A 230,686-nucleotide genomic window follows, 5' to 3' on the forward strand; every position below is an offset into this window, starting at 1 on the left:
CCAGCTCTCCTCGTTCGCCGACCAGGTCACGCGGATGGCGCGGGACGTGGGCACCGAGGGCCGCCTCGGCGGCCAGGCGCGGGTGGACGGCGTCAGCGGCACCTGGAAGGAGCTGACGGACTCGGTCAACTTCATGGCCGGGAACCTGACCTCGCAGGTGCGCCAGATCGCCCAGGTGACCACGGCGGTCGCCCGGGGCGACCTGTCCCAGAAGATCGACGTGGACGCGCGGGGCGAGATCCTCGAGCTGAAGAACACCATCAACACCATGGTCGACCAGCTGTCCGCCTTCGCGGAGCAGGTGACCCGGGTGGCCCGCGAGGTGGGCACGGACGGGCGGCTCGGCGGCCAGGCGCAGGTGCCCGGCGTCGCCGGGGTGTGGCGCGACCTGACCGACTCGGTGAACGGCATGGCCGAGAACCTCACCGGCCAGGTCCGCAACATCGCCCAGGTCGCCACGGCCGTGGCCCGGGGCGACCTGTCCCAGAAGATCGACGTGGACGCCCGGGGCGAGATCCTCGAACTGAAGAACACCCTGAACACCATGGTCGACCAGCTCTCCAACTTCGCGGAGCAGGTCACCCGGGTGGCCCGCGAGGTGGGCACCGAGGGCATCCTGGGCGGCCAGGCCGAGGTGCAGGGCGTCTCCGGCACCTGGAAGGACCTCACCCAGTCCGTCAACTTCATGGCGAACAACCTGACCAGCCAGGTCCGCAACATCGCCGAGGTGACCACGGCGGTGGCCAAGGGCGACCTCTCCAAGAAGATCACCGTCGATGCCAAGGGCGAGATCCTGGAGCTGGTCACCACCGTCAACACGATGGTCGACCAGCTCTCCGACTTCGCGGACGAGGTGACCCGCGTCGCCCGCGAGGTGGGCACGGAGGGCGTGCTCGGCGGGCAGGCCCGGGTGCGCGGGGTCACGGGCATCTGGAAGGACCTCAGCGACAACGTCAACCTGATGGCCAACAACCTGACCAACCAGGTGCGCAACATCGCACGGGTGTCCTCGGCGGTCGCCAACGGCGACCTGACGAAGAAGGTCACGGTCGAGGCGCGCGGAGAGGTCGCCGAGCTCGCCGACACGGTGAACACCATGGTGCGCACCCTGTCGTCCTTCGCGGACGAGGTGACCCGGGTGGCCCGCGAGGTGGGCACGGACGGCCGCCTCGGCGGCCAGGCGCACGTCCCCGGCGTCTCGGGCACCTGGAAGGACCTGACCGAGTCCGTGAACTCGATGGCCTCCAACCTGACCGGCCAGGTGCGCCAGATCGCGACCGTCACCACGGCGATCGCCAAGGGCGACCTCACGCGGAAGATCGACATCGACGCGCGGGGCGAGATCCTGGAGCTCAAGACGACCATCAACACGATGGTGGACCAGCTGTCCTCCTTCGCCGAGGAGGTCACCCGCGTGGCCCGGGAGGTGGGTACCGACGGGCAGCTGGGCGGGCAGGCGCGGGTGCGGGACGTCGACGGCACCTGGCGGGACCTGACCGAGTCGGTCAACGAGATGGCCGGGAACCTGACCCGGCAGGTGCGCGCGATCGCCGCGGTCGCCACCGCGGTGACCCGCGGTGACCTGAACCTGAAGATCGACGTGGACGCGGCGGGCGAGATCCAGGTGCTCCAGGACAACATCAACACCATGATCGCGAACCTGCGCGACACCACCCTCGCCAACGAGGAGCAGGACTGGCTCAAGGGCAACCTGGCCCGGATCTCCGGCCTGATGCAGGGGCGCAGGGACCTCGACGACGTGGCCTCGCTGATCATGAGCGAGCTGACGCCCGTGGTCTCCGCGCAGCACGGTGCCTTCTTCCTGGCGATGCCGACCGGCAGCAGCTCGGACGTGTCGTCGGGCGGGGAGTCCTACGAGCTGGTGATGCGCGGCAGCTACGGCTACTCGGCCGGGCTGATGCCGACGTCCTTCCGGCCCGGCGAGACGCTGATCGGGACCGCGGCCGAGGAGAAGCGCACCATCCTCGTCAACGTGCCCCCGGGCTACCTGAAGATCTCCTCGGGGCTCGGGGAGGCGTCCCCGGCGTATGTGATCGTGCTGCCCGTGCTGTTCGAGGGCAAGGTCCTGGGCGTGATCGAACTGGCCTCCTTCCAGCCGTTCACCCAGATCCAGCGGGACTTCCTGAACCAGATCGCCGAGATGATCGCCACGAGCGTCAACACGATCAGCGTGAACACCAAGACCGAGGTGCTGCTGAAGCAGTCCCAGGAGCTCACCGAGCAGCTGAGGGAGCGTTCCGCCGAGCTGGAGAACCGGCAGAAGGCCCTCCAGGAGTCCAACGCCGAGCTGGAGGAGAAGGCCGAGCTGCTGGCCCAGCAGAACCGGGACATCGAGGTGAAGAACACCGAGATCGAGGAGGCCCGGCAGGTCCTGGAGGAGCGGGCCGAGCAGCTTGCGGTCTCGATGCGCTACAAGTCCGAGTTCCTGGCGAACATGTCGCACGAGCTGCGCACGCCGCTCAACTCGCTGCTGATCCTCGCCAAGCTGCTGGCCGACAACCCGGACACCAACCTCTCGCCGAAGCAGGTGGAGTTCGCCGAGACCATCCACGGCGCCGGCTCCGACCTCCTCCAGCTGATCAACGACATCCTCGACCTGTCGAAGGTCGAGGCGGGCAAGATGGACGTGAGCCCGACCCGTATCGCGCTGGTCCAGCTCGTGGACTACGTGGAGGCGACGTTCCGGCCGCTGACGGCGGAGAAGGGGCTCGACTTCTCGGTGCGGGTCTCGCCGGAGCTCCCGGCCACGCTCCACACCGACGAGCAGCGGCTGCTCCAGGTGCTGCGGAACCTGCTGTCGAACGCGGTGAAGTTCACCGACAGCGGGGCCGTCGAGCTGGTCATCCGGCCCGCCGGAGCGGACGTGCCCGCCTCGATCCGCGAGCAGCTGCTGGAGGCCGGCTCGCTCCAGGACGCGGACGCCGAGCTGATCGCCTTCTCCGTCACCGACACCGGTATCGGGATCGCCGCGGGCAAGATGCGGGTGATCTTCGAGGCGTTCAAGCAGGCCGACGGCACCACCAGCCGCAAGTACGGCGGCACGGGCCTGGGGCTGTCCATCAGCCGGGAGATCGCGCGCCTGCTCGGGGGCGAGATCCACGCGGCCAGCGAACCCGGCCGCGGCTCCACCTTCACCCTGTACCTGCCGCTGCACGCGGGCGAGCTGCCCCCGCAGGGCTACCCGGGGATCGCCCTCGGTGCGCCCCCGGTTGCGATGGAGCTGCCCGTGGCGCAGGAGCCGGGGGAGGGGGAGCACCCGGAGGCGGTGGGCGCCGCGCCCGCGGCCGCCCCGGTGCCGGCTCCGGGGCCGGCGGCCCTCTTCAGGCGCCGGCGCAAGGCGCTCGCCGCGGAGCAGGCCCGGGAGGGAGGGGCCGCGGAGCAGGCGGCCGGGGCCGAGGCGCCCGAGGAGCGCCGCCAGTTCTCGTTCGACGGCGAGAAGGTGCTCATCGTCGACGACGACATCCGCAACGTCTTCGCCCTGACCTCCGTGCTGGAGCAGCACGGGCTGTCGGTGCTGTACGCGGAGAACGGGCGCGAGGGCATCGAGGTCCTGGAGCAGCACGACGACGTCACGGTGGTGCTGATGGACATCATGATGCCGGAGATGGACGGCTACGCGACGACGACCGCGATCCGGCGCATGCCCCAGTTCGCGGGAATGCCGATCATCGCGCTGACGGCGAAGGCGATGAAGGGCGACCGGGAGAAGGCGATCGAGTCGGGTGCCTCCGACTACGTGACCAAGCCCGTCGACCCGGACCACCTGCTGTCGGTGATGGAGCAGTGGATGAACGCGCGATGATCACTCGGGGAGGAGTTCTCCCGCACCCGCCGATCGACTCCGTCCGAAGGGGTGTGGGGGAGTACATTTCGGGGAACGATCCGGTCTCCCCCCACGTTTTCGGTACGTGCACAGTGACATCACGGTGACAGGGTGTGGCGACGGACGGGGTGCGGCTACCATGACCGGCACAAGGACGGGCGACGCGAGACAGTCGTCCCCTGGGGCGGCGCCCGGTGCGTCCTCCGGCTCCGAGAGCCGGGGAGACCCCATGCCGGGACGAGGAGGACGGGGAATGGTGCAGAAGGCCAAGATCCTCCTGGTCGATGACCGGCCGGAGAATCTGCTGGCGCTGGAGGCCATCCTCTCGGCGCTCGATCAGACCCTGGTGCGGGCATCGTCCGGGGAGGAGGCGCTCAAGGCGCTGCTGACGGACGACTTCGCCGTCATCCTGCTGGACGTCCAGATGCCGGGCATGGACGGCTTCGAGACGGCCGCGCACATCAAGCGGCGCGAGAGGACCCGGGACATCCCGATCATCTTCCTCACCGCGATCAACCACGGGCCCCATCACACCTTCCGCGGGTACGCGGCGGGCGCGGTCGACTACATCTCCAAGCCCTTCGACCCGTGGGTGCTCCGGGCCAAGGTGTCCGTCTTCGTCGAGCTCTACATGAAGAACTGCCAGCTCCGCGAGCAGGCGGCACTGCTGCGCCTCCAGCTGGAGGGCGGTCAGGCCGAGAGCGCCGCGGGCCGTGAGCCGGCCGGGCTGCTGGCCGAGTTGTCCGCCAGGCTGGCGGCGGTCGAGGAGCAGGCGGAGGCCCTGTCCAAGCAGCTCGACGACGACGCGGCCGATGCCGCCGCGGTCGCCACGGCGGCCCACCTGGAGCGCAAGCTGACCGGATTGCGTCGTGCGCTCGACGCCCTGGAGCCGGGGACGGGCGGGGCGCCGCCGCTGCCCTCGCAGTCCTGAGCCCCTGGTCCGAGGCGGGCGGCGGCCTCCGGCCGGTTCCCGCCTCACCGTCCGTCGCGGGGCCTCCGGCGGCCCGGCCGGCCCCTTGGGGGCCCCGGGTGACAGGGCGTCAGTCTTCGTCCTTCTCCGGCACGACACGAACGGGTGAAGCAGTGGCCACACGTGTCCCCCGGCGCCCGCACCGGTAACCTCACCACCATGGCCTCACGCACGTCCGGCAAGGGTTCCCAGGGCACGGCGAGCACCGCGAAACCGCGCACCAGCCGTACGACCGGTGCGGCGAAGAAGACTGCGTCCGCCAAGGCCGCCGCCGGGAAGCCGGCCGCGAAGCCCGCCTCCGGACGCAAGCCCGCCGCGCGGAAGGCCCCGGCCAGGAAGGCGGCCGCCCGCAAGCCCGCCCCCGCCGCGCCGTCCCCCACCGGTGGCGTCTACCGGCTCGTGCGCGCCATGTGGCTGGGCGTCGCCCACGCCATCGGGGCGATGCTCCGTGGAATAGGGCGGGGAGCCAAGGGACTTGACCCGGCGCACCGCAAGGACGGCATGGCCCTGCTGCTCCTCGGGCTCGCCCTGATCGTCGCCGCCGGTACCTGGTCGCAGCTGCGGGGCCCGGTCGGAGACCTGGTGGAGATGCTGGTCACCGGCGCGTTCGGCCGTCTCGACCTGCTCGTGCCGCTGCTGCTCGGCGCCGTCGCCGTCCGTCTGATCCTGTATCCGGAGAGGCCCGAGGCCAACGGACGGATCGTCATCGGGCTGTCCGCGCTGGTGATCGGTGTGCTCGGCCAGGTCCACATCGCCTGCGGAACCCCGGGCCGCGGCGAGGGGAGCGAAGCCGTCCGGGACGCGGGCGGCCTCGTCGGCTGGGCCGCCTCCCAGCCGCTGGTCTTCCTCATGGGCGAGGTGCTGGCCGTCCCGCTGCTGCTGCTGCTCACCGTGTTCGGGGTGCTGGTGGTCACCGCCACCCCGGTCAACGCCATTCCCCAGCGCCTGCGGCAGCTCGGGGCGCGCCTCGGCATCGTCGAGCCCCTGCCGGAGCATTCCGCCTCGGAGGACGACGAGCGCTACGAGGAGCAGTGGCGCGAGGCGCTGCCCGCACCGGCCCGCCGGGGCTCCTCCCGGCGCACGGCACGGCCCGCCGACGAGGACCCGGAACGTGCTGAGCGGGAGGCCACCGAGGGCCGCCGCAAGCGCCGTGCGGGGCCCCGGCCGGGAGCGCGCGACGGGCTGGACCCGGTGGACGTCGCCGCCGCGGCCGCCGCCGCGCTCGACGGCGCGGTGCTCAACGGGATGCCGCCCTCCCCGGTGGTCGCCGACCTCACCCGCGACGTGACGGCGGACCGGCGGCGCGCCGCGACCCCGGTGCCCACCGCGCGGGAGCCCGAGGGCGCCGGCGCTTCGGGGCGGTCCTCCGTCCCCGACCTGACCAAGCCCTCCCCCGAGGACCTCCCGCCGCTCCCCCCGCGCGCCGAGCAGCTCCAGCTCTCCGGCGACATCACCTACGCGCTGCCCTCGCTGGACCTGCTGGAGCGCGGCGGACCGGGCAAGACCCGCAGCGCGGCCAACGACGCCGTCGTGGACTCCCTGACCACCGTGTTCACGGAGTTCAAGGTGGACGCGGCCGTCACGGGCTTCACCCGCGGCCCGACGGTCACCCGCTACGAGGTGGAGCTCGGCCCGGCGGTGAAGGTCGAGAAGATCACGGCGCTGACGAAGAACATCGCCTATGCGGTGGCCAGCCCGGACGTGCGGATCATCTCCCCGATCCCGGGCAAGTCCGCGGTCGGCATCGAGATCCCCAACAGCGACCGGGAGATGGTCAACCTCGGCGACGTGCTGCGCCTCGCCGAGGACGACGACCCGATGATGGTGGCCTTCGGCAAGGACGTCGAGGGCGGCTACGTCATGCACAGCCTGGCGCGGATGCCGCACATGCTGGTCGCCGGCGCCACGGGCTCCGGCAAGTCCTCCTGCATCAACTGCCTGATCACGTCGATCATGATGCGGGCGACGCCCGAGGACGTCCGGATGGTCCTGGTCGACCCCAAGCGCGTGGAACTCACCGCGTACGAGGGGATCCCGCACCTGATCACGCCGATCATCACCAACCCCAAGCGCGCCGCGGAGGCCCTCCAGTGGGTCGTGCGCGAGATGGACCTGCGCTACGACGACCTCGCCGCCTTCGGCTACCGGCACATCGACGACTTCAACGAGGCGGTCCGCGAGGGCAAGGTGAAGCTGCCGGAGGGCAGCGAGCGGGAGCTCCAGCCCTACCCCTACCTGCTGGTCATCGTGGACGAGCTGGCCGACCTGATGATGGTGGCCCCCCGGGACGTCGAGGACGCCATCGTGCGCATCACCCAGCTGGCCCGCGCCGCGGGCATCCATCTGGTGCTGGCCACCCAGCGGCCCTCCGTGGACGTCGTCACCGGCCTCATCAAGGCCAACGTCCCCTCCCGGCTCGCCTTCGCCACGTCCTCCCTCGCCGACAGCCGGGTCATCCTGGACCAGCCGGGTGCCGAGAAGCTGATCGGCAAGGGCGACGGGCTGTTCCTGCCGATGGGGGCGAACAAGCCGACCCGTATGCAGGGCGCCTTCGTGACGGAGGAGGAGGTGGCGGCCGTCGTCCGGCACTGCAAGGACCAGATGGCCCCGGTCTTCCGTGAGGACGTGGTGGTCGGCGGCAAGCAGAAGAAGGAGATCGACGAGGAGATCGGCGACGACCTCGACCTGCTGTGCCAGGCGGCCGAGCTGGTGGTCTCGACCCAGTTCGGCTCCACCTCCATGCTCCAGCGCAAGCTCCGTGTGGGCTTCGCGAAGGCGGGCAGGCTCATGGACCTGATGGAGTCGCGGAACATCGTGGGCCCGAGCGAGGGCTCGAAGGCGCGCGACGTTCTGGTGAAACCGGACGAACTGGAGGGAGTGCTCGCCCTGATCCGGGGAGAGACTCCTTCGTAAGGGAGATTCGGGCAACCGTTTCCCCCGGCTGTACGTCACGTTGGAGGGAGGGGCGAGCCCTGTTCCGCCACCGGGCGGACCGGCTGGTCACAAGGCCATTCCGATGGCGTACAAAGTTACGCCGCCCGGTTGCCCCACCCTTTCGCCCCACCCCTAGACTGAACCTCCAGCAGGTGGCTCACGCTCGAAAGGCGCACCCGTGTCCATCGGCAACTCCCCCGAAGACAACCGGCCTTCCGCCCCCGACGACGACCGGCCGTCGATCGGCCATGCCCTCAGGCAGGCGCGTGTCGACGCCGGTCTGAGCGTCGACGAGGTCAGCGTCTCCACCCGGGTGCGCGTTCCCATCGTGCACGGGATCGAGGACGACGACTTCTCCCGCTGCGGCGGCGACGTCTACGCCCGCGGGCACATCCGCACACTGGCCCGGGCCGTCGGGCTCGACCCCGAGCCCCTGATCGCCCGGTACGACGCCGAGCACGGCGGCCGCCCCTCCCCGACACCCGCCGCGCCGCTGTTCGAGGCCGAACGGATCCGGCCCGAGCCGCGGCGCCCGAACTGGACCGCCGCCATGGTCGCGGCCATCGTCGCCGTGGTCGGCTTCGCGGGCTTCACCCTCTTCAGCGGCGACGGCGAGGACAGCGGCTCGGCGGTCGCCGAGGGCACGGCGCCCGAGGCCGAGCCGACGCCCTCGGCGACCCCGGTCAAGCCCGCCGACCCCAAGCCCGAGCCCTCGGACAGCGCCATCGCGGCGGTGCCGAAGGACAAGGTGACCGTGAAGCTCTCGGTCGTCGACGACAAGAGCTGGATCTCGGCCAAGTCGCACAACGGCAAGCTCCTCTTCGACGGGACCCTGCTCAAGGGCCAGTCGAAGACCTTCCAGGACGACGAGCGGGTCGACCTGATCCTCGGCAACGCCGGGGCGATCGAGCTGTACGTGAACGGAAAGAAGATCGACGACGACTTCGAGCTCGGCGGAGTCGAGCGCCTGTCCTACACCAAGGGCGACCCCGCCGCCGGCTGACCCGCGGGGCCGCCGGGGGCGCGTTCGAGGGCGCGCCCCCGGCGCACCAGCGGGGTCCTCGTGCGGCGCGAGGGGCCGGAGGAGGCCTCGGGGCAGGGGCGAGGGCCGGGACGAAGTAGTCTTGAGTCCATGCCCGAACGCCGTACCGTCGCCCTTGTCACCCTTGGCTGCGCCCGTAACGAGGTGGACTCGGAGGAACTCGCAGGCCGCTTGGCAGCGGACGGCTGGGAGCTCGTCGAGGAAGCCGCCGCCGCGGACGTCGCCGTCGTCAACACCTGCGGCTTCGTCGAGGCCGCGAAGAAGGACTCCGTCGACGCCCTGCTGGAGGCCAACGACCTCAAGGACCACGGCCGCACCCAGGCCGTGGTCGCGGTCGGCTGCATGGCCGAGCGGTACGGCAAGGAGCTGGCCGAGGCCCTGCCCGAGGCCGACGGCGTGCTCGGCTTCGACGACTACGCCGACATCTCCGACCGCCTCCGGACCATCCTGAGCGGCGGCGTCCACGCCTCCCACACGCCCCGGGACCGGCGCAAGCTGCTGCCCCTGAGCCCGGTGGAGCGCCAGCAGGCCACCGACGTCGCCCTTCCGGGACACGGCGACACCGCCCCGGCCCCCGCCGACCTCCCCGAGGGCCTCGCCCCCCGGTCCGGCCCCAGGGCGCCCCTGCGCCGCCGGCTCGGCTCCAGCCCCGTCGCCTCCGTGAAGCTGGCCTCGGGCTGCGACCGCCGCTGCACCTTCTGCGCCATCCCGTCCTTCCGGGGCTCCTTCATCTCCCGCCGCCCCGCCGACGTCCTGGGCGAGACCCGCTGGCTGGCCGAGCAGGGTGTGAAGGAGGTCATGCTCGTCTCGGAGAACAACACCTCCTACGGCAAGGACCTCGGCGACATCCGGCTGCTGGAGACCCTGCTGCCCGAGCTCGCGGCCGTCGACGGCATCGAGCGGGTGCGGGTGAGCTACCTCCAGCCCGCCGAGATGCGGCCCGGCCTGATCGACGTGCTGACCTCCACCGAGAAGGTGGCGCCCTACTTCGACCTCTCCTTCCAGCACTCCGCTCCCGGGGTACTGCGTGCCATGCGCCGCTTCGGCGACACCGAGCGCTTCTGGGAGCTGCTGGAGGCCATCCGCTCCAAGGCCCCCGAGGCCGGGGTGCGCTCCAACTTCATCGTCGGCTTCCCCGGCGAGCGCGAGGAGGACTTCGCCGAGCTGGAGCGCTTCCTCGGGGCCGCCCGCCTCGACGCGATCGGTGTCTTCGGCTACAGCGACGAGGAGGGCACCGAGGCGGTCTCCTACGAGGACAAGCTCGGCTCCGAGGTGATCGCCGAGCGGCTCGCCCACCTGTCGAGAGTCGCCGAGGAGCTGACCGCCCAGCGCGCCGAGGAGCGGCTGGGCCAGACGCTGCACGTGCTCGTCGAGTCGGTCGACGAGGAGGAGGGCGCCCTCGGCCGCGCGGCCCACCAGGCCCCCGAGACCGACGGCCAGATCCTGCTGACGAACTCCGCGGGCCTGGTCCCCGGCCGGATGGTGACCGCCAAGGCCGTCGCGGCCGAGGGCGTGGACCTGGTGGCCGAACCGCTGGGCGGGGGGGCGGGGAGATGACCGGAGTGCCGGCATCCGCGACGGGCGGCACCGGCAGGCCGGCGTCCGGCGGCAAGCTGGCCGCGGCGGCCGTCAACCAGGCCAGTCTGTGGAACATCGCCAACATCCTCACGATGATCCGGCTGGTGCTGGTGCCCGCGTTCGTGGTGCTGCTGCTCCAGGACGGCGGGTACGACCCCGTGTGGCGCGCCTGGGCCTGGGCCGCCTTCGCCGTGGCCATGATCACGGATGTCTTCGACGGGCACCTCGCCCGGACGTACGACCTGGTCACCGACTTCGGGAAGATCGCCGACCCGATCGCCGACAAGGCGATCATGGCGGCGGGGCTGATCTGCCTCTCCGTGCTGGGCGACCTGCCCTGGTGGGTGACGTGCGTCATCCTCCTGCGTGAACTGGGGATCACGCTGATGCGCTTCTGGGTGATCCGGCACGGGGTCATCCCCGCCAGCCGCGGGGGCAAGATGAAGACCCTGGCGCAGGGGACCGCGGTGGGCATGTACGTCCTGGCGCTCACCGGGCCGCTCGCCACCCTGCGCTTCTGGGTGATGGCCGTGGCCGTGGTGCTCACGGTGGCCACCGGCCTCGACTACGTGCGCCAGGCGGTCGTGCTCAGGCGCCGGGGCCTGGCCGAGGAGCGGGCCGCCGCAGCGGCGGCGGGGGACCGCCCCGCATGAGCGCCGCCGCCCGGGTACTGGAGCTCCTGGCGCGGCGCGGTGAGACCCTGGCCGTGGCCGAGTCCCTGACGGGCGGCCTCGTCGCGGCCTCGCTGACCGGCGTGCCCGGCGCCTCCCGCAGCTTCCGGGGCTCGGTGACGGCCTATGCGACGGACGTCAAGAGCGGGCTGCTGGGCGTCGATCCCGCGCTGCTGGCCGCCCGCGGGGCCGTGGACGCCGAGGTCGCGGAGCAGATGGCGGCCGGGGTGCGGCGGCTCCTCGGCGCCGCCTGGGGGATCGCCACCACCGGCGTCGCGGGGCCCGATCGGCAGGACGGACAGCCCGTGGGAACGGTGTACGTTGCCGTTTCGGGACCCTCGGGAGCCGGGAAAAGCGCCGCGCTGCGGTTGAACGGCGGTCGGGAGGAAATCCGTAGAGAGAGTGTGCTGAGGGTAATCGACCTGCTCTCCGGCGAACTGCACGGGAATGCGCGGGCACAGGATACGGAACAGAACGGGGGGACTTGATGTTTGCAGCCCTGAGTGAACACGACATCGCTCCCCGCACGGCCGCGGCACGAGGCGGTACGGTGGGGCGTGAAGGATGCGGCTACGCGGTCCGAGGAGGGAGCCACCGATGATTCTGCTCCGTCGCCTGCTGGGTGACGTGCTGCGTCGGCAGCGCCAGCGCCAGGGCCGTACTCTGCGCGAAGTCTCCTCGTCCGCCCGAGTCTCACTCGGCTATCTCTCCGAGGTGGAGCGGGGGCAGAAGGAGGCTTCCTCCGAGCTGCTCTCCGCTATCTGCGACGCGCTTGACGTACGGATGTCCGAGCTCATGCGTGAGGTGAGCGACGAACTGTCCCTGGCCGAGCTGGCCGAGTCGGCCGCCGCCACCGAGCCGGTGCCCGCTCCGGTACGTCCGATGCTGGGTTCCGTCTCCGTGACGTCGGTGACGGGTGTGCCGACCGAGCGCGTGACGATCAAGGCGCCCGCGGAGGCGGTCGACGTCGTCGCCGCCTGATCCACGGGCATCCGAGTCGAGGTGTTTCGGGCAAGGTCCCGAGTGGTACGCGCGTACCACTCGGGACCCTGCCGTTTCCGGTGCGGTACCTCCCCACATGACCCTTTTGGGTAGTTGTGCGATCGTGGGGCGTAGTCGGCAAGCCCGGATGGAGGACGCATGTCTGTCGTGAAGAGCCCGCTGTCGGAGACCGACCTGAAGGCGGTCGGTGAGGCACTGCGAGGCGCCCTGGTGGACCTGGTGGATCTGGCCCTGGTCGCCAAGCAGGTGCACTGGAACGTGGTCGGGCCCCGTTTCCGCTCCGTCCACCTCCAGCTGGACGAGGTCGTGGACACGGCTCGCCTGCACTCCGACACCGTCGCCGAGCGCGCCTCCGCGATCGGCGTGAACCCGGACGGGCGCGCGGGGACCGTCGCCGCCCAGAGCGCGATCGGGACCGTGCCCGAGGGCTGGATCCAGGACACGGACGCCGTGAAGGCCCTGGTGGACGCCCTGAGCGCGGTCATCGGCCGGATGCGGGAGCGGATCGAGGTGACGGAGAAGCCCGACCCCGTCAGCCAGGACATCCTGATCTCGCTCACCGCCGATCTGGAGAAACACGCCTGGATGTTCCAGGCGGAGTCGGCCTGAGCGGGACCCGACCACCCCGTCGGCACCGCGCGGAGCACACGCCCCGTGCGGCCCGGCCCGGTGGCGGGGCGCCCGGCGCGATAGCCGGCCCGGCCCGGTGGCACGCTCTCCCCGCGGCGGGCGCGGTGACCGCGGCGGCCATGGCGGTCGTCGCGCTCGCCGCGCTCGCCGCGCTCGCCGCGCTCGCCGCGGGGGGCCTGTGGTGGTGGGCCGTGCTGCGCCTGGTGGTGGCGCCGGAGCACACGGGAGTGCTGGAGGGGGCGGTGGCGGCGAGCGGCTGGGGCCTCAGCCTGCTGCCCGTGCACGTCGCCTCGCGTGCCTCCCGGCGCCGGGCGGCACGCGAGGCCGTCAGGGCGACGGGCCGGGCTGGCAGCCGCGACACCAGTAGGTGACCCGCTCGTTCCGGCCCGGCTCGGGACTGGCCCTGCCGACCGGCGCGCCGCAGCGCGGGCAGGGGCGCCCTCCACGGCCGTACACGTGCAGGCGGCCGGGGGCGCGGGCCGCGGTGGTGGTGCGGTCGCTGCGGGTCTTGTTGGCCTCCAGCAGCCGGTGCGCCGTCGTCACCAGGCGCAGCGGGACGTCCCCCGGCAGATCGCCGACCGGCAGCCAGGGGGAGACACGCGCGAGGAAGGCCAGCTCGCAGGCGTAGACGTTGCCGATCCCCGCGAGGTTGCGCTGGTCGAGCAGGGCGTCGACCAGCGGCCTGGCCGGGTCGCGGAGCAGTCGGGCGGCGGCCGCCCCCGGGTCCCAGTCCGGCCCGAGGAGGTCCGGCCCGAGGTGCCCCACCACTTGGTGCTCGTCCTCGGTGCGCAGCAGGTCGAGCACGGGGAGCCGGTAGCCGACCGCGGTGCGGGAGGCGTTGGCGAGCACCGCGCGGATCTCGTGCCAGGGTCCTCCCCGCGGGCGCTCGTCCGCGGCGAACACCCGCCAGGAGCCCTCCATCCGCAGGTGGGAGTGGAGGGTGAGCCCGCCCTCGAACCGGGTGAGCAGGTGCTTGCCCCGCGGGACGACGCCGAGCACCCGCCGTCCGGTCAGGTCCACGGTCGCGAGCCGGGGGACCCGCAGGTCCGAAACGGTGAGCACCTGCTCGGCCAGGGCCTCGTGCAGCCGGTGCGCGGCCAGCCAGACGGTGTCTCCTTCGGGCATGCCTCCATGATGCGCGACCGGGGACGGGGGACCGCGGTGCGCCGGGCGCAGGGGACCGCGGGCGGTGCACCCCCGAGTCCCGCCGACCCGTGCGCTCCCGCACCCTCTCGCGGCCGACCGTCAGGGACGCAGGCGCAGCCCCCTCGGGGTGGCGTGGAAGCCCGCCCCCTCCAGCACCCGCCCGAGGGGCGAGGTCAGCGCGGGTGCCCCGTTGGTCCGCTCGACCGTCACCGTGCCCAGGGCCCCCTCGCGGGCGGCGTCCGCGAGGGCGCGTGCCGCCGCGTGCAGCGCCGGGGCGTCCGGATCCCGCGCCCAGGCGAGCAGCGTCCGGCCCCCGCGCTCCACGTAGAGCGTCAGCTCCCCGTCGACGAGCACCACGAGGGACCCCGCCTTGCGCCCCGGCTTGTGCCCCGCGCCCTCCGGCGGATCCGGCCACGGCAGGGCGGCGCCGTAGGCGTTCGCCGGGTCCGCCGCGGCGAGAACCACCGCCTGGGGTGCGGAGGACCCCTCCGCGCGGTCCCGGGCGGAGGCCGCGGCCCTCAGCCGGTCGACGGCGCCGTCCATGGCGAACTGCGCGGCGCCCAGACCCTCGACCACATAGCCGCGACGGGCCTGGCCGCTGTCCTCGAAGGCCGACAGCACCCGGTAGGCCGCCGAGAACCCGCCCTCGACGCCCTCGGCGGAGACCGCCCCCCGGGTCACCACGCCGTGCCGGTCGAGCAGGGTGCGCGCGAGCGCATGGGCGCGCAGGGTCGCCTCCTCCTCGGGCGCGGGCAGCAGCGACCAGCGCCCGGCCATCGTCGGCGGACCCGAGCGGGACACCGGCCGGGCCCCCGCCGACGCGACCCCGTAGCGGCCCCGGGGCACGGTGCGGCGGGCGCGGTGCGCCGTGGAACCGGCGGTGCGGCCCGATCCGAGGAGTGCGCGCAGCGGGGCGAGGCCGTCGTTGGTGAGCCGGCCGGACCAGGCCAGGTCCCATACGGCGTCGGCCAGCTGCACGTCGGTCGCCTCCGGATGCGTGGTGGCACGCACCCGGTCGGCGATCTGCCGGAAGAACAGCCCGTAACCCCCGGACAGGGCGCCGAGCACGGAGTCGTGCAGCGCGGTGAGTTCCAGCGGATGGGGCGGGGGCAGCAGCAGGGGAGCGGCGTCGGCGAGGTACAGGCGCACCCATCCGTCCTTGCCGGGCAGCGCACCCGCACCCGCCCACAGCACCTCTCCGGTGGTGGTCAGCTCGTCGAGCAGCGCGGGCGCGTAGCCGAGCACCCGGGACGGCAGCACCAGGCGCTCCAGTGCCGACGCCGGAACCGCCGCGCCCTGCAGCTGCTCGACGGCCCGTGCCAGACCGTCGATCCCGCGCAGCCGCCCCGCACCCATGTGCTGCCACTGAGGAAGGAACGCGGCGAGCGCCGACGGCGGTACCGGTTCCACCTCCTGGCGGAGCGCGGCCAGCGACCGCCGCCGCAGTCTGCGGAGCACCGCCGCGTCGCACCACTCCTGGCCCGCGCCTGCGGGATGGAACTCCCCCTGGACCACCCGGCCGGACCCGGCCAGCCGCGCCAGCGCGCCCTCGGTCACCGCGGTGCCCAGCCCGAAGCGCGCCGCGGCCCGCGCGGAGGTGAACGGGCCCCGGGTGCGTGCGAACCGGGCGAGCAGATCGCCGAGAGGGTCCTTGACCGGCTCGGTGAACGCCTCCGGCACACCCACCGGGAGAGCCGTGCCCAGGGCGTCCCGCAGCCGCCCCGCGTCCTCGACGGCCGCCCAGTGGTCGTGTCCGGCGACCCGCACCCGGATCGCGCGGCGCGCTCCCTCCAGCTCCACCGCCCAGGCCGGATCCGCCCCGCGCGCGGCGAGCTCCGTGTCCGTCAGCGGGCCGAGGACCCGCAGCAGGTCCGCGACGCCCTCCGCGTCCTTCACCCGGCGTTCCTCGGTGAGCCACTGCAGTTCGCGCTCCAGCTCCGCCAGGACCTCCGCGTCGAGCAGCTCGCGCAGCTCCGCCTGGCCGAGCAGTTCGGACAGCAGCCGGGAGTCCAGGGAGAGCGCGGCCGCCCGGCGTTCGGCGAGGGGGGAGTCCCCCTCGTAGAGGAACTGGGCCACGTAGCCGAAGAGCAGTGAGCGTGCGAAGGGCGAGGGCTCGGGCGTGGTGACCTCCACCAGGCGGACCCGGCGGGACTCGATGTCGCCCATCAGCTCCGTGAGGCCCGGGACGTCGAAGACGTCCTGGAGGCACTCGCGGACGGCCTCCAGCACGATCGGGAACGAGCCGAACTCGCTGGCGACCTGTAGCAGTTGGGCCGCCCGCTGCCGCTGCTGCCACAGCGGGGTGCGGCGCCCCGGCGTCCGGCGCGGCAGCAGCAGGGCGCGCGCCGCGCACTCGCGGAAGCGGGAGGCGAACAGGGCGGAGCCGCCCACCTGGTCGGTCACGATCTGCGCGACCTCGCCCTGGTCGAAGACGGTGTCCGACGCCCCGACCGGAGCCTGCTCGCCGTCGAACGCGGCACCGGGACGGGCCGGATCGCCGTCCAGCAGGTCGAGGCCCATCAGGTCCGCGTCGGGCAGCCGCAGCACGATCCCGTCGTCGGCGTGCATGACCTGCGCGTCCATGCCGTACCGCTCGGCCAGCCGGGCTCCCAGGGCCAGCGCCCAGGGGGCGTGCACCTGGGCCCCGAACGGGGAGTGGATGACGACCCGCCAGTCGCCGAGCTCGTCGCGGAAGCGCTCCACCAGCACGGTGCGGTCGTCAGGGACGTGGCCGCAGGCGCGCCGCTGCTCGTCGAGGTAGGCCAGGACGTTCTCCGCGGCCCAGGTGTCGAGCCCGGCGGAGCGCAGCCGCCGCCGTGCGTCCTCCGGTTGCAGGCCGCCCAGCTCCCGCAGGAACGCGCCCACCGCGCGCCCCAGTTCCAGCGGCCGCCCCAGCTGGTCCCCCTTCCAGAAGGGCAGCCGCCCCGGCACCCCGGGAGCGGGGGAGACCAGGACGCGGTCGCGGGTGATGTCCTCGATCCGCCAGGACGTGGTGCCGAGGGTGAAGACGTCCCCCACGCGTGACTCGTAGACCATCTCCTCGTCGAGCTCCCCGACCCGGCCGCCGCCCTTCCTGGGGTCGGCCCCCGCCAGGAAGACGCCGAACATGCCCCGGTCCGGGATCGTTCCGCCGGAGGTGACCGCGAGCCGCTGGGCCCCCGGCCGCCCGGTGACGGTGCCCGCCACCCGGTCCCAGACCACCCGCGGGCGCAACTCGGCGAAGGCGTCCGAGGGGTAGCGTCCGGCCAGCATGTCCAGCACGGCCGTGAACGCGGACTCGGGCAGAGCGGCGAACGGCGCCGCCCGCCGTACCAGGGCCAGCAGGTCGTCGGCCCCCCAGCTGTCCAGCGCGGTCATCGCCACCAGCTGCTGCGCCAGCACGTCGAGCGGGTTCGCCGGGATCCGCAGCGACTCGATGGCCCCCGACCGCATCCGCTCCGTCACCACGGCGGCCTGCACGAGGTCTCCGCGGTACTTGGGGAAGACGACACCCGTGGACACCGCCCCCACCTGGTGGCCCGCCCGGCCGACGCGCTGGAGGCCGGAGGCGACCGAGGGCGGCGACTCGACCTGGACCACCAGGTCCACCGCCCCCATGTCGATGCCGAGTTCCAGGCTGGAGGTGGCCACCACCGCGGGCAGCCGGCCCGCCTTCAGGTCCTCCTCGACCTGGGCGCGCTGCTCCTTGGACACCGAGCCGTGGTGGGCGCGGGCCAGCACGGCCGGGGCCCCCTTCGCGGAGCCCGACTGGGCCATGATCTCCGCGGGAGGCGCCCCCTCGGGCAGCGGTGCGCCCTCGGCCCGCTCGTGGGCGATCTCGTTGAGGCGGTTGCACAGCCGCTCCGCCAGCCGCCGGGAGTTGGCGAAGACGATGGTGGAGCGGTGGGCCTGGACCAGGTCGGCGATGCGCTCCTCGACATGCGGCCAGATCGAGGGCCGCTCGCCGGGAGCCCCGGAGGCGTCGGCCGCGGGCGCTCCCCCCAGCTCCCCCAGGTCCTCCACGGGGACGACCACCGACAGGTCGAACTCCTTGCCCGACGGCGGCTGCACGATCTCCACCCGGCGCCGCGGGGACAGGTAGCGGGCCACCTCGTCGACCGGTCTGACGGTGGCGGACAGGCCGATCCGGCGGGCCGGGCGGGGCAGCAGCTCGTCCAGCCGCTCCAGCGACAGCGCCAGGTGCGCCCCGCGCTTGGTGCCCGCGACGGCGTGGACCTCGTCGAGGATCACGGTCTCGACCCCTGCCAGCGCCTCCCGCGCGGAGGAGGTCAGCATCAGGAACAGCGACTCGGGCGTGGTGATCAGGATGTCCGGGGGGCGCGTGGCGAGGGCCCTGCGCTCGGCCGCGGGCGTGTCCCCCGAGCGGATGCCGACGCGCACCTCGGGCTCCGGCAGCCCCCGGCGGACGGCCTCCTGCCGGATGCCCGTCAGCGGGCTGCGCAGATTGCGCTCCACGTCGACGGCCAGGGCCTTCAGCGGGGACACGTAGAGCACGCGGCAGCGGCTGCGGGCGTCGGCCGGGGGCGGCGCGGCGGCGAGGCGGTCCAGCGCGGAGAGGAACGCGGCCAGCGTCTTGCCGGACCCGGTGGGGGCCACCACGAGGACGTCCGAGCCCTCGCCGATCGCCGCCCAGGCTCCCTCCTGGGCGGCCGTGGGGGCGCGGAAGGCACCCGTGAACCAGCCGCGGGTCGCGGGGGAGAACCGGTCGAGCGCTGTCGGGGCCATGAACCCCATCGTGCACCCCGCCACCGACAACGGCGGTCCGCCGGGGCCGAGCCCCCGCGGAGAGGCGTCCGCCCGGTGCCGGGATCCGCCGGCGGCGGTGGCCCGCCCCCGCGCCCTGCCCGTGCGCGTCCCGGGGCGGACGCGGTCCCGGGCTGTCGGCGGCGGGGCGCAGAATGGCCTGTATGGAGACGCACGCGGCACCGGACCGGAAGGACGAGTGGGCCCGCCACTGGCAGTACCCCGGTGTGCCCGGCCTGGACCTGCTGCAGGCCCGCTACGTGCGCCACTCCTTCACCCGTCACGCCCACGAGGGCTTCGTGCTGGGCGCGGTGCGGCGGGGCATCGAGGACGTCGCCCTGCCCGGCGGCACGATCCGCGCCCTGCCCGGCACGGTGGTGATGATCAACCCCGAGGTGCCGCACTCCGCGAGGGCCGGGGTCCCCGAGGGCTGGGTGTACTCGACGCTCTACCCCTCGTCCGCACTGGTCGCGGGCATCGCCGCGGAGACCACGAGCCTGCGCGGAACGGCGGGCTTCGCCGAGACCATCGTCCGCGACCCCTCCGCCTCGCACCTGGTGCACGCGGTGCACCGGGCCGCGGAGGAGGGCAACGCGCTCGCCGCCGACAGCGTGCTGCGACTCGTGGTCGCCCGGTTGCTGCGCCGCCACGGGGGCGCCCTTCCCTCCAGGCCGGTTCCGGCGGCGGGGGCGCGTACCGCGGAGCGGGCCCGCGAGGTGCTTCAGGCGCGGATGGCCGCTCCCCCTTCGCTGGAGGAGCTGGCGCGCGAACTCGGGACCGGCACCTTCGCCCTGCTGCGCGCGTTCAAGGCGGCGTACGGCCTGCCGCCGCACACCTGGCTGACCGATGCCCGGGTGCGCCGTGCACGCGGCCTGCTGGACGCGGGCGCCACCCCGGCGGAGGCGGCGGTGGCCGTCGGCTTCACCGACCAGCCGCACCTGAACCGCCACTTCACCCGGATCGTCGGCGTGCCGCCGGGCGCGTACCGGCGGGAGCGCACCGGGGCGGGGAGCCGTCCCGAGGGCGGCGCGGGGCGCTGAGGGGCGGCGGCCCCTCGGGCCGCAAGAACGTACAAGACCGCAGGCCGGGGGCATGCCTAGAGTCGCGGCGTGGCAGAACAGACAGCTCCAGCTCCCCCCGGAACACCCCCGGGCGCCCCGCCCGGGGACGGCCCGGGCCCCACAGCGGCCGCCGCGCCCCCGCACGGCCCGGCCCACCGGCCCGGCCCGGCCGAGGCCGCCGCGCCCGGGTCCGACGCGGCCGTCGTCCGGGACGCGCTCGGCGTCGGCGTCGCCGTCGGCCTGTCCGGCTTCGCCTTCGGCGTGACCTCGGCCGGCGCCGGGCTGAGCGTCCTGCAGACCTGCGCGCTCAGCCTGCTCGTCTTCACCGGCGCCTCGCAGTTCGCCCTGGTCGGAGCCCTGGCGGCGGGTGGCAACCCGCTCACCGCGGCCGCCGGCGCCTTCTTCCTCGGCGTCCGCAACGCCTTCTACGGGCTGCGGCTGTCGCAACTGCTCGCCCTGCCCCGCTCCGTGACGCCCCTCGCGGCCCACTGGGTCATCGACGAGACGACGGCCGTGGCGCTCGCGCAGCGCTCCCGCCGCGGTGTCCGCCTCGGGTTCACCGTCACCGGGCTCACTCTGTACGTCCTGTGGAACCTGACCACGCTGCTCGGCGCCCTGGGTGCCGAGGCGCTCGGCGACACCGGGGCCTGGGGCCTCGACGCGGCCGGGCCGGCGGTGTTCCTGGCTCTGCTCGCGCCGATGCTGCGCACGGCCACCGAGCGGGCGGTCGCCGCCCTCGCCGTGCTGCTCGGCCTCGGCCTGCTGCCGGTGCTGCCCGCCGGGGTCCCGGTGCTGGTGGCCGGACTGGCCGCCCCCGCCGTGCTGTGGCTCAAGGGGCGGGCGCTCGGATCCGGACGCCCGCCGGCCTCCGGCCGGGCCGACGGCGCCACGTCCGCGACGACCCCCGAGGAGGACCGGTGAGTGTCTGGATCGCGATCGCACTGACCGCCGCCGGCTGCTACCTGGCCAAACTGGTCGGGCTGCTGGTGCCCGCGCACACCCTGGAGCGCCCCTCCGTGCAGCGGCTCGCCGCGCTGCTCCCCGTGGCCCTGCTCGCCTCGCTCACCGCGCAGCAGACCTTCGGCGACGGTCACGCCCTCGTGCTCGACGCCCGGGCGGCGGGAGTCGCCGCGGCCGGTCTCGCCCTCGTCCTGCGCGCCCCCTTCCTGGTGGTCGTGGGCGTGGCGGTGGCGGTCACGGCGGGCGTGCGGGCCCTCGGCGGCTGAGCCCGGCCGGAGGGCGCGCTGCCGGTCGGGGCGCCCGCCCCCCCAGGCGGTCAGGGGCCGACGGGCCGCCCGTGGGCACGCAGCGTCCGCAGGGCCTCCACCGTCGCGACCGGCCGGTTCTCCAGTGACGCCGCCGGGGCCCACTCCCGCCCGGGCGCGGGCCAGCCCCCGTCCTCCTGCTGGCGGGAGGCGAGGCGGTCCAGGGACCGCTCCATCTCCTCGTCGGTGAACCAGTGGCGGGCCAGCGAGCCGGGGGTCGGCGCGTAGTCGTGCGGCAGCGGCCCGCCACCGGAGGGAGTCCCGCCCGCGGGGTCGGCACCCTCCCCGGGCGGCGGGTCGAGCACGACCAGGCGCCGCTCGCGCACCAGGCGGCCGAGGCGGTCGGCCGAGGCCTCGGCGCGGGAGCGGTCCGGGACGCTGTCCAGGAAGACGACGGCCGCCCCGACGTCCCGGGGGCGCGCGGTCTCGCCGAGCGCGTCCACGGCCGCCCAGCAGAAGTCGGTGGCCCTGAACAGCCAGGCGTGCCAGACCTGGTTGCGGTGGAGCAGACCGACCACCGGGCCGGTGGCGAGCAGGGCGCTCGGCGGCTCGTCGGCGACCGCGAGGGCGGGTGCCGAGGGGAAGCCGCGCTGCGAGGGATGGACGGCGGGCAGCGCGCCGTCCGGGGTGGACACCGCCGTGAGGTAGCGGCACATGCGCTCCACCCTCAGGCCGCCGCAGCGCCCGATGGAGTCGAGGACGCGCAGGGCGTGGGCGGTGTGCAGGGGCTGGCTCACGGGCCCCCGCAGATCGGGGTCGAGCGCGTGGCCGAAACCCCCGTCCTCGTTGCGGTAGGCGGCCAGGGCCGCCTCGACGGGTTCGGCCGCCCCGCCGAGGAAGTGGTAGGCGAAACGCCGCTGTTCGAGGACGCGTGCCGTCAGCCAGATGAAGCGCTCGGCGCGGGCGAGTGAGGACGCGGTCGGCGTCGCTGTGGTTGCTCCGGTTCCAGCCATGGTCCGACGTTAGGGCGGAAAAGGCTTTCGGCGAGGCTCTCCCGGCGGGCTGCACCCCCAGGGGCGGGATACTGGCGTCATGCGGTTGACGACTTTCTGGGAACGGATGGCGGACCACTTCGGCTCGGGGTACGCGGACTCCTTCGCCCGGGACCATGTGATGGCCGAGCTGGGCGGCCGGACGGTCCACCAGGCGCTCGACGCCGGATGGGAGGCGAAGGACGTCTGGCGGGCGGTCTGCTCCGCCATGGCGATCCCCGCCGAGAAGCGCTGAGGAGGCCCGGGGAGCGCCGCGCCCCGGCCCGGCCCCGGCAGCGCCGCCTGCCCGCCCGCACGCGCCTGTGAGCCCGGGCGGTCCGGCCGCCGCCGGTCACGGGGCAGGGCGGCGGGGCACGCTCCCGATACGCGACACTGGCCCGGTGGACCTGACCGACAGCACCCGCCAGGACGACGGCGCCCCCGACCCCGCGGAGCATCCCGCCCCCGCCCCGCCTCCCGCGCGGGAGGGCGGCCGGCCGGCCGACCCCGCCGCCTCCGGGAGCGAGCCGCCCCCGCGGGCAGGTGCCCCGGCCGCGGCGCGGATGCCGCGCTGGCTGCCGCGCGCCATGGTGCTGGCGCTGGCCCTCTACGCCTGCCTCCAGCTGGGTACCTGGGCCTTCCACCAGCTCATCGGTCTGCTGGTCAACGTCCTGATCGCCTTCTTCATCGCCCTGGCGGTGGAACCGGCGGTGAGCCGGATGGCGGCGCGCGGGATGCGGCGGGGGCTGGCCACGTTCCTGGTGTTCTCCGCGGTCCTGGTGGCGGGCGTCGGGTTCGTGGTGATCCTCGGCTCGATGCTCGCCGGCCAGATCATCGACATGGTGGAGGACCTGCCCACCTACATCGACTCCGTCATCCGGTGGGTGAACGCCACGTTCCACACCGAGCTCTCCCGGGTCGAGGTCCAGGACAGCCTGCTGCGCTCGGACTGGCTGCAGAAGTACGTGCAGAACAGCGCCTCCGGCGTGCTGGACGTCTCCGCCCAGGTCCTCGGCGGGCTCTTCCGGCTGCTCACGATCTTCCTCTTCTCGTTCTACTTCGCCGCCGACGGGCCCCGGCTGCGGCGCGCGCTGTGCTCGGTCCTCCCGCCGAACCGGCAGGCGGAGGTGCTGCGGGCCTGGGAGATCGCCGTCGACAAGACCGGGGGCTACCTCTACTCCCGCGGGCTGATGGCCCTGGTCTCGGGCCTGGCCCACTTCGTCCTGCTGGAGTTCCTCGGGGTGCCCTACGCGCCGGCGCTGGCGGTCTGGGTGGGTCTGGTGTCCCAGTTCATCCCCACCATCGGCACCTACCTGGCGGGGGCCCTGCCGATGCTCATCGCCTTCACCGTGGACCCGTGGTACGCGGTCTGGGTGCTCGGCTTCGTCGTGGTGTACCAGCAGTTCGAGAACTACGTCCTGCAGCCCAAGCTGACCGCGCGGACCGTCGACATCCACCCGGCGGTCGCCTTCGGGTCGGTGGTCGCGGGCACGGCGCTGCTCGGGGCGGTGGGTGCGCTGATCGCCATTCCGGCCGTCGCGACGCTCCAGGCGTTCCTCGGTGCCTACGTGAAGCGCTACGACGTGGCGGACGAACGCCGGCTGCAGGGCCGGCGGCGCGGGGGCGGGCGCCGGGTGGTGGCCCAGGTGCGGCGCGCGCTCGCGGACCGCCGGGACGGGGCGGCCGGGGCGCCGGGGGACGGGTGAGGGGGCGGCCGGGGCGCTGAGCGGGGTGTCGTGCGGCTTCCGGGCGGGCTCCCGCGTGGGCGCTTGACACGAAAATCGAACATCCATTCTTATGGAGGTCCGGCCCCGGTGCCGCGGTGGGCCGCGGTTGTCCACAGGCCGGAGGGACGTCGGGGCCCGTTGTCAGTGGCAGGGGTTAGCGTCTTTGACGTGAAGCGATCGACTCAAGCAAATCGGGTGGAACCCATGGCAGGAACCGACCGCGAGAAGGCGCTCGACGCCGCGCTCGCGCAGATTGAACGGCAGTTCGGCAAGGGTGCCGTCATGCGGCTCGGCGAGCGGCCGAACGAGCCCATCGAGGTCATCCCCACCGGGTCGACCGCTCTCGACGTGGCCCTCGGCGTCGGCGGCCTGCCGCGCGGACGCGTCGTGGAGATCTACGGCCCGGAGTCCTCCGGTAAGACGACCCTCACCCTGCACGCCGTGGCCAACGCCCAGCGCGCCGGCGGCCAGGTCGCCTTCGTCGACGCGGAGCACGCCCTCGACCCGGAGTACGCCAAGAAGCTCGGCGTCGACATCGACAGTCTGATCCTCTCCCAGCCGGACAACGGCGAGCAGGCCCTGGAGATCGTCGACATGCTCGTGCGCTCCGGCGCACTGGACCTCATCGTGATCGACTCCGTCGCCGCACTGGTGCCGCGGGCGGAGATCGAGGGCGAGATGGGCGACTCGCACGTGGGTCTCCAGGCCCGGCTGATGAGCCAGGCCCTGCGGAAGATCACCAGCGCCCTCAACCAGTCGAAGACCACGGCGATCTTCATCAACCAGCTCCGCGAGAAGATCGGTGTGATGTTCGGCTCCCCCGAGACCACGACCGGTGGCCGGGCCCTGAAGTTCTACGCCTCGGTGCGCATCGACATCCGGCGCATCGAGACCCTGAAGGACGGCACCGAGGCCGTCGGCAACCGCACCCGCTGCAAGGTGGTCAAGAACAAGGTCGCGCCGCCGTTCAAGCAGGCCGAGTTCGACATCCTCTACGGCCAGGGCATCAGCCGCGAGGGCGGCCTGATCGACATGGGCGTGGAGCACGGTTTCGTGCGCAAGGCGGGAGCCTGGTACACGTACGAGGGCGACCAGCTGGGGCAGGGCAAGGAGAACGCGCGCAACTTCCTCAAGGACAACCCGGACCTCGCCAACGAGATCGAGAAGAAGATCAAGGAGAAGCTCGGCGTCGGTGTGCGCCCCGACACCGAGGCGTCCGAGAGCGGAGCCGAGGCCCCGGCCGCCACCCCGGCCGAGGACGCCAAGGCCGTGCCGGCGTCGGCGGCCAAGGCGAAGTCGGCCAAGGCGGCGGCCAAGGCCTGATCCGTGACCCGGCGCACCGAATGGCCGGGCGACAGCGCCGACCCGTCGAGGGCCGGGGAGGCGCTGCCGCCCCAGGATCCGGCGGAGCGGGCGCGGGCGGTCTGCCTGCGCCTGCTCACCGGCACCCCGCGTACCCGCAAGCAGCTCGCGGACGCGCTCCGCAAGCGCGAGATCCCCGAGGACGTGGCGGAGGAGGTGCTCTCGCGCTTCGAGGAGGTCGGCCTGATCGACGACGCCGCCTTCGCGGGCGCCTGGGTGGAGTCCCGCCACCACGGGCGCGGTCTCGCCCGCCGGGCGCTCGCGCGCGAACTGCGCACCAAGGGCGTCGACGGCGCCTTGATCGACGAGGCGGTGGGACAGCTCGACGGCGAGCAGGAGGAGGAGACCGCCCGCGAACTGGTGGCCCGCAAGCTCCGGTCCACCCGCGGTCTGGACCGAGACCGGCGCATCCGGCGGCTGGCGGGGATGCTGGCCCGCAAGGGCTACCCCGAGGGGCTGTCACTGCGGATCGTCCGCCAGGCCCTCGAAGCGGAGGGAGAGGACGTGGACGACCTGGAGGGCCCGGTGCACTGAAGATCCGCGCCGGGCACCGGCGCCCGGCCGCGGAGCTGAGGGCCAAGCCCCGGCCGCCGCTCCGAAGCGGTGCCGGCCGGGCCGGAGCGGCCGCTCCCGGCAGGACGGCCCCGACCACCGCTCGGCGCCCGCCAGGGACGGGCGACGGCGCCGTCCGCTCAGTCCGGGTCCGCCCGCTCCTCGGCGGCCCCGGGGCGTCCGTCGTCCGCGGGCCCGGGACCCGAGCCGCCGCCCACGGCGCACGCCGCCGCGTGGAGGTCCTCCGCCCTCACCCCGGAGAAGGCCGCCGCCAGGTGTCCGTCCGGCCGTACCATCAGCACCGAGTGCGCCGGAGCCCCGGGATAGCCCTCCGTCACCAGCAGCTCCGCCGCCACCGGCAGCCCCTCCACCGCGGCTGCCAGGCGGGGCATGACGCCCGCCCCGACCCAGTGCCTGCGCTCCCAGACACCCGTGCCCGGGGCGACGAGGACCACCAGCAGCCCGCGCCCCAGCCGTTCGCGCAGCAGCCCGCCGGTGCCGTCGGGCGAGGTCACCCGGACGTCCTCCACGGGAGCGCCCTCCGGTGTGGCCACGGCGGTCCGCGTCGGGCAGCCGCCCGGGGTGAGTGCCGAATGCGCGTACACCGGCGGTGCCCCGAGAGGCCCCTGGCCCACATGCGCGTCGGTGAGCATCTGGTCGTGCCCCCGGGCGGCTCCGGGCAGGTAGGTCCGCAGACCGCCGCCGCTGCGGAGTATCGGGAGGCACTGGTCGGCGGCCCGCAGCCGGGCGGCCACGGCGGTGCGGCGCTCGTCCTCGTAGCTGTCCAGGAGAGCGGAGGACGCCCGGCCGTGCCAGGCGAAGGCCAGCTTCCAGGCCAGGTTGTCCACGTCCCGCAGCCCCTCGTCCACCCCCTGGGTCCCCAGTGCGCCGAGCAGGTGGGCCGCGTCCCCGGCCAGGAAGGTCCGCTCCGCGCGCCAGCTCCGCGCCAGGCGGTGGTGCAGGGTGTGCACCCCGGTGTCCAGGAGCTCGTAGGACGGCACCCCGCCGCACCAGGCGCCGAGGGTGTCGCGGACCCGGGCCACCAGCGTCTCGGGGGTCACCAGGTCCCCGCGCGGAGGCAGCAGCCAGTCCAGCCGCCACACCCCCTCGGCCAGCGGCCGGGCCGTGATCTCCTCGGTGCCGGGCAGGAACACCGGGCGGCGGTGCAGCAACGCCTCACCCGGCCACGGCAGCTCGGCCCGCAGCGCGGCGACGGCGTGGCGCTCGACGGCGGTCCGCCCGGGGAAGCGGATGCCCAGCAGCTTGCGCACCGTGGAGCGCGCCCCGTCGCACCCCACCAGGTAGCTTCCCCGCCACCAGGTGCCGGACGGGCCCCGGGTGTGCGCGGTGACCCCGGAGAGGTCCTGCTCCAGTGTGTCGAGGCGGCCCTCCGTGACCAGCCGCACCAGGCTGCGGCCCTCCGCCGCTGCGCGCAGCGCGCGGGTCAGCGCGTGCTGGGGCAGGTGCAGCGGCGCGGGGGCGCCGTCCGCCCCCAACGCGAGGCGCCGCACCTCGGCGCGGCGGCGCATGGAGCGCCAGCCGGACCAGCGCGCGCCCTCCTCGCCGGGCCCGGAACCGCACAGGCGCTCCGCCAGTGCCGCGGTGTCCGGGCGCAGCACCACCGTCCGTGCCGGACGGGTCTCCTCCTTGCCGCCGGTCTCGTCGAGGACCACGCTGGGCACCTCCTGGTCGGCCAGGGCGAGGGCGAGGGCGAGGCCGACGGGCCCGGCCCCCACCACGATCACCGGGTCCACGGGCCGCCTCCGTCCGGGCAGCCGTCCGCCGGGGCGGGCACGGCTGCGAGAGGCGGGCGGGACGGTGCGGAGGAAGCCCGGTACGCGATCACAGAACGTATGCAACTCACTGTGAGTGCTCGCGTCAAGCGACACCGGCAAGCACCCGCCGGGAGCCCCGCGGGGACGTACCGCGCGCCGAGGGGCGGCGGCCCGCAGGCCGCCGCCCCTCGGCGGTCGTCACACCCGGTGAGCTGCCGGGCTCAGGGGCCTTCCTTGGTGGTCACACCCGGTTCGGCGACCGGTTCCTCGGCTCCGGCCTGCTCGGCGTGGAGTACCGCGCCGCTGCTGCGCTTGGCACGGCGCAGCCTGCGCTCCAGCCACGAGGCGAAGCTGGTGAGTATCAGGTTGAGCACGATGAAGACCAGCGCCACGACGATGAAGCTCGGAATGACGTTGGCGTAGTTGGCCGCCAGCGTGCCCCGCGCGTTGAGCAGCTCGGGGAAGGCGAGCAGCGCACCGCCCAGGGCCGTGTCCTTCACGATCACCACGAGCTGGCTGACCAGCGCCGGGAGCATGGCGGTGACGGACTGAGGCAGCAGGATGCTGGTCATCGTCTGGCCCTTGCGCAGGCCGATGGCCTTGGCGGCCTCCGTCTGCCCCTTGGGCAGCGAGAGGATGCCCGCGCGCACCACCTCGGCGAGGACCGAGGCGTTGTAGAGGACCAGGCCGGTGACCACCGCGTACAGCGGACGCACATCCGAGCTCAGGTCGGTGGAGACCGAGTAGAACTGGTTGGCGAACAGCATCAGCAGCAGCACCGGGATCGCCCGGAAGAACTCCACCACGACCCCCGCGGGGCCCCTGACCCAGCGGTGGTCCGAGAGCCGCGCGATGCCGAGGAGCGCGCCCAGCGGCAGGGCGATGACCATGGCCAGTGCCGCGGCCTTGAGGGTGTTGCCCAGGCCCGGCAGCAGATAGGTGGTCCATGCCTGCGCCTGGGTGAACGGCTCCCACAGGGCCCAGTCGAGCTGCCCCTTGTCCGCCATGACGGCGAGTGCCCACCAGCAACCGAGCCCCAGCAGCACGACGAAGCCGACGGTGTAGAGGACATTGCGCCTCTTCGCCCCGGGGCCCGGGGCGTCGTAGAGAACGGAGGTCATCGCTTCACCGCCATGCGCTTGCCGAGCCAGCCCAGGAACAGCCCTGTGGGCAGGGTGAGAATTACGAAACCGAGTGCGAAGACGGCGGAGATGAGCACGAGCTGCGCCTCGTTCTCGATCATCTCCTTCATCAGCAGGGCCGCCTCCGTGACACCGATCGCCGAGGCGACCGTGGTGTTCTTGGTGAGGGCGATCAGCACATTGGTCAGCGGGCCGATCACCGAGCGGAACGCCTGGGGCAGCACGACGAACCGAAGGACCTGCGTGAAGCTCAGCCCGATCGCACGAGCCGCCTCCGCCTGCCCGACCGGCACCGTGTTGATGCCCGAGCGCACCGCCTCGCAGACGAACGCCGCGGTGTAGCCGCCGAGTCCGAGCACGGCCAGCCGGAACGCCTGCTCGTCGAAGTCGTCGGCGGCACCCAGGGTCACGCCGAAGACATCGGCGAGTCCGAGTGAGGCGAAGACGATGATGACGGTCAGCGGAATGTTCCGGACCACGTTGACGTAGACGGTGGCGAAGCCACGCATCAGGGGGACGGGGCTGACGCGCATCGCCGCCAGCAGCGTGCCCAGGACGAGGGAGCCGATCCCGGAGAAGACGGTGAGTTTCACCGTCACCCAGAACGCCCCCAGCAGGTCGTAGCCTTCAAGAAAGTCGAACACGATCTCCCGCGCTTCCGCGTGTGGGGATGGCCGGGCGCGCCGCCGTCACCGGCGGCGCGCCGTTTCGGCCGTGCTTCACTTGACGATGTTGCCGATCTGCGGCGCGGGCTCGTTCTCGTAGTTGGCCGGGCCGAAGTTGGCCTTGACCGCCTCGTCCCAGGCCTTGTCGGAGACCATCTTCTCCAGCGCGGCGTTGATCTTGTTGAGCATCTCGGTGTCGCCCTTCTTGACACCGATGCCGTAGTTCTCGTTGCTCAGCTCCAGGCCGGCCAGCTTGAACTTGCCCTTGTACTGGTCCTGCGAGGCGTAGCCGGCGAGGATCGAGTCGTCGGTGGTCAGCGCGTCCACGGCACCGCTCTGCAGCGCGTTGAGGCACTCGGAGTAGGTGCCGACCTGCTTCAGCTGGGCGTCGGGGGCGAACTTGGTCTTGACGTTCTGCGCCGAGGTGGAGCCGGTGACCGAGCAGAGCTTCTTGCCGTTCAGGTCCTCGCCCTTGGCCACGTTGTCGTCGGCGCGGATCAGCAGGTCCTGGTGGGCCAGGAGGTACGGGCCGGCGAAGTCGACCTTCTCCTTGCGCTCGTCGGTGATGGAGTAGGTGGCGGCGATGAAGTCCACGTCGCCCCGCTCCAGCGCGGTCTCGCGGTCGGCGCTCTTCGTCTCCTTGAAGACGATGTCGCCCTCCGCGTAGCCCAGCTCCTTGGCGACGTAGGTGGCGACGTCGACGTCGAAGCCGGTGAAGGAGCCGTCAGGGGTCTTCAGGCCGAGGCCCGGCTGGTCGTACTTGATGCCGACGGTGATCTTCTTGTCGCCGGAGGAGGAGCCGGCGTCGCCGTCCTTGTCCTCGGAGCCGCAGGCGGTGGCGGTCAGCGAGAGGGCGAGCACGGCGGCCGAGGCGGCGGTGACCTTGCGAAGGTTCATGATGGATGACTTCCCTTGGGTTGACGCGTACGGAGCGGACCGGCGGGGGCCGGCCCGGGACTCAGTGGTGGAGGATCTTCGAAAGGAAGTCCTTGGCCCGGTCGCTGCGCGGGTTGTTGAAGAACTCCTCGGGGGAGGCCTCTTCGACGATCTTGCCGTCGGCCATGAACACCACCCGGTTCGCCGCCGAGCGGGCGAAGCCCATCTCGTGGGTGACGACGACCATGGTCATGCCGTCCCGGGCGAGCTGCTGCATGACCTCCAGGACCTCGTTGATCATCTCGGGGTCCAGGGCGGAGGTCGGCTCGTCGAAGAGCATCACCTTCGGGTCCATGGCGAGCGCCCGCGCGATGGCGACGCGCTGCTGCTGCCCACCGGACAGCTGCGCGGGGTACTTGTCGGCCTGTGCGCCGACGCCGACCCTGTCGAGCAGCGACCGCGCGTTGGCCTCGGCCGTCTTCTTGTCCGTCTTGCGGACCTTGACCTGCCCCAGGACGACGTTCTCCAGGACCGTCTTGTGGGAGAACAGGTTGAACGACTGGAAGACCATGCCGACGTCGGCGCGGAGCCGGGCGAGCTCCTTGCCCTCCTGGGGCAGTGGCTTCCCGTCGATGGTGATCGACCCCGAGTCGATCGTCTCCAGGCGGTTGATCGTGCGGCACAGCGTGGACTTGCCCGACCCCGAGGGGCCGATCACGACGACGACCTCACCCCGGGCGATGGTCAGGTCGATGTCCTGGAGCACGTGCAGCGCGCCGAAGTGCTTGTTCACATCGCCGAGCACGACCAGGTCGCCCGCCGGGGGCTGGGGACCCTCCGACTCCTTGGTCACGGACACTTCGCTCATCGGCCTCTTGCTCCATCCTCCTCGGTTGCAGAGGACCCTAATCACGCCGTGCGAGCAGCGTCATTACATCTGAGCGGAAATTGAGCATAACGATATGGCTGCACCCGGACACGATGAGTGAACGGGCCGACGGCCCGCGTACCGGCTCCATAACGGAACCGCGGGTACGGCCGGTGGCCTCTTGACGGGGGGCTGTCCGATCGGTGTTCATGCCCTGTTGGGTGCGGAGCCATCCGCCGCTCGGCGGCCCGCCCGTCCGCAGGCGGGATCTTCCGGGCGGAAGCCGCTCGGGGCGCCGCCCGGCGGGCACGATCGCACGGCGCATCCGCCGGACCACAGCACGGGAATGGAGAGGGACCATGAGGCTGCTCCTCGTGGAGGACGACGACCACGTCGCCGCCGCTCTCTCCGCGGTGCTGGGACGGCACGGGTTCCAGGTCGTCCACGCGCGCAACGGCGAGGAGGCACTGCGCGCCGTGCTCCCCGACGGGCAGGCCGACAAGCCTCCCTTCGGCGTGGTCCTGCTCGACCTCGGCCTCCCGGACCAGGACGGCTACCAGGTCTGCGGCAAGCTCCGGAAGCTGACGGCCACCCCCGTGATCATGGTGACGGCCCGCTCCGACGTCCGCTCCCGCATCCACGGCCTCAACCTCGGCGCCGACGACTACGTCGTCAAGCCGTACGACACCGGTGAACTGCTCGCCCGGATCCACGCCGTCAGCCGCCGCACCCACGCTTCGGAGGAGACCGCCGTCGCCGGGGGCGCCGACGACGCCCTGCGGCTCGGGTCCGTCACCATCGAACTGCCCACCCGCCGGGTGAGCGTGGACGGCTCCGACGTGCAGCTCACCCGCAAGGAGTTCGACCTGCTGGCCCTGCTGGCCCAGCGGCCCGGGGTGGTCTTCCGCCGGGAGCAGATCATCAGCGAGGTCTGGCGCACCAGCTGGGAGGGGACCGGCCGCACCCTGGAGGTGCACGTCGCCTCCCTGCGCTCCAAGCTGCGGATGCCGGCGCTCATCGAGACGGTGCGCGGCGTGGGCTACCGGCTCGTCGCACCCGGCCCGGCCTGAGGCGCGTCGTCCCCGGTGCGTACCCGCCTGCTTCCTCTGCTCATCGTGCTCATGGCCGGTGTGCTGCTGGCGCTCGGCTTCCCGCTGGCCGTCAGCCTGGCCGCGGCGCAGCAGCAGGGCGTGGTGGTGGACCGCATCGACGATACCGTCCGCTTCGCGGCACTCGCCCAGTTCGTCACCGAGGGGCCCGAGGGCTCGGACGAGCGCCGTGCCACGCTCCAGGACCAGCTCAACCGCTACCACGACACCTACGGCATCCGTGCGGGCGTCTTCTACCGCGAGCGCAACTCCCTCGCCCGCGCACCGCAGAACTGGACCCTGCCCACCGAGGGCGAGGGACTGGAGGCCTTCGAGGAGGCGCTCACCGGGCGCCGCAGCGACGACCCGCCGCAGGTCTGGCCCTGGCAGCAGGGGCAGCGGCTGGTGGTGGCCTCACCCGTGGTGAGCGACGGCGACGTCGTCGCCGTGGTCTTCACCGACTCGCCGACCGGCCAGCTCCGCTCCCGGGTGCTGCGCGGCTGGCTGCTGATCGCCGCGGGGGAGAGCGCGGCCATGCTGCTGGCGGTGGGGGCCGCCTTCCGGCTCACCGGCTGGGTGCTGCGGCCCGTACGGGTCCTCGACGCGGCCACCCACGACATCGCCACCGGGCGGCTGAACTCCCGGGTCGCCCCGTCCGGGGGCCCGCCGGAACTGCGCCGCCTGGCACGCTCCTTCAACGAGATGGCCGACAACGTCGAGACCGTGCTGGAGCAGCAGCGCGCCTTCGTCGCCGACGCCTCCCACCAGCTCCGCAACCCGCTGGCCGCACTGCTGCTGAGGATCGAGCTGCTGGCCCTGGAGCTGCCCGAGGGCAACGCGGAGATCGCCTCGGTGCGCACCGAGGGCAAGCGCCTCGCCCAGGTCCTCGACGACCTGCTCGACCTCGCGCTCGCCGAGCACGCGGCGGCCGACCTGCAACTCACGGACATCGGCGCGCTCGCCGCCGAGCGGGTCGCCGCCTGGCGCCCGCTGGCCGAGGAGAAGGGCGTGGCGCTGGCCGGGAACACGGCGGCGGTCACGGCCTGGGCGGACCCCGTCGCGCTCTCCAGCGCCCTGGACGCAGTGATCGACAACGCGCTGAAGTTCACGCCGCACGGGGAGGCGGTCACGGTGGAGGTGGCGTCGAACGGGGGCACCTCCACGGTCGTCGTCACCGACAAGGGGCCCGGGCTGAGCGACGAGGAACTCGCCCGGATCGGCGACCGGTTCTGGCGCAGCGGCCGCCACCAGAACGTCAAGGGGTCGGGTCTGGGCCTGTCCATCTCGCGGGCGCTCCTCGCGGCGGGCGGCGGCTCCATCGCCTTCGCCCACCACCGGCCGCACGGCCTGCGGGTGGTGCTGACGGTGCCCCGCGCCGCGCCCGACGCGCCCTGAGCCCGATGCCCTCCGAAGGCCGCCCGCGCGGCGGTGCGGGGTGCCTGCCGAGCGGGTGCGGCCGACGCGTCAGAGCGGTGCGAGCCGGGTGCGCAGGAGGCAGAACTCGTTGCCCTCCGGGTCGGCCAGGACGTGCCAGGACTCCTCGCCGGTCTGGCCCACGTCGGCGTGCCTGGCGCCGAGGGCGAGCAGCCGCTCCAGCTCGGCGCTCTGGTCGCGGTCGGTGGCGCTGACGTCGATGTGCAGCGGGAGCTTCCCGCTCCGGGGGCCGCGGCCTGGGCTCAGGACGAGGGTGGGCTGCGGGCCGCCGAAGCCGGTGCCGGGAGGGCCGATCTCGATGCTCCCGTCCTCCTCACGGCCCAGCTCGACGTAGCCCAGCACCTCGCCCCAGAAGGCGGCGAGGAGGCCGGGGTCGGTGCAGTCGATGACCAGTTCACTGATGCGCGATGCCATGTCCGCGAGTGTAGGAAAGACCCGGTGCCGAGCGGGGCCGTCCGGGCGGAGGGCCGCCGCCCGGACGCCGTCGCACCGCCGGACGCGTCCCGCGCGGACTACGGCTTCGCCGAGCGGTAGTAGCGGCGGGCGCCGTCGTGCAGGGGCAGGGGCGAGGTGTAGACGGCCGTGCGCAGGTCCACCAGCTGGGCGGGGTGGACGGTCTTGCCGATGCGGTCGCGGCTGTCGATCACCGTGCGGGTGAAGCCCTCCGTCAGCACCGGCCCGATCCGGTCGGTGGTGACCAGCAGGTTCGCCACGGCGACCGTGGGCACCGGCACCCCGCCCTGGGCCTGCGGGTAGGCGTCCGCGGGCATCACCGCGGAGCGGTAGTAGGTGGTCGAGTCACCGCCGGCGTGCAGCCTGCCGACCAGTTCCGGTTCCAGCGGCACCAGGCGGATGTCGAACCGCTCCGACAGCTCCTGCACCGAGCCGGTGGGCAGGCCGCCGGACCAGAAGAAGGCGTCCAGCTCACCGCCCTCCAACTGCGCGGGCATCGTGTCCATGCCGGCCGGGACGGGGGTGATGCCGTGCGTCGGGTCCACGCCCGCGGCCGCCATCAGCCGGTCGGCGACGAGCCGGATCCCGGAACCCGGCTCCCCGACGCCGACGGTTCTGCCCCGCAGGTCGGCCACCGAGCGCACGGGGGAGCGGCGGGGGACGATCAGGTGCACGTAGTCGTCGTAGAGCCGGGCGCAGCCCCGCAGCCGGTCCGCCTCGGGGAGGCCCTGGTGCCGGTAGGTGGCCACCGCGTCGGCGGTGGCGATGGTGAAGTCGGCCTCGCCGGAGGCGAGCCTGGCCAGGTTCTGCTGGGAGCCCTCGCTGGTCCTCAGCTCTATCCGGACGTCCGGCATGTCCTCGGCCAGGGCGCGCTCCAGCAGCACTCCGTAGCGCTGGTACACGCCGCTGCGGGAGCCGGTGCTGAAGGTCAGCTCGCCGCTTGGCGAGGGACGGCCGAAGGGGACCAGCCACCAGGCGAGCAGCCCGCACACCACCAGCGCGGCCACCGAGGCCGCGAGGGCGCGGCGGCGGCTGAGGCGGAGGACGACGGCCGGGCACATGCGCGCGATCCTGCCAGGTCGCCCGGTGCCCTGGCCAGGGGGGTCCGTCCACGGGACGCGGCACCGGCCGCACGCCCCGGTCCGGGGCGGACGGGGCCGTCCCCGGGCCCCCTTACCCTGGTGGCATGACCAGCAGCAGTGACCGCGCGGGAGCGGTGGACGACGTGGGCCTTGCCCGGAGCTACGAGATCCGCACCTACGGGTGCCAGATGAACGTCCACGACTCCGAGCGGTTGTCGGGTCTGCTGGAGCAGGCCGGCTACGTCCGCGCGCCCGAGGGCTCGGACGGCGAGGCCGACGTGGTCGTCTTCAACACCTGCGCCGTCCGCGAGAACGCCGACAACAAGCTGTACGGGAACCTCGGCCGGCTCGCCCCGGTGAAGGCGTCCCGCCCCGGTATGCAGATCGCCGTCGGCGGCTGCCTCGCCCAGAAGGACCGCGACACCATCGTCGGCAAGGCCCCCTGGGTCGACGTCGTCTTCGGCACCCACAACATCGGCAGGCTGCCGGTCCTGCTGGAGCGCGCCCGGGTGCAGGAGGAGGCGCAGGTCGAGATCGCCGAGTCGCTGGAGGCCTTCCCCTCGACCCTGCCGACACGGCGCGAGTCCGCGTACGCGGCCTGGGTGTCGATCTCCGTCGGCTGCAACAACACCTGCACCTTCTGCATCGTGCCCGCCCTGCGCGGCAAGGAGAAGGACCGGCGGCCCGGCGACATCCTGGCCGAGGTCGAGGCGCTGGTGGCCGAGGGCGTCTCGGAGATCACGCTGCTCGGGCAGAACGTCAACGCCTACGGTTCCGACATCGGCGACCGCGAGGCGTTCGGCAAGCTGCTGCGTGCCTGCGGCGCGGTCGAGGGGCTGGAGCGGGTCCGCTTCACCTCGCCGCACCCGCGGGACTTCACGGACGACGTCATCGCCGCCATGGCCGAGACGCCGAACGTGATGCCGCAGCTGCACATGCCCCTGCAGTCCGGCTCGGACTCCGTGCTCAAGGCGATGCGCCGCTCCTACCGGCAGGAGCGTTTCCTCGGGATCATCGAGAAGGTCCGCGCCGCCATCCCGCACGCGGCCATCTCCACCGACATCATCGTCGGCTTCCCCGGCGAGAGCGAGGAGGACTTCGAGCAGACCCTCCACACCGTGCGCGAGGCCCGGTTCGCCAACGCCTTCACCTTCCAGTACTCCAAGCGCCCGGGCACCCCGGCGGCCACCATGGAGGGGCAGATCCCCAAGGAGGTCGTCCAGGAGCGCTACATGCGGCTGGTCGCCCTCCAGGAGGAGATCTCCTGGGAGGAGAACAAGAAGCAGGTCGGACGCACGCTGGACGTCATGGTCGCCGAGGGCGAGGGCCGCAAGGACGACGCCACCCGCCGCCTGTCCGGCCGCGCCCCCGACAACCGGCTGGTCCACTTCACCCAGCCCGGGCAGGAGGTCCGCCCGGGCGACGTGGTCACCGTCGGGATCACCTACGCGGCCCCGCACCACCTCCTGGCGGAGGGCGAGGCGCTCGCCGTGCGCCGCACGCGCGCCGGGGACGCCTGGGAGCGCCGCCGGGCCGCCGGCGCGGCGAAGCCGGCCGGGGTGATGCTCGGCCTGCCGACGGTCGGTGCCCCCGCGCCGCTGCCCGCCGCGGCCGCCCCCGGGTGCGGCCGGGACTGACCGGCCGCGACCGGCCGGCGCCGGCGCCGTGCGGCGGTCCCCGCACGGCGCCGCCCACGCCCGTCCCGCACGGACTAGGCTGGCGATCATGCTTGCCGCCGCCGCCGTGTGCCCCTGCCCGCCGCTGCTCGTCCCCGAGGTCGCGGCCGGTGCCGCCGCCGAGCTGGACGCCGCGCGGGACGCCTGCATGGACGCCATCGGAGTGCTCGCCGCCTCCCGGCCCGACCGGCTCGTCGTGGTCGGACCGGCCGACGTGGACGGCGACGGGCCCTACCCGCCGGGAAGCACCGGCTCCTTCCGCGGCTTCGGTGTGGACCTCGGCGTCCGCCTCGGCCACGGGACCGGCGCCGAGCGCCCCCTGCCCCCCTCGCTCGCCGTCGGGGCATGGCTGCTGGGCCGCGCCGACTTCGGCGACTGCCCCGTGGAGGGCCTGGCGGTCGACGAGGCGCTCGCGGCGGAGGACTGCGCCGCCGCGGGGCGCGACCTGGCCGGACGGGCCTCGGGCGGCCGGTCCGCCCGGACGGCCCTGCTGGTCATGGGCGACGGCAGCGCCCGCCGGACCGTGAAGGCGCCCGGCTACCTCGACGAGCGCGCCCTCGGCTTCGACACACGCATCGCACGGGCCCTGGGAGCGGCCGACCTCCCGGCGCTCCTCGCGCTCGACACGGGTCTCGCCCACCAGCTCAAGGTCTCGGGCCGGGCGCCCTGGCAGGTCCTGGCGGGCGCCGCCGAGGGGGCGGGACTGGGCGGACGTCTGCTGTACGAGGACGCGCCCTACGGAGTCGGGTACATGGTCGCCGCCTGGTCCTGAACCCCGCGGACGGCCGCGGGCCCCGGCCCGCACCCGCCGCGGAGCGGTGCTCCGCGACGGGGCGGACCGGGGCCCGTGCCACGGGTCCTCAGGAGGCGGGAGGCTGCTGGCCGCCGCCCTCCGGCGGGTGCCCGCCCCCTTCCGGGTGCGCGATGCGCCCGAGAGCGTCCTTCGCCTTCCCGGTGCCCGTCTCGATCCGGTCGCTGTACTTGCCCTTGGTCCTGTCGTCGACCGTCCTCGCGGCCTTGTCGAGGCCCTGCCCGATCCTGCCCTCGTGCTGCTGGGCCAGGTCGGCGACCTTCTCCTTGGCCGGGGCGAGCTTGGTCTTCAGGGTGTCCAGGAAGCCCATGGTCCACCTTCCCTCGTGGTCCCGCGCGGGGACCGCTCCGGGCGTCCTCCGGCGGCTCCGCCCGCCGCCCTCGCCGCGCCCCGCGGGCCGGCGGCGGTGCCGCGGGACACGCGTCCCGCGGGACGGGGACCGGACCGGTGCCGTGCCGCCCCACCTCATGGCGAACAGGTCGATACCGTGCGGAACCGGAGGAAAACGCCTGCGATCACTCCTCAGCGTACCCGCGGCTCCCGCTTCGGGCGCCGGAGCGTCTCCGGGCGCGCGGACACCGCCCGCCGCGGCCCCGCACCGCGCCCGGCCGGGGCTCCGCCCGCGTCCGGGCACGGCCCGCGGTTTGGGAGACTGGGGCGGTGAACACCGCAGCTCCCGCACCGCGGGTCATCGCAGTCGTCGGACCCACCGCGGCCGGCAAGTCCGATCTGGGCGTCCACCTCGCCCGGCGGCTCGGCGGCGAGGTCGTCAACGCCGACTCCATGCAGCTCTACCGGGGCATGGACATCGGCACCGCCAAGCTGCCGCAGGAGGAACGCGGCGGGATACCCCACCGGCTGCTGGACATCTGGGACGTCACCGAGGCCGCCAGCGTCGCCGAGTACCAGCGCCTGGCCCGGTCGGAGATCGACCGGCTGCTCGCCCGGGGCCGCACCCCCGTCCTCGTCGGCGGGTCCGGCCTCTACGTCCGCGGGGCGATCGACGCCCTGGAGTTCCCCGGGACCGACCCCGCGGTGCGCGCCCGGCTGGAGGAGGAGCTCGCGGCCGACGGGCCCGGCCCCCTCCATGCCCGCCTGGCCGCCGCGGACCCCGACGCGGGCCGGGCGATCCTGCCGGGCAACGGGCGGCGCATCGTGCGCGCCCTGGAGGTGATCGAGATCACCGGCAGGCCCTTCACGGCCAACCTCCCCGGCCACCGCTCCGTCTACGACACCGTGCAGATCGGCGTGGACGTCGCACGCCCCGAGCTCGACGAGCGCATCGCCACCCGCGTGGACCGCATGTGGGAGGCCGGACTGGTGGAGGAGGTGCGCACGCTGGAGGCGCACGGGCTGCGCGAGGGCCGCACCGCCTCCCGGGCCCTCGGGTACCAGCAGGTGCTCGCGGCGCTCGCGGGCGAGTGCAGCGAACTCCGGGCCCGCGAGGAGACGGTGCGCGCCACCAAGCGCTTCGCCCGCCGCCAGGACTCCTGGTTCCGGCGGGACCCCCGCGTCCACTGGCTCAGCGGTGCGGAAGCCGACCGCGAGGAACTTCCGCGGCGTGCCCTGGCGTTGATCGAACGGGCGGTCACAGCCTGATCACGTGATGGCATCGGGATGCCCCGGGTGTCATGCGGCCCTCCGGGAGCGTGCCATCATCGAGCATCGATCGACAGTTGAGTCCGAGTGGGGAGGGCGCGTGGCGATGGAGGCCGGCCCTCGCGACACCGAGCACGAGCAGCGCGATGCCGTCGAGGTGGCACCGGGGCTCAGCCCGGACGGACCCGAGGAGCAGGACGTGCTCGCGGACGAGGTCGAGGTCGAGCTCCGCCCCCCGCGGCGGCTGAGGATCTGGCAGCTCGCCCCCATCGTGGGCCTCGCCGCCCTCGGCTCCCTGATGTTCGCCTTCCCGCTCGCCTTCGGCACCGGTGACGGCGGGGCCGTCGTCGCGATGCTCGGCCTCCTCATCTGCGGCTGCGCCGCGGGCTGGGGGGTCATGGCCGCACGGCGCGTCGGGCACACCTGGCCCGGTCTGCCGGAGCGCGGCTCCGGCCGGCGGCCCGACTGGCGGGTGGTCGCCCTGTACGCCGGGATGGCCGCGGTCCTCGTCGCCCTGGCGGTGTGGCGGGTCGCGCGCCTCCGCTGACCCCCGTCCCGGCGGGCGAGGCCGGTCCTGTACCCCGTCTCGTACGATGGGGACGTGACCAGCGCCACGCAGACCCAGCCCGTCCGCTTCCTCAAGGGCCACGGAACCGAGAACGACTTCGTGATCGTCCCCGACCCGGACGGCGTCCTCGACCTCTCCCCGGCGGCCGTCGCGCGCCTGTGCGACCGCAGGGCGGGTATCGGCGGCGACGGCATCCTGCGCGTCGTCCGCTCCGCCGCCCATCCCGAGGCCCGGCACATGGCCGACGAGGCCGAGTGGTTCATGGACTACCGCAACGCCGACGGCTCCGTCGCCGAGATGTGCGGCAACGGCGTCCGCGTCTTCGCCCGCTACCTCCAGCGGGCCGGGCACGCCCGGGTCGGGGAGTGCGCCGTGGCCACGCGCGGCGGCGTCAAGCGGGTCCACATCGCCAAGGCGGGCACCGGCTCCCCCGAGGGCGACGTGACCGTCTCGATGGGCCGGGCCCGCACCCCCGGCGACGAGGTGACCGTGGCCGTCGGCGGGCGCAGCTGGCCCGCGCGGCACGTGAACATGGGCAACCCGCACGCGGTGGCCTTCGTCGAGGACCTCGCCCACGCCGGGGACCTGCTGACGGAGCCCTCCTACGGGCCCGCCTCCGTCTACCCCGACGGTGTCAACGTGGAGTTCGTCGTCGACCGCGGCGAGCGCCACGTCGCGATGCGCGTCCACGAGCGCGGCTCCGGCGAGACCCGCTCCTGCGGTACCGGCGCCTGCGCGGTGGCCGTCGCCGCGGCCCGCAGGGACGGCACCGACCCCGCGGCCACCGGGACCCCGGTCAGCTACACGGTCGACCTGCCCGGCGGCCGCCTCGTCATCACCGAGCACCCCGACGGTGCGATCGACATGACCGGTGCGGCTGTCATCGTCGCCGAGGGCACCGTGGAGCCCTCCCTGCTCGCCGGCACCGCCGCGGGCTGACGGCCCGGCCCTTCCGGGGCGCCGTCCGGCGGCGGGTGCGCGGCAGGCGCGGCCGCACCGGGGCGGGCGGGGAGCGCGCGCCGATTCGCACGGAACCCGCCCGCACCATCCCTCGAATGGGTGATCCGTTTCACGCTGGGCGAGAGCGGCACTGCTCCACGTGGTCGGCTCGGTAGCATCAAGCACCGGCAGGGAGGCGCGACCCGACTCTCCCCTGCGCCGGTCGACGCCGCCGGAGGTGCCCCATGACAGAGGCCGCGAACCCAGGTGCCCACAGCCGCCGCCGCGGCCGCCCCCGGATCGACCTGCGCCGGCTCGGGCGCGCCGCGCTGATGGGCCCCGCGGTGCGCGACCGCCTGCCCGACGCGATCGGCCACGTCGTCGACGCCCACCGCGCCCACCACCCGGACGCCGACCTCGCCACGCTGCACCGCGCCTACGTGCTCGCCGAGTCCTCCCACCGGGGCCAGTTCCGCAAGAGCGGCGAGCCGTACATCACCCACCCGCTCGCCGTCACCCTCATCCTGGCCGAACTGGGCGCGGAGACCACCACCTTGACGGCCTCGCTGCTCCACGACACCGTCGAGGACACCGAGGTGACCCTCGACCAGGTGCGTACCGGGTTCGGTGCGGAGGTGGCCTACCTGGTCGACGGCGTCACCAAGCTGGAGAAGGTGGACTACGGCGCCGCCGCCGAACCCGAGACCTTCCGCAAGATGCTCGTCGCCGCCGGAAACGACGTCCGGGTGATGTCGATCAAACTGGCCGACCGGCTCCACAACATGCGCACCCTCGGCGTGATGCGTCCCGAGAAGCAGGCCCGCATCGCCAAGGTCACCCGCGACGTCCTGATCCCGCTCGCCGAACGGCTGGGCGTCCAGGCGCTGAAGACCGAGCTGGAGGACCTGGTCTTCGCGATCCTCCACCCGGCGGAGTACGAGCGCACCCGCGCGCTGATCGCCGGGCACTCCGGGGCCTGCACCGCCCTGGACACCATGGCCCAGCGCTTCCGCACGGTCCTGCGCGAGGCCGGCATCCCCGCGGAGGTCCTGCTCAGACCGCGCCACTTCGTCTCCGTCCACCGGGTGTGCCTGAAGCGGGCCGAGCCCCGCAGCACCGACTTCGGCCGACTGCTGGTGCTGGTGGGCGAGGACGCCGACTGCTACGCGGTGCTCGGCGAACTCCACACCTGCTTCACCCCGGTGGTCTCCGAGTTCAAGGACTTCATCGCCGCGCCCAAGTTCAACCTCTACCAGTCCCTGCACACCGCCGTCGCCGGGCCGGACGGAGCGGTCGCGGAGGTCCTCATCCGCACCCACCGGATGCACACCGTCGCCGAGGCGGGCGTGGTCGCCCTGGGCAACCCCTACGCGCCCACCGAGGGCGCCGAGCCCGCGGACGGCGAGCGCGCCGACCCGACCCGGCCCGGCTGGCTCTCCCGGCTCCTGGAGTGGCAGCAGTCCACCCCCGACCCGGACCACTTCTGGACCTCCCTGCGGGCCGACCTCGCCCACAACCGCGAGATCACCGTCTTCCGCGCGGACGGCCGCTCCCTGGGCCTGCCCGCCGGTGCCACCTGCGTCGACGCCGCGTACGCCCAGTACGGCGAGCGCGCCCACGCCACCGTCGGCGCCCGGGTCAACGGGCGGCTCGCCGCCATGGGGACGCCGCTGCGGGACGGGGACACCGTGCAGGTGCTGCTCGCCCAGGACACCGGCTCGGGCCCCTCCCCGGACTGGCTCGACCACGCCCGCACCCCCGCCGCGCGCATCGCCATCGGCGGCTGGCTCGACGCCCACCCCGAGCCCTCCGGTACGCCGCCCGCCGCCCCCCGCCGGCCCGCCCAGCGCACCGCGGAGCGGCCCTCCGCGGCCAATGCCGTGGTCGACCTGCCGGACGCCACGGTCCGGCTCGCCGGATGCTGCACCCCCGTGCCGCCGGACCGGGTCACGGGCTTCCCGGTCCGCGGGGGAGCGGTCACCGTCCACCGGCGGGAATGCCCCGCCGTGGCCCGGATGACCAGGGCGGGACGGTCGCCGGTAGCCGTCCGCTGGGGCGACGCCGCCGACTGCCGGGTCACCCTGGTCGCCGAGTCCTTCGGACGCCCCGGGCTGCTGGCCGACCTCACCGAGGCGATCGCCGCCGAGGGCGCCGCCATCGTCTCCGCGACCGTGGAACCCCCCACCGAGCAGCGTGTGCGGCACACCTACACGCTCCACCTGCCCGACGCGACCGGGCTGTCGGCGCTGATGCGCGCCATGCGCGACGTTCCCGGGGTGTACGACGTGGGCCGTACCCAGCACCGCGGCGCACCGGCCGTCACCCGGCTGCCCCCGGACTGAGCCCTCGGACCCGGCCGCCCCGGGCGGGCCCCGGCCTCCCGGCGCCCTCCTTCGGGTGGGTGCCGCCCCCGGTCTCGCGCGCCGCACCCCGCGCCGGACGGGCCCGCTGGTACCGGTAGGGGCGTGCTGGCCACTCCACGGCGCCGCTCGCGTGCCCTCCTGCTGACCGCCGCCTCGGCGGCCCTCGTCGCCGCCGCCCTGCCCGGGCCGCGGGCCCTCGGCATCGGCGACCGCCTCTACCCCCTGCTCGGCAACCCCGGCTACGACGTCGTCGCCTACGACATCTCCCTCGCCTACCCGGGTGCCAACGACCGGCCGATGGAGGCGGTGACCACCGTGGACGCCCGGACCACCCGCCGCCTCGACCGGGTCAACCTCGACTTCACCCACGGCACCGTGCGCTCGGTGGAGGTCAACGGATCACCCGCCTCCTTCGCCACCGCGGAGGAGGACCTGGTGATCGAACCGGACCGCGCCCTGGCCCGCGGGAGCCGTCTGCGGATCACGGTCGCCCACACCAGCGACCCCCGCGGTCCCGCCGGCGCGGGCGGCTGGGTCCGCACCCGCGACGGTCTGGTGATGGCCAACCAGGCGGACGCCGCCCACCGGGTCTTCCCCTGCAACGACCACCCCTCGGACAAGGCGTACGTCACCTTCCGGGTCACCGCGCCCGATTCCGCCACCGTCGTCGCGGGCGGGCGCCGCACCGGCCTCGTCCGCGAGGAGGACGGAGCACGGACCTGGACCTACCGCTCGGCCCACCCGATGGCCACGGAACTCGCCCAGGTCGCCATCGGGGACCTGGCCGTCGTCGAGCGCAGGGGGCCGCACGGCCTGCCCGTGCGGGACGTGGTTCCCGTGGCCGACCGCGAGGCCCTGGAGCCGCGGCTGGCCCGGACCCCAGACCAGATCGCGTGGATGGAGCGGCGGGTCGGGCGCTACCCCTTCGAGACCTACGGCGTGCTCGTCGCCGACACGCGCACCGGCTTCGAACTGGAGACGCAGACGCTCTCCCTCTTCGAGCGCTCCCTGCTCACCGGTGAGGCCCTCCCGTCCTGGTACGTGGACTCGATCATGGTCCACGAGCTGGCCCACCAGTGGTTCGGCAACAGCGTCACACCGCGCACCTGGTCCGACCTGTGGCTGAGCGAGGGCCACGCGACCTGGTACGAGGCCCTGTACGCCGAGGAGCACGGCGGTCCGTCCCTCACGGAGCGGATGCGCCGCGCGTACCGGCTCAGCGACGGCTGGCGCGCCGCCGGCGGGCCCCCGGCGCGGCCCGCCCCGCCCGCGCCCGGCCGGCAGCTCGGCATCTTCCGCCCGGTCGTCTACGACGGCTCCGCCCTCGTCCTCTACGCCCTGCGCCAGACCGTCGGCGCGGCCGCCTTCGAACGGCTGGAGCGCGCCTGGCTGTCCGTCCACCGGGACGCCACCGCGGACAGCGCGGACTTCGCCCGCCTCGCCTCCCGCGTCACGGGCCGCGACCTGGACGCGTTCTTCGACGGCTGGCTGCACGCCCCCCGGACGCCGCCCATGCCGGGCCACCCCGACTGGCGCAGCGACGCACCGGGACAGGCCCCGTCCGCGGCCGGGGACCGGGCCGCCCTCCTGCGGGGCGCCGCACCCGGGAATTCCGGGTGACGGCGCCGACGGAGCCGTGCGACCATCGACGGGCCGCCGGCCGCCCGGGGACACCGCCGGGAATCTTCCCCGGCCGTGGCACGTTCTTCCCGGTGAAACCGGGCACACTGCCCGGGGGGCGCCCCTCGGGCCCTCCCCTCGACGGCGCCGGCCCCCGGCCCGCCGACCCCTCTCCTACGCGAAGGATCCAATGACCTCCTCTTCATCCCCTTCCCAGGCCGAGCAGAGCTTCGCGGAGACGCGCGACCGGAGCCTTCGGGCCGATGCCCTGATGGAAGAGGACGTCGCCTGGAGCCACGGACACGACACGGACCGGGACGGCGAACAGTACGACCGCTCCGACCGTGCCGCGCTGCGACGGGTCGCCGGACTCTCCACCGAGCTCGAGGACGTCACCGAGGTCGAGTACCGCCAGCTGCGGCTGGAGCGCGTCGTCCTCGTCGGCGTCTGGACGACCGGCACCGCCCAGGAGGCGGAGAACTCCCTCGCGGAGCTCGCCGCGCTCGCCGAGACCGCGGGCGCCCTGGTCCTCGACGGCGTCATCCAGCGCCGCGACAAGCCCGACCCGGCCACCTACATCGGCTCCGGCAAGGCGCAGGAGCTGCGGGACATCGTCCTGGAGTCGGGCGCGGACACCGTCGTCTGCGACGGTGAGCTCAGTCCCGGGCAGCTGATCCACCTGGAAGACGTCGTCAAGGTCAAGGTCGTCGACCGGACGGCCCTGATCCTCGACATCTTCGCCCAGCACGCCAAGTCCCGAGAGGGCAAGGCCCAGGTCGCGCTCGCGCAGATGCAGTACATGCTGCCCAGGCTCCGCGGCTGGGGCCAGTCGCTCTCCCGGCAGATGGGCGGCGGCGGTGGCGGCGGCATGGCCACGCGCGGCCCCGGTGAGACCAAGATCGAGACGGACCGCCGGCGGATCCGCGAGAAGATGGCCAAGATGCGCCGGGAGATCGCGGAGATGAAGACGGGCCGCGAGATCAAGCGCCAGGAGCGCCGCCGCAACCGGGTCCCCTCGGTGGCCATCGCCGGGTACACCAACGCCGGCAAGTCCTCGCTGCTCAACCGGCTCACCGGGGCGGGCGTCCTGGTGGAGAACGCGCTGTTCGCCACCCTCGACCCGACCGTGCGCCGCGCCGAGACCCCGAGCGGCCGGCTGTACACCCTGGCCGACACCGTCGGCTTCGTGCGCCATCTGCCGCACCACCTCGTCGAGGCGTTCCGCTCCACCATGGAGGAGGTCGGCGACTCCGACCTCATCCTGCACGTGGTGGACGGCTCGCACCCCGCGCCGGAGGAGCAGCTGGCCGCCGTGCGCGAGGTGATCCGCGAGGTGGGCGCGGTCGACGTACCGGAGATCGTGGTGGTCAACAAGGCCGACGCGGCCGACCCGCTGGTGCTCCAGCGCCTGCTGCGGATCGAGCGCCGGGCCCTCGCGGTCTCCGCCCGCACGGGTGCCGGGATCCCCGAGCTGCTCGCGATGATCGACGCCCTGCTGCCGCGGCCCGAGGTCGCGGTCGAGGCCCTCGTGCCGTACACCCACGGGGGGCTCGTCTCCCGGGTCCACGGCGAGGGCGAGGTGATCTCCGAGGAGCACACCACGGAGGGCACCCTGCTCAAGGCACGGGTGCACGAGGAGCTGGCCTCGGCGCTCGCCCCCTACGTGCCCGCGGCCCGCTGAGCGGGCCACGCCCCGCGGGGGAGCCCCGGCCCGCCCCCCTGCCGGGGCGGGCCGGGGCTCCCCCGCTCCGTGCGTGCGGGCGGCGCGCAGCCGCCGGGACCCGGCCGCCCCGCGGCCGGGTCCCGGCGCCTCACTGCCCGGCGAACTTCCGGCTGACCTCCGTGTAGACGCCCCGCGCCTCCTCGCCCAGCCGCGGTCCGGCGAGCCAGCCGGCGGTCACCGGGCCGATCGAGGTGTTGGAGACCAGGGCGGGCGCGCCGTCGCGCCCCTGCGCGACCCAGCCGCCCCCGGAGGAGCCACCGGTCATGGTGCAGCCGATCCGGTACATCGTGGGCTGCTCGGCGCCGAGCGAGAGCCGCCCCGGTGCGTCGGTGCACTGGAACATCCGCTGGCCGTCGTAGGGCGGGGACGCCGGGAAGCCGGTGGCCGTCATGGACGCGACCTCCGGCACCGCGGGCGCCGTGAAGTCGACCGGCAGCGCGGCGCCGACCGTCTCCTCCAGGGACTTGCCCGAACCGCCCTTCTCGGGCGTGACGTGCATGACGGCGTAGTCCCAGGACGCGCCGTCGCCCCCGGTGGCACCGCCCTCGGCGATCCACTGCTCCGAGGTCTGCGCCCAGTCCACCCACCACACGCCGTAGGGCGCGACCTGGTCCTTCGACGCCTGCTCCAACTGCGCGGTGGGCAGCGCCCCGTCGTTGTACGAGGGCACGAAGGCGATGTTGCGGTACCAGCCGCCGCTCTTGCCCGCGTGCACGCAGTGGCCCGCCGTCCAGACCATGTTGGAGCGCCCCGGGTTGGCGGGGTCCTTCACCACGGTCGCGGAGCAGACCATCGAGCCCTCGGGCCCGTCGAAGAACACCTTGCCCGCCTCGGCTGCGCTCGCGTGGTACGGGGCCTTCGCCGGCACCGCGTCGACGGGCGCGGGCGTCGGGTCCGTCACGCCCTCGTCCCCCGAGATGTCCGGGTCCACCGGGGCAGCCGGGGGCGTCTCCGCGTCCCGCATCCGGTCCGGGTCCCACAGGTCCTCGATGATGGGGTTGACGAAGTCCTTCGCCTCGCGGAGCCAGGTGTCGGCGTCCCAGTCGCGCCACTCGCCGCCGCGCCACTTGTCCAGGTCGATCCCGTGCTCCTTGAGCCGGTCCACCAGATCGTCCGGGATCGTGATCGCGCCGTCGGCCGCCTGGCTCGCCGGGGCACTCGGCTTGTCCGCCGCGGAGTCCTCGCCCGGACCGCAGCCGGTGGCGGTCAGCGCGAGTGCGGCGGCAAGGGAAACCGCCGCCAGCGTCGGGCGAATGGGTCGCATCTCGTGATCCCCCTGGGACTTCGGTGCTGCTGATCTGTCCGAACCGTGCAACCTGCGGGAGGTGTCGGCGCCTCGGCGCACCCGGAAGGACCGGGCGGCCGCCCGCTGCCTCCCGGGCACGAACCGCCGCCGGTTGCGGCCCCCCACTATGCCGGTGCCGATGGGGACGGCGATCACCAGGTCCGCGGTTCCCCGCTCCGGGCTTCTTCCGCGCAGCCCGTGATCTTTCGGGACGACCGTCGTTGTTCTTGCGGGGGGACAGCGGTGCTGCCCCGCATCGAGCGCTCGGCGCGCCGCGGCCGTACTCCGGGAGGGACCCCGGAGGGAGGCGGGCGCCGCGATCGCCCGGCCCACCCGGTGCATCCGGGGACGACGCAACCGTGACAGCGGGAGGACCGACAGCCGTGGCCGTGACCCAACCAGCCCCGACGGCAGCCACCACCGCCCACCAGGGGATCCTGCGCAGGCAGGCCCTGCGCGAGTCGGCAGCCCGGACCTACGCGCGCTCGCTGCCGATCGTGCCCGTCCGCGCCCGGGGGCTGACCATCGAGGGCGCCGACGGGCGCCGCTACCTCGACTGCCTCTCCGGCGCGGGCACGCTGGCGCTGGGCCACAACCACCCCGTGGTCCTGGAAGCGGTCCGCAGGGTCCTCGACTCGGGCGCCCCGCTGCACGTCCTCGACCTGGCCACACCGGTCAAGGACGCCTTCACCACGGAGCTGTTCGCCACCCTCCCGCCCGCTCTGGCGGCCGACGCCCGCATCCAGTTCTGCGGGCCGGCGGGGACCGACGCCGTCGAGGCCGCCCTGAAGCTGGTCCGCACCGCCACCGGCCGCACCGGCATGCTCGCCTTCACCGGCGCCTACCACGGCATGACGGCCGGCGCGCTGGACGTGTCCGGCGGCGCCACCGACACCCGGGTGACCCGCCTGCCCTTCCCCTCCGACTACCGCTGCCCCTTCGGCGTCGGAGGGGACCGCGGCGCCGAACTCGCGGCCCGCTGGACCGAGAGCCTGCTCGACGACCCCAAGAGCGGCACCCCGTCCCCCGCGGGCATGATCCTCGAACCGGTTCAGGGCGAGGGCGGTGTCGTCCCCGCCCCCGACGCCTGGCTGCGCCGGATGCGCGCCCTCACCGAGGCGCGCTCCATCCCGCTCATCGCCGACGAGGTGCAGACCGGCGTCGGGCGCACGGGGGCCTTCTGGGCCGTCGAGCACAGCGGGGTGGTCCCCGACGTGATGGTCATGTCGAAGGCCATCGGCGGCTCCCTCCCGCTCGCGGTGGTCGTCTACCGCTCCGCCCTGGACGCCTGGCCCCCGGGTGCGCACGCGGGCACCTTCCGCGGCAACCAGCTGGCCATGGCCGCCGGGGCCGCCACCCTCGCCTTCGTGCGGGAGAACCGCCTGGCCGAGCGCGCCTCCGCGCTCGGGGCGCGGATGCTGGCCCGGCTCCAGGGCCTCGCCGCGAGCCACCCCTGCGTGGGCGACGCACGGGGGCGGGGGCTGATGATCGGCGTGGAACTGGTCGACCCGGACACGCCGTCCGCCGACTCCTCCGCCCCCGCCCCCGCACCCGGGCTCGCCGCCGCGGTCCGCGACGCCTGCCTGGACAGGGGGCTGATCGTCGAACTCGGCGGGCGGCAGTCCGCCGTGGTGCGCCTGCTCCCCCCGCTCACCCTCACCGACGAGCAGGCGGAGGCCGTGCTGGACCGCTTCGCCGACGCCCTGGCCGTGGCCGAACGCGCGGTCGGCGACCCCGCCGCCCGGGCGGCCGGAGCGGCGCCCTCGCGCGCCCGCTGACCGGCCGCGGGCCGGCCGGAGCGCGAGCCGCGCTCCGGCCCCCCTCCGCGGCCCCCGCGCGGCCGCCACCCCTGCCCCCGCACCCCGGAACCGCCCAAGGAAGCCCGTGAACCCCACCCCCGCACCCGAAGCGCCCGAGACCCGCGGCGACCGCGCTCCCGCCCGCGGCGCGGGCGAGAGCCCGCCCCGCGGCCCCCTCGCCCCGGAGGACGGCTCCCCGGCGGTGCCCCGCCAGCACGCCAGGAGCCTCGACGACGCCCCCCTGTCCGCCGAGGACGATCCCCTCGACGCCCCGGACCCCTACCGTGTCGCCGACGCGGCCGCCACCGAGAACCTGCTGCGCTGCTGGGTCCGCGAACGGGGACTGACCCGACCCTCGGGCGAGGTCCTGCGCGTCCCCCTCGCGGCGAGCGGCACCGCGCTGCTGGTCCCCGTCCGCTACTGGTCGCCCACCGGCTGGCACCGCTTCGGGCCCCCCGTGCTCGACGGCAGCCCCGAGGCGGCGGAGCCGGCCGACGCCGTCACGGTCGCCGCCCTGCTGGGCCGGGAGGCCGGGCAGTCCGAGGCCGCCGAGCTGGTCGGGCGGGTCGCCGACTCGGTCCGCCGCACCACGGGGTTCGTCACCGCCAGACGGCGGTCCCCCGAGGACCCGCCGGGCGCCGACGCCTTCCTCGCCGCCGAGCAGTCCCTGCTGCTCGGCCACCCCCTCCACCCCACGCCCAAGAGCCGCGAAGGGCTCTCCGACGCGGAGGGCCGGCGCTTCTCGCCCGAGGTCCACGGCTCCTTCCCGCTGCACTGGATCGCCGTCGCGGGCTCCGTGCTCGCCACCGACTCCGCCTGGACCGAGCAGGGCCGCCCGCTGAGCGCCGACCGGATCATCCGCCGGGCCGCGGCCGACGCGGACCTCCCCCCGGACACGGCCGTGCTGCCCCTGCACCCGTGGCAGGCGCGGGAGGTCCTGCACCGCCCGGCCGTCGCCGAGCTGCTGGACGCGGGACTCCTGCGCGACCTCGGGCCGCGGGGCGGCGCATGGCACCCCACCTCCTCCGTGCGGACGGTCCACCGCCCCGGTGCACCCGCCATGCTCAAGCTCTCCCTCGGCCTGCGCATCACCAACTCCCGGCGCGAGAACCTCCGCAAGGAGCTGCACCGCGGGGTGGAGGTGCACCGCCTGCTGCGCACCGGGCTCGCCGCGCGGTGGCGGGCGGCCCACCCCGGCTTCGACATCGTCCGCGACCCCGCCTGGGCGGCCGTCGACACCCCGGACGGGGAGCCCGTCCCGGGCCTGGACCTGGTGCTGCGCCACAACCCCTTCGGCCCGGGCGACGACGCGGTGTGCATCGCCTCGCTCACCTCCCCCCGCCCCTGGCCCGGCCGTCCGCGGATGCGCTCCCGGCTGGCCGCCGTGGTCGGGGGCCTCGCCCGCCGCTCGGGGCGCCCCTCCACCGCCGTGGCGGCCGAGTGGTTCCTGCGCTACCTGGACCACGTCGTGCGCCCCCTGCTGTGGCTCGACGCCGAGGCCGGTGTCGCCCTGGAGGCCCACCAGCAGAACACCCTGGTCGTCCTGGACCCGCACGGCTGGCCCGCCGGCGGACGCTACCGCGACAACCAGGGCTACTACTTCCGCGAGTCCCACCGGGAGCAGCTCACCCGGCTGCTGCCCGGCATCGGCGACCGCAGCGACACCTTCGTCTCCGACCGGATCGCCGACGAGCGCTTCGCCTACTACCTGGGCGTCAACAACGTCCTCGGCCTGATCGGCGCCTTCGGCTCCCAGCACCTGGCCGACGAACGGGTGCTCCTCGCAGGGCTGCGGCGCTTCCTGGCCGCCGAGGCGGCCCAGGGCTCCCCGCTGCCCGGACTCCTCCTGGACGCCCCGGTGCTGCGCGCCAAGGCCAACCTCCTGACCCGGCTGCGGGGACTCGACGAACTCGTCGGGCCCGTCGACACCCAGTCCGTGTACGTGGAGATCGCCAATCCGCTGCACTCCTGAGACGGCCTCCCACCAGCCCCGGTCGCGGCCCGCGGGCCCCGACCGGGGGAGCGGAACGAAAGGAGCCGAGGCCCCGATGAGCGCAACGCCCCCGCCCCGTGCGGTGACCGGCGTGCCCTTACCCCCGCAGACCGCGCCGCACCCCCGCACCGCACGCCCGGAGCCCGCGGCGGCGGACCCCGGGGGGCCCGCCGCCGCGCAGAACCCCGCCCGGCCCCCCGCCCCGCATCCGGCGACACCGCCCCTCAGCCCGGCGCCGGCCGCCCCGCGCCCGTCGCCCGCCGCCGGCGGACTGCCCCCCGGCGGCAGCACCGTCCCCACCCCCGCCGGCGCCTTCCGCCTCGTGCCCGTCGTCCCGGAGCGCGACCTCGCCCTGCTGGTCCGCTGGATGAACGACCCCGCCGTGGCCGCCTTCTGGGAGCTTGCGGGCCCCGCCGCCACCACCCTCGCCCACCTGCGGCGCCAGCTGGACGGCGGGAGCCGCAGCACGCCCTGCCTCGGCGAGCTCGACGGCAGGCCCACGGGCTACTTCGAGATCTACCGGGCCGATCTCGACCCGCTGGCCCGCCACTACCCCGCCCGCCCCCACGACATGGGCGTCCACCTCCTGATCGGGGCCGCCCGGGACCGCGGCCGCGGCACCGGCTCGCACCTGCTGCGGGCCGTCGCCGACCTCGTCCTGGACCACCATCCCGCCTGCCGGCGGGTCGTCGCCGAGCCCGACCTGGGCAACACGCCGTGCGTCGCCGCCTTCCTGAGCGCCGGCTTCCGCCTCTCGGCGGAGGTCGACCTCCCGGACAAGCGGGCCGCGCTCATGATCCGTGAACGCGCCCTGCGGAGCCGCCTGTGAACCCGCTGACCGCCATACCCCGTGCGCCCCGCGCCGGTTCCACCCGAGGAGCCCCCGTGCCCATGACCCCTGCGAGCCCCATGCCCTCCGAGCGGTCCCGCTCCGCCCTCCACACCCCCCCGGGCCTGACCGGGGAGCACTGGGACCGGGCCTGCCGCCGGCTGCTGGCCAAGATGCTCGGAGAGTTCGCCTACGAGGAGATCATCACCCCGCGGCCCGCGGGGCCGGACGGCCCCGGCGCGCCGGAGGGGGCCGCCGCCCGCTACCTGCTGCGCCTCGGCGACGGCGGTGAGCTCTCCTTCCGCGCCCGCCGCGGCGCCTACGGCAGCTGGCGGGTCGAGGCCGGCTCCGTCACCTGCGACGGTGCCGCGTTCACCGATCCGCTGGCCTTCCTCACCCGCGCCCGGGACGTCCTGGACCTCGACGGCCCGACCCTCGGCCACCTGGTGCGCGAGCTCTCCCTGACCCTGACCGCGGACACCGCCCTCGACCGCCGCGCCGCCACCGCCGCCGAACTGGCCGAGCTGGGCTACGCCGAACTGGAGGGCCACCAGACCGGGCACCCGTGGCTCGTCCTCAACAAGGGCCGCATCGGCTTCACCCCCTCCGACAGCGCCCACTGGGCCCCGGAGGCGCGCCTGCCGTGCGCCCTGCCCTGGATCGCCGTCCACACCGACCTGGCGGCCTACCGGGGTGTTCCGCGGCTCGCCGATCCGCGCGAGCTCTACCGCCGGGAGCTCGACAAGCGGACCCGTACGCGCTTCGCGGCGGTCCTGCACGAGCAGGGCCTCGACCCGGACGCCTACCTGTGGCTGCCGGTCCACCCCTGGCAGTGGGACGAGGTGGTCCTCCCCCTCCACGCTCCCTCCGTGGCCCACCGCCTCATCGTCCCCCTGCCCAGCGACGGGGACCTCCGGCTGCCGCAGCAGTCCATCCGCACCTTCACCAACGTCGACCGGCCCGAGCGCCACACGGTCAAGCTGCCCCTGTCGATCCTCAACACCCTGGTGTGGCGGGGACTGCCGACGGAGCGGACGCTGGCCGCCCCCGCGGTCACCGCCTGGGTCCAGGGGCTGCGCGACGCCGACCCGTTCCTGCGCGACGAGACCCGGGTGGTGCTGCTCGGCGAGGTCGCCTCGGTGACCGTCGAGCACCCGCTGTACGATCGGCTCGACGACGTGCCCTACCAGTACCGGGAACTCCTCGGCGCGATCTGGCGCGAGCCCCTCCAGCCCCGGCTGGACCCGGGGGAGCGGGCCCGTACCCTGGCCTCGCTGCTGCACACCGACGCCCGCGGGCGCGCCTTCGCCGCGGAACTCGTCCGGCGCTCGGGACTCGCCCCACAGGACTGGCTGCGGCGTCTGTTCGCCGCGCTGCTCCCGCCTCTGCTGCACTTCCTGCACCGCTACGGAACGGTGTTCTCGCCGCACGGGGAGAACGCGATCGTGGTCTACGACGCGCAGGACGTCCCCGTGCGGCTGGCGATCAAGGACTTCGTGGACGACGTCAACGTCAGCGCGGTGCCCCTCCCCGAGCACGCGGACATGCCGGAGGAGGTGCGGCGGGTGCTGCTCACGGAGGAGCCCGCCTTCCTCACCCAGTTCATCCACTCGGGTCTGTTCGTGGGGGTGTTCCGGTACCTCGCGCCGCTGATGGACGACGAGCTCGGCGTCCCGGAGGAGCGGTTCTTCGCCCTGGTCCGCGAGGAGATCCTGCGCTACCAGGGGCGCTTCCCCGAACTGAAGGAGCGCTACGAGCTGTTCGACCTGCTCACGGAGCGCATCGAGCGGCTGTGCCTCAACCGCAACCGGCTGCACCTGGACGGCTACCGGGACCGGGCGGACCGGCCGCACGCGGCCGTGCACGGGACCGTCCCCAACCCGCTGGCCGTGCACGGATGACGGCGTACGGTGACCGCACTGTCGGCGGTGACCCGTAGGCTGGTCCGGCTATGACGAAGCCATCCCTCCCCGAGCTCCTGCACGCCGCCGTCACCGCCGTGGGCGGTCGGGAACGGCCCGGCCAGGCCAGTATGGCCGAGGCCGTCGCCGAGGCGATCGACGACGGCTCCCATCTGCTGGTCCAGGCCGGCACCGGCACCGGCAAGTCGCTCGGCTACCTCGTACCGGCCCTGGCGCACGGGGAGCGGGTGGTGGTCGCGACCGCGACGCTGGCCCTCCAGCGGCAGCTGGTCGAGCGGGACCTCCCGCGCACGGTCGACGCGCTGCACCCGCTGCTGCGCAGGCGGCCGGAGTTCGCCATGCTGAAGGGCCGCTCCAACTACCTGTGCCTGCACCGGCTCCACGAGGGCGTTCCGCAGGACGACGAGGAAGGGCTCTTCGACCAGTTCGAGGCGGCGGCTCCCAGCAGCAGGCTGGGGCAGGACCTGCTGCGGATGCGGGACTGGGCCGACGAGACGGAGACCGGCGACCGCGACGACCTGACCCCGGGGGTCTCCGACCGTGCCTGGAGCCAGGTGTCGGTCTCCTCGCGCGAGTGCCTCGGGGCGTCCAAGTGCGCCTACGGCGCGGAGTGCTTCGCGGAGGCGGCACGGGAGCGGGCCAAGCTCTCCGAGGTGGTCGTCACCAATCACGCCCTGCTCGCGATCGACGCGATCGAGGGCGCTCCCGTGCTGCCCAAGCACGAGGTGCTGATCGTCGACGAGGCACACGAGCTGGTGTCCCGGGTGACGGGGGCCGCCACCGGCGAGCTGACCCCGGGCCAGGTCGGCCGTGCGGTGCGCCGTGCGGCGAAGCTGGTCGACGAGAAGGCCGCGGACGCCCTCCAGACGGCCTCGGAGTCCTTCGAGCGGGTCATGGAGCTGGCGCTGCCGGGCCGGCTGGAGGAGGTGCCCGAGGACCTGGGGTACGCCCTGGCGGCGCTGCGGGACGCCTCGCGGACGGTGATCAGCGCCATCGGGGCCACCCGGGACTCCTCGGTGCAGGACGAGGACGCGGTGCGCAAGCAGGCCCTGGCCGCGGTGGAGAACGTGCACGCGGTGGCGGAGCGGATCACCGTGGGTTCGGAGTACGACGTCGTGTGGTACGAGCGCCACGACCGCTTCGGGGCGTCGCTGAGGGTCGCCCCGCTGTCGGTGTCGGGGCTGCTGCGCGAGAAGCTCTTCGCGGAGCGGTCCGTGGTGCTGACCTCGGCGACGCTGAAGCTGGGCGGGGACTTCAACGGTGTCGGCGCCTCGCTGGGCCTGGCGCCGGAGGGGACCGGCGGGGACGAGGTCCCCCAGTGGAAGGGGCTGGACGTCGGCTCGCCGTTCGACTACCCGAAGCAGGGCATCCTCTATGTGGCGCGCCATCTGGCGACGCCGGGCCGGGAGGGCTCCCGCGGCGACATGCTCGCCGAACTGGGTGAGCTGGTGGAGGCGGCCGGGGGGCGGACGCTGGGGCTGTTCTCCTCGATGAGGGCGGCACAGGCCGCCGCGGAGGAGCTGCGGGGGAGCTCGGACCGGCCGATCCTGCTCCAGGGCGAGGAGACCCTGGGCGAGCTGATCCGCCGTTTCGCGGCGGACCCGGCCACCTGCCTGTTCGGCACCCTGTCCCTGTGGCAGGGCGTGGACGTGCCGGGGCCGAGCTGCCAGCTGGTGGTGATGGACCGCATTCCGTTCCCGCGGCCCGACGATCCGCTGATGAGCGCGCGGCAGAAGGCCGTGGAGGAGGCCGGGGGGAACGGCTTCATGGCGGTCGCGGCGAACCACGCGGCGCTGCTGATGGCGCAGGGCGCGGGGCGGCTGGTCCGGGCCACGGGTGACCGGGGCGTGGTGGCGGTGCTGGACCCGCGGCTGGCCACGGCCCGGTACGGCGGCTATCTGCGCGCCTCGCTGCCGGACTTCTGGTACACCACGGACCGGAACCAGGTGCGCAGGTCGCTGTCCGCGATCGACGCGGCCGCTGCGGCGGAGGGGCGGTAGAGCCGACCCGGGGAGCCCGGGCCGCCCCGTACGGGGCGGCCACCCTGCGGCAGGGAGCCCGGGCGTGGCAGGGCCCCGGGACCGGCGCAGGAGGTCCCGGGGCCCGGTCGGTGCCGGCGGGTGTCACACCCGCCGGAGAACGGCCACCACCTTGCCGAGGATGGTGGCCTCGTCGCCGGGGATGGGCTGGTAGGCGGCGTTGTGCGGGAGGAGCCAGACGTGCCCGTTCTCCCGCTTGAAGCGCTTCACCGTGGCCTCGCCGTCGAGCATGGCGGCGACGATGTCCCCGTTCTCGGCGACCGGCTGGCGTCGGACCGTGACCCAGTCCCCGTCGCAGATCGCGGCTTCGATCATCGAGTCGCCGACGACCTTGAGGACGAACAGCTCGCCGTCGCCGACGAGCTGGCGGGGGAGGGGGAAGACGTCCTCCACGGACTCCTCCGCCAGGATGGGGCCGCCCGCGGCGATCCGCCCGACCAGCGGCACATAGGAGGCGGCCGGCTTGCCGGTGGTGTCCGTGGTCTGGGTGCTGGGCTGGTCCGAGCCGCGGACCTCGTAGGCACGGGGCCGGTGCGGGTCGCGCCGGAGGAAGCCCTTGCGCTCCAGGGCCATCAGCTGGTGGGCGACGGAGGAGGTGCTGGACAGGCCGACCGCCTGGCCGATCTCGCGCATGGACGGCGGGTATCCCCGGCGCTGCACGGAGTCCCGGATGACCTCGATCACCCGGCGCTGGCGGTCGGTGAGACCGGAGCTGTCCGCCCTGATCCCTGGAGGCCGCCCGGGCAGGGAGCGGCTGGGCTTGGGCCCCTCCGGGCTCGTGAGTCCGTCGTTCATGGCATGCACCGGCTCGTATCGGTTCTGGGAGCGGTCCTGAGCAGTGATGGTCGCGGCACTGTCAGCAGTCGTGGTCACGTCGGCCCCTCTCGAATGGTCTCCCTAGCTGGACAACGGTAGTTGGTTTCGAAAGGTTGCGCCAAACACACGTTCGAGTGAAAAACCCGGATTTTCCTGTGCGCTGCCGCCGCCTGGGTGTATGTGCGAACACTCCGCGTGTCCGTGCGGGTGTCCCGTCTACGGTAGCCTTCGCGGCCGTGGGCCGGTCGGCCCTCCGCGTCGTGTCGCCGCCCCCGCCCGGGTTCCGGGCGGAGTGCCGCGCCCGCCCCGTGCGCGGCCCCGTCGCCGCGTCCCGTGTGCGCGGCGCCCGGCGGGTGTGCAGAGGGACGCGCCGGGGTCCAATGACCGGTCAGACCCCAGATCTAGTGGTTGGATTGGCTCCACCACCCAGAAGTTGTGGTCCCCCGGTCCGTCAGGGCCTCCGGCATCGCCTATGCTGGGGACTGCTTCGGGGGGTTCGGCAGGCCGTCCGGGTCGTTGCGTCGTGCTGTGTGAGGAGGGGTTGGGAGCCATGCACTGTCCCTTCTGCAGGCACCCCGACAGCCGGGTCGTCGACAGTCGGACCACCGACGACGGCACCTCCATCCGGCGTCGCCGCCAGTGCCCCGACTGCTCCCGCCGCTTCACGACGGTCGAGACCGCGTCACTCATGGTGATCAAGCGCAGCGGCGTCACGGAGCCCTTCAGCCGTACCAAGGTCATCTCCGGCGTGCGCAAGGCGTGCCAGGGGAGACCGGTCACCGAGGACGCGCTCGCCCAGCTCGGCCAGCGGGTCGAGGAGGCCGTGCGCGCCACCGGCAGCGCCGAGCTGACCACCCACGACGTGGGCCTGGCCATACTCGGCCCCCTGCAGGAACTCGACCTCGTCGCGTACCTGCGCTTCGCGTCCGTCTACCGGGCCTTCGACTCGCTTGAGGACTTCGAGGCCGCCATCGACGAGCTCCGCGAGGAGCGGCCGCCCGCCAGGGAGTGCTGCGGGGGCGGGGCCGTCGAGGTGCCGGAGCCCGCAGGCGCGGCCGACTGACCGACGGCGGCCGGACGGGTGGAGCCCGCCCCGCGGGATCCCCGGCCGGCCGAGGCGGCACATGACCTGCCCGGGGCGCCGCTCAGCGGCGCACCGGGCACACGACAGAACCTGTGCCCTGGGAAGATCTGGGCACATCAGGGCGTTTTTGCCCATGTATGGGAGGCGGCATGACCGAGACGACGAGCGGCCCCGCACGGGGGTCCCGCACCAAGGGGACCAAGGCGGCCAAGGGGCTGCGCATCGAGCGCATCCACACCACCCCGGGAGTGCACCCGTACGACGAGGTGGCCTGGGAGCGCCGTGACGTCGTCATGACCAACTGGCGTGACGGCTCGGTGAACTTCGAGCAGCGCGGCGTGGAGTTCCCCGACTTCTGGTCGGTGAACGCGGTCAACATCGTCACCAGCAAGTACTTCCGCGGGGCCGTCGGCACCCCGCAGCGCGAGACCGGTCTGAAGCAGCTCATCGACCGGATCGTGAAGACGTACCGCAAGGCCGGCGAGGACCACGGCTACTTCGCCTCGCCCGCCGACGCCGAGATCTTCGAGCACGAGCTCGCCTACGCCCTGCTGCACCAGGTCTTCAGCTTCAACTCCCCGGTCTGGTTCAACGTCGGCACCCCCCAGCCCCAGCAGGTCTCCGCCTGCTTCATCCTCTCCGTCGACGACTCCATGGAGTCGATCCTGGAGTGGTACAAGGAAGAGGGGATGATCTTCAAGGGCGGTTCGGGCGCCGGCCTGAACCTCTCCCGCATCCGCTCCTCCAAGGAACTGCTCTCCTCGGGCGGCAACGCCTCGGGCCCCGTCTCCTTCATGCGCGGTGCCGACGCCTCCGCCGGGACGATCAAGTCGGGCGGAGCCACCCGCCGCGCCGCCAAGATGGTCATCCTCGACGTCGACCACCCGGACATCGAGGCCTTCATCGAGACCAAGGTGAAGGAGGAGGAGAAGATCCGCGCCCTGCGCGACGCGGGCTTCGACATGGACCTGGGCGGCGACGACATCACGTCCGTCCAGTACCAGAACGCCAACAACTCGGTCCGCGTGAACGACGAGTTCATGAAGGCCGTCGAGGCCGGCGGCACCTTCGGCCTGCGCGCCCGGATGACCGGCGAGGTCATCGAGGACGTCGACGCCAAGTCGCTGTTCCGCAAGATGGCCGAGGCCGCCTGGGCCTGCGCCGACCCGGGCATCCAGTACGACGACACCATCAACCACTGGCACACCTGCCCCGAGTCCGGCCGGATCAACGGCTCGAACCCGTGCAGCGAGTACATGCACCTGGACAACACCTCGTGCAACCTGGCCTCGCTGAACCTCATGAAGTTCCTCAAGGACGACGGTGCGGGCAACCAGTCCTTCGAGGTCGAGCGCTTCGCCAAGGTCGTCGAGCTGGTCATCACGGCGATGGACATCTCCATCTGCTTCGCCGACTTCCCGACCCGCAAGATCGGCGAGAACACCCGCGCCTTCCGCCAGCTCGGCATCGGCTACGCCAACCTGGGCGCCCTGCTCATGGCCACCGGCCACGCCTACGACTCCGAGGGCGGCCGGGCCCTCGCCGGGGCGATCACCTCGCTGATGACCGGCACCTCCTACCGGCGCTCCGCCGAGCTGGCCGCGGTGGTCGGCCCCTACGACGGCTACGCCCGCAACGCCCAGCCGCACCAGCGCGTGATGAAGCAGCACGCCGACGCCAACGCCACGGCGACCCGCATGGACGACCTCGACACCCCGGTGTGGGCCGCGGCCACCGAGGCGTGGCAGGACGTGATCCGCCTCGGCGCGAAGAACGGCTTCCGCAACTCCCAGGCCTCGGTGATCGCCCCCACCGGCACCATCGGACTGGCGATGTCCTGCGACACCACCGGCCTGGAGCCCGACCTGGCGCTGGTGAAGTTCAAGAAGCTGGTCGGCGGCGGGTCCATGCAGATCGTGAACAACACGGTCCCGCAGGCCCTGCGCCGCCTCGGCTACCAGCCGGAGCAGATCGAGGCGATCGTCGCCCACATCGCCGACCACGGCAACGTGATCGACGCCCCCGGGCTGAAGACCGAGCACTACGAGGTCTTCGACTGCGCCATGGGCGAGCGCTCCATCTCCGCGATGGGCCACGTCCGGATGATGGCCGCGATCCAGCCCTGGATCTCCGGCGCGCTCTCCAAGACGGTCAACATGCCGGAGTCGGCGACCGTCGAGGAGGTCGAGGAGATCTACTTCGAGGCGTGGAAGCTCGGCGTCAAGGCGCTGGCCATCTACCGCGACAACTGCAAGGTCGGCCAGCCCCTCTCCGCCAAGACCAAGGAGAAGGAGAAGGCCGAGGTCACCGCCAAGGCCGAGGAGACCATCCGGTCCGCGGTCGAGAAGGTGGTCGAGTACCGCCCGGTCCGCAAGCGCCTGCCCAAGGGCCGTCCGGGGATCACCACCTCCTTCACGGTGGGTGGGGCCGAGGGCTACATGACGGCCAACTCCTACCCGGACGACGGCCTCGGCGAGGTGTTCCTCAAGATGTCCAAGCAGGGCTCGACCCTGGCGGGCATGATGGACGCCTTCTCCATCGCCGTCTCCGTCGGCCTCCAGTACGGCGTCCCGCTGGAGACCTACGTCTCGAAGTTCACCAACATGCGCTTCGAGCCGGCCGGGATGACGGACGACCCGGACGTGCGGATGGCGCAGTCGATCGTCGACTACATCTTCCGCCGCCTGGCGCTGGACTTCCTGCCCTTCGAGACCCGCTCGGCGCTCGGCATCCACTCCGCCGAGGAGCGCCAGCGCCACCTGGAGACCGGCTCCTACGAGCAGACGGACGACGTCGACCTCGACGTCGAGGGCCTCGCCCAGTCGGCCCCGGTCCAGCGGGAGACCGCACCGCAGACGGCGACCGTCCCGGCACCGGCGCAGGCGCACACCTCGGCCGAACTGGTCGAGATGCAGCTGGGCATCAGCGCCGACGCCCCGCTCTGCTTCTCCTGCGGCACCAAGATGCAGCGCGCAGGCTCCTGCTACATCTGCGAGGGCTGCGGCTCCACCAGCGGCTGCAGCTGAAGCCGGGCTGAGCCGCATCGAGTGCGGCACTCGGTGAACGCTCAGCCGGCAGGCAACCCCTGACGGGAGGGACGTCAGCCTCGTGCTGACGCCCCTCCCGCGCAGTGGCCGGCCCGGGGACGCATCCGCCGCTCCGGCGCCCGCGGCAACTGGGCATCGTCCCGTTCCACCCTGACTGTTCGAGAAGCGGGGGCGTTCGGGGCCTCGACGAGGCGGTTCACCGCCTGCGGCCGGGACGCCACGCGTAGGCCATGGGGGCCGTCTCCACGACGTCGCTCGGCCAGGTTTCCCGCACGCGCTCAAGTCGCCGCTGATGCTCCTGGACCCAGGTCTCCCGGGGTCGGAGCGAGAGCGTCGCGGTGAGGTGGTCGGGGTCGTCCACGGTCACGGACAAGGAACGGTCCTCGTACAGGTGGAAGGCGAGACTCGGTCCGCGGTCACCGCCGATGGTCGCGTCCGCGCCCGGCCCGAGCCGGGCCAGGTCGCGCTGCCAGGCGTCGAGATCCCCTTGGAGCAGGAAGAGTTCAAGCCGGGCGTCGACGAAGTCGGCCGAGGCCAGAACATCGGCCCGGAGGATGTCGTGGCCGGTCAGCACTCCCGGTCGGTCGCGACCGGTCACGCGCACGACGCAGCGGTTGCCGTCCACGTCCTCCAGGTGGATCAGGTCCACTGCGTCCGATTCGGTCACCGTCGGCCTCTCTCTCGTGAGGGTCGGATGCGCATCCTCTCGCATCACCGGCTGGGCCTGCCCGCCCGGCCGGGGCGGCCTCACGCCGGCCGCACGTGTCCTTCCCGTTCGGGGCGGATTCCCGGGCGCACGCCAGGAGCAGGTGATCTCCGCCCGTGCAGCGGGCACCCGAGGGCCCCGGCATGCCGTGAGGCGGGGAGCCCCCAGGGGGCTCCCCGCCTCACCGCATGCCCGTTCGCTCCGTCGCGGGCGTGGGCACGCGCAGGCGCTCCCTTCGCGCGTGCCCGCGGTCGCCGCCGCCCTGGTTCAGCGGCCCATCGCGCGCAGGAAGCCCTCCGGGTCGGCGTCGTGACCGCGCAGCACCGGCTCGAAGCTCCAGGCGCCCCCGGCCGAACGGCGGAACTCGCACACCACGGCCGCCGTGGAGCCGGACACCGAGGAGAAGTCCTCGGCGGCCAGCTCGCGGTGGTCCTCCTCGACGGTCAGCCCGACATGGGCGATGTCGCCGAACACCCGCCGTCCGTCCCGCTGCTGGATCACGACGCCGACGACCACCCGGCCGTACACGGGCGCCATGCGGTCGAACTCCAGCGTCAGCACCTCGTCGTCGCCGAAGCCCTGCCCGGTGTCGCTGTGCCGGTTCAGGATGATCGTCCCGTCCGGCGACCGGCTGTCGAAGTGCACCACGTATGCCGGGTCTCCGCTCTCGCCGGACCCCTCGTACATCCCTGCCACCAGATCCAGGTCATGGGGCGCCTCGCCCATGGGACTCGGGTCCCACCGCAGGGACACCTCTGCCTTCCGGACGCCCTTGCTGAGGCTGCTCACCGGATCTCCTCCCCGTTGTCGCGCCGCCCTGTGCAACTGCCTTGTTCCCTGAGCAGGTCGACCGTAGCCGTTCGAAGGCGGGTGGTGCGAGCCGCCTTCCGCCGGTCCGGCGGAAGGCGCCCCACGGCCGACGACCTGCGGTGTCCGGAAACGAGCGGTGCCCGAGCGGGCCGGTGGCGGACACCGACGGACCGGGAGGTCGCCCGGTGCACGGACCGGCGCACCGGTGCACACGGGGACGGCAGTGCCCGCGGACCGCAGCCGCCCCCGGCGCCCGCGCCGTACGATGGCGCGGTGCTGGTCAAGTGGAGTCGCTGCACCGTGGTGGACCGACGCGGGTTCGAACGGGGGCAGCGCAAGTGGGCGGGGCTGCCGGGCGAGCCCGGCTTCCGGGGGCAGGGCGGCGGCTGGAGCCGGCTGCGGCCGAATGTCGCCCATGTCGTCTCCTTCTGGGAGAGCCGCCCCTTCTACGACTCCTTCATGGCCCGGTCGTACGACCGGCTCGCGGCCGCCCAGGCGGGGACCTTCAAGGAGGCCCAGGCCACGCTGTTCGCCTACCGCTTCGACGTGAAGACGGGCTTCGAGCCCCGCTTCTCCGACGCCGACGTGCTGCGGGTGGCGCACTGCCGGGTCCGCGAGGACCGGGTGGAGCACTTCGCCCTGATGCAGGAGAAGGTCTGGAACCCGGCCATGGCCGGGTCACCCGGCATGCTGCGGGGGCTCTTCGGCGAGGCGCCCGGGAACGAGTTCCTGATCATGTCCCTGTGGCAGTCCGCGGCCGAGCACGGCAAGTACCGCCAGGAGCGGATAGAGCGGCTGCTGCTGAGGGCCAGGACCCAGGCCGACGTGGCGGCGATGACCGGCGACGTCGTGGAGCTCGAACCCTCCTGGACGGTCTGAGCCGTCCGGGCGGCGCCCGCGGGCCCCGTCCGCCCGCGGGCGGTCCCGCGGCGTGCGCGCGTAGGGTCGGTGTATGGCACGACCGCGACGTATCGTCCTCGTCCGCCACGGAGAGTCGGTGGGCAACCTCGACGACACCGTCTACGAGCGCGAGCCCGACCACGCCCTCCGGCTGACCGAGCGGGGTCTCGCCCAGGCGCAGGAGACCGGCGAGCGGCTGCGGTCCCTGTTCGGCGGCGAGCGCGTCAGCGTGTACGTCTCCCCGTACCGGCGGACCCACGACACGCTCCGCGCCTTCCGGCTCGACCCGGCACTGGTGCGCGTCCGCGAGGAGCCCAGGCTGCGCGAGCAGGACTGGGGCAACTGGCAGGACCGCGACGACGTGCGGCTCCAGAAGACCTACCGCGACGCCTACGGGCACTTCTTCTACCGCTTCGCGCAGGGGGAGTCGGGGGCGGACGTGTACGACAGGGTGGGGGCCTTCCTGGAGAGCCTGCACCGCAGCTTCGACGCCCCCGACCATCCGCCGAACGTCCTGCTGGTCACCCACGGCCTGACCATGCGGCTGTTCTGCATGCGCTGGTTCCACTGGACGGTGGCCGAGTTCGAGTCGCTGGCCAACCCGGACAACGGCGAGACCCGGGTGCTGGAGCTGGAGACGGGCGGCCACTACCGGCTGGACCGGCCCTTCGAGCGGTGGTGCACCCCGCGCTCGTACGGCGCCACCGGATAGGGTAGGGGGAAGATGATCGCTGATTCCTCTCGCGAGCGGCGCTTCACCCGCGCCCTGGACAGCCTGCGCGGGCTGTCCGTGGGAGACGCCCTGGGCTCCCAGTTCTTCGTACCCACCCACTATCCGCTGCTCAGACGGCGGGAGCTGCCTCCCGGCGACTGGCAGTGGACGGACGACACGGAGATGGCCGCCTCCGTCCTCGCCGTGCTCCACCGCCACGCACGCATCGACCAGGACGCCCTGGCCCGCTCCTTCGCGGAGCACCACGACGTCGACCGCGGCTACGGACCTGCGGTCAACCGCATGCTGCGGCTGGTCCGCGAGGGCGGCGACTGGAGGGAGCTCTCGGCGGCCCTGTTCAAGGGGCAGGGCTCCTGGGGGAACGGCTCCTCCATGCGGATCGCGCCGCTCGGCGCCTGGTACGCCGACGACCCGGAGCAGGCCACCCACCAGGCCGAGATCTCCTCGTACACGACCCACCAGCACCGGGAGGCCGTGGTGGGGGCCATGGCCGTGGCGGCGGCCGCGGCGCTCGCCGCCGACCCCGCCGGCGCCCCCTCACCCGAGGCGCTGCTCGACGGGGTGATCGCGCTCGTCCCGCGCAGCGCGGTCGGCGCGGGGCTGCGGCGGGCCCGGGACATGCTCGACTACGACGACGCCGCCACGGTCGCCGCGGTCCTCGGCAGCGGCCGCCGGACGAGCGCCCACGACACGGTGCCCTTCGCCCTCTGGTCGGCCGCCCGGGCCCTGGACGACTTCGAGCGGGTCTTCTGGACGACGGCGGGTGTCGGCGGGGACGTGGACACCACCTGCGCGATCGCCTGCGGGGTCGTGGCCGCGGGAGCGGCGGGGGCACCGCCGCGGGCGTGGACGGAGAGGACCGAGCCGCTGCCGGACTGGCTGCCTGCCCGGCCCGGCTGAGCCGACGGGCGAGGGCGGCGGGGCCTGCCCGGGCCGAGCGGTGTCACCCGGCGCCGGGCCCGCGGTGGCGCCCGTACGGGCCCCGCCCCGCCACGGGACGGCTCGGTCCGTCCCCGCCGCGCCCCCGGTGCGCGTGTGCGGAGGGTTCGGAGCCGGAGGCGGGCGGTGGACCGCCGGGTGGTCCGGTGGCGGCCCCCGGTGCGCTCAGGGTCCGGTGCCCCGCCTCCACGACCGCTGATCGGCCGTCATTATCGGCTGTACGGGGGAGGTTTGCCACCCCGGAGAGGGTGTCGGCCGCGAGATCTTCCGTGCGCCGTGTGCGATCCGGGCAGAGGCGGCGAGGGCAGGGTGCCGGACCGGTCCGGCCGTGGACGGGCCGCCTCACGGCTCGGGATGTGCACGGAGGGGCGAGGTTCGCGGACGCGAGGACGCTTGGGTGCGGGCGTGCCCTGCCCCTCGCCCCGGCCGCGTCCGGGTGGGGGGTCCAAGGGGGGTTCTCCCCGGGCAAGTCGGCTGCTGTGCAAGGAGCCCGGGACTTGAGGGCGCGTGGGGCGGGGCCCGAGACCGCGTGACCGGTGCTACCGGCCAGTAGCGCCTCGGCGCCACGGAGTGGTGTGCGAATGCGAACTCCGAGGTGGTCGGTGATGCCCCGAAACGGTGCGGCCGGATCCGGAGGCAGCGGGTCCGGTGGGTGCCGCCCGACGGCGCGGTTTCCCCTGGCCGGGCCGGGGGAGCGGGGCACCGGGTGTGGCCTGCGACGCAACCGTGACCCGCCGTCGCGGATCGGGGCGGGAACCGGGTGTCGCCGGACGCACCCGCAGGCGTACCCTTGCTGGCGCCATGCCGTACGAACCACCCACCCACACCGTCGAGCGGTCGATCCGGGCCACCACCGGAGCCAGGATCGTCGCGGGCGTCGACGAGGTGGGCCGGGGCGCGTGGGCCGGCCCCGTGACCGTCTGTGCGGCGATCACCGGACTGCGCCGCCCGCCGCCGGGCCTCACCGACTCCAAGCTGATCACTCCCAAGCGCCGAGCGGAGCTTGCCGATCGCCTGGAGTCGTGGGTCACCGCCCACGCCCTCGGGCACGCCACGCCCGCGGAGATCGACGACCTCGGGATGACGGCCGCCCTGCGCCTCGCCGCCGTGCGGGCGCTCGACGGCCTGCCGGTGCGCCCCGATGCCGTCATCCTCGACGGCAAGCACGACTACCTCGGGCAGCCGTGGCAGGTGCGCACGGTGATCAAGGGCGACCGGTCCTGTGTGGCAGTGGCCGCGGCCTCCGTGATCGCCAAGGTGCGCAGGGACGCCATGATGGCCGAACTGGGCGGGGAGTTCGGCGTCTTCGGCTTCGCCGACAACGCCGGATACCCCTCGCCCGTGCACAAGGCGGCTCTCGCGGAGCTGGGGCCCACCCCGCACCACCGGCTGTCCTGGGCGTATCTGGACGGGCTGCCCCGGTGGCGCCACCTGAAGAAGGCGCGCCTCTCGCCCGAGGCGGCCGCACTGGCAGACGGGGGCCAGCTCGGCTTCGACTTCTGAAACCTGCCCTGCGAGCGCAGCCGGGTCGCACTCCTGTGCCCACCCGCCGATGCCCATCCCGCCCGAGTTTGATAGACAACCACTCATGCCTCTCACCCCCGAGGAGCCTCAGATTCACGAGAGTGCCAAGGGTCCCCGCGCCACTCCGGCCGCCGGCCGCACCGCGCCGACCCCTCGACCCGTACCCGGTCCGCGTTCCGCGGCCTCACCGCGTCCCGGGCATCCGGGCCCCGGTCCGGCCCGGCCCGCCCCCTCCGCGCAGCGGCCCTCGCCGGCCGCCGTGCGGAAGTCCACCCCGCCCGGCAAGGGCAACCGCCCCGGGCCCCAGATCCAGCTGGTCGCCTCGACGCCGCAGGGCGCCGTCGAGGCCGCCGACGAGGCCGTCGACCTGCTGCTCGACTCCGGAAGGGCGCCCGGCGACGTCCTGGTGCTCACGACCGGCGGCCAGCACCCGTGGGCCGAGCACGAGCTGTCCTTCGGCGAGTCCGCCTACTGGGCGCAGAGTGACGCCCGTGAGGACGTGTTCTACGCGGCTGCGGACGGCATCGGGCGCGTCGGTGCCCGCCCCGTGGTGGTCGTCGCCGTCAACGGCGGGTCGGACGAGGCCGCGGCCGGTGCGCTGCCCGCCGCCCTGGCCAAGGCGTCCGCCCTGCTGGTCGTCTGCGGCGACCCGGCGCGCATCGACAAGGCGCTCGGCGCCCGGGCGTGACGCGCCTGTGCGCCCGGGCACGGCCGTCGGGACGACTCCTCGGCCGTGCCCGGGCGCCCGGTACGCCGTGCGCCGGTGCTCGCGACGCCGGACGTCCCGGAACCTCCGGCGACGGCGGTGGCCGGTCCCGGGTCCGCACGCCGGAGGGGCGTCAGCGGGCGGCCGTGCGGCGCAGGGCCTCCGACGCGCCCCCCGCGCTGCGCAGCGGGGCCGGATCGGCCTCCAGCATGCTGTCGGCCAGGCGGCCCGGAGGGGAGGCCGAGTGGGGGTGCCGTCCCCCACGGCCCTCACCGAGCACCTGCCACCCGCCGCGCGTGAGCGTGATGTAGGCGCCGCAGCGCAGGCCGTGCAGCGTGCAGGCGTCGCGCAGCCCCCACATCCAGGCGCCGTCCTCCTCCGTCCACCGTTCGTCCCCGTCGCGGCAGTAGAGCAGCACGGCGGTGCGGACCGGCGTCCGGCGCCGGAGGTCGTGCGGAATGACGCGGCGCAGGTGGGCCAGCAGGGCGTTGCGGAACTCCCAGCCGTCCGCGGGGGAGGGCTGGCGGGTGAACGAGGCACTGGCCGCCAGGCGTTCTTCGTGGTCGAGCACGGCGATGACCGCCGTCGACTGCGAGGGCCGGTGACGTGCGTGCAGCCCGCCGACCACCTCACGGGGGTTGCGCAGCAGCGGAATCTCCGCCGCCGCCCACTCCGCCGGTTCGAGTATCCGGACGAGGCGACTTGCGGTGCCGGCCGATGCGGTGATCGTAGAGGCTGCGGACGGAGCGAATCCGAAGGTCACGGTCCTCCCTTCGCATACGCGCCCACAGGAGCGGGCAGGGTCGGGTGAGGGCGCACCGCAGCAGGGCCCTTCAGGACCGAAACGGACCCGAGCGGGGAGCAGTTCAATTCTTCCTGCCGCATGAGCATGCGGCAACGAGCAATTTGGCGTCGCCGACGGGAATCAGTGGGTATGTGACTGATATCCCTGCCCACTCACCGTCCGTTCACGCCCCTGTGGACACCAGTTCACACACCAGTGACGGGAGAGGGCCGCGCCGCTCCCGGTCATGACGCAGTGTCATGACCGGCGGACCGGGGGCGGCCCGCCCTCGGTGCACTGCCCCGCGCGGAGACACCGCGCCCGCCGGGGAGGGCGCTGCACCGCCCGGGCCCACCCGGGTCGGCACCGGACCCGGTGCGGAGCCGCCCCCGCCGCGCCCGCCGGGCCGGCGGCCGGGCCTGCGAGGCGAAGCGGCACCGGAGCTCCGTCACCCCGGCGGTCAGGACTGAACCGCGAGAACCAGCGGGAACACCCCCTTCGCCCCCGCGCGCAGCAGCAGCCGCGAGACCACCGCCAGTGTCCAGCCGCTGTCGGCGTAGTCGTCGACCAGCAGCACCGGTCCCTCGGCCCGGGACACGGCCTCGCCCAGTGCGGGCGGAACCGTGAACGCCTCGTGCAGCGCGCGCACCCGCTGGGCGCTGTTCGTCCGGGAGACGTGTAGCTCGGACAGTTCCGGAGCGTGATCGACACGCCCCAGGAGCGGCATCCTCCCGACCTCCGAGATACGGGACCCGAGGGACTCGACCAGCCGGGGCCGCGTGCGGGAGGCGACGGTGACCACGCCGACCGGCCGCGGAGGAGCGTCCGCCTCCCCCGAGGCCCAGCCGCCGGGACCTCGGGCCCAGTCCGCCATGACCGTCACAACGGCCGAGAACATGTCGTCGGGCACCGGGTGGTCGGGTGCCCCCGGAGCGACCATCGGCCGCAACCGGTTGCCCCAGCCGATGTCCGACAGGCGGCCGAGCCCCCGTCCGCCGAAGGACTGCTCCGCCGCCGGAATGCGCCCCTTGAGGGCGACCCCCACCGCCGCCAGGCCCGTCGGCCACATCCGCCGGGGTTCGAGCTCCACACCGGGGCGCCGGAGTTCGCCGCGCGCGGCGTCCAGTGCGCCGTCCGTGACCTTGTCGCTGAAGCGCGCTCCCGCACAGTTGTCGCACCGACCGCAGGGAGCCGCCTCCTCGTCGTCCAACTGCAGGCGCAGGAACTCCATCCGGCACGCAGTGGAACCCGCGTAGTCGCGCATCGCCTGCTGCTCCGCCTCGCGCTGGCGGGCCACCCAGGCGTACCGCTCCGCGTCGTACTCCCAGGGGCGCCCGGTGGCGGTCCACCCGCCCTTGACCCGGCGCACCGCGCCGTCCACGTCCAGCACCTTGAGCATCGTCTCCAGGCGGGTGCGGCGGAGCTCCACCTGAGGCTCCAGCGCGGGGAGCGACAGCGGGCGGTCGGACCCCGCCAGCACGTCCAGGGTGCGGCGCACGAGCTCCTCGGGAGGGAAGGCCACCGAGGCGAAGTACTTCCAGATGGCCTCGTCCTCCCTGCCCGGGAGCAGCAGCACCTCGGCGTGCTCGACACCGCGCCCCGCTCGTCCCACCTGCTGGTAGTAGGCGATGGGCGAGGAGGGGGAGCCGAGATGCACCACGAAGCCGAGATCCGGCTTGTCGAACCCCATCCCCAGGGCGGAGGTCGCCACGAGGGCCTTGACCCGGTTGGCGATGAGGTCGTCCTCGGCCTGCTGCCGATCGGCGTTCTCCGTACGGCCGGTGTACGAGGAGACGGTGTGGCCGCACTGGCGCAGGTACGCGGTAACCTCTTCGGCGGCCGCGACGGTCAGCGTGTAGACGATCCCGGAGCCGGGCAGTTCGCCCAGGTGGTCGGCCAGCCACGCCAGGCGGTGCGCGGCGTCCGGCAGTTGCACCACACCGAGGCTCAGGCTCTCCCGGTCGAGAGGGCCCCGCAGCACCAGGGCGTCGGTCCCGGCGCCGGTGCCGAGCTGCTCCGCCACGTCGGCAGTGACCCGGGCGTTGGCGGTGGCCGTGGTGGCGAGGACCGGGACTCCGGCCGGCAGCTCGGCGAGCATCGTGCGCAGCCGCCGGTAGTCCGGGCGGAAATCGTGGCCCCAGTCGGAGATGCAGTGCGCCTCGTCGACGACCAGCAGGCCCGTGGCGGCGGCGAGGCTGGGCAGGACCCGGTCGCGGAAGTCGGGGTTGTTCAGCCGCTCGGGGCTCACCAGGAGCACGTCCACCGTGCCGTCCGCGATCTCGGCCTGCACCGCCTCCCACTCCTCCGTGTTGGAGGAGTTGATCGTCCGCGCGGTGATGCCCGCCCGGGCGGCGGCCTCGACCTGGTTGCGCATCAGGGCGAGCAGCGGGGAGACGATCACCGTCGGACCGGCGCCCCGCGCCCGCAGGAGCGAGGTCGCCACGAAGTACACGGCGGACTTGCCCCACCCCGTCCGCTGGACGACCAGGGCCCGGCGCCGGTCCGCCACCAGGGCCTCGATGGCCCGCCACTGGTCCTCGCGCAGGCGGGCGGTGCCGGTCGGGTCGGAGACGAGTCGGGCGAGCACGGTGTCGGCGGCGCTCCTGAGCTCCGCCCGGTCTGCGTTGGTCATGGCTCCATGCAACCTGATCGGACCGACAGGACGCGAACGGCGGCCACTCCCTGTGGACAAGTTTTCCACAGGGGGTGACGCCGCCCTCCCGGTCGCGAGACGGTCGGCCCATGAGCAAGCACAGCGCATTCGACGCCGGTCGCCCCGGCGACCGGCAGATCACCCTCCGCAGCCCGGCCGAACTGGCCGACGCACTCCCGTACATGATGGGCTTCCATCCCAGTGACTCGATCGTCCTCGTCACTCTCCACGGCAGGAGCGGCAGGTTCGGCGGCCGTCTGCGGGTCGGCATCCCGCCGTCGAGCGAGGAGTGGGAGCCCGTGGCGACGGAGATCGCCGACTGCCTGATCCGCGGGAGCGAGCACCGCGGTGCCCGCCCCGACGGCATGGTCGTCTTCCTCTGCCAGGACCCGGTGGCCGGCGAGAGCCCCGCCTCGGTCATGGCCCGGCTGCGTCCGCTGGCGCAATGGCTGCGGACCGCCTGCGGCACCCTCGACGTGCCCGTCTACGAAGCCCTGTGCATCACCGGGGGCCGCTACTGGTCCTACTGCTGCCCCGATGCCCGCTGCTGCCCTCCGGAGGGCTCACCCCTTGCCCTGCCGGGCACGTCCGTGCTGGCCGCGGCCGCCGCGTATGCGGGCGTGCAGGTGCGGGGCACGCAGAAGGAGATCGAGGCCAGGATGACTCCCCGGCCGGAGGCCGACGCGGCGGCCGGGGAGTGGGCCCTGGACGAGGCGGGCTGCGCGACCGCGCTCCGCCTGGCGGGCGGAACGGGGCGCCGCCGCCTCGCGGTGGAGACCCTGGACACGGCGGAGGCCCTGCTGGCGCGGCTCGCCCAGGCGCCGCGTACGGGCGGTGCCGGTGCGGCCGACGCCGCCGACGACCGGCTGGTCGCGGATTCCGAGGCGGCCCGGGTGATCATCGGACTGCAGGACCGGAGGACCCGGGACCGGGCGGCCCAGTGGATGGAGGGCCCGTCGGCCGACGCCGCCCTGCGCCTGTGGCGCTCGCTCGCCCGGCGCTGCACGGGCGGGTACCGGTCCTACGCGGCGGCGCCTCTGACCCTGGCCGGCTGGGTCTCCTGGTCGACCGGGGACGAGCCCTCGGCCCGGGTCGCGCTCGGCCTCGCCCTGCGGGCCGACCCCGACTACGTCTTCGCACGCCTGCTGCACCAGGCGTGCAACGCGGGCCTCGACCCCGAGACGCTGCGGCACTGCCTCCGGCAGGACCAGGGCTGGCCGGAAGGAGGTGAGGAGCCGGTTGCCGGCTCGGAGGGCTCCGCGGGGGCAGGCGGCGGCTCGCGGGTTCCTCCGCCGGGGATCCCCTGCGTCGCTGCGGGAGGAGGCGGAGCGGCCGGGGCCGCGCACGCGGACCCTGCGGCGGCGGGCCCGCCCTTGTCGCCGCAGGGCCCGGGCGCGCCCGGCGGTCCTGCACCGGAGGGGGCCGCCCGGTCTGCGCGGAGCGGCGACGAGGCCCGCGGAGGGCCCGGCGGCACGCGCCCTCGCCCCGGCGGGCAGGCGTGTACGGACCGGGCGGGGGCCGACGGAGGAGGCGGGCTCGCCGCCCCGGATGCGGGCCGGGCCGGATCGGAGCCCGGACGGCAGGAGGCCGTCCAGGTGGCCCGGAACCGTGCTGCGGGCACCGGGGCGGCATCCGGCCGCGCGGGCTCCGGGCAGGTGAGGAGCGCGCCCGGGGCACGTCACCGGGGTGGGCGCGGAAACCGGCCTGCGGCCCGGGCGGGCCGTGGTTCCCGGCCCGAGCAGCGGAGGGGCGGCCCTGCCGATGCGCGGCCCGGGGATCGCGCGGCCTGGGGCAGGGGCGCCCCGGGACGGAGCAGCCGGTAGCGGCGGCGCCGGGCGCCCCCTGCCGGCGGCCGCGGGTGCCTCCGGACGCCGTCCGGTTCGCGCGGGAGGCGCCTGCCGCGTCCCGGCCGCCGTCGGTGGAACGGGGTCGAGCCACGGGGCGGACGGCTGTCTTATCGTCAGGCAGACGACTATGATCGCGGCATGTCTCCCTACGACCCGTCGGCCTTTCCGCCCTTCGCCGTCACCGTCGATCTGGTCGTGCTCACCGTGCGCCGCCACGCGCTCTGCGCGCTCGTGGTGCGGCGCGGCGAGCCGCCCTTCCAAGGCAGTTGGGCGTTGCCCGGCGGCTTCGTGCGGAGTGACGAGGACCTTGCGGGCGCGGCGGGCCGCGAGCTGGCCGAGGAGACCGGGCTGTGCGCCCACGACCCGGCCGACCCCGGCGCGGTGAACGGTGCGCACCTGGAGCAGCTCGCCACCTACGGCGATCCGCGGCGCGACCCGCGGATGAGAGTGGTCAGCGTGGCCCACCTGGTGCTCGCCCCCGACCTCCCGGCCCCGCGCGCGGGCGGCGACGCCAACAGCGCCCGCTGGGCGCCGGTCGGCGAACTGCTCGGTCGCCGGGAGGAGGGCGCGCCGGGCGCGGGGGAGCAGGCGCCGCTCGCCTTCGACCACGCGCTGATCCTCGCCGACGGGGTCGAGCGGGCACGGTCCAAGATCGAGTACTCGTCGCTGGCCACGGCCTTCTGCCCGCCCGAGTTCACCGTCGGGGAGCTGCGGCGCGTGTACGAGGCCGTGTGGGGAGTGGCCCTGGACCCGCGGAACTTCCACCGGAAGGTGACGGGTACGCCGGGATTCCTGGTTCCCACGGGCGGGACGACCACGCGCCAGGGCGGCCGTCCCGCACAGCTCTTCCGGGCGGGCGGGGCGACTCTGCTGAACCCGCCCATGCTGCGCCCCGAGGTCTGATCCCGACCGCCGCCCGGCTGCGCGGCGGCGTGCTGTCCGGTGGGTGTCCCGGGTGCCCACCGGACGGCGCCCGGCGCGACGGGTCCGCCCGGCTGCCGACCCTCGCGGCCGCACCGGTCGGCGTCGCCGTGACAGGACCGGCGGGACCCGTCCCCGGTCCCCGTCCCCGTTCCCGTCCCCGCGCGGTGGCGGCGGCGGGCCGCGGGACCGGCGACCGGCAGGGCGTCCTCGTCACCGGTTCACGGCTTGACCGGGGTCCTCGCCCGCCTGCCCGCTGCCCCGGCCCGCTGCGTGCGGCCCGCGCCGGAGGCGGTTGCCCTCCTCGCCGCGCCCGGGGCGGAGCGGCCTGCCCGTCGGGGCGTCGCGCTCGCGCTCCCCGTCTGTCCGGCGGCTTCACCGGCCGGCCCCGCCCTCCTGTGAGGAGCCGTGTCCCACCGACGGTGAGCGGCCCCGCCGAGTCGGTCCCGCCCTCCTGCGGTCAACCGGTCGACAACGCCGTGGCGTTGTCGTTCCCCGTCCTGCTCTGCGCCGGTGTGTTCGCCGAGTTCCGGTCCCGGGCCGCTTGGGGACCGAAGCGGACCGAACGCCGGTCCCCGTCACCACCACCGAGCCAAACTGCCCGATTCCTTACGATAAGGCGTCAATTGGGGAGTGGGCGCTGATCACCCTTTCGTGTGCTTTTCACCAAAGACCTCAAGGGGCTCGGAATCGGGGCCGACAAAGGATGCGTGAGTACCGTTGCGCACACCATGATGACCGCCGCCCGCCCCGCCGAGAGCGGCCTCGCCGGCCCGGGCGAACTCGACCGATACCCCTACCCGGAGCGCCCGGGTGCCGAGCGCGTCGGCGCTCCCGCGTGGCAGGGCGCGGACGCGGAGCTGGGCCGGGCCGCGCGCCGCACCGCGGGCAGCCGCGGCCGCGGCCTGCACGGCCAACTCGTCCAGCAGCTCGGCCAGATGATCGTCTCCGGAGACCTGGGGGCCGACCGTCCGCTCGTCCCGGAGGAGATCGGTCAGCGCTTCGAGGTCTCGCGCACGGTGGTGCGTGAGTCGCTGCGCGTGCTGGAGGCCAAGGGGCTGGTCAGCGCCCGCCCCAACGTCGGCACCCGGGTGCGCCCGGTCAGCGACTGGAACCTGCTCGACCCGGACATCATCGAATGGCGCGCCTTCGGCCCTCAGCGGGAGGACCAGCGTCGCGAGCTGAACGAGCTCCGCTGGACGATCGAGCCCCTGGCGGCCCGTCTCGCGGCGGGGCACGGCCGCGAGGACGTGCAGCAGCGGCTCGGTGACATGGTGGAGATCATGGGCCACGCCCTGGCTCAGGGTGACGGCATCACCTTCTCCCGGGCCGACGCCGAGTTCCACTCCCTGCTCGTCCAGCTCGCCGGCAACCGGATGCTGGAGCACCTGTCCGGGATCGTCGCCTCCGCCCTCCAGGTCTCCGGCGGGCCGGTCACCGGGTGCGAGCGCCCCGGCGACGCCTGCGTCGCCCATCACGCCCGGATCGCCGACGCCCTCGCCGCGGGGGACGCTGCCGGTGCCGAGGCGGCCGTGCGGCAGCTGCTCACCGTCCACCCCGAGGTGGACCGCGTCGTTCCGGCCCCCCGCGAGCACTGATCCGGACGTTTCGGCGGCGGTGTGCGACGCGGGTGTCGCCGGATTCCCCGGGATCCGGCGACACGCTGCGTGCAGTATGCACGCTTTGTGACGTTACCGTTCCTTTGGGGTGTGACTCGGGCCACGCGTATTGGGCGTAACGCTCCTCGGGGCGTGGCGATGACCTAAGAGGTGACAGCCGAGGAGGGAATACAGCAGCCGGCACCGGCGCTGTGTCTAGCTCCTGGGTCCAGCCCGCGCCACCGGTACGTCCTCACCCCGGTGGTCGTCGGCTCCGGTCCGATTTCCCGGGCGGGGCCGGAAGCCGTTTCCCATCGTTACCGAGAGGTTGTTCGTGTCGGCCAGCACATCCCGTACGCTCCCGCCGGAGATCGCCGAGTCCGAGTCTGTGATGGCGCTTATCGAGCGGGGAAAGGCTGATGGGCAGATCGCCGGCGATGACGTGCGGCGGGCCTTCGAGGCTGACCAGATTCCGCCAACCCAGTGGAAGAATGTTCTGCGCAGCCTCAACCAGATCCTCGAGGAAGAGGGTGTGACGCTGATGGTCAGTGCAGCGGAGTCGCCTAAGCGCGCCCGCAAGAGCGTCGCAGCGAAGAGCCCGGCCAAGCGCACCGCCACCAGGGCCGTCGCAGCCAAGACGACCACGGCGAAGACCGTCGCCGCCCCCGCGGCGCCGGTCGCGGAGCCCGTGGAGTCCTCGGCCGACGAGCCGGTGGCCGCCGCTCCCGCCAAGAAGGCCGCCGCCAAGAAGACGGCGGCGAAGAAGACGGCGGCCAAGAAGACCGCCGCGAAGAAGACCACCGCGAAGAAGACCGCGGGCAAGAAGGACGCGGACGAGCCCGTCGAGGGCGAGGAGCTGCTCGAAGAGGTCCAGCCCGGCGGCAAGGACGAGGAGGAGCCGGAGGGCGAGGCCAAGGGCTTCGTCCTGTCCGACGACGACGAGGACGACGCCCCCGCGCAGCAGGTCGCCGTCGCCGGTGCCACCGCCGACCCGGTCAAGGACTACCTGAAGCAGATCGGCAAGGTCCCCCTGCTCAACGCCGAGCAGGAGGTGGAGCTCGCCAAGCGCATCGAGGCCGGTCTGTTCGCCGAGGACAAGCTGGCCGGTGCCGACAAGCTCGCCCCCAAGCTCAAGCGTGAGCTGGAGATCATCGCGGAGGACGGACGCCGGGCCAAGAACCACCTGCTGGAGGCCAACCTCCGGCTGGTCGTCTCCCTGGCCAAGCGCTACACCGGCCGCGGCATGCTCTTCCTGGACCTGATCCAGGAGGGCAACCTCGGTCTGATCCGCGCGGTCGAGAAGTTCGACTACACCAAGGGCTACAAGTTCTCCACGTACGCCACCTGGTGGATCCGTCAGGCGATCACCCGTGCCATGGCGGACCAGGCCCGCACCATCCGCATCCCGGTGCACATGGTCGAGGTCATCAACAAGCTCGCGCGCGTGCAGCGCCAGATGCTCCAGGACCTGGGCCGCGAGCCCACCCCGGAGGAGCTGGCCAAGGAACTCGACATGACCCCGGAGAAGGTCATCGAGGTCCAGAAGTACGGCCGGGAGCCGATCTCCCTGCACACCCCGCTCGGCGAGGACGGCGACAGCGAGTTCGGCGACCTGATCGAGGACTCCGAGGCGGTCGTTCCGGCGGACGCCGTCAGCTTCACGCTCCTCCAGGAGCAGCTGCACTCGGTCCTCGACACCCTGTCCGAGCGGGAGGCGGGCGTGGTCTCCATGCGCTTCGGCCTCACGGACGGCCAGCCCAAGACCCTGGACGAGATCGGCAAGGTCTACGGCGTGACGCGTGAGCGCATCCGCCAGATCGAGTCCAAGACCATGTCCAAGCTGCGCCACCCGTCCCGCTCGCAGGTTCTCCGCGACTACCTGGACTGAGCCGCGGCCGCCTCCGGCCGGGGGCGGCCACCGCGCGCGTACGGCCACCGGGAGGGGCCCGGAACCCGCAGGCGTACCGCCGGCTGATCCGATCCGAGTGATCCGATCGGCCGGCGGCACCGCCGCAGGGTTCCGGGCCCCTCCCGTGCTGCCCGCCCCTTCTCCGGGGGGAGCGGCGTCGGCCGGGGGCGCCGGGCCCGGTGCGCGGTGTGGCGCCCGGCCGTGCCGCCGCGGCGGCCCGTCCCGTGGCTGCTCCGCACCGGATTCCCGACGGGCGAATCCCGCCGCGCGCGGCACGCGTTCCCGCTTACGGCGCGCGGGGGTGCGCCGCGCCGCCCCCTGGACGACGCTGGGTGCAACCTCGTTCCACGCAGAGTCAGGAGAACGCATGCGTCGTCCCGTCCCCGGAGGCCCGGCCCTCGTCTCGGCCGTGATCGCCGCCGTGCTGGTCCCGGCCCTGACCGCTCCCGGCTCCGCCTCGGCCGACAGCGTGGTCATCGGCGGATACGAGGCCGATGTGGAGGCCAGTCCCTGGGTGGTGGCCCTGTCCAGCCGTGACCGGTTCGGCGCACACCGTGCCGGTCAGTTCTGCGGAGGGGTGGTCGTGGGGCCCGCCACCGTGATGACGGCCGCCCACTGCCTGGACCCCGCCGTGCTCGGAGGGGACGCCGCCTCGGTGCGGGACCTGGTCGTGATCGCGGGACGCAGCGAACTCGACGGGGACGGCGGGGAGGAGGTCCCGGTGAGTTCGAGCTGGGTGTCGCCCGACTACGACCCGCTCACCAACAGCTCGGATCTGGCGCTGCTGACCCTCGGCCGGGAGCTGCCCGCCTCCAGGGTGCTGCCTCTCGCCGGGCCGGGCGACCCGTCCGAGGCGCCGGGTACGCCGGCGACCGTGTACGGCTGGGGCGACACCACGGGGCGCGGCGGCTACGCCTCGACGCTGCGCGCCGCCCGGGTGCAGGTCCTGCCGGACAGCCACTGCAGCTGGGCCTACCCGGGAGGCGGGAGGGGGCGCTACCTCCCGTCCACGATGCTCTGCGCGGGTGACGTCCGGGGTGGTCACGACGCCTGCCAGGGGGACAGCGGCGGACCGCTGGTCGCCCAGGGCCGCCTCGTCGGCCTCGTCTCCTGGGGCAGCGGCTGCGGCCGCCCGGACGGGCCCGGCGTCTACACGAGGGTCTCGGCCGTGGCCCCGCCCCCCTCGCAGTGGGCCTCCGACGGGGTGGACCGGCCGGAGCCGCCGGGTCGCTGAGGCGCCCACAGGGCCCTGGCGCCCGGCTCCCGGGCGCCAGGGAGCCGCCCCGCCTCCGGGGCGCGGCAGGCTCTGCGCGGGCCGTGGCGGCCCGCCCAGAGGCGCGACCGCCCCTCGTGTCCCACGGTGCGCGGCTCTCCGCGCGCCGGTGCCCCCCGCCCGTGGGAGGGCAGGGGGCACCGGCGCGAGGAGCACGAGAACGGGCGACCGCCCCTGGTGTCCAGGAGCGGCCGCCCGTCGGCCGGTCGTGACCGGCCCTGGCTCGTCGGGATGCGAGGCGTCAGCGTTCCTCGTCGCCGGCCGCGGCCGGCATGACCGTCAGGCGGTCGGTCTCGTCCTGTATCTCAGCGGCGATCTTCTTGAGTTCCGGCTCGAACTTGCGCCCGTGGTGGGCGCAGAAGAGCAGTTCGCCGCCGCTGATCAGCACGACGCGCAGGTAAGCCTGGGCGCCGCAGCGGTCGCAGCGGTCGGCGGCCGTCAGCGGGGTCGCGGGGGTCAGAACAGTAGTCACGTCGCCTCTTCTCTAGCTCGACGAGCTGTCGTACCAGGGTCAACATCCAACCAGCCCCAAAACGTTCCCGCTCGTGGCTTTTCCTCGAAAGTCTCTCCGAGGTGGCTGTCTGCTGCCGGTTGGCGGCGAAGGAACCGTATTGCTTCGCTCTACGGATTTCGCGGTTGCATGTCTCGTGCGGTCCTCCCGGCCCGTTGCCGGTTGTTCATGAGGACGTGCCCGGAGCCTAAATGGTTCATGCCTCGAAGGGAACGTGATGTGCACGTCACCCCATCGAGGGATCGAACATCCATACGAAGCTCGACTAGCATGGGACATCACGAGGGTGGCGTTACATCGGCTCTACCAGGCCTCGGTACGCTCTGTGCGGCGACCGACGCCCGGGCCCCTACCCCACGTGGCCACATCTGAAATTCAGCGAGGAGCGAACCGCGTGACCGCCGAAACGTCCGTGCCGTCCACAGCACTGCTGACAGCGGAGCGTGACGGCTCCAACTACACCGCGCGGCATCTGCTCGTCCTGGAGGGCCTCGAAGCGGTCCGCAAGCGCCCGGGCATGTACATCGGGTCGACGGACAGCCGGGGCCTGATGCACTGCCTCTGGGAGATCATCGACAATTCCGTCGACGAGGCGCTCGGCGGCCACTGCGACCACATCGAGGTCCTCCTCCACGAGGACGGCTCCGTGGAGGTCCGGGACAACGGCCGAGGCATCCCGGTCGACGTCGAGCCCAAGACCGGTCTGTCGGGCGTCGAGGTCGTCATGACCAAGCTGCACGCGGGCGGAAAGTTCGGCGGTGGCTCCTACGCGGCCTCCGGCGGCCTCCACGGCGTCGGCGCCTCGGTGGTGAACGCGCTGTCCGCCCGCCTCGACGTCGAGGTGGACCGGGGCGGCGCCACCCACGCGATCAGCTTCCGTCGCGGCGTCCCCGGCGTCTTCACCGAGTCCGGCCCCGACGCCCCCTTCGACCCCACCGGCGGCCTCCTGAAGGGCAAGCGCGTCCCCAAGGCCCGCACCGGCACCCGCGTCCGCTACTGGGCCGACCGCCAGATCTTCCTGAAGGACGCCAGGCTCTCCCTCGACACCCTCCACCAGCGGGCGCGGCAGACCGCCTTCCTGGTCCCCGGCCTGACCATCGTCGTCCGCGACGAGCGGGGCGAGGCCGGCGGGGACGGCGAGGGCAAGAGCGTCGAGACCTTCCGCTTCGACGGCGGCATCAGCGAGTTCTGCGAGTACCTGGCGCAGGACCGGCCCGTCTGCGACGTGCTGCGCCTGAGCGGTCACGGCACGTTCAAGGAGACGGTCCCCGTCCTGGACGACCGCGGGCACATGACCCCGACGGAGGTCACCCGGGAGCTCGGGGTGGACGTCGCGCTGCGCTGGGGCACCGGATACGACACGACCGTCCGCTCCTTCGTGAACATCATCGCCACCCCCAAGGGCGGCACCCATGTCACCGGGTTCGAGCGCTCCGTGACCAAGACGGTGAACGAGGTCCTGCGCTCGGCCAAGCTGCTGCGCGTCGCCGAGGACGACATCGTCAAGGACGACGCCCTGGAGGGGCTCACCGCGGTCGTCACGGTCCGCCTCGCCGAGCCCCAGTTCGAGGGCCAGACCAAGGAGGTCCTCGGCACCTCCGCGGCCAACCGCATCGTCGCAGGCGTGGTGGCCAGGGAACTCAAGGGCTTTCTGACCTCCACCAAGAGGGACGCCAAGGCGCAGGCCCGGGCGGTGCTGGAGAAGGCGGTGGCCGCGGCCCGGACCCGCATCGCCGCCCGCCAGCACAAGGAGGCCCAGCGCCGCAAGACGGCACTGGAGTCCTCGTCCCTGCCGGCCAAGCTCGCCGACTGCCGCAGCGACGACGTCGAGCGCAGCGAGCTGTTCATCGTCGAGGGCGACTCGGCCCTCGGCACGGCCAAGCTGGCCCGCAACAGCGAGTTCCAGGCCCTGCTGCCCATCCGCGGCAAGATCCTCAACGTGCAGAAGTCGTCCGTCTCGGACATGCTGAAGAACGCCGAGTGCGGGGCGATCATCCAGGTCATAGGGGCCGGCTCGGGCCGCACCTTCGACATCGACGCGGCCCGCTACGGCAAGGTCATCATGATGACCGACGCCGATGTCGACGGCTCCCACATCCGCACGCTGCTGCTCACGCTCTTCCAGCGCTACATGCGGCCCATGGTGGAGGCCGGGCGGGTCTTCGCCGCCGTGCCGCCGCTCCACCGGATCGAGCTGATCCAGCCCAGGAAGGGCCAGGACCGGTACGTCTACACCTATTCGGACAGCGAGCTGCGTCAGACGCTGCTGGAGTTCCAGCGCAAGGGGACCCGTTTCAAGGACTCCATCCAGCGCTACAAGGGCCTCGGCGAGATGGACGCCGACCAGCTGGCGGAGACCACCATGGACCCCCGCCACCGCACGCTGCGCCGGATCAACATCGGCGACCTGGAGTCGGCCGAGCGGGTCTTCGACCTCCTCATGGGCAACGAGGTCGCCCCGCGCAAGGAGTTCATCACCACCTCGGCGGCCACGCTGGACCGCTCCCGCATCGACGCCTGAGACGCCGTGGGGCGGGCCGCCCGCCCGCCCCACGGGCCCCGAAGGCGCCCATCACCTGATGGGGTGAAGCCTCCGGGGAGAAGAGTCCGGGATCTTCCTGCTCTGTCCATCCTTGTGATCGCGGGCCGAAACGGTTCGCTGACAAGGAGAGTTGAGCGTGGAGAAGCAGGAAGGGCGGAGCGCGGACGAGCTGCGGCTCGACGACCCGTGGTACGACGCACTGGCCACCGGCCCGGCCGACGCCGCCCGGGCGGCCCCCGCCGTCCCGGCGCAGTCCGGGGGCACCGGGCGGACCAGCGCGGAGGTCTACGCGGAGGTGCAGCGCAGCCCCGCCTTCCAGGAGGTGCGCAGCCGCTACCGGCGCTTCGTCGTGCCCGCCTCCCTCGTCTTCCTCCTCTGGTACCTGGCCTATGTCGTCGCCGCGACCACGGCACCGGGGCTGATGGGCGCCGAGGTCGCGGGCGGGCTCAACGTGGCCATGGTGGCCGGCCTCGCCCAGTTCCTCACCACCTTCGTCCTCACCTGGGCCTACGCCCGTCACGCGCGCCTGCACCGGGACCGCGCGGCCCTCGAACTGCGCTGGGACACCCAGGAGATGACCCGGGCGGCGGACCGGTGAGCGGAGACCACCAGGCCCTGGCCCTCGTGCTGTTCAGCGCCTTCGTCGCCGTCACCCTCGGCATCACCACCTGGGTGGGCCGCCACCGCAGGGGCTCGGCCGAGGAGTTCTACGCCGGGGGACGGCTGTTCTCGCCCATGGAGAACGGCTTCGCGATCGCCGGCGACTACATGTCCGCCGCGTCCTTCCTCGGCATCTCCGGGCTGATCGCCCTCTACGGGTACGACGGGATGCTCTACTCCGTCGGCTTCCTCGTCGCCTGGCTGGTCGTGCTGTTCCTCGTCGCCGAACTCGTGCGCAACTGCGGCCGGTTCACGCTCGCCGACGTGGTGGCCTCACGGCTCGCCGCCCGCCGGGTCCGGATCGCCTCCGGGGTCTCCTCCATCACCGTCTCGGTGCTCTACCTGGTCGCCCAGATGGTGGGCGCGGGCTCCCTGGTCGCCCTGCTCCTGGGCGGCACCGGCGAGGCGGCGCGCTCCTGGACGGTCGTCGGTGTGGGGGCCCTGATGGTGGTCTACGTCTCCCTGGGCGGGATGCGGGCGACCACCTGGATCCAGATCGTGAAGGCGGTCCTGCTGATGGCGGGCGCGACCGTGCTGACCGCGCTGGTGCTCTCGCGCTTCGGAGGCGACCTCGGACGGCTGCTGCACACCGCGGCGGACCGCAGCGGCCACGGCGCGTCCTTCCTCGCCCCGGGGCTGCGCTACGGCGGGGGCTGGACGGACCGGCTCGACTTCATCAGCCTGGGCCTCGCCCTGGTCCTGGGCACGGCCGGGCTGCCGCACATCCTGTCCCGCTTCTACACCGTCCCCACGGCCCGGGCCGCACGCCGCTCGGTGATCTGGTCCATCGGCCTCATCGGCAGCTTCTACCTGATGACCATCGTCCTCGGCTTCGGCGCCGCCGCGGTGCTGGGCACCGAGCAGGTCCGCGCCTCGAACGCGGCGGGGAACACGGCCGTCCCGCTGCTCGCCCTGGACCTCGGGGGAGGGGCCGGGTCGACCGGCGGCACGGTGCTCTTCGCGGTCGTCGCCGCCATCGCGTTCGCGACCATCCTCGCCGTCGTCGCCGGGATCACCCTCGCCTCGTCGGCCTCGGTCGCCCACGACCTGTACGCCTCGCTGGGCCGCCGCCGGGCCCGCGCGACGGCGGGAGACGGCCGGGAGCCGCGACGCCGGTGGGGCGAGGTGGCCGTCGCACGGGCGGCGGCCGTGGGCATCGGCGCGGTGGCCATCGGTCTCGGGCTGCTGGCGCAGAACCTCAATGTGGCCTTCCTGGTCGGCCTCGCCTTCGCGGTGGCGGCCTCCTCCAACCTGCCGGTGCTGCTCTACTCGCTGTTCTGGCGCGACTTCACCACCCGCGGGGCGCTGTGGTCCGTCTACGGCGGTCTGGTGCCCGCCGTGGTGCTCGTGGTGCTCTCCCCGGTGGTCTCCGGCAGTGGGAAGTCCCTCTTCCCGGGCGTGGACTTCAGCCTGTTCCCGCTGGAGAACCCGGGGCTCGTCTCGATCCCCCTGGGGTTCCTCGCAGGATGGCTGGGCACGGTCACCTCCTCCGAGGTCCCGGACGAGGCCCGGCACGCGGAGACCGAGGTGCGGGCGCTCACCGGCGCCGGGGCGGCGTAGCACTCCGGGGGGCGGGGCGCCCGACGCCCGGGCCCGGCCGCCCGCAGCGGTCCGGCCCCCGTGCGCCGCCCGCCGCGGTGATCCGCCAGGGCCCGCCCGCCTATCCTGGGCGTCCCGACTTCCCTCCCCGGAACCGAGGTGCCCCGTGAGCGAGAGCAGGTCCCCCGTCCCCGTCGTCCTCCTCGCGGGATTCCTGGGATCGGGCAAGACGACCCTGCTCAACCATCTGCTGCGGCGCAACCAGGGCAACCGCATCGGCGTCGTCGTGAACGACTTCGGGGCGATCGAGATCGACGCGATGACCGTGGCCGGGCAGGTCGGATCCACCGTCTCGCTCGGCAACGGCTGCCTGTGCTGTGCCGTCGACGTCGGCGAGCTCGACGACTACCTGGACAGGCTCACCCGCCCCGAGGCCCGGATCGACGTCATCGTCGTCGAGGCCTCCGGGCTGGCGGAGCCGCAGGAACTCGTCCGCATGATCCTCGCCAGCGACAATCCGCGCATCGAGTACGGCGGACTCGCCGAGGTCGTGGACGCCGCTGAGTTCGGCGCCACCCGGGCACGCCACCCGGAGATCGACCGGCATCTCGCCATCGCCGACCTGGTGGTGCTGAACAAGACCGACCGGGTGGACGACGCCGCCGTGGCGCGGCTGCGGACGGAGATCGGGGAGCTGTGCGGCGGGACCCCCGTCGTCGAGACCCGGTACGGGCGGATCGACCCCGCCCTGCTGCTGGACGCGGCGCTGCGCCCCGAGGCCGAGGACGCCGTTCGCCAGCTCTCCTTCGAGGACCTGTACGCCGACGCCTACGACGCCGAGCACGGCCACGACCCGGGGCACGACGCGCACCTGCACACGGCCTACGAGAGCGTCTCGTTCGAGACCGCGACGCCCCTGCACCCGCGCCGGCTGATGGACTTCCTCGACACCAGGCCGCCCGGGCTCTACCGCATCAAGGGCCATGTGGACTTCGGCGCCTGCGACCCGCGGAACCGCTACACGGTCCACGCGGTCGGGCGCTTCCTGCGCTTCCACCCCGAGCCCTGGCCCGAGGACGGGAGCAGGGCCACCCGGCTGGTCCTGATCGGCTCCGGACTCGACACCGGAGGCCTCAGGGCCCGGCTCGGCGCCTGCGCCCTGCGCGGAGACGCGCAGGACGTCCCCGACGAGCGGAGCATGTGGGGTGTGCTGCGCTGGGTTCCGGGCGACGCCGACGGGCCGGAGGGGTGGGAGGAGCCGCCCGGGCCCGGGCCGTCCGGGGCCGAGGGACACCCCGGCGGGGCGGACCGGCCGGACCCGCCGCACACCGCGCCCGTCCCCGGGTGAGATCCGGCCCCCCGGGAGCCCGGCCCCCGCACGCCCGGGCCGGGCGGGCACGGCGCCCCCCGGCCCCGTGCGGAGTGGGCCGTCAGCCCGCCGGGCCCGCCACCACGGCCACGGGGGACGTCAGCGGCGTGCCCGAGCCGTCGCGGCGTGGATCGGGCTCGGGCAGCTGTGCCGGGGAGCCGTTCTTCTGGGCGGCACGCGCCGGTGCGGCACCCGCCCAGGCCAGCACCAGCAGGTCCTCCCCCTTCAGGAACCGCTGGCACCGCACACCACCGGTGGCGCGGCCCTTGCGCGGGTACTGGTCGAACGGGGTCAGCTTGGCCGTGGTGGGCCCGTCGTCCAGGGTCCCCTGCGAGCCGGCCACGGTGAACACCACCGCGTCCGAGCCCGGGTCGACCGCGGTGAAGGACACCACCGAGGAGCCCTGGGCCAGCTTGATGCCCGCCATACCGCCCGCGGCCCGGCCCTGCGGCCGCACCTGGGAGGCCGGGTAGCGCAGCAGCTGGGCGTCGGAGGCGATGAACACCAGGTCCTCCTCGCCCGTGCGCAGCTCGGTGCCGCCGACGATCCGGTCGCCGTCGCGGAGGGCGATGACCTCCAGCTCGTCCTTGTTCGAGGGATAGTCCGGCACCACCCGCTTGACCACGCCCTGGAGGGTCCCGAGGGCGAGCCCGGGGGAGGACTCGTCGAGTGTGGTGAGGCAGACGACGTCCTCGTCCGCCTCCAGCGACAGGAACTCCGCCAGCGGGGCGCCGCCCGCCAGGTTCGGCCCGGCGGCCGTGTCCGGCAGCTGCGGCAGGTCGATCACCGGCACGCGCAGCAGGCGCCCCGTGGACGTCACCGCGCCCACCTCGCCGCGCTGCGTCGCGAGGACGGCGGAGACGACCACGTCGTGCTTGGACCGCCTGCCCTCCCCGACCGCCAGGGGCTCGGCGGTGGCCGTCCGGGCGAGCAGGCCGGTGGAGGACAGCAGCACCCGGCAGGGGTCGTCCGCGACCTGGAGCGAGGCCGCCGGGGCGGGGGCCCCCGCCGACTCCAGCAGAACGGTGCGGCGCGGGGTGCCGAACTTCTTCGCCACCGAGGCCAGTTCGGACGAGACCAGCTTGCGCAGCTCGGCGTCCGAGTCCAGGATCCGGGTCAGCTCCTCGATCTCGGAGGTGAGCCGGTCCCGCTCGCCCTCCAGCTCGATGCGGTCGAACTTCGTCAGGCGGCGCAGCGGCGTGTCCAGGATGTACTGCGTCTGGACCTCGCTGAGCGAGAAGCGCTCGATCAGCCGCTCCTTGGCCTGCGCCGAGTTCTCGCTGGAGCGGATCAGCCGGATGACCTCGTCGATGTCGACCAGCGCGACCAGCAGGCCCTCCACCAGGTGCAGCCGGTCCCGCCGCTTGCCGCGGCGGAACTCGCTGCGCCGGCGCACCACGTCGAAGCGGTGGTCCAGGTAGACCTCCAGCAGCTCCTTCAGCCCCAGCGTGAGCGGCTGGCCGTCGACCAGGGCGACGTTGTTGATGCCGAAGGACTCCTCCATCGGCGTCAGCTTGTAGAGCTGCTCCAGCACGGCCTCCGGGATGAAGCCGTTCTTGACCTCGATGACCAGGCGCAGGCCGTGCTCGCGGTCGGTGAGGTCCTTGACGTCGGCGATCCCCTGGAGCTTCTTCGAGCCGACCAGGTCCTTGATCTTGGCGACGACCTTCTCCGGGCCGACGGTGAAGGGGAGTTCCGTCACCACCAGGCCCTTGCGGCGGGCCGAGACCGTCTCCACGGAGACCGTGGCCCGGATCTTGAAGGTCCCGCGGCCCGTCTCGTAGGCGTCCCTGATGCCGTTCAGGCCGACGATCCGGCCGCCGGTGGGCAGGTCGGGGCCCGGCACATGGCGCATCAGCGTCTCAAGGTCGGCGTTCGGGTGCCGGATCAGGTGCCGCGCAGCGGCGACGACCTCGGAGAGGTTGTGGGGCGGCATGTTCGTCGCCATGCCGACGGCGATGCCCGAGGCCCCGTTCACCAGCAGGTTCGGATACGCCGCGGGCAGGGCGACGGGCTCCCGCTCCTGGCCGTCGTAGTTGGACTGGAAGTCGACCGTGTCCTCGTCGATCGACTCCGTCATCAGCCCAGTGGCGTCGGCCATCCGGCACTCGGTGTAGCGCATCGCCGCGGGCGGGTCGTCGTTCCCGAGGGAGCCGAAGTTGCCGTGGCCGTCGACCAGGGGAAGGCGCATGGAGAACGGCTGCGCCATGCGCACCAGGGCGTCGTAGATAGAGGCGTCGCCGTGCGGGTGCAGCTTGCCCATGACCTCGCCGACGACCCGCGCGCACTTCACGTACCCGCGGTCGGGGCGCAGGCCCATCTCGTTCATCTGGTAGACGATGCGGCGGTGCACCGGCTTCATGCCGTCCCGCGCGTCCGGCAGTGCCCGTGAGTAGATCACCGAGTACGCGTACTCGAGGAAGGAGCCCTGCATTTCGTCCACGACGTCGATGTCGAGGATCCTCTCCTCGAACGCCTCCGGCGGTGGGGTCTTCGTGCTGCGGCGGGCCATCGCGGCTGCTGCTCCTTCACGTACCAGTCTGGATCCGACGCGCACCATTGTGGACCGTCCCGCCGACAACGCCCTCACGACCCGGAAGAGGGACGCGGAGGCCGGACGGGAACTTCGCCACCCGCTGGTGCGCTTGCATAGGGTGGCAGGACTCTTTCACATCGCGATCGAAGGGACGTACATGCCCATGGGTCACACGGCCACAGGCCAGGCCGGCTCCGGCGGCCTGACAGCGACCGAGCATCGGCTGGCCAACGGCCTGCGCGTGGTGCTCTCCGAGGACCACCTGACCCCGGTCGCCGCGGTGTGCCTCTGGTACGACGTGGGCTCCCGCCACGAGGTCGAGGGGCGCACCGGGCTGGCGCACCTCTTCGAGCACCTCATGTTCCAGGGCTCGGCGCAGGTGAAGGGCAACGGCCACTTCGAGCTCGTCCAGGGGGCCGGCGGTTCCCTCAACGGCACCACGAGCTTCGAGCGGACCAACTACTTCGAGACCATGCCCGCGCACCAGCTGGAGCTCGCCCTCTGGCTGGAGGCCGACCGCATGGGCTCGCTGCTCGCCGCGCTCGACGACGAGTCCATGGAGAACCAGCGCGACGTCGTCAAGAACGAGCGCCGCCAGCGCTACGACAACGTTCCCTACGGCACGGCCTTCGAGCGCCTGACGGCCCTGGCCTATCCCGAGGGCCACCCCTACCACCACACCCCGATCGGCTCGATGGCGGACCTGGACGCGGCGACCCTGGAGGACGCCCGGGCCTTCTTCCGCACCTACTACGCCCCGAACAACGCGGTGCTGTCGATCGTCGGGGACATCGACCCCGAGCGGACCCTGGCGTGGGTCGAGAAGTACTTCGGGTCGATCCCCGGACACGACGGCAAGCACCCGCCGCGCGACGGCTCCCTGCCGGACGTCATCGGCGCGCAGTTGCGCGAGGAGGTCGTCGAGGAGGTCCCGGCGCGCGCGCTGATGGCCGCCTACCGCCTTCCGCACGACGGCACCCGCGCGTGCGACGCGGCCGACCTGGCCCTCACCGTGCTCGGCGGCGGCGAGTCGTCCCGCCTGCACAACCGGCTGGTGCGCCGCGACCAGACGGCCGTGGCCGCCGGGTTCGGCATGCTCCGCCTGGCCGGCGCCCCCTCGCTCGGCTGGCTCGACGTGAAGACCTCGGCCGGTGTGGAGGTCCCGCGGATCGAGGCCGCCGTCGACGAGGAGCTCGCCCGCTTCGCGGCCGAGGGGCCGACCCCGGAGGAGATGGAGCGCGCCCAGGCCCAGCTGGAACGCGAGTGGCTGGACAGGCTGGGCACCGTCGCCGGCCGCGCCGACGAGCTGTGCCGCTACGCCGTGCTCTTCGGGGACCCGCAGCTGGCCCTCACCGCCGTGCAGCGGGTGCTGGACGTCAGCGCGGAGGAGGTGCAGGCGGTCGCCAAGGCCAGGCTGCGCCCGGACAACCGGGCGGTGCTGGTCTACGAGCCGCTGGCCGCCGACGAGGCGGCAGAGAACTCCGCAGAGACCGACGAGCCCGCACAGAACGTTGCGACCGAGGGGGCCGACCAGTGAGCGACGCTGCCGTGACCATGGACTTCCACCCGCAGCCCACCGCCGGGGAGCCCCGGCCCTGGGCGTTCCCCGCCCCCGAGCGGGGCACCCTGGACAACGGCCTGACGGTGCTGCGCTGCGACCGTCCCGGGCAGCAGGTCGTGGCGGTCGAGGTACTGCTCGACGCGCCGCTGGACGCTGAGCCGGAGGGACTCGACGGCGTCGCCACGATCATGGCCCGGGCGCTCTCCGAGGGCACCGACCGCCACAGCGCCGAGGAGTTCGCCGCCGAGCTGGAGCGCTGCGGCGCCACACTCGACTCGATGGCCGACCATCCCGGTGTGCGGGTCTCCCTGGAGGTGCCCGCCTCCCGGCTGCCCAAGGCGCTCGGGCTGCTGGCCGACGCCCTGCGCGCCCCGGCCTTCGACCCCGGCGAGGTCGACCGCCTGGTCCGCAACCGCCTGGACGAGATCCCCCACGAGATGGCCAACCCGGCCCGCCGTGCGGCCAAGCAGCTCTCCGCCGAGCTGTTCCCGGCGGCGCTGCGCATCTCCCGCCCCCGGCAGGGCACCCAGCAGACCGTGTCGCGGATCGACGCGGCCGCGGTGCGGGCCTTCTACGAGGCCCATGTCCGGCCCGCCACCGCCACGGCCGTGGTCGTCGGCGACCTCTCGGGTCTCGACGTGGACGCCGTGCTCGCCGGGACCCTCGGCGCCTGGACGGGGGACAAGGCGGCGCAGCGCCCCGTCCCCGCGGCCACCGCCGACGACACCGGCCGTGTGGTGATCGTGGACCGGCCCGGGGCGGTGCAGACCCAGCTGCTGATCGGGCGCGTCGGCCCCGACCGCCACGACAGCGTTTGGGCGGCGCAGGTGCTCGGCATCTACTGCCTCGGCGGCACCCTGACCTCCCGCCTGGACCGGGTCCTGCGCGAGGAGAAGGGCTACACCTACGGGGTGCGCGCCTTCGGGCAGGTGCAGCGCTCCGCGCCGGACGGCTCCGGGGCATCCCTGCTGGCGATCAGCGGGTCCGTGGACACGCCCAACACGGGCCCGGCCCTGGACGACCTGTGGAAGGTGTTGCGCAGGCTCGCCTCCGAGGGGCTGACGGACGCCGAGCGGGACGTGGCCGTGCAGAACCTCGTCGGTGTCGCGCCGCTGAAGTACGAGACGGCCGCCTCCGTCGCGGCCACCCTCGCGGACCAGGTGGAGCAGTTCCTGCCCGACGACTACCAGGCAAGGCTGTACGCGCGGCTCGCGGGGACGGGAACCGTGGAGGCGACCGCGGCCGCGGTCGGAGCCTTCCCGGTCGACCGCCTGGTCACCGTGCTCGTCGGTGACGCCGCCGCGATCCGGGAGCCGGTGGAGGCCCTGGGGATCGGAGAGGTGACGGTGGTCGCGGGCTGATTCCCGCCCACGTACAGGGGACGGGTCCTCGGGTACCTGCTCGGACCCGAGGACCCGTCCCCTATGTCCTGAATGGGCGATTGATGTCCCTCGTCGGTGTAAGTGGTGTTATGTCATGTGGCGTGTATGACAAAAGCCCTTGTCCGTTTGGTGATGGGCCCTCCGACTGCCTAGCGTCGGTCCGGCTGTCCGCCCCGAACCTGCCGCACCGGCGGCACCGGACAGTCATCGCCGAGTCCCCGCAGGGTGTGAGCCCGGGGAGCCGGGGACCCAACTCCCCGCCCGTGGAGGGCGGCGGAGCGTTTCCCCTGGGGTGAATCGGGGGCCTTCGCCCGCGGAGGCGCCCGTAGGAGACCTTCCTGCTCCGAACCCGTCAGCTAACCCGGTAGGCGAGACGGAAGGAAAGGATCCGCCTCTCCATGGCATTCACCCGTGCCACCGGGAAGCATCGTGCCCCGAGCCGCCTGACGCGCAGGACCGCGAGCCTCGCCGGTGCCGCCACGCTCGCCACCACCGGCGTCGTGGGCGGCCTCGCCTCCCCGGCCCTGGCGGCCGAGCCCCTGGCCGCCGCTTCCGAGGACACCGGTCTGACGCAGGTCATCTCCGTGGAGACCTCGCTCGCCGACGAGATAGCCGACCAGGCCGCCGCGCAGCGCGAGGCCGCCGAGGAGGCCGCCGCGAAGCAGCGCGCCGCCGCCAAGGCCCGGGCCGAGGCCGAGCGCAGGGCCGAGGAGCGCGCCAGGGAGCTGCGCGAGGCCGAGGAGCGCGCAGCCCGCGAGGCCGAGCGCAAGCGGCTGAACGCCTACCGCCTCCCGGTGGCGGGCTCCCATGTGACCACCGGCTACAAGGCCGGTGGCGCCCTGTGGTCCTCGGGCAGCCACTCCGGTGTCGACTTCCGGGCTCCGATGGGCAGCTCCGTGGTCGCCGTCGGCGCCGGCACCGTCGTCGAGGCCGGCTGGGGCGGCGCGTACGGCAACAACGTGGTGATCCGGATGAACGACGGCACCTTCACCCAGTACGGGCACCTGTCCTCCATCGGTGTCGGGGTGGGTCAGCAGGTCGCGCCGGGCCAGCAGATCGGCCTCTCCGGCTCCACCGGCAACTCCACCGGCCCGCACCTGCACTTCGAGGCGCGGACGACGGCGGAGTACGGCTCCGACATCGACCCCGTCGCCTACCTCCGCTCCCACGGCGTCGGCGTCTGAGCCTCGGCGGCCCACCCGATCGGGGAGGGCCGCCCGCACCGGGCCGCCGTCCCCTTCCCGGGGGCCGGGCGGTCCACCCCCGGGCGGCCCTTCCGCGGCGGCGGCCCGGGCCGGATCGGGTGACCTGCCCTCACCCGTGGCCCTGCCGCCACCCGAGCCCCTCGGGCGCGTCCCGCCCCTGGCCCTCACCGTCCGGTGGGCTGCCGCCGGGAGGAGCCCTCCCGTCCCTCGCCGGGAGGACATCCGCCGCCGCGGCCGACTGTTCCACCGATTCCGGCCAAAAGGCCGGAAGATTATGTGTGGATTCCGGGCGCCCTTCGGAAAACCCTGCCGACTGGAATAGAGTCACGGGACCCGCGTCGGCCGGCGCTGGTTTCGTGCGGATACGGCGGAGGTTCGGTCATGCGCATTCCCGCGCACTCTGTATGCACGGCTATTCGCGACGACATCGTCTCCGGCGTCTTCCGGCGCGGCAGCCGCCTGACCGAGGAGCAGCTCGCGCGTCGCTACGGCGTCTCCCGCGTCCCCGTCCGCGAGGCCCTGCGGACCCTTGAGTCCGAGGGGTTCGTGGTGACCCGGCGGCACGCCGGGGCGCATGTCTGCGAGCCCACCGAGCAGGAGGCCGCCGACCTGCTGGAGGTCCGGACCCTGCTGGAGCCCCTCGGGGCGGCCCGCGCGGCCCAGCGGCGCAGCGAGGGGCACCTGAGGGTGCTGCGGGGCCTGGTCCGGCTGGGGCAGGACCGCGCCCGGCGTGGTCAGGACGAGGACCTCAGGTCCCTCGGGTCCTGGTTCCACGAGACGCTCGCCCAGGCCAGCGCCAGCCCCGGGCTGATCGCCCTGCTGACCCAGTTGCGCCACAAGGTGGCGTGGATGTACGCGGTCGAGCCCGCGGCGGCACCGGTCGAGGAGTGGGTGGAGCACGGCGCCATCGTGGACGCGGTCGCCCGGGGCGACGCGGAGCGCGCCCGCGCCCTGACCGCCCTGCACGCGCAGCGGTCCGCCGCGGCCCACCGGCTCCGCCGCACGGAGCCCGTGAGGACTTCGCAACATTCCGTAAACACCGAACGCGTCCGCACGTAACACCAGGTCCGTATACAAAGGGGTGGCGGCCGAGGAGCTTCCTCGTGATGCCCTCCGGGAATTGCGTGCATTTCCGTCGCGTCCGGTGCGTGGCTTTGCGTGAATTCGCTGCCCGTGGGTCGAGGGGGAATTCATCCGCGGAATTGCGGGGCCGCGTGCGGTGGCCGACCGGTACCTGCGTCGGCGGTGTGCGCACCGCGCGCGGGCCCGGACCGGACCCGGACCGGAGGTGAGCCGCGGCACCCTCCCGGATGCCGCGGCTCACCGGGCGCGGACGTGCGGACGGCCGCCTGGGCCGCCCGCTGCGGTCAGACCGTCTCGGGCAGCTCGTCGAGGCCCTCGGCGACCAGCCTGGCCAGGCGGTCGAGCGCGGCGTCGGCGTCGGCGGCCTCGGAGGCGAGCACGATCTCCTCGCCGCCCTTGGCGCCGAGCCCCAGCACGGCCAGCATCGAGGCGGCGTTGACCGGGGCGCCGTCCGCCTTGGCGATGGTCACGGCGACCCCGGAGGCCGTGGCGGCACGGACGAAGATGGACGCGGGGCGGGCGTGGAGGCCCTCGGCCCAGCCGACATTGACGCGACGCTCAGCCATGGTGTTGCCCTTCGAGTGCTACGGGTTGTCTAGACCAGTGTGGCATACGCCCCGCCGTGCTCCCGCCGGGGCGGAAGCCCTCCCGGTCAAGGGGCGGACGGGCCTCAGCCTGCCCTCGGCCGCCCCGGTACGCGAGCGCAGGTACCGCCGTACGCTTGGCCCATGCCCACGCGGAGCGAGCCGGAGCACGCCTACCCCGACCACTGGGAAGCCGACGTCGTGCTGCGCGACGGCGGGACGGCCCGCATCAGGCCCATCACCCCCGCCGACGCCGACCGGCTCGTCAGCTTCTACGAGCAGGTCTCCGACGAGTCGAAGTACTACCGCTTCTTCGCCCCCTATCCCCGCCTCTCCGACAGGGACGTGCACCGCTTCACCCACCACGACTACGTGGACCGGGTGGGCCTGGCCATGACCGCGGGGGACGAGTTCATCGCGACGGTCCGCTACGACCGCGTCGACGAGCGGGGCCGCCCGGCCGCGTACCCGGCCGACTCGGCCGAGGTCGCCTTCCTGGTCCAGGACGCCCACCAGGGCCGGGGGGTGGCCTCCGCGCTCCTGGAGCACATCGCCGCCGTCGCCCGGGAGCGGGACATCCGCCGCTTCACGGCCGAGGTCCTGCCCGCCAACACCAAGATGATCAAGGTCTTCCGGGACGCGGGCTACACCCAGCGGCGCAGCTTCGAGGACGGCTCCGTCCATCTCACCCTCGACCTGGAACCGACCGCGAAGTCCCTCGCGGTCCAGCGCGGCCGCGAGCTGCGCGCCGAGGCGCGCTCCGTGCAGCGGCTGCTCGCCCCCCGCTCGGTTGCCGTGGTCGGCGTCGGCCGCCGCCCCGGCGGCGTGGGCCGGACCACGCTGGGCAACCTGCTGGCCTCCGGCTTCACCGGCCGCCTCCACGCCGTCAACCGTGCCTACCCCGAGGACCTGCGCACGGTCGACGGCGTCGCCGCGGTCCGGTCGCTGGGCGAGATCGGCGAGCCGGTGGACCTCGCGGTCGTCGCCGTCCCCGCGGAGCGCGTCCCCGAGGCGGTCGCCGACTGCGGTGAGCACGGCGCCCAGGGGCTGGTGGTGCTCAGCGCGGGATACGCCGAGAGCGGCGCCGAAGGGCGGGAACGCCAGCGCGAACTCGTGCGCCAGGCCCGCTCGTACGGCATGAGGATCATCGGCCCCAACGCCTTCGGGATCATCAACACCGCCGAGGAGGTCCGCCTCAACGCCTCGCTGGCCCCCCGGTCGCCCGCCCCGGGGCGGATCGGCCTCTTCACCCAGTCCGGTGCGATCGGCATCGCGCTGCTCGCCGGCCTGCACCGGCGCGGTGCGGGGCTGTCCTCGTTCATCTCCGCGGGCAACCGCGCGGACGTCTCCGGCAACGACTTCCTCCAGTACTGGCACGAGGACCCCGGGACCGACGTGGTCCTCCTCTACCTGGAGTCGATCGGCAACCCCCGCAAGTTCACCCGGCTCGCCCGCCGCACGGCCGCGGTCAAGCCGGTGGTCGCGGTCAAGGGCGCGCGGCACACCGGGAGCGCGCCGCCCGGCCACGCCGTCCCCGCGACCCGGATCCCGGACGCCACGGTCGGCGCCCTGCTGCGCCAGGCGGGCGTCATCCGCGTCGACACGGTGACCGAACTCGTGGACGCGGGGCTGCTGCTCGCGGGCCAGCCGCTGCCCGCCGGACCGAGGGTGGCGATCCTCGGCAACTCCGAGTCGCTGGGCCTGCTCGCCTACGACGCCTGCCTCACCGAGGGCCTGCGCCCCCTGCCGCCCGTCGACCTCACCACCTCGGCGACCCCGGCCGACTTCCGCGCCGCCCTCGCGACCGCCCTCGACGACGGCGCCTGCGACGCGGTCATCGTCACCGCCATCCCCTGGGTGGAGGAGCCCGGTGCCGCCGAGCCCGGCGAGGGCGGATCCGGCGACGGCGAGGTCCTGGCGGAAGCACTGACCGACGCGGCGGCCGCGGGCCCGGCCAAGCCCGTCGCCGTGGTCCATGTGGAGATGGGGGCCCTGGCCGACGCCCTGTCGGCGGCCACCCGCACCAGGCCGCGCACCCGGCCGGAGCCCGCGGCGCCCTCAGACGGCGCAGGACCGGAGGCGTCCGCCCCCGTCGGCCGCCCCGCCGCTCCCGAGCACCGCCCGGCCGCCGGGCCACCCGCCGGAGGCGACGGCCACGGCGAGGGCGACGGCGGACCGGCGGCCGGCCGGGAGAGCGGCACCGGCGGAGCGCCCCCGCGCCACCGTCCGCTCGGCGCCCGCTCCTGGCTCGGCCGCCTGCGCACCGACCGCCGGGCGCCCGCTCCGGACACCGCGGCCTCCCGCCCGGCCGACGGGGACGGCACGGCCCCGCGCGCGGCGGACACGGGGAGCGCCCGGAGCCCGCAGGACGCGCAGCGCCCCCCGGACGCCCCCCGCCCCGCCGTCCCCGGATACGCCCCCACCGTGTGGCGGATCCCGGCCTACCCCGCCGCCGAGCGCGCGGTGCGCGCCCTGGCCGAGGCCGCCCGGTACGCCGAGTGGCGCCGCCAGGCCGCCGAGCCGGGGCGCGTCCCCGAGTACGAGGACGTCGACGAGGGCGCCGCGGCCGCACTGATCGAGGAGCTGCTCGGCCGGGAGGGCGACCACCGCGGCTTCAGCCTCGCCCCCGCGGACGCCCGGGCGCTGCTCGCCCACTACGGCATCGCCGTGCGGCACGCCCTGCCCGCCTCCGACCCCGACTCGGCCGCCGACGCCGCCGCCCGCCTCGGCTACCCGGTGGCCCTGAAGACCACCGCGCCGCACCTGCGGCACCGCGCCGACCTCGGCGGGGTGCGCCTGGACCTCGCCGACGAGGGGCAGCTGCGCCAGGCGTACGAGGAGCTGACCGACGCACTCGGCCGGGCGGCCGAGCTCCAGCCCGTCGTCCAGGCCATGGTGCCGCGCGGCGTGGACACCGTCGTGCGGGCCGCCATCGACCCGGCCGTGGGCTCCGTGCTGTCCTTCGGCCTCGCCGGGGCTCCCTCCGAACTCCTCGGCGACACGGCCCACCGGCTGGTCCCGGTGACCGACCGCGACGCGGCCGAGCAGATCCGCAGCATCCGCACCGCCCCCCTGCTGTTCGGCTGGCGGGGTGCGGCCCCCGTGGACACGGCCGCCCTGGAGGAACTCCTGCTGCGGGTGTCGCGGCTGGTCGACGACCACCCGGAGATCGTGTCCGTCTCCCTGGAACCGGTCGTCGTGTCACCGCACGGCCTGTCGGTGCTCGACGCCTCCGTCCGGCTGGCGCCGCCGCCCGCCCGCACCGACCTGGGGCCGCGCAGGCTTCCCAGCTACTGACGCCACGGGGCCCCGGCCTGCCGTCCGCCCGCACCCGGCGGCCCCGGGCCGCGGGATCCGGCGGGGCGCCGACGGGGTCCGCCCGGCCCCTTAGGATGGACGGCATGGCGAAGACCGGCACGACGACCCAGGGGCTGCGCGCGGCTATCGAGCGCAGCGGCTACTACCCGGCCCTCGTGGCCGAGGCGGTGGAGGCCGCCGTCGGCGGGGAGGCGATCTCCTCGTACCTCGTGCACCAGGAGACGACCTTCGACGCCAACGAGGTCCGCCGCCATGTCACCGTCCTGGTGCTCACGGGCAAGCGCTTCATCGTCAGCCACACCGACGAGCAGGCCGCCGACTCCGACTCGCCCACCCCGTACGCCACCACGTCCACGGAGTCGGTGAAGCTCGACCGGATCTCCTCCGTCGTCGTCAGCCGCGTCGTCTCCAACCCCGAGTCGTACACCCCGGGCACCCTGCCCCGCGAGGTCGTGCTGACCATCGGCTGGGGCGCGGTCTCCCGGATCGACCTCGAACCCGCCGCCTGCGGCGACCCCAACTGCGAGGCGGACCACGGCTACACCGGCAGCACCACCGCCGACGACCTGAGCCTGCGGGTGAGCGAGGCCGGCGACGGCCCCGACACGGTCCGCCAGACCCTCGCCTTCGCCCAGGCGCTCTCCGAGGCCACGGCGGCCACCCGCTGATGGTCCAGCCCGCGCACAGCGCACTCTGGCCGGACGAGCCCGCCCCGCTGCCGCTCGACGGGGCCCCGGTGCCCGAGTACGGCACCGGATCCCTGGCGGACCTCCTGCCGACGCTCGCCGCGGGGCAGTCGGTACCCGGTTGCGAGCCGCGCATCCGGGAGCTGGCCCCCGCGGACCGCAACTGCGTGTTCCTCGTCGACGGCCTCGGCTGGGAGCAGATCAGGTCCCACCCCGACGAGGCCCCGTTCCTGACCTCGCTGCTCGGCGGATCACGGGGCGGCACCGGACGGCCGATCACGGCCGGGTTCCCGGCGACGACCGCCACCTCGCTCGCCTCCGTCGGCACCGGCACCGAACCCGGCCGCCACGGCCTGCCCGGCTACACGGCCCGCAACCCCGACACGGGCGAGCTGATGAACCAGCTCCGCTGGAAGCCGTGGACCGACCCGCACGCGTGGCAGCCCCACCCCACGGTCTTCCGGCTGGCCGACGCGGCGGGCGTCCACACGGCGCAGGTGTCCTCGCCCGCCTTCGAGCACACCCCGCTCACCCGGGTCGCGCTCAGCGGAGGAACGTTCCACGGACGGCTGACCGGCGAGGAGCGGATGGATCTCGCGGCCGAGCAGCTCGCCGCGGGGGACCGCTCCCTCGTCTACACCTACTACAGCGAGGTCGACGGCAAGGGGCACCGCTTCGGGGTGGACTCCGACGCCTGGCGCGGCCAGCTGATGTACGTGGACCGGCTCGCGCAGCGTCTGGCCGAGCAGCTGCCGCCGCGCTCCGCCCTGTACGTCACCGCGGACCACGGCATGATCGACATCGCCTTCGACGAGGAGTCGCGGATCGACTTCGACGAGGACTGGGAGCTGCGTGCCGGGGTGGCCCTGCTCGGCGGTGAGGGGCGTGCCCGCCATGTGTACGCGGTGCCCGGAGCCGAGGCGGACGTGCTGGCCGTCTGGAAGGAGGTGCTGGGCGACCGGTTCTGGGTCGCGGGCCGGGACGAGGCCGTGGCCGCCGGCTGGTTCGGCCCCCGCGTGGACGACCGGGTCCTCGGCCGCATCGGCGATGTCGTCGCCGCGGCCTGCGAGGACGTCGTGATCACCGCCTCGGTGGCGGAGCCGCACGAGTCCGCGATGGTCGGCATGCACGGCTCGATGACCCCTGTCGAGCAGCTGGTGCCCCTGCTCGAAGTCCGTACCTGACCCGCCGCCCCGCCCCCTCGCAGCCGCACCCCCTCCGCCGACCCGAAAGGCCGTCGCCCCCTCATGCCCGAGCTGGTGTTCTTCTCCGGAACGATGGACTGCGGGAAGTCCACCCTCGCGCTCCAGATCGAGCACAACCGCTCGGCCCGGGGCCTTCAGGGCATGATCTTCACCCGGGACGACCGGGCGGGCGCGGGCAAGCTGTCCTCCCGGCTGGGCCTGGTCACCGAGGCCGTCGAGGCGACGCCCGCGCTGGACCTCTACGCCTTCGTCGTGGACCTCATGTCGCGCGGCGGCAAGACCGACTACGTCATCGTGGACGAGGCCCAGTTCCTGGTCCCCGACCAGATCGACCAGCTCGCCCGGATCGTCGACGAGCTGAACCTCGACGTGTTCGCCTTCGGCATCACCACCGACTTCCGCACCAAGCTCTTCCCGGGCTCCCAGCGCCTGATCGAACTGGCCGACCGGGTCGAGACGCTCCAGGTCGAGGCGATGTGCTGGTGCGGTGCCCGCGCCACGCACAACGCCCGCACGGTGGGCGGGGAGATGGTCGTCGACGGGGAGCAGGTGGTGGTGGGAGACGTGGGCGGGGCCGCGGAGGAGGTCGGGTACGAGGTGCTGTGCCGACGCCACCACCGCAGGCGGATGACGAGCGCGGCCTCGCGGGCGGCGGCACTGTCGCCCGACGTCCTGCCGGTCACCTCGCACTGACCTGCGCCTCACCAGGCCGTAGCCGGACCGCCCGCTGAGGCTACGCGGCCTGTGTGCCGGGGCGTTTGAAGACCTGGCGGCCGTGCCAGAGAACGAACTGCGGGTCGACGGTGGGCCGTCCGGGGCGAGGGGCGGCCACCGGTTGCCCGTGGAGGCCGTCGACGGCTCGGCCCGCCGGGCCGCGGGCCACGTACAGCTCGGAGACCTGGATGTGCAGGTCGGGCAGAAGGCCCAGGACGCCGATGTCGAAGAGGGCATGGTGCAGGGAGCACAGGGCCAGGCCGTTGTCCACCTCGTCGGGGCCGTCCAGGCTGTGCCAGCGTACGTGCGCGGCCTCCAGGCCGACGGGGTTTCGGCCGAGGGCGCCGTCGAAGCCGCAGAACGCGCAGGCGTACGCGTAGGCGTGCAACACCTCCTCGGCGAACCCGGCCCGACGCCGGCGCCGCTTCCGTTCGGCCGGCGTGTGTGCCGTGTCGTCGAGGCCGGGGGCGAGGTCGAGCCCGACGGCGTCGCAGATGGGCCCCTCCAGCGTGGGGGTGAAATGCTGCTCCAGCAAGAGGCGCACGGCCGCGCCCAGTGTGCCCGGTTCGGCCAGCAGCTTCTCCACATCGGGACGAAGACGGCCATGCGCCCCCTGGGCCCGCAGCGCGCTGCCCCGCTCCGGCGCGTCGGGACCGATGGCGTGTCCGTCCCGGTCCCGCAGCTCCCACACCCGGCGCTCCAGGTGCACGAACGGCATCGCCGCCCGCTCCCGTGCTCGCGAGGGGCTCGTGACGGCCGGCCCGAAGTCGTTGATCAGCCGACTGACCGGCTCCTCGGCCTCGTCGTACGAGACGGCAGTGCTCCCGAACTCGGCGAACCGACCGAGCAGCCACAGCACGAGAAGCGGTTTGTGCGGCGCTCGCCGTCCACCCGTCTGCGCCCGCCGCAGCGACGACAGGGCGCTGAGCAGCTCTTCCCGCGTCATGGACCCCCCCCGTATTCGAAGCCGCTTCGCCTTGCGCCGTGATTGTCGCAAAGTCCCTCCCGGGGCAGGCTCCTGGGCCGGCTACGCGTGGGGCGTGACGCCAGCCGTCGTGCGTGTGCCTGGGCGTGAGGCATGCACGCGACGGGGGCCGGTGCCCGCCACGCAGCCGCCCCTCGCGGTCCCGAGCGGAACCCGGCTGCAGCCGAAGTCGCCCTCCGGCCCGGCGGTTCCGTAGGTGCCGGGCACTGGCCGCGCGTCTTTGGGGGGAGCTGCGCCGGACGCGCGGGGGCCCGGACTCGCTGCCGTGCCCCGTGGGGAGGGTCGGAGGCCCGGGCTGCCGGCCTCGGATCCTGCGTCGACCGTCTCGGGCCGCCTCCACTCCTCCGTGTCGGCGGGCGGGCGTCTCGGTCAGGACCGGACGGTCCCCGTCACCGGCGCCTTCCGCAGCCCACATGGCCGCGGCCGCCCCAGAGGCATCCGCCAGTGCGGGCACACGGACGCGGTCCCATCGGGCGGGGGCGGGGTCGGCCTCCGCGTCCGGCGGCCCCTCGGCGCGGCCGCGCGGTCCGCCGCGGGCTCAGGTGCGCGGCTGGACCACCGACAGGACCGCGCCCTCCGGGTCCGCGATGGTGGCCTCCACCCCTCCCGCGCCCCGGGCGGGCGGGGTGTCCATCCTGCCGCCGAGCTCCACGGCCCGCCGGGCCGCCCCGGCGGCGTCCTCCACCTCGAACCAGGTCATCCAGGACGGTCCCCGGGTGCGCAGCAGCGCACGGTCGGCCGTGCGCACCGACGCCACGCGCCGCCCGTCGGCGAAGAGGGTCACCAGGTCCCGTCCCGCCGGCCCGGTGGCCCGCGCCTCCACCCCGAAGACCATCTCGTAGAACTTGGCCACCCCGGCGTCCCAGGTGAGGAGTTCGTGCCACACGGCCGTCCCCGGGCCGCCGTGCACCGCCGCCCCCAGGTGCGTGGCCCGCTGCCAGGCGCCGAACACCGCCCCGGACGGGTCCGCGCCGATGAGCAGGCGCCCCGCCGGGCCCGCGTCCAGCGGGCCGACGCCCACCGTCCCGCCGCAACTGCGCACGGCCTCGGAGGTGGCGCCCGCGTCCGGGGTGGACAGGTACGGGGTCCAGGCCACCGGCAGGTCCCGGTCGGCGGGCAGCCGCCCGATGCCGGCCACCTCCCGCCCGTCGCGTACGGCGCGGACGTACGGCCCCAGTTGCCCGGGACCCGGTTCGAACTCCCAGCCGAACAGGGCGGCATAGAAGTCCTGCGTCGCCTCGACGTCGTGCACCATCAGACTGACCCAGCAGGGTGCGCCGGGCGTGTGCCGAGTCGCCTCGGTCATCGTCATCGTCTCCTCGGACCATCGTGGTGGCCGTACAAGGGTCGGGCGCGTGGGCCGTTGTGCGGAGGTCGTGCGCCCGGGCCCGGCCGCCGGTCCGGTGCCGCCGGTCGTCAGGGCCCGCGCAGATGGTGCCACCACCGGGGGCGCCCGGCGCCCGGGCCGCGCCGTGTTTGGCGGGTTCCCGACGCCGACGGAACGTTCCGGCGGATCCTGGCCCTCCCCGGACGGCCGGAATCCGGTGCGCGGTGGGGCAGGATGGCGGTATGACACCCATCGTCTCCGCAGCCGATCTCGCCGCCGAGCTGGCCGGCCCCGTGCCGCCGGTGCTGCTCGACGTCCGTTACCAGCTGGGCGGCCCGCACGGCCGACCCGCCTACGAGGCCGGGCACATCCCGGGAGCCGTCTTCGTCGACCTCGACGCGGATCTCGCGGGGCCGCCCGGGGAGGGGGGCCGGCACCCGCTGCCTGACCCCGGGGCCTTCGGCGCGGTGATGCGCCGGGCGGGTGTCCGCGCGAGCGTCCCCGTCGTGGTCTACGACGGGGACAAGGGGTGGGGCGCGGCCCGGGCGTGGTGGCTGCTGCGCTGGTCGGGACACACGGACGTCAGGGTCCTCGACGGCGGCCTGGCCGCCTGGACGGGCGACCTGGAGAAGGACGTCCCGGTCCCCGCGGAGGGCGACTTCACGCCCCGCCCCGGCGCGCTCCCGCTGCTGGACGCCGACGGTGCGGCGGAGTGCGCTCGCACGGGCCTGCTGCTGGACGCGCGTGCGGGGGAGCGCTACCGGGGGGAGGTCGAGCCGATCGACGCCGTCGCGGGGCACATCCCGGGGGCGGTCTCCGCGCCGACCGGGGAGAACCTGGACGACGCGGGGCGCTTTCTGCCGGCGGCGCGGCTGGCGGCCCGCTTCGCGGCGCTCGGAGCGGGGGAGGGCACGGCGACGGTGGGGGTGTACTGCGGCTCCGGCGTGTCGGCCGCACAGCAGGCCATTGCACTCGAACTGGCCGGTTTCGTCCCGGCGCTGTACGCGGGCTCCTGGTCCGAGTGGTCCCGGGATCCGGCCCGGCCGGTGGCGACGGGCGCCGCTCCGGCATGACGGCGGGGCCCCTCGGCAGGGGCCGGGGCCGCCTCCCCGTCCGCGCACCGCTGCGCGGACGGGGAGGCGCTCACTCCTGCTTCTTGCGCCGGGTGCCGAAGACGATCTCGTCCCAGCTCGGGACCGCCGCCCGCCTGCCGGGCCGGACGCCGTCCGCCTCCGCCTGCCGGTCCGTCGTCCCGGTCAGGCGGTCCCGGTGCCCGGCCACCGAGCGCGGCATCAGCACGTCCGCGTAGGCGGAGCCGGCACCGGCGGAGGCGGCGGGCGCGACCTGCTCCTCGTCCGCCTCGTCCTCCTGCGCGGGTTCGAGTTCGATCGCCGTCGGCTCCTCCGAGGGGCGCTCCGGCACCACCATGTCCCCGCGGAAACTGGGCACGGCCTCCAGCAGGCTGGTCAGGGAGTCGCGCTCGCCCTCGTCCTCCGGTTCGGCGGACGGTCCGCGCTCGGCCGGCCGGTCCGGGCCCCGGTCCAGCGGCCGGTCCCGGGGCAGCCGGGCGATCCGCGGCACGAACGGGAAGCTCGGCTCCTGGGCGAGGGAGTCGTCGGTCTCCCCGATGAGGGAGCGCGCCTCGTCGTCCACGGCCTGGACGAGCCGCCGGGGAGGGTCGTAGGTCCAGCTCGCGGCGTGCGGCTCACCGGCCACCCGGTAGACGAGCAGGACCTCCCAGGTGCCGTCGTCCCGGCGCCAGGAGTCCCACTGGACGCTCTCGCGGTCCGCACCGCGCAGCAGCAGCCGCTCCTGCACCGCCTCGCCGAGCTGCGGTCCGGTGTTCTCGCCCGGCCGCCGTACGGGGGTCTTGCGGGCGCGTTCGGCCATGAAGGCGCGCTCCGCCAGGACGGGGCCCTCGAAACGGCGCACCCGCTCGACGGGGATCCCGGCGAGCTGGGCCACCTCCTCCGCGGAGGCACCGGCCCGTATCCGCGCCTGGATGTCCCGGGGGCGGAGATGGCTCTCCACCTCGATCTCGATCTGGCCGAGCCGGGCGCGGTCGTTGCGTACCGCCGCCCTCAGCCGCTCATCGATCGGAAGCGTGTATTCCGTGCTGTCCGCAGCCTTGAGCACCAGTCGTGTGCCGTCGTTGGAGACGGCCACGACACGCAGTTCGGGCATGGGGACCTCCCGGGTGGTGCCTGCCGACGTCACCTGCGTCGCTGCTTCCGCTAGTCGAGTGTGGCCTGCCCGGGTGCAGCCTGCCACAACCTTGCCGAGTTGCCCGGCGTGTCGGGCACAGGCCCGTTACCGTCGGTATGGCACGGTCGTCTATTGAGCCACTCAGAGTCACCACTGCTCACTCTGGGCGATAGATTCCCGTGCGGTGCCGCGGCGCCGCCGGATCGAGCGCCGCCTTCGGCCCCCAACCTGGGTCCGCACGCCGCAAGACGCTCAGGCCCAGGGTTCGCCACAGTACTCCATTCGGGCCATCAGGGTGGACTGCCGCGCCGCCCGACTTCCTCCGTGTGGCGCACGTCTGCCCGCGGCCTCCCGGTTCCCCGGGTGGTGTGGTTCACAGAACCAACCCAAGCGGAACCATCTGCTTCGCTCATCTGTCATCAGAAGGTGCAGGAAGGGCAGAGGGGCGAACAGGGGATGGAGATGCGACACACCGGAGAGAGCGGGGCGAACCGCCGCGACGAGCCGGGGGAGCGGCCCCCCGGGGCGCCGCGCCGCATCGAGCTGAGCGTCCCCCAGGTCGCGGGCAGTGCGCTCGCCGCCGTCGCGGCGGCCGTGCTCGCCTCCCGGCTGGGCGTCTACGGGACCATCGTCGGGGCGGGCGTCGTCAGCATCGTGGCGACCTGCGGCGGCCCCCTCTTCCAGCACCTCTTCAGCCGGACCGGCGAACAGCTCCGGGTGGCCGCGGACCCCGGGCGGCGGCGTCCGCGCCGCCCGGAGGGCGGCCCTCCGGCGGAGGTGCGGACCGCCGCTCCGCGGACCGCCGCGGATCCGGGGGCGGACGGGTTCGGGGCCCCGAGCACCCACGGGACGCGGATGCGCGGGTGGAAGCGCCCGGTCGCCGCCGCCGCGGTCGTCTTCGGCGTCACCATGGCGGGCATCACGGCCTGGGAAGTCGCCGCCGGGCAGGAGCTCGGCGGGGGGAGCGGGACCACCGTCGGCACCGCCCTGCGCGGGGGCGGCGGGACGGACGGGCACTCCGGCCCCCGGCAGGACGGCACGGACCCCGCCCCCTCCGGCGGTCCCTCCGCACCGGCCCCGCCCGGCGGCGGATCCGGCGAGACCCCGGACGGCACCGGCCGACCCGGCGCGGACCCGGACCTGCCCCCCGCACCTTCCGGAGAGCCCGAGGAGGAGGCGGACGGCGACACCGCCCCCTCGCCCACCACCACCCCGCCGCCCACCACCGAGCCGGAGCCCTCTCCCAGCGGCATGGACCCCGCCCCCTCCGGCGGGCCCGGGGACGCGGCCTCCCCGTCCCCCGGCGGGTGAGGCGGGTCAGTCGCCCAGCACCCGCCGCAGATAGGGGTTGTGGAACAGGCGGTCGGGGTCCAGCCGGTCGCGCAGCGCCGTGAACTCCGCGAAGCGCGGGTAGACCTCGGACAGGTACGCGGCGTCCCGCGTGTGGATCTTGCCCCAGTGCGGACGCCCCCCGTGGGCGGTCAGGATCCGCTCCGCCGCGGTGAAGTACGCCCGGTACGGCGTGCCCCGGTACATGTGGACCGCCACGTAGGCGCTCTCCCGGCCCGAGGCCGTCGACAGGGTGATGTCGTCCGCGGGGGCGGTGCGGACCTCGACGGGGAAGCCGATCCGCAGCGGCGACCGCTCCACCATGGCCCGCAGCTCCCGCAGTGCCGTCACCACGGCCTCGCGCGGCAGCGCGTACTCCATCTCCACGAACCGCACCCTGCGGGGAGATGTGAAGACCTTGTAGGGGATGTCCGTGTACGTCCGGGCGGACAGGGCACGACTGGACAGGCGCGCCATCGCGGGCACGGCCGCCGGAACGGCCCGCCCCAGCGAACACAGCAGCTGGAAAGCCCCGTTGGAGAGCAGCTCGTCCTCGATCCACGCCCCGACCGCCCCGGGCGGCGCCGCCGGTCCCGCACTGCGGTTGTTGCGCTTGGTGTTGCAGCTGCCGGTGTGCGGGAACCAGTAGAACTCGAAGTGCTCGTTCTCCGCGTGCAGGGCGTCGAACTCCTCCAGCACCCGCTCGAAGGGCATCGGCTCCTCCCGCGCGGTGAGCAGGAAGACCGGCTCCACCGCGAAGGTGACGGCGGTGATCACGCCCAGTGCCCCGAGTCCCACCCGGGCCGCCGCGAACACCTCGGGGTGCTCCTCCGCCGAGCACGTCAGCACCGACCCGTCCGCCGTCACCAGCTCCAGCGCACGGACCTGCGCCGCGATCGAGGCGGAGTCGCGCCCCGTCCCGTGGGTGCCGGTGGAGATCGCCCCGGCGACGGTCTGGGCCATGATGTCGCCCATGTTGGTGAGCGAGAGCCCTTCGCGGGCGAGGGCCTCGTTCAGCCGCCGCAGCGGGGTGCCGGACTCGACGGTGACCGTCATCGCCGACCGGTCGATCCGCCGGATGCCCGTCAGCAGGTCGGGCCGTATCAGCAGCCCGTCCGTGGCGGCGATCGACGTGAACGAGTGGCCCGTGCCGACGGTCTTCACCCGCAGTCCGTCCTCGGCGGCCCGCCGCACGGCCTCCGCCAGTTCGGCGGCGGACGCGGGGCGCGCCTCCCGCCGGGGGGTCACCGCGACGGTGCCCGCCCAGTTACGCCACGTGCTCCGTCCGGTCCTCTGATCGGCCAGAGTTGCGCTCACGCTGTACCTCCCGCGTCGGCACCGGCCTGCGCAGCCGGCGGTACCCAAGGAACGCCACCACGGCCGCGAACGCTCCCGACAGCCCGGGCACCGCGTACGCGGCAGCCGCCCCGTGCGCGTCGACGACCCAGCCTGCTGCCGACGAACCGAGGGCGATGCCGACCGCGAGGCCCGTACCGGTCCAGGACATGCCCTCGGTCAGCTTGCTGCGCGGTACGTGCGCCTCGACGAGAGCCATGGTGGTGACCATCGTCGGGGCGATGGCGAGGCCCGCGAGGAAGAGCGCCACGGCCAGGAACGGCAGGCTCCCGGCCAGTTGGAGGGGGATCATACTCACGGCCATGGCGCAGACACCCACCACCCACCGGCGGGAGGGCTCGCCCTTGAGGTGCAGCAGCCCGAACACGGCGCCCGCGAGGCAGGATCCGAGCGCGTAGACGGCCAGCACCCAGCTGGCCGAGGACTTGCTGCCCAGTTCCTCGGCGAAGGCCACGGTCACCACGTCCACGGCGCCGAAGATGGCCCCGGTGGCGACGAACGCGACCACCAGCACCTGCAGTCCGGGGGAGCGCAGCGCCGAACCGCCGCTGTGGCGGTCCGCCGGATGCGGCACCGGCTCGGTGGCCCGCTGGGCCGTCAGCCACCAGACGCCGACGAGCAGGAAGGCGCAGGCGAGCACCGGGCCCGCGGCCGGGAACCACATCGTGGAGAGCCCGATCGACACGATCGGGCCGAAGATGAAGCACACCTCGTCGACGACCGACTCCACCGAGTAGGCCGTGTGCAGCTCCCGCGGGCGCCCCTGGTAGATCGCCGCCCAGCGGGCCCGTGTCATGGCACCGACGCTGGGCACGCAGCCGGCGGCCGCCGCGAAGGCGAACAGCGTCCAGTCGGGGGCTCCCGACTCCGCGCAGACCAGCAGGCCGGTCACGGCGGCGAGCGCCAGCAGGGTCGCCGGACGCAGCACCCTGCGCTGGCCGTACCGGTCCACCAGGCGCGAGACCTGGGGGCCGAGGACGGCGGCCGACAGGGCCAGGGTCGCCGTCAGGGTGCCCGCCAGGCCGTACCGGCCGGTCAGCTCCGAGATCATGGTCATGATGCCGATGCCCATCATGGACAGCGGCATCCGGCCGACGAAGCCCGCGGCGGAGAACCCGAGGGTGCCGGGGGAGGCGAAGACCGCGCGGTAAGGACTGGGCACTGGGGACTCCGGTAAGGCGTGTGGGCAGCCTTCACAGGTTACGCGCCTGGTCGGGCCCGCGCACCGGGGTTTTCCGGCCTGGCCGGAACCGCCCCGCCGCCGGGCTCCCTGCCCGGCGGGCCCGCCGGGCAGCGCCGCCGGCCGCCTGACACGCCCGGGGCGGAGCCGCCCGCCCTGCGCCCGGGTGGCAGGATCGACCCATGTCCGATCTGCGTGATCCAGCACCCTACGACGCCCTCCTGCTGCTGTCCTTCGGCGGCCCCGAGGGACCGGACGACGTGGTCCCGTTCCTCCAGAACGTGACCCGCGGCCGGGGCATCCCCGCCGAACGCCTCAAGGAGGTGGGGCAGCACTACTTCCTCTTCGGCGGCGTCAGCCCCATCAACGACCAGAACCGCGCCCTGCTGGACGCCCTGCGCAAGGACTTCGCCGGGCACGGTCTGGACCTGCCGGTGTACTGGGGGAACCGCAACTGGGCCCCCTACCTGACCGACACCCTGCGCGAGATGGCCCGGGACGGCCACCGGCGCATCGCCGTCCTCGCCACCAGCGCCTACGCCTCCTACTCCGGCTGCCGCCAGTACCGCGAGAACCTCGCCGACGCGCTCGCGACCCTCGCCGGGGAGGGGCTCCGGCCGCCGCGCGTGGACAAGCTCCGGCACTACTTCAACCACCCGGGCTTCGTCCGCCCCGTGGTCGAGGGCGTCCTCGCCTCGCTGGCGGAGCTGCCCGAGGAGGTCCGCGCGGGTGCGCACCTGGCCTTCACCACCCACTCCATCCCGACCGCCTCGGCCGACACCTCGGGCCCGGCGCCCGGGCACGGCGACGGCGGGGCCTACGTGCGCCAGCACCTGGACGTCGCCCGGCTCGTCGCCGACGCCGTCCGCGAGGAGACCGGCGTCGCCCACCCGTGGCGGCTGGTGTACCAGTCCCGCAGCGGTGCCCCGCACATCCCCTGGCTGGAGCCGGACATCTGCGACCACCTCCAGGCCCTGCACGCCGACGGAGCCCCCGCCGCCGTCATGGTCCCGATCGGCTTCGTCTCGGACCACATGGAGGTGCTCTACGACCTGGACACCGAGGCCACCGCCAAGGCCGCCGAGCTGGGCCTGCCGGTACGCCGCTCGGCCACCGTCGGCGCCGACCCGCGCTTCGCCGCCGCCGTGCGCGACCTGCTGCTGGAGCGCGCCGCCACCGAGCGCGGGGTGGCCGCCGAGCGCTGCGCCCTCGGCGCCCTCGGGGCGAGCCACGACCGCTGCCCGGCCGACTGCTGCCCGGCCCGCACCCCGCGGCCCGCGGCCGCCGGCGCCGACGGCCCCCAGGCGTGAAGGAGACCCCGTGACCGACTCCCCGACCCCCGTGACCGAGACCCTGACCTCGGAGCTGCTCGCCCTCGCCCTGGAGGCGGCGGACCGGGCCGGCACGCTGCTGCGCGACGGCCGTCCGGACGACCTGGCGGTCGCCCGGACGAAGTCCAGCCCGATCGACGTGGTCACGGAGATGGACCTCGCCGCGGAGAAGCTGATCACCGACCTCCTCGCCGAGCGCCGCCCGCACGACGGCGTCCTCGGCGAGGAGGGCGCCGCCACCGAGGGCACCAGCGGGGTGCGCTGGGTCGTCGACCCGCTCGACGGCACCGTGAACTACCTCTACGGGCTCCCCACCTGGGCCGTCTCGATCGCCGCCCAGGTGGACGGCGAGACGGTCGTCGGTGTGGTGGCGGCCCCGCTGCGGGGCGAGACCTACCGCGCGGTCCGCGGCGGCGGGGCGTACGCGGGCGAGCGGCGGCTGAGCTGCCGCCCGGCCCCGCCGCTGGACCAGGCCCTGGTCTCGACCGGCTTCAACTACGTGCACCGGGTCCGCAGCCACCAGGCCGAGGTGGCCCAGCGGCTGATCCCCCGGCTGCGCGACATCCGGCGCAGCGGCTCGGCGGCCGTCGACCTGTGCGACGTCGCCGCCGGGCGCCTCGACGGCTACTACGAGCGGGGCCTCAGCCCCTGGGACCTGGCCGCCGGTGACCTGGTGGCCCGGGAGGCGGGCGCGCTGACCGGCGGCCGGCCGGGCACGCCGCCCTCGGGTGAGCTGACCGTCGCCGCCTCGCCGGGCGTCTTCGCGCCCCTCCAGGAGCTCCTGGAGGAGCTGGGGGCGTGGCACGACTAGGCCGTGTCCGACGCATGGCGCCGTTCGCCCGCGGCCGGACGGGCGGGGCCGGCCAGGCCCCGCCCCCGCCCGCGGCGGGGGCCCGCGCGCAGGAGGGCCCCCGCACGGCCGTGCGGGGGCCCTCCTGCCGCGAGCGGTGCTAGGGGCGGATCACGGCCTAGGCCGCGCCCACCCGCACGCCGTGTTCCTCGGCCAGGCGGTGCAGGTCGTCGAGCTCGGCCTGTTCCACGTCGGCGAGGAAGTCGTCGCCCGTCTCACGGGCCCTCGTCAGGTCGTTCTCCGCAGCCTTGATGCGCTGCAGAAGCCCCGCGGTGAATGCGTCCATCGATGCGCCCCCTCGGCTAGGTCGGTGGCACGGGGGTGTGCCTGGGGTTCCCCCTCACCACCGCAGGCGACCGGCGGGTGAAGGGTGGGTGATCAACCCTCGAACATGTCGTGCGGCCCCCTCGGGAGGGCGTGATCGTGGGTGTGCAGTCGTCCTCCCCACCCCTCCAGCCGGGGAAACCTCGGCCTCCCGGGGAATCGGCGGCCCGCGCCGCCGCCCGCCGCCTTACTGCCGGTTTACGCACGTAGCAGGCAGGATGGGCACGCACACCAGGTGCGCAGAACTGCCGTGTCCGCAAAGGGACCGGCTCCGAGGAAGGGACAGGGGACGTGCGCGTACTCGTCGTCGAGGACGAGCAGCTGCTCGCGGATGCGGTGGCGACCGGGCTGCGCCGGGAGGCCATGGCCGTCGACGTCGTGTACGACGGTGCCGCAGCGCTGGAGCGCATCGGGGTCAACGACTACGACGTGGTCGTCCTCGACCGCGACCTGCCGCTGGTGCACGGCGACGACGTGTGCCGCAAGGTGGTCGAGCTGGGCATGCCGACCCGGGTGCTGATGCTCACCGCCTCGGGGGACGTGAGCGACCGCGTCGAGGGCCTCGAACTCGGGGCCGACGACTACCTTCCGAAGCCGTTCGCCTTCACCGAGCTCACCGCGCGCGTCCGGGCCCTCGGCCGGCGCACCACGGTCCCGCTGCCGCCCGTGCTGGAGCGCGCCGGGATCAAGCTGGACCCCAACCGCCGCGAGGTCTTCCGCGAGGGCCGCGAGATCCAGCTCGCCCCCAAGGAGTTCGCGGTGCTGGAGGTGCTCATGCGCAGTGAGGGTGCGGTCGTCTCGGCCGAGCAGCTGCTGGAGAAGGCATGGGACGAGAACACCGATCCGTTCACGAACGTCGTCCGGGTGACGGTGATGACGCTCCGCCGCAAGCTGGGGGAACCGCCGGTGATCGTCACCGTGCCCGGTTCCGGCTACCGGATCTGACCGCCGTGGCCGCGACACCCGCGCCCCCGGGGGCGCCCCCCAAGCCGACCTGGGACCCCAGGGAACCGGTCCAGCCGTGGCTGCGCCCGACGATCCGGATACGCCTCACCCTGCTGTACGGCGGGATGTTCCTCATCGCGGGCATCCTGCTGCTGTCGATCATCTACCTCTTCACGGCGCAGGCGCTCAACAACATCAGCGAGCTGCCCTTCGAGATCGTCTCCGGCAAGGTCAAGCCGACGACCGACTGGTGCGTGCTGCCCGAGGAGGGCTCGGGAGAGCAGTTCAACCAGGCGGTGTCCGGGTGCCTGGCCCACCAGCGCGAGCTCGCGCTGGACGACCTGCTGCGCCGCTCGCTCTTCGCCCTGCTGGGCCTGAGCATCATCGCCTTCGCCTTCGGCTACGCCATGGCCGGCCGGGTGCTGTCCCCGCTGGGCCGCATCACCCGCACGGCCCGTCGGGTGGCCGGATCGGACCTGTCCCGCCGGATCGAGCTGGACGGACCGGACGACGAGCTCAAGGAGCTGGCGGACACCTTCGACGAGATGCTCGACCGCCTGGAGCGGGCCTTCACGGCCCAGCAGCGGTTCGTGGCCAACGCCTCGCACGAGCTGCGCACCCCGCTGGCGATCAACCGGACGCTGCTGGAGGTGCAGCTCTCGGACCCCGGCGCGCCCGTGGAGCTGCGGCAGCTCGGCAAGACCCTGCTGGCCACCAACGAGCGCAGTGAGCAGCTCGTGGAGGGCCTGCTGCTGCTCGCCCGCAGCGACAACCAGATCGTGGAGCGGAAGCCGGTGGACCTGGCGGAGGTGGCCTCCCGGGCCATCGACCAGGTGCGCTCGGAGGCCGAGGCGCTCGGGGTGGCCATCCGCGGCGAGCGGGCCCCGGCGGTGGTGCAGGGCAACGGCGTGCTGCTGGAGCGGATCGCCCTGAACCTGGTCCAGAACGCGGTGCGCTACAACGTGCCCCGGGACGAGGAGGCCGAGGCCGGGGGCGGCTGGGTCGAGGTCTCGACGGAGGCGGCCGAGGGACAGGCCGTCCTGGTCGTCTCGAACACCGGACCGGTGGTTCCCGCGTACGAGGTCGACAACCTCTTCGAGCCGTTCAGAAGGCTGCGCCAGCAGCGCACGGGGAGCGACAAGGGGGTCGGTCTCGGTCTCTCCATCGCACGCTCCGTCGCGCGCGCCCACGGGGGACGTATCATCGCGGAGCCCCGCGAGGGCGGCGGCCTTGTGATGCGCGTCACCCTGCCGATCTGAGACCCGACCGGTGTTCGCTTTAAGCGGAATTTTCCGGACGGGCCGGACTGGTGCGGCTGTGGGATCGCTCACATGTCCCCCTCCCTCGATATCCACTCTCCGTGACCCTCGGTGCCCCGGTAAAGTCGGAAAAAGTCCGAGTTTCCGGGGTTCCCTCTCACGGGAAGTACACGGGGTGGTGCCGCTGAAGTGCACCGATCGGACCGTGTACGGTCCCCATCGCCACCCGTCCCGATCACTCTCGGGCGATCCGGCTGGGTGTCGATTGAGTAACAGACCTTGATGTGAGGCAAAATCTCCGCCTCAGGTCGGGCACAAGTCCGGCCTCTCGCGCGTTACGTGCGCTGGAGACACCGCAGACACCCAAAGGGGGAGAGCGATATGGCAACGGATTACGACACCCCACGCAAGACCGACGACGACGTCGATTCCGACAGCCTGGAAGAGCTGAAGGCCCGCCGGAACGACAAGTCCACGTCCACGGTCGACGTCGACGAGTTCGACGCGGCCGAGGGCATGGAGCTGCCCGGCGCCGACCTGTCCAACGAGGAGCTGGCCGTCCGGGTCCTGCCCAAGCAGGCGGACGAGTTCACCTGCATGAGCTGCTTCCTGGTGCACCACCGCAGCCAGCTGGCGCGCGAGAAGAACGGCCAGCCCATCTGCCGCGACTGCGACTGAGGGCGATCGCCGGTGGCAGGCGAGAAACCGTCCCCGAAGCGGCGCTTCCGGCGTCAGAAGCCGCCGGAGGCGCTCCAGGGTGCGCCGGGCCCGGTGCGGGATCCCGCGCCGTCCACGGGGCAGCGGGACACCCTCCTGCCGGACGGCGTCGACGACGCGGCGGAGCGGGGCCCGGCGGCCTCGCTCGAAGCGGTGGACCGTGCGGGGCCCCCGACCAGGGCCCGGCGTCTCACCGCCGTGCGCGAGGGAGTCGTCCGGGGCGGCACCGGCGCGAAGGCGGGGCTGGCACGGACGGGACGGGGTGCGCGCGAGCGCATCGTGCGCACCGGCGAGGGCGCCAAGGCGGCCCTGGCCCACCTCGCCGACCGCCTGATCGAGATCGCGCCCCGGGTACCGGTGCGCGACCTTGCGACCCTGCGCCGCCAGTTCCCCGGCCTCGGCCCCGAGCAGCTCGCCGACAAGCTGGTGGCCGGCGCGTCCCTGGCCACCTCCACGGTCGGCGCCGGTGTCGGTGCCGCCGCGATGATGCCCGTGCCTCCCGCCATGCCCACCGAGCTGGCCGCGGAGGTCGCCGGCGTGGGCATGATCGAGCTCAAGCTCATCGCCGAGCTCCACGAGGTCTACGGGCAGCGGCCGCCCGGTTCGCTGAAGGAGCGCAGCGCCGCCTACCTCGGCTCCTGGTCCACGGAGCGGGGCATCGACGTGACCCGGCCGTCGACGTACAGCGCCGCGATGAACTCCCCCTACAAGCGCCGGCTGCGCCAGCAGATCATGAGGCGCATGGTGCGCAACCTCCCGAACCTGATCCCGTTCATGGTCGGGGCGGCCGTGGGCGCCGTGATGAACCGGCGCGACACCCGCAAACTGGCCGACCGCATCCGCACCGACCTGCGCACCCGGCAGGTCCCCTGGGAGGACCTGGCGGACCTTCCCGCCCTGGAGCGGCCCGCCGACGCCCTTCCCGAGCACGTGCTCAAGGGGGAGCTGCCGCCCGGCGCCGCCGGCCGGTCCCCCTGAGGCCGCCGCCACGCCCCGGCTGCCCGCCGCCCGCACGCGCCCCTGCGCACGGGGCGCTCAGGACGAGGCGAGCGTCCGCAGCGCCTCGGAGAGCTGCTCGGGGTGGCGTGTGGAGAGGTACAGGTACGGCGTCGGGTCCTGCGGGTCCGTGACCTCGATGCGCACCGCCGTCGGCACATAGCTGCGCAGCAGCATGAAGGCGCGCGGGTCCGCCTTGTGCGAGCGCCAGGCCCGGGCCTCCTCGGGATCCAGCACCCGCACCTCGCCCAGGGCCGACACGGGAATCCGGGCGTCGCCCGCCACCAGGGAGCCGGACACCACCCGGATGCGCGCCGAGCCGTAGGAGCTGACCACGGCACCGGCCGCCGCCCCCGCGAGGATCACCCCGCCCAGCAGGGGCAGCACGCCCAGCGGCAGGGCGACCAGGCCGCCGGAGACGCCGAACAGGGCGGCGACCACCCACCAGGAGCGGGGTGCGGTCAGACGTTCCGAGAACTGCGGGGCGGAGGGCTGCATGGATCCAGCTTGGCACGGGGCGACCCACGGGTATCCGCGCGGGTAAGGTCTGCGGCTGTGAGTAACGACAACCGCCAGGAGGCCGCCGCCCGCCCGCCGTCCGGCTCGGCGTCCCTGAACCCGCCCCCCGACGCGACGGCTCCGGTCCGGCACCCCGACGCGCCCGCTCCCGGTGAGCCGCTCGGCTCCCACTACGAGCACTGCTTCGGCTGCGGGGGCCTCCAGCCCCACGGGCTGCACCTGGAGGCGCGGGCCCGCGAGGGCGTGCGCGTCACCGCGGAGTTCACCGTGCGGCCCGCGCACCAGGGGGCCCCCGGCCTCGCCCACGGCGGCGTGCTCGCCACCGCCCTCGACGAGACGCTCGGCTCGCTGAACTGGCTGCTGCGGGTCATCGCGGTGACCGGCCGGCTGGAGACCGACTTCGTCCGCCCCGTGCCGGTGGACTCCGTGCTCCATCTCGACGCCGAGGTGAACGCCGTGGCCGGGCGCAAGATCTACTGCTCGGCCGTCGGCCGGATCGGATCCCCCGAGGGCCCCATGGCCGTCCGCGCCTCGGCGCTGTTCATCGAGGTCAAGGTGGACCACTTCATCGACAACGGCCGGTCCGAGGAGATCCAGGCGGTCATGGCCGACCCCGACCAGGTGCGCCGTACCCGAGCCTTCGAGGTGAACCCCTGATGCGTGAACCCGTCGACGTACTGATCCGCCGCGTCAGGGCGGACGTCCCCCTGCCGTCCGCGGCGCACCCCGGCGACGCGGGCGTCGATCTGGTGACCTGCGAGGCCGCCGAACTGGCCCCCGGCGAGCGGATCGTCCTGCCCACCGGCATCGCCGTCGCCCTGCCCGACGGGTACGCCGCCTTCGTGCACCCCCGCTCCGGACTCGCCGCCCGGTGCGGAGTGGCTCTGGTGAATGCCCCGGGGACCGTTGATGCCGGGTACCGTGGAGAGATCAAGGTGATTCTGGTCAACCTCGACCCGCGCGAGACGGTGCGGTTCGGGAGGTTCGACCGGATCGCCCAGCTAGTCGTCCAGCAGGTCGAGAAGGTGCGCTTCCACGAGGTGGCGGAGCTTCCCGGCTCGGCACGGGCCGAGGGGGGCTTCGGGTCCACCGGCGGTCATGCCGCTGTGGGCGGCGCTACGGGTGGGAATCGATACGCTTCGGTCGTATCCGACCGGGAAGGACAGTGACGTGTTCGGACGTCGCAAGAAGAGTGGTTCCGCCGAGGACGCGGCGGACGCAGCGGGCGAGGTCGAGCAGGTCGACGAGCCCGGTGCGGACACCGGCGAGACCCGCCGGGTGAACCTCCCGCCGGCACCGCGGCCCGACGGCCCGTGGGACGTCTCCGAGGTGTCCAAGCCCGGTGAGGGGCGTGTCGACCTCGGCGGCATCTTCGTGCCCGGTGTCGAGGGCATGGAGCTGAGGGTCGAGGTCGCGGGCGACGCGATCGTCGCGGCCACGGTGGTCCTGCGGGACAGCGCCGTACAGCTCCAGGCGTTCGCGGCGCCGAAGAAGGAGGGCATCTGGGGCGAGGTCCGCGAGGAGATCGCCTCCGGCATCACCCAGCAGGGCGGCGTCATCGACGAGGTCGAGGGCCCCCTGGGCTGGGAGCTGCGGGCCCAGGTGCCCGTGCAGCTGCCCAACGGCACCGGCGGGGTGCAGCTCGTGCGCTTCATCGGCGTGGACGGCCCCCGCTGGTTCCTGCGCGGTGTGATCTCCGGCCAGGGCGCCGTGCAGCCGCAGGCCGCGGGACTCCTGGAGCAGATCTTCCGGGACACCGTGGTCGTGCGCGGCGAGGGCCCCATGGCCCCCCGCGACCCGATCGTCCTCAAGCTGCCCGACGACGCCCAGATGGTGCCCGAGGGCGTCCAGCAGGAGGACCAGGAGGGCTCCCGCTTCTCCGGCGGCATGGGCCAGCTCCAGCGCGGCCCCGAGATCACCGAGGTCCGCTGACCGACCGCGGCGGCGGGTGGGGCCGCGCCCGGCAGGGCGCGACCCCGTCCGCGGCCGTCCGCCCGCGGTGTCGCACGCCCCTTCTCCCGCCGGTCGCGCGCCCCGGGTCCGCTCTCGCCGCCTGCCCGCCCCCGCCCGCGTCGGGATCCCGTCATCGCCGGGCCCCTTCCGCCCCCGCCGCACCGTCCGGTCTCCTCCGCCGACGTAGGGTCGACGGTGCGCGGCCCGCCCGCCCGGCACGGCCGCGCACCCGCGCGACACAGAAGACGATGAGGCCATGGGACGCGGCAGACTGCGGATCTACCTGGGTGCGGCACCCGGCGTCGGCAAGACCTACGCCATGCTCTGCGAGGCGCACCGGCGCCTGGAGCGGGGCACCGACTGCGTGATCGGCCACGTGGAGCACCACGGCAGGCCGCGCACGGTGGCGCTGCTCGACGGTCTGGAGCAGGTGCCGCGCCGGGGGCTCACCCACCGGGGGTCGGCCTTCGAGGAGATGGACGTCGACGCCGTGATCGAGCGGCGGCCCGCCGTGGTCCTGGTCGACGAGATGGCCCACGCCAACGTCCCCGGCTCCCGCAACGCCAAGCGCTGGCAGGACGTCGAGGACCTGCTGGCCGCCGGGATCGACGTGATAACCACGATCAACATCCAGCACCTGGAGTCGCTGGGGGACGTGGTGCACTCCATCACCGGCGTCCGGCAGGGCGAGACCGTGCCCGACGAGGTGGTCCGCCGGGCCGAGCAGATCGAGCTCGTCGACATGGCCCCCCAGGCGCTGCGCCGCCGCATGGCCCACGGCAACATCTACCGGCCGGACCGGATCGACGCCGCCCTGTCCAACTACTTCCGCCCCGGCAATCTGACGGCCCTGCGCGAGCTGGCCCTGCTGTGGCTGGCCGACCGGGTCGACGAGTACCTCCAGCAGTACCGGGGCGAGCACAACATCCGCTCCACCTGGCAGGCGCGCGAACGCGTGGTCGTCGGCCTCACCGGCGGGCCCGAGGGGCGCACCCTGATCCGCCGCTCGGCGCGGATGGCCGCCAAGGGCGCGGGCGGGGAGATCCTCGCGGTCTACATCTCCCGCAGCGACGGCCTCACCTCCGCCTCGCCCAAGGAGCTCACCGTCCAGCGGACCCTGGTGGAGGACCTCGGCGGCACCTTCCACCACGTGATCGGCGACGACGTGCCCTCGGCGCTGCTGGAGTTCGCCCGCGGGGTCAACGCCACCCAGATCGTGCTCGGGTCCAGCCGCCGCAAGTCCTGGCAGTACCTGTTCGGCCCCGGCGTGGGCGCGAGCGTCGCCCGCGACTCCGGGCCCGACCTCGACGTGCACATCGTCACCCACGACGAGGCGGGCAAGGGCCGCGGTCTGCCCGGTGCCCGCGGGGCCCGGCTGGGGCGCCCGCGCACGGTGGCCGCCTGGCTGGCCGGCGTCCTCGGCCCGGCCGTGCTGACCGTGCTGCTGCGGCACCTGGAGGACGGCCCCGGGCTCGCCAACGACGTACTGCTCTTCCTGTTCCTGACCGTCCTCGCCGCCCTGCTCGGCGGGCTGCTCCCGGCCCTCGTCTCGGCGGCCGTCGGCTCCCTGCTGCTGAACTACTTCTTCACCCCGCCGACCCACACCCTCGACATCGCGGAGCCGCAGAACCTGGTCGCTCTGATGATCTTCGTGGCGGTGGCCGTGGCGGTCGCCTCGGTGGTGGACGCCGCGGCCCGCCGCACCCAGCAGGCCGCCCGGCTGCGGGCCGAGTCGGAGGTCCTCTCCTTCCTCGCCGGGAGCGTCCTCAGGGTGAGCCTGCCCGCACCGCAGAACGGCGGTGCCACCGTGCTGGACGCCCTCCTGGAGCGGGTGCGGGAGACCTTCGCCATGGAGTCCGTGGCCCTGCTGGAGCGGGCCGGCGACCTGGAGCCGTGGACCTGCACCGCGAGCACCGGCCCGGCACCCGCCTCCCGGCCGGACGACGCCGATGTGGATATGCCCGTCGGCGACCACATGGCCCTCGCGCTCTCCGGCCGCGTGCTGCCCGCCGAGGACCGCCGGGTGCTCTCGGCCTTCGCCGCGCACGCGGCCGTCGTCCTCGACCGGCAGCGCCTGGCCGGGGAGGCGGAGACGGCGCGGGCCCTGGCGGAGGGCAACCGGATCCGCACCGCGCTGCTCGCCGCCGTCAGCCACGACCTGCGCACCCCGCTGGCCGGGATCAAGGCCGCGGTGACCTCGCTGCGCTCGGACGACGTCGCCTGGTCCCCCGAGGACGAGGCCGAACTCCTCGCCGGGATCGAGGCGGGCGCGGACCGCCTGGACCACCTGGTGGGCAACCTCCTGGACATGTCCCGCCTCCAGACCGGCACGGTCACCCCGCTGATCCGCCGGACCGCGCTGGACGAGGTCATCCCGCTCGCCCTCGCGGGCGTGCCGCCGGAGAGCGTCGAACTCGACGTCCCCGAGTCGCTGCCGATGGTCGCGGTGGACCGGGGCCTGCTGGAGCGGGCGGTCGCCAACATCGTCGAGAACGCGGTCAAGTACGGCCCTCCCGGCCTGCCCGTCGCCGTCGCCGCGAGCGCCCTGGGCGCCCGGGTGGAGCTGCGGGTGGTCGACCGGGGCCAGGGCGTGCCGGACGAGGAGAAGGAGCGGATCTTCGAACCGTTCCAGCGCTACGGCGACACCCCCCGCGGCGCGGGGGTCGGCCTGGGCCTGGCCGTGTCCCGCGGGTTCGTGGAGGCCATGGGCGGCACCCTCACCGCGGAGGACACCCCGGGAGGCGGCATGACCATGGTGCTCACCCTGGCCGCCGAGCCCGGGCACGTCGGCGGCGCCGAACGCCTGGCGGAGGCCACCACATGAGCGGGCCGCCGCCGTCCGCCGCGGCGGGCCGGTGTGCCGCGACGCGAGCCCGTCCCGTCCGCGCGTCGCCCGCGCCCCACCGCCCGGCCGGACCGGGGCCTGCCGCCCCCACCCTGCTCACCCACCTTCCCCATCCGCACACCAGAAAGGCGGACCGGTCATGACCCGGGTGCTCGTGGTCGACGACGAGCCGCAGATCGTACGCCCCCTCGTGATCAACCTGAAGGCGCGCAAGTACGAGGTGGACTCGGCCCACGACGGCGCCACCGCCCTCGAACTTGCCGCCGCCCGCCATCCCGACGTCGTCGTGCTCGACCTCGGGCTGCCTGACATGGACGGCGTCGAGGTCATCCGGGGCCTGCGCGGCTGGACGCGCGTCCCGATCCTCGTGCTGTCGGCGCGCCACTCCTCCGACGAGAAGGTCGCCGCCCTGGACGCGGGCGCCGACGACTACGTCACCAAGCCCTTCGGCATGGACGAGCTGCTCGCCCGGCTGCGCGCCGCCGTCCGCCGCGCCGAGCCCTCCGGCGGCGACGACGGCCTCGTCACCGTGGAGACCGAGTCCTTCACGGTCGACCTGGCCGCCCGCAGGGTGCGCAGGGAAGGCCGGGACGTGCGGCTGACCCCGACCGAGTGGCACCTCCTGGAGGTGCTGGTGCGCAACACCGGCCGCCTGGTCGGGCAGAAGCAGCTCCTCCAGGAGGTCTGGGGCCCCTCCTACGGGACCGAGACCAACTACCTGCGCGTCTACATGGCCCAGCTGCGGCGGAAGCTGGAGGCGGACCCCTCCCACCCGAGGCACTTCGTCACCGAACCGGGCATGGGCTACCGCTTCGAACGCTGATCCGGGACCGCTCCGGCATTGATGCGCCGGGGAGGGGGGCCGGTAGGCTTTCCGTATGAACGCAACACCCCGTTCGGAGCGGGCCGCGCAGGACGGCAGGGGGGCGAAACCCGCCGGCCGCTTCCGCCGCATGCTCGACCGGCTCGCCTCCTCCCAGCAGGACATCGAGTCGGCGGAGCTCCTCCAGGACACGCAGGCCACGGGGTGCACGCCCATCTGCGACTGCGGGGACCGCCAGATCGTCCGGGTCACTGGTACGTTGCGCACGGTGACCCTGCGTCCGCGGGCCGGAGTGCCCGCACTGGAAGCCGAGATGTTCGACGGCACGGCGCCGCTGGACGTCGTCTGGCTCGGCCGCCGCTCCATCGCGGGCATCGAACCGGGCCGCCGCCTCATCGCCTCGGGCCGGATCTCGATGAGCCACGGCCGCCGGGTGCTGTTCAATCCCAAATACGAACTCCGACCACTCGGACAGGAGTAGCCGGTGACGTCCCTCGACAAGCCGACCCCCCCGCCCCCCGACCACCAGCAGCAGGACCCGGCCGGTTCCACGGCCTCCGGGACCGACTCCAAGGCGGTCACGGAGGCGGCGCTGTTCGAGGCGTTCGGCGGCGTGCGCGGCATGGTGGAGACGGTCCTGCCGGGCCTGCTCTTCGTGACGATCTACACCGTCAACAAGGATCTGCACAGCTCGGCGATCGCCGCACTCGCGGTCTCCCTGGTCCTGGTCGCCGTCCGGCTGCTGCGCCGCGACACCGTCAAGCACGCCTTCAGCGGCGTCTTCGGCGTCGCCTTCGGTGTGGTCTTCGCGATGATGACCGGAAACGCCAAGGACTTCTACCTCCCCGGCATGCTCTACACCCTCGGCCTCGCGCTGGCGTACATCGTCACCGCCGTGGCGGGCGTGCCGCTCATCGGGCTGATCCTCGGGCCGGTCTTCAAGGAGAACCTCTCCTGGCGGACCCGCAACCCCGGCCGCAAGCGCGCCTACACCCGCGCCAGCTGGGCCTGGGGCCTGATCCTCCTCGCCAAGTGCGCCATCCTCTTCCCGCTGTACTGGTGGGCCGACACGACCCAGCTCGGCTGGGTGCTGGTGGCACTGAAGATCCCACCGTTCCTGCTCGCCGTATGGCTGACCTGGGTCTTCCTGGCCAAGGCGCCGCCGCCGATCGACGTGTTCGCCGAGATGGAGGCGGAGGAGCGGGCGGAGAAGGAGCGCAAGGCGGCCGCCGCCCGCGACGCCGCCCCCTGAGCCCGGCCGGGTACCCGGCACCCGGGACGCACGGAGGGCGGAACCGCACCGGTTCCGCCCTCCGTGCTCCGTGCACCCGGCCCGGTGCCCCGCCGGGCCCCGTGCGAGCGCCTTCCCCGGCCGGTCCTCAGCCCTCGCGGCGCACCGACAGCAGCTCCTCCAGCTGCTCCTCGCGCGCCTGGGCCGCCACGAACAGCAGCTCGTCCCCGTCCTCCAGGGTCTCCTCGGCGCTGGGCGTGAGGACCCGCGAACCGCGGATGATCGTCACCAGCGAGGTGTCGTCCGGCCAGGCCACGTCCCCGACGCGGGTGCCCGAGACGGCCGACTCCGGCGGCAGCGTCAGCTCCACCAGGTTGGCGTCGCCGTGGCTGAACCGGAGCAGGCGCACCAGGTCGCCGACGCTCACCGCCTCCTCGACCAGCGCCGACATCAGGCGCGGCGTGGACACCGCGACGTCCACACCCCAGGACTCGTTGAAGAGCCACTCGTTCTTGGGGTTGTTGACCCGCGCGACGACCCGGGGCACCGCGTACTCCGTCTTGGCCAGCAGCGAGACCACCAGGTTGACCTTGTCGTCGCCGGTCGCGGCGATGACCACGTTGCAGCGCTGGAGGGCCGCCTCGTCCAGCGAGGTGATCTCGCACGCATCGGCCAGCAGCCACTCGGCCTGCGGCACGCGTTCCACCGAGATGGCGGTCGGGGCCTTGTCGATCAGCAGGACCTCGTGGCCGTTCTCCAGCAGCTCGCCCGCGATGGAACGCCCCACGGCGCCGGCGCCCGCGATTGCGACGCGCATCAGTGACCGCCCTCCTCGGGCCCCTCGGCGAAGGCCTCCTCGACCTTCGCGATGTCGTCCGTCCGCATCATCACGTGCACCAGGTCGCCCTCCTGGAGCACGGTCTGCGAGGTCGGCAGCACCGCCTCGCCCAGCCGGGTGAGGAAGGCCACCCGCACCCCCGTCTCCTCCTGGAGACGGCTGATCTTGTGCCCGATCCAGGCCGGGGACGTGTGCACCTCGGCGAGCTGCACACCGCCGCTCGGGTCCCGCCACAGCGGCTCGGCACCCGACGGCAGCAGGCGCCGCAGCATCTGGTCCGCCGTCCAGCGGACCGTCGCCACGGTCGGGATGCCGAGGCGCTGGTAGACCTCGGCCCGGCGGGGGTCGTAGATCCGCGCGGCCACGTTCTCGATGCCGAACATCTCCCGTGCCACCCGCGCCGCGATGATGTTCGAGTTGTCGCCGCTGCTGACCGCCGCGAAGGCGCCGGCCTCCTCGATCCCCGCCTCGCGCAGGGTGTCCTGGTCGAAGCCGACGCCGGTGACACGGCGGCCGCCGAAGCCCGACCCCAGGCGGCGGAAGGCCGTCGGGTCGCGGTCGACGACCGCGACCGTGTGCCCCTGCTGCTCCAGGGTCTGGGCGAGAGCGGCTCCCACCCGCCCGCACCCCATGATGACGATGTGCACGACCGTCCTTCCGGCTGACTCGGTCCCATGACGTGATCCGTCCGACGTGATCCGTCATGCTGTCAAGGCCCTACAGGGTCTCAGACCACGGACCCAGCTAAGCACGCGCGGTCCTACCGCGGACTGGGCGTGTTGGACAGACGTCATTCCGTCAAAGCGCAACAGGATTCTGTTAAGGCCAGGGTGGTGAGTGGGCCCGGCGGATTTCGAGCGTTTACGATCCTCCCCGTGTCCAAACTGACCGACCTGCCCAAACGGATTCTGATCGGCCGGGCGCTGCGCAGCGACAGGCTGGGGGAGACGCTCCTCCCGAAGCGCATCGCACTCCCCGTCTTCGCCTCCGACCCGCTGTCCTCCGTGGCGTACGCACCGGGCGAAGTCCTGCTGGTCCTGTCCATCGCGGGTGTGTCGGCCTACCACTTCAGCCCCTGGATCGCCGCGGCCGTCGTGGTGCTGATGTTCACCGTCGTCGCCTCGTACCGCCAGAACGTCCGCGCCTACCCCAGCGGCGGCGGCGACTACGAGGTGGCCACCACCAACCTCGGGCCCAGGGCCGGACTCACCGTCGCCAGCGCCCTGCTGGTCGACTACGTGCTCACCGTCGCCGTCTCGATCTCCGCGGGCGTGGAGAACCTCGGCTCGGCCGTCCCCTTCGTCGTCGAGCACAAGACCTTCAGCGCCACCGCGATAATCGTGCTGCTGACGCTGATGAACCTCCGCGGCGTCAAGGAGTCCGGAAAGCTCTTCGCCATCCCGACCTACGTCTTCGTCGGCGGCGTCTTCCTCATGCTCGCCTGGGGCGCGTTCAAGGGCCTCGTCCTCGGCGACACCCTGCACGCCCCCACGGCCGACTACGAGATCAAGCCCGAGCACCCGGGGCTCGCCGGCTTCGCCCTCGTCTTCCTGCTGCTGCGCGCCTTCTCCTCCGGCTGCGCCGCCCTGACCGGTGTCGAGGCCATCAGCAACGGCGTCCCCGCCTTCCGCAAGCCCAAGAGCCGCAACGCCGCCAACACGCTCGCCCTGATGGGCGCCCTCGCCGTCACGATGTTCTGCGGCATCATCGCCCTCGCCATGGCCAGCGACGTCAAGATGGCCGAGTACCCGGCCAAGGACCTCTACCGCGACGGCGTGCCGGTGGGGCCCGACTACGTGCAGCACCCCGTGATCTCCCAGGTCGCGGCGGCCGTCTTCGGCGACGGGACCTTCTTCTTCGTCCTCCTGGCCGCCGCCACCGCCCTGGTGCTGTTCCTCGCCGCCAACACCGCCTACAACGGCTTCCCGCTGCTCGGCTCGATCCTGGCCCAGGACCGCTACCTGCCCCGCCAGCTCCACACCCGCGGAGACCGGCTCGCCTTCTCCAACGGCATCGTGCTCCTCGCGGGCGCCGCCGTCCTGCTGGTGTGGATCTACGGCGCCGACTCCACCCGGCTGATCCAGCTCTACATCGTCGGCGTCTTCGTCTCCTTCACGCTCAGCCAGACCGGCATGGTCCGGCACTGGAACCGCCACCTGGCCGCCGAGCGGAACAAGGCCAAGCGCCGCCACATGATCCGCTCGCGCGCCATCAACGCCTTCGGGGCCTTCTTCACCGGGCTGGTCCTCGTCGTCGTCCTCGTCACCAAGTTCACCCACGGAGCCTGGGTCGCCCTGCTCGGCATGGTGATCTTCTTCGGCACCATGACCGCCATCCGCAGGCACTACGACCGGGTCGCCGACGAGATCTCCGCGCCCGAGGAGCCCGCCGACGACACCGTGCGCCCCTCCCGGGTCCACTCGATCGTGCTGGTCTCCAAGGTCCACCGGCCCACCCTGAGGGCGGTCTCCTACGCCCAGCTGATGCGCTCCGACCGGCTGGAGGCGCTCAGCGTCAACGTCGACCCGGCCGAGACGCGCGCCCTCCAGGCGGAATGGGAGCGCCGGGGCATCAACGTCCCGCTGAAGATCCTCGACTCGCCCTACCGCGAGATCACCCGGCCCGTGATCGAGTACGTCAGGAGCCTGCGCCGCGAGAGCCCCCGCGACGCGGTCAGCGTGATCATCCCGGAGTACGTGGTCGGCCACTGGTACGAGCACCTGCTCCACAACCAGAGCGCCCTGCGCCTGAAGGGGCGGCTGCTGTTCACCCCGGGCGTCATGGTCACCTCCGTGCCCTACCAGCTGGAGTCCTCCGAGGCGGCCAAGCGCCGGGCGCGCAAGCGCCAGGACTGGAGCGCGCCCGGCGCGGTGCGCCGCGGGCCGGTGGACCGGCGGACCAAGGAGCCCAGCGGCAAGGGCTGACGCGGGGCGGCCGGCGGCCCGGGCCGGGCGCCGCGGGAGGCCGGCCGCCCCGGCACCGGCGCCCGCGGGGCGGTCGGGAGCACGCCCGCGCCGACGTACACTGGACGGTCGTTGTCCGGCCGCCCGCCCCCGCCCCCTGGAGTCACCCCGCCATGCAGAACGCACCCGAGACGTCGCTGGTCGGGACCGAGTACGAGGTCGAGGTCGGCCCGGTCGCCCACGGCGGCCACTGCGTCGCCCGCACCGAGGAAGGCCGGGTGCTCTTCGTCCGCCACGCCCTGCCGGGCGAGCGGGTCGTCGCCCGCGTCACCGAGGGCGACGAGGACTCCCGTTTCCTGCGCGCCGACGCCGTGACCGTGCTGGAGGCGAGCAAGGACCGGGTCGAGGCGCCCTGCCCCTACTCCGGCCCGGGCAGGTGCGGCGGCTGCGACTGGCAGCACGCCAAGCCCGGTGCGCAGCGCCGCCTCAAGGGCGAGGTGATCGCCGAGCAGCTGCAGCGGCTCGCCGGGCTCACCCCGGAGCAGGCGGGCTGGGACGGCACCGTGATGCCCGCGCCCGGGGACAAGCTCCCCGCGGGCGAGGTACCGGCCTGGCGCACCCGCGTGCAGTACGCCGTCGACGCCGAGGGGCGCGCCGGGCTGCGCAAGCACCGCTCACACGAGGTCCAGCCGGTCGACCACTGCATGATCGCCGCCCCCGGGGTGACCGAACTCGGCATCGAGAAGCAGGACTGGCCGCAGATGGCGACCGTCGAGGCCATCGCCGCCACCGGCTCCCACGACCGCCAGGTGGTGCTCACCCCGCGTCCGGGCGGGCGCCTTCCGCTGGTGGAGCTCGACAAGCCGGTGTCCGTGCTGCGCGTCGAGGAGCGCGACGGCTCGGTCCACCGGGTCCACGGCCGCGCCTTCGTCCGGGAGCGGGCCGACGACCGCACCTACCGGGTCGGGATGGGCGGCTTCTGGCAGGTCCACCCCGGGGCCGCCGACCTGCTGGTGAAGGCCGTGATGCAGGGGCTGCTGCCGCGCAAGGGGGACATGGCGCTCGACCTCTACTGCGGGGTGGGCCTCTTCGCCGGTGCCCTCGCGGACCGGGTGGGGGACAAGGGCGCGGTGCTGGGCATCGAGTCGGGCAAGCGCGCGGTGGAGGACGCCCGGCACAACCTCCAGGACTTCGACCGGGTCCGCATCGAGCAGGGCAAGGTGGAGTCGGTGCTGCCCCGGACGGGCATCACCGACGTCGACATCGTCGTCCTGGACCCGCCGCGCGCGGGGGCGGGCAAGCAGACGGTGCGCCACCTCGCCTCCCTGGGCGCCCGCCGCATCGCCTACGTCGCCTGCGACCCGGCCGCCCTCGCCCGCGACCTCGCGTACTTCCACGAGTCCGGCTACCGCCCGCGCACGCTGCGGGCGTTCGACCTGTTTCCGATGACGCATCATGTGGAGTGCGTGGCGATTCTGGAGCCGGTGAAGAAGGACGCCTGACCTGGGGTTATCCGAGTTGTGGGCGTTACATGCGCTAGGTGGGACATCTCGATGCATGTTCGACGCACGGAGTGCACTGCCTGATGGTCCGTCATGCGCGGCTTGAGGCTGCTGGACGGGCGATCGCCTGTGCGGAGCCGCCGCGATGAGGTGGTGATGCCGACCGTCGCGCGGTTGGCTGGCCCCGCCTCTTGCTTCTCGGCTGTGACGTTCCGTAATCCTGGGGCGAGTCGTGGGCGGATGTCGCGTCAGAGGCCGTAGGGGCTCCAGTGCCCGAGGAAGGGAGTCAGACCGTCGGCTCGTGGTTCGGGGATGCCGGGTAGCCGGAGCATGCTCAGCGGGTCAAGGCGCTCCACAGTGGCTGCTGCCCAGTCGATCCATGCCTCGGATGGGGCTCGGGCCTGCCTCGGCGGCACGTTTTCGACTCGCGTGCGTACCGCGAGTCGGATGGCGTGGCACCATGCGGCTTCCTGCGCCTCGAAGCGCCTGACGCGGTAGGTCTCGGTGCGCTGGACGCGTGCTTCATCCACGGCGGCTTCCCAGTGGATGCGCTTCTGGTGGGCTGCTTAGATCTCGTCGAGACGTGTGCGTTCGGCGGCTTCGCCGCGAAGGGTGACCTCCTGCGGGATCTCGGCGAGCTGGTCTTCGAGGGATCGTCGGGTGCGTCGGCCCACATGCTCGCCCGGTGTCGTAGGCCGCCGCTGAGGGCGAAGCGCAGGCGTTCGGGCGCGGTGTAGTCGAAGCGGAGGATCCTGATTCAGGAGTTCTTCCTGGCCTCGGCGAGTTCCTGCTCGGTAGCAGCGATGTGTTCGCTCCTGCCCCTGGAGGACGAGGAACGCCACAGTCTGTCCCTGTGCGGTGATGGTGAAGCGGGGAGACGCCGTGCGGCGGCGATGGGACGGAGGTGCGAAGCCGGCCTGTCCTGCCGAACTGGAATGTTCTTTGGCTTTCGGCTGAGGGGATCAGTATCGGGGACTTCCTGAGATTCACGGTGGCGTGCTTGGTGGTGCGGCCTCCTTCGGGGAAGGCCCGGGGAGCCGGGGTGGTCGATGACCACAGAGGCGAGACGCCAGGCGGCGCAGGGAATCGGTCGTTGACGGTCTGGTGCGAGGCCGTTGGTGTGAGCGCAGCGCAGACGGAACCCGATGCGGCTCATGGATGAACACGCCCTGTGATCCATCAGCTAGTACGTTGACTCTGTCAACGTGTAAATGCGTTGTTCACGACGAAACACTCGTGTACGCTCCCTGTGGGCTGGGGGTCTGTCCGTGTCAGGTTCCACGGCATTCTCCCGTGGGGAGTCGTGTGCTCGCAGGGCCACGCGAAAACGCAAGGGAATGGGCTGTGGCGACGGAGATGATCGCGGGGCGGTTCCGGCTCCTGGGTGCTGTGGACTCGGGCAGCATGGGCGAGGTCCACAGGGCCGAGGATCTGGAGGCCGCTCCAGGCGACGCCGACCGCGTCGTGGCGGTCAAGCGGATCCTCCGGCGCCGGTCCGGCCTGCAGATCGACACGCACGGCGACACCAAGACCGTGGAACGGTTCGCCCGCGAGGTGCGGATCATGCAGACCTTCGCCCGGCACCCCAACCTCCCGCGTACGATCGCCGGCGGTGTGGACGACACGAACGGCGGCCTGCCCTACCTCGCGATGGAATTCCTCGACGGCCATCCTCTGGCCGACCTGGTCGCCGACGAGCCGCAGCTGCCGATCTCCTGGGCGGCGGCCATTGCCGTGCAGATGGCGGAGGGGCTCAAGGCCGCACACGTCGAGGGCGTCGTGCACCGCGACCTCAAGCCCCGCAATGTCATGCTCACCCGCGGTGGCCTCGTGAAGGTCCTGGACTTCGGCATGGGCCGGATCGTCGACGATTCGGATGGCGCCAAGCTCACCAGCACGGGTGTCACCGTCGGCACCGCCCGCTACATGGCCCCCGAGCAGTTCGAGGGCGGAGCCGTGACCCCGGCGGCGGACCTCTACGCCCTCGGCTGCGTCCTGTACGAGATGCTCCTCGGCGTGCCGCCGTTCGTCGGCACCTCCGCGTACGAACTCGGCGAGAAGCACGTCCATCAGGCACCGAACCCGGTCCGGCTGGTCCGGCATGACGTCCCCGAGGCGCTCGCCCGCCTCGTCGACCGTCTCCTCGCCAAGAACCCGGCGGACCGTCCCGAGAGCGCCGCCGCCGTACGGGACGCCCTGCTGCCGTTCGTCGCGCCCGGCGAACTACTGCCCACCTGGAGCGAGTTCGATCCGCTGGGCCGCCTCCTCCAGGACCGGTCCGCGCTCTCCACGCCCACGGCGCGGCAGGCTCCGCCCGACCGGCCGCCCGCCCAGACCCGCCCGCACGCCTCCGGCATGGACGTCTTCGGTGTCCACCGGGACCTGATCGACGAGTACCGTGCCTTCACCCACGGCGGCACGATCATCCGCGACGAACGCGTCGCCGACTTCGTCCGGCGCGACCTCGACGCCAAGTCCCAGTGGCCCAACCCCTGGCTCTCCCTCAACCCCTTCTTCGGCTCCGCCGGAACCGTTGCCGAACTCGCGTCCCAGGGCGTCCTCCACCCGGAGTGCGCGCGGACCTTCCAGGCGAAGAAGACCAGGGGCGGCACCGTCTGCGACGGCCGCCCGCTCACCCTCCACCAGCACCAGCGCGAAGCCGTCGACGCCGCCCGGTCCGGGGCGTCCTACGTCCTCACCACCGGCACCGGCTCGGGCAAGTCCCTCTCCTACATCGTGCCCATCGTCGACAAGGTCCTCAGGGACCGGGAGACGGAGCCGCGAGGGACGGCCAAGAGAGTCCGCGCGATCATCGTCTACCCCATGAACGCCCTGGCCAACAGCCAACTCAAGGAGCTGGAGAAGTACCTGAGGGACGGCTACGGCACAGGACGCGAGCCCGTCACCTTCGCCCGCTACACCGGCCAGGAGGACGACGCCGCCCGCAGGGAGATCCGTGACAACCCGCCGGACATCCTGCTCACCAACTACGTGATGCTGGAGCTGATGCTCACCCGCCCCGACGACCGCGACAGCCTCGTCCGGATGGCCAAGGGCCTCGAGTTCCTCGTCTTCGACGAACTCCACACCTACCGAGGCCGCCAGGGCGCCGACGTCGCCCTGCTCATCCGCCGCGTCCGCGAGGCGTGCCAGGCCGACCGTCTCCAGTGCGTCGGAACCTCTGCCACCATGTCCACCGAGGGCACGATCGACGAGCAGAAGAGCGTGGTCGCGGGCGTCGCCTCCAAGCTCTTCGGCACGAGGATCCGCATCGAGCACGTCATCGGCGAGACCCTGGTCCGCGCCACCGACCCGGCCCCCGACACCGTCCCTGCCGAGCGGCTGCGCACCATCGACGCGCCCCGCGCGTACGCCGACCTGGTCCGCGACCCGCTCGCCCGCTGGATCGAGACCCGCTTCGGCCTGGCCACCGACACCCTCACCGACCGCCTCGTCCGCCAGAAGCCCGCCAAGATCGAGGAGGCGGCCGAGGACCTCGCCCGGGAGAGCGGCGTGTCCGTCGAGGACTGCGCCGCGGCCCTGCGCGCCACCCTGGAGGCCGGCTCGCAGGCCCGTCACCCCGTCACGGAACGCCCCCTCTTCGCCTTCCGCCTCCACCAGTTCCTCTCCAAGGGCGACACCGTCTATGTCACTCTGGAGGACCCGGAAAGCCGCCACCTCACCCGTGACTACCAGCAGGTGCAGCCCGGCACCGACGGCAAGCGCCTCATCCCGCTCGCCTTCTGCCGGGAGTGCGGCCAGGAGTACCTGACGGTGTGGCGCACCGAGAAGGACGGAGAGGTCCGCTACGAGTCCCGCCGCGACACCTCCGCCACGGGCGGCAGGGCCGGCGACGGCTACCTTTACGTCGGCCGCCCCTGGCCCCGCTCGCTCGACGAGGCCGTCGCCGAGCGCAAGCTGCCGGAGTCGTGGCTGGAGCTCGACGACCGTGGTCAGGAAGTCGTCAGGAAGTCGCACCGCGAGCGCGCGCCCCGCGCCGTGACCGTCGACCCCTACGGGTACGAGGGACGGGGCGACCTGGACGCCGCCTTCATCCCGGCCCCGTTCCGCTTCTGCATCCAGTGCTCGGTGTCCTACGAGCAGCCGCGCGGCAAGGACTTCGCGAAGCTCGCGACCCTCGACCAGGAAGGCCGGTCCTCCGCCACCTCCCTGGTGTCGGCGGCCGTCGTCCGCTCCCTCAAGGCCGTTCCCGAGGAAGCCCTCGACAAGGAGGCGCGCAAGCTCCTCACCTTCGTCGACAACCGCCAGGACGCCTCCCTCCAGGCCGGCCACTTCAACGACTTCGTCCAGATCACCCAACTGCGCGGCGCGCTCTACCGGGCCGCCCTGGACGCCGGGGAAGAGGGCATCCACCACGAGGAGCTGGCCACCCGCGTGGCGAACGCCCTCGCCCTGGACCCCGTCGGATACACCGGGCAGTCGGACCTGCCGCCCGCCCTCGCCCGCAACGCGGCCAAGACCCTGCGTGACGTCATCGCCTTCCGTCTCTACCTCGACCTGGAGAGCGGCTGGCGCATCACCATGCCGAACCTGGAGCGGACCGGTCTGCTGACGATCGACTACGCGGACCTCCAGTGGGTCGCCGAGCGTGACGAGCGCTGGCAGGACACGCATGCGGCGCTCCGCGACGCCGACCCCGCCCTGCGCGCCGAGATCACGCGGACGCTCCTGGACGACATGCGCCGCGAACTCGCCATCGACGTCCAGTACTTCCGCGACGACTTCGACGCCCTCCAGCGTGCCAGCGAGGAACGCCTCATCGACCCGTGGGTCCTCGGCAGGTCCGACGCGCCCAGGGTCAAGACCGCCTACCCGCAGCCCTCCAGCCCCGGCATGGACCGGTCCGGGCACTTCCTCTCGGCCCGCGGCAAGTTCGGCAAGTACCTGCGCCGCACCGCACCCACGGTCTTCGACGTGCGCGACGGCGTGAAGCTGGACAACAGGGACCTCCAGAAGATCATCGAGGGCCTGCTGAAGGTGCTCGCAAAGGCCGGCCTGGTCACCGAGGTCAGCGCCGCCCCCCAGCGCGCTGGCCGCTTCCGCGCGCCGACCGGTCCCGCCGCCACCGGCTACCGGATCTCCGCCGCCTCCCTCATCTGGCGGGCCGGCCCCGGCGAGTCCGGCGCCCACGACCCCCTCACCCGCACCTACGCCAGCGGCGACGGGCCGCGCGTCAACACCTTCTTCCGCGACCTCTACCGCAACGCCGCCGCCGAACTGTCCGGCCTGTTCGCCCGTGAGCACACCGCCCAGGTCGACCCCGCCGAGCGTGAGCGCCGCGAGGAAGCCTTCAGCAAGGCCGAACTGAAGCTCCTCTACTGCTCCCCGACCATGGAGCTGGGCGTCGACATCTCGTCCCTCAACGCGGTCATGATGCGCAACGTGCCGCCCACCCCGGCCAACTACGCACAGCGCAGCGGACGCGCCGGCCGGAGCGGCCAGCCCGCCCTCGTCACCACGTACTGCGCCACCGGCAACAGCCACGACCAGTACTACTTCCGTCGCTCCGAGCGCATGGTGGCGGGCGCCGTCGCCCCGCCGCGCCTCGACCTCGCCAACGAAGACCTCGTCCTCTCCCACCTCCAGGGCATCTGGCTCGCCGAGGCCGGGCTGAAGCTCGGCCGGGCCATTCCGCAGATCATCGACATCGCGTACGACGAGAGCCTGGGCCGCCCGAACCCGGCGCTCCACCTCCACGACGACCTGTACGCGGCCTCCCGCGACGCCGACGCGCAGGCCCGTACGGTGGCGGCGGCCCACCGGGTCCTCGGCCCGTTGCTTGCCGACTTCGCCACGACCGTCTGGTGGGACGAGCGCTGGATCGAGGACCGCGTCCGTACCGCCCCCGACCGCTTCGACCGCGCCTTCGACCGCTGGCGCGACCTCTTCCGGGCCGCCCTCGTCGACCAGTACGTCCAGAACAAGCGGGTCCTCGACCACACCCTCACGGAAGGCGACCGGCGGCGCGCCGTCGCCCGCCGCAAGGAGGCGGAGACCCAGCTCAATCTCCTCAAGAACGAGACCCCGGACAGCAGGTCCGTCCTCTCCGACTTCAACCCCTACCGCTACCTCGCCTCCGAGGGCTTCCTGCCCGGCTACTCCTTCCCCCGCCTGCCGCTGGCCGCCTACATCCCGACCACCGGCCGCCGCCACGGCGACGGCGACTACCTCCAGCGCCCCCGGTTCCTCGCCATCCGCGAGTTCGGCCCCGGCGCGCTGATCTATCACGAGGGCGCCCGCTACCAGGTGACCCGCGTCCAGCTGCCCCCGGACTCCTCCGGCGACATCGCCACCACCGCGGCCACCCGCTGCAAGCACTGCGGCTACCACCACGATCCCGAGCGGCGCGCCGACGTCTGCGACATGTGCAAGGAGCCGCTCGGCGCCGCCGCCTACAACCTGCTGCACCTGCACACCGTCTACACCCAGCGCCGGGAGCGGATCTCCTCCGACGAGGAGGAGCGCCGCAGGGCCGGATTCCGGCTGGAGATCTCGTACCGCTTCCAGGACCACGGCATCCGCAAGGGCCGCCAGGACGCCCACGTCTCGGACCCGGCGGGCAGTCTCGCCACGATCTCGTACGGCGACTCGGCCACCGTCCGCATCACCAACAAGGGACGGCTGCGGGCCAAGGAGAACGAGCAGGACGGCTACTGGCTCGACCCCGCAAGCGGCCACTGGATGAACGAACGCGATGCCGCCGAGGCGTCCGGCGACTCCAGCGAGATGCCGGTCATCGACCCGGACGGCAACGAGAAGCGCCGCAAGAAGCGGGTCGTGCCCTTCGTCGAGGACCGCCGCAACATCCTCGTCGTCACCCTCGACGAGCCGCTGCCCGAACCCGTCGCCCTCACTCTGATGTACGCCCTGGAGCGGGGCGTCGAGGCGGCGTTCGAGCTGGAGGACTCCGAGCTCACCAGCGAACTGCTCCCGCCCGACGACGGCCCCCGCAACCGCTTCCTGCTCACCGAGGCCGCGGAGGGCGGCGCCGGAGTCCTGCGCCGACTCCAGGCCGAGCCCGGAGCGCTCGCCGTCGCCGCCCGCCGCGCCCTGGAGATCTGCCACTTCGACGAGCACGGAGTGGACCAGGCCAAGCAGCACTGCGCCCGCGGCTGCTACGACTGCCTGCTCACCTACGGCAACCAGCTCGACCATGCGGCCATCGACCGCCACACCGTCGTCCACCTGCTGCGCCGCCTCGCCTCCGCCGTGTCCGAGCCCGAAGGTCGGGGCGAGTCCCCGACGGAGCAGCACCGGCGGCTCGTCGAGGAACTGGGGCGAACGGCCCCGAAGCTCGCCGACACGCCGGCCGACGACGCCGACGACATGGCGAACACTCCCCTGGAGCAGACCCTCGTCACCTGGCTCAGGGACCACGGCCTGCGCCTGCCCGACGAGGGCCGGACCCTCGTCGGCACCGCCCTCCCCGACTTCGTCTACCACCTGCCCGGCGTCAACCTCGCCGTCTTCGTCGACGGGCCGGACAAGGAGGAGGACGCCACCCGCGACGAGGACGCCGAGGAGCGCCTCTACGACGCCGGCTGGGGCGTCGTCCGCTTCCCGGCCGACCCCGCCGACTGGGACGCCGTCGTCGCCCGCCACGCCCGCTACTTCGGCGGCCCCGCCGCCTCCTGACCACGGAACCGACCGCCCGAGGACCCCGAGGACTCACCCGATGACGCTCACCTACTCCGCCGGTTCCCTGGTCACCGCCCGAGGCCGCGAATGGGTCGTGCTCCCCGAGAGCGCCCCCGACATGCTCGTCCTGCGCCCGCTCGGCGGTTCCGACGACGACATCGCCGCCGTCTTCCCCGCCTTCGAGGACGTCAGAGGCGCCGAGTTCACCCCGCCGTCCGCCGCCGACCTCGGCGACCACCGCGCCGCCGGCCTGCTGCGCTCAGCCCTCCGCATCGGCTTCCGCTCCGGCGCCGGCCCCTTCCGCTCCCTCGCCGGCATCGCCGTCGAACCCCGCGCCTACCAGCTCGTCCCGCTCCTCATGGCGCTGCGGCAGAGCACCGTACGGCTCCTCATCTCCGACGACGTCGGCATCGGCAAGACCGTCGAGGCCGGCCTCATCGCGAGCGAACTCCTCGCCCAGGGCGAGGCACGCGGCCTTGCCGTCCTCTGCTCACCGGCCCTCGCCGAGCAGTGGCAGGAGGAGCTGCGCACCAAGTTCGGCCTCGACGCCGAACTCGTCCTCGCCTCCACCGTCTCCCGCCTGGAGCGCGGCCTGGACCTGGGGCAGTCGCTCTTCGACAAGTACCCCCACGTCATCGTCTCCACCGACTTCATCAAGTCCACCCGCCACCGAGACGACTTCGTCAAGCACTGCCCCGACATGGTGATCGTCGACGAGGCCCACACCTGCGTCGCCGCCGACGACACCACCTCCACACAGAACCAGCTCCGCTACGAACTGCTGCGCCGCGTAGCCGAGGACGCCGAGCGTCACCTGCTCCTCGTGACCGCCACCCCGCACAGCGGCAAGGAGTCCGCCTTCCGCAACCTTCTCGGCCTGGTCAGGCCCGAACTGGCAGGCACGGACCTCGACTCCGACCAGGGCCGACGACTCCTCGCCCAGCACTTCGTGCAGCGCAAGCGCGCCGACGTACGCCAGTACCTGACGACCGAGGACGGCCTCGGCGACGACAGCCTGGCCGAGCGGACCGCGTTCCCGTCCGACCGCTTCTTCAAGGACGAGACCTATAAGCTGTCACCGGCCTACCGCGCCCTCCTCGACGACGCCATCGCCTACGCGAGCGAGCGCGTCGAGGCCGCCGGCAGCCAGGGCAAGCGCGAGGCCCGTATCGCCTGGTGGTCCGCGATCGCCCTGCTCCGCTCCCTCGTCTCCTCCCCGCGCGCCGCCGCCCAGACCCTTCGTACGCGCTCCGCCGCCGCGGCCGCCGCCAGCGCCGAGGAGGCCGACCGCTTCGGCGCGCCCCTCACCCGCGACGCGGCCGACAGCGACAGCCTGGAGGGCATGGACGTGGCCCCCGGCGCCGAGACCGACGACGCGGGCGCCCGCCTCGCCGAACTCGCCGACCGGGCCGCCGCCCTGGAGGGCCCGGAAGGCGACCTCAAGCTGAAGGCCCTGGTCAAGCACCTCAAGGTGTTGCTCGACAACGGCTACCACCCGATCGTCTTCTGCCGCTACATCCCCACCGCCGAGTACGTCGCCGAGCATCTGGGCGGCAAGCTCGGCAAGAAGACCGTCGTCCGCGCCGTCACCGGCACCCTCTCGCCCCAGCAGCGCATCGAGCGGATCGAGGAGCTGGCGGAGGAGGCCGGGCAGGACCCGGCCGCCCGCCGCGTCCTCGTCGCCACCGACTGCCTCTCCGAGGGCGTCAACCTCCAGCACCACTTCGACGCCGTCGTCCACTACGACCTCGCCTGGAACCCCACCCGCCACGACCAGCGCGAGGGCCGCGTCGACCGCTACGGGCAGCAGCGCGACGAGGTCCGGGTCATCACCCTGTACGGCAGCGACAACGGCATCGACGGCAAGGTCCTCGACGTCCTCATCAAGAAGCACCGCCAGATCAAGAAGGACCTCGGCATCTCCGTCTCCGTCCCCGACGAGACCTCCTCCGGCGTCACCGACGCCATCGTGGAGTGGCTGCTGCTGCGCGGCCGGGAGGGGGAGCAGGGCACCCTCTTCGAGGCAGATTCCTTCCAGCAGAGCTTCGCCGACCTGGAGGCCGACTGGAAGTCGGCGGCCGAACGCGAGACCCGCTCCCGCTCCCGGTTCGCCCAGCGCTCCATCCACCCGGAGGAGGTCGCCCGCGAGGTCCTCGCCATCCGCGACACCCTCGGCCGCGCCGACGAGGTGAACGACTTCGTACGGACTTCCCTCGCCGCCCTGGAAGCCCACCTGGTGGAGGCGGGCGACGGCTCCGGCGACTTCACCGCCGAGGTCAGCGGCACCTCCGCCGGCCTGCGCGACGCCCTCGCCCCCGTCGTCGGCTCCGCCACCGTCGAAGGCGCCCGCCCCATCCCGTTCCGTACGACCTCGGCCGTGGCCCGGGGCGAGGCCGCCCTCGTCCGCACCGACCCCGTCGTCGGTGCCATCGCCGCCCACGTCCTGAACTCCGCCCTCGACAGCCAGGCCGACGGCCGCCGCCCCGCCCGCCGCTGCGGCGTCGTCTCCACCCGCGCCGTCGAGACCCGCACGACCCTGCTCCTCGTCCGCTACCGCTTCCACCTCACGCTGCCCTCCCGGCAGGGGGAGACGCAGCTCGTCGCCGAGGACGCCCGCCTCCTCGCCTTCCAGGGCTCCCCGAAGAACGCCGTGTGGCTGCCCGAGGACCAGGCCCACGCCCTCCTCACCGCCCAGGCCGCCGACAGCGTCGACCCCGACCACGGTGAGCACATGATGACCCGGGTCCTCGGCCAGCTCTCGGCTGTCACCGACCACCTGGAGCAGTACGGCGACACCCTCTCCGCCGAACTCCACGAGTCCCACCGGCGCGTCCGTCGCGCCTCTGACGAGATCGTCCGCGGCCTGCGGGTCACCGCCCAGAAGCCGGCCGACGTCCTCGGCGTCTACGTCTACCTGCCCGCCGCGTCCGGAGAGGCCGCCGTCTGATGTCCGCCACCACCCGCAACCAGGTCTTCTCCGCCGTCCACACCGTCGGCGGCCTGCTCCCCGCCGACATGCTGCTCCGCATCGCCGACGGCAAGGACGTCAAGGGCTCCGCCCCCGCCGACTACCAGGTCATCGGCGCCCGTTCCGTACGCGACGAGGCCGAACGCCACTGGGACTACCTGAAGTCCGTCTGGCGCGAACTGCGCGAGAAGCTGCCGGTCGTCCCAGACGCCGAGACCCCGGCCGACCCGACCGGCCTGGCCGTCTCCCAGTGGCTGGAACCGCTCTTCGCCGAGCTGGGCTTCGGCCGCCTGACCCCGATCGGCGCCACCGGCATCCCGGCGGACAGCGACGCCGACCGCGTCTTCCCCATCAGCCACCGCTGGAACCATGCCCTCCTCCACATGACGGCCTGGAACGCCGACCTGGACAAGCGCACCGGCGGCGCGGGCACGGTCCCGCCCCAGTCCCTCGTCCAGGAATGCCTGAACCGCACCGAGGCCCACCTCTGGGGCGTCCTCACCAACGGCCGCCGACTCCGGATCCTGCGCGACTCCAGCGCGCTCGCCACCGCCTCGTACGTCGAGTTCGACCTCGAAGCCATCCTCGACGGCGAACTCTTCAGCGAGTTCGTGCTCCTGTACCGCCTGCTGCACGTCTCCCGCTTCGCGGTGGCGGAGGGTGCGGCCCCGTCCGCCTGCTGGCTGGAGAAGTGGCGTACGGAGGCGATCGCCTCGGGCACGCGGGCCCTGGACCAACTCCGCAAGGGCGTCCAGGAGGCCATCACCACCCTAGGCACGGGCTTCCTGCGCCACCCGGCGAACACGGCCCTGCGCGAGGACACGGACGTCAAGGCCCTGCACGGCGCGCTGCTCCGTCTCGTCTACCGCCTGCTGTTCGTCTTCGTGGCGGAGGACCGCGACGCCCTGCACGGCCCGGAGGCGACCGACCAGGCCCGGGACCGCTACACGAGCTACTTCTCGTCGGCTCGTCTGAGGCAGCACGCCCGCCGCCGCCGGGGCACCGCCCACGGCGACCTCTACCAGGCCCTCCGGATCGTCCTGGATGCCCTCGGCGACGAGAACGGCCGCCCGGAACTGGGCCTGCCGGGCCTCGGCGGCATCTTCGACAAGACGGACGCGGACGCCCCGCTGGAGGGCCTCGCGCTGTCGAACGAGTACCTCCTCACGGCCGTACGCCACCTCTCCCAGGTCCGGGACGCGGGCTCGCGGCGCTGGCGCACCGTCGACTACCGCCACCTGGACGCCGAGGAACTGGGCTCGATCTACGAGTCCCTGCTCGAGCTGGTCCCGCAGCACAGCGCGGCCGACCGCACCTTCGAACTGGTGGAGCTGGCTGGCAACACGAGGAAGACGACGGGCTCGTACTACACCCCGTCCTCGCTCATCGAGTGCCTGCTCGACTCCGCCCTGGACCCGGTCCTGGACGACACGGTCAAGCGTGGCGAGCAGGCGGCGAGCGCGGCGGGCGACCCGGACCCGTCGGACACGATCGTCCGCGAGCTGCTGTCCCTGACGGTCTGCGACCCGGCCTGCGGCTCGGGCCACTTCCTGGTGGCGGCCTCGCGACGCATCGCGAAGCGGGTCGCGGCGGTACGGGAACGCAACCCGGAGCCCACCCTTGAGGCCGTCCGCCACGCGCTGCACGAGGTCGTGGCGCGGTGCGTCTACGGCGTCGACCTCAACCCGATGGCCGTCGAACTGGCCAAGGTCTCCCTGTGGCTGGAGGCCCTGGAACCGGGCAAGCCGCTCGGCTTCCTGGACGCCCACGTGAAGCACGGCAACGCACTGATTGGGGCGACGCCGAAGCTGCTGCGGGGCGGGATTCCGGACGAGGCGTTCATCGCGACGGAGGGCGACGACAAGAAGCACGCCAAGTCTTTGGAGAAGCTGAACGCCGAGGAGCGGAAGGGACAGTTCACCCTCTTCGACATGGAGGACGACGGCGTGAAGGTCGCGAACACGACCCTCGCGGCCGGCATGCGCCGGATCACCCATGCCCCCTCGGACAACCTGCGTGAGGTACGGGGCCAGGCGGCGGCCTACGAACAGTGGGAGAAGTCCGCCGACTACCTCAACGCCCTCCACCTGGCCGACGCCTGGTGCGCCGCCTTCATGTGGCTGAAGACCCCGGAGACTCCCAGGGCGGTCACGCACGGCCTCTTCCGCTCCCTGGAGGACCCGGACGCGTCCAGCGCCTCGAAGGCCACCCACGACGAGATCGTGCGCCTGCGGGAGCAGTACCACTTCTTCCACTGGCACCTGGAGTTCCCGGAGGTGTTCTCCGTTCCGGACGGGGTTGTCACGGGGACGGTGGACGAGGCGACGGGCTGGGCGGGCGGCTTCGACTGCGTCCTCGGGAACCCGCCGTGGGACAGCGTGGAGCTGAAAGAACAGGAGTTCTTCGCGCAGCGCGCCCCGGAGATCGCCGCCATCTCGAACGCGAGCGCCCGCAAGAAGCAGATCGCCAAGCTCCAGGACGACCCGGACACGCTGGAGCTGTACGGCGAGTACGCGGCGGCGAAGCGTGCCGTCTACGCGGAGAGCCACTTCCTGCGCCGGTCGAAGCGGGTGCCGCTGACGGGCCAGGGCAACCTCAACCTGTACGCGGTGTTCGCGGAGACGGACCGGATACTGACGGGGGAGCTGGGCCGTGTCGGCGTCATCGTGCCGACGGGCATCGCGACGGACGCGAGGACGCAATACTTCTTCAAGGACCTGGTGCAGAAGGGCTCGATCGCGGCGCTGTACGACTTCGAGAACCGGGCCGGCCTGTTCCCGGACGTGGACTCCCGTATGAAGTTCAGCATCCTGTCCCTGACGGGCCGGGGCCTTCGTGAGCCTGCCGCTCGGTTCGCCTTCTTCCTCCACGACCCGGTGGAGCTGGACGACGCGGAGAAGGGTTTCACGCTGACGCCCGAGGAGATCACTCTCCTCAACCCGAATACGGGCACGTGCCCAGTATTCCGCTCACGTCGTGATGCGGAGATCACGCTGGGCATCTACCGCCGTGTCCCTGTCCTGATCAAGGAAGGCGATCCGAAGGGCAACCCATGGGATGTGGCTTTTCTGGCCATGTTTCATCTTTCCCATGACTCGCATCTCTTCCACCGTCGCGAGACTCTGGAGGCCGAGGGATGGCAGTTGGTGGGTAACGTCTTCACGAAGGGCGAAGCTCGTATGCTGCCGCTCTATGAGGCGAAGATGCTGCACCAATTTGATCACCGCTGGGCCACCTATAGCAGAGGCGATTCCGCTCGGGACCTTGAATTGGGCGAGAAGGAAGACCCAGGTATGGTAGTGCTGCCACGGCATTGGGTGGCTGAGTGTGAGGTGGATGAGAAATTCCTGACGAAAGGCTGGCGTCGGGACTGGACGCTTGGGTGGCGGGAAATTTGCCGCGCTACCGACGAGCGGACGATGATCAGTTCGATTGCACCCGCCGTTGGTATGGGGCACAAGTTCTTGCTCAACCTGGCCGATTCTCCGCAACTCCTCAGCGCGGCGTGGTCATCGTTCGCATTTGACTATGTGTGCCGGCAGAGCATTGGTGGAACCTCGCTCAGCTTCTTCATCGTGAGGCAGCTGCCCGTTCCGTCGCCTGCGGAACTCTTGATTCATGCAGGCTATCTGACTCCACGACTCATTGAGCTGGCCCACACCGCTTATGACATGCGGTCCTTCGCCCGCGACCTCGGCGACACCGGCGCCCCCTTCGTCTGGAACGAAGACCGCCGCACCGTCATCCGTGCCGAACTCGACGCCCTCTTCTTCCACCTCTACGGAATCACCCGCGACGACGTTGACTACATCCTCGACGCCTTCCCCATCGTCAAGCGCAAGGACGAGGCCAAGTACGGCACTTACCGCACCAAGGACCTCATCCTCGCCGAGTACGACCGCATGGCGGCGGCCGGCGTCAGCCTGACTACCCCCCTCGTGGACGGCGAGAACTACACCTCCACCCTCACCCCGCCCCCCGGCCACGGCCCCCGCCACCCGGCAGCCTGACGCGCACCACTGCCTACGCGGCCCGGACCGGAGGAGAGCACCACGGTCCGGGCCGCGACTCGAAAGGAGTGACCATGGATGACGAGATCCAGCTGATCAGGGACGGCGACGGCCTGGCGGTCATCGGGGATCAAGCGACGGTCGAACGCTTCCTCATGTCGGAAGGGCTGCCGTCGCAGGCCCTGCGACCGCGCCCGTTCCGGTCCGCCCTCGGCAACGCCGCTCGATTCGCACAGGCGGGTTCCGACATAGCCGCCAACTCGGGCCGCTGGGTGAAGCTGACCAAGGAGTCCGCGCGGAGCATGGACAAGTACGGGCTGAGGGAGAGCGCCAAGACGGGTCTCAGCACAGGCGTGCTGAAGGGCGACAAGGGCCAGATCAAGGGGTTCGTCGAGTTCGCGAAGGGGCGGGGGCCCCTCCGATGCAACCCCGCGCGGATGGCCAACGTCGCGGCGGTCATGGCGCAGCTCGCGATGCAGCAGGCCCTGGACGAGATCACCGACTATCTCGCCACGATTGACGAGAAGCTCGACGACGTGCTCCGCGCCCAGGAGGACGCCGAACTGGCGAAGATGATCGGAGCGGAGCTCGTGATCACGGATGCCATGACCATCCGGGACGAGGTCGGCCGGGTCTCCGACATCACGTGGTCGAAGGTGCAGGCCACGCCGGAGACCATCGCGACGACCCAGGCGTTAGCGCTCCGCCGGCTCGACGCGCTCGCGGAGAAGATGGAACACAAGGCCAAGATCGGTGAGCTCGCCTCCGCGGCCGAGGAGGCCGAGTCCAAGGGCAGGCAGTGGCTCGCCGTCCTGGCACGTTGCTTCCAGCTCCAGGACGCGATAGCCGTGCTCGAACTTGACCGGGTGCTGGACACGGATCCGGAGGAACTGGACCGGCATCGCGAGGGGATCCGGATCGCCCGGCGGAATCGGCTGGAGCTCATCTTGCGGAGCACCGAGCGTCTGGTGGCCCGGATGAACGCGGCCGCCGACGAGGCCAATGCGAAGGTGCTGTTGCACCCGGCCAAGTCCCCGGCCGTGGTCCGGTCGAGCAACCAGGTCGTGGCGGGCGTCCACGACTTCCTCGGGCGGCTCGGGGTCGAGTCCGGTCGCCAGTCGTCGGAGTCGAGACGATGGACGGTCGCGGCGGCGGAGGTGCGGGACAAGGCGCTTGAGACAGGCGCCAAGGGGGTTGGCGCCGCCAGAAGCCTCGGCAACGAGACTCTCGACCGGGCCAGTTCGGTGAAGGACAAGATCGCCGACGGGATCGCCGAGCGAGCGCGCCGCTGGCGTGGGGACGGGAACGGCGACGAGGGGGACCGCGACACGGAAGGCTGAGCGAGCAGCGCCTGCCACCGACCGCGCGGGTTCGTACCAGACCGCATCTACGACCCTCTCTGCCTCGCACCCTCGACCGCGATGAGCTTTGAAACAGCCCCGCCCGCCTCGGACGGGTCCGCATCTCAGGAGTCTTCTGCCGTGATCCCGCCCAAGCCCACCGACGAGCCCACCTTCTTCACCGCTCCTGTCGCCGCGCCCGCCGGAGGCCAGCTGTCCTGGCGCGCCGCCGTGCTGCTCGCCGCCTGGACGGTCGTGGTTGCCGGGGTGTCCTCCGCGGTCACTGTTGCCATCGTGGGCACCGCCGCACCGACGTCCAGCCCATCCATATGGCAGGACTCGCGCACGTACCCCGATGACGCCGCGGAGGGGCCGGAGGAACAGCCCAGCCCGTCTCCCACCTCGAAGAGTTACGCCATGGGGGAGAAGGCGAAGAGCGGTGGGGCGACTGTCGTCGTCAAGAAGGTCGGCGAGGCCGCGTCGGTGACCCTCGACGACTTCGATTCGGAGAAGATCCTCAAAGCTGGCACGGGAGCGAAGTTCGCAATCGTGGAGACGACCGTCTACAACGACGGCACTGAGCCCTTCGACCCTGTGTGCGGTGGTGGGATCTCGCAGGGACTCATCGACGCCGAGGGCCGGAAGTTCGACATCATCCACGAGGTGTTCCAGGTGAAGGCCAACCGAAAGGCCGACGCCTGCGGCGAAGAGGTCCAGCCCGGGTTCAAGCGCGACGCCGTCTTCGTCTACAAGCTCCCCGCCGACGCGAGTCCGGCCCAGTGGTCGTTCTCCGGCTCCAGAGGCATGACCGAAGGCGACCTGGCCGTCGTCACGATCGCCGGCTCCGCTTCCAGCTGACGGCCCCGCTTCCGCGCCCCCGTACCCGAGCTCCCGCACCACGGCCAGTCCGCCCCACCGACCCACCGCCCGCCCGGAGCGTGCCGTGACACCCTTCGCCGACGAGGAAGACACCCGCAAGGTCCAGACGGCCGTCCTCGGGCGCGCCGGTTCCGACGACCCCGTCTTCCTTCCGTACGACCACGACGAGTTCGACCTCTTCATGCGGGGCCGCTCGCGTGACGACTTCTACTGCGGCACCCTCCTCGGCGGCTGTGGCAAGCAGCTCAGCGCCAAGCGCTACACCGAGAAGAAGTGCCACTTCGCGCACCGCCCGCCCGTCCACTGCCGCCGCACCGCGAACGGCGAGTCCAGCGCCGACCACCTCTACATCGGCCGGGCCCTCCAGGAGTGGCTGCGCCGCCAAGGCCACCGGCAGGTGACCGTCACCTACCCGGACCTCGGGGCGGGGCCCGGCGACGCGGTGGAGGTCCGCTTCGAGTCCAGCCATCGTCTCATCCGGGTGCAGATGGGCCGACTGCCGCTCCGCACCTGGCAGGCGGACCGTGACCGTCTTGCCCGGACCCACCCCGGCGGAGTCCACTGGTCGTACGGTCCTGACAGCGGACTGGCGCACAACGAGGTCGAGGAGCACGGCCACGCCATCAGGTTCTCCTGCCGGACCGAACGCGGTACCCGGCAGGTGTACGTCGGTACGCAGCTCCCCGGCCACGCCGTCGAGTGGACGACCCTCGCCGAGTGCCGGCTGACGGCCGACGGCGTCATTCCACCTGCCCTCGACTCCCGGAAGCCGGAGCCCCTGCCCGAGCCCCCGACACAGGTGGCCTTTCCACTCCAGGCCGAACGCATCGCCTTCACCGGTGCGGTGGGGATCCCGGAGAAGCAAGCCGATGGCGGGCGACTCTACGAGGCCGATGTCCAGAGCGAAGGGTCTGCCGTGACGCGCGCACGAATAGGTCTGCCGTCGCAGACTCCCGCCCCGCGTCCCCACCTGATCTACGCGCTCACCGGCACCGCCGACCTGGTCCATCCCGCGGAATCCCCCTGGTACATCCGCGCGGAGACCGCGACCCCGCTGCCGCATCGGACGCACCCCCGCTGGCCTGACCTCCACCCGGCCGCCCTCACCGAGCCGACGCGGCCTCCCATGATGGCCGAGGACGCGATGGTCGCCCGGTTCCGTACGAAGCTGGAGCAGATCCACCGCTCACACGGACTGATCAACTGGGAAACCCTGGTCGCTCACGTCGGCGCGTCCCCCGCGGACTTCACATCAGCGGATCGCGTTCGTCTCCTCGTCGCGGTCGATTCGCCCCACACCCCCGACAAGCCCTTCCTCTCCGCAGCGGTGAAACTGGCCCACGAAGCCCCCGGACCAGCTCCCTTCTTCGCCGAGGTCCTTGCCGGGCTCGGCGTGGGGAAGCGACTGACCGAGGGCGAGGTCGACCGGATCTGGCGCGACTCCACGCGGTCTGCGACCGACCGGCGCGAGACTCGCGCTCCCGAGGCCTGGGCGGAGACAGGACGGACGGGCACGGGGGTGGACCAGGAACTCGTCAGGCGACTCCGCCGGGAACTGATGCTTGTGGCCAGGGCGCGGGGGCGGATCACCTGGAAGAGCCTCCTCGGGAAGCAGGGCGTTCTGCACACGGCCATCCCCGAGACGACGCGGCTCGGCCTGCTCGTGGCGGTCGACTCCCCGTGGAAGCAGGGCAAGCCCGTTCTGTCCGCGCTCGTGAAGGACAAAGGGCGGCATGGCCCGGACAAGGTGTTCGGCGCGGTGCTCAAGGCGCTGGGGTGGAAGCCGAGCGCGGGCACCCCGACGGCGGACGCCGCCTGGCCCGTCGAACGTGACCGGGCCTATGCGGCCGCGAGGAACTGGACCGCCCCCTCCATCGCGGCCGCCAAACCGGGGGCGACGCGCCGCGGCCTGACGAGCCGGACGGTGGGCATGGTCGATGCCGTCAGGCGGGCACTGATCCAGGCGGCCGCTCGACAGGTCTGCGTGGGCTGGAACACGCTTGCCGCTGCTGCCGGAACAGAGATGGGGCTGCTGTCCGACACCGACCGATGCGCGATCCTCATCGCTGTGGACGGGTACCCGCAAGCAGACGGACTGCTGCTGCCGTCGCTCGTGATCGGCCCCGGCCACACGCCAGTCCCCTACTTCGACGACATCCTCCGCGCTCTCAACCGTCCACATGGTCTCCGGCCCATCGAACTTGGCCAAGTGCGGAAGAATGAGCAGGCGCGTGCTTTCGAAGCGCATGCCGAACCCGGATCACCGGCTCCACGAGAGGACCATGAGGAGAAACCGTCACCGCCTGCGCCGTCGCGACCGGGCCGCCCCCAGCCTCCCGGCCCGTTCCCTGGCTGACAAGCCTGGCGAGACGGCTACGGTCGCCTTGAGAAGCGGTACACCGCGTACGTGATGCCCAGGATGACGTCGACGACGGCCCAGAGGACCAGGATCAGGCCCACACCGATAGCGGTGCCGACGTTCTCGGCCTCGTTGCAGGTCTGCGCGTCGAGCGTTCCGCAGTCCTCGGGAGTACCCGACCCGGAAGCGATTCCGGTGATCAGCCAGATCAGGAAGAGGAGCTGTACACCCAGGAACACCCAGAGGAAGACCCGGGGCTTCTTGCGCGGGGGGCGCTGGGGTGGCGTGGGCCTCCATTGGGGGGTGTTCCCTTGTGGGCTGCTCATCATGGATCACGCTTCGTTCATCGCGCTAAGGAGCCCACCGCCGTCACGGTGGTGCGCTCGCTTCTGTTGTTCCCGCCGACGCGGCTTCACACCGGGGTCAACGGCCTACGACCATCATCGTCCCGCCTGGAGGCTTTCGCGCGCCCTGCCGACTCCTGCGGACCGAGGCCGACGGAGCGAGGGAGGAAACCCGTGACTGCGGTTACGTTCCGTTCCGACGCGCACGACCAAGGGCAGGTGGTGCCGCCCACCGGCGGCCGAAGCGCGGATCGGCACGGCAGAATGGGCCCGTGAGCGACGAAGACGTGGATCTGGCCGAGACCCTGGGGACCCAGGAATCCGCATGGCTGGAGTTCAAACGCACTCCCAAGCGCGAGGGGAAGCGCGGGGACGCCATCGGCAACGCGGTGTGCGCCATGGCCAACGACCTGTGCGGTCGTGGCGGTGGCGACATCCTCGTGGGGGTGGACGACCAGGGCATGCCCGTCGACGACGTCGACCTGAGCGACCGGGCGCTGCTGCAGCTCACCGAGATCCGGGACTCCGGCCTCATCCTCGACCGCCCGTCCCTCACCGTCGAACGGGCCGTCTACCGTGGCCGGCCCGTCGTCCGGCTCCACGTGACCGCGTCCGCGACCCCGCCGGTGCGGTTCGACGGCGTCATCTGGGTCCGTCCGGGCCCCACCACGCGGAAGGCCAGCAGGGAGGACGAGCGGGTCCTCACGGAGCGCCGTCGTGCCAAGGACCTGCCTTTCGACACGCGCCCCCTGGAGCTGGCACGCCTCGACGACCTGGATCTGGACGTGTTCCGGCAGTCGTACCTGCCGTCGATGGTGGCCCCCGACGTCATCGAGGAGAACGGCCGCCCCGTTGAACTCCAGCTCTCCTCGCTCCACCTGACCACCCCTGCCGGCACGCCGACCACGCTCGGCGTCCTGGCCGTCGGACTGGATCCGACCAGCCAGGTCCCCGGGGCCTATGTTCAGTTCGTCCGCTATCAGGGCACCGACCTGGACGCCCCGATCGCCGACGAGCAGGAACTCCGGCAGAACCTGGTGGGGCTGTCGGCGCGCCTGGAACCCCTCCTGCGCAGCAACCTCCGTACCCGGCTCGTGGAGGACGGCTTTCGGGAGACCCCGCGCCCGGACTACCCGCTGGAGGCGCTGCGCGAACTCTGCATGAACGCCCTCATGCACCGCAACTACGAGACGTCCTACGCGCCGACCCGGATCGTGTGGTTCGACGACCGGATCGAGATCACCAACCCCGGCGGACCCTTCGGGCAGGTACGGGACGACAACTTCGACCGCGTCACCGACTACCGCAACCCGTCCCTGGCCGCCGCGCTGAAGGGCCTCGGGTACGTGAACCGGTTCGGCCGCGGTATCGGCCGCGTGAGAAGGGCACTGGAGGACAACGGTAATCCGCCCGCCGAGTTCCAGGTGGACGATTCGTCGTGGGTCGTCGTGATCAGGAGGGCCGCATGACGTCGATCGCGCTGTTCAACAACAAGGGAGGCGTGGGAAAGACCACCCTCACCTACCACCTGGCCCACATGATCAGGCGCCTCGGCCTGAGCGTTCTGGCCGTCGATCTGGACCCCCAGGCCAACCTGACCTCCATGTGCCTGGACGAGACGGAGATCGAGGACCTATGGGAGAACCCCTCCGAACTCATCAACCAGGGTGCGGCGAGGGCGGGGCTTCCCGGCACCGGGCGGGTGCGCAGTGGACAGACCATCGCCGACGCCGTCCGCCCCATCCTCGAAGGGACGGGCGACATCGCTGCCGTCGAGCCTGTCGAGCTCCAGCCGGGGCTCTGGCTGCTGCCGGGAAGCCTCGACCTCAGCCGTTTCGAGGACAAGCTGTCCAACGAGTGGTCCCGCGCCTACGCGGGTGACATCGCGGCGATCCGTACGTCCACGGCGTTCCACCGGATCATCGAGCAGGCCACCCGGACCGTCGGGGCGGACATCGTGCTCATCGACGTCGGCCCCAACCTGGGGGCCATCAACCGCGCCGCCCTGATCTCGGCCGACACGGTGCTGATGCCGCTGGCCGCCGACCTGTTCTCGCTCAAGGGCCTCAGCAACCTGGGGCCGACGCTGCGCCAGTGGCGCGCCGACTGGCAACAGCTCGTCCTGCCCAGGGTGCCCGCGGACATCTCCGCGCCCCGGGCCGAGATGCGTCCACTCGGGTACGTCATCATGCAGCCGGAAATGCGGCTGGACCGGCCGGTCAAGGCGTACGAGCGATGGCTCAAGCGGATTCCGTGGGTCTACTCCTCAGCCGTCCTCGACGAGGCGGAACCCACCCGCGAAGACGACCGGCACCGCATCGCGACCATGCGCAACTACCGGAGCCTGATGCCTCTGGCGCACGACGCCCGGAAGCCCATGTTCGACCTGAGGCCGGCCGACGGTGCCCTGGGGAGCACCCAGCAGTACGTGAAGACCTGCTTCAAGGAGTTCCAGGCGCTGTCCCGCGGGGTGCTGGCGAGGATCGGCGAGCCTCTGGAGGGGGCGCACCCGAGGCCACCGGCGGACACGCGCTGACGCTCCGTCGCGAACGACACGAACCGCGTCCACCCCTCGCGGCCGACCGCGAAAGGCTGGCGCTCCTCTTGGCAGGCGGCGGCTCGGCACGCCGCCCAGGGAACTGGTCCTGAGTACCAGGGGCGTGTCAGTCACGGAGCATGTCGGCCACTCGGCGGAGCGCGTTCTCGCGGTGCTGTTCGCGTGCCGCGCGGACCTCGGGATCGGGCGACCACAGAGCCTGCCGGCCCGGGTGGTACGTACGCACCACCTGGAAGCGCTCCTGGGCGGCGACATCCGGGTGCGCCTTCTCCAGCCGCCGCCAGGTGGCCTGCGCGTCGCCGCCCTGGAGCAGGACGACGCGGAGGTCCGGCATCAGTCCGAGGAGGCGCACGAGGGCCTCGGCGCCGGACTTCTGTTCGGAGGCGTCGGTCTTGCGGTTGATTTACCAGGGGTAGGCGTTCCAGGGCGTGACGTCGCGGGCGTCGATGCCGGCCTGCTCGAAGGCCCGGCACTGACGCTCGGCGGTCGGGTCGTCGTTCTCCGTGCACAGGAAGCCCGAGCCGGTGCCGTCCTGCGTCTTGGGCCCCGGATCGCGCAGCACGGACAGCACGCGCGCCTCGGTTCCTCCGTGCCAAGGAGCGACGTACGGCATCCAGCCCCTGCCGTCCTGGTCCCGCAAGTCGTCGACCAACTCGTTGATCGCGCGGACGTGTGGCGCGTACCGGTTCCGCACCTGGTCGGCACGGAACGTCTCGTCCGCCATCCGCCGCGCCATGTGGCCCTCCCCTGCCGTCTCCACCCGAGTCCACGTCGACAGCGGGGATGCTTGGCCTCCTACGCCAGAGGGTGGCACTGACGCGTGGAGTCGAGGCGCGGGACGTCAGAAAGTGGTGCTGGCGGCAGGCAGCCCACCGTGCGGAGCGTCGGCATGACCCGGATGATGACGTGGGCCGTGGTCGGCGTTTCGTCGTCGTCCACGGCGAAGTGCAGCACGTGCTGGAGGGACTTCTCATCCTGAGCGTGCTCCAGGCCGATCGAGGGAGGCCCTGCTTGTCGAAGGCGGGTTCCGGTGCGACGTCGGGACGGCCCGTCAGAATCCGCGGGAGCGACAACCCGCACTGCGCGGCGAGTTGCGCCGGGTGAGGGACTTCTTGACGCGGGCCCGGTCCGAGCCGGTCCTCCTCAAGAGGTGTGGCCGTGGCGCCGTCTGACAGTCACTCCTGTAGCTCTGATCCACGATCGTACACAGATTCGCATGGAGTGCGGTGGTGGATTACTGTTGACGACGTCAACGCATGTGCGTCACTCTAGGGCTCCCGGGTGCGGACTTCGCCGTCGCACCCGCCGCCTCCCGTGCATGGAGCCACACCGTGAGCGACCAGCCCCACCCCTCCCTCCGTGACCTCGTCCTCCAGCGCCTGGCCGCCGCCGGCCTGGAGCCGGAGACGGTGGATCTGCTGCGCGACCTCTTCCCCGGGCCTCGGGCCGGAAGCGCCTCCCGAACCGGTCCTCTCTTCCTCCGCTCCATCACGGCCGCCGGGTGGCGAGGCATCGGCCCGGAGGCCATGCTCGGCCTCACTCCCGCACCGGGTCTCACCGTGGTCGCCGGACGCAACGGCTCCGGCAAGTCCAGCTTCGCCGAGGCCGCCGAGATGGCGCTGACGGGCGACAACTTCCGATGGCAGGACCGTACTCAGATCTGGCGGCAGGGGTGGCGGAATCTGCACGATCCGGCGGCTCCCCGTGTGGAGGTGGAGTGTTGCCGTGACGGTCTCGAGACGCCTGTCACCGTTCGCAGGAGCTGGCACGGCGGCGGGCTGGGCGACGCGCGGGTGGCGGTTCATCAGCCCGGTATGCCCGACGGGGAGCTGGGCGAGGTCGTCGGTGCGGAGGAGCTCGCGCTGTACCGGCCGTTCCTCTCGTACAGCGAACTCGGCGCCGTGATCAACGGCCCCATGACCGCCCTCCATGACGGGCTCGCCCAGATCCTCGGCCTGGAGCAGCTCTCCGAGGCCTACAGGGAAGCGGGAGCCCGCCTCAAGACGATCAAGGACGGCGAGAAGAAGGTCACCGACCTGACGGCCGTGGTCCTCGCCGAGCTGCGGGGCTCCGGCGACCCGAGGGCCGTCGCGGCCGTGGAGGTTCTTTCCGCGCGCCGCCCGGACCGCGAGCGTGTTCGCGCCCTTCTCGCCACGCGGCCCGGGGGAGACACCGCCGAACTCGCAAGGCTGCGGGGGCTCTCCACCCTGGAAGGGCCTGATCTGCGCGACGTCAGCGGTGCCGTGACGCGGCTGCGGGAAGCCGCGGCCCGGGCCGATGACGCGCGGTCCGGCTCCGCCGAGGACGCCCGCCGCCTCTCCGACCTCCTGGAACGGGCGCTCGACCACCGGCGGCGGGCGCGGACCGCCGACTGCCCCGTCTGCGACACGCCCGGACTGCTCGACGACGACTGGGCGGTGCGCGCCCGGGAGCAGGTCGAACGACTCCAGCACGAAGCCGCGGAAGCGCAGTCCGCGCGCGACGAACTGCGCGGCACCATCCGCGCCGTCCACGATCTCGTCCAGCCCGTCCCCGTATGGCTCCGGCCGGAGGACTCGCCGCTCGCCGCCCTCTGGCGGGAATGGTCCCTGTGTCGGAGCGCGACCGACCCCCGCCCGCTGGCGGATCAGGTCGAGCGCCTTTCGGCCGCCCTCGCCGACGCCTGCCGGCAGGAGAGCGAGCAGGCGGCCCGCCTGCTCGCTGATCAGGACGCCGACTGGCAGCCGCTCGGGGCTCGCCTCGCCGAATGGCTGGCCGCCGCCGACCGGGCTGCCGCGGACGCACCGCTCGGCAAGCGGCTCAAGGACGCGCAGACCTGGCTTAAGAAGGTCACCGACGAACTCCGCGAGGAGCGGCTGCGCCCGTTCGCCGACCAGTCGCAGACCATCTGGAAGCTGCTCTGCGAGCGCAGCAGCGTCACGCTCGGCTCGATCGGCCTCACGGGGACGGCCAACCAGCGCAAGGTGAAGCTCGACGTGTCCGTGGACGCCATGGACGCGCCCGCCTTCGGCGTGATGAGCCAGGGCGAACTGCACTCGCTCGCACTCTCGTTGTTCCTCCCTCGTGCCACCCACCCCGAGAGCCCCTTCGGGTTCCTGGTGATCGACGACCCGGTGCAGTCCATGGACCCGGAGAAGGTAGAGGGGCTCGCGCGGGTCCTCCACGCCTGTGCCCAACGCCGCCAGTTGATCGTCTTCACCCACGACACCCGCCTCCAGCAGGCCATCCGCCACCTGCGCATCCCCGCGACGATCATGCAGGTCTCCCGGCAGACCGACTCCGTCGTCAAGGCCACCTGCACCGACGACCCGGTCTCCCTCGCGCTGAGCGAGGCCCGGGCCGTCGCCAGGGACCCGAACGTGCCGCAGGACGTCGCCGACCGGGTCCTGCCCCAGATGTGCCGTGGCGCCCTGGAGGCCGCCTGCCTGGAACCCGCACGGCGCCGCCTGCGGGCCGAAGGCCACGGCCACGCCGACGTCGAGGCCAGGATCGGCAAGGCGCACAAGCTCACCGAACTCGCCGCGCTCGCCTTCTACGACAGCAGCATGGAACCCGCCCAGGTCCTCGCGGCCGTCGCGCAGGACCACGGGCCCTGGGCCCGCGCGCTCATCGAACGGTGCAACGCCGGCGCCCACCAGCTCCTCACCCCGATCGGCGACCGCATGGACCTGGTCCGGGACACCGAGCGCCTTGCGAGGGTGGTGCGCGGCTGATGACTCGTACCCCCGACGACCTGGCCTCGGCCGCCCGTCATCTGCTCCTTCCTCCCCTCGGTGTCACCCACACCCTCGCACCGGGACTCCGCGCCCGAGCCGCCGCCGCCCTGCTCCGGCTGGCTCTGGACGAGGCCATGGACGGCTTCTGGCATCGGGTCAGTCCCGCGATGGCGCACAGCCGTGGCCGTACCAAGGCGCTCTGCCTGGAGTGGTATGCCCCGTCCTCTGTGGCCCGTCAGTGGTACGCCGTGTGGTCCGCGCTCAGCGCGGCCTGCCACCACCACACGTACGAACTCCCACCCACCCCGGGCGAGGTCAGGGCCTGGCACGACGACGTCGTCGAAGTGCTCGCCGCCCTCCGCCCGGGACCCGAGCGGACCGAAGCCTGACCGGTGCACCGAAGGGACCACGGCATGGACACGCGCCGCTACCGCATGGTCGTCACCAGCGGCCTCGACTACGTCAGCACCGGCGCACAGGTCGACGCCCGGCTCCGGGACTGGCTGCGTGAACCTCCCAAGAACTACGACATCCAGGCGTTCGCGGAGGGACGCAACGAGATAGCCCGGGGAGTCACGCTCGACCACGACTCGGCGACCGGTACCGGCGGGGCGTACGGCCGCTGGCGCCTCCGGGAGACCGCCCCGGACGGCACCTGGCAGACGACCCTGGTGATCAGGCAGACGGAGAGTCGACCGACCCGCGTACAGCTGGACGTAGAGCACCTTCCCGACGATCCGGATACGTTGCCGACAGCCGCCAAGACTCCCCGCCTCGCAGCAGCCCTACTGGACGTCCTCCAAGCCCGCGACGGGCTCGCGGACGTGACCCGGATGCCGCAGGTCGTCGAGGCGGCCGACATCGACTCCGTCATCGACGAGCTGTGCGACGCGGAGCGTCGTCTGCCGATCGTCATGGCCACCGCTCCGCACGGGGCGCACTTCGACACGTGGCTGGAGCGGACCCTGGACCCGCTGGTCCGCCCCCTGGCCGGCCTCGCCATCCTCTACGCTCTCGCTCCAGGGGCGGACAACCGCTTCAACCGGCTCATGGAGTACCACCGGGTCTACGGTGGCGGTATCCGGACCTACCTCCCCGGTGTGGACCCGGCCTGGGCGGCAGACGGCCAGCGCCACCGCGTCATGTCACACCGGGCCATCGCCGAGAACCCGGGACGGGCCCGCCGTCTGCTCGCCCAACTCCCCCAGGGCCTCGCCACCCGGGCGCCCCTGCCGCCCGAGTTGGACGCGGTGCCCGTGTTGCGCGCGCGTACCAAGGAGAGCTCGGCAAGCTCCGAGCTGGAGCGGCTGAGGGACGAGAACCGCGCCCTCTTCGAGATCCTCGAGGAAGCCGGGCGCGAGCAGCGGGTGCGGGCCGACGAGATCAGGGACCTGAAGAACGAACTCCAGCGCGCCAGAAGCGACGAGATCACGCTGATCGCCGAGTACGACGAGCAGTACCGGGAACTGCACGAGACCCGGGTCCAGCTGGTCACCGTGCAGAAGCGCCTGCTCGTCCTCGGCGCTGCCGAAGCCGCGTACGCCCCGGACGGCAGCGGTCCCGCTGTGCCCGAGTCCTTCGCGGAGATCCTGGAACGGATCGAGGAGATGCCTCGCGTGCACTTCACCGGAGCCAGGAAGATCACCCTGGAACTGGACGACCAGGCGTACGGTTCCTCCTGGGTCCGCATGGCCTGGGACGCCCTGCTGGCCCTCCGGGACTACGCCGAGGTCTCCGCCGACGCCCCGGCCCACGGCACGCCCTTCCGCGACTTCAAGCAGTGGTGCGAGGAAGCTCCGGGCGGGATGCATGCGATATCGCCCCGTAAGGTCGTGCGCGACGAGTCCAGGACGGTGAAGACGAACACCGCCTGGCGCAAGGAGCGGACCTTTCCCGTCCCGGACTACGTGGATCCCACCTGTCGGCTGTTCATGGGCGCGCACGTGAGGATCGGCGGCGGCAACACCGTCGCTCCACGCCTGCACTACCACGACGGTGCCTGTGCCGAGCACGGGATCTTCATCGGATACATCGGTCCGCACCTCACCAACACCCTCACCTGAGGTGCGAAGCGGGGCTAGGGTCTCTCTCGGAAGCGGTCCTCGAGCACGTGCCCTGCCCGTGTCCACGGGCTCACGGAAACGAGGAACGCACGTGAACCAGGAGTGTGCGTGAACCAGGACGGCGGCAACTGCGTCGAGCACCCGGAGTTCCGGTTGCGGCTGCCCGGCGGGGACGGCATCGGGCGGGCGGTCGGTGTCCTCCTCGACGCCGTCGGCACCAACGGGAGCCGCAAGTTCCTGATCAGGGCCGGTTCGCCGGCCCGGGAGCACGTCATGCCGTCGTTCCCCAAGCACTTCAGCGGCACCTTCAAGCGACGCGAGGAGCTGAGGACCACCGGAGTTCTTACGCCGTCCCACCGCTGGCCCGGCTGGCTGGAGCTGACCGCTGACGTCGAGTGCGGATCGCCGTCCGCCGCCGCCGAGATACTCGTCGGCGCCCCGCGCAACGGCTGGGAGGAGTGGCGCACCGAGACGGGCACACCGCTGTCCGACTTCATGGAGGGCGTGCGTTCCGGGCCCAACCGGTCGTGGCTCGTGCGCGGCTCGAACGTGGCGGGCAGTGACCTCGTCCACCGGCTCTGGCTCCCCGAGGGCAGGGTCACGCTGTCGGCCTCGCGGTTGCGCCAGGGAGTGGCGCAGGGGGCGAGCAAGGAGCGGCTGAGAGCGTTCGTCGAGGAGGACTACGGGACGACGGCGACCTACAACCAGAAGCTGGAGCTCGTCGACGAGCTGTACGCGTTCCTCTCCTGGATGAAACCGGGCGACACGGTGTGCGGCATCTCCGGGGGCCGCCTGTACGTGGGTGAGATCACCGGAACGGTCGAGCAGACCGCCTCCGAAGGCGGCCGCTCCAACCTGCGCCGCCCCGTCGACTGGCAGAGCAGCGGATACGCCTACGACGAGCTTCCCGAGGAACTCCAGCAGAAGCTCTCGGCGCAGCACGACGTCGTCGACCTCACCTCCGTGCAGGCCCTCATCGACGGACTCGGCCGTACCGACGAGGAGCTCGCCGACGAGGCCGTGTCCCGGGAACGCGACCCGAGCGAGACCGTCCCGGCCCTCGCGGCCCGGCGTGAGCTGGAGCTTCCCGAGCCGGGCCAGGCCCTCGCCGACGAACTGCTCGTCCACGACGTGGAGTGGCTGCGCGAGGTGAAGGACCTCCTCTGGGACGAACGGCAGCTGGTGCTGTACGGACCGCCGGGAACGGGCAAGACCCACCTGGCCCTCAAACTCGCCGAGTTCCTCGGAGGCGGGCCCGAACGGGTCAAGCTGGTGCAGTTCCATCCGTCGTACGCGTACGAGGACTTCTTCGAAGGCTTCCGGCCGAAGGAGGACCCCGACACCCGGGAGGTCGCCTTCCGGCTGACGGCGGGCCCGCTGCGGGAGCTCGCCGACCTCGCCTCCCGCGAAGGAAACCGCCACATCCCGCACTTCCTGATCATCGACGAGATCAATCGTGCGAATCTGGCCAAGGTCTTCGGAGAGCTCTACTTCCTCCTGGAGTACCGGAACAAGTCGGTCCGCCTGACTTACTCGGGCGACGACTTCGCCCTCCCGTCCAATCTCTTCGTCATCGGCACGATGAACACCGCCGACCGCTCCATCGCCCTTGTCGACGCGGCCATGCGACGGCGCTTCGCCTTCGTGGAGCTCTCGCCGCGTACCGAGCCCACCCAGGGGCTGCTGCGCCGCTGGCTCGCCGCCCAGGACCGCGGCCCCGAGCCGGCGGACCTACTGGACGCGCTCAACTCCCGCATCGACGACCCCGATTTCCGTATCGGCCCCTCGTACCTGATGAAGAAGGCGGTCTACCGGGAAGGCGGCCTCGACCGCACCTGGCGCACCAAGATCCTTCCGCTCCTGGAGGAGCATCACTACGGAGAGGGAATCGACATTGCCAAGACCTACGGTCTCGAAGCCCTTCGCGCGAGCATCGCACCGGCTGCCGGTACGGGTGAGCCCGACGCGTGACCGGCATCCAGCTCGTCGAACACGCCCCGCACACCACCCATGACCTGCCGGCGGCCATCGGCAGGGCTCTCGCCGCCTCCAGGATCGTGGACGCGGCGCCCGACCCGTACCGGACCGGGGGATGGCGGCTGCGCGCGGGGAGCAAGGTCGGAGCCTTCGTGGTCAGGGCCCCGGGGGAGGACCCCGTCACCCTGAGGATCACCCCGAAGGTGCCGATCGCCCGCCTGTTCTTCCTCCTGGGGTACGCCCTGAACCCGCGGATCCACCAGGAGGGCGTCGTGGAGGTGACGGCGCACACGGAACTGGTTCCCTTCTTCGCCCAGACCTACGAGAGGGTGCAGGAACGCGCCCTGAGACAAGGAGTGCTGCAGGGCTACCGGCACACGGAAGAGGCGTCCCCCGTGCTTCGTGGCCGGCTCAGGGAGACCGACCAGGTCCGCCGTCATCACGGACGGCTCTTTCCCCTGGAGGTGGCCTACGACGAGTACACCACCGACATTCCCGAGAACCGGCTGCTGCGGGCGGCGACCGAGCGGCTGCTGAGCCTGCCCAGCGTCCCGGCCGGAGTACGGCGGTCCCTCCAGCACCAACGGGCCCGGCTCATCGACGCCGAGCCCCTGCTGCGCGGCGCCGCTCCGCCCCGGTGGCGGCCGAGCCGTCTGAACCTGCGCTACCAGCCCGCACTGCGGCTGGCGGAGACCGTCCTGCGCCGAGAGTCGCCCGAACATCTGCCGGGTGACGCCACCGTCGACGGATTCCTGCTCGACATGAACAAGCTCTTCGAGGACTTCGTCTGCGTAGCCCTTCGCGAGGCCCTCGCCGCATACGGCGGACACTGCGCGCTCCAGGCCAGGGGAGTGCACCTTGACGCGGACGGGACCATCCGCATGAGGCCGGATCTCGTGCGGTACGGGGACGACGGCCGCCCGCTGACCGTCGTCGACGCCAAGTACAAGGCGCAGAAGCCCGATGGTGTCCCGGACGCCGACGTCTACCAGATGCTCGCCTACTGCACGGCGCTGGGTCTCCCCGAGGGACATCTGATCTACGCCAGGGGCGGCGCCCTTCATGCCTCCCACCGTGTCCGGAACGTGGGGATTGCCATCCATCAGCACGTCCTGGACCTGGGAGGGACGCCGACGGAACTGCTGGGGATGGTCCGGGACCTCGCCCGCCTGATGGCCAGGGGCGCGGGACCAGCGTCCCCCCCTAAGATCGTTTCGGCCGCGCCGCACGCCATGAGATAAGGAGCCCACCGTGCCCCAGCTCGCCTTCGCGAACAGCTTCTGGGAGAGCTACGACGTGCTGGAGAAGCCCGTCAAAGCCGGAGTGCGCAAGGCGATGGCCAAGTTCCAGCAGCTCACCGTCGCGGAACTGCACGCCGACAAGGGGCTTCACCTGGAGTCGGTGGACAAGGCGCGCGATCCACGGATGAGGACCATCCGGATCAACGACTTCTGGCGCGGAGTGGTCCTCGCCCCGGACGACGGCAGCGATGTCTTCCTCCTCATCAACGTCGTGCCGCACGACGACGCCTACAGCTGGGCGGCCAAGCGGCTCTACACGGTCAACACCGCCACCCGCGGCCTGGAGGTCCGCAACGCCGTCGCCATCGAGCAGCTGACGCCGGTCCTGGAGAAGGCGGCGGCCGTAGCCCCCACCCTGCTCTTCGCATCCCACTCGGACACCGTGCTGCGGGAACTCGGCATCGACGCGCAGGTGCTGCGGGCGGTGCGTACCATCACGGACCAGGCCCAGCTGGACGCGTTCGGCACCCTGCTTCCCGAGGACCAGTTCGAAGTCCTCCAGTACCTCGCGGAGGGCTTCGGCCCGGAAGAGGTCTACCGCGACGTCGTCACCGCACGGCGACCCGCCGACGCTCCTGGGGACCCCGCGGACGACCTCGCGTCGGCGATCCTCCACACCAGAAGCCGCATCACGCTCGTGACCGGGCCGGACGAGCTGGCCGAGATCCTGGAGAAGCCCTTCGCGGCTTGGCGGGTCTTCCTCCACCCGTCCCAGCGTCGCGTCGCCTACCGCGTGTCCTACGGCGGACCGGCGCAGGTGACCGGAGGCCCGGGCACGGGCAAGACTGTCGTCGCCCTGCATCGTGTCAAGCACCTGCTCTCCCGCTCCGAGGACAGCCGGGTCCTGCTCACCACGTATACCAACAGTCTGGCGGCGAGCCTGCGCGAGAACCTCGCCCTGCTGCTCGACGGCGATGAGGCGCTGCTTCGCAGGGTCGACGTGACGACGGTGAACGCCTACGCGCATCGAGCCCTTCAGGCGGCCGGCGGCCGGACTCCGTCATTCGTCGGAGGCCGTGAGGAGCGGCAGATCTGGCAGCGAGTCGGCAAGAGCCTCGGCCTTCCATGGCCGGAGCAGTTCCTTGCCCAGGAATATCGCCACGTCGTACTCGCCCAGGACATCGGCACGCTGGACGCCTACCGGGGCGCGGTGCGCAGAGGGCGCGGTTCGGCGCTACCCGTAGCCCAGCGAGAGAGGGTCTGGGAGGCGATCGAGCTCTTCCGGGCCGAACTCTCTGCCCGAGGCGCCCGCACTCACCTAGACGTGTGTGCCCAGGCGGCACGGTTGCTGGAAGACAAGGTCGCTTCGGACGGTCACGATTACGATCACGTGGTCGTCGACGAGGCCCAGGACCTGCATCCAGCCCAATGGCGGGTGCTTCGGGCAGCTGTGGGCCGTGGGCCCGACGACCTCTTCATCACCGGTGACCCCCATCAGCGGATCTACGACTCCCGGGTCTCCCTGGCCTCATTGGGCATTGCGGTGGCCGGTCGCAGCGGTCGGCTGCGCATCAACTACCGCAGCACGGAGGAGATCCTTGGCTGGTCCACTGGCATTCTGATGGAGGTGGACGTCGATGATCTCGGGGGCGACGGTGCGGACAGCCTCCTCGGTTACCGGTCACTGCTCCACGGAGAACGCCCTCACGTCAGAGGTCATGCTTCCGAGCAGGTCGAAGTGGACGCGATCGTCGAGCGGATCGAGGAGTGGGTAGGCCAAGGCATGCGGCCCGAGGAGATCGGCGTGTGCGCCCGCTTCCACCTGCTCCTGGACAAGGTGTACGACAGGCTCGCGGCTCGGGGCATTCCCGTGGTCCGGGTCAAGGAGGGGCCGGGGGCGGGAACGCCAGGGGTGCGCCTCGCGACAATGCACGCGATGAAGGGGCTGGAGTTTCGTGGCGTCGGTGTACTCGGAGTCTCGGACGGCGCAATTCCGTTCGCTCGTGAGGTCACCGCGGCTGCGACGGACAGGCTGCAGTACGAGGCCGATCTGCTGCGTGAGCGGTGCCTCCTCTTCGTCGCCTGCACACGTGCCAGGGAGACATTGCACGTGTCCTGGAGCGGAAAGCCCAGCCCGTTCGTGCCCCTGCCTTCCGAACTCCCCTGACCGGCCTTTCGGGTCACTCGCCGGAATCGTCCGCAGGGGGTACAAGGGCTCCGTTGGTCAGCCCCTCCCGGGCCAGAGCGGCTACTTCCTTCCCCAGTGCGGCCAGACTCGCGACGCGTTCCTCGAACTCTTGGAGAGAACGGAAGACGGATCCGTAGCGACGCTGGTCGGCGACCGCCATCTGCGGGATGCGGGCCGCCCGCGCGTCCACACGATGCGTTCCGCTGTTGCTGGTCGAGCGGCGGACGTTGGACGGGCTCTGAAGAAAGCCACGCAGGTAGTCCGTATCGAGCTGAGGACTCGTGGATTGGGGGCCGCCGGCGCCTGCCTTGATCAGTCCCGCTCTGGACAAATCCGCGAGGCTGACCGTGGCTGTGTCCAGGGAGTCGCCTCCGGTCGTTTCCCGCAAGGCCGGCAGGAGCGCGCCCAGCGCCTGGAGCTGCTGCTCGATCTCTTCGCGCAGAGACCAGTACTCCGCCCGAAAGTCCTGGGTGGAACGATGGACGTGCGGGTTCGGCGTGAGGTCTACGGTCTCGTCGAGGAGGTCGATGAGGCGGACGTCGGCGACTTGGTTGCTGGTGGGTTCCAGCGGTCCGTCCGGATCGTTGCCCGTCAGGTCGATCATGCGGACGTGTGACGGAGTGGCGTTGTCCGGTTTCGGGCGGCGGAGGATCCAGAGCAGTACGGGGACGGAGTGCGCGGAGGCGACTCCACCTGGTAGCGCGATGACCTGGGTGAGGATTCCCCGCCGTACGAGTTCCGCCCGGATCCGGCGTCCAGCCTTGCGGTACGCCGCGGATGACGGCATGACGATCACCGTACGGCCGCCAGGTGCGGTGTGGGCGTAACAGTGCTGGAGCCAGGCGAGTTCCCCTTCCGCCTTGGAGGGGGTGCCAAGCTCCCATCGCGCGTCGAGGAGCAGTTCCTCGCGCCCCCAGTCGGGGCCGGCGGTGGGAGGCTCGCATACGACGAGGTCGGCGCGGAGCGAGGGCCAGGCATCCGCCCGCAGTGAGTCGCCCGCTTGGATCACTGCATCGGCTCGGCCGCTCAACTTGGCTCGGAGTTCCGCGAACCGCGCTGCTGCGGGGTCGATCTCCTGTCCGCGAATGGCCGTACTACCGTCGTCCCCCGCAACCATGAGAAGGACCCCGATCCCGCAGGCGGGATCGAAGACGGTGGTGCCCTCGGGAAGCGGGCCCACAAAGTGAGCGACCGCCCGGGCGATCCTCGCCGAGGTCACCTGATCCGAGCCGCTGCGGCGCGCCGAATCCTGAAAGCGCTCGACGAGTCCGTCGGCCACGTCGGTTGGTGTGGCGCTCTGCGTCGACGAGGTGACGATCGCAGCCGCTGCGGAGTCGAGGCCAGACGGATTGCCCGTCGAAAGGAATGCTGCGACCGAAGACAGGCCGCTGACCATGTCATCGCCGAACGACGCGCGAAGCGTCTGCCATAGTCGGACTTCATCGGATACGTCATGGCTCTTCCGCTGGTTCGCGAGCCATTCTCGTACATCGGCAAGAGAGAACAGAGGTGCGCCCGAACTGCCTCCAGTCGGGGCTGGGAAGTCCTTGTGGCGGCGTCGCCAGTTCGACACGGCGGCTCGTGTCACGCCCGCGAGGCGAGCGATCTCGGCCCCGGTGATCAGAGGGTCTGCTGCACCCGTGTCATTCCTCATGCGGAAACCGTACACGGTACTGCAGATGCGCGGTAAGTGTCAGATGTTGACGTCGTCAACATGTCCGTCTGGAGTAGGTGTCATCCGCTTGCGGAGAGAGCATGAGCGGGCACGTGGGGCTCAGGCCTCAGGCCCTCGTGACTTGGCATGATCAAGCCGAAGCGCTGTGAGGTTCTCTGGATCGCAAGTGAGGATCGTAACGTGCCCCTGGTGAGGCCAGTGCGGTGGCGGCGAGTATGACGTCGATGGCGTACCTGTGGCTGGGCGGACTGGCGTCGGCGAGCGTGAGTGGCGGCGTGGCGGGCGATCGGCTCGGTACTCGGTTCCACGGCCAGACGGGAGGGTGTCCACTCCAGGGCGGCGCGGTTGATGTTCGGGGGTGGACCACGTCGACCAAGATGACAGCCGAGGTGATCACGCGGAGGCTGTCGGCGCGGGCCAGGGCGAGCCAGGTGGTGACTGTACGGTCATGCACGGCGGCCGTGTGCAGCCCTGCGCTGCCGAGGGCTAGATGCCGCCGGGGCTGCGGGGGAGGGCGGGGCGGGATCGGGGGTGCTGACCCCGGTGGCCGGGCAGCGGGCCGGGTAGGTCAGGCTCCAGCCGACGACGGCGCCGTCCGGGACGAGGAGTACCACGTCGAGGGCAACGCCGACGCGGCTCTCCGGCGGCTCGTCGAGGACATCGAGGTCGCGCAGGCAGGTCAGTACGGCGTCCCCTGGAGGGCGGCACAGCACCGAGCACGTCTCCTGGCGGAAGTCGCGGACGTCGTCCGCGCGCAGTCTGCAGCGGCGAGCGGCGAGCGGCGAGCGGCGGGTGTAAGGGGAAGGCGGGAACGGTCCGCGACGGAGACCGACTCTTCCGGCGTACGGACCGGGCCCCGACCAGGGGCCTGCCGACCGAGTCCAAGCGGAGGACGGCGGTCACGTCACAGAGCCAGCCCCGGCCGCCGGATGTGCGCGCCGAAACTGCTCACGCCCTTACGTGTCCGTGACGGCCGCGATCTCCATCGAAGTACCTGCGAGGCGGGGCATTTCGGGCAGTAGACAGTCCGTCACAATGGCGTGGTAGTCACCGTCGAACGTCGGCCCCGTGCTTGTAGCCGCCTCATCTGATCCGCAGTGCCGGGGGCAAGGAGCCGTTCCTGCCAGGAATCCTCCCCTCCGTGATGTTCTCGTGGGTCAAAGGGGAGCACGGGTCCGTGGAGGGGCGGAGGGCAACGGGCGCGGATGCGGACGCGCACGCACGCCCCGCGCTCCGCGAACTGTGTTCGGAGCCTGCCGTGTTGTGCGTTCGTCTGCGCTGATGATGTGTCACGCTGCGGCGATCTGAGACATGCTGGACGCGGGGCGCTGGCCCGGTGATGCCGAGGTCGCCGACGGCGCCGGGGACACCGGGACGGAGGGCGGACGGGCGTGGACAGGCTGCTGGACGACCGCTACCGGCTGGGCGCGTCGCGCCCCGTCCGGGGCGAGGAGACGTACGAGGCGTGGGACGTGGGGCTGAAACGTTCCGTGGCGGTGAAGGTGCTGACCGGTGTCCCGGACCCGTCCGGAGCCGACGAGTCCGGGGCTCCGGCTGCCCCCGACTGGCGGGAGGCCTTCACTTCGGGGGCGCGGAGCGCGGTGGGGGTGACGGCACAGCGTCTGGCCGCTGTCCAGGGCTACGGGGCATGCGACCTGGACGGTGAGCCGGCATGCTATCTCCTGGTGGAGGACGTGCCCGGACGGCCGCTGCGCACGCTGCCTGCCGACGGGACCCCGGAGTTGAGCAGGGTGCTGGCCTGGGGCATACAGCTGTGCGAAGCGCTGGAGCCGCTGCATGCGGCCGGTCTGGTCCACGCGGATATCGGCCCCGGCAACGTCGTCGTCACCGAGGACGACGGCGTCGTCCTGGGAGCACCGAGTGTCGCCCGGCTTGCCGGGCGGCCCGCTTCCGGGGGCGCGGTGGAGTGTCTCTCCCCCGAACTGGCCGCGGGGCGGGACGGCATCGACTCCCGGTCCGACCTGTACTCCCTGGGCTGCCTGCTGTATCTCCTCGTCGCGGGCCGCGCCCCGTTCACCGGCAGCCGGGACGAGGTGCTGAGGCTGCACCAGGAGAGTCCGCCGGAGCCGTCATGGCGGCACGCCTCCCTGGTCCCCCAGCGGCTCGACCACCTGATCCGGGACCTCCTGGAGAAGGATCCGCAGCGCCGTCCCGACGGTGTCCGGGCCGTCGCCGATCGGCTGCGGGAGATCGCCGAAGGGCCGCTGCCGCGCTCCGCACGGCCACCGCACCCCGCCCGGCCCGGGACGCGGTCCGCCGCTTCGGCACCGGGCTCCGGAACCACGGCGGCAGCCGGTGCCACGGGGTCGTCCCTCCGGGCTCCCGCGGGCGGGGAGGGCGCGCTCCCGCTTCCGGCCGCGGTCGCCACCGGTCTGACCGTCGCGACCGCCACCGCGGTGGCGCTGACGGCGTTCACCTCGCTCGGCGTGCCGGCAGCGGCGGGGCTGACCGCACTGGCTCTCGCGTTCTGGCCCGTGCTGGCCCGCACCACCATGAGCGTGCAAGGCGGACGGGAGCGCGGGCAGCAGGCGGTGGGATGCGGGATGGCCCTGGTCTGCGCCGCGGTCGGCACCGCCGCCGTGGTGCTGCTGCCCTGGCGATGGTGGTTCGCCGTGCCGGTCGGCGTCCTGATCGCCGCCGGAGCTGCCTTCGCCTCAGTGCTCCTCTTCTCTCTGCTGGTCGGCGGCCCGCTCGGGGTGTTCCGGCGGTTCGGGTACCCCTGGACCGCCGGTTGCCACGCCGCCGCGGGTGCCGCCGTCGTGGGCGTGGCCGTCTGCGCGGCTGCCGGATTCGGGCCGGAGACGTCGTGGTGGCCTGCCGTGCGGTGGGGGCTCGGTTGCTGGGCCGCCTCGGGAGCCGTCCTGGCCGTCCTGCTGATCGGGTACCGCGGGCGCCCGTCCGGCCCGTGACCGTCCGCCGTGCCCGGCGGTGTGGTCGAGTTCCGCAAGACGTCGGCGCACGTCCCGTCTCAGCGAGTCCCCCGGTGCGAGGTAGCTCTCCGCGTCGGCGACCGCGCGGCGCAGCATGGTGACCGCGCGGACCGAGTCCCCGGCCGCCGCATGGGTGAGGGCGAGGGCGCTCCGCGCCGCGACGGAGCAGCGGTGACGCCGTCCGTAGAGCGCTTCGGCGTCGCGAAGGGCCTCTCCCAGGAGGCACGCGGCACGTTCCAGGTCACCGCTGTCCCGGTACGCGCGCCCGCAGTTCACCTGAGTCTCCAGAGACATCGGGTGGACCGCCCCCCTGGCCGACCGGACGTCGTGGAGCAGCTGCTCGTACAGCGGGACCGCCCGCTCCAGGTCCCCGGACTCCTGAAAGGCCAGCGCCATGAACGCCTTGGTGTCCAGGGTGGCGACATGGACCGGGCCCAGGTGCTCCTCGGCCGTCCGGAGGTTCTCCTCCAGCAGCGGGATCGCCGATTCCGGTCTTCCCGCCTTCACGAGAGCCTCCGCGAAGCCTCCCCGCACGTACAGGACATGCGGATGGTGGCTGCCCAGCGCGCGGATCCAGTCGGCGAGGTTCTGCTCGTGGAGTTCCACGGCCCGCTCCGGTTGCCCGACCGACAGCAGCAGCCGGGCTCGTTCCGACTGCCACACGCGGAGCAGGTAGCCCTCTCCGTCGAGCAGGCCCCTGGCGTCGGCGAGGGTCTCGTCCACCAGCGCGACGGCCCGCTCAGCGTCCCCGGCCTGTTCGCAGGCGCGCGCCAGTCCGGTGCGGGAGATCAGCACCGCGGAATGGCCGCGCCCGAACACCCGCAGGGCATCCGCCAGATTCCGCTCGTGCAGTGCCAGGGCCCGGTCCGCGTCCTCCGCCTCCAGGTAGGCCACGGCGAGCTGATGCCGGGCGGTCACGGTGTCCGAGTCCTCCTCACCCAGGGTCTCCAGGCTGTCGAAGAGATTGCGCTCGAACACGGCCACGGCCTGGGCCAGCCGGCCCGCCGCCTGGTACGCCTCCGCCAGTCGGCCCCGTGCCCGGAGCAGCTCACGGTGTGTCCGGCTCCCTCCCCGGGCGGCGTCGGTCACCGCCGCCTCCAGCAGCGGGACGGCGCGCTCCGGCTCCCCCAGCTCCAGGTAGCACCGCGCCAAGGTGTCACGCCGGACGGGCAGGAGAGCCCCGTGCCGCCGCTCGGGCCCGAGGAGGCCGACGGCCCGCTCCACCTCGCCCGCCATGAGCAGGGCCTCGGCGAGCCTGCTGTGGGCCACCCTGCAGGCCGGGTGGAACCGGCCTCCCACGAGGTGTCTGCGATAGGCCGTCACGGCCCGCTCGGCGTAATCGACGGCGCGTGCGTGCTCCTCCGTGCGCCAGCGGTGGGAGTACGACACCAGGTACCCCAGGATGAGGGCCGTGTCCGGGCGGTCGTCCGCCGGGGCGAGCGCCCGCAGGAACGCCTCCATGTGCGGGAGGAGCTGCTGCTCGCGCACCCACCCGTGCATGTCGGCCGGGACGTCCACGGCGGCCCGGAGCAACAGCTCCGTGGCCTCCTGCCGGGCCGCCCGGACGGCCGGCGGCCGGAAGAAGGGGCTTGTGGGATCCGGGGTGCGGGCCACGCTCTGCACCAGGCGGTGGAGGCTCACCGAGTCCCGGTCGAGCCTGATCAGGCTGTACGCGTGGAGCACGCCCAGAGCGCGGTTGATCTCCAGCGGGGTCAGCTCCCGGTGAGCGGTGCGCCCGCGGGCGTGCAGCCACCCGATGCGCTGCGCGAGCCGGCGCCGGGCGTACGGGAGCGTCCAGCCGGTCAGCCTGTGCGACGGCCGCCCGGAGGGCCGGGACATGTCCTCGCGGAGCGGGGCGACCAGGCTGCGCGGCACACCGTCCGGGGCCAGCCAGGCCAGGACCCGCAGCACGTGGGTCGCACAGGGCTGCTCCTCCTCGACGCTGCGCAGTGTGTGCTGCCAGACCCGTGCGATGGTGCGCTCGTTCTCGTCGCTGTGCGCCGCGAGGGCGTGCGCCTCCCGCGGGACGTCCCGCAGGAGTGCCACATAGCTGCGGGGGTCGGTTCTCGACTGGTTCAGGTACGCCGCCGCCTGTTCCAGGGCGAGGGGGAGCCCGCCCAGTTCGGTCGCCAGCTCGCGCAGCTCGGGCTCCTCGCCTCCGTCCGCCACCAGACGGCCCAGCAACTCCACGGCGGTGTCCTCGGCCAGCACGTCCAGGGGCAGGAGCCCGCACCGGGCCTGCCAGCCCGTGGACTGCCGGGTGGTGATCAGGACGTGGCCGCCGACGAGCGTTCCCAGCAGGGCGTCGACGTCCTTCGGCCGCTCGACGTTGTCGAGCACGAGCAGCCAGCCGCTGTGGCACTGCAGCCAGTTCCTGGCCCAGGTGGCCCGTTGCTCGACCGAATGGGCGATCTGCGGGAGGAGGTGGTTGAGGTCGTCGGCCAGTCCGGCCAGCCCGGCGGTCATGCCCTCGGGGCTGTCCGCCGGGAGCCGGAGGATCGGGTTGTACTGCTCGCGGTACCGGTGGGCGTACTCCAGAGCGAGAGCGCTCTTGCCCACCCCGCCCAGGCCGTGGACGACCTGGGCCGACCTGCCGGTGCCGGAGCGGAAGGCGGCGTGCAGTCGGGCCAGTTCCTCCTCCCGGCCGGTGAACAGCCGGTTCCGCGCCTCAGGCAGCAGCACCAGCCCCGCGTGCGCCTCCACCTCGTCCGGCGGCAGAAAGGGAAGGTGGACGTTGGTGCTGATGACACCCGAGTTGTACTTCACCACGGCGGAACCCATGCCGGCGGCGACGTACTGCTCCGGACGCTCCTCCGATGCCACCCCGTGTCACCTCTGCACGGTCACATCGCCACCGGTGCTGATCACACCGTGGTTCTCCCTGACCACCACGGAATGCTCGCCGACCGCCGTGTACGTCTCCCCGGCCGGAGGGGCGTCGGACAGCAGCTCCGCGAGTTCGCGGGCCAGCGCCTCGTCCTCGCGCAGCAGCCGCCTGATCTCGGTGCGCAGGGCTGCCTGGGCATCCTCGTCCGCCGGGTCCTCGGCGGCTCCCTCCACCGCCCGCAGCAGATAGGGGCTTTCCCCCTGGTCCCACAGGCGCCGGAGGACGCGCCGCCCCAGGGAAACCGTCGCCGTCGCTCCCGCGTCACCGGCCTGCGTCAGCACCGCCGTGCCGTAGGCCCCGACGGCCGCGCCGACGAACGGCCAGCTCTGTGCGACAAGTTGGGCCACATCAACCGTCATGCGTTCCTCCCCGTAACCGTGTCGCACCATGGTGCCACTCCCGGGGGACCACCGTCCTCCGCCGGTGATCTCCGGGTGCCGTATCGCCGTCGCGGGGTGCCGCCCGGCGGGCAGTCCCGCCGGGCGGCACCCCGCGCGGCCCTCGGTCACCGACCGAGGGCAGGCCCGTCAGTCACCGGCCGCGGGCAGCAGGTACCCGTCCGCCTCACGGACCGACCCCTGTGCGAGGAGCTCTTCCAGATCCTTCGTCAGCGCGTCCCTGATGTCCGGGCCCAGCCGTGTCCACCCGAAGAAGCGGGCGACCTCGCGGAGCAGGTCCTCCCGGTGGACGCCCGGGCTCTCCCCGACCATGCGCCCCGTCACGAGCCTCCGCTCGGCCGACGGGACCTGCCCGACCTTGCGCGCCACGCTCGGTGTCGGCGTGCGGGCGAAGGCCAGATCCCGGGCCGGGATGTCGTACGCCTCGCCGACCCGCACGATCCGGCCCGCGGAGGCGTTCCTGCGCAGCGCCCGGCGAACGGAGTCCCGGACCACGGTGCCCGCCCGGGAGACGCCCCACGCCGAACGGACCCGCGCGACGACCAGTTCCTCCGTCACCGGCCCCTCCGCCCGGACCACGGAGAGGGCGACGTCGGCGACGACTCCCACGGCGTCCGGGTCCTGCAACTCCGCGTCCCGCATGCCGCGCCGGCGGGCGGACGCGACCCGCAGGTCGACCAGGCGGGCCTCGGTGACCTCTTCGTAGGCCCGGCTCCACGCCGGCGGCCCGTCGTCCACCGCCACGAACGTCACCGCCGCCGCGCCGTCCTCCGCCGGGTCCGGCCCGGCAGGCACCTCCGCGGACGCGCCCTCACCGGGCGGCGCGTCCGGCGGCACCGGGAACGGGTCCCGCGCGCATGCCTCCTCCACCGCGGCGCGCAGGCGCGCCGTCGCGTCCCGGCGGTTGCGGTACCAGTCCGTCCCCCAGATGCGGTGCAGCTCCCAGCCGAGGTCGCGCAGTACGGCCTCCCGCAGCCGGTCGCGGTCGCGGGCCGCGCGCGAGGAGTGGTACATGGCGCCGTCGCATTCGATGCCGAGGGCGTAGCTGCCCGGGGCGGCGGGGTGCCGTACCGCCATGTCGACGCGGAAGCCGGCGACGCCGACCTGCGGCTGCACGGAGTAGCCCCAGTCGCGCAGGACGCCCAGGACCTCCTCCTCGAAGGGGCTCTCGGGCGCGGCGTTCGGGTCGGACGCGGCCGTCTCCAGGATGCCGGGCCCGTGCTCGGCGTACTGGAGGTAGCGCTTCAGGTGCTGGACGCTCCTGTTGGTGCTGTCGGCCAGCTCGGAGCCGTGGAAGGAGGCGACGACCTCCGTGCGGCGCCGGGCCCGGGTCACGGCGACGTTGAGGCGCCGCCAGCCGCCCTCCCTGTTGATGGGGCCGAAGGCCGAGAGCAGCCTGCCCCGGTGGTCCGGACCGTAGCCGACGGACAGGATGACGACGTCGCGCTCGTCGCCCTGGACGGTCTCCAGGTTCTTGACGAAGAAGCCGTCGAGACGATCGTCGGTGAAGAAGCGATCGAGGTCGGGCCGGTCGGTCCGTGCCTTCTGGACGGCTTCCTCGATGGCCTCCGCCTGCGCCTTGGACAGCGCGACCACCCCCAGGCTGAGTCCCGGCCTGGTGGCGAAGTGGTGGATCACGCGCCGGGCGACCGCTGCCGCCTCGCCCGGGTTGTCGCTTCGGCCGCCCCGGTCGTAGACGCCGTCGGCCTTGAAGAACACTACGCCGAGGTCCGGGCTCTGCTCGTGCGCGCCCGGGAAGGTCACCATGGTGTTGTCGTAGAACTCGCGGTTGCTGAAGGCGATGAGGTTCTCGTGGCGGCTCCGGTAGTGCCATCGCAGCGGCAGGCCGCGCAGCACGCCGCTGGCCTTGCAGGCGTCGAGCACGGACTCGAAGTCGTCCGTGGCCTCCTCGTCCCAGTCGTCGTCATCGTCGCCGTCCCCGCCGGCGCTGAAGAACGAGGTCGGCGGGAGCTGCCGCTGGTCGCCTGCCACGATGAGCGCGCCGCCGCGGTAGACGGAGTTCACCGCGTCCTGCGGCAGCACCTGGGAGGCCTCGTCGAAGATGACGACGTCGAAGCGGAAGTCCGGCGGCAGGAACTGGCTGACCGTCAGCGGGCTCATCATGAAGCAGGGCTTGAGGAGCCGCACGACGTCCCGTGTCTCGTCGAGCAGCCTTCGCACCGGCTTGTGGCGGCGCTTCAGCTGCGACTGGCGGCGCAGCTCGGCAGCGGGGCCGACGCCGGTCCGGCGCGGGCGGCGTGCGTTGCACGCCGCGATGACCTCGGCGTGGGCAGCCTCCACCAGCGCGCGGTCCGCGTCCCGGAACCGCTCGACGAGCTGATCGCGGTCCGCCGCGCGCAGGGGCCTGAGCCGGGCGTCGAGTCCGAGGCGCAGCTCGATCCACGCGGTGAGGACCGCGCGTTCGACGGAGGCGGGGAAGCCGTCCGCGGACACGCCGCGCTGCGCCAGCTGGGAGGGCAGCGCCTCCAGTCCGTACCGTCGCAGCCGCCCCAGGGCCTCGGAGCGCGTGGTCCACGCCTCGGGGCCGAAGGGGTCGTCGTCCAGCCGGGACAGGCAGAGCGCGGCGGCGGGCAGCGACTCCCGGAGTTCGCGGTGCAGGAGGCGGCCGCGCTGCACGTCGAAGTGGGCGACGAGACCGTCCCGCTGGCGCTGCCAGTCCTCGTGCCGGTCGGCCACGGACGTGTCGGCGGGCGCATCCAGCATCACGCGGGCCGCCGGGGCGGACAGCGGGGCCCCGTGGTCTCCGTGCGCCGTCCGGCGGACCTGCCGGGCCCAGTCCAGGGCGTCGAGTACGGACGCCTTGTCGGTCGCCGCCCCCCGGTAGAGCTCGCCCAGCAGCTCCCGGTGGCGTGGGGCGCCCTCGGTGAACCGCGCTTCGGCCGCCCGCGCGTCGTGCGCCGCCGCCACCGCGCGGCGGGCCTGCGAGAGGGACAGGTCGCCGTCGGCCCCGGCGACGCGAGCCACGGCGTGGAGAAGCTCGCGAGCCTCCTCGAACGGTGCGACGTGGGCACGCAGCCACCGCGCCGCCTCGTGCAGCGGACCGGCGAGGAGCTGCGCGCCTGCGCCCGCGAGGTGCGGCTGACGGGCGTACTCCCGCCACCTGCGCAGCTCGGTGCGGAGCTGCGGCTCCGCCTGCCGCACGAGAGCGGGGGGAGCGGGGCGCCCGTCCGCGAGGAAGTCGACCAGACGCTCCCTGCGTGCGGGATCGGCGAGTGCGTCCGGTGCCAGCCGCTCCACGGTGTGCGCGGCTTCCAGCGCGTCCTCCAGCGCGGCGGTGTCGACACCGCCGTCGAGCGCGTACCGGCCGAGCAGCGTGCGCTGCTCCGCGTCGGCGCGGGCGCCCTGGGAGGATGCGTGGACGGTCCAGGCCCGGTGCAGGAGTCCGGGGGTGCCGCCGCCCGGTCCGCGCACCGCGTCGGGGGACGGTGGGCGCAGTTCGGGGGGATCGGTGTCCAGCCCCTGGTACCAGGAGCCGCACAGGCGGCGGTACGCGTCCTCCTCGGCCGCGAACCCGGCGGTCTCCCGGCGGGCTTCCCGGGCGGCGCCGATCGCCGCCCGTGCGCCCGCGAGGGTGTACGCGAAGCCGGGCCCGCCGTCGCGACGGCCGACGGAGGCGACCGTGTCGATGACGTCGACGGCCCGGGCGAGGGGATCCAGGTGGTCGCGCAGCCAGCGGGCGACGTCGGCCGGCGAGCACCGGGCGAGTCCGTCCGCGACGGCCGCCAGCCGGGAGTCCGACAGGCCCCGCCGCCATCGGCCCAGGGACTCGCTCAGGGCCCCGCCGTGCCGGAGCAGGTCCGGGGCGGGGGTGCGGCCGTTCGCGACCTGGGCGGCCAGCAGGCCGCGACGGTGCGGGTCGCGGACCGTGTCCGGCGCGAGCCGGTGCACGGATTCGGCGTGCGCCAGGGCCGCCTCCACGGCGGGCACGTCGGGCAGGCCCGTCCCCGCGTAGGGGCCGAGGAGCGCGGCATGCGTACGGGCGAGGGACCGCAGGCGCTCGTGGGCCGCGTGCCAGTCCAGGGCGAGCGGCAGCCGCTCGTACAGCTCGTTGCGCCACGCGCCCCCGGTCGTCAGCGCACCGAGTGCCCTGCGGTCCGCGCGGACCGCGCCGGACAGCATGCCGCCGATTCCCCGCGAGCCGTCGGACAGGCGGCCTATCAGGTCCGGCAGCCCGGGGGAGACGGCGGTCTCGGGCCGGAAGACGTCCCGCGCGGCCCGCTCGGCCCCGGCGAGCCGGCGCGCGGCGTCGCCGATCTCCGCGCAGGCCTCCCGGACCCGGGACATCACCCGGGGGTCGAGCCACGGCTCCGGCATCCGGTGGGAGGCCGTGGCCAGTCGTACGAGGGCGGTCAGCTCCTCGGCCTCCTGCGTGCTCCCCGGACGGTCGCGTCCGAGGAGCCCGGCGACGGCCTCGGCGTGCTCCTCCGCCGATTCCAGGGTTGCCGCCAGTCCGGCCAACCGGTCGGAGAGCTGGGCGGCCTGCGTACGTGTCAGGGGGCCCGGGTCCAGTCCTGACGGCTCCAGCCCGGCGAGGTCCCGCTCGGACGCCGGTGGTTCCGCGTCGAGGCCGGTGGGGATGGAGGCCCACCCGGGTCCGGCCTCCGCGATCGCGCGTCCACGGGCGGACAGCACCGTGTCACGCCGGTCGGCGAACGCGCGCAGACCGTCGGCGACGAGGGCCACCGCCGCTCCGTCCGCCCGGGACGCCCCGCCGGGCACGAGCCACTGCTCCAGCGGCCGGTGGCCGGTCCCCGCCAGGGAGACGACCTCGCAGAGGTCCTCCGCCGCCGCGACGCTGTCGGGGACGTTCAGCCCCAGCTGCCGGGCGATCTGGGCAAGTCTGTGGTGGGCGCGGTCGAGACGGTCCGCGGTGCTCCCGAACTCCTCGGCCAGGTCCCTCGCCCGCTCCTCGGACAGCTCGGAGGGATCGACACCGGCCGGTAAGAGCGCGGCCAGGGCGAACTCGGCCTCGCTCGGCACGGGGACGAGCCGCGGCGAGAGTTCGCCCCAGCGCCCCCCTGCCGACGAGCGGGCCGCGGCCTGCGCCGCGAGCAGCTTCCTCAGCGCGGCGAGGAAGTCGTCGACCGGGCCCTCCACCGCGTGGGCGAAGTCGGCACGGGTCAGCCATGCTTCGGGGACCGGGTGGCGCGACCCGGTCAGCGCGAGGAGCGCGATGAGCCGGCGGACGCCGTCCTCCTCCTCGATCGGCTCGCCGTCGTCCGCGAGGTCCCGGTAGCGCGCCACCGCCGCGGCGAGTCCGTCCCGTGCGGCCATGGCCTGGTCGAGCGCCGGACGGGGGTGGGGGGCTCCGGCCTTCAGGTCCCGCCAGGGGAAGGAAGGGTCGGCGACCGCCTGCCAGGCACCGGCGAGGGCCTTCGTGGCCTCGACGATGCCGTGCAGGTCGTCTCCGCTGATCGACGCGGCGTCGAACACCCCCTCCCCCCGGGCGGCGCCGTCCGCCTCCGGGGGCAGGAACGCCACGTGCGCCTCGGACAGCTGCCCCACCCTGCCGATCACCTCGTGCAGACTCCGGCCGAGCGGCCCGCTCGTCTCGTTCATCGCCTCGGCGTAGGCGCTCAGGGCCTCGCGCGCCTCGCGGGCGCGGGCGACCGCCTCCGGGGGGAGCCGCGGTGCTCGCGGCTCCTCCTCCAGCGCCCGTCCCAGCTCCTGCGCGACGGCCCGGCGGCTGGTGCTGTGGCTGTGCAGGGGCAGAGCGTAGGAGTCGAGTCCGACGGACTTCAGCCGGTCCAGCACGACGTCGAGCGCGGCGGCCTTCTCGCTGACGAACAGCACGCTGCGGCCCGCGTGCATCAGGCCGGCGATCATGTTGGTGATCGTCTGGCTCTTGCCGGTGCCCGGCGGGCCGTCCAGGACGAAGGACCGCCCGGCGACGGCGGCCGCGACGGCCTGGCGCTGCGAGGCATCGGCATCCAGGACGAGCGGGCCGGCCTCCGGCGGGCTGAGCTCGTCGATCCGGTCGGCGTCGACCTCCTCGAAGTCGAAGCGGTCCGGCGCCAGTCCGGCCCTGGGCCCGAGCGCCACGGCCCGAACGAGGTCGCTGTCCAGGATGCGGGCCTCGTTGTCCAGCAGGTCCTGGTACATGGACTCCTTGTGGGAGGCGAAGAGCGCCACCACCGCGCGCCGGGAGACCTGCCAGCCCGACTTCCCCGCCACCGCCGTGGTGACCGCGTCGATCACCGCGTCGAGGTCCGTCGGATCCTGCTGCGTGACGGGCGACCAGTCGAGGGAGAACTGCTCCAGCTTGACCCTCAGCGCGGGGTTGAGGCGCGGTTCCTCGTCCTCGTTGGCCACCAGGCGGACCCGTCCGCTGCCCAGCCGCTCGATGCGCACGGGAAGGAGGACGATCGGTGCGTCACTGCGGGTCGATGCGCCGTCCTCGTGCCAGCGGAGGATGCCGACGCCCAGCTGGAGCGTCCACAGGCCGTAGTCGTTGAAGAGCTGGGTGGACCTGCCGCGGAGGCGTGTCACGGCACGGAGGAGCGCGGGGCCCGTCCTCTTCTGGGTGACGATTCCCTGCGCGCCGCCGGGCCGTTCGGTGGCGGGGGTCCCCGCCTGCGCCGCCTCGGACTCCCGGACGTCGGGTTCCTCGTCGGGCAGCGGCGCGAAGTCCCAGCCGCGCTCGAGACCCTCGACGAGTTCCCCGGCCGGCGGGTACGTGATCTCCAGGGTCGCCGCCTTGGTGTGCCTGAAGTTGAGGAGCCGGTTTCGGCCGCTCAGGTCGACGAGCGACGTCCGCCAGTCGGCCAGGATCCTTCTGAACCGTTCCAGCTCTTCACCGCCGCCGGAACCACTCGGGTTTGCCACACTCGTCCTAGCTGCTCGTGTTCTCTCACTGGGGCGCAGGAGACGCGACGTGCCCTTGTGAAGCCGCACCGGCCCGGGGCGAAGGCGCTCCCGAAGGAGGGGTGCCGTCCGGCTTCTCCGGTCCCGCCGATCCCTCCCGTCGGGGAATCCTATGACCCGGGTCCCATGGCGTGAGGGACAACGCCGATCTTCGCTGACGGGCTGTCAATCATTCTGGGATGCACGCCTTTTCGGCCTCTGGGCGGTGGGGCTTCGCACGGCCCCCGAGCATGGCGGCGGGAGGCCGGCCGGAGCCCTCTCCGGCTCGGCGTGCTCCTCCGCGGGGCGGCGTGCCCCGTCCGCTCCTGCGTCCGGAGGGCGGGGAACCCCCGCGCGCGGGGGCGGCGCCGAGAGCAGGCCCGGCGGAAGGCGGGCGGGGGAGCCGAGCCGCCCGGGGCCGGCCGGGCCCGGTTGCCGGTTGCGGGCCCGGGTGGGTCCCTGGAGGTGGGCACGCGGAAGCGCGGCGGAGGCCGGGCCCCGACGTGGCCGTGGAGCGGGCGATCACCCCTCCGGGAGTCCGTGCCGGTGCCCGGGCGCCGCGACGCCGTGCGGACCCGGGGCGTCCGCACGGCGGAACCCCCGGCGGAGGCGGGTGGCTCCGGGGCCGGGGCGGACAGCGGCTGAGCGCGGTGCAGGAACGGTTGCGAGGACGGACATGGCATTCGACGAGGGCCTCGCGGAGCGGGTCCGCGCCTGTCTGGGCGCCGATCCCGCGATCGCGGAGAAGCGCATGTTCGGCGGGCTGGCGTTCCTGCGCGCCGGCAACATGGCGGTGGGCGTGATCGGCGACGACCTGGTGGTCCGCGTCGGCCCCGACGCCGCCGCCGCGGCGCTGGCGCGTCCCGGGGCGAGACCCCTCGACCTCACCGGCCGCCCGATGCGCGGATGGGTCGTCGTCGACGCGTCCGCCCTGACCGCGGAGGCCCTGGCCGGGTGGGTGGACGAGGGCCGCGCGTTCGCCGCCGCCCTGCCGCCGAAGTGATCCGGCGCGGCACGGGCGGACAGGAGTCGCCGGGGCCGCCCCGGCGGCCTAGCGTGGAGGGAGGGGCCTGATCCGCTCGGCTGAGAGGAGTGGTCGCCATGGCGGGACGCAACCGGAGCGAGGTGGAGGCGGAGATCAAGGAGACGTTGGGGCTTGTTCCCCACTTCTTCTCCCGCATCCCCGATGACCTGCTCGACCACGAGTGGGAGATCTTCAAGAGGCTCGAACTCGGTGAGACGCTGATCCCGAACAAGTACAAGGAACTGATCGGGATCGCGGTGCACTCCGAGACCAAGTGCCGGTACTGCACGCTCTTCCACACCGAGGCCGCGAAGCTCTTCGGGGCCACCGACGAGGAGATCCAGGAAGCCGTCCACTACGCGAAGAACAGCATCGGCTGGAGCGGGTACCTCAACGGCATCCGTGAGGACTACGACGACTTCGAGAAGGAGCTCGGCCAGATCAAGGAATACCTGTCGTCGAAGGGCTGATCATGCATCTGGAGTGGTCCCGGCCCGGCGTCCTGCGGGTCACCGCGCACGCCTTCGAGTTCGCGGCGCTCGTGGCAGCGGCCCGCTACGTGGCCGAGTCCGCTCCCCCCGACATGCCCGAGGAGTCGCTGGAGCAGCTCACGCAGGTGCTGAGCGACTACGACACCCAGACGCGCCGTCTCCACGAGGCGCCCCGGCCGGACCGGGCCTGACCGGCCGCGCGCTCGGCCGCCGGACCGGGCGCCGGGGACGGCGGCCGGCCCGGCGGCGGCCGAGGGTCCACCCCGCGACGGCCCTTCCCGCGACGTCCCGTGCGCCCGCGGCGCCCTGGGCGGGTACGGGGAGCGGGAACGACGCCCGCCGAGGTGAGGCGGGCGGGATCGCTGCACGGCGGACGGGGGAGGGACGCCTCGCCCCGGCGGCTCACCCACCGGTCTCCGCGAGTGCGGCGAGTGCGGCGTCCAGGCGGCGGGACGCCTCGTCCGCGACCGGGGCCATGGCGTCGTCGCCGGTGAGGGTGACCATGGTCGAGGGGTCGATCGCCTGCACGACCACCTGCTCGCCCTCGGCGCGGACCACGACGTTGCACGGGAGGAGCAGGCCGATCGAGCGGTCGGTGTCCAGGGCCTGGCGGGCGAGCGGGGGGTTGCACGCGCCGAGGATCAGGTAGGGCTCCATCTCGTGGCCGAGCCTTGCCCTGAGCGTGGCCTGGACGTCGATCTCCGTCAGGACGCCGAAGCCCTGGTCGGAGAGGGCGCGGCGGACGGCCTCCACCGTCTCGTCGAAGGTCCCGGGGAGCCGGACGGTGCGGTCGTAGGGCATGGTCCTCACCTCGCTGTTCCGATGGCGGATTCGCCGGCCCGCGGCGGCCTCGGGCGTCGCGGCCGACACGGGCCCGCCCGCGAGGGGCGGCCTTCCGTCAGCATGATCTCCCGGTGCGCCCGCCGGAAGGCGAGCGACAGGCGGGGCGGGGGCCGTTCGGCGTCCCGGGGCCACTGACCCGCGGTCCGGCGCCGCCCGGTCTCCCGCAGAGTTCGTGCGCGTCCGGGCGCCACGGCACGCGGGCTGCCCGGCGCCTCCGCCGCACCGCCGGGTGCGGCGGGCGGTGCGGCGGTTCACCTCGGGTCGGCGGTGCGGACGGCCCTGCCGCGTGCCTCGTCCATGTCGACGCCCCTGATCCGGGAGATCAGTTCCTCCAGGGCCTGCGGCGGCAGTGCGCCGGGCTGCGCGTAGAGCACGGTCCGGTCGCGGACGGCCATCAGGGTGGGGATGGAGGAGATCCGGAAGGCGCCGGCGAGTTCCGGCTGCGCCTCGGTGTCGACCTTGCCGAAGACGATGTCCGGGTGGCGCTCGGATGCCCTCTCGTAGACGGGGCCGAACATGCGGCACGGTCCGCACCACCCGGCCCAGAAGTCGACCAGCACGATCTCCGAGCCCGTGACGGTGGCCTCGAAGTTCTCCTGGGTCAGCTCGACGGTCGCCATGGGTTCCACACTCCTTCCTGTATACCCGGAGGGGTATATGACGGATTCAACCGGCGCCTGTTCGGAGTTGTTCCCGCGCTCCGGTCGACAGTCCCGACGGGATACCCGGGGGGGTATTTGACAAGGCTCGGTGCCCACCCCTACGGTCGAGTATCAAATACCCAGGGGGGTATCTGGAGGTGGATTCGCCCATGGCTCGCCAAGTGGACCTGGAGGTCTTCGCCGCCGCCTGGAGCGCCGGTGCCGTCGTCGTCGACGTGCGGACGCCGGAGGAGTACCGCGCGGGGCATGTGCCCGGTGCGCTGCTCGCGCCGGTCGACCCGGTCGCCGTCCTCGCCCACCCGCCGGAGGTGCGGGAGGTGTACGTGATCTGTGCGAGCGGCAACCGCAGCCGGTGGGCCGCGGACCGGCTGGCCGAGGCCGGGGTGGAGGCCCTCTCTGTCGCCGGTGGAACCCGCGGCTGGATCGCGTCCGGCCGCTCGGTGGCCGCCGGATCCGCCCCGGGGTCGGCCTGACCGCTCCCTGCCCGCGTGCCCGCCTCTCCGGGGCGGGCCGGCCTTTCGCTCCCATATACCCCTAGGGGTATATGGCCACCACTTACGGAGGTTCCCGTGTTCTTCGCCCAGTACTACCTCGACTGCCTCTCGCAGGCGTCGTACATGATCGCCGACGAGACGACCGGCCGGGCCGTGGTCGTCGACCCCCGCCGGGACGTCTCGGAGTACCTGGCGGACGCCGAGGCCCGCGGCTTCACCGTGGTCGGCGTCATCAACACCCACTTCCACGCGGACTTCGTCGCCGGGCACCTGGAGGTGGCGGCGGAGACGGGCGCGTGGATCGGCTACGGCCGCCGTGCCGAGACGGAGTACCCGATCCGCGCGCTGGCCGACGGGGAGGTCATCAGCCTCGGCGACGTCACCCTGGAGGTCATGGAGACGCCCGGGCACACCCCGGAGTCGATCAGCGTGCTGGTCCGCGAGCGCCGCGAGGACACCGTCCCGTACGGGGTGCTCACCGGCGACGCGCTCTTCATCGGCGACGTGGGCCGCCCCGACCTGCTCGCCTCCGTGGGGGTGACCGCCGAGGAGCTCGGCGCCATGCTCCACGACAGCGTCCAGAACAGGCTGATGGCCCTGCCCGACGAGGTGCGCGTGTTCCCCGCGCACGGCGCCGGCTCCGCCTGCGGCAAGAACCTGTCCACGGAGCGGCAGTCGACCATCGGCGAGCAGCGCGCCACCAACTACGCCTGCGCGCCCATGCCGCAGGAGGACTTCGTCGCGCTCGTGACCGCCGGTCAGTCCGCGGCCCCCGGCTACTTCGTCTACGACGCGGCCCTCAACCGCAGCGAGCGCCCGCTGTTCGACCCCGCCGCCGCCCCGCGGCCGCTGACCGCCGAGGACGCCGCCGCGCTCCGCGCCTCCGGCGCCGTCGTGGTCGACGCCCGCGACCCGCAGGAGTTCGCCGCCGGGCATCTGCGGGGCTCGGTGAACGTGCCCGCCGACGGGCGGTTCGCCGAGCAGGCCGGCACCGTCCTGCCCGCCGACGCCGACCTCCTGGTCGTCGCTCCGCAGAACCGCGAGGAGGAGATCGTCACGCGCCTGGCCCGGATCGGCTTCGACCGCGTCGCCGGCTACCTGCGCTCCCCGGGCGACGCCCTGACCGCACTGGCCGGGGAGGTCGCTCCGGCCAGCCGCCTGACGGCCGCGCAGGTCCGCGCCGCCCTGGCGGGCGACAACCCGCCGGTCGTCGTCGACGTCCGCACCTGCGGCGAGCGCGGCGAGCACGGCTTCATCGACGGGGCCCTGCACGTCGCGCTGGGCGAACTGCCCCGCCGCCTCGACGAGATCCCGCGCGACCGGCCCCTGGTCCTGCACTGTGCGGGCGGCCTCCGCTCCTCGATCGCCGCGAGCCTGCTGCGCCACCACGGCTTCGCCGACGTCTCCGACATCCTCGGCGGCTACGCCGCCTGGGACCTGTCGAAGGCGCCCGCCGCCGTCTGACGGGCGGGGCCGGCCCCACGGGGACCGGCCCCACCCGGCTCCGGGCGCCACCGGCGCACCGGTGCGGGGGCCCGAGCCGACCGCACCCGCGGAAGCCCCGGCCCCCTGCAACCCCTCCCCGCATCCCCTGCGGGTCCCTTCACCACCACGGAGTCTCCATGACCATCGACGCCTCCCGCGCTCCCGGCCTCACCCCCGCCGCCCTCCGGCAGCTCACCGAGGGAGGACGCGGCCCCCGGGTGCTGGACGTGCGCACCCCGGGCGAGTTCCGGACGGTCCACATCCCCGGTGCCTACAACGTCCCGCTGGACACGCTGCGCGAGCACCGCGCCGAACTGCTCGACCACCTCGACGAGGACGTCGTCCTCGTCTGCCGCTCCGGCGCCCGCGCCTCCCAGGCCGGAGAGGCGCTCGCCGAGGCGGGCATGCCCCATCTGCGGGTCCTGGAAGGGGGCATGACGGCCTGGGAGGCCTCCGGCGCCCCCGTCAACCGGGGCGAGGCCCGCTGGGACCTGGAGCGCCAGGTCCGCCTGGTCGCGGGCGCCGTGGTCCTGGTCACCGGCGTCGCCGGACTGCTCGTGCCCGGAGTGCACCTGATCGGCACGGCGATCGGCGCCGGGCTGACATTCGCCGCGCTGAGCAACACCTGCGCCATGGGGATGCTGCTGTCCAAGCTGCCCTACAACCGCGGCCCGCGCACCGACATCCGCACCGTGATCGCCTCACTGCGGGACCGGTCGTGATCACGCTCGTCCTCGCGGCATCCGTGCTGGTCGGCGTCAGCCTGGGCGTCCTGGGCGGCGGCGGGTCCATCCTGACCGTGCCGATCCTGGTCTACCTGGCCGGTCAGGACACCAAGGAGGCCATCGCCACCTCGCTGTTCGTCGTCGGCGTGACCAGCCTGGTCGGCCTCGTCGCGCACGCCCGCGCCGGCCGGGTCCGCTGGCGCACCGGCCTGATCTTCGGTGCGGTCAGCATGGTGGGCGCCTACGGCGGCGGGCGCCTCGCCGAGTACGTCCCCGCCACCGCCCTGCTCGTGGCGTTCGCGCTGATGATGCTGGCCACCGCCGCCGCCATGCTCCGCAAGTCCCGCAGGACCAAGGCGGCCGGGCCCGCCCCGGCGGAACTCCCCGTCCCGCACGTGGTCGCCGAGGGCCTCGTCGTCGGCGCGGTCACCGGTCTGGTCGGCTCCGGCGGAGGGTTCCTCGTCGTCCCCGCCCTCGCCCTCCTCGGCGGGCTGCCCATGGGCGTCGCCGTCGGCACCTCGCTCCTGGTCATCGCGATGAAGTCCTTCTCGGGGCTCGCCGGCCACCTTGCCGGCGTCCAGATCGACTGGAACCTCGCGCTGATGGTGACCGCCGCGGCCGTGGTCGGCAGCGTGGTCGGCAGCCGCTTCGCCGGGCGCATCCCCCAGGACGCCCTGCGCAAGGCTTTCGGCTGGTTCGTCGTGGTCATGGGCGTCTTCGTCCTCGGCGGGCAGCTGCCCCAGGGGATGTGGGCCAGTCCGCTCGCCTGGGCCGGTATCGGCCTTGCGTCGGCCGCGGCCGTGACCTGGGGCACGGTGCGGGCGCGCCGTCCGCGGCCCGTCGCGGACCCGCCCCGGGAGGGCTCCCCGGAGCCGGCCGGGCACCCCTGAGGCCCCCGGCGGGTGGCCTGGTGGGGAGCCGGCCGGGGGCGGTGGGGCCGCCTCCGCCCTGAGGGGCCGCTGGGCGGAGCCCCACCCGTACCGTTCCCGGGAACGGCCGATCCGCGTAGACTTGCAGAGTTATGCAATTTGCCAGTTTCGGATATGGGTGGCCGGTGGACGCGCTCGCGTCCACCGGCCCGGCGCCGGCCCTTCAGGCGCGGGCCGGTACGGCGGCCGGGGCCGCCTCCGGGGAGGTGCGGGCCGGGGTCGTCCGCCCGTACCCCGGTGATCCGGCCGACGGCGCCGGGAGCGGAGGCGGGAGGTCGTGACGGTGGAACCCGAGGACGACGCGGCGGCGGCGCACGAGCGGTGGCTGGAGAGGGGTGTCGCCCTGCGCGCTTTCTTCTACATGTTCGGAACCCACCTCATCGCCGGGTTCGTGTGGTTGCTGTTCTACGTGGGGCAGCACTCCCAGAAGTGAGCCGACCGGTGCCGCGGGCCTCGTCCCGCGGCACGGCCGGACCCGTACGCACGGCCCGGCGGCGGCCCGGCGGCGCGCCCTCTCAGCGCGGGCGGGTGGCGCGCAGGTCGGCCAGGAGCTCGGCCTGGCCCTGCAGCACACCGGAGAGGATGCTGCGTGCCACGCGGAGCAGTTCGGCGACCTCGGGGCTGGTGAGCCGGTAGTACACGGTGGAGCCCTCGCGGCGGGTGAGCACGAGGTTGGCCTTGCGCAGGACGGCGAGCTGCTGGGACAGGCTGGCCGCCTCGACGTCGACCTCGGCGAGCATCTCGGCGACCGCGTGTTCGCGCTCGCTCAGCAGTTCGAGGACGCGGATGCGGACCGGGTGGCCGAGGGTCTTGAAGAACTCCGCCTTGAGTTGGTACAGCGGCGCCTGCGTCCCGCCGGCGGCCCCCGCCTTGCCTCTCGCGCCTGTACCGCGCACCTCGTCCACCCCATGCCCATCGTCCCGGGGGCAGCCCTTCCGCCCCGCCACACAGTGTGCGACCTCCACAATTGCAGATTCCTGCAATTCCCGGGGACCCCCGCGGGCTGCCGGGGGTCCCGGCCACGCCGTCGCCCGGCCCCGTGCGCTGCCGTCACCCGGCCTCACAGGGGCAGGGTGATCCAGATGCTCTTCCCGCCTCCGTCCGCGTCGCCGCGGACCACCGCGGTACCGCCCAGCTCCGCGGTCATCTCGGTCACGGTGGCCAGCCCGCTGCCGGGCGCCGTCGCCGGGGCGCGGAGCAGCGGCGGCCGGTAGGGGTGGCGATCGTGGACGGCGAACGCGAACACACCCGGCCCGTACGCGTAGGTGACCGTGATCGTCGGGGTGACGGCCGCGGCGTGCCGGACCGCGTTGGTGACGAGTTCGGCCAGGATCAGCAGCGCCGCTCCGGTACTCGGGTGGCGCAGGCCGACCCCGCACTCGACCAGGACCAGCTCGGTGGTCTCGCGCGCGATCCGCACCGCCGCTCCCATCGCGGGCACGGTCAGGACGTGCCGGTACGGCAGCGCCTGCGGCAGGGCGGCCGTCATCGGCCCGCCGGGTGGTCGGCGCGGGCGATGCGGAACCCGGACACCGACTGCGGACGGAGGCGCAGCAGCGTGTCGTGGGGGCCGTGGCTCCGGCCGGGCAGGGTGCGCCGGTAGTGGGCGGCCTCGTGGGGGTCGGTGACGACCTCGGCCGGACCGTGGACGCTGACCGTCCAGCCGGTGCCCGCCGGGCGGATCTCGTCGACCTGGTAGGTCAGCGCCGTCCTGGCCAGGGCCGCGGCCGCCTGGACGGGCGCGCGCACCACCAGGCGCCCGTACTCCACCACGTGGGCGGCCGGGCGGATGACGGCCTGATCGCGCTGGAGGTGGACGAGCCTGCCCTGGGAGGAGCCCTCGAGGAGCCACAGCGCCTCGGTGCCGGAGACCTCGATCAGGCGCAGGGCCGCGGCGGCGGGGTCGGTCATCGCGGCGCCTTCCGGATGCGGTGCGGACGGGGGTCGGGGAGGGGGTGGTGCCGAGCGGGCAGCAGCCCGGCGTGTTCGAGGTGCCTGCGGGCCCCCGCGATCGCCTCGGGCGTGGTGGCGTACTCGCGGCCCTCGTGCCGCAGGAGCGCCAGGGCGCCGACCGATTCCAGGGCCTGGCGCTGACCGGGGCGGATGCCGGAGGCCAGCACGGCGATGCCGCGCCGGTTCAGCTTCTCCACCACGTCCTTCAGCACCAGGGCCCCGGTCGCGTCCACCGTGGTCACCCGCGACATCCGCAGAATGACCACCCGCACGTCGGAGACCTCGGAGAGTTCGAGGAGGAAGCGGTGGGCGGCGGCGAAGAACAGCGGACCGTCGATCCGGTACGCCACGATGTGCTCGGCCAGCAGCGCGTGCTCCTCGTCGCTGTGCCCGCCGGGCAGGTCCGGGCGGAGCCCGACCTCGTCCAGGCGGGCCTGGGCGGCCACCGCGCGCAGGGCCAGGGCCCCGGCCACGACGAGCCCGATGATCACCGCGTAGACGAGGTCGAGCACCAGGGTGGCCGCGGCCGTCAGCACCAGCACGGCGGCGTCGGAGCGGGTCGCCCTCGCCATGGCGCGCAGCGCGCCGACCTCCACCATCCGTACCGCCGTCGCCAGCAGGACACCGGCGAGCGCGGCGAGCGGGATCGCCGACACCAGGGGAGCGGCGGCGAACACGACGGCGGCGAGGACCGCGGCGTGGGTGAGGGCGGCGAGGCGGGAGGAGGCGCCGCTGCGGACGTTGACCGCGGTCCGGGCGATCGCGGCCGTCGCCGGGATCCCGCCGAACAGCGGGGCGGCCAGGTTGGCGACGCCCTGCCCGAACAGCTCCCGGTCCGGGTCGTGCCGCTGCCCCACCGTCATCCCGTCGGCGACGGTCGCCGACAGCAGCGACTCCAGCGCGGCCAGTGCCGCCACCGCCACCGCCGGAGCGAGCAGCGAGCCGAGCGCGGAGACGTCCAGGAACGCCAGGGAAGGGGCCGGGAGCCCGGAGGGCAGGTCCCCGATGGCGGCAGCCGCGTCCAGGTGGAGGAGCTGCGCGGCGAGGGTCGCGGCGATGACCGCGACGATCGAGAAGGGGACCGCCGGACGCCACCGCGCCCCGGCCAGCATCACCCCGGCCACGCCCAGGGAGAGGGCGACCGCGCTCCAGTTCGGGGCCGCGGCGAACGCCTGCACCGCCCGCCACGCCACCGGCAGCACCTTCTCCCCGCCGCTTTCGGCGACCCCGAGGGCATGGGGCACCTGCTGGAGGCCGATGACGCAGGCGATGCCGAGCGTGAAGCCCTCCACCACCGGAGCCGGCACGTACCGCATGTACCGCCCGGCCCGCAGCAGCGCCAGAGCGATCAGCAGCACACCGGCCATCAGCCCGACCGTCAGCACACCGCCGGGCCCGAACCGGGCCACGATCGGCACCAGCACCACGGTCATCGCGCCCGTGGGCCCCGACACCTGGAGGTTGGAGCCGCCGAACACGGCGGCGAGGGCGCCCGCGACCACCGCGGTCACCAGCCCCGCCTCCGCGCCGAGCCCCGAGGACACCCCGAATCCCAGGGCGAGGGGGAGGGCGACGATCGCGACGGTCATCCCGGCCAGCAGGTCCCGGCGGGGGTTCCGCGCCATGAGCCGGAGATCGGCGCGTGCGGGCAGGACGGCACGCAGACGACCGGCCGCGCCGAGCAGGAGGGGATTCACGGAGCCTGATCCCCGCCCGTGCGCCGTTCCCCCGGGAGCGTGCTCGGCGGTACCGGCCCGGTCCGCGGCGGTTCCGGTACGCGTGCGCGCCCCGGGTTGCCGAGCCTGCGGGAGGACTCGGCCTTCGCCGGATGCAGCGGAAACGGCACGGTCTCTCCTCCGCTCGATCTCCAGGCCGCCCACGGATGCCCGGGGCCGTGCCCGCGGCTACCTGCGGACACGGCACCTAAGGATGTATGTAATTGCAAATTTCTGCAACTCCTGGTCCTCTGGGCCCACCGGTGCACCCGCGTGGGGTGTCGTATCCGCTGCACCGGCTGGGCTGGTCGCCTTCGGGTGCCCGCACATCGGGCGGCCGAGCGGGATGGGCGGGCCGTCGCCGTGTGGCGGACGGGGCGGTGGTCACGGGCAAGAGGACGGGGCGGCTCCTGGGCGCGTGGGTGGCCTTCGAGGGTGAGGCCGGGGCAGGACCTGAAGCGCGACGAAGGCGGATGTCCTTTCAACCTGAGCGTCAAACGGCATGAGGCCCTCCCGAGGAGTTCGGGAGGGCCTCGTTTCAGCAGCTACGAGATTTCCGCCAGCCATTCCGAGTCGCGGTCAGGAACGCAACGGGGGAATCGAATGAATCCTCCAGTCCCCAGCTCAGATGGCGCCCTGGGGAAACCCGTAGTGAGGACCTCCCCGCCGAAAAACTCTCCAGGCTTCCATGCGGCCGGAGCAGTCAGGAAAGACCTCGATCCGAAAACGAGGTTCCCAACCCACAGCGAGATATCCGGAGTCGCCGAAGGTCACCTCCGATACGGCCGGTCGAAGTCGCTCGAAGATCCCATTCAACGTCGCGGCCCGTGAATCATAGACGGTCCTGAACTGTTCAAATGAGTCCGAATCCGCCCCCTGTTGCGGGTACCTCATGTCGCGAGACCCCAGAATCACCTTCCCTTCCTGCAAGATCCGGAAAGGACACTGTATGTGGAAATTGATCACGTCGCCACGAAGCCCGGCAAACTCAACCACACCCAAGTCTGCAGCCCTGCCGGCAGAGTGAACTTTCGCGCCTTGGAGGAGTCGTTGGATCTCAGCCATCTGATCGTTAGCAGTCACCGAACAACCCCTTTCCCTCTTCCACGATTCGGTGATAGCCGTACCCCTGCCCCGTGATTCTATCGTGCAGGGATCGACGCTCTGCGGGCGTTATCTCCCGACCGAGGCTTCGTTCGATCTCGCGCAGCGCATCCTTTAATTCCTTGTTCTCTGCCTGGCTTCCTCGCGGCGCCTGGTAGTCGTCGTCATCGAGATCACCCGAGTCCCAGCTCTTCTTGAGATTCTCGAGCTCTTTCTCCCAGTCGAATCCACCGTCATTGTGCACGAGCACTGGCGTGGCCCCCGCCAGCACATAGTACGTGTGCGCGCCGGGCGGGCGTCACCTGCATTTTCGCTGGTCAGCGAATTCCAGCCTGTCCGTGGGTGTGCGTGGAAGTGCCTTGTTGTGCGTCTGTGTTGCCGCTGCGTCAGACCACGCTGAAGCCCCGCCAGGTGTGGCGAATTCGAGGGGTCGTTGCAACACCGTGGTCGGTTGATCAGGCGGTGAGCAGTTTGGACAGGCGCTCGGCTGGGGTTTCCCAGCCGAGCGTCTTGCGTGGGCGGCCGTTGAGTTCGGCGGCGACAGCAGCCAGGTGTTCGCGGGTGTGGACGGACAGGTCGGTGCCCTTGGGGAAGTACTGCCGCAGCAGGCCGTTGGTGTTTTCGTTCGAGCCGCGCTGCCAGGGGCTGGCTGGGTCGCAGAAGTAGACCGGGATGTCCGTGGCCATGGTGAACGTGCGGTGGGCGGCTATCTCCGAGCCCTGGTCCCAGGTCAGGGAGCGTCGCAGGTGGGCAGGAAGCGTCTTCACGGTCTCGACCAGGGCATCTCGGGTGGCGGGTGCGGTGTGGTCGACGGGGAGGTGGACCAGCATCACGTAGCGGGTGGCGCGTTCGACGAGCGTGCCGATCGCCGAGCGGTTGTCCTTGCCGGTGATCAGATCGCCTTCCCAGTGGCCCGGGACGGCCCGGTCGTCGGCCTCGGCGGGACGGTCACTGATCATCACCATGTCCTTGACCGCACGATGCTGGCGTCTGTCGGGCTGGCGGCGCGGGCGGCGGCGGGCGCGTCCGGTCCGCAGGGCTCTGGCAAGCTCGCGGCGGAGTTCACCGCGGCCCTGGACGTAGAGCGCCTGGTAGACCGTCTCGTGGGTCACGTGCATCTCCGGCCGGTCGGGAAACCCTCTGCGCAGAGCCTGGCAGATCTGCTCGGGACTCCACCGTCGGGTCAGACGCTCCTGGATGAAGTCCCGCAGCTCGGGGTTCTGGCCGATCTTCCCGAGCTTGGGGCGGGGCCGGCGGGCATCGGCGCGGGACTGGGCCGCATGCGGCCGGTAGTGCCACTGGCCGCGAGGATCGACGGTGCGGTTGCGGTGGATCTCCCGGCTGATGGTGGACGGGCTGCGGCCCAGCTCGGGCGCGATGGCCCGGATGGTGGCCTTCTCCCGCAGCCGGTCGGCGATGTGGATGCGCTCCTCCTCGCGCAGGTACCGCGACGAGACGGACTGTGGCGCCCGCACAGCATGCGCGGGCGCCACAGTCCGGTTGGGACTCGTCCTGCCGTTCCGCCATTCACGGCCGGTTCTCAGGTTGATCCCGACGACCCGGCAGGCTTCCTTGTTCGAGTACCCCAGCTGCATGAGGCGGAAGTATTCCTCCCGCTCACGCCGCAGCTTCCTGGGCCCCTGAGCCTTGCGGATCTTGCGAACCTCGAAGTCCATCGCACCCCTTGAGCTGGGGTGTTGCGACGACCACTAGAACTCAAGATACCTGACGGGGCCTCAAATTTACACAAGCGTACCGCTGTGCGGGGCTCAGTATCTGGGCCGGATCGACTCCAGTGGGCCGCTCCGTGACATTACGGCCGTCTACCGCTCGGAGATCCGTAGTTGGCGGTCAGGGTTGCAGCGTACTTGTCCGGAACGGTCCGCCCCGCGAAGGTCAGCGGGAGATACGACTCCAGTGCGCCTGACACCTCCAGGAAGGGCCCGAACTGCGCGCGCCATTTGTTCCGTGCGACCACGTTCGGAAACCCCCGGAAGACTGCAACCTCGGGATCCCTTTCGCCCCAACAGCCCCATCTCCCGGAAGGTCCAGTCACAGCGATGACGTTCGCAGAGATCGCGATCGACCCCATGATGTCGCCGTCCGGCTCGTGGCCGATCGCCGCCCAGTAGTCGTCCATGTCGGCCTCGACGGACAACGACAACGCCGGGTACATCCGGTACTCCGGGAGATAGAACCCGTCGCAGTCCGGCTCAAGAACCAGCAGTTCGACATGCCTGTCACCATGCCACCGGGCCATCGTGCGGAGCGCCGGCCAGAATTCCGGGGTGAGGACCGCATCGAACTCACAGAACAGCGAGTCCTCCGCATCTTCTTTGAAGACTTGGTCAGGCAGCCTGGCGTCGAGATCGAAGGTGGCTGCGCCACGGCAGCGAACATCCAGATAGCTGTTGCGATCGATCACTATCGAACCCGCCTCTGCCATTAGTCCTCACCCAGCCTGATCTTGATATCGGCCTTCTTGGACCCCGGATTGTAGTAGTCAGCCGTCCACCCCTCGTGGGTGTTCGCCTTCCCGCGAAGGAAATACCTTGCCCCATCCTTCTCGTACATGATGTTCGGGCCCTTGTCGGTACGAGCCCACCCATTGGCCTCAAGGTTCTTTCCGAAGTCCACGGGACCGACGTCCGTCGACTTGTTCAGCATGCGAGCGCCAGGCTTGGTGATGTCCTCATATTTTGACGCGGTCGGACAGTCGCTGTTGTGAACCAGGACCGGGGTCTCGCCCGCCTGCACATAGTACGTGTGGACGTCCTCGATCGTGAGGTCGTGTGTGCGCTGGCGCTTCTCGAAGTGGCGGATCCTGGCGACCTCGACGGTGTCGCCTTCCGGGGTGCGCAGGCGCGTGCCCGGCTTGATGTCCCCGGCGTCGATCCAGGCGGCCTCGTCGACGGCCCAGAAGGGATGCGTCGTCGTGGAAATGAGCGCCGCCGCGCTGCCGTCGCTCTCGACGGTCAGGTCGACGAAGTCCTTGTCGTCCTCCGTGACGATCGTGGCGACCACCTCACGCGTGGTGGTCTCGCCGGTCTCCGGGTCGGTGACGGTGACGCTGTCACCGAGTTCGACCTCTTCGATCGGTTTCGTCTTCCCGTCGGCAAGAAGGACCCCGGTGCCTGGTAGGAAGCTGTGCTTGGTCAGGCAATCACTCGCCTGCTTGGTCACTTTCGCCTTGGCAGCGGCGAGTTTGTCCTTCGCCTTGTCCAGGGCCTCGGAGCGCTTCCACATGTCCTTGGCGCCACCGACGAGGTCATCGAGCAGGCCCCAGACACGCTTGGCGAGCTGGTACCCCTTCTTCCATTTGAAGGGGCTGCCGTACTTGGCGAGGAGCTTGCCGGCCAGGCCGCCGACGAAGCTGCTTGCGATGTTCAGCGCCGTTTCGCCACAGGAACCCAGGTCGCCGCTGGAGAAGCAGTCCAGAGCGGCGTCGATGCCAAGCTCCTTCTTGGCAATCTTGACCAGTTCCTTGACAGCCTGCTTCGTCTGCTGCTTGGCGCCGTTGTACTGGCGCTCCGCCCGGTCCCTGTCGTTCTGGGCCCGGTAGACCGCCTGCTGCTTCCTGGGCTCCGCGTAGAGCTTGGCGATCTGCTGCATCGCCCACTTGTAGAGCCGGAGGAATCCCACCCACTCGCCCGACGGATCGGAGAGTGTCACGGGGCTGTTGTTGGCGTAGGCGTAGCCGTTGATCTGCTGCGGCTGCCTGTAGTCGATGATCGGGTCGACCGAGATGAACTTGCCCAGTGCGGGGTCGTACTCGCGGGCGCCGACGCTGGTCAGGCCGGTCTGCTTGTCGATCGTGCCGCCGACGAACCCCTTCTCGCCGGGCCACTCGCCGACCGGGCTGCCGCGGTCGAGCCCGTAGGGGTCGAAGCGCCGCTGGGACACCGAGCCTGTGGTGGCGTCGACCGCCAGCTGGCCCGTGCCGTGGTGGTCGGAGGACAGGAAGGCCAGGTTCCCGCTGTCGGAGCGGACCGCGACCGTCTGGCCGGCGAAGGAGTAGTAGCGGGTGGCCTCGACCTTCGAGGAGCCCTTGGCCAGCCGCAGCTCCATGCCGGGCAGGTAGACCGTGGTGGCCGTCGCGTCACGGCGGACCACGCGGTCGCCCCCGGCGTCGTAGACGTAGGTCGCCTCCGCGCCGCCCGCCTCGGTCGTCCTGACCAGCTGGCCCTCGACGTCCCACTCCAGCTTCTGGGCGTCGCCGCCGATGACGCGCTCGGTGGTGTTGCCGGTCGCGTCGTAGGCGTAGGTGTACTGCTGGTCCACGCTCGGGCCGTCCTCGACGACCTTGGTCACCGCGTGCGGTCCGGCCGCGCCTTCACCGTAGGTGTAGGTGCGGGTGATGTCCTCGGCGGCGTTCAGGCCGGTGTCGTGGATGACCTCCTTGGTGCGGTTGCCGATCGCGTCGACCTCGTACGACTTCCAGTACGGCGCGGGGCCGCCGAGTGCCTTGCCGCCCGCGGGGGCGGTACAGGCGGACGGCCGGGAGCCGCCCGTCGCCGCGCCGGACGTACCCGCGCCCGCCGCCGTTTCGGCGGTGGCCGCAGGCGTCCATGCCTCGGCGAGCCGCTGGCCGCTGTCGTAGGCGAAGCACTGCAGATCCGCGGAGCCGACCCCGGTGTCGGCGGTGTCCGAGATGGACAGCACCTTGCCGGACTGGTCGTAGGAGTAGTGCGCGGCCTTCAGCGAACGGCTCTGCGAGGAGACGTCGACCACCGCACGGGTGAGCCGGTCGGTTCCCTTCTCGTACTGGAAGGTCTGCCACAGCTTCTGGCCGCCGTTGTCGGACAGCTCCAGCTGCTGGAGCAGGCTGGTGTTGGAGTACACCGTGTCCGTGACGTACGACGTCTTGCCGCGCATGGACGTGGGGCGCTGCAGGTCGTCGTAGCCGAACACCACGGTCTCGTTGCCGAGGCCCCCGGCGGCCGGCATACCGATGCCCTGGACGGTGCCGTCGAAGTTGTAGCCGGTGGTGAAGGTGTAGGTCCCCGCCAGCGCGCCCTCGGACTTGGGCACCGAGTACGCGGTCTTCAGCGGCTGGTAGAAGGCGTCCATGGACTGGGTGACGGTGGCGAAGTAGTCGCTGCCGCCGTTGACATAGCGCAGCGAGGCCCATGCCTGGCCCAGCCAGCCGGGCCGGTCGTAGCGGGTCTCGGTGAGCCGGGTGCCGGTGTTCGGCTCGCCCTCCCAGGTGGTCAGGGTGCGGCCGAGCTTGTCGTAGACGGTGGAGCGCTTCTTGCCCCGCGCGTCGGTGCCGGAGACCGGACGGTCCGCGGCGTCGTAGGCGAACGTGGAGACGCCGATGTCCGGGTCGACCGTCTTGACCTTGCGGCCCATCTGGTCGTACTCGAACTGCCAGACGTTGCCCTTGGCGTCGGTGACCTGGGCCAGTTCGCCGCCCGGCGTGTACCTGAACTTCGTCGCGTCGTACCCTGCGCCCGGACCGGGAGGCCCGTTCACCGCGGGTGACTCGCCGTGGTGGTAGCGCAGCTCCGTGATCTGGTCCGCGGCGTTGGTGATCTTGGTTACCGGCACGCCGCCCTGCGGCGGGTCGAGATGAGTGCGGTCGCCGTCGTACCGGGTCGTGGTGGACCACTGCGGTGCGCCGGCGACGGCGAAGGTCTCCTTCGTCGGGCGGCCGAGACCGTCGTACTCGTAGAGCGTCTGCGCGCCGACCTCACCGTTGCCGACCTCCAGCAGCTCGCTGGAGGGTGCGCCCACGGCGTTGTAGGTGCTGTTGGTCTTCTTGATCTTGCCGACGCCGTCGTAGAAGGTGTCGGCGACCATGCGGCTGCCGTCCGGACCCTCGGTCTGCAGCTGCCGGGGCCTGAGCAGTCCGTCGTAGAGCTGCCACTCCACACCGTAGGAGCCGCTGATCTCGATCTTCTCGGTCTTGACCGCGACCGGCTTGTCCCGGCGGACGAGGTAGGAGTACTTGATGCTCGGGGCGTGCGTCCTGGGCCGGTCGGGCAGCCAGAGCGACACCAGGCGGCCCAAGGGGTCGTAGGCGAAATCCGTGCGCTTGCCGTTCGGGTCGGTCTGGCCGGCCGACTGGCCCCACGCGGGGGCGAAGTCGGTGGTGGTGACATGCCCGAGGGCGTTGGTGGCCTTGGTCTTCGAGATCAGGCCGTTGACGTCGGTGTACTCGGTGGTCGTCCTTGCCCCGACAGCGTCGGTCTGGGACGTGGGGCGGCCGAAGGCGTCGTATGTGGTGTGTCCGGTGACCTGGTAGGTCGCCGTGGAGCCGTCGTGGGAGGCCAGCCGCTCCGTCGTGGTGGCGTCGCCCCTGGTCGGCTGGTCGCCGAACGAGCCGCCGTCGTACGAGGTCCGCTCGTCGGCTATCACCTGCGTCCTGCGGTCCGGCGTTGCCGAGCAGCTGACCGACACGGCCTCACTGCGGGAGGGCAGTTCGTACATGTGCTCGGAGGTGTTGTCCGTGTACCACAACCGGGTGCACTTGTCGTCCTCGGCGGTGGAGACATCGCCCAGGTCCTCGACCATGCTGACCCGGCCGGTGCGGTTCCCCGTCTCGTACCACGAGGTGGACTTCGTCTCCCGCCAGCCGCCGGACGCGAGGGCGGTGTACCCGCGGGTGACCCTCGGCTGGACGATCGTGGCCTTGGTGGTCTTCCACTTCCTGGTCTGCGTGGCCGTGTCGTGCTTCCACGGCTCGCTGATCACCTTGGAGACGACCTTGTCCCCGTCCCAGGTCCGGGTCTCGAGCTCGAAGCCGGTGTACTTCTCGTGCCCGGTGTAGGTCTTGCCGGTGGAGTCGGTGACCTCCTCAGTGCGGGTGCCGCCTCCCGGCTTCTTGTCGCCGTCCAGCCCCTGGAGGTACGTGTAGTCGAGCCGTGTCGACATGGTCTGGCCGTTGCCGTTGCCGTTGCCGCTGGTGACGGTGACCTTGCCGTAGCCCTGCCACTGGTCCCAGGTCAGGAACTTCTCGTCGGTGATGCCGTCCGGCTCGCCGTGCCGCCAGCCGGCGTCGCCCTTGTAGTCGTAGCGGGTGACGACATCCTCGCCGCCGCCCGTGCGGTCGGTCTCGATGATCTCGGCGACGACGTACTTGTGGAACCAGTCGGTGATCGGGTCGATATGGCCGGGCGGGGCCCACCTCACGGGATAGCAGCGGCCCGTCTGCTCACCCGGCTTCGGCAGCTTGTCGGCCGTGCACTCGGTCGGCGCGTAGTTGACGTCCAGCTGTGTGCCGGTCTCGGTGAGCACCGACGCCAGTCGGAAGCGGTGGAAGGGCGCGATGTTGTCGCCGTCCTTGTCCACCCGGTTCTTCAGCTGGATGCCCTGCAGTTCGAGCGAGGGGAGCTTGGCGCTGCCGCCGACCCTGCCCTCGTGGTCGATCGCGGAGAGCCACAGGGTCTTGGAGTCGTCGCCATTGTCGGTGAACAGGTGGGTGAAGGTCCAGGCGTCCACATCCGTGTAGGCGCCGGAGCCCTTGTGCATCTGCGTGGTGATGCCGGTCAGCCGCTTGCGGGTCCAGAAGGTCGCCGAGACCTGGCTGGAGTCGCACTTCGCCCCCGCCTTGCAGTAGCGGTCCACCGGGGTGTCCGGCCAGTGCTTGGCATTGGCCTTGGTGAACGTGCCCGCCGCGCAGTCGAAGTCCTTCGTCGGCAGGCAGCGCTCGGCGGTGTGGAAGACGACGCGCGCCCCGGCATCGGTGGAGAACACCTTGCCGTCGCGCTGGCCGTGGTCGATGCGCTTGAGGTAGCCGCCGCGCGTGTACGCGGTGCCCTCGACGTCGGTCTTGCCGTTCAGGGCGTAGTGGTTGGTCTCCTTGCCGTACAGGTAGGACATCACGTTGCCGCGGGTGTCCTTGACGTAGTCGAGGTTCCAGCGCCAGGCCTGCTGGCAGTGGGCCTTGCTGAACGTCGCATTGTGGCAGGGCTCGCCGGAGTCGTCTCCGAAGACGGGCACCGTCCACGTGGAGTCGGTCTCCTCCTTGCCGGATGTCCAGCCGGGGCGGCGGTTCAGGCCGAAGTAGTACTCCGTGCCGTCGGTGGTCGTCACCTTCCAGTGCTCACCGTTGTCGTCGCCGTTGTGCGCCCCGGTCAGCTGCTCGACCCTGGCGCCGTTCTCGCTGGCGAGATGCCATTTGCCGGAGGTGTCATCCTTGATCAGCTCACCGGAGGCGCCCTCCAGCATGATGGTGGCGTTGTCGAACGCCCAGCACTGCTCGGCGGAGGACTTGTGGCCGTCGTCCGAGCAGGGCTTGTAGCGGCGCTCGATGTAGCCGGGCTCGTAGGAGAAGCCCTCACCGGCCCAGGAACCCTGGTTGTTGGTCGCCGAGGTGCGGCCGTCCACCGCCTGGGAGGAGTAGCCCAGCCCGACCGACGGGGTCAGACCGCCCGGGGTCGGCACCGTCCGGATCGGGTAGTTCCAGGAGAACCCGCCGGACGAGTTGGCCACGGACCACTTCGACGAAGGCGACAGCGGAGTCGCCCTGTAGTCGCCCTGCGAGGAGGAGTCCCCGCCGGTGACGGCCAGCAGGGGGGCCGCCTCACCCGCATGGGTGGACAGGCCCGCTCGGTCGGCGTCGGCCTCGACGGTGGCGGTCACCGTCCGGGCGTCCGCGTCGTTCCGGGAGTCGAGCGGCTTCGGCAGCTCGGGGCAGTCCCTGCTGCCCGGGGTCGCCTTGGCGGCACAGGCGGGAAGCTCCACCAGCCGCAGACGGGCCCCGTAGTCGCCGCCGTACGCCTCGGCGAACTTCGCGTAGTTCACGGTCAGCTCGACCGGTGCGGACGTCTCCACTCCGTCCGCGCGCTGCACCCGCAGCAGCGCCGCGCTGCCCAGTTCGGCGGCCCGCTCCCGGCCCAGCGACGAGACCCGCACGCGGTCCGGGGCCGGACTCCCGGCCCTTGCCGCCGGGGAGTGTTCGCTTTTGGCCGTGGCCTTCGCCGAGAGGTGTGCGTCGCTCGCGGTGACCGGAAGTCCGCCGATCGTGGCGGTGTCGCCGGTACCGCCGGGCGCCGCGGCGCCCTTGGGCACGCCGTCGCGGCTGCCGAGCTGTGCGCCGACGCGCAGCGTGGTGCTGTCGCCGTCCGGCCACTCGGGCGCGTCCAGCGTCTCCACCGCGGCCTTTGCCGCCGGGTCGGCACCGCGTGGTTTCGTCCTGGCGTTCTTCCCCTGTGCCGGCTCGCCCAGGTCCTGGACGCCCGGCCGGTCTGTGCCTGCGGCTTCCACCGGAACGGCTTGCACCGTCCCCGCGGACAGGGCGAGGCTCAGGCCGATGACGACCGATCCCGCCCAGCGGCGCGATATGCGCCGGGTCAACAATCGTCCTCTGAAGGACTTCACTGGATCTCCCCGATTGTGCCCATGCGGGCGTCTTCATGAAGAGCTGCCTGAGCGGGCCGGTCCGGGAACCGGACCGGCCCGCCCGAGCGCTCGTTAGATGTCCGGCCTGGCGGTGATCTGTGCCATGTGCCGGACGGCGAGCGGGTCGGCCGCACCCGCGTACACCCGGACCTCGTCCAGGGCGCCTGCGAAGTACTCGCCGCCGCCCAGTGCCGACCGGCCGACCTGCAGGCCGCCGGTGGCCTTCCACAGCGTGTCGTCCGAGGTGATCGCCGAGTCGGCGAGCTGCCCCTCCACGTACAGCCGCAGCTCGTTGGCGAACGCGTCGTAGACGACGGCCAGATGCTGGCCCGATCCCTCGTTCGTGGCCGGGTGGACGTCGTCGGTGACCTTCACGGTCGCCGTCCCCGACGTGTCCTCCTCGGCCACGACCAGCTCCCACTGCCCTGTGGTCGCCTGATAGCGCACGGCGAAGCGGTCCGCGTGCGCACCCGGCAGTGAGATGACCGTCTGGGACCGCTCGGGGTCGAGCGTCGTCGGCAGCGCCCGTACGGCGACGGTGAAGCTGGAGTCGCCCCGGACCGGGGCGCTCTCGGTCGCCGCATGGCCGGTCGATCCGTCCAGCTCGAGATGCCCCTCGCCGACCAGCGCGGTGGGCCAGCCGAACAGCGGATCCGGCTGGTAGACGGAGGCGCCGCCCGCGAGCGTCAGCGGCTCGCCGCCCTGCTGCGTGTTGGCGGCGGATCCGCCTGGGGCCTCGTCCAGCATCCAGTAGCCCCTGCGCTGCGGTGCGACCGTCATCAGCTCGGCCACCTGGGCGGGCGGCAGGACGCGGTCGAACGCCCGTACCTCCGCCAGGTCGCCGTGGAAGTGGTCCCGGTAGCCGCTCTTGCCCAGGGTGCGGCCGATCTGCAGCGGACCGTACGAGGTCCAGTGGGAGTGGCGCCCGACGCTGCCCTTGGCCTGGCCGTTGACGTAGATCCGCAGCTCCGGCCCGCCGGCGGCGTGGGCGTCGTAGACGCCGGTCAGCAGCACCCACTGGTCCTTGACGGGAGTGACGCCCGCGCTGACCTTCCAGTGTCCGAGCGTGTTCACGTCGGACACCGGGACGGAGAAGGCCCAGGAGCCGGCAGCTGCGTCGTAGCCGAGGACGAAGCCGGGCTCGCCGGTGCCGTCCTGGCTGACGACGGCCATGTCCCGGTCCAGTGACGCGGGGCGGACCCAGGCGCTGACGCTGAAGCTCGCGTCGCTGTCCACGACGGTCCGGCCGACGTCCAGGTAGGCGTTCCGGGAGCCGTCCAGGCGAGCCGCGAAGTCGGCGCCGCCCCCGGGCCCCGGCACACCGAAGCTCACCCCGCCGCCTGCTGCCGCGGGGTTGCGGCCCGACTCGTCGTGGGCGTCGGCGACGCCCTCCTCGTCGGCCAGGTTCCACTGCCCGGCCGCGGGCAGGCCGTCGGTGACCAGGAACTCGTGCTGGGCCCGTGTGCTGGAGTGACCGGCCTTGTCGAACGCCTCCACCGTCACCCAGTGGCGGCCCGCGCTCTGGGGGGTCCAGGTCACCGAGGCGGAGCCCCCGGCCTTGTCGGCCGCGATCGTCTTCACCGCATCGCCGTCGAAGGCGTAGCGGTACTCGACCAGGTCATCGTCCGGGGTGCCGTCCTCGGTGTCGGGACTGAAGGTGAACGTCCCCGAGGTGCCCACGCCGTGGTGCCAGATCTCGTCGTCGGGGTACTGCGCGGAACTCACCAGCGGTGCACCCGGCCTGGAGGCGTCGTAGACGAACTCGCAGCGCTGCGGACTGCCGGCGTGGCTCCACTCGCCCCAGGCGTCACCGTCGTAGGCCCGGGCGCTCCAGTAGACGACCGTGTTCTCCGGGATCGACGACTTCACCCGGTGGCGGAACACCGTGCCCGCGTTCGGCGCCTTGTAGGAGGTGTCGTAGGTGTACGACTGCGCCTTGCCCGCGGAATCCGTCCAGTCCACCTGGAACTGCATCTTGACCTTGTCGGTCCCGGACGAGGAGTGGTCCGGGTCGCGTGCCTCGGCGCGCAGCTCCGGCGGCTCCTCGACGTACGGCCGGCCGGCACCCCAGACGCACGTGCCGCCGGGGGACGACGACATCAGCCGGGAGTCCACCTGCTTCGGTGGGTTGTTGTAGTCCACGGAGAGGTAGGTGTTCCCGCAGATGCGCTTCCAGCCGGCGTAGCTGCTCTCGTCCCCGGCCTTCAGCCCGAGCGACAGCGAGGACCAGCCGCCGCCTGCCGCGGTCTTCAGCTCGCTGGTGAGCTCGCCGCCCTCGAAGTGCAGGTTCGCCGAGCCGGAGCACGATGTCGGCGAGATCTTCCTGTCCACCGTCATCAGGAAGTCGTCCCAGTCGTCCTTGGTGTTGCTCCAGTTGCTGGACGAGGTGATCGTGTGGTTCTTCCCGCCGATCCGGTAGAGCTGGATCGGCTCCGCCTTGGCGTCGGCCCAGTAGACATGCTCGACGCGGGCCGAGAAGGTGGCCTTGAGGATCTGCTTGCCCTTGTAGAAGGACGTGGGCACGGTGTACAGCGTCCGCCGCACGCCGACGTTCTTGCAGCTCGTCGGGTTGTAGTTGAGCGGGCACTTGCCCACGCCCGCGCTGCCGGAGTACTTCCACTCCTTGGTGCTCGGCATGCCGGACATCACGGCGGTCCAGGCAGAGCGGTGCGTGGTCTTGGAGACGGGGTCGATGACGACCGGGTAGACCGTCTCCTCGCCGTTCAGCAGCTTGGTGTCCGGCACGAGGGTGAGCTTCTCGTCCGCCACTTCCAGGTCCACTGCCGCAGTGGCGCCACCGCCGCCGGGACCGTCCAGTTCCGCCGCGCCGGCCGGCACCTCGGGGTTCGCCTGCGGCTCGGTGGCGGCGCGGGCCGACGCGGTGGTGCGGACCGAGACCGGCCGCGCCGCTGCCAGCTGCGGTGCGGGGCCGCCCGGGGAGTCCGCGCGCTGTTCCGCGACAGCCGCCGAGTCCCACATCGCAGGCTGGCCCGCCTCGAAGACCGTGCCGCCGACCGTGGCGTCGACGGCCCGGAGCGCGCCCGATTCGGTCTCCTCGACCTTCAGGCCCTCGGTCCTGACGCCCAGTTCGATGCGTGCCAGCTCAGGGTTCCTGGCCGCCTCCGGCGTCTTGACCACCAGGAGGTGGCCCAGTCCGTCGACCTCGGCCTTCGCCACGAGGTCCACGCCCGGCAGTACGTCGCGGTACGTGGCGGTGTTGGCCTCCACGTGAGGCGCGGGCAGTGCACCGCCCGGCCAGGTCAGCGCGAACTCCCGGCCCGCCTTGCGCATCCGGGCGAAGGCACCCTCGCCACCGCCCGAGAACTCCAGCTCCACGGTCGCCGCCTTGGGCGACCAGTTGCCGTCCTCGCGCTGGGCCAGGGTGTCGTCGACGTCGACCCAGTCGCCGCCGCGCCTGGTGCGGACGGGCTCGGTGTACTCGATCGCGGTGAAGGAGCCGTCCGGGTTGGCGAAGACCTCGCGCCGCTCCTGCCGGAGCCCGGTGACCTCGACCCGCCGGCCGTTCTTCTCGGCGGCTGCGCTCGCGGTCTGCTCGCCGAAGGCGCCGTGCGCCCCGTCGGTCCCGGCGGTCGCGCCGACGGCTCGCGCCGCGGTACCCGAGGTGACCGTCGTTTCGGACGGCTGTGCGGCGGGCCAGGTCAGACCGGTGGCCAGCAGCCCGAGGGCGGCGGCGAGGCCGGCGGCCGTACGGGACGACGCGGCGCGTCGCCGATGGATGCCCATGTGTTCTCTTCCCCGTCGGTCCCTGCCGCGCTGGGGTGCGGCTGCGCTCATCAGCGGATCACCGCACCGAAGGACGTCTGCTCGGCAGGCACGCCGCCCTCGCCGGGCCTGGTGGCCGTGACCTCGCCGGTTCCGCCGGAGAGGATGTTCGCCCAGGGCAGGCCGTAGACGCCGCGTTGGGCGGCCGGCCCGTACGGCAGGCCGACGTGGAGGCGGTCCGCCGTCGCCAGCAGACTGCTGCCGAGGTAGGAGCGCTCACCGGCCTCGTGGGGGAGTCCGTGGCCGCTCTGCGGCACCCAGGCCCCCTTGCCCACGGGACCGGTCATCGGGAACACCTGCACGGCGCCGACGTCCGCTCCGGCTGCGGTGTCCTCGCCGGGAATGCCCACGGCGAGCAGCATCGTCGAGGCGGTACCGACGGAAGCCGGCGCGGCGTTGACGGCCGTCAGGTGCTGACCGAACTGGTCGCCGTCCTCGCCCACTCCCTGGACGCCGGAGATGTTCTGGCTGATGTCGGCCGTCTGGGAGATCTTCCCGGATGCCTGAATGTGGATCAGAACGACCCGTCCGGCATCCTCTCCCGTGGTCAGATCCTCTCCGGGTGAGCCGACCGCCAGGATCGAGTCGGTGGCCGCGGAAGCTCCCGACGGACGGTACGGAACCATGGCCAGCGAGCCGCCGAACCGGTCGTCCGCCTCGGCCGCCCCGTTGATGCCGGGACTGTCCTGGTCGAGCCCGGCGACCGGCGCGGGCATGCCCTGGGAGTACGGTTCATGGGCGACTATCTGAACACCGCCGGAGAACTTCTCCGTGCCGATGGCCTCTCCCGGGCTGCCGATGGCGAAGTGGCGGGGGGAGCCGGCGAGGGAGTAGCCGAACCGGTCGTTCTCCTCGGCCACCCCGGCGAACCCGGCCACATCCTGGTGGAGGGTCACATTGGTGTCCCGGCGTACGTAGTGGACTCCGCCCGCGTCCCTCGTCGTGCCCAGGTCCTCGCCGGGCACGCCGATGGCCAGATAGGGGTCGCCGCCCGCGGTGGCCCCGGCTGCGAGCGAGAAGCCGAACCAGTCGCCCGCCTCGGGGGCCGAACGGGCGATACTGCCGGTGCCGGTGCCCTGGATCAGGCTGACGCCCGCGGGCCCTTCCCCGAGTCCTGCGGGAGCGCCGTAGATCACCTGCACGACACCCGCCTCCGCCTCGGCGCCGACGCCCTCATAGGGGACACCCACGACGAGATCGCTGCACCCGTCCTTGTTGCCGTCGTAGACCGCAAGCGTGTGGCCGAACCGGTCGTCCGCCTCCGGGGTGCCGGTGACGCCCCTGGAACCCTGATGGACCGTGGCCGTCCCCTTGCCGCCGCCGTAGACGACGCGGACCAGGCCGGCTTCGGCCTTCCCGGCGACCGTCGCTTCCGGGTCGGCGATCGCCATGTCGCGGATGCCGTCCCCGTTGAAGTCCGAATCCGTTCCTGCGGTGCAGCCCGAGGCCGCGGCGGCGGTCGATCCGCCGAGCGCTCCCAGGGACAGCGCGCACAGCGCCATCGATGTCCCAAGTACCAGTGAGGCTTGTCTACTTCTGGCTCCGCGTTTGAGCACCAGATCCCCTCCGTTTTGTTGCACAGGTCAAGAGGACCTTACGAAATCTTCACTGTGCCTACTTGGTGCAAGTCGGGCATTTCGCCCTAATAATGATCACGCGTCGATCACGATCGGTCAGATCCGTACCTCTGGCATGACGACACGTCACAAAGGCGCCGCCATAAGCACATGGGCGCTCGGCCCTGCCTGAACGTCCGCGCGTTGTGCGGGCCGTGGTCGTGCTCCTGGTGCGTTGTGGTCGAGGGCGCCCCCTCGATGGGCAGGGGCTTCCTCGTGTGCGGGGTGTGATCGCGGAGGGCGTGGCAGGCGGAGGTGGCTGCCGCGCGGAGGGGGACGAGCGGGCCCGGGGGGTGTGAGGAACTGCTGACGCCGGCCGGCAGGCCGGCAGTCATCGGGTGAGGTTCACACTCGCTCCTCGGTGCCTGTCCTTCGGTCTCGGAGCCGTTTCAGCATCAGACCGGCCGCCACGCTCAAGCCGACGCCTACGGCTGTGCCGACGGAATTGAAGAGCACGTCGTCGAGGTCCACGATCCGTCCGTGGCCCCCAAGTCATTGCACAAGTTCGACGACGACAGCCGTCGTTCCGCATAGTCCGAGGCATTTCGCTGCCGAAAGGCCGGGGCGTGCTGTCGTCAGCAGCACTGGCAGTGGCACGAACATCAGCCCGTTCGCTACCCACTGCCGTACGACCATCTCCTTCTCATAGGCGGTGACATAGGCGCTGTCCGCTCTCAACGTTTCCATTCCCGGGCTCAGCCAGAGACCGCCGCCGCTTCCGCCGGTACTGCCGTCAGAGGCGGTGAACGTCGCCGCGGCGATGAGCGCCAGCCAGAGAGCGAGAGCGAGAGAGCCGATGCGACCGACAGTCCGGGGCCAACGGGTAGCGGCACTCCGGAGCCCCAGCGCCCCCAGGAGGGTCAGCAGCAATGCCGCCGCCACCGTCGCAGGCGTCAGGTACAGGATGACGCGCCACATGACTCTCTCTTCCTCTCGCCCCGGCGGAGCCTCTTGCGCGGCCGCTCACCGAAGGGGCCGCTCCCGCGCAGTGCCCCCGTTCAACCTCCGGCGGGGTCGGTCACGGCCGGACGGCGCTTTTCAGGAGTCTCAGCAGTGCCACTTGGAGATGTAGGTGTAGGCCTGCCACTTCATGATGCCCCGCACGCAATTATCGGAGCTCACATTGAGGTGCCGGGAGTACGACGTGCAGGACCCCGCCCACACCCCGTAGAGGGGCGAGTCCGTGATCCGCGCCGACAGGTCGCTGTAATCCGACCCGTCGTACGCTTTTTGATATCCGAGCTGCACGGAGACGTCACCGGAGCCACTGCTCTTGCAGTACTCGGTGCGGTACGTGCCGGTCCTGCCGGTGTCCGGGCCGATGATGCAGACTTCACCGTTGCTGAGGTTTCCGCACTTCGCGGTCTCCCGGACGCCAGACGTTCCGGCGTTCGCAGGGCTGGCAATCCCGAACACGAGTGTCGCCGCCGCGAAGACGACAGCCATCCCGAAGTCCGCAGTCCCGGGCGGCCGGTGCCGCCCCTCCTCCCGAAGGCCGGCCCGGTATCCTCGCCGATGTCCCGGCCGGTACCGGGCCGCTCGTCGAAGGGGCCGCACAGCGCGGCGTCCGGATGCGGACCGTCGCCGGTCACCTGCCGGACCGGTTCCCGGTCTCCCGACGCATGTCGAGACGGAGGACCGGACGGGCGCGTGCCCGCCCTTCCCGCAGCGGCGGCCGCTCGCCGTCGGGCCGAAAGCGCGGTGCGGAGGCGCCCCGACCCCGGCGCAGCCCCCCGGGTGCGGCCGAACAGACCTGGAGGACTCCTGATGGCCCGCACCACGCCGCCCCGGCCCGTCGACATCGAGGCGCTCTTCCCCGCGCTCGCCGCCCACCGGAGGACGGCGACCCGGCTGCACCCCCGACAAGGTGCGCCGACGGCGGAGGAGAGCTCGATCGCCGGACCGCTGCTGTGGCCGGTCGACGAACCGTGGCCGGTCTGCACCGCCGTCCACCCGAAGACCCGGGGCCATCTCCTGTCCGACGTACGGCTGCGGCGGCGTATCCACGCGGGCGCGCGCGGACGGGAGTACACCGACGAGGAGCGCCTGCTCCTGCACGGCACGGCCCCCGGGCGGCACCACCCGGACCGGGACGCCGTCCACCCGTTGCCGCTCCTGGCCGTGGCCCAGCTCTACACCCGTGACGTGCCGGACCTCGACGGGCCCCGCGGACACGACCTGCTCCAGGTGTTCTGGTGTCCCTTCGAGGTGCACGGGACGGACCGCACGATCGACGTGGTCCTCAGGTGGCGGCGGTCCGGGGACGTCGGAGCCGTCCTGACACCGCAGCCCGAGCCACCGGTCGCCGGTCGCGAGGAATGCGTCCCGACCGCGTGCGTCCTCCACCCGGAACAGGTCGTGGAGTACGAGTACCTGGGCCTGCTGGGCGAGGACCTCCAGCACGAGATCGCCGAGTGGGAAGAGGGCCTACTCGACGGCGATGACGACGAGAACGGGACGTGCGCCTCCGCTCCCGCGAGCTACGCCACCTACGAGGAGTACGAGGCGGCGACGGCCGCCGCCCGCGCCGAGGAGCCGAAGGAGGTCGACTACATGAGCGACCTCTCCATCGCCCCCGGCTGGAAGGTCGGAGGCTACGCCTCCTGGCACCTGACCGACCCCGCCCCCGTCGACTGCTCCCGCTGCGGGACCGCGATGCCGCCCCTGCTCACCGTCGACGCCCAGGAGTGCGACGGCGCCTCCCGGAGCTGGCTGCCCGTCCAGGACGGGGCGGACGACCCGGGAGTCGTCGATCCCGTCGGTGTCCACCTCGGCCGCGGCCTGATGCGCATCCACACCTGCCCGGCCGACCCGGCGCACCCCCACCGCCTCAGCTTCCAGTGAGCCCGCCCGGGCCGCGGACGGGGCCCCGGGGAGCGTGGACGGGGCGACGGTCAACGAGCCGTCAGAGCCTGTGAAGAAGCCCCGGACTGCGAGGTCACTCCGCCCTGGGCAGGCACTCGGCGAGCAGGTCGACGACGTCCCGCCAGGCTCGCTGCGCGTGCAGCGGGTGGTAGCCGACGCCGGGGACCACGGGGTGGCTGACCGGCAGGTGGTGGAAGGCGTGCAAGGCGCCGCCGTAGACCACGAGGCGCCAGTCGACGCCCGCAGCCTGCATCTCGGCGGTGAACGCGTCCCGTTGCGCGGGCGGCATGATGGGGTCCTCCGACCCGACCCCGGCCCACACCGGGCAGCGGATGCCCGCAGCCTCGCCCGGTCGGCCCGTGGTCAGTCCGTTGACTGTCGCGATCGCGCGCAGGTCGACGCCGTCGCGCCCGAGTTCCAGCGCGATCGCGCCCCCGGTGCCGTAGCCGACGGCAGCGATCCGGTCCGGGTCGGTCCGCGGCTCGGCGCGGAGCACGTCGAGCGCCGCGTGGCCGATGCCACGCATCCGGTCGGGATCGGCGAGCAGCGGCAGGCAACGGGCCAGCATCTCCTCGGGGTCGCCCAGATAGCGCCCGCCGTGGAGGTCGAAGGCCAGCGCCACGTATCCCAGCTCGGCGAGCGCATCGGCCCGGCGGCGCTCGACGTCGCTGAGTCCCACCCCCTCGGGCCCGACCAGGACCGCCGGCCGGCGATCGGCGCCGGCCGGGAGCGCGAGGTGCCCGATCATCGTCAGACCGTCGGCCGGATACACGACCGTACGCGTCGAAATCACCGTCATGCGACGGGACTGTAGTGATTGTCGAGCCCGGTCGGGCAGGTGTTCCGCCGCCGGCGGAAGACAGGTCTCCGGCGTGTTCCGAAACCTCTCCGTCAGCGGTTCGGCTCAGTTTGTCTTCAAGGCCGGACCCGGGCGAGAGCGCGGCACGGCCACCAACCGCCCCGAGCGAATCCGGTGGCACCGAGGGCCTTCCGGCGACAAGACTGCACCGGCGAACACCCTGCCACCGCCGCCGCCCTGCTCCATCTGCCCGTACGGCACCCGCGCGGCCGCGACCTCGTTCCCGACCGTGAACGGCCCACCGACGGCCCACTGACGTCCCACCCACGGGCCCGGGTTCCACTCACGTCCTCCATACCCCCTCCCCGTACTATGGGCACGTGCCGGAGGGCCTGGCCGCGAAAGGGGACCGAGGTGGCGGTGCGCCGGGAGAGGACGGTGTGGCTGGGCCGTGGTGCCCTTGCCGCCGCGCTGCTCCTCGGCCTCCTGCTGATGCACGGTCTCGGTCACCCCGGCGAGCACACGGCGCCCCGCCCGGACACCCCGCACGCGGTCGCGGAGTCCCATGCCTCCGCCATGCCGGGCGAGTGGAGCGCGTCCTCCGGGAGCCTCCACCAGGCCGGCACCGTCCCGGTCCACGGCTCGGACGGCGCGGCCGTGTGCCTCGCCGTCCTCGGCGCGGGCCTCGGGGTGCTGCTCCTGATGGCCGCCGCGCACCGCCGGCCGTCGACCGGCGCCCTGCCGTCGGCCGCGCCGCGCCTCGCCCACGCGCTCCGCGCGCACCCGCCGCCCGCCCCGCCCGGGTCCCTGCTGACACGCCTGTCGTCGCTGCGCAGATAGGAGGACCGGCCGCTCCGCCCCGTGAGCGGCACCGGTCCCTTCCGCATCACACGACCACGTTCAGAGGTTGCTCCGTCATGTCCCGCATCACCCGTCGCACCGTCCTCGGTGCCGGCCTGGCCACCGCCGGCACCGGTCTGCTCGCCGCCTGCTCGGGCAGCGCCCCCGGCCACTCCTCCCACGGCGGCGGTACACCGCCGACCGCCGGCTACCTCACGCCCGACAGCAGGGAGATCGTCGCGGCCGAAACCCTGCGAAGGCCCGGCCCGGAGCGGAGGGTCAGGCTCACCGCCGTCGAGACCCCGCTCGACCTCGGCGGCGGGCGGACGGTCCGCTCGTGGGCGTACGGGGACCGGCTCCCCGGCAGCGAGGTGCGGGTCACCGCAGGCGACACCCTCGCGCTCACGCTCGCCAACAGCCTTCCCGCACCCACGAGCATCCACTGGCACGGCCTCGCCCTGCGCAACGACATGGACGGCGTCCCCGGGCTCACCCAACGCGACATCAGGGCGGGTGCCTCCTTCGACTACCGCTTCGCCGTCACCCACCCCGGCACCTACTGGTTCCACCCGCACTCGGGTGTCCAGCAGGACCGCGGTCTGTACGCCCCGCTGATCGTGGAGGACCCTAGGGAACCCCTGGCGTACGACAAGGAGTGGGTGATCGTCCTCGACGACTGGGTCGACGGCGTCGACGGCTCCACCCCGGACTCCGTACTCGCCGAACTCGGCGCGGGCATGGGCGGCATGGACCACGGAGCCTCCGGCGGCATGGAGGGCCATGCCATGCCGGGTATGCAGCCGGCCGACGGGAAGTCCCCGTCCCCTGCCCCGTCCGGCCCCTCCCGGATGCTGATGGGCGCGAGGAGCGAACTGCTGGGCGGCGACGCGGGCGACGTGGCCTACCCGTACTACCTGGTCAACGGCCGGACGGCGGAGGACCCGGAGACCTTCACCGCCGCGCCGGGCGACCGGATCCGCCTCCGGATCATCAACGCGGGCGGCGACACCGCCTTCCGCGTCGCCCTCGGGGGCCACCGCCTCACCGTCACCCACACCGACGGCTTCCCCGTCGAGCACACACCGGCGGAGGCGCTGCTGCTCGGCATGGGGGAGCGGTTCGACGCCCTCGTGACCGCCGGGGACGGGGCCTTCCCCCTCACCGCGCTCGCCGAGGGCAAGGGCGGCGCCGCGCTCGCCGTCCTGCGCACCTCCGGCGGAGCCGCGCCCACGGCCTCCGTACGTCCGAGGGAACTGTCCGGCACGGTCGTGCAGGCCGCCCGGCTGAAGGCCGCGGAGTCCGTGCGGCTGGCACCGCGACGCCCGGACAGGACGATCGAGTTGGGGCTCACCGGCTCGATGGGGGCGTACGACTGGGCCATCAACGGACAGACGTACGACCCCGCCCGGCGCTACCCCGTCCGCTCCGGGGAACGCGTCCGGCTGGCCTTCGTGAACCGCACGACCATGTGGCATCCCATGCACCTGCACGGCCACACCTTCGCGCTGCCGGACGGCGGCGCGCGCAAGGACACCGCCATCGTGCTGCCGGGCAGGAGGCTCGACGTCGACTTCGACGCCGACAACCCCGGTCTGTGGATGGTCCACTGCCACAACGTCTACCACGCGGAGTCCGGCATGATGACCGTCCTCGGCTACCGGAAGTGAGCCTGACGGGCTGAAGAGTCCTGCCCCGCCGGTCCCGGACCGGCGGGGCGGGAGTGCTGCGAAGGCCCACGCCGCACCCGGCCGCGTTCGCCCCGGGCCCCTGCCCTCGGCCCGAGCCCGCACCCGCCGCCCGCACCCGCGCCCCTCCCCCCGCGTCCGGGAGTCCTCTGTGAATCCGGCCGCCGCGGCGGGGGACTTGCCCGTCCTGCCCTGTCCCGGGCGGCCGGACTCCCAGGAAGTTCCCAGGAACTCCCCGGGTCCGGTCAGACGGGGCTGGGAGCGTCACGCACGGATCCTCCGTGAGCCCCGATCTGATGTGGAGCCCTGTGACGTGGCAACCTTCCTCTCCGGACTGGGCCGGTTCTCCTTCTCCAGGAACCGGCTGGTCGTATCGCTGTGGGTGGTCCTGCTCCTGGGGGCGGGGGTGCTGGCCGGGCGGGCGCCCGCCGCGCCCCCGGACGACTTCTCCATGCCCGGCACGGAGGCCCAGCAGGCGTACGACCTCCTGGAGGAGGGCTTCCCCGGACTGCACGCCCAAGGCGCCACGGCCCGTGTGGTGTTCCGCGCCGAGCGCGGGAAGGTCACCGACCCCGGGGCGCGCGGGGCGATCGGGCTGGCGGTGCGGGCCCTCGGGGACGATCCGCAGGTGGGCCGCGTCATCGACCCGTTCACGGCCGGGTCCGTGAGCCCGGACGGCTCCACCGCCTACGCCCAGGTCTCCTACCGGGTGCCCGCCGCCGAGTTGCCGGAGGGTTCCCGCAGCGCGCTGCGCGACACCGTCGAGCAGGCCGCCTCGCCGGAGCTGACCGTGGAGGCGGGCGGCAACGCCGTCGACACCAGGGCCGCCGGCCACACCGCGGAGGCGGTGGGCCTCGCGGTGGCCGCCGTGGTGCTCGTCCTCACCTTCGGCTCGCTGCTCGCGGCCGGTCTGACGCTGCTGACCGCGGTGCTCGGCGTCGGCATCGGCGCGCTCGCCATCCGGGCGCTGGCCGAACCCCTGGGCCTCGGCTCCACGACGACGGGCCTCGCCGTGATGATCGGACTGGCCGTGGGCATCGACTACGCCCTGTTCGTGGTCTCACGCTACCGGGCCGAACTCGCCCACGGCCGGGGCAGGGCGGAGGCCGCCGGGCACGCGGTCGGCACCGCGGGCTCGGCGGTCGTGTTCGCCGGGCTCACCGTGGTGATCGCCCTCGCCGGGCTGTGGGTGGTGGGCATCCCGCTGCTGACGCAGATGGGTCTCGCCGCCGCGGGCACGGTCGTCGTCGCCGTCCTGATCGCCCTCACCCTGGTCCCCGCGCTCCTCGGGCTCTGCGGCCGCCGCATCCCGCCGTCCCGCCCGCGGCACCGCAGGCGCACGGCGGACGGGGCCCCGCGGCAGGACCTGGGCGTGCGCTGGGCCCGGTTCGTCGTGCGCCGCCCTCTCGCCGTGCTCCTCGGCGCGACCGCGCTGCTCGGCGTGGTCGCGGTACCGGCCGCGTCCCTGGAGACGGGTCTGCCCGGCGACGAGGGCAAGCCGCTCTCCACGACCCAGCGCCGGGCCTACGACCTGATCGCCGAGGGCTTCGGGCCGGGCTTCAACGGACCCCTCACCGTGGTCGTGCGCACCGGGGCGGACGGGGACGCCGAAGAGGCCGCCCGGCGGGTCGCCGGGCGGATCGGCGGCCGTGAGGACGTCCAGGCCGTCGGACGGCCGCAGCCGAACGCCTCCGGCGACACCGCCGTGCTGAACGTCGTACCGGCCTCGGCCCCCGGCAGCACCGAGACCGCCGATCTGGTGCGCGCACTGCGCGCACCGGACCTCGCCCGGGACAGCGGTGCCGCCGTGCTCGTCACCGGTCCGACCGCGATGAACGCCGACGTCGCCCAGAAGCTGTCGGACGCCCTGGTCCCCTATCTGGCCCTCGTGGTCGGCCTGGCGTTCGTGCTGCTGATCGCCGTCTTCCGCTCGCTGCTCGTCCCGCTCAAGGCGGCGCTCGGCTTCCTGTTGTCGGTGCTGGCCGGGCTGGGCGCGGTGGTCGCGGTCTTCCAGTGGGGGTGGCTGGGGCCCGTCCTCGGGGGAGCGGAGCCGGGGCCGGTGGTGTCGATCACGCCCGTCTTCATGGTCGGCGTCGTCTTCGGACTCGCCATGGACTACGAGGTGTTCCTGGTGACCCGCATCCACGAGGCGTATCTGCACGGGCAGTCGCCGAAGGACGCCGTGGTCAGCGGGTTCCGGCAGAGCGCACGGGTGGTCACCGCCGCCGCCGTCATCATGATCTCGGTGTTCGCCGCCTTCCTCGGGTCCGAGGAGCAGATCCTGCGGACCATCGGCTTCGGGCTCGGTGCCGCCGTCCTCCTCGACGCCTTCGCCGTCCGGATGGCGCTGGTCCCGGCCGTGCTCGCCCTCCTCGGCCGCCGCGCCTGGCGGCTGCCCCGGTGGCTGGACCGGTTCGTGCCCCGGCTCGACATCGAGGGCGGGCCGCCGACGGGCGCCCCGCACGACGGCCCGGCCGAGGTGAGCGTCTCCGGCCCCGCCGCCGACCGCGTCCCCGGCAACTGAACCCCGTCCCGCCCGGAGGAACCCGCCATGTCCGCACCCGCGCACCGCCCTTCCCCTTCCCCGTGGCGCCCTTCCCCGTGGCGCCACGCCCTCGGCGGCGGCCTGGCCGCCGCAGCCGCGCTGCTGACGATGGCCGCCACCGCCTGGGCGGGCCTTGCCCTGCTGGGCGCCGGGTCCCTCGCACCGCTCTCCCGCCTGGTGCCCGCCCTGGTGAGCCTGGCCGTCGGCGGAAGCCTCACCCTGGAACCGCCCGCCGGGACCGGGGCCTCCGCCGACGCGCAGGGCCTCGCCGGACTGCTCGATGGTGGCGGCGGCCTGGGGCTCGCGCTGAGCGGTGAGGTGGCGGCGACGCCCCTGACGCTGTCCTTCCTGGGCGCCGCCGTCCTGGCGATCGGGTTCTTCCGGCCCCTGAGGGGACGGGCGCGTCCCACCCCGGCGATGCTGTGGGCGCGTTGCGCCGGGGCCCTGGCGGTGACGGGAGCGGCCCTCGCGGTCTGCGCCCACCTGGCCCGCGGCACGGCCCGCCTGCCCGGGAGCCTGCGGGACCGCATGGGCGGGGGCGCCGGGGCGGACCTGCTCGCGAGGTTCGGCGGCCGGGGCGGAGAGGAACCCGCCCCGGGGCTGTCCTCGGTGGGCTTCTCGGCCGACGCCGCCGCCACCGTGCTCCTCGGCCTCCTGGGCGCGGCCGCCGTGCTGGCGGTCGGCTGCCTCGCCGCCCGCCGGACGGCGCTGCCGCGCTCCCTCGCCCTGAGCCGCCTCCGGCGGAGGTGGAACCCCGTGCTGTCCGCCCTTGCGGGGACGGCGGCCGCGGTGTGCTGCGCCGTGCCTGCGGCCGCCCTCCTCGCCGGGGCCCTGGCGCCGACCGGCCGGGAGCGGGCCACCGAGGCCGCGGGGGCGCTGCTGCTCACCGGTCCCCAGGTGATCGCGGTCCTGCTCACCGCCGGGACGGGCACCTCCTGGGAGGCGAGGGTGCAGCGGCTGCAGCCCGAGGGCGGCGGGCTGCTCGGCCTGCTGGCCGCGGGCGGGCCGGGCGGCGGAGCGGGCGGCGACCGGGTCGTGGCCCTCGGGCACCTGGCGCCCGCGGGGATCCCGCTGTGGGCGTTCGGGCTGCTGCTCGCCCTCCTGCTGCTGTCAGCCGCGGGCTACCTCGCCGCGGCCCGCACCCCGGCCCGCACCGCGCGCGAGGACGCCGGTCTGCTCCTGGGCCCGCACATGGACACGGCCCTGCGCACGGGCGCCGTGGCCGGCGCCGCGGCCCTGGTGCTCCCCCTCTTCGCACGCGGCGGGCTGAGGATCGGCGTCGAGTTCATGGGCCGCGAGGTGGGCGGCCTCCGGGCCGCCCTCGACGCGAGCCCGGGGCCGTCGGCGCTCACCGCCTTCGCCGTGGCCGCCCTTGCCTCCTACGGCGGCAGCCGCCTGCACGGCCATCGGGCCGGGCGGCGCGGACGCCGTACGGGGCGGCCCGGCACCGCGCCCGCGCCCGTTCCCGCGCCCGCGCCCGCTCCCGGCACCCCGCCTGCTCCCGCGCCGCCCGGGCTCCGGTCCGACGAGGACGGCCGTGTGGTCTCCTGAGAGGGCGCCGAGCAGTGCCCGCGAGCCGGACCGGGCACCACGGCATCCGGAAGGCGGCGGAGCACAGGACATGACGGCACCGACACCCCCCGGGCGCCCCACGGGCCGCGCGGACCACCTGCTCGTCGTCGACGACGAGCCCACCGTCCGGGAGCTGCTGCGCACCGCCCTGCGGTACGCCGGTTTCGAGGTCGACGCCGCCGCCACGGGCGGTGAAGCCCTCGACCTGGCCGCACGGCACACCCCGGACCTGGTGCTCCTCGACGTCATGCTCCCGGACATGGACGGCTTCGAGGTGATCCGCCGCCTGCGCGCCCGGCCCCGCACACCGCGTCCCGGCCGGGGCGGCGACGTGCCGGTCCTCTTCGTCACCGCGCGCGAGGAGCGCCGGGACCGGCTGCACGGGCTGCGCCTGGGCGGCGACGACTACGTCACCAAGCCCTTCGACCTGGAGGAGCTGATCGCCCGCATCCACGCCGTCCTGCGCCGCACCCGCGGCGAGCCTCCGACCCGGCTCACCGTCGGCGACCTGGACCTCGAACCCGACAGCCACCACGTCACCCGGGCGGGCCGGACCGTGCGGCTGTCCCCGACGGAGTTCCGGCTGCTGCACTTCCTGGTCGCCAACGCGGGCCGGACCATGACGAAAAGTCAGATCCTGGACAGCGTCTGGGAGTACGACTTCGGCGGCGACCCCAGCATCGTCGACACCTACATCAGCTATCTCCGCCGCAAGGTCGACACGGAGGCCCCCAAGCTCATCCACACCGTCCGCGGCGTCGGCTACGTGGTCCGCGAGCCCCGGCCGTGAGGCGCCCCTCCCCGGGCCGGGCCGCGCCGTGGCCGGGCCGGATGTCGCTGCGCAGCCGCCTGCTGGTCCTCTGCCTCGCCCTGGTCGCCGTCGGACTCCTCGGCACCGGCCTGCTCGTCACCACCGCCCTGCACGGCTACCTCCAGGACCGGGTGGACGACCGGCTCGCCCTCACCGGAGGGGTCGCCGCCCGGCTGTCGCCCCCGACGGGAACCGGCACCCCGCTCGGCGTGCGCGCCCTGAACGTGCTCGGCGACACCACCGTGACGTACGTGGACGACGCCGGGGCCACCCGCAGCACCTTCGACACCGGTACGGCCCTCCCGGGCGGCGGCCCCGACCTGCCCCGCCTCGACCGCCCGGCCGTCCTCGCGCACGAGGACCGGCCGTTCACCGTGCCCGCCCGCGACGGCGGGCACGACTGGCGGGTCCTCGCCCTCGCCCGGCCCGCCGAGGTCTTCCCGCCGGACCGCCCCGGGAGCCGGGGAAGCATCGTCGTCGCCACCTCGCTCACGGAGGTCGACCGCACGACCACCGAGGTCCGGAACCTCTCCCTGACCGCGGGCTCCGCCCTGCTCGCGCTGCTGGGGGCCGCCGGCTGGTTCGCCGTCCGCTCGGGACTGCGCCCCCTGACCCGGATCGAGGAGACCGCGACCGCGATCACCGCCGGCGACTACTCCCACCGCATCCCCGAACCGGCCGCCCCGCACACCGAGGTGGGACGCCTGACCACCTGCCTCAACCGGATGCTCGACCGGATCGACACGGCCTTCCGCGCACGCACCGAGGCCGAGGCGAGGACCCGCCGCTTCTTCGCGGACGCCGGTCACGAACTGCGCACACCGCTGGTCGGCATCAAGGGCTACACCGACCTGTACCGCATGGGCGCGACGCCCACCCGCGAGGACGTCGACCGGACCATGACCCGGATCGCGGAGGAGTCCGAACGCCTCACCCGGCTCGTCGAGCAGATGCTCCTCCTCGCCCGCCTCGACGAGGACACCGCGGGCGGCGACACCTCGGGTGGGGCCGCCGCGGGCGCGCCGGCCACCGGGGAACCCGTACCGGCCCTCGACCCGGCCCCGATGGACCTGCGCACCCTGGCCGCGGACGCCCTGCGCGACGTCCGCGCCCTCGACAGCACACGACCGGTGACGCTGACCGGTCCGGGCGGCGGACCACCCGCCACGGCCCCGGCCCATGCAGACGAGGCCCGGCTGCGCCAGGTGGTCACCAACCTCATCGGCAACGCCGTCACCCACACGCCCTCCGACACGCCCCTGCGCATCGGCGTCGGCACCGCCGGCTCCCATGCGGTCCTGGAGGTCGCGGACCGGGGCCCCGGCCTCACCGACGCCGAACGCGCGCGGGTCTTCGACCGCTTCTACCGCGCCGACGCCTCCCGCACCCGCGCCACCGGCGGCTCCGGCCTGGGCCTGGCCATCGCCCACGCCCTCGTCACCGCCCACGGCGGCCGCCTCACCGTCGACGCCGCCCCGGGCCGCGGCTGCACCTTCCGCATCCTGCTCCCCCTGCCCGGCCCGCCGCCGGACGGGGCCGCCGAAGGGGCGGGGTGAGCGGGGGCGTCCGGCCGGGCCGCGCGCTGCCCGTGCAGGGCGAGCACGGACTCACGGACGACGCTCTCCGTGGCTGGCGCCCTCCCGCCGCGGCAGCCCGGCGCCGTCGCGCAGCAGCGAGGCGGTGGCCAGCAGGAGGTCGACGTCCGTACGGTCAGGGACCATCCGGGGGGTGTGCGGGCGGCCTTCGGGCCGTACGCGCAACTCGGCCCACACCGTCTTGCCGGGGGCTCCCGGGCGAGGGCTGACGCCCCAGTCGTCCGCGAGGGCGGCGACGAGAAGCAGGCCCCGGCCGGACCCGGCAAGCGAGTCGGCCGCCGGAGCGCTGGCCGGAGGCCGCTTCTCGGCGCGGGTGTCGGTCACCTCGATGCGGAAGGCGCCCCCGCCCAGCGTGAGACGGACATGGAAGTCCCGGCCGGGGACATGGCCGTGCCGCACGGCGTTGGCGGCGAGTTCCGAGGCGATGAGCGTGAGCGACTCGTTGGCCGGGGCCGTGTACGGGTGGCCCCAGTCGTTCAGCCGGTGCGAGACGAGGCGACGGGCGAGGCGGGCCCCGCGAGGCGTCGAGGTGAAGCGCATGGTGAACTCGCGCTCAGGCGCGGGCTGCTGCGGCATATGCCCGTTCGGGGGAGTTGCTGACTTCATGGGGTAAACGGTCGCGGACTCTGCGTAGCGTTGACCAGGAGCGATGCGCTGACGGGCACGGGCTGTACGCGGGGGCGGTGGGCTTGTGTGCGGCGCGGGGCGTGACCGATTTCTGCGAGCGCACGTTGGGCCGGAATCGGTGGCTGTGGTGGTCGTACGGGAGGAGCAGCGGCGTGAACGACGAGGATCGGCAGCCGGAGGGCGAGGGCGCCGCGGGCATTCTGTTCGTGTTCGGGCGGCAGTTGAAGCTGTTCCGCGAACGGGCGGGGATGGACCGTGCGAGCTTCGGTTCGCTGACCGGGTACTCGGCCTCCACCATCGCGGCGTTCGAGCAGGGGAGACGCATTCCCCCGCCGAGGTTCATCGACCAGGCGGATGAAGTCCTGGGAGCGGGTGAGGTCCTGCGCGCGAGCAAGGAGGAGGTGGCTCGCGCTCAGTACCCTGCGTTCTTCCGCGACGCGGCCAAGCTGGAGTCCGAGGCCGTCGTTCTGCATGTGTACGCCACCCAGGCTGTGCCGGGGCTCTTGCAGAGCGAGGAGTACGGGCGTGCGGTGTTCGCCATGTGGCGACCGCAGCTGGAGGAAGAAGTCATCGAGCAGCGTCTGGGAGCCCGATTGGCACGGCAAGGCATCTTCGACCGGCGGCCGTCTCCGCACCTCAGCTTTGTGATTGAGGAGGCGGTACTGCTGCGTCCGCTGGGTGGTCAGTCTGTATGGCGGGGGCAGATGGAGCAGCTCCTGTTGATCGAGGAGAAGCGGAACGTCGAGGTTCAGGTGATGCCGCTCTCCCGTCACGAACATGCCGGATTGGCTGGCCCGTTCACCTTGATGGAGATGAAGGATGGGCGCAGGATCGCGTATGCGGAGGTGCAGGGCGACAGCCGGGTCCACACGCAGCGCCAGAGGGTCCGGGAGCTTGAACGTACGTACGGGTCCCTGCGTGCTCAGGCCCACACTCCGGCAGAATCGCGTGCGTTGATCGAGAAGCTGTTGGGAGAGAGATGAGCGGGGAAGAGACCGGGCTTGACCTGGACCGACTGGCATGGTTCAAGAGCAGTTACAGCGCCGGTGACGGCGGCGAATGTGTTGAGGTCGCCGCCCGCCCCGGCCGGGTCCACGTCCGCGACTCGAAGGACACGACCCGCGCCGCACTGGCCGTGGAACCCGCCGCATGGACCGCGTTCGTCCGGTTCGCGGCACTCTGATCGGGCAAGGCCTTCGGCAGTCCCGCGCTGCCGAGGGCTCCGCACAGGCCACCTTCGGCGACGTCACCGCGCTCATGGGCCACGGTCCGATGGCTGTCACCACGGCGGGCGTGCTGTCACCAGGGCCACCGGGGGCGGGCGCCGAGCAGGGTTCGGACCCCGGTGCACTCTCAGCTGTCCACCCCGGCTTCCCACTTGAGCCGGCGCAGCATGTCGTCGCTGAAGAGGTGCCGGCTCCGGTCGAGCAGTTCGCCCACCTCCGCGTCGGCGCGCTGCCCGTCCTGCGGTGGATGCCAGCGCCGCGCTGCTTGCTCGGCCCGGGCGCGCAGCTTCATGTCCGGGTCCTGGAACAGACCGACCGCCGCCCGTAGCGCCACGGTGCCGCCGCGTGCGTCGAGCAGCCGGAACGCTCCGACGCGGACGTGCGGCGGTCGATCGGTACCGGTGCGCTCCAGGAGCCAGTCGGCGGGCAGTTCCCCGGCCGAGGGGAGCAGCGCGGTGGCGGTCTCGCGGACGACACCGGTGGCAGGGTCGTCGAGGAGCGGCCGCAACTGCTCCGCGTCCGTGCAGTCCAGTAGCCGCAGCCCTGCCACCGCTCGCGCCCGCACCCCGGCCGCCGGGTGCGCGAGCAGCGGTCGCAGGAACCCGGCGTCCGCGCGGTTCCCGCACTCGGCCAGCCCGATGACCGCGCCGGGCGGCAAGTCGGGGTCGTCCGATGGCGTGCACCGCTCCCGGTACCGGACCGCCGGGTCGGCCCCCTGCTGTCGTACGACATACCGGGCACAGGCACGCACCAGCGCGGAACGGTCGCTGAGAAACGCCTCCGCCTGCCCCGGCCGCCCCGCCCGTCTCAGCGCGGTGACGCCTGCCGAACGGGTACGCGGGTTGCGTGCGGACAGCAGCGGAGGCAGCACTTCCTCGTAGGCGTCCTCACGACGGCTCACGGCGCACCGACGTCGACATGGAGATCAACCACATCCCCGCCAAGAACTCCTACGCCCACCTGGACGAGCCGGGATTCCGGACGAACAGCAGGGGCGGCGGCGCGGGCATGGGCCCCGCGATCCGCATGGAGTACGACGACCACCGCATCATGACCAGCACAGGATCCAGCGCAGAATCCGTCGCATGGCGAGCCAGGCAGCGGGCGCTGATCGACGCCGGCCACTGGGACCAAGCCATGAAGATGGACATCGACGAGATCCGGGAGAACTTCGGCGACAAGTACGACACGCACATCAAGGACATGATCGACAGCCTCCAGAACAACGGGAAGTTCCAGAAGATGCTGGAGAAGCGAGGCTGGACCGTCGACTACGACATCCTGAAGTGACCCACACAGAGGAAGGGGCAACCCCATGGACCTGACGCTGAACCCGCCTCACGGCGTGGAGCCCGTACGTCTCGGCATGACGCCCGACGAAGCGCTCGCCGCCGTAGCCCCCTGGGGCACCCCCAAGCTCGTCCCCGCACAGGGTCGTCCCCCCAAGAGGATCTTCACGGCCTTCCGGGAGATCCGCTTCAACGTCCTCCTGGAGGGCTCGGGCGAATCCGTCACCGCAGTGGAGCTGTGGTGGCCCGGTGAGGGGCGCGCCAGCTCCGTCCGCGTGCTGCTCGACGGCGACGACGTCTTCACCACACCCGCCGAGGACCTCTTCCGCAAGGCCGAGGAACGCGGCTGGACCGTCGACCGGACGGACCCCGAGTACCCGTTCATCCCCGGAGTCTCCCTGGGCTTCACGCGCCAGACCTCCCAGGAGGTTCCCCGCACGCCGCAGGGACTGCCCCTCTTCGTGACGTCCGTGCTTGTCGGAGGGGAGCACTACTACGACGCTGAAGCGCGGTAGCCCGAGATGACACACCAGGGACGGGAAGCAAGCACCCAGCTCCGCCTCGTACCTCTCCCTCCACACCCTGTCCGCAGTCTTCATTACGACGTAGTGGAAGTCAGACGTCGATGGGGGATCGCCCCTCCCGCGGCGGCGGTCGACGGCTGCGGTGCCTCGCTGGCCCCGACCCCGGCGGGCGCGCGTTGCGTCGAGGGGGTGAGTACGCGGGACTGCCACAGCACGTCATGGAGTGCGGTGCGCTCGCGGTGTCGGCCGAGGACGTCGGTGTCTACCGCCCTGACCTGGCTCGGTCCTGTCCGGTCGTGACCCTCGCCTCGCCCGGAGGTGCCGAGAGGGCACCCCGGTCGCACCCGGCCTTCACACCGGCCGGTCTGCCCGCTGTCTCCCGCAGACGGCCCCTGGACCGGGTAGGGCCAACTCGGCTACGTGAGCGCGCAGTTACTGTAAGTTCCTGCTATGAATCAGGGCAAGGTGAGTGAGAACCCGGAATCGCGCTTCTCCGCGGTGATGGTGGGTGCGGCCAGGCTTCCGGGCGTGCGCATCCATCGGGAGGCGTACCTCCGTAAGGCGCTGGCGCGCTACTGCACCGAGGACGAGATCCGCAGGGCGGTCGAGGGGACCCCCGCGGCGGCGGGCCTCACCACCGAGCTGCTGGGCCGGGCGGCCGACGACTCCATCCGCTACGAGACGGCCAAGGCCAGTGCCCTCTCCGCCGCGGCCGGGGTACCCGGATTCCTGGCCCTGCCCGCCACCGTGCCGGCCGACACGGCCCAGTACTTCGCCCACATGCTGCGCATCTCGCAGAAGCTCGCCTACCTCTACAGCTGGCCCGACCTGTTCTCCGACGACGGCGACGACGTCGACGACGCGACGATGGGCGTGCTCACACTGTTCTTCGGCGTGATGTTCGGTACCCAGTCGGCGAACGCGGCCGTGGGGAAGGTCGCGGGGATGATGGCGGAGCAGGTCGCCAGGAAGCTGCCCCAGAAGGCGCTCACCCAAGGCGTCGTCTACCCGGTGGTGAAGAAGGTCGCGGCCTACATCGGTGTTCAGATGACGAAGCAGACCTTCGCCAAGAGCGTCTCGAAGGCCATCCCGGTCGTCGGGGCCGCCGTGTCCGGCACACTCACCTTCGCGACGTACCGCCCCATGGCCAAGCGGCTCAAGAAGCACCTCTCCGAGTCGGTCCTGGCGCAGCCGACGCACCGCGTCGTGGTCGTGGAAGCCGGGGAGGCCCGCGAGACCCTCGTCCCGAAGCCTGCCGGGGGCTCCGCCACCGACGGAACCGCCGCAGCGACGGAGAGCCCCCGGCCCTCGTAGTCACGCACGACGAGAGGCGAAGAGGGATGCCGTGCGCAGGCTTTCGCTGAGGCATGTTCTGTCAGCGCGAGCGGTCAGTGTGCACGGCCCGATCCGCGCGGTCGCTCCGTGACGGGCCCCCGGCACAGGGGCCCGGGGCCGACGCCTGAGCGGCCCCCTGAGCGCCTTCGGTGCCGCTACGGGTGACGGTGCTTCCGGTCAATCCGTTCGACACCCGTTCGGAGCTGCGGGAAACTCCCCCCGATGACTCAACGAACCGACACGCCTCCCAGCTGGGACGAGCGTACGCAGCTGGCCACCTTCCTGGACTACGCCCGAGCCACCGCCCGCGCCAAGTGCGAGGGCGTGTCCGCCGAGGACGCCCGCAAGGCCCCGCTCGCACGTTCACCGCTGATGACCCTGTGCGGGCTGATCAGCCATCTGCGGTGGGTCGAGCACTACTGGTTCCAGGTGGTGTTCCTGGGTGAGGAGCCTGCGGGGCCGCTCGCCGAGGCGACCGACGACGATCCCGATCCCGAGATGCGGACGGCGGTCGACGTACCGCTGCCCCGGCTCCTCGCCGAGTACGAGGAGCAGAGCGCCCGCTACCGGCGACTGGTGGCCGACCACGACCTGGACTCGACGGCAGAGCGCCCCATCAGCGACGGCCGCCGTGTCGACCTCCGCTGGGTGATCCTCCACCTGATCGAGGAGACGTCCCGTCACAACGGCCACCTGGATGTCGTGCGTGAGCTGGTCGACGGGCGGACCGGCGCCTGACACCGCCGTGTTCGGGGAGCGGGACCGCCGCCCGGGCGCCTGCGGCAGGAGCGGCCGGCGGCCGCGGTCGGCGACGCGAGGCGCAGCCACCGCTGCCGCGGCCTGAACGGCGATGCCGTCGCCACCTCCGGGAGCCGACCCGTGCCGCATCCCGTGTGCCGCCGGGTGCCGGCCCCCGGGTCCCGCTCCGCTTCCACGGCTGACCGCCGCTCGGCCGGGCGCCCGGCCGGGCCGCGTCACGCCGGTGAGTGCGGTGCCACGCCCCGAGCCTCGACGTCGAACAGCGCAAGCTCCGGCTCGGCGCCCACCGCGCGGAAGAGCCGGGGAGCGGCCGGGCCCTCCGGGGCCCGGCGCATGGCCTCCAGGGCCGCGCCGTCCCGCCACAGGGTCTGGATCCGCCAGCGGCCGTCCCGGCCCCTCAGCAACTCCGTCCGCAGCGCCCCGTCGGGCAGGGGGCCCGCGACGAGCGCACGGTAGGCCGCCACGAGTTCGCCTTCCCGCTCCGGGGCGACGACTGCGCTGACCTCGCTCAGCACCTGTCCGGTCATGACCCTCGCCTCCCTCTCCCCACGCTACGCGGCCTGCTCCGGCGGCGCCCGCGCGCCTTTGGCGCCCGGCCGCCGCCGTCCGCGCGAGAAGGCCGCGGCCCCGCCCGCGGAGCAGCGCCCACCGGCACCGCGGAACGGTGCGCCGCAGTCCCGCGACGCAGCGGGGCGCCACCGCGGCCCGCCCCGACACCGGGTCCGAGATACCTCACTCGCTCCGTCCGGAAGAGCATCATTTGTCATGCATCACGGCCCCTCCGCCCCGGCCCTCCCGGCCAGGCCGGGCGGCCGTCCGAGCACGACCCCTACACGAGGAGAAGCCGGCATGTCGGGACGCATCGCGGTGGGAGTGGACGGCTCCGAGGAGAGTGCGGCGGCGGTGGACTGGGCGGCGGACGAAGCCGCCCTCCGCGGCGCCGAGCTGCGCCTGGTGAACGCCTCGCTCTGGCGGGAGCACGCCGTCGTGGCCGTCCAGCCCGCCCGGGACGTCCGCGCCCGGCGCGCGCGGGACCTGCTCGGCGCCATGAAGGAGCGGGCCCGGTCCCGCCAGGGCGGAGTCACCACCAGCGAGGAGGAGGTGGAGGACGCGCCCGGCACCGTGCTGGTGTCCGCCTCCGCGGACGCCGAACTCGTGGTGCTCGGCTCGCACGGCCTCGGCGCCTCCGCGGGCTTCACCGCCGGATCCGTGGGCCAGGAGGTGGCGGCGGAGGCGCACGGCCCCGTCGTGCTGGTCCGGGGGGCCGGGGCGGAACCCGGCGGCCGCGTCGTCGTGGGCGTGGACCTCCGGTCCGCCGGCGAGGAACTGCTGCGCTTCGCCTTCGAGTTCGCCGCCCGCCGCTCCGCGCCCCTGCGCGTCGTGCACACCTGGCACCTGACTCCGCTGCACCACGCCCTGCACCCGCACAAGGAGGAGAGCACCGAGGCGGCCGGGGCGGCACTGAGCGAGGCGGTGCGCCCCCATCGCGAGCGGTACCCGCAGGTGGAGGTGGAGGAGGAGGCCGCCGTCGGACGGGCGGCCGAGCACCTGGTCGAGGCGGCCGCGGGCGCCGGGATCGTCGTGGTGGGGCGGCGGACGACGGCCCGCAGGGGCCACCTCGGCGCCACCGCCCACGCGGTGATCCACCACGCCGCCTGCCCGGTCGCCGTCGTCCCGCACACCTGACCCGAGAGGCCCGCACCGCGGACGGGAGGGGCCCGCGCACCTGACCCGACGGGCCCGCGCCGGGGCCGCCGCCGCGGGCATGCGGCCACCGGCGATGTGGCGTGTACTGGAAGGGCAGATGTCTCGAAGAGATCGGACCGCTGCCCATGACCGATCAGGACACGCTGTCGGTGAACACCATCCGCGGCCTGTGCATGGACGCCATCCAGCAGGCCGAGTCGGGGCACCCCGGGACCCCGATGGGCATCGCCCCCGTGGCGTACACCCTGTGGCAGAGGTTCCTGCGCTTCGACCCGCAGGACCCCGTCTGGCCCAACCGGGACCGCTTCGTCCTCTCCGAGGGGCACGCCTCGGCGCTGCTGTGGTCGCTGCTGCACCTGTCCGGCGTACGGGCGGTGGACGCGGACTACGAGGTGCTCGGACGGCCCGCGGTCGCCCTCGACGACCTCAGGGCCTTCCGCCAGCTCGACTCCCGGTGCCCCGGGCACCCCGAGTACCGCTGGACCAGCGGGGTGGAGACGACCACCGGCCCCCTCGGCCAGGGAGTCGCCACCTCGGTCGGCATGGCGCTGGCCGGGCGCTGGCTCGCCGACCGCTACAACCGGGACGGCTTCGACCTGTTCGACTTCGACGTCTACGCGCTCGCCGGGGACGGCTGCATGATGGAGGGCATCTCCTCCGAGGCCGCCTCCGCCGCCGGGCACCAGGGGCTGGCGAACCTGTGCTGGATCTACGACTCCAACCGGGTCACCATCGAGGGCCACACCGACATCACGTTCACCGAGGACGTGGCGGCCCGCTTCCTGGCCTACGGATGGAACGTCACCACCGTGGCCGACGCCAACGACCTGGACGCCGTGGCCCGCGCGCTGCACACCTTCCGCGCCGAGACCGAGCGCCCCACCCTGGTCGTGGTGCACAGCCACATCGGATACGGCTCGCCCGTGGAGGACTCCCCCCGCGCCCACGGCACGCCCTTCGGCGAGGAGGGGGTCCGCAGCACCAAGCGCTTCCTCGGCCTGCCGCCCGACGAGCGCTTCCACGTGCCCGAGGCGGTCCGCGAGGACTTCGCCCGGGGCATCGGCGCCCGCGGGAAGCGGCTGCGCACCGCCTGGGAGGAGCGCTTCGAGGCATACCGCCGCGCCTGGCCCTCGGAGGCCGACGAGATCACCCGCATGCAGCGCCGGGAACTCCCCGAGGACTGGGAGGCGGCCCTGCCCCAGTTCCCGCCCGACCCGAAGGGCCTGGCGAGCCGGGACTCCTCGGGCCGGGTCCTCAACGCGCTGGCCGAGCGGGTGCCCTGGCTGCTGGGCGGCTCCGCCGACCTGTCGCCGTCCACGAAGACACGGCTGACCTTCGACGGCGCGGGGGACCTGGAGCCCGACGAGCCGGGCGGGCGCAACCTGCACCTGGGGGTGCGCGAACACGCCTCCGCGGCGATCGCCAACGGCATGGCGCTGACCAAGCTGCGGCCCTACTGGTCCGGGTTCCTCATCTTCTCCGACTACGCCAAGGGAGCCATCCGGCTGTCCGCGCTGATGGAGATCCCCGTGGTGCACATCTTCACCCACGACTCCATCGGCGTCGGCGAGGACGGCCCCACCCACCAGCCGGTCGAACAGCTCGCGGGCCTGCGGGCCATGCCCGGCCTGCTGGTCTTCCGCCCCGCCGACGCGGGGGAGGTCGTGGAGACCTGGCGGGCGGTGGCCGCGCTGCGCCACGAGCCCGCCGCCCTGGTGCTCTCGCGCCAGGCCCTGCCCACCCTCGACCGCTCCGCCCTCGCCCCCGCCTCCGGCACGGCCCGCGGCGCCTACGTCCTGGCCGACGCGCCCGACGGCGCCCCGCAGGTCCTGCTGCTGGCCACCGGCTCCGAGGTCTCCCTGGCCCTGTCGGCCCGGGAGGAACTCGCCGCCGAGGGCATCGCGGCCCGCGTGGTGAGCATGCCCTGCTGGGAACTCTTCGACCGGCAGCCGAGGGAGTACCGCGAGGCCGTGCTGCCACCGGGCGTCACCGCCCGCGTGGGGGTCGAGCAGGCGTCCACCTTCGGCTGGGACCGCTACGTCGGCGACCGGGGAGCGGTCGTCGGCATGCACACCTACGGCGCGTCGGCCCCGCTGAAGAAGCTGATCACGAAGTTCGGGTTCACACCCGAGCGGGTCGCCCAGGTCGCGCGGGACGTGCTCGCGGGCCGGGAGCAACCGCGGTCCGCCGCATGACCACGCCCGCGCCCGCTCGGCGCGCGGCGCAGAGCGTACGGAGGAAGGCCACCATGAAGCGACGGGGAGGATCACCGTGACCACCAACACCCCCATGCAACTCGGCATGGTCGGGCTCGGACGCATGGGCGCCAACCTGGTGCGCCGCCTCATGCGCGACGGCCACACCTGCGTGGTGTACGACCTCGACCCCGACACCGTCCGCGAGGTGGAGCAGGAGGGCGCCGTCGCCGCCACCTCGCTGAAGGACCTCGTCGGCCGGCTCGACCGGCCCCGGAACGTCTGGCTGATGCTCCCCGCGGGCGTCGTCCAGCGCACCGTCGACGAACTGGCCGACCTCCTCGACACCGACGACGTCGTCATCGACGGCGGCAACTCCTACTACCGCGACGACATCGCCCGCGCGCGCCGACTCGCCCCGCAGGGAGTGCACTACGTCGACTGCGGCACCTCCGGAGGCGTCTGGGGCCTGGAGCGCGGCTACTGCCTGATGGTCGGCGGCGACGAGGCGGCGGTCCGGCGCCTCGACCCGCTGCTGCGCACCATCGCCCCGGGCAGGGGCAGCGCGGAGCCCACCCCGGGCCGGACCGCGACCACCGGAACCGCCCCCGAGGGCTACCTGCACTGCGGGCCCAGCGGCGCGGGCCACTTCGTGAAGATGGTCCACAACGGCGTGGAGTACGGGATGATGGCGGCCATCGCCGAGGGCCTGAGCATCATCCGCCACGCCGACGCCGGTCTGCGCGAGCGGACGGTCGACGCGGAGACCGCCCCGCTGCGGGACCCGGAGGCCTACGCCTACGAGATCGACGTCGCCGAGGTCGCCGAGGTCTGGCGACGCGGCTCGGTGGTCGGCTCCTGGCTGGTCGACCTGGTCGCCGACGCGCTGGCCCGGTCGCCCGGGCTGGACGGCTTCGCGGGCCGGGTGTCCGACTCCGGGGAGGGCCGCTGGACGGTCCTGGCGGCGGTCGACGAGAGCGTACCCGCACCCGTGATCACCGCCGCCCTGTACGAGCGCTACGGCTCGCGCGGACTGGGCGAGTTCACCGGGAAGGTGCTGTCGGCGATGCGCGGCGAGTTCGGCGGGCACGCCGAGAAGGCGGGCTGAACCGTGCCGCTGCCGACCCCGGCGACGGGCCGCGGCCCCCGCCCGGACGACCATGTGATCGTGCTCTTCGGCGCGACCGGGGACCTGGCCCGCCGCAAGCTGCTGCCCGGGCTGTTCCACCTGGCCCACGCCGGGCTGATGCCGGAGCGCTACCGGATCGTGGGCTCGGCCCCCGCCGCCGTCGCCCTCGGCGACGAGGAGTTCCGCGCCCACGCCCGGGAGGCGGTCGCCGAGTTCGGCCGGAGCAAGCCGGAGGGCGGGGCCTGGGAGGAGTTCGAGGCGGCGCTCTCCTTCGGTGCCGCCGACGCGGAGGACCCCCAGCCCCTGCTCGACGCCGTGCGGCGGGCCGAGCAGTCGCTCGGCGGCCACCCGGGCCGGCTCTGCCACCTGGCGGTGCCGCCGGCCGCGTTCGCCTCCGTCGTCCAGCTCCTCGGCGACACCGGGCTGGCCGAGGGCACGCGGGTGATCGTGGAGAAGCCCTTCGGCACCGACCTGCCGTCCGCCCGGTCCCTGGACGCCACCCTCCACGCCGTCTTCGACGAGTCGATGATCTTCCGCATCGACCACTTCCTGGGCAAGGAGTCGGTGGACAACATCCTCGCCCTGAGGTTCGCCAACGGCATGTTCGAACCCGTCTGGAACCGGGACCACATCAGCCATGTGCAGATCGACGTGCCGGAGCGGATCGGGATCGAGGGGCGGGCGGGGTTCTTCGAAGGCACCGGCACCTTCCGGGACATGATCGTCACCCATCTCTTCCAGCTCATGGGGTTCGTGGCGATGGAACCCCCCACCTCCCTCACGGCGCGCGCACTGCGGGACGAGAAGGAGAAGGTCTTCCAGTCGCTGCGCCCGATCGACCCCGCCCACGTGGTGCGCGGCCAGTACACGGGCTACCGCGACGAACCGGGGGTGGACCCGCACTCCGACACCGAGACCTTCGCGGCCCTGCGCGTCGAGCTGGACAACTGGCGCTGGGCCGGGGTGCCGTTCTTCCTCCGGTCCGGCAAGTCCCTCGCCCAGGGGCGGCACATGGTCACCCTGGGCTTCCGCGAACCGGTGCTGCGGATGTTCGCACCCGACGCCGGTGCGGACGGCCCGCACGGCAACGTCCTGGCGATCGACTTCGACGACCCCGGGAGCATCACCGCCCGCTTCCGGACCAAGCAGCCGGGACCCTCGATGCGCCTGGAGCAGGCCGAGATGGTCTTCGGCTACGCGGGCTCGTTCAACGAGGCGCACGCGCTGGAGGGGTACGAGCGCCTGATCCTGGACGCCATGCTGGGGGACCAGTCCCTGTTCACCCGCTCCGACGGCATCGAGCGCCTGTGGGAGGCCGCCACCCCGCTGCTGGAGGAGCCTCCGCCCGTCGAGCCCTACCGGCCGGGCTCCTGGGGCCCCGAGCGGATCGACCGGCTCATCGCTCCGTACCGCTGGAGCCTTCCGGACCGCTGAGCAGCGGATCGGGCAGCAGCTCGCCCCGGGAGTCCAGACGGTAGAGCAGCACCAGCGCCGGACCCACCAGCACCACCGACACCAGCGAGACGACCACCAGCCAGCCCATCGTGGCCTCCGCGCCCGCCCCCTCGGCCACGGTCAGCGAGGTGGGCAGCAGATACGGGCGCTGGGCCAGGCCCCAGGCGACGACCACCGCGCCGACCGAGCCGACGGCGGCCGCCCGGGTGGGCAGCGTGGGCGCGTCGCGGACCAGCAGCCAGGCCGCGGCCAGCGCGCACAGCGCGGCCGCACCCACCAGGGCCAGCCCCCAGCCGCCGGTCAACCGCTCGTGGACGTAGGGCGCGTCGTCCCGGGTCAGCACGATGCCCACGCCGGCCAGCGCGGCCAGGGCCACCAGCGTTCCCAGGGCCCGCCGCCGGAAGTAGCCGACCAGGTCCGGGTCCCCGTAGGTGCGGGCGTCGCCGGAGAGGAAGACCGCGCCGAGGAAGGCGGCCGCGGCCACCGTCATCAGCCCGGCCAGCACCGAGGTCGGGTTGGTCCAGGCGGACACCGAGGCGCTGCCGCCCGGCGCGACCCGCCCCGAGGCGACGCCCCCCACCGCCGCACCGAGGAAGTACGGGGTCAGGACCGAGGCGATCGCGAAGGCCGCCCCGTAGACGCGCCGTTCGGCCAGCCGCCGGGTGGGCTTGCGGAAGGCGAACCCCGCCCCGCGGAGCACCAGCCCCGCCGCCGCCAGCGCCAGCGGAACCCAGAGCACGGTGAACACCGCCTGGAACATGGCCGGGAACCCGGTCCACATCACCACCAGCACGAAGATCAGCCAGACGTTGTTGACCTCCCACACCGGCCCCACGGAGTGGTCGATCAGCGCGCGCGGACGCCTCCCGCGCCGCGCCCCGCCCGCGAGGAGGTCCCAGAACCCGGCGCCGTAGTCGGCGCCGCCCCCGCAGGCGTAGGCGAGCACGGCCAGCACCAGCACCCAGGCGACGAGATCGGCCATCACCGGCGTCCTCCGGAGGCGGGGGTGTGCGGGGGACGGGGTCCGTAGGGCGTGGCGTGCTCCGGGGACTCGGCCACGGAGGGCCGGCGGCCCTCGCGCACCCCGCTCCGTTCGTCCTCCAGGCGCCAGCGGGTGCGCATCCGCAGCAGGACGGTGAGGAACACCGCCAGCATCGCGGTGTACCCGGCCACCACCACGCCGAGGACCGCCCACAGGGTGCCAGCGGGGGCGTCGGTGACGGCCTCCGCGACCCGCATGTGGCCGTAGACGATCCAGGGCTGGCGGCCCACCTCGGTGGTGATCCAGCCCGCTTCGACGGCGACCAGGCAGGCGGCGCCCGACCCCGCGGCCGCCCACAGGAACCAGCGGGACCGGGGCAGGTCGCGGCGGCGCCACCACGCCCACGCGTACCAGAGCGCGAGGAGCAGCAGCACGCTGCCGATGCCGACCATCACGTCGAACGCGGTGTGCGCGACGGTCGCCTGACCGGGTGTCGGGCGGTCCCCCGGCGGCACCGAGGTCAGCCCCGTCACCCGGGTGCTCGGGCTGAACCCGGCGAGGATCGAGTCCAGCTGGGGGATTCTGATGCCCCCGGACACCGAACCGTCCGGGTTCAGGCGTCCGAAGATGTACTCCGGGACATGGGTGTCGGTCTCCCAGACCAGCTCCATCGCGGCGAACTTCACCGGCTGCTGGTGGAAGACGGACCGGGCGATGAAGTCCCCCAGGAACATCTGCACGGGGGCGAGCACCGCGGCGGCCGTGAAGGGCACGGTGAAGCCCAGCCGGTGGTAGCGGTCGCGGCGCCCGCGCAGCATTCCGGTGGCGTAGACGCCCGCCACCACGAAGCCCGCGGTCATGAACATCGCCACCACGAAGTGCCAGTACTCCGGGCCGAACATGGGCGTGAACACGGCCTTGCGCACGTCCACGTCCACGGGCTCGCCGTTCGCGTCCAGCCGGAAGCCCCGGGGGGTGTTCATCCAGGAGTTCGCGGCCAGGATGCCGAACGCCCCCAGCAGCGCCACCAGCGGCAGCGGCACCCCGAGGACGAAGTGGGTCCGCCGCCCGAGCCTGCGCCACCCGTACAGGTACACGGCGATCAGCACCGCCTCCAGGAAGAAGGCCCAGGCCTCGACCCCGAAGCCGAGGCCGAAGACGTCGCCCCAGCGACCCAGCAGCCCCGGCCACAGCAGCCCGAGCTCGAAGGAGAGCACGGTGCCGGTGACCACGCCGACCGCGAACTGCACGGCCATCACCGCCGACCAGCGGCGGGCCAGCAGCCAGGCCACCGGGTCGTCGGTGCGCAGCGCCCGGTAGTGCATCAGCAGGGTGATGAAGGGCAGGGCGACCCCGAGCGGCACCAGCAGGATGTGGACGCCGAGGCTGAAGGCCATCAGCTCGCGGGCCGGCAGCAGCTGCGGCGGGTCCTGCGCCAGCAGTTGCAGCGCCCCGGTCACCGGCGCCACCGGGCACCGGGCCCGGCCCCGCCGTGCACGGGGTCCGCACCCGTGGTTGCGTGCCCTGGCTGATAGTCCACCGTGAGGTCCTCCCCGCGTGGGTGCGCCGTCGCCGCTCACCCCACCACCGCGGGCAGGACTCCGGCGGGCTCACCCGGCCGCGTTGCTCCGGATGCCGCCCGAGCCTCCACCGGGCGGGTTCCCTCCCGGCGCGCCGCGCGGGCCTCCTCCCGCGGGAGACCGCCCCGCGCTCCTAGCCTCGTCGGCATGCTGGGGCTTCCTGACCACGTACGCGCCTGCCTGTTCGACCTCGACGGGGTGCTCACCCGGACCGCGAAGGTGCACGCGGCCGCCTGGAAGGAGATGTTCGACGGGTTCCTCCGCGCTCGCGCGGACCGCGAGGGAACCGCGTTCACGCCCTTCGACGCGGTCGAGGACTACGACGAGTACGTCGACGGCCGACCGCGCGAGGACGGAGTGCGCACCTTCCTCGCGGCACGCGGGGTGCGGCTGCCGGAGGGGTCGCCGGACGACCCGCCGGGTGCCGAGACCGTGAACGGGCTCGGCACCCGCAAGAACGCCCTGGTGCTGCGCCGGATCCGCGAGGACGGAGTGGAGCCCTACCAGGGGTCGGTGGGCTACGTCCACGCGGTGCGGGCCGCCGGGCTGCGGTGCGCCGTGGTGTCCTCCAGCGCCAACTGCCGTGACGTGCTGGCGGCCGCCGGGATCGAGGACCTGTTCGACGGACGGGTCGACGGCGTGGTGGCGCACGAGCGGGGGCTGCGCGGCAAGCCCGCCCCCGACACCTATCTGGAGGGCGCCCGCGTCCTGGGGGCCGAGCCCGCCGAGGCGGCGGTCTTCGAGGACGCGCTCGCCGGTGTCGAGGCCGGGCGGGCCGGGGGCTTCGGCGTGGTCGTCGGCGTCGACCGGGTGGGGCAGGCCGAGCGCCTGAGGACACACGGGGCGGACGTGGTGGTCCGTGACCTGTCCGAACTCCTGGAGGCGCGGTGATCACCCATTCCTGCTTCGCCGTCGAGCCGTGGTGCCTGCGCGAGACCGAGCTGAACCTGGACGTGCTGGCACAGAGCGAGTCGGTCTTCGCCCTCTCCAACGGGCACATCGGCTGGCGCGGCAATCTCGACGAGGGCGAGCCCCACGGGCTGCCGGGCGCCTATCTCAACGGCGTCCACGAGCAGCATCCGCTGCCCTACGCGGAGGCCGGGTACGGCTATCCGGAGTCCGGGCAGACGATGATCAACGTCACCGACGGCAAGGTCGTCCGGCTGCTCGTCAACGACCACCCCTGCGACCTGCGCTACGGCCGGCTGCTGGAGCACGAGCGGGTGCTGGACTTCCGTACCGGGGTGCTCGCCCGGACCGCGCGCTGGACCACGCCCGGCGGCCAGACCGTCCGGATCACCTCCCGCCGCCTGGTCTCCTTCACCCAGCGGGCGGTGGCCGCGCTGGTGTACGAGGTGGAGCCGCTCGGGGGCCCGGCCGCGGTGGCCGTGCAGTCCGAGCTCGTCGCCAACGAGCAGCTGCCGCACACCGAGGGGGATCCCCGTGTGGCCGCGGTGACCGGGTCCCCCCTGGTGGCGGAGGAGCACTTCGCCGAGGACACCCGGCTGCGGCTGGTGCACCGCACCGAGGTCAGCGGGCAGCGGGTGGGAGCGGCTGCCGACCACCTCGTCGAGGGCCCGGACGGCACCCGCTGGACGGCGCAGAGCGAGCCGGACGTCAGCCGCCTGACGGTGACCGCGGACCTGGCCCCCGGGCAGTGCCTGCGGCTGGTGAAGTTCGTCGCCTACGGTTGGTCCGGGGAGCGCTCGCTGCCGGCGGTGCACGACCAGGTCGACGGCGCCGTCGCCGCGGCGCTCAGCGCCGGCTGGGACGGGCTGGTCGCCGAGCAGCGGGCCTTCCTGGACCGCTTCTGGGCGGGAGCGGACGTCGAGGTGGAGGGCGACGCCCAGATCCAGCAGGCGGTGCGGTTCGCCCTCTTCCACGTGCTCCAGGCGGCGGCCCGCGGCGAGGAGCGCGCGATCCCCGCCAAGGGGCTGACCGGTACGGGGTACGACGGGCACTCCTTCTGGGACACCGAGTCCCTCGTCCTGCCGGTGCTCACCTGCACGGCCCCGCGGTCCGTCGCCCCGGTGCTGCGGTGGCGGCACCGCACGCTGCCGGCCGCCCGGGAGCGCGCGCTCCAGCTGGGCCTGGCGGGTGCGGCCTTCCCCTGGCGGACCATCGACGGCGCGGAGTGCTCGGCGTACTGGCCGGCCGGGACGGCGGCCTTCCACGTCAACGCCGACATCGCCATGGCCGTGGTCCGGTACGTGAGGGTGACGGGCGACGAGGACTTCGAGCGCGCCGAGGGGCTGGAGCTGCTGGTCGAGACCGCCCGGCTGTGGCGGTCCCTCGGCCACCACGACGCGGG

At 72.9% G+C, this 230,686-nt stretch carries 172 protein-coding genes, 3 pseudogenes and 1 riboswitch (1 of these 176 cut by a window edge); of the genes and pseudogenes, 116 read left to right on the forward strand and 59 right to left on the reverse strand.

The features are described from left to right. The 10 genes from NPS70_RS19345 to NPS70_RS19390 form a co-directional block, all read left to right on the forward strand. The coding region (locus NPS70_RS19345; RefSeq protein WP_256525574.1) for a HAMP domain-containing protein at positions 1–3,823 on the forward strand (3,823 nt) is incomplete at its 5' end. 274 nt (positions 3,824–4,097) lie between these two features. Continuing rightward, positions 4,098–4,775, forward strand: coding sequence for a two-component system response regulator (locus tag NPS70_RS19350; RefSeq protein ID WP_256525575.1), 678 nt, complete (start codon positions 4,098–4,100; stop codon positions 4,773–4,775). Positions 4,776–4,973: 198 nt separating this feature from the next. Beyond that, positions 4,974–7,727, forward strand: a complete 2,754-nt coding sequence (locus NPS70_RS19355; RefSeq protein ID WP_256525576.1) for a DNA translocase FtsK — start codon at positions 4,974–4,976, stop codon at positions 7,725–7,727. Positions 7,728–7,926: 199 nt separating this feature from the next. After that, a complete protein-coding gene (locus NPS70_RS19360; protein WP_256525577.1) occupies positions 7,927–8,751 on the forward strand; it encodes a helix-turn-helix domain-containing protein in 825 nt (274 codons plus the stop codon). Positions 8,752–8,880: 129 nt separating this feature from the next. Further along, the gene (gene rimO / locus NPS70_RS19365; protein ID WP_256525578.1) at positions 8,881–10,347 is read left to right on the forward strand and encodes a 30S ribosomal protein S12 methylthiotransferase RimO; all 1,467 of its coding nucleotides are present in this window, start codon (positions 8,881–8,883) and stop codon (positions 10,345–10,347) included. Then, positions 10,344–11,021: a CDP-diacylglycerol--glycerol-3-phosphate 3-phosphatidyltransferase gene (gene pgsA / locus NPS70_RS19370; protein ID WP_256525579.1), complete on the forward strand. Its 678-nt coding sequence runs from the start codon at positions 10,344–10,346 to the stop codon at positions 11,019–11,021. The genes rimO and pgsA overlap by 4 nt, the downstream gene beginning before the upstream one ends. Then, complete coding sequence (locus NPS70_RS19375) at positions 11,018–11,527, forward strand: CinA family protein (protein ID WP_256525580.1); 510 nt, start codon at positions 11,018–11,020, stop codon at positions 11,525–11,527. The genes pgsA and NPS70_RS19375 overlap by 4 nt, the downstream gene beginning before the upstream one ends. A 109-nt stretch (positions 11,528–11,636) precedes the next feature. Beyond that, entirely contained in the window at positions 11,637–12,020 is a 384-nt protein-coding gene (locus NPS70_RS19380) for a helix-turn-helix domain-containing protein (RefSeq protein ID WP_256525581.1), read from the forward strand. Between the two features lie 159 nt (positions 12,021–12,179). After that, positions 12,180–12,650 carry a Dps family protein gene (locus NPS70_RS19385; protein WP_256525582.1) on the forward strand — a complete coding sequence of 157 codons (471 nt, stop codon included), beginning with the start codon at positions 12,180–12,182 and terminating at the stop codon, positions 12,648–12,650. A gap of 140 nt (positions 12,651–12,790) precedes the next feature. Further along, positions 12,791–13,042: a hypothetical protein gene (locus NPS70_RS19390; RefSeq protein WP_256525583.1), complete on the forward strand. Its 252-nt coding sequence runs from the start codon at positions 12,791–12,793 to the stop codon at positions 13,040–13,042. Here NPS70_RS19390 and NPS70_RS19395 read toward each other — a convergent pair. Continuing rightward, entirely contained in the window at positions 12,999–13,796 is a 798-nt protein-coding gene (locus NPS70_RS19395; protein WP_256525584.1) for an Fpg/Nei family DNA glycosylase, read from the reverse strand. The genes NPS70_RS19390 and NPS70_RS19395 overlap by 44 nt on opposite strands. Before the next feature lie 120 nt (positions 13,797–13,916). Continuing rightward, positions 13,917–18,542, reverse strand: coding sequence for an ATP-dependent helicase (locus NPS70_RS19400; RefSeq protein WP_256525585.1), 4,626 nt, complete (start codon positions 18,540–18,542; stop codon positions 13,917–13,919). 182 nt (positions 18,543–18,724) lie between these two features. Here NPS70_RS19400 and NPS70_RS19405 point away from each other — a divergent pair, with 182 nt between their 5' ends. From NPS70_RS19405 to NPS70_RS19415, 3 genes are all read left to right on the forward strand, one after another. Further along, on the forward strand, positions 18,725–19,600 hold the full coding sequence (locus NPS70_RS19405; protein ID WP_256525586.1) for an AraC family transcriptional regulator: 876 nt from the start codon (positions 18,725–18,727) through the stop codon (positions 19,598–19,600). Positions 19,601–19,669: 69 nt separating this feature from the next. Beyond that, positions 19,670–20,542 carry an AzlC family ABC transporter permease gene (locus NPS70_RS19410; RefSeq protein ID WP_256525587.1) on the forward strand — a complete coding sequence of 291 codons (873 nt, stop codon included), beginning with the start codon at positions 19,670–19,672 and terminating at the stop codon, positions 20,540–20,542. Then, entirely contained in the window at positions 20,539–20,847 is a 309-nt protein-coding gene (locus tag NPS70_RS19415; protein WP_256525588.1) for an AzlD domain-containing protein, read from the forward strand. The genes NPS70_RS19410 and NPS70_RS19415 overlap by 4 nt, the downstream gene beginning before the upstream one ends. 50 nt (positions 20,848–20,897) lie before the next feature. Here the strand turns inward: NPS70_RS19415 and NPS70_RS19420 are convergent, their stop codons facing one another. After that, positions 20,898–21,839: a hypothetical protein gene (locus tag NPS70_RS19420; RefSeq protein WP_256525589.1), complete on the reverse strand. Its 942-nt coding sequence runs from the start codon at positions 21,837–21,839 to the stop codon at positions 20,898–20,900. Positions 21,840–21,918: 79 nt separating this feature from the next. Here NPS70_RS19420 and NPS70_RS19425 point away from each other — a divergent pair, with 79 nt between their 5' ends. From NPS70_RS19425 to recX, 4 genes are all read left to right on the forward strand, one after another. After that, positions 21,919–22,113 carry a DUF3046 domain-containing protein gene (locus NPS70_RS19425; RefSeq protein ID WP_256525590.1) on the forward strand — a complete coding sequence of 65 codons (195 nt, stop codon included), beginning with the start codon at positions 21,919–21,921 and terminating at the stop codon, positions 22,111–22,113. Between the two features lie 307 nt (positions 22,114–22,420). Then, positions 22,421–23,563 carry an AI-2E family transporter gene (locus NPS70_RS19430; RefSeq protein ID WP_305886103.1) on the forward strand — a complete coding sequence of 381 codons (1,143 nt, stop codon included), beginning with the start codon at positions 22,421–22,423 and terminating at the stop codon, positions 23,561–23,563. A gap of 225 nt (positions 23,564–23,788) precedes the next feature. Further along, positions 23,789–24,907, forward strand: a complete 1,119-nt coding sequence (gene recA, locus NPS70_RS19435) for a recombinase RecA (protein WP_256525592.1) — start codon at positions 23,789–23,791, stop codon at positions 24,905–24,907. Positions 24,908–24,910: 3 nt separating this feature from the next. Beyond that, positions 24,911–25,480, forward strand: coding sequence for a recombination regulator RecX (gene recX, locus NPS70_RS19440; protein ID WP_256525593.1), 570 nt, complete (start codon positions 24,911–24,913; stop codon positions 25,478–25,480). Positions 25,481–25,638: 158 nt separating this feature from the next. On the opposite strand, the gene NPS70_RS19445 is transcribed toward recX, so the two are convergent. From NPS70_RS19445 to NPS70_RS19465, 5 genes are all read right to left on the reverse strand, one after another. Next, complete coding sequence (locus NPS70_RS19445; RefSeq protein ID WP_256525594.1) at positions 25,639–27,252, reverse strand: FAD-dependent monooxygenase; 1,614 nt, start codon at positions 27,250–27,252, stop codon at positions 25,639–25,641. 242 nt (positions 27,253–27,494) lie between these two features. Beyond that, positions 27,495–28,394, reverse strand: a complete 900-nt coding sequence (locus NPS70_RS19450; RefSeq protein ID WP_256525595.1) for an amino acid ABC transporter permease — start codon at positions 28,392–28,394, stop codon at positions 27,495–27,497. After that, positions 28,391–29,059 carry an amino acid ABC transporter permease gene (locus tag NPS70_RS19455; protein WP_256525596.1) on the reverse strand — a complete coding sequence of 223 codons (669 nt, stop codon included), beginning with the start codon at positions 29,057–29,059 and terminating at the stop codon, positions 28,391–28,393. The genes NPS70_RS19450 and NPS70_RS19455 overlap by 4 nt, the downstream gene beginning before the upstream one ends. 75 nt (positions 29,060–29,134) lie before the next feature. Further along, complete coding sequence (locus NPS70_RS19460; RefSeq protein ID WP_256525597.1) at positions 29,135–29,977, reverse strand: glutamate ABC transporter substrate-binding protein; 843 nt, start codon at positions 29,975–29,977, stop codon at positions 29,135–29,137. A gap of 61 nt (positions 29,978–30,038) precedes the next feature. Further along, the gene (locus tag NPS70_RS19465) at positions 30,039–30,824 is read right to left on the reverse strand and encodes an amino acid ABC transporter ATP-binding protein (protein WP_256525598.1); all 786 of its coding nucleotides are present in this window, start codon (positions 30,822–30,824) and stop codon (positions 30,039–30,041) included. A 359-nt stretch (positions 30,825–31,183) separates the two neighbouring features. On the opposite strand from NPS70_RS19465, the gene NPS70_RS19470 reads away from it, so the two are divergent. Beyond that, entirely contained in the window at positions 31,184–31,894 is a 711-nt protein-coding gene (locus NPS70_RS19470; RefSeq protein ID WP_256525599.1) for a response regulator transcription factor, read from the forward strand. A 15-nt stretch (positions 31,895–31,909) separates the two neighbouring features. After that, positions 31,910–33,307, forward strand: coding sequence for a HAMP domain-containing sensor histidine kinase (locus NPS70_RS19475; protein ID WP_256525600.1), 1,398 nt, complete (start codon positions 31,910–31,912; stop codon positions 33,305–33,307). 69 nt (positions 33,308–33,376) lie between these two features. On the opposite strand, the gene NPS70_RS19480 is transcribed toward NPS70_RS19475, so the two are convergent. Together NPS70_RS19480 and NPS70_RS19485 are read right to left on the reverse strand one after the other, a co-directional pair. After that, positions 33,377–33,760 carry a VOC family protein gene (locus tag NPS70_RS19480; RefSeq protein WP_256525601.1) on the reverse strand — a complete coding sequence of 128 codons (384 nt, stop codon included), beginning with the start codon at positions 33,758–33,760 and terminating at the stop codon, positions 33,377–33,379. Between the two features lie 98 nt (positions 33,761–33,858). Next, positions 33,859–34,860, reverse strand: a complete 1,002-nt coding sequence (locus NPS70_RS19485; RefSeq protein WP_256525602.1) for a TAXI family TRAP transporter solute-binding subunit — start codon at positions 34,858–34,860, stop codon at positions 33,859–33,861. A 125-nt stretch (positions 34,861–34,985) separates the two neighbouring features. Between NPS70_RS19485 and miaB the strand changes: the two genes are divergently transcribed. Then, a complete protein-coding gene (miaB, locus tag NPS70_RS19490; protein ID WP_256525603.1) occupies positions 34,986–36,518 on the forward strand; it encodes a tRNA (N6-isopentenyl adenosine(37)-C2)-methylthiotransferase MiaB in 1,533 nt (510 codons plus the stop codon). Between the two features lie 88 nt (positions 36,519–36,606). Then, positions 36,607–37,329, forward strand: coding sequence for a hypothetical protein (locus NPS70_RS19495; RefSeq protein ID WP_256525604.1), 723 nt, complete (start codon positions 36,607–36,609; stop codon positions 37,327–37,329). Between the two features lie 88 nt (positions 37,330–37,417). Here NPS70_RS19495 and NPS70_RS19500 read toward each other — a convergent pair whose 3' ends face one another. Beyond that, positions 37,418–37,678, reverse strand: coding sequence for an antitoxin (locus NPS70_RS19500; RefSeq protein WP_256525605.1), 261 nt, complete (start codon positions 37,676–37,678; stop codon positions 37,418–37,420). Between the two features lie 350 nt (positions 37,679–38,028). On the opposite strand from NPS70_RS19500, the gene miaA reads away from it, so the two are divergent. The 6 genes from miaA (at position 38,029) to hflX (ending at position 46,138) form a co-directional block, all read left to right on the forward strand. Then, a complete protein-coding gene (gene miaA, locus NPS70_RS19505; protein WP_256525606.1) occupies positions 38,029–38,967 on the forward strand; it encodes a tRNA (adenosine(37)-N6)-dimethylallyltransferase MiaA in 939 nt (312 codons plus the stop codon). 106 nt (positions 38,968–39,073) lie between these two features. Next, on the forward strand, positions 39,074–39,514 hold the full coding sequence (locus tag NPS70_RS19510; RefSeq protein WP_256525761.1) for a hypothetical protein: 441 nt from the start codon (positions 39,074–39,076) through the stop codon (positions 39,512–39,514). A gap of 54 nt (positions 39,515–39,568) precedes the next feature. Then, positions 39,569–40,474, forward strand: coding sequence for a diaminopimelate epimerase (gene dapF, locus NPS70_RS19515; protein ID WP_256525607.1), 906 nt, complete (start codon positions 39,569–39,571; stop codon positions 40,472–40,474). 245 nt (positions 40,475–40,719) lie between these two features. After that, a complete protein-coding gene (locus tag NPS70_RS19520) occupies positions 40,720–42,816 on the forward strand; it encodes a bifunctional (p)ppGpp synthetase/guanosine-3',5'-bis(diphosphate) 3'-pyrophosphohydrolase (protein WP_256525608.1) in 2,097 nt (698 codons plus the stop codon). Between the two features lie 126 nt (positions 42,817–42,942). After that, a complete protein-coding gene (locus NPS70_RS19525; protein WP_305886110.1) occupies positions 42,943–44,457 on the forward strand; it encodes a M1 family metallopeptidase in 1,515 nt (504 codons plus the stop codon). 190 nt (positions 44,458–44,647) lie between these two features. Then, positions 44,648–46,138 carry a GTPase HflX gene (gene hflX / locus NPS70_RS19530; RefSeq protein WP_256525610.1) on the forward strand — a complete coding sequence of 497 codons (1,491 nt, stop codon included), beginning with the start codon at positions 44,648–44,650 and terminating at the stop codon, positions 46,136–46,138. A gap of 130 nt (positions 46,139–46,268) precedes the next feature. On the opposite strand, the gene NPS70_RS19535 is transcribed toward hflX, so the two are convergent. Continuing rightward, a complete protein-coding gene (locus tag NPS70_RS19535; protein ID WP_256525611.1) occupies positions 46,269–47,444 on the reverse strand; it encodes a serine protease in 1,176 nt (391 codons plus the stop codon). A 404-nt stretch (positions 47,445–47,848) separates the two neighbouring features. On the opposite strand from NPS70_RS19535, the gene NPS70_RS19540 reads away from it, so the two are divergent. The 5 genes from NPS70_RS19540 to NPS70_RS19560 all read left to right on the forward strand — a co-directional run bounded on the left by NPS70_RS19540 (position 47,849) and on the right by NPS70_RS19560 (position 56,008). Then, a complete protein-coding gene (locus NPS70_RS19540) occupies positions 47,849–49,243 on the forward strand; it encodes a diaminobutyrate--2-oxoglutarate transaminase family protein (protein ID WP_256525612.1) in 1,395 nt (464 codons plus the stop codon). A 106-nt stretch (positions 49,244–49,349) separates the two neighbouring features. After that, positions 49,350–51,236, forward strand: a complete 1,887-nt coding sequence (locus NPS70_RS19545; RefSeq protein ID WP_256525613.1) for an IucA/IucC family protein — start codon at positions 49,350–49,352, stop codon at positions 51,234–51,236. A gap of 76 nt (positions 51,237–51,312) precedes the next feature. After that, complete coding sequence (locus NPS70_RS19550) at positions 51,313–52,086, forward strand: GNAT family N-acetyltransferase (RefSeq protein ID WP_256525614.1); 774 nt, start codon at positions 51,313–51,315, stop codon at positions 52,084–52,086. Between the two features lie 62 nt (positions 52,087–52,148). Next, positions 52,149–53,987 carry an IucA/IucC family siderophore biosynthesis protein gene (locus tag NPS70_RS19555; RefSeq protein ID WP_256525615.1) on the forward strand — a complete coding sequence of 613 codons (1,839 nt, stop codon included), beginning with the start codon at positions 52,149–52,151 and terminating at the stop codon, positions 53,985–53,987. 50 nt (positions 53,988–54,037) lie between these two features. Then, the gene (locus NPS70_RS19560) at positions 54,038–56,008 is read left to right on the forward strand and encodes an ATP-dependent DNA helicase (protein ID WP_256525616.1); all 1,971 of its coding nucleotides are present in this window, start codon (positions 54,038–54,040) and stop codon (positions 56,006–56,008) included. A gap of 123 nt (positions 56,009–56,131) precedes the next feature. Here NPS70_RS19560 and lexA read toward each other — a convergent pair whose 3' ends face one another. Next, complete coding sequence (lexA, locus tag NPS70_RS19565) at positions 56,132–56,920, reverse strand: transcriptional repressor LexA (RefSeq protein WP_256525617.1); 789 nt, start codon at positions 56,918–56,920, stop codon at positions 56,132–56,134. A gap of 493 nt (positions 56,921–57,413) precedes the next feature. Between lexA and nrdR the strand changes: the two genes are divergently transcribed. Next, positions 57,414–57,926, forward strand: a complete 513-nt coding sequence (gene nrdR / locus NPS70_RS19570; RefSeq protein ID WP_256525618.1) for a transcriptional regulator NrdR — start codon at positions 57,414–57,416, stop codon at positions 57,924–57,926. 170 nt (positions 57,927–58,096) lie between these two features. Continuing rightward, complete coding sequence (locus NPS70_RS19575; protein WP_256525619.1) at positions 58,097–60,973, forward strand: vitamin B12-dependent ribonucleotide reductase; 2,877 nt, start codon at positions 58,097–58,099, stop codon at positions 60,971–60,973. A 217-nt stretch (positions 60,974–61,190) separates the two neighbouring features. Here the strand turns inward: NPS70_RS19575 and NPS70_RS19580 are convergent, their stop codons facing one another. Continuing rightward, on the reverse strand, positions 61,191–61,661 hold the full coding sequence (locus NPS70_RS19580) for a DUF5959 family protein (protein WP_256525620.1): 471 nt from the start codon (positions 61,659–61,661) through the stop codon (positions 61,191–61,193). A 306-nt stretch (positions 61,662–61,967) separates the two neighbouring features. Continuing rightward, entirely contained in the window at positions 61,968–62,489 is a 522-nt protein-coding gene (locus NPS70_RS19585) for a TerD family protein (RefSeq protein WP_256525621.1), read from the reverse strand. Positions 62,490–62,783: 294 nt separating this feature from the next. Here NPS70_RS19585 and NPS70_RS19590 point away from each other — a divergent pair, with 294 nt between their 5' ends. From NPS70_RS19590 to NPS70_RS19610, 5 genes are all read left to right on the forward strand, one after another. Further along, positions 62,784–63,389 carry a YdbC family protein gene (locus NPS70_RS19590; protein WP_256525622.1) on the forward strand — a complete coding sequence of 202 codons (606 nt, stop codon included), beginning with the start codon at positions 62,784–62,786 and terminating at the stop codon, positions 63,387–63,389. Between the two features lie 73 nt (positions 63,390–63,462). Beyond that, the gene (locus NPS70_RS19595; protein ID WP_256525623.1) at positions 63,463–64,122 is read left to right on the forward strand and encodes a histidine phosphatase family protein; all 660 of its coding nucleotides are present in this window, start codon (positions 63,463–63,465) and stop codon (positions 64,120–64,122) included. Positions 64,123–64,134: 12 nt separating this feature from the next. Beyond that, entirely contained in the window at positions 64,135–65,043 is a 909-nt protein-coding gene (locus tag NPS70_RS19600) for an ADP-ribosylglycohydrolase family protein (protein ID WP_256525624.1), read from the forward strand. An 840-nt stretch (positions 65,044–65,883) separates the two neighbouring features. Next, on the forward strand, positions 65,884–66,585 hold the full coding sequence (locus NPS70_RS19605; protein WP_256525625.1) for a ribonuclease HII: 702 nt from the start codon (positions 65,884–65,886) through the stop codon (positions 66,583–66,585). 85 nt (positions 66,586–66,670) lie between these two features. Then, positions 66,671–67,294, forward strand: coding sequence for a hypothetical protein (locus NPS70_RS19610; protein WP_256525626.1), 624 nt, complete (start codon positions 66,671–66,673; stop codon positions 67,292–67,294). Positions 67,295–67,445: 151 nt separating this feature from the next. On the opposite strand, the gene NPS70_RS19615 is transcribed toward NPS70_RS19610, so the two are convergent. Both NPS70_RS19615 and NPS70_RS19620 read right to left on the reverse strand, forming a co-directional pair. Further along, a complete protein-coding gene (locus NPS70_RS19615) occupies positions 67,446–68,075 on the reverse strand; it encodes a hypothetical protein (RefSeq protein WP_256525627.1) in 630 nt (209 codons plus the stop codon). Between the two features lie 481 nt (positions 68,076–68,556). Then, complete coding sequence (locus NPS70_RS19620) at positions 68,557–70,728, reverse strand: RecQ family ATP-dependent DNA helicase (protein WP_256525628.1); 2,172 nt, start codon at positions 70,726–70,728, stop codon at positions 68,557–68,559. Positions 70,729–70,838: 110 nt separating this feature from the next. Here NPS70_RS19620 and NPS70_RS28935 point away from each other — a divergent pair, with 110 nt between their 5' ends. From NPS70_RS28935 to NPS70_RS19645, 5 genes are all read left to right on the forward strand, one after another. After that, the gene (locus tag NPS70_RS28935; protein ID WP_374212029.1) at positions 70,839–72,572 is read left to right on the forward strand and encodes a DUF4192 domain-containing protein; all 1,734 of its coding nucleotides are present in this window, start codon (positions 70,839–70,841) and stop codon (positions 72,570–72,572) included. A 162-nt stretch (positions 72,573–72,734) separates the two neighbouring features. Beyond that, positions 72,735–73,499 (forward strand): NUDIX domain-containing protein, encoded by a 765-nt coding sequence (locus NPS70_RS19630; protein ID WP_256525629.1) that lies wholly within the window; start codon positions 72,735–72,737, stop codon positions 73,497–73,499. 674 nt (positions 73,500–74,173) lie between these two features. Further along, a complete protein-coding gene (locus NPS70_RS19635; RefSeq protein WP_308315032.1) occupies positions 74,174–75,115 on the forward strand; it encodes an FCD domain-containing protein in 942 nt (313 codons plus the stop codon). Positions 75,116–75,449: 334 nt separating this feature from the next. Next, positions 75,450–77,003, forward strand: coding sequence for an RNA polymerase sigma factor (locus tag NPS70_RS19640; RefSeq protein ID WP_256525631.1), 1,554 nt, complete (start codon positions 75,450–75,452; stop codon positions 77,001–77,003). A 388-nt stretch (positions 77,004–77,391) separates the two neighbouring features. Beyond that, on the forward strand, positions 77,392–78,258 hold the full coding sequence (locus NPS70_RS19645) for a trypsin-like serine protease (RefSeq protein ID WP_256525632.1): 867 nt from the start codon (positions 77,392–77,394) through the stop codon (positions 78,256–78,258). Between the two features lie 280 nt (positions 78,259–78,538). Here the strand turns inward: NPS70_RS19645 and NPS70_RS19650 are convergent, their stop codons facing one another. Next, complete coding sequence (locus NPS70_RS19650) at positions 78,539–78,769, reverse strand: hypothetical protein (protein WP_256525633.1); 231 nt, start codon at positions 78,767–78,769, stop codon at positions 78,539–78,541. A gap of 433 nt (positions 78,770–79,202) precedes the next feature. On the opposite strand from NPS70_RS19650, the gene NPS70_RS19655 reads away from it, so the two are divergent. From NPS70_RS19655 to NPS70_RS19670, 4 genes are all read left to right on the forward strand, one after another. After that, entirely contained in the window at positions 79,203–81,329 is a 2,127-nt protein-coding gene (locus NPS70_RS19655; RefSeq protein ID WP_256525634.1) for a DNA topoisomerase IV subunit B, read from the forward strand. A gap of 157 nt (positions 81,330–81,486) precedes the next feature. Next, a complete protein-coding gene (locus NPS70_RS19660; protein WP_256525636.1) occupies positions 81,487–81,948 on the forward strand; it encodes a DUF485 domain-containing protein in 462 nt (153 codons plus the stop codon). Then, positions 81,945–83,570 (forward strand): cation acetate symporter, encoded by a 1,626-nt coding sequence (locus tag NPS70_RS19665; protein WP_256525637.1) that lies wholly within the window; start codon positions 81,945–81,947, stop codon positions 83,568–83,570. Before NPS70_RS19660 ends, NPS70_RS19665 begins: the two co-directional genes overlap by 4 nt. A 145-nt stretch (positions 83,571–83,715) precedes the next feature. Further along, positions 83,716–84,897, forward strand: coding sequence for a GTP-binding protein (locus NPS70_RS19670; protein WP_256525638.1), 1,182 nt, complete (start codon positions 83,716–83,718; stop codon positions 84,895–84,897). 82 nt (positions 84,898–84,979) lie between these two features. On the opposite strand, the gene NPS70_RS19675 is transcribed toward NPS70_RS19670, so the two are convergent. Next, positions 84,980–87,430, reverse strand: coding sequence for a DNA topoisomerase (ATP-hydrolyzing) subunit A (locus NPS70_RS19675; protein ID WP_256525640.1), 2,451 nt, complete (start codon positions 87,428–87,430; stop codon positions 84,980–84,982). Positions 87,431–87,611: 181 nt separating this feature from the next. On the opposite strand from NPS70_RS19675, the gene NPS70_RS19680 reads away from it, so the two are divergent. From NPS70_RS19680 to NPS70_RS19695, 4 genes are all read left to right on the forward strand, one after another. Then, positions 87,612–88,991, forward strand: coding sequence for a pitrilysin family protein (locus NPS70_RS19680; protein ID WP_256525762.1), 1,380 nt, complete (start codon positions 87,612–87,614; stop codon positions 88,989–88,991). Between the two features lie 17 nt (positions 88,992–89,008). Further along, positions 89,009–90,376, forward strand: coding sequence for a pitrilysin family protein (locus tag NPS70_RS19685; protein ID WP_256525763.1), 1,368 nt, complete (start codon positions 89,009–89,011; stop codon positions 90,374–90,376). Between the two features lie 219 nt (positions 90,377–90,595). Next, positions 90,596–90,783, forward strand: a riboswitch (cyclic di-AMP (ydaO/yuaA leader). Between the two features lie 12 nt (positions 90,784–90,795). After that, entirely contained in the window at positions 90,796–91,581 is a 786-nt protein-coding gene (locus NPS70_RS19690; protein WP_256525642.1) for a M23 family metallopeptidase, read from the forward strand. Between the two features lie 402 nt (positions 91,582–91,983). Next, complete coding sequence (locus NPS70_RS19695; RefSeq protein WP_256525643.1) at positions 91,984–92,661, forward strand: GntR family transcriptional regulator; 678 nt, start codon at positions 91,984–91,986, stop codon at positions 92,659–92,661. 308 nt (positions 92,662–92,969) lie between these two features. Here the strand turns inward: NPS70_RS19695 and NPS70_RS19700 are convergent, their stop codons facing one another. Further along, a complete protein-coding gene (locus NPS70_RS19700) occupies positions 92,970–93,251 on the reverse strand; it encodes an HPr family phosphocarrier protein (RefSeq protein ID WP_256525644.1) in 282 nt (93 codons plus the stop codon). Between the two features lie 162 nt (positions 93,252–93,413). On the opposite strand from NPS70_RS19700, the gene NPS70_RS19705 reads away from it, so the two are divergent. The 4 genes from NPS70_RS19705 to NPS70_RS19720 all read left to right on the forward strand — a co-directional run bounded on the left by NPS70_RS19705 (position 93,414) and on the right by NPS70_RS19720 (position 99,171). Continuing rightward, positions 93,414–96,566, forward strand: a complete 3,153-nt coding sequence (locus NPS70_RS19705) for a GNAT family N-acetyltransferase (RefSeq protein ID WP_256525645.1) — start codon at positions 93,414–93,416, stop codon at positions 96,564–96,566. A gap of 104 nt (positions 96,567–96,670) precedes the next feature. Then, the gene (locus tag NPS70_RS19710) at positions 96,671–97,255 is read left to right on the forward strand and encodes a DUF5998 family protein (protein ID WP_256525646.1); all 585 of its coding nucleotides are present in this window, start codon (positions 96,671–96,673) and stop codon (positions 97,253–97,255) included. Beyond that, positions 97,255–98,457, forward strand: a complete 1,203-nt coding sequence (locus tag NPS70_RS19715) for an alkaline phosphatase family protein (protein WP_256525647.1) — start codon at positions 97,255–97,257, stop codon at positions 98,455–98,457. Before NPS70_RS19710 ends, NPS70_RS19715 begins: the two co-directional genes overlap by 1 nt. Before the next feature lie 63 nt (positions 98,458–98,520). Continuing rightward, positions 98,521–99,171: a thymidine kinase gene (locus tag NPS70_RS19720; protein WP_256525648.1), complete on the forward strand. Its 651-nt coding sequence runs from the start codon at positions 98,521–98,523 to the stop codon at positions 99,169–99,171. 40 nt (positions 99,172–99,211) lie between these two features. On the opposite strand, the gene NPS70_RS19725 is transcribed toward NPS70_RS19720, so the two are convergent. Together NPS70_RS19725 and NPS70_RS19730 are read right to left on the reverse strand one after the other, a co-directional pair. After that, a complete protein-coding gene (locus NPS70_RS19725) occupies positions 99,212–100,138 on the reverse strand; it encodes a phosphorothioated DNA-binding restriction endonuclease (RefSeq protein WP_256525649.1) in 927 nt (308 codons plus the stop codon). A 577-nt stretch (positions 100,139–100,715) separates the two neighbouring features. Then, positions 100,716–101,483: a VOC family protein gene (locus tag NPS70_RS19730; RefSeq protein ID WP_256525650.1), complete on the reverse strand. Its 768-nt coding sequence runs from the start codon at positions 101,481–101,483 to the stop codon at positions 100,716–100,718. Between the two features lie 263 nt (positions 101,484–101,746). Here NPS70_RS19730 and NPS70_RS19735 point away from each other — a divergent pair, with 263 nt between their 5' ends. Next, positions 101,747–102,577 (forward strand): sulfurtransferase, encoded by an 831-nt coding sequence (locus NPS70_RS19735; RefSeq protein ID WP_256525651.1) that lies wholly within the window; start codon positions 101,747–101,749, stop codon positions 102,575–102,577. 70 nt (positions 102,578–102,647) lie between these two features. Here the strand turns inward: NPS70_RS19735 and sepH are convergent, their stop codons facing one another. Then, positions 102,648–103,688 (reverse strand): septation protein SepH, encoded by a 1,041-nt coding sequence (sepH, locus tag NPS70_RS19740; protein WP_256525652.1) that lies wholly within the window; start codon positions 103,686–103,688, stop codon positions 102,648–102,650. A 483-nt stretch (positions 103,689–104,171) separates the two neighbouring features. Between sepH and NPS70_RS19745 the strand changes: the two genes are divergently transcribed. Next, a complete protein-coding gene (locus tag NPS70_RS19745) occupies positions 104,172–105,020 on the forward strand; it encodes a hypothetical protein (protein WP_256525653.1) in 849 nt (282 codons plus the stop codon). Positions 105,021–105,026: 6 nt separating this feature from the next. Here the strand turns inward: NPS70_RS19745 and NPS70_RS19750 are convergent, their stop codons facing one another. Together NPS70_RS19750 and NPS70_RS19755 are read right to left on the reverse strand one after the other, a co-directional pair. Continuing rightward, complete coding sequence (locus NPS70_RS19750; protein ID WP_256525654.1) at positions 105,027–106,355, reverse strand: D-arabinono-1,4-lactone oxidase; 1,329 nt, start codon at positions 106,353–106,355, stop codon at positions 105,027–105,029. Then, positions 106,306–107,556, reverse strand: coding sequence for an MFS transporter (locus NPS70_RS19755; protein WP_256525655.1), 1,251 nt, complete (start codon positions 107,554–107,556; stop codon positions 106,306–106,308). The genes NPS70_RS19750 and NPS70_RS19755 overlap by 50 nt, the downstream gene beginning before the upstream one ends. Before the next feature lie 200 nt (positions 107,557–107,756). On the opposite strand from NPS70_RS19755, the gene NPS70_RS19760 reads away from it, so the two are divergent. Together NPS70_RS19760 and NPS70_RS19765 are read left to right on the forward strand one after the other, a co-directional pair. Continuing rightward, entirely contained in the window at positions 107,757–108,884 is a 1,128-nt protein-coding gene (locus tag NPS70_RS19760) for a ferrochelatase (protein ID WP_256525656.1), read from the forward strand. 31 nt (positions 108,885–108,915) lie between these two features. Then, positions 108,916–109,716, forward strand: coding sequence for an inositol monophosphatase family protein (locus NPS70_RS19765; RefSeq protein WP_256525764.1), 801 nt, complete (start codon positions 108,916–108,918; stop codon positions 109,714–109,716). 157 nt (positions 109,717–109,873) lie between these two features. Here NPS70_RS19765 and NPS70_RS19770 read toward each other — a convergent pair whose 3' ends face one another. Further along, complete coding sequence (locus NPS70_RS19770) at positions 109,874–110,041, reverse strand: hypothetical protein (protein ID WP_256525658.1); 168 nt, start codon at positions 110,039–110,041, stop codon at positions 109,874–109,876. Between the two features lie 329 nt (positions 110,042–110,370). Here NPS70_RS19770 and NPS70_RS19775 point away from each other — a divergent pair, with 329 nt between their 5' ends. The 4 genes from NPS70_RS19775 (at position 110,371) to NPS70_RS19790 (ending at position 113,978) form a co-directional block, all read left to right on the forward strand. Continuing rightward, entirely contained in the window at positions 110,371–111,024 is a 654-nt protein-coding gene (locus tag NPS70_RS19775; RefSeq protein ID WP_256525659.1) for a response regulator transcription factor, read from the forward strand. A 5-nt stretch (positions 111,025–111,029) separates the two neighbouring features. Then, entirely contained in the window at positions 111,030–112,283 is a 1,254-nt protein-coding gene (locus NPS70_RS19780) for an ATP-binding protein (protein ID WP_256525660.1), read from the forward strand. A gap of 381 nt (positions 112,284–112,664) precedes the next feature. Beyond that, complete coding sequence (locus tag NPS70_RS19785; RefSeq protein WP_018848140.1) at positions 112,665–112,961, forward strand: DUF4193 domain-containing protein; 297 nt, start codon at positions 112,665–112,667, stop codon at positions 112,959–112,961. Positions 112,962–112,973: 12 nt separating this feature from the next. Further along, entirely contained in the window at positions 112,974–113,978 is a 1,005-nt protein-coding gene (locus NPS70_RS19790) for a hypothetical protein (RefSeq protein ID WP_256525661.1), read from the forward strand. 57 nt (positions 113,979–114,035) lie between these two features. On the opposite strand, the gene NPS70_RS19795 is transcribed toward NPS70_RS19790, so the two are convergent. After that, complete coding sequence (locus NPS70_RS19795; RefSeq protein ID WP_256525663.1) at positions 114,036–114,494, reverse strand: DUF3093 domain-containing protein; 459 nt, start codon at positions 114,492–114,494, stop codon at positions 114,036–114,038. Between the two features lie 57 nt (positions 114,495–114,551). On the opposite strand from NPS70_RS19795, the gene NPS70_RS19800 reads away from it, so the two are divergent. From NPS70_RS19800 to NPS70_RS19830, 7 genes are all read left to right on the forward strand, one after another. Continuing rightward, on the forward strand, positions 114,552–115,172 hold the full coding sequence (locus tag NPS70_RS19800; RefSeq protein WP_256525664.1) for a PaaI family thioesterase: 621 nt from the start codon (positions 114,552–114,554) through the stop codon (positions 115,170–115,172). Further along, complete coding sequence (gene dut, locus NPS70_RS19805; protein ID WP_256525665.1) at positions 115,172–115,684, forward strand: dUTP diphosphatase; 513 nt, start codon at positions 115,172–115,174, stop codon at positions 115,682–115,684. Before NPS70_RS19800 ends, dut begins: the two co-directional genes overlap by 1 nt. Position 115,685: 1 nt before the next feature. Beyond that, positions 115,686–116,447 (forward strand): DUF3710 domain-containing protein, encoded by a 762-nt coding sequence (locus NPS70_RS19810; protein ID WP_256525667.1) that lies wholly within the window; start codon positions 115,686–115,688, stop codon positions 116,445–116,447. Positions 116,448–116,724: 277 nt separating this feature from the next. Beyond that, on the forward strand, positions 116,725–119,292 hold the full coding sequence (locus tag NPS70_RS19815) for a DUF4118 domain-containing protein (RefSeq protein WP_256525668.1): 2,568 nt from the start codon (positions 116,725–116,727) through the stop codon (positions 119,290–119,292). A 160-nt stretch (positions 119,293–119,452) separates the two neighbouring features. Next, entirely contained in the window at positions 119,453–120,136 is a 684-nt protein-coding gene (locus NPS70_RS19820; RefSeq protein ID WP_256525670.1) for a response regulator, read from the forward strand. Between the two features lie 55 nt (positions 120,137–120,191). Then, a complete protein-coding gene (locus NPS70_RS19825) occupies positions 120,192–120,617 on the forward strand; it encodes an OB-fold nucleic acid binding domain-containing protein (protein WP_256525671.1) in 426 nt (141 codons plus the stop codon). Positions 120,618–120,620: 3 nt separating this feature from the next. Then, positions 120,621–121,388 carry a DUF3159 domain-containing protein gene (locus tag NPS70_RS19830; RefSeq protein WP_256525672.1) on the forward strand — a complete coding sequence of 256 codons (768 nt, stop codon included), beginning with the start codon at positions 120,621–120,623 and terminating at the stop codon, positions 121,386–121,388. 127 nt (positions 121,389–121,515) lie between these two features. On the opposite strand, the gene NPS70_RS19835 is transcribed toward NPS70_RS19830, so the two are convergent. Beyond that, positions 121,516–122,184, reverse strand: coding sequence for a TrkA family potassium uptake protein (locus NPS70_RS19835; protein WP_256525673.1), 669 nt, complete (start codon positions 122,182–122,184; stop codon positions 121,516–121,518). Continuing rightward, positions 122,184–122,852: a TrkA family potassium uptake protein gene (locus NPS70_RS19840; RefSeq protein WP_256525674.1), complete on the reverse strand. Its 669-nt coding sequence runs from the start codon at positions 122,850–122,852 to the stop codon at positions 122,184–122,186. Before NPS70_RS19840 ends, NPS70_RS19835 begins: the two co-directional genes overlap by 1 nt. 228 nt (positions 122,853–123,080) lie before the next feature. On the opposite strand from NPS70_RS19840, the gene NPS70_RS19845 reads away from it, so the two are divergent. The 9 genes from NPS70_RS19845 (at position 123,081) to NPS70_RS19885 (ending at position 145,822) form a co-directional block, all read left to right on the forward strand. Continuing rightward, positions 123,081–125,129 (forward strand): APC family permease, encoded by a 2,049-nt coding sequence (locus NPS70_RS19845; protein ID WP_256525675.1) that lies wholly within the window; start codon positions 123,081–123,083, stop codon positions 125,127–125,129. Positions 125,130–125,281: 152 nt separating this feature from the next. Then, on the forward strand, positions 125,282–126,610 hold the full coding sequence (locus NPS70_RS19850) for a class I SAM-dependent RNA methyltransferase (protein WP_256525676.1): 1,329 nt from the start codon (positions 125,282–125,284) through the stop codon (positions 126,608–126,610). Positions 126,611–127,152: 542 nt separating this feature from the next. Further along, the gene (locus NPS70_RS19855; protein WP_256525677.1) at positions 127,153–127,347 is read left to right on the forward strand and encodes a hypothetical protein; all 195 of its coding nucleotides are present in this window, start codon (positions 127,153–127,155) and stop codon (positions 127,345–127,347) included. Positions 127,348–127,966: 619 nt separating this feature from the next. Then, positions 127,967–134,266: a protein kinase gene (locus NPS70_RS19860; protein ID WP_256525765.1), complete on the forward strand. Its 6,300-nt coding sequence runs from the start codon at positions 127,967–127,969 to the stop codon at positions 134,264–134,266. Positions 134,267–134,306: 40 nt separating this feature from the next. Then, positions 134,307–137,216, forward strand: coding sequence for a DEAD/DEAH box helicase (locus NPS70_RS19865; RefSeq protein ID WP_256525679.1), 2,910 nt, complete (start codon positions 134,307–134,309; stop codon positions 137,214–137,216). Next, entirely contained in the window at positions 137,216–141,247 is a 4,032-nt protein-coding gene (locus tag NPS70_RS19870; protein ID WP_256525680.1) for an Eco57I restriction-modification methylase domain-containing protein, read from the forward strand. The genes NPS70_RS19865 and NPS70_RS19870 overlap by 1 nt, the downstream gene beginning before the upstream one ends. 74 nt (positions 141,248–141,321) lie before the next feature. Continuing rightward, positions 141,322–142,587 carry a hypothetical protein gene (locus NPS70_RS19875; protein ID WP_256525681.1) on the forward strand — a complete coding sequence of 422 codons (1,266 nt, stop codon included), beginning with the start codon at positions 141,322–141,324 and terminating at the stop codon, positions 142,585–142,587. Positions 142,588–142,728: 141 nt separating this feature from the next. Further along, the gene (locus tag NPS70_RS28745; RefSeq protein ID WP_256525682.1) at positions 142,729–143,445 is read left to right on the forward strand and encodes a DUF4352 domain-containing protein; all 717 of its coding nucleotides are present in this window, start codon (positions 142,729–142,731) and stop codon (positions 143,443–143,445) included. Positions 143,446–143,530: 85 nt separating this feature from the next. Beyond that, positions 143,531–145,822, forward strand: coding sequence for a competence protein CoiA family protein (locus tag NPS70_RS19885; protein ID WP_256525683.1), 2,292 nt, complete (start codon positions 143,531–143,533; stop codon positions 145,820–145,822). A 17-nt stretch (positions 145,823–145,839) separates the two neighbouring features. Here the strand turns inward: NPS70_RS19885 and NPS70_RS19890 are convergent, their stop codons facing one another. Continuing rightward, positions 145,840–146,151, reverse strand: a complete 312-nt coding sequence (locus NPS70_RS19890; RefSeq protein ID WP_256525684.1) for a hypothetical protein — start codon at positions 146,149–146,151, stop codon at positions 145,840–145,842. 290 nt (positions 146,152–146,441) lie between these two features. On the opposite strand from NPS70_RS19890, the gene NPS70_RS19895 reads away from it, so the two are divergent. Both NPS70_RS19895 and NPS70_RS19900 read left to right on the forward strand, forming a co-directional pair. Beyond that, entirely contained in the window at positions 146,442–147,638 is a 1,197-nt protein-coding gene (locus NPS70_RS19895; protein WP_256525685.1) for an ATP-binding protein, read from the forward strand. After that, the gene (locus NPS70_RS19900) at positions 147,635–148,705 is read left to right on the forward strand and encodes a ParA family protein (protein WP_256525687.1); all 1,071 of its coding nucleotides are present in this window, start codon (positions 147,635–147,637) and stop codon (positions 148,703–148,705) included. The genes NPS70_RS19895 and NPS70_RS19900 overlap by 4 nt, the downstream gene beginning before the upstream one ends. A gap of 127 nt (positions 148,706–148,832) precedes the next feature. Here the strand turns inward: NPS70_RS19900 and NPS70_RS19905 are convergent, their stop codons facing one another. Both NPS70_RS19905 and NPS70_RS19910 read right to left on the reverse strand, forming a co-directional pair. Further along, entirely contained in the window at positions 148,833–149,060 is a 228-nt protein-coding gene (locus tag NPS70_RS19905) for a hypothetical protein (RefSeq protein ID WP_256525688.1), read from the reverse strand. 69 nt (positions 149,061–149,129) lie between these two features. Further along, positions 149,130–149,450: a hypothetical protein gene (locus NPS70_RS19910; RefSeq protein WP_256525689.1), complete on the reverse strand. Its 321-nt coding sequence runs from the start codon at positions 149,448–149,450 to the stop codon at positions 149,130–149,132. Between the two features lie 607 nt (positions 149,451–150,057). On the opposite strand from NPS70_RS19910, the gene NPS70_RS19915 reads away from it, so the two are divergent. The 6 genes from NPS70_RS19915 to NPS70_RS19940 all read left to right on the forward strand — a co-directional run bounded on the left by NPS70_RS19915 (position 150,058) and on the right by NPS70_RS19940 (position 159,890). Further along, on the forward strand, positions 150,058–152,439 hold the full coding sequence (locus NPS70_RS19915; protein WP_256525690.1) for an AAA family ATPase: 2,382 nt from the start codon (positions 150,058–150,060) through the stop codon (positions 152,437–152,439). After that, the gene (locus NPS70_RS19920) at positions 152,439–152,831 is read left to right on the forward strand and encodes a hypothetical protein (RefSeq protein ID WP_256525691.1); all 393 of its coding nucleotides are present in this window, start codon (positions 152,439–152,441) and stop codon (positions 152,829–152,831) included. The genes NPS70_RS19915 and NPS70_RS19920 overlap by 1 nt, the downstream gene beginning before the upstream one ends. Positions 152,832–152,855: 24 nt before the next feature. Then, positions 152,856–154,505 (forward strand): hypothetical protein, encoded by a 1,650-nt coding sequence (locus NPS70_RS19925; RefSeq protein ID WP_256525692.1) that lies wholly within the window; start codon positions 152,856–152,858, stop codon positions 154,503–154,505. A gap of 102 nt (positions 154,506–154,607) precedes the next feature. Beyond that, positions 154,608–156,476: a DUF4357 domain-containing protein gene (locus NPS70_RS19930; protein ID WP_256525693.1), complete on the forward strand. Its 1,869-nt coding sequence runs from the start codon at positions 154,608–154,610 to the stop codon at positions 156,474–156,476. Further along, positions 156,473–157,723, forward strand: a complete 1,251-nt coding sequence (locus tag NPS70_RS19935) for an McrC family protein (RefSeq protein WP_256525694.1) — start codon at positions 156,473–156,475, stop codon at positions 157,721–157,723. Before NPS70_RS19930 ends, NPS70_RS19935 begins: the two co-directional genes overlap by 4 nt. Before the next feature lie 10 nt (positions 157,724–157,733). Next, positions 157,734–159,890, forward strand: coding sequence for a UvrD-helicase domain-containing protein (locus tag NPS70_RS19940; protein ID WP_256525696.1), 2,157 nt, complete (start codon positions 157,734–157,736; stop codon positions 159,888–159,890). A gap of 13 nt (positions 159,891–159,903) precedes the next feature. Here NPS70_RS19940 and NPS70_RS19945 read toward each other — a convergent pair whose 3' ends face one another. The 3 genes and pseudogenes from NPS70_RS19945 to NPS70_RS19955 form a co-directional block, all read right to left on the reverse strand. Then, positions 159,904–161,565, reverse strand: a complete 1,662-nt coding sequence (locus NPS70_RS19945) for an N-6 DNA methylase (RefSeq protein WP_256525697.1) — start codon at positions 161,563–161,565, stop codon at positions 159,904–159,906. 120 nt (positions 161,566–161,685) lie between these two features. Beyond that, positions 161,686–162,112, reverse strand: a pseudogene (locus NPS70_RS19950) (DNA-binding protein). Further along, positions 162,033–162,299: a hypothetical protein gene (locus NPS70_RS19955; RefSeq protein ID WP_256525699.1), complete on the reverse strand. Its 267-nt coding sequence runs from the start codon at positions 162,297–162,299 to the stop codon at positions 162,033–162,035. The pseudogene NPS70_RS19950 and the gene NPS70_RS19955 overlap by 80 nt, the downstream one beginning before the upstream one ends. 678 nt (positions 162,300–162,977) lie before the next feature. Here NPS70_RS19955 and NPS70_RS19960 point away from each other — a divergent pair. Continuing rightward, positions 162,978–164,516, forward strand: coding sequence for a serine/threonine-protein kinase (locus NPS70_RS19960; protein WP_256525700.1), 1,539 nt, complete (start codon positions 162,978–162,980; stop codon positions 164,514–164,516). Positions 164,517–164,624: 108 nt separating this feature from the next. On the opposite strand, the pseudogene NPS70_RS28750 reads toward NPS70_RS19960, so the two are convergent. The 3 genes and pseudogenes from NPS70_RS28750 to NPS70_RS19975 form a co-directional block, all read right to left on the reverse strand. After that, positions 164,625–167,318, reverse strand: a pseudogene (locus NPS70_RS28750) (tetratricopeptide repeat protein); the annotation flags it as partial. Between the two features lie 48 nt (positions 167,319–167,366). Beyond that, positions 167,367–167,783: a hypothetical protein gene (locus tag NPS70_RS19970; protein ID WP_256525701.1), complete on the reverse strand. Its 417-nt coding sequence runs from the start codon at positions 167,781–167,783 to the stop codon at positions 167,367–167,369. A 168-nt stretch (positions 167,784–167,951) separates the two neighbouring features. Beyond that, a complete protein-coding gene (locus tag NPS70_RS19975; RefSeq protein WP_256525702.1) occupies positions 167,952–174,668 on the reverse strand; it encodes a DUF3320 domain-containing protein in 6,717 nt (2,238 codons plus the stop codon). Between the two features lie 694 nt (positions 174,669–175,362). Between NPS70_RS19975 and NPS70_RS19980 the strand changes: the two genes are divergently transcribed. The 3 genes from NPS70_RS19980 to NPS70_RS19990 all read left to right on the forward strand — a co-directional run bounded on the left by NPS70_RS19980 (position 175,363) and on the right by NPS70_RS19990 (position 176,392). Next, the gene (locus tag NPS70_RS19980) at positions 175,363–175,689 is read left to right on the forward strand and encodes a TfoX/Sxy family protein (protein WP_256525703.1); all 327 of its coding nucleotides are present in this window, start codon (positions 175,363–175,365) and stop codon (positions 175,687–175,689) included. 98 nt (positions 175,690–175,787) lie between these two features. Continuing rightward, the gene (locus tag NPS70_RS19985; RefSeq protein WP_256525704.1) at positions 175,788–176,180 is read left to right on the forward strand and encodes a carboxymuconolactone decarboxylase family protein; all 393 of its coding nucleotides are present in this window, start codon (positions 175,788–175,790) and stop codon (positions 176,178–176,180) included. 2 nt (positions 176,181–176,182) lie between these two features. Next, complete coding sequence (locus tag NPS70_RS19990; RefSeq protein ID WP_256525705.1) at positions 176,183–176,392, forward strand: hypothetical protein; 210 nt, start codon at positions 176,183–176,185, stop codon at positions 176,390–176,392. A gap of 211 nt (positions 176,393–176,603) precedes the next feature. Here NPS70_RS19990 and NPS70_RS19995 read toward each other — a convergent pair whose 3' ends face one another. Continuing rightward, positions 176,604–177,002 carry a DUF302 domain-containing protein gene (locus NPS70_RS19995; RefSeq protein WP_256525706.1) on the reverse strand — a complete coding sequence of 133 codons (399 nt, stop codon included), beginning with the start codon at positions 177,000–177,002 and terminating at the stop codon, positions 176,604–176,606. 293 nt (positions 177,003–177,295) lie between these two features. Beyond that, the gene (locus tag NPS70_RS20000) at positions 177,296–177,664 is read right to left on the reverse strand and encodes a co-chaperone YbbN (RefSeq protein ID WP_256525708.1); all 369 of its coding nucleotides are present in this window, start codon (positions 177,662–177,664) and stop codon (positions 177,296–177,298) included. A gap of 191 nt (positions 177,665–177,855) precedes the next feature. Here NPS70_RS20000 and NPS70_RS20005 point away from each other — a divergent pair, with 191 nt between their 5' ends. The 5 genes from NPS70_RS20005 to NPS70_RS20025 all read left to right on the forward strand — a co-directional run bounded on the left by NPS70_RS20005 (position 177,856) and on the right by NPS70_RS20025 (position 181,772). Then, entirely contained in the window at positions 177,856–178,179 is a 324-nt protein-coding gene (locus NPS70_RS20005) for a rhodanese-like domain-containing protein (protein WP_256525709.1), read from the forward strand. Positions 178,180–178,275: 96 nt separating this feature from the next. Beyond that, on the forward strand, positions 178,276–179,664 hold the full coding sequence (locus NPS70_RS20010; RefSeq protein ID WP_256525710.1) for a rhodanese-like domain-containing protein: 1,389 nt from the start codon (positions 178,276–178,278) through the stop codon (positions 179,662–179,664). Between the two features lie 158 nt (positions 179,665–179,822). Beyond that, positions 179,823–180,407, forward strand: a complete 585-nt coding sequence (locus tag NPS70_RS20015) for a rhodanese-like domain-containing protein (protein WP_256525711.1) — start codon at positions 179,823–179,825, stop codon at positions 180,405–180,407. Next, complete coding sequence (locus NPS70_RS20020; protein ID WP_256525712.1) at positions 180,404–181,300, forward strand: sulfite exporter TauE/SafE family protein; 897 nt, start codon at positions 180,404–180,406, stop codon at positions 181,298–181,300. The genes NPS70_RS20015 and NPS70_RS20020 overlap by 4 nt, the downstream gene beginning before the upstream one ends. A gap of 322 nt (positions 181,301–181,622) precedes the next feature. Beyond that, positions 181,623–181,772: a DUF6126 family protein gene (locus NPS70_RS20025; RefSeq protein ID WP_374212032.1), complete on the forward strand. Its 150-nt coding sequence runs from the start codon at positions 181,623–181,625 to the stop codon at positions 181,770–181,772. 82 nt (positions 181,773–181,854) lie between these two features. On the opposite strand, the gene NPS70_RS20030 is transcribed toward NPS70_RS20025, so the two are convergent. The 13 genes from NPS70_RS20030 to NPS70_RS20090 all read right to left on the reverse strand — a co-directional run bounded on the left by NPS70_RS20030 (position 181,855) and on the right by NPS70_RS20090 (position 202,301). Further along, complete coding sequence (locus NPS70_RS20030; protein WP_256525714.1) at positions 181,855–182,235, reverse strand: metalloregulator ArsR/SmtB family transcription factor; 381 nt, start codon at positions 182,233–182,235, stop codon at positions 181,855–181,857. 164 nt (positions 182,236–182,399) lie between these two features. Further along, entirely contained in the window at positions 182,400–182,828 is a 429-nt protein-coding gene (locus NPS70_RS20035; RefSeq protein WP_256525715.1) for an ATP-binding protein, read from the reverse strand. Further along, complete coding sequence (locus NPS70_RS20040) at positions 182,825–183,250, reverse strand: pyridoxamine 5'-phosphate oxidase family protein (protein WP_256525716.1); 426 nt, start codon at positions 183,248–183,250, stop codon at positions 182,825–182,827. Before NPS70_RS20040 ends, NPS70_RS20035 begins: the two co-directional genes overlap by 4 nt. Continuing rightward, on the reverse strand, positions 183,247–184,917 hold the full coding sequence (locus NPS70_RS20045) for a SulP family inorganic anion transporter (RefSeq protein WP_256525766.1): 1,671 nt from the start codon (positions 184,915–184,917) through the stop codon (positions 183,247–183,249). Before NPS70_RS20045 ends, NPS70_RS20040 begins: the two co-directional genes overlap by 4 nt. Before the next feature lie 1,162 nt (positions 184,918–186,079). Further along, positions 186,080–186,382, reverse strand: a complete 303-nt coding sequence (locus NPS70_RS20050; RefSeq protein ID WP_256525717.1) for a hypothetical protein — start codon at positions 186,380–186,382, stop codon at positions 186,080–186,082. Between the two features lie 184 nt (positions 186,383–186,566). Continuing rightward, positions 186,567–187,706: an IS30 family transposase gene (locus NPS70_RS20055; protein WP_374212030.1), complete on the reverse strand. Its 1,140-nt coding sequence runs from the start codon at positions 187,704–187,706 to the stop codon at positions 186,567–186,569. Positions 187,707–187,924: 218 nt separating this feature from the next. Next, positions 187,925–188,536 carry a hypothetical protein gene (locus NPS70_RS20060; RefSeq protein ID WP_256525719.1) on the reverse strand — a complete coding sequence of 204 codons (612 nt, stop codon included), beginning with the start codon at positions 188,534–188,536 and terminating at the stop codon, positions 187,925–187,927. A gap of 20 nt (positions 188,537–188,556) precedes the next feature. Next, entirely contained in the window at positions 188,557–195,411 is a 6,855-nt protein-coding gene (locus tag NPS70_RS20065) for a polymorphic toxin-type HINT domain-containing protein (RefSeq protein ID WP_256525721.1), read from the reverse strand. A gap of 117 nt (positions 195,412–195,528) precedes the next feature. Next, positions 195,529–199,200 carry a LamG domain-containing protein gene (locus tag NPS70_RS20070; protein WP_256525722.1) on the reverse strand — a complete coding sequence of 1,224 codons (3,672 nt, stop codon included), beginning with the start codon at positions 199,198–199,200 and terminating at the stop codon, positions 195,529–195,531. Positions 199,201–199,250: 50 nt separating this feature from the next. Beyond that, positions 199,251–200,741 (reverse strand): VCBS repeat-containing protein, encoded by a 1,491-nt coding sequence (locus NPS70_RS20075; protein WP_256525723.1) that lies wholly within the window; start codon positions 200,739–200,741, stop codon positions 199,251–199,253. 459 nt (positions 200,742–201,200) lie between these two features. Continuing rightward, complete coding sequence (locus NPS70_RS20080; RefSeq protein ID WP_256525724.1) at positions 201,201–201,326, reverse strand: hypothetical protein; 126 nt, start codon at positions 201,324–201,326, stop codon at positions 201,201–201,203. 21 nt (positions 201,327–201,347) lie between these two features. Next, positions 201,348–201,773 (reverse strand): hypothetical protein, encoded by a 426-nt coding sequence (locus NPS70_RS20085; RefSeq protein ID WP_256525725.1) that lies wholly within the window; start codon positions 201,771–201,773, stop codon positions 201,348–201,350. Positions 201,774–201,902: 129 nt separating this feature from the next. After that, entirely contained in the window at positions 201,903–202,301 is a 399-nt protein-coding gene (locus NPS70_RS20090) for a hypothetical protein (protein ID WP_256525726.1), read from the reverse strand. A 321-nt stretch (positions 202,302–202,622) separates the two neighbouring features. Here NPS70_RS20090 and NPS70_RS20095 point away from each other — a divergent pair, with 321 nt between their 5' ends. Beyond that, the gene (locus NPS70_RS20095) at positions 202,623–203,699 is read left to right on the forward strand and encodes a hypothetical protein (RefSeq protein ID WP_256525727.1); all 1,077 of its coding nucleotides are present in this window, start codon (positions 202,623–202,625) and stop codon (positions 203,697–203,699) included. 94 nt (positions 203,700–203,793) lie between these two features. On the opposite strand, the gene NPS70_RS20100 is transcribed toward NPS70_RS20095, so the two are convergent. Then, a complete protein-coding gene (locus NPS70_RS20100) occupies positions 203,794–204,519 on the reverse strand; it encodes a dienelactone hydrolase family protein (RefSeq protein WP_256525728.1) in 726 nt (241 codons plus the stop codon). Positions 204,520–204,933: 414 nt separating this feature from the next. Here NPS70_RS20100 and NPS70_RS20105 point away from each other — a divergent pair, with 414 nt between their 5' ends. From NPS70_RS20105 to NPS70_RS20130, 6 genes are all read left to right on the forward strand, one after another. Continuing rightward, complete coding sequence (locus NPS70_RS20105) at positions 204,934–205,359, forward strand: DUF6153 family protein (protein WP_256525729.1); 426 nt, start codon at positions 204,934–204,936, stop codon at positions 205,357–205,359. A 77-nt stretch (positions 205,360–205,436) separates the two neighbouring features. Next, positions 205,437–207,026: a multicopper oxidase family protein gene (locus tag NPS70_RS20110; protein WP_256525730.1), complete on the forward strand. Its 1,590-nt coding sequence runs from the start codon at positions 205,437–205,439 to the stop codon at positions 207,024–207,026. 331 nt (positions 207,027–207,357) lie between these two features. Beyond that, positions 207,358–209,568, forward strand: a complete 2,211-nt coding sequence (locus tag NPS70_RS20115; protein ID WP_256525731.1) for an MMPL family transporter — start codon at positions 207,358–207,360, stop codon at positions 209,566–209,568. A 27-nt stretch (positions 209,569–209,595) separates the two neighbouring features. Further along, on the forward strand, positions 209,596–211,140 hold the full coding sequence (locus NPS70_RS20120) for a streptophobe family protein (protein WP_256525732.1): 1,545 nt from the start codon (positions 209,596–209,598) through the stop codon (positions 211,138–211,140). A gap of 70 nt (positions 211,141–211,210) precedes the next feature. Further along, positions 211,211–211,951: a response regulator transcription factor gene (locus tag NPS70_RS20125; RefSeq protein ID WP_256525733.1), complete on the forward strand. Its 741-nt coding sequence runs from the start codon at positions 211,211–211,213 to the stop codon at positions 211,949–211,951. 41 nt (positions 211,952–211,992) lie between these two features. Further along, the gene (locus NPS70_RS20130; protein WP_256525734.1) at positions 211,993–213,528 is read left to right on the forward strand and encodes a HAMP domain-containing sensor histidine kinase; all 1,536 of its coding nucleotides are present in this window, start codon (positions 211,993–211,995) and stop codon (positions 213,526–213,528) included. 51 nt (positions 213,529–213,579) lie between these two features. Here the strand turns inward: NPS70_RS20130 and NPS70_RS20135 are convergent, their stop codons facing one another. Then, on the reverse strand, positions 213,580–214,173 hold the full coding sequence (locus tag NPS70_RS20135; RefSeq protein WP_256525735.1) for an ATP-binding protein: 594 nt from the start codon (positions 214,171–214,173) through the stop codon (positions 213,580–213,582). A 173-nt stretch (positions 214,174–214,346) separates the two neighbouring features. Between NPS70_RS20135 and NPS70_RS20140 the strand changes: the two genes are divergently transcribed. After that, a complete protein-coding gene (locus NPS70_RS20140) occupies positions 214,347–215,177 on the forward strand; it encodes a helix-turn-helix transcriptional regulator (protein ID WP_256525736.1) in 831 nt (276 codons plus the stop codon). After that, positions 215,174–215,377: a DUF397 domain-containing protein gene (locus NPS70_RS20145; RefSeq protein ID WP_256525737.1), complete on the forward strand. Its 204-nt coding sequence runs from the start codon at positions 215,174–215,176 to the stop codon at positions 215,375–215,377. Before NPS70_RS20140 ends, NPS70_RS20145 begins: the two co-directional genes overlap by 4 nt. 170 nt (positions 215,378–215,547) lie before the next feature. Here the strand turns inward: NPS70_RS20145 and NPS70_RS20150 are convergent. Next, a pseudogene (locus tag NPS70_RS20150) lies at positions 215,548–216,309 on the reverse strand (hypothetical protein); the annotation flags it as partial. Between the two features lie 29 nt (positions 216,310–216,338). Between NPS70_RS20150 and NPS70_RS20155 the strand changes: the two are divergent. From NPS70_RS20155 to NPS70_RS20170, 4 genes are all read left to right on the forward strand, one after another. After that, positions 216,339–216,710 carry a hypothetical protein gene (locus tag NPS70_RS20155; protein ID WP_256525738.1) on the forward strand — a complete coding sequence of 124 codons (372 nt, stop codon included), beginning with the start codon at positions 216,339–216,341 and terminating at the stop codon, positions 216,708–216,710. Positions 216,711–216,735: 25 nt separating this feature from the next. Continuing rightward, positions 216,736–217,224, forward strand: coding sequence for a hypothetical protein (locus tag NPS70_RS20160; RefSeq protein WP_256525739.1), 489 nt, complete (start codon positions 216,736–216,738; stop codon positions 217,222–217,224). Between the two features lie 459 nt (positions 217,225–217,683). Beyond that, complete coding sequence (locus NPS70_RS20165; protein ID WP_256525740.1) at positions 217,684–218,547, forward strand: hypothetical protein; 864 nt, start codon at positions 217,684–217,686, stop codon at positions 218,545–218,547. 243 nt (positions 218,548–218,790) lie between these two features. Continuing rightward, complete coding sequence (locus NPS70_RS20170; RefSeq protein ID WP_256525741.1) at positions 218,791–219,306, forward strand: DinB family protein; 516 nt, start codon at positions 218,791–218,793, stop codon at positions 219,304–219,306. 236 nt (positions 219,307–219,542) lie between these two features. Here the strand turns inward: NPS70_RS20170 and NPS70_RS20175 are convergent, their stop codons facing one another. Then, the gene (locus NPS70_RS20175; protein WP_256525742.1) at positions 219,543–219,854 is read right to left on the reverse strand and encodes an antibiotic biosynthesis monooxygenase; all 312 of its coding nucleotides are present in this window, start codon (positions 219,852–219,854) and stop codon (positions 219,543–219,545) included. A 322-nt stretch (positions 219,855–220,176) separates the two neighbouring features. On the opposite strand from NPS70_RS20175, the gene NPS70_RS20180 reads away from it, so the two are divergent. From NPS70_RS20180 to zwf, 4 genes are all read left to right on the forward strand, one after another. Next, positions 220,177–221,013, forward strand: coding sequence for a universal stress protein (locus NPS70_RS20180; RefSeq protein ID WP_256525743.1), 837 nt, complete (start codon positions 220,177–220,179; stop codon positions 221,011–221,013). Between the two features lie 146 nt (positions 221,014–221,159). After that, a complete protein-coding gene (gene tkt / locus NPS70_RS20185) occupies positions 221,160–223,229 on the forward strand; it encodes a transketolase (RefSeq protein WP_256525744.1) in 2,070 nt (689 codons plus the stop codon). Positions 223,230–223,305: 76 nt separating this feature from the next. Further along, positions 223,306–224,337 carry a phosphogluconate dehydrogenase (NAD(+)-dependent, decarboxylating) gene (gene gnd / locus NPS70_RS20190; protein WP_374212031.1) on the forward strand — a complete coding sequence of 344 codons (1,032 nt, stop codon included), beginning with the start codon at positions 223,306–223,308 and terminating at the stop codon, positions 224,335–224,337. Between the two features lie 3 nt (positions 224,338–224,340). Then, positions 224,341–225,792, forward strand: a complete 1,452-nt coding sequence (gene zwf / locus NPS70_RS20195; RefSeq protein WP_256525745.1) for a glucose-6-phosphate dehydrogenase — start codon at positions 224,341–224,343, stop codon at positions 225,790–225,792. Here zwf and NPS70_RS20200 read toward each other — a convergent pair. Together NPS70_RS20200 and NPS70_RS20205 are read right to left on the reverse strand one after the other, a co-directional pair. Then, positions 225,755–226,795 (reverse strand): cytochrome d ubiquinol oxidase subunit II, encoded by a 1,041-nt coding sequence (locus NPS70_RS20200; protein ID WP_256525746.1) that lies wholly within the window; start codon positions 226,793–226,795, stop codon positions 225,755–225,757. The two genes, zwf and NPS70_RS20200, sit on opposite strands and share 38 nt — an antisense overlap. Continuing rightward, entirely contained in the window at positions 226,795–228,192 is a 1,398-nt protein-coding gene (locus NPS70_RS20205; RefSeq protein ID WP_256525768.1) for a cytochrome ubiquinol oxidase subunit I, read from the reverse strand. The genes NPS70_RS20200 and NPS70_RS20205 overlap by 1 nt, the downstream gene beginning before the upstream one ends. A 330-nt stretch (positions 228,193–228,522) precedes the next feature. On the opposite strand from NPS70_RS20205, the gene NPS70_RS20210 reads away from it, so the two are divergent. Then, positions 228,523–229,266 carry a beta-phosphoglucomutase family hydrolase gene (locus NPS70_RS20210; RefSeq protein ID WP_256525747.1) on the forward strand — a complete coding sequence of 248 codons (744 nt, stop codon included), beginning with the start codon at positions 228,523–228,525 and terminating at the stop codon, positions 229,264–229,266. After that, positions 229,263–230,686, forward strand: the 5' portion of a protein-coding gene (locus NPS70_RS20215) for a glycoside hydrolase family 65 protein (protein WP_256525748.1). The gene runs 979 nt beyond the window's last position; the window shows 1,424 of its 2,403 coding nt (coding positions 1–1,424); the start codon lies at positions 229,263–229,265; its stop codon lies off the right edge, out of view. The genes NPS70_RS20210 and NPS70_RS20215 overlap by 4 nt, the downstream gene beginning before the upstream one ends.

Origin of the sequence: Streptomyces sp. C10-9-1 (assembly GCF_024497955.1) — a bacterium.
Taxonomy (GTDB): domain Bacteria; phylum Actinomycetota; class Actinomycetes; order Streptomycetales; family Streptomycetaceae; genus Streptomyces; species Streptomyces sanyensis.

Excerpts from the sequence above, each read along its gene's own strand:
- NPS70_RS19430 (WP_305886103.1), top strand. The coding sequence starts at position 22,421 with ATGCCGCGCTGGCTGCCGCGCGCCATGGTGCTGGCGCTGGCCCTCTAC.
- NPS70_RS19920 (WP_256525691.1), top strand. The coding sequence starts at position 152,439 with ATGACTCGTACCCCCGACGACCTGGCCTCGGCCGCCCGTCATCTGCTC.
- NPS70_RS19620 (WP_256525628.1), bottom strand. The coding sequence starts at position 70,728 with ATGACCAACGCAGACCGGGCGGAGCTCAGGAGCGCCGCCGACACCGTG.
- NPS70_RS19925 (WP_256525692.1), top strand. The coding sequence starts at position 152,856 with ATGGACACGCGCCGCTACCGCATGGTCGTCACCAGCGGCCTCGACTAC.
- NPS70_RS19745 (WP_256525653.1), top strand. The coding sequence starts at position 104,172 with ATGCGACACACCGGAGAGAGCGGGGCGAACCGCCGCGACGAGCCGGGG.
- NPS70_RS19605 (WP_256525625.1), top strand. The coding sequence starts at position 65,884 with ATGCCGTACGAACCACCCACCCACACCGTCGAGCGGTCGATCCGGGCC.
- NPS70_RS19980 (WP_256525703.1), top strand. The coding sequence starts at position 175,363 with ATGGCATTCGACGAGGGCCTCGCGGAGCGGGTCCGCGCCTGTCTGGGC.
- NPS70_RS19815 (WP_256525668.1), top strand. The coding sequence starts at position 116,725 with ATGGGACGCGGCAGACTGCGGATCTACCTGGGTGCGGCACCCGGCGTC.
- NPS70_RS20070 (WP_256525722.1), bottom strand. The coding sequence starts at position 199,200 with ATGGGCATCCATCGGCGACGCGCCGCGTCGTCCCGTACGGCCGCCGGC.
- NPS70_RS20085 (WP_256525725.1), bottom strand. The coding sequence starts at position 201,773 with ATGTGGCGCGTCATCCTGTACCTGACGCCTGCGACGGTGGCGGCGGCA.
- NPS70_RS19645 (WP_256525632.1), top strand. The coding sequence starts at position 77,392 with ATGCGTCGTCCCGTCCCCGGAGGCCCGGCCCTCGTCTCGGCCGTGATC.
- NPS70_RS20165 (WP_256525740.1), top strand. The coding sequence starts at position 217,684 with ATGAATCAGGGCAAGGTGAGTGAGAACCCGGAATCGCGCTTCTCCGCG.
- NPS70_RS19375 (WP_256525580.1), top strand. The coding sequence starts at position 11,018 with ATGAGCGCCGCCGCCCGGGTACTGGAGCTCCTGGCGCGGCGCGGTGAG.
- NPS70_RS20090 (WP_256525726.1), bottom strand. The coding sequence starts at position 202,301 with ATGGCTGTCGTCTTCGCGGCGGCGACACTCGTGTTCGGGATTGCCAGC.
- NPS70_RS19555 (WP_256525615.1), top strand. The coding sequence starts at position 52,149 with ATGACCCCTGCGAGCCCCATGCCCTCCGAGCGGTCCCGCTCCGCCCTC.
- NPS70_RS20205 (WP_256525768.1), bottom strand. The coding sequence starts at position 228,192 with ATGGCCTTCAGCCTCGGCGTCCACATCCTGCTGGTGCCGCTCGGGGTC.
- NPS70_RS19710 (WP_256525646.1), top strand. The coding sequence starts at position 96,671 with ATGGCGAAGACCGGCACGACGACCCAGGGGCTGCGCGCGGCTATCGAG.
- NPS70_RS19470 (WP_256525599.1), top strand. The coding sequence starts at position 31,184 with ATGAGGCTGCTCCTCGTGGAGGACGACGACCACGTCGCCGCCGCTCTC.
- NPS70_RS20040 (WP_256525716.1), bottom strand. The coding sequence starts at position 183,250 with ATGACCGACCCCGCCGCCGCGGCCCTGCGCCTGATCGAGGTCTCCGGC.
- NPS70_RS19985 (WP_256525704.1), top strand. The coding sequence starts at position 175,788 with ATGGCGGGACGCAACCGGAGCGAGGTGGAGGCGGAGATCAAGGAGACG.
- NPS70_RS19560 (WP_256525616.1), top strand. The coding sequence starts at position 54,038 with ATGACGAAGCCATCCCTCCCCGAGCTCCTGCACGCCGCCGTCACCGCC.
- NPS70_RS20145 (WP_256525737.1), top strand. The coding sequence starts at position 215,174 with ATGAGCGGGGAAGAGACCGGGCTTGACCTGGACCGACTGGCATGGTTC.
- NPS70_RS20120 (WP_256525732.1), top strand. The coding sequence starts at position 209,596 with ATGTCCGCACCCGCGCACCGCCCTTCCCCTTCCCCGTGGCGCCCTTCC.
- NPS70_RS20100 (WP_256525728.1), bottom strand. The coding sequence starts at position 204,519 with ATGACGGTGATTTCGACGCGTACGGTCGTGTATCCGGCCGACGGTCTG.
- NPS70_RS19725 (WP_256525649.1), bottom strand. The coding sequence starts at position 100,138 with ATGACGCGGGAAGAGCTGCTCAGCGCCCTGTCGTCGCTGCGGCGGGCG.
- NPS70_RS19825 (WP_256525671.1), top strand. The coding sequence starts at position 120,192 with ATGAACGCAACACCCCGTTCGGAGCGGGCCGCGCAGGACGGCAGGGGG.
- NPS70_RS19575 (WP_256525619.1), top strand. The coding sequence starts at position 58,097 with ATGACCGAGACGACGAGCGGCCCCGCACGGGGGTCCCGCACCAAGGGG.
- NPS70_RS19675 (WP_256525640.1), bottom strand. The coding sequence starts at position 87,430 with ATGGCCCGCCGCAGCACGAAGACCCCACCGCCGGAGGCGTTCGAGGAG.
- NPS70_RS19420 (WP_256525589.1), bottom strand. The coding sequence starts at position 21,839 with ATGGCTGGAACCGGAGCAACCACAGCGACGCCGACCGCGTCCTCACTC.
- NPS70_RS20130 (WP_256525734.1), top strand. The coding sequence starts at position 211,993 with ATGTCGCTGCGCAGCCGCCTGCTGGTCCTCTGCCTCGCCCTGGTCGCC.
- NPS70_RS19520 (WP_256525608.1), top strand. The coding sequence starts at position 40,720 with ATGACAGAGGCCGCGAACCCAGGTGCCCACAGCCGCCGCCGCGGCCGC.
- NPS70_RS19450 (WP_256525595.1), bottom strand. The coding sequence starts at position 28,394 with ATGACCTCCGTTCTCTACGACGCCCCGGGCCCCGGGGCGAAGAGGCGC.
- NPS70_RS19900 (WP_256525687.1), top strand. The coding sequence starts at position 147,635 with ATGACGTCGATCGCGCTGTTCAACAACAAGGGAGGCGTGGGAAAGACC.
- NPS70_RS19595 (WP_256525623.1), top strand. The coding sequence starts at position 63,463 with ATGGCACGACCGCGACGTATCGTCCTCGTCCGCCACGGAGAGTCGGTG.
- dut (WP_256525665.1), top strand. The coding sequence starts at position 115,172 with ATGCGTGAACCCGTCGACGTACTGATCCGCCGCGTCAGGGCGGACGTC.
- NPS70_RS19690 (WP_256525642.1), top strand. The coding sequence starts at position 90,796 with ATGGCATTCACCCGTGCCACCGGGAAGCATCGTGCCCCGAGCCGCCTG.
- NPS70_RS19735 (WP_256525651.1), top strand. The coding sequence starts at position 101,747 with ATGACACCCATCGTCTCCGCAGCCGATCTCGCCGCCGAGCTGGCCGGC.
- NPS70_RS19890 (WP_256525684.1), bottom strand. The coding sequence starts at position 146,151 with ATGAGCAGCCCACAAGGGAACACCCCCCAATGGAGGCCCACGCCACCC.
- NPS70_RS19350 (WP_256525575.1), top strand. The coding sequence starts at position 4,098 with ATGGTGCAGAAGGCCAAGATCCTCCTGGTCGATGACCGGCCGGAGAAT.
- NPS70_RS19905 (WP_256525688.1), bottom strand. The coding sequence starts at position 149,060 with ATGCCGGACCTCCGCGTCGTCCTGCTCCAGGGCGGCGACGCGCAGGCC.
- NPS70_RS19425 (WP_256525590.1), top strand. The coding sequence starts at position 21,919 with ATGCGGTTGACGACTTTCTGGGAACGGATGGCGGACCACTTCGGCTCG.
- NPS70_RS19995 (WP_256525706.1), bottom strand. The coding sequence starts at position 177,002 with ATGCCCTACGACCGCACCGTCCGGCTCCCCGGGACCTTCGACGAGACG.
- NPS70_RS20035 (WP_256525715.1), bottom strand. The coding sequence starts at position 182,828 with ATGACGGCCGCCCTGCCGCAGGCGCTGCCGTACCGGCACGTCCTGACC.
- NPS70_RS19695 (WP_256525643.1), top strand. The coding sequence starts at position 91,984 with ATGCGCATTCCCGCGCACTCTGTATGCACGGCTATTCGCGACGACATC.
- NPS70_RS20210 (WP_256525747.1), top strand. The coding sequence starts at position 228,523 with ATGCTGGGGCTTCCTGACCACGTACGCGCCTGCCTGTTCGACCTCGAC.
- NPS70_RS19395 (WP_256525584.1), bottom strand. The coding sequence starts at position 13,796 with ATGCCCGAAGGAGACACCGTCTGGCTGGCCGCGCACCGGCTGCACGAG.
- NPS70_RS19385 (WP_256525582.1), top strand. The coding sequence starts at position 12,180 with ATGTCTGTCGTGAAGAGCCCGCTGTCGGAGACCGACCTGAAGGCGGTC.
- pgsA (WP_256525579.1), top strand. The coding sequence starts at position 10,344 with ATGACCGGAGTGCCGGCATCCGCGACGGGCGGCACCGGCAGGCCGGCG.
- NPS70_RS19865 (WP_256525679.1), top strand. The coding sequence starts at position 134,307 with ATGACGCTCACCTACTCCGCCGGTTCCCTGGTCACCGCCCGAGGCCGC.
- NPS70_RS20170 (WP_256525741.1), top strand. The coding sequence starts at position 218,791 with ATGACTCAACGAACCGACACGCCTCCCAGCTGGGACGAGCGTACGCAG.
- NPS70_RS19465 (WP_256525598.1), bottom strand. The coding sequence starts at position 30,824 with ATGAGCGAAGTGTCCGTGACCAAGGAGTCGGAGGGTCCCCAGCCCCCG.
- NPS70_RS20055 (WP_374212030.1), bottom strand. The coding sequence starts at position 187,706 with ATGCAGCTGGGGTACTCGAACAAGGAAGCCTGCCGGGTCGTCGGGATC.
- hflX (WP_256525610.1), top strand. The coding sequence starts at position 44,648 with ATGACCTCCTCTTCATCCCCTTCCCAGGCCGAGCAGAGCTTCGCGGAG.
- NPS70_RS19795 (WP_256525663.1), bottom strand. The coding sequence starts at position 114,494 with ATGCAGCCCTCCGCCCCGCAGTTCTCGGAACGTCTGACCGCACCCCGC.
- NPS70_RS19770 (WP_256525658.1), bottom strand. The coding sequence starts at position 110,041 with ATGGACGCATTCACCGCGGGGCTTCTGCAGCGCATCAAGGCTGCGGAG.
- sepH (WP_256525652.1), bottom strand. The coding sequence starts at position 103,688 with ATGCCCGAACTGCGTGTCGTGGCCGTCTCCAACGACGGCACACGACTG.
- NPS70_RS19820 (WP_256525670.1), top strand. The coding sequence starts at position 119,453 with ATGACCCGGGTGCTCGTGGTCGACGACGAGCCGCAGATCGTACGCCCC.
- nrdR (WP_256525618.1), top strand. The coding sequence starts at position 57,414 with ATGCACTGTCCCTTCTGCAGGCACCCCGACAGCCGGGTCGTCGACAGT.
- NPS70_RS20200 (WP_256525746.1), bottom strand. The coding sequence starts at position 226,795 with ATGGCCGATCTCGTCGCCTGGGTGCTGGTGCTGGCCGTGCTCGCCTAC.
- NPS70_RS19380 (WP_256525581.1), top strand. The coding sequence starts at position 11,637 with ATGATTCTGCTCCGTCGCCTGCTGGGTGACGTGCTGCGTCGGCAGCGC.
- NPS70_RS28935 (WP_374212029.1), top strand. The coding sequence starts at position 70,839 with ATGAGCAAGCACAGCGCATTCGACGCCGGTCGCCCCGGCGACCGGCAG.
- NPS70_RS19460 (WP_256525597.1), bottom strand. The coding sequence starts at position 29,977 with ATGAACCTTCGCAAGGTCACCGCCGCCTCGGCCGCCGTGCTCGCCCTC.
- NPS70_RS20180 (WP_256525743.1), top strand. The coding sequence starts at position 220,177 with ATGTCGGGACGCATCGCGGTGGGAGTGGACGGCTCCGAGGAGAGTGCG.
- NPS70_RS19835 (WP_256525673.1), bottom strand. The coding sequence starts at position 122,184 with ATGCGCGTCGCAATCGCGGGCGCCGGCGCCGTGGGGCGTTCCATCGCG.
- NPS70_RS19970 (WP_256525701.1), bottom strand. The coding sequence starts at position 167,783 with ATGACGGTTGATGTGGCCCAACTTGTCGCACAGAGCTGGCCGTTCGTC.
- NPS70_RS19500 (WP_256525605.1), bottom strand. The coding sequence starts at position 37,678 with ATGGGCTTCCTGGACACCCTGAAGACCAAGCTCGCCCCGGCCAAGGAG.
- miaB (WP_256525603.1), top strand. The coding sequence starts at position 34,986 with ATGACCAGCAGCAGTGACCGCGCGGGAGCGGTGGACGACGTGGGCCTT.
- NPS70_RS19390 (WP_256525583.1), top strand. The coding sequence starts at position 12,791 with ATGGCGGTCGTCGCGCTCGCCGCGCTCGCCGCGCTCGCCGCGCTCGCC.
- NPS70_RS19400 (WP_256525585.1), bottom strand. The coding sequence starts at position 18,542 with ATGGCCCCGACAGCGCTCGACCGGTTCTCCCCCGCGACCCGCGGCTGG.
- NPS70_RS20160 (WP_256525739.1), top strand. The coding sequence starts at position 216,736 with ATGGACCTGACGCTGAACCCGCCTCACGGCGTGGAGCCCGTACGTCTC.
- NPS70_RS20045 (WP_256525766.1), bottom strand. The coding sequence starts at position 184,917 with ATGGCGCGGAACCCCCGCCGGGACCTGCTGGCCGGGATGACCGTCGCG.
- NPS70_RS19990 (WP_256525705.1), top strand. The coding sequence starts at position 176,183 with ATGCATCTGGAGTGGTCCCGGCCCGGCGTCCTGCGGGTCACCGCGCAC.
- NPS70_RS19870 (WP_256525680.1), top strand. The coding sequence starts at position 137,216 with ATGTCCGCCACCACCCGCAACCAGGTCTTCTCCGCCGTCCACACCGTC.
- NPS70_RS19705 (WP_256525645.1), top strand. The coding sequence starts at position 93,414 with ATGCCCACGCGGAGCGAGCCGGAGCACGCCTACCCCGACCACTGGGAA.
- NPS70_RS19910 (WP_256525689.1), bottom strand. The coding sequence starts at position 149,450 with ATGGCGGACGAGACGTTCCGTGCCGACCAGGTGCGGAACCGGTACGCG.
- NPS70_RS19700 (WP_256525644.1), bottom strand. The coding sequence starts at position 93,251 with ATGGCTGAGCGTCGCGTCAATGTCGGCTGGGCCGAGGGCCTCCACGCC.
- NPS70_RS19600 (WP_256525624.1), top strand. The coding sequence starts at position 64,135 with ATGATCGCTGATTCCTCTCGCGAGCGGCGCTTCACCCGCGCCCTGGAC.
- NPS70_RS19355 (WP_256525576.1), top strand. The coding sequence starts at position 4,974 with ATGGCCTCACGCACGTCCGGCAAGGGTTCCCAGGGCACGGCGAGCACC.
- NPS70_RS20155 (WP_256525738.1), top strand. The coding sequence starts at position 216,339 with ATGGAGATCAACCACATCCCCGCCAAGAACTCCTACGCCCACCTGGAC.
- NPS70_RS20135 (WP_256525735.1), bottom strand. The coding sequence starts at position 214,173 with ATGAAGTCAGCAACTCCCCCGAACGGGCATATGCCGCAGCAGCCCGCG.
- tkt (WP_256525744.1), top strand. The coding sequence starts at position 221,160 with ATGACCGATCAGGACACGCTGTCGGTGAACACCATCCGCGGCCTGTGC.
- NPS70_RS19785 (WP_018848140.1), top strand. The coding sequence starts at position 112,665 with ATGGCAACGGATTACGACACCCCACGCAAGACCGACGACGACGTCGAT.
- NPS70_RS19495 (WP_256525604.1), top strand. The coding sequence starts at position 36,607 with ATGCTTGCCGCCGCCGCCGTGTGCCCCTGCCCGCCGCTGCTCGTCCCC.
- NPS70_RS19610 (WP_256525626.1), top strand. The coding sequence starts at position 66,671 with ATGCCTCTCACCCCCGAGGAGCCTCAGATTCACGAGAGTGCCAAGGGT.
- NPS70_RS20175 (WP_256525742.1), bottom strand. The coding sequence starts at position 219,854 with ATGACCGGACAGGTGCTGAGCGAGGTCAGCGCAGTCGTCGCCCCGGAG.
- NPS70_RS19720 (WP_256525648.1), top strand. The coding sequence starts at position 98,521 with ATGCCCGAGCTGGTGTTCTTCTCCGGAACGATGGACTGCGGGAAGTCC.
- NPS70_RS19730 (WP_256525650.1), bottom strand. The coding sequence starts at position 101,483 with ATGACCGAGGCGACTCGGCACACGCCCGGCGCACCCTGCTGGGTCAGT.
- NPS70_RS20005 (WP_256525709.1), top strand. The coding sequence starts at position 177,856 with ATGGCTCGCCAAGTGGACCTGGAGGTCTTCGCCGCCGCCTGGAGCGCC.
- NPS70_RS19875 (WP_256525681.1), top strand. The coding sequence starts at position 141,322 with ATGGATGACGAGATCCAGCTGATCAGGGACGGCGACGGCCTGGCGGTC.
- NPS70_RS20000 (WP_256525708.1), bottom strand. The coding sequence starts at position 177,664 with ATGGCGACCGTCGAGCTGACCCAGGAGAACTTCGAGGCCACCGTCACG.
- rimO (WP_256525578.1), top strand. The coding sequence starts at position 8,881 with ATGCCCGAACGCCGTACCGTCGCCCTTGTCACCCTTGGCTGCGCCCGT.
- NPS70_RS19680 (WP_256525762.1), top strand. The coding sequence starts at position 87,612 with ATGCCCATGGGTCACACGGCCACAGGCCAGGCCGGCTCCGGCGGCCTG.
- NPS70_RS20110 (WP_256525730.1), top strand. The coding sequence starts at position 205,437 with ATGTCCCGCATCACCCGTCGCACCGTCCTCGGTGCCGGCCTGGCCACC.
- NPS70_RS19860 (WP_256525765.1), top strand. The coding sequence starts at position 127,967 with ATGATCGCGGGGCGGTTCCGGCTCCTGGGTGCTGTGGACTCGGGCAGC.
- NPS70_RS19850 (WP_256525676.1), top strand. The coding sequence starts at position 125,282 with ATGCAGAACGCACCCGAGACGTCGCTGGTCGGGACCGAGTACGAGGTC.
- NPS70_RS19630 (WP_256525629.1), top strand. The coding sequence starts at position 72,735 with ATGTCTCCCTACGACCCGTCGGCCTTTCCGCCCTTCGCCGTCACCGTC.
- NPS70_RS19550 (WP_256525614.1), top strand. The coding sequence starts at position 51,313 with ATGAGCGCAACGCCCCCGCCCCGTGCGGTGACCGGCGTGCCCTTACCC.
- NPS70_RS19405 (WP_256525586.1), top strand. The coding sequence starts at position 18,725 with ATGGAGACGCACGCGGCACCGGACCGGAAGGACGAGTGGGCCCGCCAC.
- NPS70_RS20125 (WP_256525733.1), top strand. The coding sequence starts at position 211,211 with ATGACGGCACCGACACCCCCCGGGCGCCCCACGGGCCGCGCGGACCAC.
- NPS70_RS19510 (WP_256525761.1), top strand. The coding sequence starts at position 39,074 with ATGGAGGCCGGCCCTCGCGACACCGAGCACGAGCAGCGCGATGCCGTC.
- NPS70_RS19685 (WP_256525763.1), top strand. The coding sequence starts at position 89,009 with ATGGACTTCCACCCGCAGCCCACCGCCGGGGAGCCCCGGCCCTGGGCG.
- recA (WP_256525592.1), top strand. The coding sequence starts at position 23,789 with ATGGCAGGAACCGACCGCGAGAAGGCGCTCGACGCCGCGCTCGCGCAG.
- NPS70_RS19480 (WP_256525601.1), bottom strand. The coding sequence starts at position 33,760 with ATGGCATCGCGCATCAGTGAACTGGTCATCGACTGCACCGACCCCGGC.
- NPS70_RS20015 (WP_256525711.1), top strand. The coding sequence starts at position 179,823 with ATGACCATCGACGCCTCCCGCGCTCCCGGCCTCACCCCCGCCGCCCTC.
- NPS70_RS19715 (WP_256525647.1), top strand. The coding sequence starts at position 97,255 with ATGGTCCAGCCCGCGCACAGCGCACTCTGGCCGGACGAGCCCGCCCCG.
- NPS70_RS19760 (WP_256525656.1), top strand. The coding sequence starts at position 107,757 with ATGTCCGATCTGCGTGATCCAGCACCCTACGACGCCCTCCTGCTGCTG.
- NPS70_RS19535 (WP_256525611.1), bottom strand. The coding sequence starts at position 47,444 with ATGCGACCCATTCGCCCGACGCTGGCGGCGGTTTCCCTTGCCGCCGCA.
- NPS70_RS19485 (WP_256525602.1), bottom strand. The coding sequence starts at position 34,860 with ATGTGCCCGGCCGTCGTCCTCCGCCTCAGCCGCCGCCGCGCCCTCGCG.
- NPS70_RS19945 (WP_256525697.1), bottom strand. The coding sequence starts at position 161,565 with ATGAGGAATGACACGGGTGCAGCAGACCCTCTGATCACCGGGGCCGAG.
- NPS70_RS20095 (WP_256525727.1), top strand. The coding sequence starts at position 202,623 with ATGGCCCGCACCACGCCGCCCCGGCCCGTCGACATCGAGGCGCTCTTC.
- NPS70_RS20075 (WP_256525723.1), bottom strand. The coding sequence starts at position 200,741 with ATGGCGCTGTGCGCGCTGTCCCTGGGAGCGCTCGGCGGATCGACCGCC.